The 228,116-nt window shown below is 58.2% G+C and carries 215 protein-coding genes, 1 tRNA gene, 4 pseudogenes and 1 riboswitch (2 of these 221 running past the window's edge); of the genes and pseudogenes, 164 read left to right on the top strand and 56 right to left on the bottom strand.

The window, feature by feature from the left end; all coding sequences use genetic code 11:
- The 30 genes from fliG to ACA066_RS08040 form a co-directional block, all read left to right on the top strand.
- Positions 1-638, top strand: the 3' portion of a protein-coding gene (gene fliG, locus ACA066_RS07895) for a flagellar motor switch protein FliG (protein WP_008006649.1). Its footprint begins 382 nt before the window's first position; 638 of the gene's 1,020 nt are visible here — the last part of the coding sequence; its start codon lies off the left edge, out of view; it ends in the stop codon at positions 636-638.
- Between the two features lie 7 nt (positions 639-645).
- Positions 646-1,446, top strand: coding sequence for a flagellar assembly protein FliH (gene fliH, locus ACA066_RS07900; protein ID WP_497698771.1), 801 nt, complete (start codon positions 646-648; stop codon positions 1,444-1,446).
- On the top strand, positions 1,436-2,794 hold the full coding sequence (gene fliI, locus ACA066_RS07905) for a flagellar protein export ATPase FliI (RefSeq protein WP_497698772.1): 1,359 nt from the start codon (positions 1,436-1,438) through the stop codon (positions 2,792-2,794). Before fliH ends, fliI begins: the two co-directional genes overlap by 11 nt.
- Before the next feature lie 6 nt (positions 2,795-2,800).
- Positions 2,801-3,250, top strand: coding sequence for a flagellar export protein FliJ (gene fliJ / locus ACA066_RS07910; protein ID WP_497698773.1), 450 nt, complete (start codon positions 2,801-2,803; stop codon positions 3,248-3,250).
- 193 nt (positions 3,251-3,443) lie between these two features.
- Entirely contained in the window at positions 3,444-3,749 is a 306-nt protein-coding gene (locus ACA066_RS07915; RefSeq protein WP_214381522.1) for an STAS domain-containing protein, read from the top strand.
- A gap of 5 nt (positions 3,750-3,754) precedes the next feature.
- Complete coding sequence (locus ACA066_RS07920) at positions 3,755-5,461, top strand: SpoIIE family protein phosphatase (protein ID WP_497698774.1); 1,707 nt, start codon at positions 3,755-3,757, stop codon at positions 5,459-5,461.
- 30 nt (positions 5,462-5,491) lie between these two features.
- Positions 5,492-5,860 carry an Hpt domain-containing protein gene (locus ACA066_RS07925; RefSeq protein ID WP_497698775.1) on the top strand — a complete coding sequence of 123 codons (369 nt, stop codon included), beginning with the start codon at positions 5,492-5,494 and terminating at the stop codon, positions 5,858-5,860.
- Positions 5,861-5,942: 82 nt separating this feature from the next.
- The gene (locus ACA066_RS07930; protein ID WP_497698776.1) at positions 5,943-7,304 is read left to right on the top strand and encodes a flagellar hook-length control protein FliK; all 1,362 of its coding nucleotides are present in this window, start codon (positions 5,943-5,945) and stop codon (positions 7,302-7,304) included.
- Between the two features lie 218 nt (positions 7,305-7,522).
- Positions 7,523-8,023 carry a flagellar basal body-associated protein FliL gene (gene fliL, locus ACA066_RS07935; protein ID WP_497698777.1) on the top strand — a complete coding sequence of 167 codons (501 nt, stop codon included), beginning with the start codon at positions 7,523-7,525 and terminating at the stop codon, positions 8,021-8,023.
- Between the two features lie 9 nt (positions 8,024-8,032).
- Positions 8,033-9,001 carry a flagellar motor switch protein FliM gene (gene fliM / locus ACA066_RS07940; RefSeq protein WP_008024584.1) on the top strand — a complete coding sequence of 323 codons (969 nt, stop codon included), beginning with the start codon at positions 8,033-8,035 and terminating at the stop codon, positions 8,999-9,001.
- 69 nt (positions 9,002-9,070) lie between these two features.
- Positions 9,071-9,529: a flagellar motor switch protein FliN gene (gene fliN / locus ACA066_RS07945; protein WP_008151080.1), complete on the top strand. Its 459-nt coding sequence runs from the start codon at positions 9,071-9,073 to the stop codon at positions 9,527-9,529.
- On the top strand, positions 9,530-9,967 hold the full coding sequence (gene fliO / locus ACA066_RS07950) for a flagellar biosynthetic protein FliO (protein WP_214381532.1): 438 nt from the start codon (positions 9,530-9,532) through the stop codon (positions 9,965-9,967). It abuts the gene before it with no gap.
- On the top strand, positions 9,967-10,725 hold the full coding sequence (fliP, locus tag ACA066_RS07955; RefSeq protein WP_497698778.1) for a flagellar type III secretion system pore protein FliP: 759 nt from the start codon (positions 9,967-9,969) through the stop codon (positions 10,723-10,725). The genes fliO and fliP overlap by 1 nt, the downstream gene beginning before the upstream one ends.
- Entirely contained in the window at positions 10,722-10,991 is a 270-nt protein-coding gene (fliQ, locus tag ACA066_RS07960) for a flagellar biosynthesis protein FliQ (RefSeq protein WP_214381536.1), read from the top strand. Before fliP ends, fliQ begins: the two co-directional genes overlap by 4 nt.
- Before the next feature lie 3 nt (positions 10,992-10,994).
- A complete protein-coding gene (fliR, locus tag ACA066_RS07965) occupies positions 10,995-11,777 on the top strand; it encodes a flagellar biosynthetic protein FliR (RefSeq protein WP_497698779.1) in 783 nt (260 codons plus the stop codon).
- A 2-nt stretch (positions 11,778-11,779) separates the two neighbouring features.
- Positions 11,780-12,919 carry a flagellar biosynthesis protein FlhB gene (gene flhB, locus ACA066_RS07970; RefSeq protein WP_497698780.1) on the top strand — a complete coding sequence of 380 codons (1,140 nt, stop codon included), beginning with the start codon at positions 11,780-11,782 and terminating at the stop codon, positions 12,917-12,919.
- Positions 12,920-13,176: 257 nt separating this feature from the next.
- Positions 13,177-15,306 (top strand): flagellar biosynthesis protein FlhA, encoded by a 2,130-nt coding sequence (flhA, locus tag ACA066_RS07975; protein WP_497698781.1) that lies wholly within the window; start codon positions 13,177-13,179, stop codon positions 15,304-15,306.
- A gap of 11 nt (positions 15,307-15,317) precedes the next feature.
- Entirely contained in the window at positions 15,318-16,646 is a 1,329-nt protein-coding gene (flhF, locus tag ACA066_RS07980) for a flagellar biosynthesis GTPase FlhF (protein WP_497698782.1), read from the top strand.
- A 116-nt stretch (positions 16,647-16,762) separates the two neighbouring features.
- Positions 16,763-17,593 carry a flagellar synthesis regulator FleN gene (gene fleN / locus ACA066_RS07985; RefSeq protein ID WP_008001746.1) on the top strand — a complete coding sequence of 277 codons (831 nt, stop codon included), beginning with the start codon at positions 16,763-16,765 and terminating at the stop codon, positions 17,591-17,593.
- Positions 17,590-18,330, top strand: coding sequence for an RNA polymerase sigma factor FliA (gene fliA, locus ACA066_RS07990; RefSeq protein WP_150724477.1), 741 nt, complete (start codon positions 17,590-17,592; stop codon positions 18,328-18,330). The genes fleN and fliA overlap by 4 nt, the downstream gene beginning before the upstream one ends.
- Before the next feature lie 167 nt (positions 18,331-18,497).
- Entirely contained in the window at positions 18,498-18,869 is a 372-nt protein-coding gene (locus ACA066_RS07995) for a chemotaxis response regulator CheY (protein ID WP_064378627.1), read from the top strand.
- A 22-nt stretch (positions 18,870-18,891) separates the two neighbouring features.
- A complete protein-coding gene (locus ACA066_RS08000) occupies positions 18,892-19,680 on the top strand; it encodes a protein phosphatase CheZ (RefSeq protein WP_497698783.1) in 789 nt (262 codons plus the stop codon).
- Between the two features lie 47 nt (positions 19,681-19,727).
- The gene (locus ACA066_RS08005) at positions 19,728-21,977 is read left to right on the top strand and encodes a chemotaxis protein CheA (RefSeq protein ID WP_497698784.1); all 2,250 of its coding nucleotides are present in this window, start codon (positions 19,728-19,730) and stop codon (positions 21,975-21,977) included.
- A gap of 51 nt (positions 21,978-22,028) precedes the next feature.
- Positions 22,029-23,153: a protein-glutamate methylesterase/protein-glutamine glutaminase gene (locus tag ACA066_RS08010; protein WP_497698785.1), complete on the top strand. Its 1,125-nt coding sequence runs from the start codon at positions 22,029-22,031 to the stop codon at positions 23,151-23,153.
- Positions 23,153-23,893, top strand: coding sequence for a flagellar motor protein (locus ACA066_RS08015; RefSeq protein WP_497698786.1), 741 nt, complete (start codon positions 23,153-23,155; stop codon positions 23,891-23,893). The genes ACA066_RS08010 and ACA066_RS08015 overlap by 1 nt, the downstream gene beginning before the upstream one ends.
- A 15-nt stretch (positions 23,894-23,908) precedes the next feature.
- Positions 23,909-24,799, top strand: a complete 891-nt coding sequence (gene motD / locus ACA066_RS08020) for a flagellar motor protein MotD (protein WP_497698787.1) — start codon at positions 23,909-23,911, stop codon at positions 24,797-24,799.
- Between the two features lie 39 nt (positions 24,800-24,838).
- Positions 24,839-25,627 carry a ParA family protein gene (locus tag ACA066_RS08025; RefSeq protein WP_214381554.1) on the top strand — a complete coding sequence of 263 codons (789 nt, stop codon included), beginning with the start codon at positions 24,839-24,841 and terminating at the stop codon, positions 25,625-25,627.
- A 1-nt stretch (position 25,628) separates the two neighbouring features.
- Entirely contained in the window at positions 25,629-26,540 is a 912-nt protein-coding gene (locus ACA066_RS08030; RefSeq protein ID WP_497698788.1) for a CheW domain-containing protein, read from the top strand.
- A 72-nt stretch (positions 26,541-26,612) separates the two neighbouring features.
- A complete protein-coding gene (locus tag ACA066_RS08035) occupies positions 26,613-27,098 on the top strand; it encodes a chemotaxis protein CheW (protein ID WP_008024622.1) in 486 nt (161 codons plus the stop codon).
- Entirely contained in the window at positions 27,099-27,491 is a 393-nt protein-coding gene (locus ACA066_RS08040) for a DUF2802 domain-containing protein (RefSeq protein ID WP_017337202.1), read from the top strand.
- 129 nt (positions 27,492-27,620) lie between these two features.
- Here ACA066_RS08040 and ACA066_RS08045 read toward each other — a convergent pair whose 3' ends face one another.
- Positions 27,621-27,950: an EscU/YscU/HrcU family type III secretion system export apparatus switch protein gene (locus tag ACA066_RS08045; protein ID WP_084320583.1), complete on the bottom strand. Its 330-nt coding sequence runs from the start codon at positions 27,948-27,950 to the stop codon at positions 27,621-27,623.
- A complete protein-coding gene (gene fliK, locus ACA066_RS08050; protein ID WP_497698789.1) occupies positions 27,947-29,521 on the bottom strand; it encodes a flagellar hook-length control protein FliK in 1,575 nt (524 codons plus the stop codon). The genes ACA066_RS08045 and fliK overlap by 4 nt, the downstream gene beginning before the upstream one ends.
- Before the next feature lie 197 nt (positions 29,522-29,718).
- On the opposite strand from fliK, the gene ccmA reads away from it, so the two are divergent.
- From ccmA to phnN, 11 genes are all read left to right on the top strand, one after another.
- The gene (gene ccmA, locus ACA066_RS08055; protein WP_497698790.1) at positions 29,719-30,354 is read left to right on the top strand and encodes a cytochrome c biogenesis heme-transporting ATPase CcmA; all 636 of its coding nucleotides are present in this window, start codon (positions 29,719-29,721) and stop codon (positions 30,352-30,354) included.
- Positions 30,351-31,019, top strand: coding sequence for a heme exporter protein CcmB (gene ccmB / locus ACA066_RS08060; RefSeq protein ID WP_084320586.1), 669 nt, complete (start codon positions 30,351-30,353; stop codon positions 31,017-31,019). Before ccmA ends, ccmB begins: the two co-directional genes overlap by 4 nt.
- Positions 31,020-31,097: 78 nt before the next feature.
- Positions 31,098-31,853: a heme ABC transporter permease gene (locus ACA066_RS08065; RefSeq protein WP_084320587.1), complete on the top strand. Its 756-nt coding sequence runs from the start codon at positions 31,098-31,100 to the stop codon at positions 31,851-31,853.
- Positions 31,850-32,026 (top strand): heme exporter protein CcmD, encoded by a 177-nt coding sequence (ccmD, locus tag ACA066_RS08070; protein ID WP_497402762.1) that lies wholly within the window; start codon positions 31,850-31,852, stop codon positions 32,024-32,026. The genes ACA066_RS08065 and ccmD overlap by 4 nt, the downstream gene beginning before the upstream one ends.
- Positions 32,023-32,478 carry a cytochrome c maturation protein CcmE gene (gene ccmE, locus ACA066_RS08075; RefSeq protein ID WP_008026817.1) on the top strand — a complete coding sequence of 152 codons (456 nt, stop codon included), beginning with the start codon at positions 32,023-32,025 and terminating at the stop codon, positions 32,476-32,478. Before ccmD ends, ccmE begins: the two co-directional genes overlap by 4 nt.
- Before the next feature lie 3 nt (positions 32,479-32,481).
- Positions 32,482-34,470, top strand: coding sequence for a heme lyase CcmF/NrfE family subunit (locus ACA066_RS08080; RefSeq protein ID WP_497698791.1), 1,989 nt, complete (start codon positions 32,482-32,484; stop codon positions 34,468-34,470).
- Positions 34,467-35,003, top strand: coding sequence for a DsbE family thiol:disulfide interchange protein (locus ACA066_RS08085; protein ID WP_497698792.1), 537 nt, complete (start codon positions 34,467-34,469; stop codon positions 35,001-35,003). Before ACA066_RS08080 ends, ACA066_RS08085 begins: the two co-directional genes overlap by 4 nt.
- Positions 35,000-35,473 (top strand): cytochrome c-type biogenesis protein, encoded by a 474-nt coding sequence (locus ACA066_RS08090; protein ID WP_497698793.1) that lies wholly within the window; start codon positions 35,000-35,002, stop codon positions 35,471-35,473. Before ACA066_RS08085 ends, ACA066_RS08090 begins: the two co-directional genes overlap by 4 nt.
- Positions 35,466-36,665, top strand: a complete 1,200-nt coding sequence (gene ccmI / locus ACA066_RS08095; protein WP_497698794.1) for a c-type cytochrome biogenesis protein CcmI — start codon at positions 35,466-35,468, stop codon at positions 36,663-36,665. The genes ACA066_RS08090 and ccmI overlap by 8 nt, the downstream gene beginning before the upstream one ends.
- Before the next feature lie 15 nt (positions 36,666-36,680).
- On the top strand, positions 36,681-37,085 hold the full coding sequence (locus tag ACA066_RS08100) for a hypothetical protein (protein ID WP_497698795.1): 405 nt from the start codon (positions 36,681-36,683) through the stop codon (positions 37,083-37,085).
- A gap of 83 nt (positions 37,086-37,168) precedes the next feature.
- Positions 37,169-37,735: a phosphonate metabolism protein/1,5-bisphosphokinase (PRPP-forming) PhnN gene (gene phnN, locus ACA066_RS08105; protein WP_497698796.1), complete on the top strand. Its 567-nt coding sequence runs from the start codon at positions 37,169-37,171 to the stop codon at positions 37,733-37,735.
- A gap of 11 nt (positions 37,736-37,746) precedes the next feature.
- On the opposite strand, the pseudogene ACA066_RS08110 reads toward phnN, so the two are convergent.
- From ACA066_RS08110 to ACA066_RS08120, 3 genes and pseudogenes are all read right to left on the bottom strand, one after another.
- A pseudogene (locus ACA066_RS08110) lies at positions 37,747-38,322 on the bottom strand (VapC50 family PIN domain-containing toxin).
- Positions 38,319-38,786, bottom strand: coding sequence for a helix-turn-helix domain-containing protein (locus tag ACA066_RS08115; RefSeq protein ID WP_497699828.1), 468 nt, complete (start codon positions 38,784-38,786; stop codon positions 38,319-38,321). The pseudogene ACA066_RS08110 and the gene ACA066_RS08115 overlap by 4 nt, the downstream one beginning before the upstream one ends.
- An 89-nt stretch (positions 38,787-38,875) precedes the next feature.
- Positions 38,876-38,995, bottom strand: a pseudogene (locus ACA066_RS08120) (LysR family transcriptional regulator); the annotation flags it as partial.
- A gap of 116 nt (positions 38,996-39,111) precedes the next feature.
- Here ACA066_RS08120 and ACA066_RS08125 point away from each other — a divergent pair.
- Both ACA066_RS08125 and ACA066_RS08130 read left to right on the top strand, forming a co-directional pair.
- Positions 39,112-39,324, top strand: a complete 213-nt coding sequence (locus tag ACA066_RS08125) for a type II toxin-antitoxin system HicA family toxin (protein WP_497699829.1) — start codon at positions 39,112-39,114, stop codon at positions 39,322-39,324.
- Positions 39,324-39,728, top strand: coding sequence for a type II toxin-antitoxin system HicB family antitoxin (locus ACA066_RS08130; protein ID WP_214381591.1), 405 nt, complete (start codon positions 39,324-39,326; stop codon positions 39,726-39,728). Before ACA066_RS08125 ends, ACA066_RS08130 begins: the two co-directional genes overlap by 1 nt.
- An 88-nt stretch (positions 39,729-39,816) precedes the next feature.
- Here ACA066_RS08130 and ACA066_RS08135 read toward each other — a convergent pair whose 3' ends face one another.
- A complete protein-coding gene (locus ACA066_RS08135) occupies positions 39,817-41,022 on the bottom strand; it encodes an MFS transporter (protein ID WP_497698797.1) in 1,206 nt (401 codons plus the stop codon).
- 224 nt (positions 41,023-41,246) lie between these two features.
- Here ACA066_RS08135 and ACA066_RS08140 point away from each other — a divergent pair, with 224 nt between their 5' ends.
- Entirely contained in the window at positions 41,247-41,876 is a 630-nt protein-coding gene (locus ACA066_RS08140; protein ID WP_497698798.1) for a hypothetical protein, read from the top strand.
- 177 nt (positions 41,877-42,053) lie between these two features.
- On the opposite strand, the gene ACA066_RS08145 is transcribed toward ACA066_RS08140, so the two are convergent.
- From ACA066_RS08145 to gcl, 8 genes and pseudogenes are all read right to left on the bottom strand, one after another.
- A complete protein-coding gene (locus ACA066_RS08145) occupies positions 42,054-43,052 on the bottom strand; it encodes a sulfate ABC transporter substrate-binding protein (protein ID WP_497698799.1) in 999 nt (332 codons plus the stop codon).
- A gap of 93 nt (positions 43,053-43,145) precedes the next feature.
- Positions 43,146-43,970 carry an ion transporter gene (locus tag ACA066_RS08150; protein ID WP_084320595.1) on the bottom strand — a complete coding sequence of 275 codons (825 nt, stop codon included), beginning with the start codon at positions 43,968-43,970 and terminating at the stop codon, positions 43,146-43,148.
- Between the two features lie 21 nt (positions 43,971-43,991).
- Positions 43,992-44,905, bottom strand: a pseudogene (locus ACA066_RS08155) (urea transporter).
- A gap of 162 nt (positions 44,906-45,067) precedes the next feature.
- Positions 45,068-46,483, bottom strand: coding sequence for a pyruvate kinase (pyk, locus tag ACA066_RS08160; protein WP_497698800.1), 1,416 nt, complete (start codon positions 46,481-46,483; stop codon positions 45,068-45,070).
- On the bottom strand, positions 46,473-47,753 hold the full coding sequence (locus ACA066_RS08165) for a glycerate kinase type-2 family protein (RefSeq protein WP_497698801.1): 1,281 nt from the start codon (positions 47,751-47,753) through the stop codon (positions 46,473-46,475). The genes pyk and ACA066_RS08165 overlap by 11 nt, the downstream gene beginning before the upstream one ends.
- Before the next feature lie 140 nt (positions 47,754-47,893).
- Complete coding sequence (locus ACA066_RS08170) at positions 47,894-48,799, bottom strand: 2-hydroxy-3-oxopropionate reductase (RefSeq protein WP_497698802.1); 906 nt, start codon at positions 48,797-48,799, stop codon at positions 47,894-47,896.
- Between the two features lie 147 nt (positions 48,800-48,946).
- On the bottom strand, positions 48,947-49,729 hold the full coding sequence (gene hyi, locus ACA066_RS08175; RefSeq protein ID WP_497698803.1) for a hydroxypyruvate isomerase: 783 nt from the start codon (positions 49,727-49,729) through the stop codon (positions 48,947-48,949).
- 174 nt (positions 49,730-49,903) lie between these two features.
- Positions 49,904-51,679, bottom strand: a complete 1,776-nt coding sequence (gene gcl, locus ACA066_RS08180; RefSeq protein WP_497698804.1) for a glyoxylate carboligase — start codon at positions 51,677-51,679, stop codon at positions 49,904-49,906.
- Positions 51,680-51,946: 267 nt separating this feature from the next.
- Between gcl and ACA066_RS08185 the strand changes: the two genes are divergently transcribed.
- Both ACA066_RS08185 and ACA066_RS08190 read left to right on the top strand, forming a co-directional pair.
- Complete coding sequence (locus tag ACA066_RS08185; protein WP_497698805.1) at positions 51,947-52,387, top strand: GlcG/HbpS family heme-binding protein; 441 nt, start codon at positions 51,947-51,949, stop codon at positions 52,385-52,387.
- Between the two features lie 194 nt (positions 52,388-52,581).
- Complete coding sequence (locus ACA066_RS08190) at positions 52,582-53,040, top strand: REP-associated tyrosine transposase (protein ID WP_497698806.1); 459 nt, start codon at positions 52,582-52,584, stop codon at positions 53,038-53,040.
- A 110-nt stretch (positions 53,041-53,150) separates the two neighbouring features.
- On the opposite strand, the gene ACA066_RS08195 is transcribed toward ACA066_RS08190, so the two are convergent.
- Positions 53,151-53,759, bottom strand: coding sequence for a TetR/AcrR family transcriptional regulator (locus ACA066_RS08195; RefSeq protein ID WP_497698807.1), 609 nt, complete (start codon positions 53,757-53,759; stop codon positions 53,151-53,153).
- Between the two features lie 134 nt (positions 53,760-53,893).
- Between ACA066_RS08195 and ACA066_RS08200 the strand changes: the two genes are divergently transcribed.
- The gene (locus ACA066_RS08200) at positions 53,894-54,808 is read left to right on the top strand and encodes a DUF808 domain-containing protein (RefSeq protein WP_497698808.1); all 915 of its coding nucleotides are present in this window, start codon (positions 53,894-53,896) and stop codon (positions 54,806-54,808) included.
- Between the two features lie 106 nt (positions 54,809-54,914).
- Here ACA066_RS08200 and ACA066_RS08205 read toward each other — a convergent pair whose 3' ends face one another.
- Entirely contained in the window at positions 54,915-55,703 is a 789-nt protein-coding gene (locus ACA066_RS08205; RefSeq protein WP_497698809.1) for an MlaA family lipoprotein, read from the bottom strand.
- Positions 55,696-56,994, bottom strand: coding sequence for a serine/threonine protein kinase (locus ACA066_RS08210; RefSeq protein WP_497698810.1), 1,299 nt, complete (start codon positions 56,992-56,994; stop codon positions 55,696-55,698). Before ACA066_RS08210 ends, ACA066_RS08205 begins: the two co-directional genes overlap by 8 nt.
- Before the next feature lie 227 nt (positions 56,995-57,221).
- Here ACA066_RS08210 and ACA066_RS08215 point away from each other — a divergent pair, with 227 nt between their 5' ends.
- A complete protein-coding gene (locus tag ACA066_RS08215; RefSeq protein ID WP_497698811.1) occupies positions 57,222-57,590 on the top strand; it encodes a hypothetical protein in 369 nt (122 codons plus the stop codon).
- Positions 57,591-57,688: 98 nt separating this feature from the next.
- Here ACA066_RS08215 and ACA066_RS08220 read toward each other — a convergent pair whose 3' ends face one another.
- Positions 57,689-59,248, bottom strand: coding sequence for a glycoside hydrolase family 17 protein (locus ACA066_RS08220; protein WP_497698812.1), 1,560 nt, complete (start codon positions 59,246-59,248; stop codon positions 57,689-57,691).
- A 343-nt stretch (positions 59,249-59,591) separates the two neighbouring features.
- Between ACA066_RS08220 and ACA066_RS08225 the strand changes: the two genes are divergently transcribed.
- The 3 genes from ACA066_RS08225 to ACA066_RS08235 all read left to right on the top strand — a co-directional run bounded on the left by ACA066_RS08225 (position 59,592) and on the right by ACA066_RS08235 (position 62,692).
- Entirely contained in the window at positions 59,592-60,443 is an 852-nt protein-coding gene (locus ACA066_RS08225; protein WP_497698813.1) for a glycine betaine ABC transporter substrate-binding protein, read from the top strand.
- A gap of 282 nt (positions 60,444-60,725) precedes the next feature.
- A complete protein-coding gene (locus tag ACA066_RS08230; protein WP_017337238.1) occupies positions 60,726-61,037 on the top strand; it encodes a DUF485 domain-containing protein in 312 nt (103 codons plus the stop codon).
- Positions 61,034-62,692, top strand: a complete 1,659-nt coding sequence (locus ACA066_RS08235; protein ID WP_497698814.1) for a cation acetate symporter — start codon at positions 61,034-61,036, stop codon at positions 62,690-62,692. The genes ACA066_RS08230 and ACA066_RS08235 overlap by 4 nt, the downstream gene beginning before the upstream one ends.
- A 1,054-nt stretch (positions 62,693-63,746) precedes the next feature.
- On the opposite strand, the gene gltA is transcribed toward ACA066_RS08235, so the two are convergent.
- Positions 63,747-65,036 (bottom strand): citrate synthase, encoded by a 1,290-nt coding sequence (gene gltA, locus ACA066_RS08240; RefSeq protein ID WP_497698815.1) that lies wholly within the window; start codon positions 65,034-65,036, stop codon positions 63,747-63,749.
- A 350-nt stretch (positions 65,037-65,386) separates the two neighbouring features.
- Between gltA and sdhC the strand changes: the two genes are divergently transcribed.
- The 12 genes from sdhC to ACA066_RS08300 all read left to right on the top strand — a co-directional run bounded on the left by sdhC (position 65,387) and on the right by ACA066_RS08300 (position 79,926).
- Positions 65,387-65,773: a succinate dehydrogenase, cytochrome b556 subunit gene (sdhC, locus tag ACA066_RS08245; protein WP_438660792.1), complete on the top strand. Its 387-nt coding sequence runs from the start codon at positions 65,387-65,389 to the stop codon at positions 65,771-65,773.
- Entirely contained in the window at positions 65,767-66,135 is a 369-nt protein-coding gene (sdhD, locus tag ACA066_RS08250; protein WP_007959040.1) for a succinate dehydrogenase, hydrophobic membrane anchor protein, read from the top strand. Before sdhC ends, sdhD begins: the two co-directional genes overlap by 7 nt.
- Positions 66,136-66,138: 3 nt before the next feature.
- Positions 66,139-67,914: a succinate dehydrogenase flavoprotein subunit gene (gene sdhA / locus ACA066_RS08255; protein ID WP_084322330.1), complete on the top strand. Its 1,776-nt coding sequence runs from the start codon at positions 66,139-66,141 to the stop codon at positions 67,912-67,914.
- 11 nt (positions 67,915-67,925) lie between these two features.
- Positions 67,926-68,630 (top strand): succinate dehydrogenase iron-sulfur subunit, encoded by a 705-nt coding sequence (locus ACA066_RS08260; RefSeq protein WP_145319064.1) that lies wholly within the window; start codon positions 67,926-67,928, stop codon positions 68,628-68,630.
- Positions 68,631-68,889: 259 nt separating this feature from the next.
- The gene (locus ACA066_RS08265; protein ID WP_497698816.1) at positions 68,890-71,721 is read left to right on the top strand and encodes a 2-oxoglutarate dehydrogenase E1 component; all 2,832 of its coding nucleotides are present in this window, start codon (positions 68,890-68,892) and stop codon (positions 71,719-71,721) included.
- A 42-nt stretch (positions 71,722-71,763) separates the two neighbouring features.
- Positions 71,764-72,987 (top strand): 2-oxoglutarate dehydrogenase complex dihydrolipoyllysine-residue succinyltransferase, encoded by a 1,224-nt coding sequence (gene odhB / locus ACA066_RS08270; RefSeq protein WP_497698817.1) that lies wholly within the window; start codon positions 71,764-71,766, stop codon positions 72,985-72,987.
- A 98-nt stretch (positions 72,988-73,085) separates the two neighbouring features.
- Positions 73,086-74,522: a dihydrolipoyl dehydrogenase gene (gene lpdA, locus ACA066_RS08275; protein ID WP_497698818.1), complete on the top strand. Its 1,437-nt coding sequence runs from the start codon at positions 73,086-73,088 to the stop codon at positions 74,520-74,522.
- A 196-nt stretch (positions 74,523-74,718) separates the two neighbouring features.
- Complete coding sequence (sucC, locus tag ACA066_RS08280) at positions 74,719-75,885, top strand: ADP-forming succinate--CoA ligase subunit beta (RefSeq protein WP_007898980.1); 1,167 nt, start codon at positions 74,719-74,721, stop codon at positions 75,883-75,885.
- Positions 75,885-76,766, top strand: coding sequence for a succinate--CoA ligase subunit alpha (gene sucD, locus ACA066_RS08285; protein ID WP_214381631.1), 882 nt, complete (start codon positions 75,885-75,887; stop codon positions 76,764-76,766). The genes sucC and sucD overlap by 1 nt, the downstream gene beginning before the upstream one ends.
- Positions 76,767-77,226: 460 nt before the next feature.
- Entirely contained in the window at positions 77,227-78,540 is a 1,314-nt protein-coding gene (gene brnQ, locus ACA066_RS08290; RefSeq protein WP_497698819.1) for a branched-chain amino acid transport system II carrier protein, read from the top strand.
- Between the two features lie 247 nt (positions 78,541-78,787).
- On the top strand, positions 78,788-79,525 hold the full coding sequence (locus ACA066_RS08295; protein ID WP_497698820.1) for a DUF599 domain-containing protein: 738 nt from the start codon (positions 78,788-78,790) through the stop codon (positions 79,523-79,525).
- Entirely contained in the window at positions 79,525-79,926 is a 402-nt protein-coding gene (locus tag ACA066_RS08300; protein ID WP_214381637.1) for an MAPEG family protein, read from the top strand. Before ACA066_RS08295 ends, ACA066_RS08300 begins: the two co-directional genes overlap by 1 nt.
- Before the next feature lie 66 nt (positions 79,927-79,992).
- Here ACA066_RS08300 and ACA066_RS08305 read toward each other — a convergent pair whose 3' ends face one another.
- Complete coding sequence (locus tag ACA066_RS08305; RefSeq protein ID WP_109635983.1) at positions 79,993-80,226, bottom strand: hypothetical protein; 234 nt, start codon at positions 80,224-80,226, stop codon at positions 79,993-79,995.
- 158 nt (positions 80,227-80,384) lie between these two features.
- On the opposite strand from ACA066_RS08305, the gene ACA066_RS08310 reads away from it, so the two are divergent.
- The 3 genes from ACA066_RS08310 (at position 80,385) to htpG (ending at position 83,296) form a co-directional block, all read left to right on the top strand.
- A complete protein-coding gene (locus tag ACA066_RS08310) occupies positions 80,385-80,861 on the top strand; it encodes a PaaI family thioesterase (RefSeq protein WP_497698821.1) in 477 nt (158 codons plus the stop codon).
- A complete protein-coding gene (locus ACA066_RS08315) occupies positions 80,858-81,310 on the top strand; it encodes a PaaI family thioesterase (protein WP_497698822.1) in 453 nt (150 codons plus the stop codon). The genes ACA066_RS08310 and ACA066_RS08315 overlap by 4 nt, the downstream gene beginning before the upstream one ends.
- A gap of 81 nt (positions 81,311-81,391) precedes the next feature.
- On the top strand, positions 81,392-83,296 hold the full coding sequence (gene htpG, locus ACA066_RS08320) for a molecular chaperone HtpG (protein WP_497698823.1): 1,905 nt from the start codon (positions 81,392-81,394) through the stop codon (positions 83,294-83,296).
- A 90-nt stretch (positions 83,297-83,386) separates the two neighbouring features.
- On the opposite strand, the gene ACA066_RS08325 is transcribed toward htpG, so the two are convergent.
- The 5 genes from ACA066_RS08325 to purM form a co-directional block, all read right to left on the bottom strand.
- Positions 83,387-84,250: a pirin family protein gene (locus ACA066_RS08325; protein WP_497698824.1), complete on the bottom strand. Its 864-nt coding sequence runs from the start codon at positions 84,248-84,250 to the stop codon at positions 83,387-83,389.
- A 61-nt stretch (positions 84,251-84,311) separates the two neighbouring features.
- Positions 84,312-84,728 carry an OsmC family protein gene (locus ACA066_RS08330; protein WP_497698825.1) on the bottom strand — a complete coding sequence of 139 codons (417 nt, stop codon included), beginning with the start codon at positions 84,726-84,728 and terminating at the stop codon, positions 84,312-84,314.
- 270 nt (positions 84,729-84,998) lie between these two features.
- Positions 84,999-85,712 carry a DUF3108 domain-containing protein gene (locus tag ACA066_RS08335; RefSeq protein ID WP_497698826.1) on the bottom strand — a complete coding sequence of 238 codons (714 nt, stop codon included), beginning with the start codon at positions 85,710-85,712 and terminating at the stop codon, positions 84,999-85,001.
- An 8-nt stretch (positions 85,713-85,720) separates the two neighbouring features.
- Positions 85,721-86,371, bottom strand: a complete 651-nt coding sequence (gene purN, locus ACA066_RS08340) for a phosphoribosylglycinamide formyltransferase (protein WP_214381651.1) — start codon at positions 86,369-86,371, stop codon at positions 85,721-85,723.
- Positions 86,371-87,429, bottom strand: coding sequence for a phosphoribosylformylglycinamidine cyclo-ligase (gene purM / locus ACA066_RS08345; protein WP_497698827.1), 1,059 nt, complete (start codon positions 87,427-87,429; stop codon positions 86,371-86,373). Before purM ends, purN begins: the two co-directional genes overlap by 1 nt.
- Positions 87,430-87,813: 384 nt before the next feature.
- On the opposite strand from purM, the gene ACA066_RS08350 reads away from it, so the two are divergent.
- From ACA066_RS08350 to ACA066_RS08375, 6 genes are all read left to right on the top strand, one after another.
- On the top strand, positions 87,814-88,872 hold the full coding sequence (locus ACA066_RS08350) for a DUF2066 domain-containing protein (RefSeq protein WP_497698828.1): 1,059 nt from the start codon (positions 87,814-87,816) through the stop codon (positions 88,870-88,872).
- Positions 88,873-88,910: 38 nt separating this feature from the next.
- Positions 88,911-89,984: an AI-2E family transporter gene (locus tag ACA066_RS08355; protein WP_497698829.1), complete on the top strand. Its 1,074-nt coding sequence runs from the start codon at positions 88,911-88,913 to the stop codon at positions 89,982-89,984.
- A 230-nt stretch (positions 89,985-90,214) separates the two neighbouring features.
- Entirely contained in the window at positions 90,215-90,919 is a 705-nt protein-coding gene (gene hda / locus ACA066_RS08360) for a DnaA regulatory inactivator Hda (RefSeq protein WP_007936072.1), read from the top strand.
- Positions 90,920-91,132: 213 nt separating this feature from the next.
- Complete coding sequence (locus ACA066_RS08365) at positions 91,133-91,774, top strand: C40 family peptidase (protein ID WP_497698830.1); 642 nt, start codon at positions 91,133-91,135, stop codon at positions 91,772-91,774.
- A 221-nt stretch (positions 91,775-91,995) separates the two neighbouring features.
- Positions 91,996-92,532, top strand: coding sequence for a C40 family peptidase (locus tag ACA066_RS08370; RefSeq protein ID WP_497698831.1), 537 nt, complete (start codon positions 91,996-91,998; stop codon positions 92,530-92,532).
- Between the two features lie 15 nt (positions 92,533-92,547).
- Entirely contained in the window at positions 92,548-93,201 is a 654-nt protein-coding gene (locus ACA066_RS08375; RefSeq protein WP_497698832.1) for an O-methyltransferase, read from the top strand.
- A 10-nt stretch (positions 93,202-93,211) separates the two neighbouring features.
- Here the strand turns inward: ACA066_RS08375 and ACA066_RS08380 are convergent, their stop codons facing one another.
- Together ACA066_RS08380 and ACA066_RS08385 are read right to left on the bottom strand one after the other, a co-directional pair.
- Entirely contained in the window at positions 93,212-94,525 is a 1,314-nt protein-coding gene (locus ACA066_RS08380; protein WP_497698833.1) for a PQQ-dependent sugar dehydrogenase, read from the bottom strand.
- A gap of 68 nt (positions 94,526-94,593) precedes the next feature.
- Positions 94,594-95,178, bottom strand: coding sequence for a hypothetical protein (locus tag ACA066_RS08385; RefSeq protein ID WP_497698834.1), 585 nt, complete (start codon positions 95,176-95,178; stop codon positions 94,594-94,596).
- A 154-nt stretch (positions 95,179-95,332) separates the two neighbouring features.
- Positions 95,333-95,567, top strand: a riboswitch (cobalamin riboswitch).
- An 80-nt stretch (positions 95,568-95,647) separates the two neighbouring features.
- Between ACA066_RS08385 and cobO the strand changes: the two genes are divergently transcribed.
- The 14 genes from cobO to ACA066_RS08455 all read left to right on the top strand — a co-directional run bounded on the left by cobO (position 95,648) and on the right by ACA066_RS08455 (position 107,142).
- Positions 95,648-96,259: a cob(I)yrinic acid a,c-diamide adenosyltransferase gene (gene cobO, locus ACA066_RS08390; RefSeq protein WP_074874701.1), complete on the top strand. Its 612-nt coding sequence runs from the start codon at positions 95,648-95,650 to the stop codon at positions 96,257-96,259.
- The gene (locus tag ACA066_RS08395) at positions 96,256-97,581 is read left to right on the top strand and encodes a cobyrinic acid a,c-diamide synthase CobB (RefSeq protein WP_497698835.1); all 1,326 of its coding nucleotides are present in this window, start codon (positions 96,256-96,258) and stop codon (positions 97,579-97,581) included. Before cobO ends, ACA066_RS08395 begins: the two co-directional genes overlap by 4 nt.
- Positions 97,578-98,228 carry a 5,6-dimethylbenzimidazole synthase gene (bluB, locus tag ACA066_RS08400; protein ID WP_497698836.1) on the top strand — a complete coding sequence of 217 codons (651 nt, stop codon included), beginning with the start codon at positions 97,578-97,580 and terminating at the stop codon, positions 98,226-98,228. Before ACA066_RS08395 ends, bluB begins: the two co-directional genes overlap by 4 nt.
- On the top strand, positions 98,225-99,133 hold the full coding sequence (gene cbiB / locus ACA066_RS08405) for an adenosylcobinamide-phosphate synthase CbiB (protein ID WP_497698837.1): 909 nt from the start codon (positions 98,225-98,227) through the stop codon (positions 99,131-99,133). Before bluB ends, cbiB begins: the two co-directional genes overlap by 4 nt.
- Complete coding sequence (cobD, locus tag ACA066_RS08410; protein WP_497698838.1) at positions 99,126-100,118, top strand: threonine-phosphate decarboxylase CobD; 993 nt, start codon at positions 99,126-99,128, stop codon at positions 100,116-100,118. The genes cbiB and cobD overlap by 8 nt, the downstream gene beginning before the upstream one ends.
- Positions 100,115-101,566 carry a cobyric acid synthase gene (locus tag ACA066_RS08415; protein ID WP_497698839.1) on the top strand — a complete coding sequence of 484 codons (1,452 nt, stop codon included), beginning with the start codon at positions 100,115-100,117 and terminating at the stop codon, positions 101,564-101,566. The genes cobD and ACA066_RS08415 overlap by 4 nt, the downstream gene beginning before the upstream one ends.
- A gap of 148 nt (positions 101,567-101,714) precedes the next feature.
- Complete coding sequence (gene cobU / locus ACA066_RS08420; RefSeq protein WP_497698840.1) at positions 101,715-102,236, top strand: bifunctional adenosylcobinamide kinase/adenosylcobinamide-phosphate guanylyltransferase; 522 nt, start codon at positions 101,715-101,717, stop codon at positions 102,234-102,236.
- Positions 102,233-103,288: a nicotinate-nucleotide--dimethylbenzimidazole phosphoribosyltransferase gene (gene cobT / locus ACA066_RS08425; protein ID WP_497698841.1), complete on the top strand. Its 1,056-nt coding sequence runs from the start codon at positions 102,233-102,235 to the stop codon at positions 103,286-103,288. Before cobU ends, cobT begins: the two co-directional genes overlap by 4 nt.
- Complete coding sequence (gene cobC, locus ACA066_RS08430) at positions 103,285-103,860, top strand: alpha-ribazole phosphatase family protein (protein ID WP_497698842.1); 576 nt, start codon at positions 103,285-103,287, stop codon at positions 103,858-103,860. The genes cobT and cobC overlap by 4 nt, the downstream gene beginning before the upstream one ends.
- Before the next feature lie 2 nt (positions 103,861-103,862).
- Positions 103,863-104,597, top strand: a complete 735-nt coding sequence (locus ACA066_RS08435; RefSeq protein ID WP_497698843.1) for an adenosylcobinamide-GDP ribazoletransferase — start codon at positions 103,863-103,865, stop codon at positions 104,595-104,597.
- A 153-nt stretch (positions 104,598-104,750) separates the two neighbouring features.
- Entirely contained in the window at positions 104,751-105,155 is a 405-nt protein-coding gene (locus tag ACA066_RS08440) for a MarR family winged helix-turn-helix transcriptional regulator (protein ID WP_497698844.1), read from the top strand.
- A 52-nt stretch (positions 105,156-105,207) separates the two neighbouring features.
- Complete coding sequence (locus tag ACA066_RS08445) at positions 105,208-106,416, top strand: MFS transporter (protein WP_497698845.1); 1,209 nt, start codon at positions 105,208-105,210, stop codon at positions 106,414-106,416.
- Positions 106,413-106,535: a hypothetical protein gene (locus tag ACA066_RS08450; protein ID WP_017337278.1), complete on the top strand. Its 123-nt coding sequence runs from the start codon at positions 106,413-106,415 to the stop codon at positions 106,533-106,535. Before ACA066_RS08445 ends, ACA066_RS08450 begins: the two co-directional genes overlap by 4 nt.
- A gap of 55 nt (positions 106,536-106,590) precedes the next feature.
- On the top strand, positions 106,591-107,142 hold the full coding sequence (locus ACA066_RS08455; RefSeq protein WP_497698846.1) for a glutathione peroxidase: 552 nt from the start codon (positions 106,591-106,593) through the stop codon (positions 107,140-107,142).
- 89 nt (positions 107,143-107,231) lie between these two features.
- Here the strand turns inward: ACA066_RS08455 and ACA066_RS08460 are convergent, their stop codons facing one another.
- From ACA066_RS08460 to ACA066_RS08470, 3 genes are all read right to left on the bottom strand, one after another.
- A complete protein-coding gene (locus tag ACA066_RS08460) occupies positions 107,232-108,506 on the bottom strand; it encodes an OmpP1/FadL family transporter (protein WP_497698847.1) in 1,275 nt (424 codons plus the stop codon).
- Between the two features lie 145 nt (positions 108,507-108,651).
- Positions 108,652-109,134, bottom strand: a complete 483-nt coding sequence (locus tag ACA066_RS08465) for a hypothetical protein (protein WP_008033583.1) — start codon at positions 109,132-109,134, stop codon at positions 108,652-108,654.
- A 275-nt stretch (positions 109,135-109,409) separates the two neighbouring features.
- Positions 109,410-109,634 carry a hypothetical protein gene (locus ACA066_RS08470; RefSeq protein WP_008031832.1) on the bottom strand — a complete coding sequence of 75 codons (225 nt, stop codon included), beginning with the start codon at positions 109,632-109,634 and terminating at the stop codon, positions 109,410-109,412.
- A 986-nt stretch (positions 109,635-110,620) separates the two neighbouring features.
- Here ACA066_RS08470 and ACA066_RS08475 point away from each other — a divergent pair.
- Complete coding sequence (locus tag ACA066_RS08475; protein WP_497698848.1) at positions 110,621-110,944, top strand: sel1 repeat family protein; 324 nt, start codon at positions 110,621-110,623, stop codon at positions 110,942-110,944.
- A gap of 175 nt (positions 110,945-111,119) precedes the next feature.
- The gene (locus ACA066_RS08480; RefSeq protein ID WP_497699830.1) at positions 111,120-112,484 is read left to right on the top strand and encodes a DNA recombination protein RmuC; all 1,365 of its coding nucleotides are present in this window, start codon (positions 111,120-111,122) and stop codon (positions 112,482-112,484) included.
- Positions 112,485-112,648: 164 nt separating this feature from the next.
- On the opposite strand, the gene ACA066_RS08485 is transcribed toward ACA066_RS08480, so the two are convergent.
- Positions 112,649-116,119: a hybrid sensor histidine kinase/response regulator gene (locus tag ACA066_RS08485; protein WP_497698849.1), complete on the bottom strand. Its 3,471-nt coding sequence runs from the start codon at positions 116,117-116,119 to the stop codon at positions 112,649-112,651.
- 289 nt (positions 116,120-116,408) lie between these two features.
- On the opposite strand from ACA066_RS08485, the pseudogene ACA066_RS08490 reads away from it, so the two are divergent.
- A pseudogene (locus ACA066_RS08490) lies at positions 116,409-116,654 on the top strand (MFS transporter); the annotation flags it as partial.
- Between the two features lie 168 nt (positions 116,655-116,822).
- On the opposite strand, the gene ACA066_RS08495 reads toward ACA066_RS08490, so the two are convergent.
- Positions 116,823-117,572 (bottom strand): SDR family NAD(P)-dependent oxidoreductase, encoded by a 750-nt coding sequence (locus ACA066_RS08495; RefSeq protein ID WP_497698850.1) that lies wholly within the window; start codon positions 117,570-117,572, stop codon positions 116,823-116,825.
- 160 nt (positions 117,573-117,732) lie between these two features.
- On the opposite strand from ACA066_RS08495, the gene ACA066_RS08500 reads away from it, so the two are divergent.
- From ACA066_RS08500 to ACA066_RS08515, 4 genes are all read left to right on the top strand, one after another.
- Complete coding sequence (locus ACA066_RS08500; protein ID WP_497698851.1) at positions 117,733-118,632, top strand: LysR family transcriptional regulator; 900 nt, start codon at positions 117,733-117,735, stop codon at positions 118,630-118,632.
- Positions 118,633-118,666: 34 nt separating this feature from the next.
- The gene (locus ACA066_RS08505; RefSeq protein ID WP_497698852.1) at positions 118,667-118,978 is read left to right on the top strand and encodes a cupin domain-containing protein; all 312 of its coding nucleotides are present in this window, start codon (positions 118,667-118,669) and stop codon (positions 118,976-118,978) included.
- Between the two features lie 106 nt (positions 118,979-119,084).
- Positions 119,085-120,236 (top strand): TDT family transporter, encoded by a 1,152-nt coding sequence (locus tag ACA066_RS08510; protein ID WP_497698853.1) that lies wholly within the window; start codon positions 119,085-119,087, stop codon positions 120,234-120,236.
- A 96-nt stretch (positions 120,237-120,332) separates the two neighbouring features.
- On the top strand, positions 120,333-122,207 hold the full coding sequence (locus ACA066_RS08515) for an MFS transporter (RefSeq protein WP_497698854.1): 1,875 nt from the start codon (positions 120,333-120,335) through the stop codon (positions 122,205-122,207).
- A 129-nt stretch (positions 122,208-122,336) separates the two neighbouring features.
- On the opposite strand, the gene ACA066_RS08520 is transcribed toward ACA066_RS08515, so the two are convergent.
- From ACA066_RS08520 to ACA066_RS08540, 5 genes are all read right to left on the bottom strand, one after another.
- Positions 122,337-123,263: a GGDEF domain-containing protein gene (locus ACA066_RS08520; RefSeq protein WP_497698855.1), complete on the bottom strand. Its 927-nt coding sequence runs from the start codon at positions 123,261-123,263 to the stop codon at positions 122,337-122,339.
- 373 nt (positions 123,264-123,636) lie between these two features.
- Positions 123,637-124,377 carry a YciK family oxidoreductase gene (locus tag ACA066_RS08525; protein WP_497698856.1) on the bottom strand — a complete coding sequence of 247 codons (741 nt, stop codon included), beginning with the start codon at positions 124,375-124,377 and terminating at the stop codon, positions 123,637-123,639.
- Positions 124,378-124,529: 152 nt separating this feature from the next.
- Positions 124,530-125,201, bottom strand: coding sequence for an N-acetylmuramic acid 6-phosphate phosphatase MupP (gene mupP, locus ACA066_RS08530; protein WP_145315179.1), 672 nt, complete (start codon positions 125,199-125,201; stop codon positions 124,530-124,532).
- Between the two features lie 4 nt (positions 125,202-125,205).
- Positions 125,206-125,904, bottom strand: a complete 699-nt coding sequence (gene ubiG / locus ACA066_RS08535) for a bifunctional 2-polyprenyl-6-hydroxyphenol methylase/3-demethylubiquinol 3-O-methyltransferase UbiG (protein ID WP_497698857.1) — start codon at positions 125,902-125,904, stop codon at positions 125,206-125,208.
- A gap of 57 nt (positions 125,905-125,961) precedes the next feature.
- A complete protein-coding gene (locus ACA066_RS08540; RefSeq protein WP_497698858.1) occupies positions 125,962-127,296 on the bottom strand; it encodes a TRZ/ATZ family hydrolase in 1,335 nt (444 codons plus the stop codon).
- Positions 127,297-127,403: 107 nt separating this feature from the next.
- On the opposite strand from ACA066_RS08540, the gene mtnA reads away from it, so the two are divergent.
- The 32 genes from mtnA (at position 127,404) to fabF (ending at position 167,398) form a co-directional block, all read left to right on the top strand.
- Positions 127,404-128,480, top strand: a complete 1,077-nt coding sequence (gene mtnA / locus ACA066_RS08545; protein WP_497698859.1) for an S-methyl-5-thioribose-1-phosphate isomerase — start codon at positions 127,404-127,406, stop codon at positions 128,478-128,480.
- A 427-nt stretch (positions 128,481-128,907) separates the two neighbouring features.
- Positions 128,908-131,562 carry a DNA gyrase subunit A gene (gene gyrA, locus ACA066_RS08550; protein WP_497698860.1) on the top strand — a complete coding sequence of 885 codons (2,655 nt, stop codon included), beginning with the start codon at positions 128,908-128,910 and terminating at the stop codon, positions 131,560-131,562.
- Between the two features lie 263 nt (positions 131,563-131,825).
- The gene (gene serC, locus ACA066_RS08555; RefSeq protein WP_033055817.1) at positions 131,826-132,911 is read left to right on the top strand and encodes a 3-phosphoserine/phosphohydroxythreonine transaminase; all 1,086 of its coding nucleotides are present in this window, start codon (positions 131,826-131,828) and stop codon (positions 132,909-132,911) included.
- Positions 132,911-134,005, top strand: a complete 1,095-nt coding sequence (gene pheA / locus ACA066_RS08560) for a prephenate dehydratase (protein WP_007899727.1) — start codon at positions 132,911-132,913, stop codon at positions 134,003-134,005. The genes serC and pheA overlap by 1 nt, the downstream gene beginning before the upstream one ends.
- A gap of 10 nt (positions 134,006-134,015) precedes the next feature.
- Positions 134,016-135,128 (top strand): histidinol-phosphate transaminase, encoded by a 1,113-nt coding sequence (gene hisC, locus ACA066_RS08565; RefSeq protein ID WP_497698861.1) that lies wholly within the window; start codon positions 134,016-134,018, stop codon positions 135,126-135,128.
- 28 nt (positions 135,129-135,156) lie between these two features.
- Positions 135,157-137,364 (top strand): bifunctional prephenate dehydrogenase/3-phosphoshikimate 1-carboxyvinyltransferase, encoded by a 2,208-nt coding sequence (locus tag ACA066_RS08570; protein WP_497699831.1) that lies wholly within the window; start codon positions 135,157-135,159, stop codon positions 137,362-137,364.
- Positions 137,361-138,050, top strand: a complete 690-nt coding sequence (cmk, locus tag ACA066_RS08575) for a (d)CMP kinase (RefSeq protein ID WP_008148720.1) — start codon at positions 137,361-137,363, stop codon at positions 138,048-138,050. The genes ACA066_RS08570 and cmk overlap by 4 nt, the downstream gene beginning before the upstream one ends.
- Before the next feature lie 120 nt (positions 138,051-138,170).
- Positions 138,171-139,865, top strand: coding sequence for a 30S ribosomal protein S1 (gene rpsA / locus ACA066_RS08580; protein WP_007939922.1), 1,695 nt, complete (start codon positions 138,171-138,173; stop codon positions 139,863-139,865).
- 226 nt (positions 139,866-140,091) lie between these two features.
- The gene (locus ACA066_RS08585; RefSeq protein WP_497698862.1) at positions 140,092-140,370 is read left to right on the top strand and encodes a hypothetical protein; all 279 of its coding nucleotides are present in this window, start codon (positions 140,092-140,094) and stop codon (positions 140,368-140,370) included.
- Between the two features lie 151 nt (positions 140,371-140,521).
- Positions 140,522-140,818 (top strand): integration host factor subunit beta, encoded by a 297-nt coding sequence (gene ihfB / locus ACA066_RS08590; RefSeq protein WP_497698863.1) that lies wholly within the window; start codon positions 140,522-140,524, stop codon positions 140,816-140,818.
- A 260-nt stretch (positions 140,819-141,078) separates the two neighbouring features.
- The gene (locus ACA066_RS08595; RefSeq protein ID WP_497698864.1) at positions 141,079-142,161 is read left to right on the top strand and encodes an LPS O-antigen chain length determinant protein WzzB; all 1,083 of its coding nucleotides are present in this window, start codon (positions 141,079-141,081) and stop codon (positions 142,159-142,161) included.
- Between the two features lie 535 nt (positions 142,162-142,696).
- Positions 142,697-144,010, top strand: a complete 1,314-nt coding sequence (wbpA, locus tag ACA066_RS08600; protein ID WP_497698865.1) for a UDP-N-acetyl-D-glucosamine 6-dehydrogenase — start codon at positions 142,697-142,699, stop codon at positions 144,008-144,010.
- An 84-nt stretch (positions 144,011-144,094) separates the two neighbouring features.
- Entirely contained in the window at positions 144,095-145,045 is a 951-nt protein-coding gene (gene wbpB, locus ACA066_RS08605) for a UDP-N-acetyl-2-amino-2-deoxy-D-glucuronate oxidase (protein ID WP_497698866.1), read from the top strand.
- 68 nt (positions 145,046-145,113) lie between these two features.
- Positions 145,114-147,000: an acyltransferase family protein gene (locus ACA066_RS08610; protein ID WP_497698867.1), complete on the top strand. Its 1,887-nt coding sequence runs from the start codon at positions 145,114-145,116 to the stop codon at positions 146,998-147,000.
- Positions 147,001-147,110: 110 nt separating this feature from the next.
- Positions 147,111-147,725 (top strand): acetyltransferase, encoded by a 615-nt coding sequence (locus ACA066_RS08615; protein WP_497698868.1) that lies wholly within the window; start codon positions 147,111-147,113, stop codon positions 147,723-147,725.
- A gap of 61 nt (positions 147,726-147,786) precedes the next feature.
- Positions 147,787-148,965, top strand: coding sequence for a DegT/DnrJ/EryC1/StrS family aminotransferase (locus tag ACA066_RS08620; protein WP_497698869.1), 1,179 nt, complete (start codon positions 147,787-147,789; stop codon positions 148,963-148,965).
- A gap of 162 nt (positions 148,966-149,127) precedes the next feature.
- On the top strand, positions 149,128-151,122 hold the full coding sequence (locus ACA066_RS08625; protein ID WP_497699832.1) for a polysaccharide biosynthesis protein: 1,995 nt from the start codon (positions 149,128-149,130) through the stop codon (positions 151,120-151,122).
- Between the two features lie 97 nt (positions 151,123-151,219).
- On the top strand, positions 151,220-152,323 hold the full coding sequence (locus tag ACA066_RS08630; RefSeq protein WP_497698870.1) for a glycosyltransferase family 4 protein: 1,104 nt from the start codon (positions 151,220-151,222) through the stop codon (positions 152,321-152,323).
- Between the two features lie 15 nt (positions 152,324-152,338).
- On the top strand, positions 152,339-153,403 hold the full coding sequence (gene wecB / locus ACA066_RS08635) for a non-hydrolyzing UDP-N-acetylglucosamine 2-epimerase (RefSeq protein WP_497698871.1): 1,065 nt from the start codon (positions 152,339-152,341) through the stop codon (positions 153,401-153,403).
- A 603-nt stretch (positions 153,404-154,006) separates the two neighbouring features.
- Entirely contained in the window at positions 154,007-154,588 is a 582-nt protein-coding gene (locus ACA066_RS08640) for an acyltransferase (RefSeq protein WP_497698872.1), read from the top strand.
- Positions 154,589-155,671, top strand: coding sequence for a DegT/DnrJ/EryC1/StrS family aminotransferase (locus tag ACA066_RS08645; RefSeq protein WP_497698873.1), 1,083 nt, complete (start codon positions 154,589-154,591; stop codon positions 155,669-155,671).
- 158 nt (positions 155,672-155,829) lie between these two features.
- Positions 155,830-157,077, top strand: coding sequence for a lipopolysaccharide biosynthesis protein (locus ACA066_RS08650; RefSeq protein WP_497698874.1), 1,248 nt, complete (start codon positions 155,830-155,832; stop codon positions 157,075-157,077).
- Entirely contained in the window at positions 157,074-157,685 is a 612-nt protein-coding gene (hisH, locus tag ACA066_RS08655) for an imidazole glycerol phosphate synthase subunit HisH (protein WP_497698875.1), read from the top strand. The genes ACA066_RS08650 and hisH overlap by 4 nt, the downstream gene beginning before the upstream one ends.
- The gene (locus ACA066_RS08660; RefSeq protein WP_497698876.1) at positions 157,686-158,432 is read left to right on the top strand and encodes an AglZ/HisF2 family acetamidino modification protein; all 747 of its coding nucleotides are present in this window, start codon (positions 157,686-157,688) and stop codon (positions 158,430-158,432) included.
- A 14-nt stretch (positions 158,433-158,446) separates the two neighbouring features.
- On the top strand, positions 158,447-159,715 hold the full coding sequence (locus ACA066_RS08665) for a hypothetical protein (protein ID WP_497698877.1): 1,269 nt from the start codon (positions 158,447-158,449) through the stop codon (positions 159,713-159,715).
- Positions 159,708-160,856 carry an N-acetyl sugar amidotransferase gene (locus ACA066_RS08670; protein ID WP_497698878.1) on the top strand — a complete coding sequence of 383 codons (1,149 nt, stop codon included), beginning with the start codon at positions 159,708-159,710 and terminating at the stop codon, positions 160,854-160,856. Before ACA066_RS08665 ends, ACA066_RS08670 begins: the two co-directional genes overlap by 8 nt.
- Before the next feature lie 77 nt (positions 160,857-160,933).
- On the top strand, positions 160,934-162,757 hold the full coding sequence (locus tag ACA066_RS08675) for a hypothetical protein (protein WP_497698879.1): 1,824 nt from the start codon (positions 160,934-160,936) through the stop codon (positions 162,755-162,757).
- 19 nt (positions 162,758-162,776) lie between these two features.
- Positions 162,777-164,006: a glycosyltransferase family 4 protein gene (locus tag ACA066_RS08680; protein ID WP_497698880.1), complete on the top strand. Its 1,230-nt coding sequence runs from the start codon at positions 162,777-162,779 to the stop codon at positions 164,004-164,006.
- Between the two features lie 26 nt (positions 164,007-164,032).
- Positions 164,033-164,602 carry a sugar transferase gene (locus tag ACA066_RS08685; protein WP_497698881.1) on the top strand — a complete coding sequence of 190 codons (570 nt, stop codon included), beginning with the start codon at positions 164,033-164,035 and terminating at the stop codon, positions 164,600-164,602.
- A 152-nt stretch (positions 164,603-164,754) separates the two neighbouring features.
- Positions 164,755-165,090 carry a ComEA family DNA-binding protein gene (locus tag ACA066_RS08690; RefSeq protein ID WP_497698882.1) on the top strand — a complete coding sequence of 112 codons (336 nt, stop codon included), beginning with the start codon at positions 164,755-164,757 and terminating at the stop codon, positions 165,088-165,090.
- 206 nt (positions 165,091-165,296) lie between these two features.
- Positions 165,297-166,091: an SDR family NAD(P)-dependent oxidoreductase gene (locus tag ACA066_RS08695; protein WP_497698883.1), complete on the top strand. Its 795-nt coding sequence runs from the start codon at positions 165,297-165,299 to the stop codon at positions 166,089-166,091.
- A gap of 32 nt (positions 166,092-166,123) precedes the next feature.
- The gene (fabF, locus tag ACA066_RS08700) at positions 166,124-167,398 is read left to right on the top strand and encodes a beta-ketoacyl-ACP synthase II (protein WP_497698884.1); all 1,275 of its coding nucleotides are present in this window, start codon (positions 166,124-166,126) and stop codon (positions 167,396-167,398) included.
- Here the strand turns inward: fabF and ACA066_RS08705 are convergent.
- Positions 167,395-167,952 (bottom strand): TetR/AcrR family transcriptional regulator, encoded by a 558-nt coding sequence (locus ACA066_RS08705; protein ID WP_497698885.1) that lies wholly within the window; start codon positions 167,950-167,952, stop codon positions 167,395-167,397. The two genes, fabF and ACA066_RS08705, sit on opposite strands and share 4 nt — an antisense overlap.
- Before the next feature lie 176 nt (positions 167,953-168,128).
- On the opposite strand from ACA066_RS08705, the gene ACA066_RS08710 reads away from it, so the two are divergent.
- Complete coding sequence (locus ACA066_RS08710) at positions 168,129-168,782, top strand: GntR family transcriptional regulator (protein ID WP_497698886.1); 654 nt, start codon at positions 168,129-168,131, stop codon at positions 168,780-168,782.
- Positions 168,783-168,797: 15 nt separating this feature from the next.
- The gene (locus ACA066_RS08715) at positions 168,798-169,649 is read left to right on the top strand and encodes an urea carboxylase-associated family protein (RefSeq protein WP_497698887.1); all 852 of its coding nucleotides are present in this window, start codon (positions 168,798-168,800) and stop codon (positions 169,647-169,649) included.
- A 126-nt stretch (positions 169,650-169,775) separates the two neighbouring features.
- Here ACA066_RS08715 and ACA066_RS08720 read toward each other — a convergent pair whose 3' ends face one another.
- Together ACA066_RS08720 and eat are read right to left on the bottom strand one after the other, a co-directional pair.
- Positions 169,776-169,943, bottom strand: a complete 168-nt coding sequence (locus ACA066_RS08720) for a DUF2897 family protein (protein WP_497698888.1) — start codon at positions 169,941-169,943, stop codon at positions 169,776-169,778.
- 124 nt (positions 169,944-170,067) lie between these two features.
- The gene (gene eat, locus ACA066_RS08725) at positions 170,068-171,432 is read right to left on the bottom strand and encodes an ethanolamine permease (RefSeq protein WP_084322389.1); all 1,365 of its coding nucleotides are present in this window, start codon (positions 171,430-171,432) and stop codon (positions 170,068-170,070) included.
- A 395-nt stretch (positions 171,433-171,827) separates the two neighbouring features.
- Between eat and kdpF the strand changes: the two genes are divergently transcribed.
- From kdpF to ACA066_RS08755, 6 genes are all read left to right on the top strand, one after another.
- Positions 171,828-171,917: a K(+)-transporting ATPase subunit F gene (gene kdpF / locus ACA066_RS08730; RefSeq protein WP_007899818.1), complete on the top strand. Its 90-nt coding sequence runs from the start codon at positions 171,828-171,830 to the stop codon at positions 171,915-171,917.
- An 8-nt stretch (positions 171,918-171,925) separates the two neighbouring features.
- Complete coding sequence (gene kdpA / locus ACA066_RS08735; RefSeq protein ID WP_497698889.1) at positions 171,926-173,620, top strand: potassium-transporting ATPase subunit KdpA; 1,695 nt, start codon at positions 171,926-171,928, stop codon at positions 173,618-173,620.
- 10 nt (positions 173,621-173,630) lie between these two features.
- Positions 173,631-175,688 (top strand): potassium-transporting ATPase subunit KdpB, encoded by a 2,058-nt coding sequence (gene kdpB, locus ACA066_RS08740; protein ID WP_497698890.1) that lies wholly within the window; start codon positions 173,631-173,633, stop codon positions 175,686-175,688.
- A 183-nt stretch (positions 175,689-175,871) separates the two neighbouring features.
- Positions 175,872-176,417: a potassium-transporting ATPase subunit KdpC gene (kdpC, locus tag ACA066_RS08745; protein ID WP_497698891.1), complete on the top strand. Its 546-nt coding sequence runs from the start codon at positions 175,872-175,874 to the stop codon at positions 176,415-176,417.
- 132 nt (positions 176,418-176,549) lie between these two features.
- Positions 176,550-179,201: a DUF4118 domain-containing protein gene (locus ACA066_RS08750; RefSeq protein ID WP_497698892.1), complete on the top strand. Its 2,652-nt coding sequence runs from the start codon at positions 176,550-176,552 to the stop codon at positions 179,199-179,201.
- 49 nt (positions 179,202-179,250) lie between these two features.
- Complete coding sequence (locus ACA066_RS08755; protein WP_461954280.1) at positions 179,251-179,949, top strand: response regulator; 699 nt, start codon at positions 179,251-179,253, stop codon at positions 179,947-179,949.
- A 139-nt stretch (positions 179,950-180,088) separates the two neighbouring features.
- Here the strand turns inward: ACA066_RS08755 and ACA066_RS08760 are convergent, their stop codons facing one another.
- A complete protein-coding gene (locus ACA066_RS08760) occupies positions 180,089-181,129 on the bottom strand; it encodes a patatin-like phospholipase family protein (protein WP_497698893.1) in 1,041 nt (346 codons plus the stop codon).
- Positions 181,130-181,351: 222 nt separating this feature from the next.
- Here ACA066_RS08760 and ACA066_RS08765 point away from each other — a divergent pair, with 222 nt between their 5' ends.
- From ACA066_RS08765 to ACA066_RS08775, 3 genes are all read left to right on the top strand, one after another.
- Positions 181,352-181,630 carry a hypothetical protein gene (locus ACA066_RS08765; protein ID WP_497698894.1) on the top strand — a complete coding sequence of 93 codons (279 nt, stop codon included), beginning with the start codon at positions 181,352-181,354 and terminating at the stop codon, positions 181,628-181,630.
- A 42-nt stretch (positions 181,631-181,672) separates the two neighbouring features.
- Complete coding sequence (locus tag ACA066_RS08770) at positions 181,673-182,440, top strand: CHAD domain-containing protein (RefSeq protein ID WP_497698895.1); 768 nt, start codon at positions 181,673-181,675, stop codon at positions 182,438-182,440.
- Positions 182,441-182,699: 259 nt separating this feature from the next.
- Entirely contained in the window at positions 182,700-183,497 is a 798-nt protein-coding gene (locus ACA066_RS08775; protein WP_497698896.1) for an acyl-CoA thioesterase, read from the top strand.
- Here ACA066_RS08775 and ACA066_RS08780 read toward each other — a convergent pair whose 3' ends face one another.
- Positions 183,498-183,863 (bottom strand): terminase, encoded by a 366-nt coding sequence (locus ACA066_RS08780; RefSeq protein ID WP_497402886.1) that lies wholly within the window; start codon positions 183,861-183,863, stop codon positions 183,498-183,500. It abuts the gene before it with no gap.
- Positions 183,864-184,068: 205 nt separating this feature from the next.
- Complete coding sequence (locus tag ACA066_RS08785; RefSeq protein ID WP_497698897.1) at positions 184,069-185,550, bottom strand: methyl-accepting chemotaxis protein; 1,482 nt, start codon at positions 185,548-185,550, stop codon at positions 184,069-184,071.
- 178 nt (positions 185,551-185,728) lie between these two features.
- Between ACA066_RS08785 and ACA066_RS08790 the strand changes: the two genes are divergently transcribed.
- The 8 genes from ACA066_RS08790 to ACA066_RS08825 all read left to right on the top strand — a co-directional run bounded on the left by ACA066_RS08790 (position 185,729) and on the right by ACA066_RS08825 (position 192,245).
- A complete protein-coding gene (locus ACA066_RS08790; protein ID WP_497698898.1) occupies positions 185,729-186,259 on the top strand; it encodes a hypothetical protein in 531 nt (176 codons plus the stop codon).
- Between the two features lie 69 nt (positions 186,260-186,328).
- Positions 186,329-186,520, top strand: a complete 192-nt coding sequence (locus ACA066_RS08795) for a PLDc N-terminal domain-containing protein (RefSeq protein ID WP_017337345.1) — start codon at positions 186,329-186,331, stop codon at positions 186,518-186,520.
- A 255-nt stretch (positions 186,521-186,775) separates the two neighbouring features.
- Positions 186,776-187,651: a polyamine aminopropyltransferase gene (gene speE / locus ACA066_RS08800; protein ID WP_497698899.1), complete on the top strand. Its 876-nt coding sequence runs from the start codon at positions 186,776-186,778 to the stop codon at positions 187,649-187,651.
- A gap of 222 nt (positions 187,652-187,873) precedes the next feature.
- Positions 187,874-188,107: a hypothetical protein gene (locus ACA066_RS08805; protein ID WP_497698900.1), complete on the top strand. Its 234-nt coding sequence runs from the start codon at positions 187,874-187,876 to the stop codon at positions 188,105-188,107.
- Between the two features lie 217 nt (positions 188,108-188,324).
- A complete protein-coding gene (locus ACA066_RS08810) occupies positions 188,325-188,666 on the top strand; it encodes a ribonuclease E inhibitor RraB (RefSeq protein ID WP_017337348.1) in 342 nt (113 codons plus the stop codon).
- A 401-nt stretch (positions 188,667-189,067) separates the two neighbouring features.
- Positions 189,068-190,477, top strand: coding sequence for a circularly permuted type 2 ATP-grasp protein (locus ACA066_RS08815; RefSeq protein ID WP_497698901.1), 1,410 nt, complete (start codon positions 189,068-189,070; stop codon positions 190,475-190,477).
- 11 nt (positions 190,478-190,488) lie between these two features.
- A complete protein-coding gene (locus ACA066_RS08820; protein WP_095945245.1) occupies positions 190,489-191,439 on the top strand; it encodes an alpha-E domain-containing protein in 951 nt (316 codons plus the stop codon).
- Positions 191,436-192,245 carry a transglutaminase family protein gene (locus ACA066_RS08825; protein WP_084318801.1) on the top strand — a complete coding sequence of 270 codons (810 nt, stop codon included), beginning with the start codon at positions 191,436-191,438 and terminating at the stop codon, positions 192,243-192,245. Before ACA066_RS08820 ends, ACA066_RS08825 begins: the two co-directional genes overlap by 4 nt.
- Before the next feature lie 171 nt (positions 192,246-192,416).
- On the opposite strand, the gene ACA066_RS08830 is transcribed toward ACA066_RS08825, so the two are convergent.
- On the bottom strand, positions 192,417-193,247 hold the full coding sequence (locus ACA066_RS08830) for a c-type cytochrome (RefSeq protein ID WP_497699833.1): 831 nt from the start codon (positions 193,245-193,247) through the stop codon (positions 192,417-192,419).
- A gap of 593 nt (positions 193,248-193,840) precedes the next feature.
- Between ACA066_RS08830 and ACA066_RS08835 the strand changes: the two genes are divergently transcribed.
- From ACA066_RS08835 to ACA066_RS08845, 3 genes are all read left to right on the top strand, one after another.
- A complete protein-coding gene (locus tag ACA066_RS08835; protein ID WP_497698902.1) occupies positions 193,841-195,046 on the top strand; it encodes an acetyl-CoA C-acetyltransferase in 1,206 nt (401 codons plus the stop codon).
- 26 nt (positions 195,047-195,072) lie between these two features.
- The gene (locus ACA066_RS08840; RefSeq protein WP_497698903.1) at positions 195,073-197,217 is read left to right on the top strand and encodes a 3-hydroxyacyl-CoA dehydrogenase NAD-binding domain-containing protein; all 2,145 of its coding nucleotides are present in this window, start codon (positions 195,073-195,075) and stop codon (positions 197,215-197,217) included.
- Between the two features lie 95 nt (positions 197,218-197,312).
- Entirely contained in the window at positions 197,313-198,041 is a 729-nt protein-coding gene (locus ACA066_RS08845; protein ID WP_497698904.1) for an amidotransferase, read from the top strand.
- A gap of 112 nt (positions 198,042-198,153) precedes the next feature.
- Here the strand turns inward: ACA066_RS08845 and ACA066_RS08850 are convergent, their stop codons facing one another.
- The 3 genes from ACA066_RS08850 to ACA066_RS08860 all read right to left on the bottom strand — a co-directional run bounded on the left by ACA066_RS08850 (position 198,154) and on the right by ACA066_RS08860 (position 200,899).
- Positions 198,154-199,125 (bottom strand): magnesium and cobalt transport protein CorA, encoded by a 972-nt coding sequence (locus ACA066_RS08850; RefSeq protein WP_497698905.1) that lies wholly within the window; start codon positions 199,123-199,125, stop codon positions 198,154-198,156.
- Positions 199,126-199,272: 147 nt separating this feature from the next.
- On the bottom strand, positions 199,273-199,995 hold the full coding sequence (locus ACA066_RS08855; RefSeq protein ID WP_497698906.1) for a lysophospholipid acyltransferase family protein: 723 nt from the start codon (positions 199,993-199,995) through the stop codon (positions 199,273-199,275).
- Between the two features lie 214 nt (positions 199,996-200,209).
- Entirely contained in the window at positions 200,210-200,899 is a 690-nt protein-coding gene (locus ACA066_RS08860; RefSeq protein ID WP_462006849.1) for a crotonase/enoyl-CoA hydratase family protein, read from the bottom strand.
- A 308-nt stretch (positions 200,900-201,207) separates the two neighbouring features.
- Between ACA066_RS08860 and ACA066_RS08865 the strand changes: the two genes are divergently transcribed.
- The 14 genes from ACA066_RS08865 (at position 201,208) to ACA066_RS08930 (ending at position 211,316) form a co-directional block, all read left to right on the top strand.
- Positions 201,208-201,297: transfer RNA gene (locus ACA066_RS08865), tRNA-Ser, on the top strand.
- Between the two features lie 320 nt (positions 201,298-201,617).
- Positions 201,618-202,805 (top strand): hypothetical protein, encoded by a 1,188-nt coding sequence (locus ACA066_RS08870; RefSeq protein ID WP_497698907.1) that lies wholly within the window; start codon positions 201,618-201,620, stop codon positions 202,803-202,805.
- Positions 202,806-202,823: 18 nt separating this feature from the next.
- Positions 202,824-203,408, top strand: coding sequence for an adenylyl-sulfate kinase (locus tag ACA066_RS08875; RefSeq protein WP_497698908.1), 585 nt, complete (start codon positions 202,824-202,826; stop codon positions 203,406-203,408).
- Entirely contained in the window at positions 203,405-204,154 is a 750-nt protein-coding gene (locus ACA066_RS08880) for a class I SAM-dependent methyltransferase (protein WP_497698909.1), read from the top strand. Before ACA066_RS08875 ends, ACA066_RS08880 begins: the two co-directional genes overlap by 4 nt.
- Positions 204,155-204,159: 5 nt before the next feature.
- Positions 204,160-206,475 carry a PEP-utilizing enzyme gene (locus ACA066_RS08885; protein WP_497698910.1) on the top strand — a complete coding sequence of 772 codons (2,316 nt, stop codon included), beginning with the start codon at positions 204,160-204,162 and terminating at the stop codon, positions 206,473-206,475.
- Positions 206,472-207,089, top strand: coding sequence for a gamma-glutamyl-gamma-aminobutyrate hydrolase family protein (locus ACA066_RS08890; protein ID WP_497698911.1), 618 nt, complete (start codon positions 206,472-206,474; stop codon positions 207,087-207,089). The genes ACA066_RS08885 and ACA066_RS08890 overlap by 4 nt, the downstream gene beginning before the upstream one ends.
- Before the next feature lie 86 nt (positions 207,090-207,175).
- Positions 207,176-207,889: a phosphocholine cytidylyltransferase family protein gene (locus ACA066_RS08895; RefSeq protein ID WP_497698912.1), complete on the top strand. Its 714-nt coding sequence runs from the start codon at positions 207,176-207,178 to the stop codon at positions 207,887-207,889.
- A 105-nt stretch (positions 207,890-207,994) separates the two neighbouring features.
- Positions 207,995-208,657 (top strand): hypothetical protein, encoded by a 663-nt coding sequence (locus ACA066_RS08900; RefSeq protein WP_497699834.1) that lies wholly within the window; start codon positions 207,995-207,997, stop codon positions 208,655-208,657.
- A 28-nt stretch (positions 208,658-208,685) separates the two neighbouring features.
- Positions 208,686-209,006, top strand: coding sequence for a YbjQ family protein (locus tag ACA066_RS08905; protein ID WP_017337360.1), 321 nt, complete (start codon positions 208,686-208,688; stop codon positions 209,004-209,006).
- A 178-nt stretch (positions 209,007-209,184) separates the two neighbouring features.
- Entirely contained in the window at positions 209,185-209,373 is a 189-nt protein-coding gene (locus ACA066_RS08910) for a hypothetical protein (RefSeq protein WP_497699835.1), read from the top strand.
- Between the two features lie 310 nt (positions 209,374-209,683).
- A complete protein-coding gene (locus ACA066_RS08915; RefSeq protein WP_017337435.1) occupies positions 209,684-210,055 on the top strand; it encodes a hypothetical protein in 372 nt (123 codons plus the stop codon).
- A gap of 190 nt (positions 210,056-210,245) precedes the next feature.
- Positions 210,246-210,674 carry a glycine zipper domain-containing protein gene (locus ACA066_RS08920; RefSeq protein WP_017337436.1) on the top strand — a complete coding sequence of 143 codons (429 nt, stop codon included), beginning with the start codon at positions 210,246-210,248 and terminating at the stop codon, positions 210,672-210,674.
- A gap of 129 nt (positions 210,675-210,803) precedes the next feature.
- Positions 210,804-210,992 carry a hypothetical protein gene (locus ACA066_RS08925; protein WP_084318782.1) on the top strand — a complete coding sequence of 63 codons (189 nt, stop codon included), beginning with the start codon at positions 210,804-210,806 and terminating at the stop codon, positions 210,990-210,992.
- 108 nt (positions 210,993-211,100) lie between these two features.
- Positions 211,101-211,316 (top strand): hypothetical protein, encoded by a 216-nt coding sequence (locus tag ACA066_RS08930; protein ID WP_497698913.1) that lies wholly within the window; start codon positions 211,101-211,103, stop codon positions 211,314-211,316.
- Positions 211,317-211,380: 64 nt separating this feature from the next.
- On the opposite strand, the gene ACA066_RS08935 is transcribed toward ACA066_RS08930, so the two are convergent.
- Both ACA066_RS08935 and ACA066_RS08940 read right to left on the bottom strand, forming a co-directional pair.
- Positions 211,381-211,761, bottom strand: a complete 381-nt coding sequence (locus ACA066_RS08935; protein ID WP_497698914.1) for a UCP019853 family protein — start codon at positions 211,759-211,761, stop codon at positions 211,381-211,383.
- Positions 211,751-216,565, bottom strand: coding sequence for an RHS repeat-associated core domain-containing protein (locus tag ACA066_RS08940; protein WP_497698915.1), 4,815 nt, complete (start codon positions 216,563-216,565; stop codon positions 211,751-211,753). Before ACA066_RS08940 ends, ACA066_RS08935 begins: the two co-directional genes overlap by 11 nt.
- A 261-nt stretch (positions 216,566-216,826) precedes the next feature.
- Here ACA066_RS08940 and ACA066_RS08945 point away from each other — a divergent pair, with 261 nt between their 5' ends.
- Positions 216,827-217,522, top strand: coding sequence for an HAD-IA family hydrolase (locus tag ACA066_RS08945; RefSeq protein ID WP_497698916.1), 696 nt, complete (start codon positions 216,827-216,829; stop codon positions 217,520-217,522).
- 156 nt (positions 217,523-217,678) lie between these two features.
- On the opposite strand, the gene ACA066_RS08950 is transcribed toward ACA066_RS08945, so the two are convergent.
- A complete protein-coding gene (locus tag ACA066_RS08950; protein WP_497698917.1) occupies positions 217,679-218,425 on the bottom strand; it encodes a 3-oxoacyl-ACP reductase family protein in 747 nt (248 codons plus the stop codon).
- Between the two features lie 125 nt (positions 218,426-218,550).
- Between ACA066_RS08950 and ACA066_RS08955 the strand changes: the two genes are divergently transcribed.
- On the top strand, positions 218,551-219,474 hold the full coding sequence (locus ACA066_RS08955; protein ID WP_497698918.1) for a LysR family transcriptional regulator: 924 nt from the start codon (positions 218,551-218,553) through the stop codon (positions 219,472-219,474).
- Positions 219,475-219,606: 132 nt separating this feature from the next.
- Here the strand turns inward: ACA066_RS08955 and ACA066_RS08960 are convergent, their stop codons facing one another.
- The 3 genes from ACA066_RS08960 to ACA066_RS08970 form a co-directional block, all read right to left on the bottom strand.
- Positions 219,607-220,335 (bottom strand): aspartate/glutamate racemase family protein, encoded by a 729-nt coding sequence (locus ACA066_RS08960; RefSeq protein WP_497698919.1) that lies wholly within the window; start codon positions 220,333-220,335, stop codon positions 219,607-219,609.
- A 57-nt stretch (positions 220,336-220,392) separates the two neighbouring features.
- Entirely contained in the window at positions 220,393-221,928 is a 1,536-nt protein-coding gene (locus ACA066_RS08965; RefSeq protein WP_497698920.1) for an NCS1 family nucleobase:cation symporter-1, read from the bottom strand.
- 569 nt (positions 221,929-222,497) lie between these two features.
- Complete coding sequence (locus ACA066_RS08970; RefSeq protein WP_008042297.1) at positions 222,498-223,238, bottom strand: phosphoadenylyl-sulfate reductase; 741 nt, start codon at positions 223,236-223,238, stop codon at positions 222,498-222,500.
- 173 nt (positions 223,239-223,411) lie between these two features.
- On the opposite strand from ACA066_RS08970, the gene thrH reads away from it, so the two are divergent.
- Positions 223,412-224,029, top strand: coding sequence for a bifunctional phosphoserine phosphatase/homoserine phosphotransferase ThrH (gene thrH, locus ACA066_RS08975; protein WP_497698921.1), 618 nt, complete (start codon positions 223,412-223,414; stop codon positions 224,027-224,029).
- A 105-nt stretch (positions 224,030-224,134) separates the two neighbouring features.
- Here the strand turns inward: thrH and pabB are convergent, their stop codons facing one another.
- From pabB to rloB, 3 genes are all read right to left on the bottom strand, one after another.
- Positions 224,135-225,472, bottom strand: a complete 1,338-nt coding sequence (pabB, locus tag ACA066_RS08980) for an aminodeoxychorismate synthase component I (RefSeq protein ID WP_497698922.1) — start codon at positions 225,470-225,472, stop codon at positions 224,135-224,137.
- 206 nt (positions 225,473-225,678) lie between these two features.
- Positions 225,679-226,665 (bottom strand): alpha-L-glutamate ligase-like protein, encoded by a 987-nt coding sequence (locus ACA066_RS08985; protein ID WP_253438844.1) that lies wholly within the window; start codon positions 226,663-226,665, stop codon positions 225,679-225,681.
- Positions 226,665-228,116 carry the 3' portion of an osmotic stress tolerance membrane protein RloB gene (gene rloB / locus ACA066_RS08990; RefSeq protein WP_497698923.1) on the bottom strand. The gene runs 84 nt beyond the window's last position, so the window shows 1,452 of its 1,536 coding nt (coding positions 85-1,536); the start codon falls outside the window, past its right edge — the gene reads right to left on this strand; its stop codon occupies positions 226,665-226,667. Before rloB ends, ACA066_RS08985 begins: the two co-directional genes overlap by 1 nt.

The raw sequence follows: 228,116 nt of genomic DNA on the forward strand, positions 1-228,116 counted from the left end.
TCCGTTACGAGCACCCGCAGATCCAGGCGATCGTCGTGGCGTATCTCGACCCGGACCAGGCCGGCGAAGTGCTGGGCAACTTCGACCACAAGGTGCGTCTGGACATCATTCTGCGGGTCTCCTCGCTGAACACCGTGCAGCCAGCGGCCCTGAAAGAACTCAACCAGATTCTCGAGAAGCAGTTCTCCGGCAACTCGAATGCCTCGCGCACCACCCTGGGTGGCATCAAGCGTGCGGCCGACATCATGAACTTCCTCGACAGCTCGATCGAAGGCCAGTTGATGGACTCGATCCGCGAAGTCGACGAAGACCTGTCCGGTCAGATCGAAGACCTCATGTTCGTGTTCAACAACCTGTCGGATGTCGACGACCGCGGCATTCAGGCGTTGCTGCGCGAAGTGTCCTCCGATGTGCTGGTGCTGGCGCTCAAGGGCTCGGACGAAGGCGTCAAGGAAAAGATCTTCAAGAACATGTCCAAACGGGCGGCCGAACTGTTGCGCGACGACCTCGAGGCCAAGGGCCCGGTGCGTGTCAGCGACGTGGAAACTGCGCAGAAAGAAATCCTCACCATTGCTCGCCGTATGGCCGAAGCCGGAGAAATCGTTCTCGGCGGGAAGGGCGGCGAAGAGATGATCTAAGGTCACTATGTCGTCCAAACATGATGAGTCCCAGACCGACCTGATCCGTGCCAAGGACGTCGGTGGTTTCGATGTCTGGTCGCTGCCCAGTTTCGACCCGCACGTACCGGAGCCCGAGCCAGAACCTGAGCCCGAGCCGCCGGAAATGGAAGAAGTGCCGCTGGAAGAAGTCCAGCCACTGACCCTCGAAGAACTCGAAAGCATTCGCCAGGAGGCCTACAACGAAGGCTTCGCGACGGGCGAGAAAGAAGGGTTTCACAGCACCACGCTCAAGGTTCGTCAGGAAGCCGAGGCAGTCCTTACGCCGAAAGTCGCGGCACTTGAGCAACTGATGGCCAACCTGTTCGAGCCTATCGCCGAGCAGGACACCCAGATCGAAAAGTCCTTGGTCGACCTCGTGCAGCACATCACCAAACAGGTGATTCAGCGCGAACTGGCCATCGATTCGACGCAGATCGAACACGTCATGCGCGACGCCCTCAAGCTGTTGCCGCTGGGCGTGGGCAATGTGCGGCTGTACATCAACCCGCAGGATTTCGAACAGGTCAAAGCCCTGCGCGAGCGCCATGAAGAAACCTGGCGCATCGTCGAGGACGAAGCATTGTTGCCTGGCGGTTGCCGGGTCGAGACTGAGCACAGTCGCATCGACGCCACGGTCGAAACCCGGGTCGCCAGGGTCATGGACAAGCTGTTCGATCAGTTGCACGAACAGGCCTTGCACCCGGCTGCACCGGACCTGAGCCTGGAGCTGCCGATCGACGCCAAGCCTGCCGTCGAACCTGAACCGGAAGAACCCGATGCGCCTTGACCGCACCAGCTTCGCCAAACGCCTGGGCGGTTATGCCGAGGCCACGGAGCTGGCCGGCGCCCCGATCCTTGAAGGCCGCTTGCTGCGCATGGTCGGCCTGACCCTCGAGGCCGAAGGTTTGCGCGCCGCCATGGGCAGTCGCTGCATGGTGATCAACGACGACAGTTACCATCCGATGCAGGTCGAAGCTGAAGTCATGGGTTTCTCCGGCAGCAAAGTCTTCCTGATGCCGGTCGGCAGCGTCGCCGGCATCGCGCCCGGCGCCCGTGTGGTGCCTTTGGCTGACACCGGCCGCTTGCCGATGGGCATGAGCATGCTCGGGCGGGTGCTGGATGGCGCCGGTCGTGCGCTGGACGGCAAGGGCGGGATGAAGGCTGAAGACTGGGTGCCGATGGACGGTCCGACCATCAACCCGCTCAAGCGTCACCCGATCAGCGAGCCGCTGGACGTGGGGATTCGTTCCATTAATGGTTTGTTGACGGTCGGTCGCGGGCAGCGGCTCGGGCTGTTCGCCGGTACCGGCGTCGGCAAGAGTGTGCTGCTGGGCATGATGACCCGCTTCACCGAGGCCGACATTATCGTCGTCGGGCTGATCGGTGAGCGGGGTCGCGAAGTTAAAGAATTCATCGAGCACATCCTCGGTGAAGAAGGCCTCAAGCGTTCAGTGGTCGTGGCGTCCCCGGCGGATGACGCGCCACTGATGCGTCTGCGCGCCGCGATGTACTGCACACGGATTGCCGAGTATTTCCGCGACAAGGGCAAGAACGTCCTGTTGCTCATGGACTCCCTGACCCGTTTCGCCCAGGCCCAGCGGGAAATCGCCTTGGCTATCGGCGAACCGCCGGCGACCAAGGGTTATCCGCCATCGGTGTTCGCCAAGTTGCCGAAACTGGTGGAGCGGGCCGGTAACGCCGAAAAGGGCGGCGGTTCGATCACGGCGTTCTATACCGTGCTGTCTGAAGGTGATGACCAGCAGGATCCGATCGCCGATGCGGCGCGGGGCGTACTCGACGGGCATATCGTCCTGTCCCGGCGTCTGGCCGAGGAGGGGCATTATCCGGCCATCGATATCGAAGCCTCCATCAGCCGGGTCATGCCGTCGGTGGTGTCGCCGGAACACATGACACGCGCGCAGTATTTCAAGCAGCTGTGGTCGCGCTATCAACAGAGTCGGGACTTGATCAGCGTGGGCGCCTACGTCGCCGGTGGTGACCGGGAAACCGACCTGGCAATTTCCCTGCAGCCACAGCTGGTCAAATACCTGCGTCAAGGGCTTAACGACAGCATCAGCCTGGGCGAAAGCGAAGCCTATCTCGGCTCGATCTTCGCGCCTGCGGCTGGCGGCTAATCGATTATGGCCCAGAGTCGGGCAGGGCGTCTGGCACCAGTGGTCGAAATGGCCGAGAAGGCCGAAAAAAACGCCGTACAGCGTTTGGGCCACTTTCAAGGCCAGGTTCGTCTGGCTGAAAGCAAACTCGCCGACCTTGAGGCCTTTCGTCTGGATTATCAGGAGCAGTGGATCATTCGTGGCAGCAGCGGCGTTTCGGGCCAATGGCTGCTGGGCTATCAGGGCTTTCTTGCGCAACTGGGCGTCGCCATCGATCAGCAGCGGCAAAGCCTGGTGTGGCATCAGAATAATCTGAACAAGGCGCGGGACACCTGGCAGCAGGCGTTTGCTCGGGTCGAAGGCTTGCGCAAGCTGGTTCAGCGCTACGCCGACGAGGCGCGGCAGCTGGAAGACAAGCGCGAGCAGAAGCTGCTGGACGAGTTGTCGCAGCGGTTGCCGCGTGAGAGTCCGTATTGATTGTTGCGTGGTGGCATTCCCTGTAGGAGCGAGCTAGCTCGCGATGAAGCTGAGAGCGCACGGGAAACATCAGAATTACAGTGTTATCGTTGACGACCATCGCGAGCAAGCTCGCTCCTACACACTTGCCCCCATCCCCGCCAAGTGCTAAACCTTGTACACGTACGTTCGCCAATGACAAGGAAGCCGTTCAATGTCAGTCGTTACAGAAGTCTCCCAGGATGGACAAAAACTGACGATATCGATCAGAGGACGATTCGATTTCGCCAAACATCAGGAATTTCGTGAATCCTACGAAAACCTTGAGCCAAAACCCGAGTCCTTTGAAGTGAACCTGAAGGACGCCACTTACCTCGACAGTTCAGCGCTCGGCATGTTGTTGCTGCTGCGTGATCACGCCGGTGGCGAAAACGCCGAGATCACGTTGACCCACGCCAACGCCGATGTGCGCAAGATTCTCGCCATCTCCAACTTCGAACAGATCTTCGACGTGGCGTGACGGCCATGCAATCGTTGTTCGAACCGCTGACGATACTGATCGCTGAAGACAGCGCGGCCGATCGCATGCTGCTGTCGAGTATCGTCCGTCGCCAGGGCCACGAAGTGCTGACGGCGGCCAACGGTGCCGAAGCGGTCGAAGCGTTTCGCCAGCAACGCCCGCAACTGGTCTTGATGGACGCCATGATGCCGGTGATGGACGGTTTCGAGGCTGCGCGGCAGATCAAGGCGCTGGCTGGGGAAGCCCTGGTGCCGATCATCTTTCTGACCTCGCTGACCGAAAGCGAGGCGCTGGCCCGCTGTCTTGAAGCCGGCGGCGACGACTTTCTGGCAAAACCCTACAACCAGGTGATCCTCGCCGCCAAAATCAAGGCGATGGACCGCTTGCGGCGGTTGCAGGCCACCGTGCTGGAGCAGCGAGACCAGATCGCCAAGCATCACGATTACCTGCTCAACGAGCAGCGTGTGGCCAAGGCCGTATTCGATAAGGTCGCCCATTCCGGCTGCCTGAACGCCCCCAATATCCGCTACCTGCAATCGCCCTATGCGCTGTTTAACGGCGACCTGTTGCTGGCGGCATTTACGCCGGCCGGCGACATGCACGTGCTGCTCGGCGATTTCACCGGCCATGGCTTGCCGGCCGCCGTCGGGGCCATGCCGCTGGCAGAAGTCTTCTACGGCATGACCGCCAAGGGCTACGGCCTGTCGGAAACCCTGCGCGAGATGAACGCCAAGCTCAAGCGCATCCTGCCGGTGGACATGTTCTGTTGTGCAACGCTGCTGTGCCTGAGCTTTCAGCGACGCTCGGTGGAAGTCTGGAATGGCGGAATGCCGGACGGTTATCTGCACAACATTGCGAGCGGCGAGCGCACGCCACTGAAGTCGCGGCACTTGCCCCTTGGCGTGTTGAGTCCGCAGACCTTCGATGATCGCACTGAAGTGTTTCCGATGGCTGTCGGCGACCGGGTCTTCCTGTTGTCCGACGGGGTCATCGACACCTGCGACGCCCATGAGCAGTTGTTTGGTGTTGAGCGGTTGCAACAGGTGTTTGCGGCCAACCGTCAGCCCGACCAGCTTTTCGAAGAGATCGAGCAGGCGCTGCGGGATTTTGGCGGTGAGGCTCGCGACGATGTCAGCATGGTCGAAGTCAGCCTGCTTGATGCGGCGCAGTTGAGTCCGTCGGCCCCGGTCTATTCCGATAGCGGCCAGTCCTGCCCGCTGGACTGGTCGGTGAGTTTCGAGTTCCGCGCCGATACCCTGAAACGCTTTAATCCGCTGCCGTATCTTTTGCAGTTGCTGTTGGAGGTCCATGGTTTGCGCGCGCAAAGCGGGGCGCTCTACAGTGTGCTTGCGGAGCTGTATTCCAATGCGCTGGAGCACGGCGTGCTGGGTCTGGATTCGAGCCTGAAACGCGATGCTTCGGGTTTTACCCGCTATTATCAGCAGCGCAATGCGCGTCTGGATGAGCTGCAGGACGGCTATGTCCGGGTGCATTTGCAGGTTGCGCCAAAGGACGACGGCGGTTGCCTGACGATTCGGGTCGAAGACAGCGGCAAGGGGTTTGATGTCGAGCGAGTGATGGCGCGCCCTGTTGATGGCATCCGTCTGTCGGGACGTGGTGTCAGTCTGATCCGCCAGTTGAGCCGCAACGCCAGCTGGTCCGACGAAGGTCGAAGTGCCCGCGTGGAATTTTTCTGGGAGGCTCTGGCATAATCCGCGCATTCTTGATCAAGGAGTGAGCAAGTGGCTGACACACATTTGGACCGCGACGTGCTGAGCGCGTTGCAAGAGGTCATGGAGGATGAGTATCCGACGTTGCTGGATACTTTTCTCGCCGATTCCGAAGAGCGCTTAGGTCTGTTGCACAAGGCTGCAGATGCCGCGCAGCTTATGAATACTGCTCATAGTTTCAAGGGCAGCAGCAGTAACATGGGTGCCGTTCGCCTGGCCGAGCTGTGCCATGAGCTGGAGCAGCGAGCCAAGAATAAAAACCTTTCAGGCATTGAAAAACTGCTTGTTGAAATCGACGGCGAGTTCGCTATTGTCCGGCCGTTGTACGAGGCGGAGCGACAGCGCTCTTCACCGACTGAGGCGACCGTCCGGCGCTTTTAGCGCTTCCTCCGAAAAACTGGCTCAACCCTTGCAGGTATCACCGCAACTGTACCTACGATCCCAGTGCAGCGGAGACCGTTTCATGCCCGTTACCCCCAATATTCTTCTTCAGGCCGCCGCGCAGGCCAAGACTCAAGCCGCCTCCGCCAATACACCGGCGCCGGCCGCTGAGCCCGGGGACAAGGCGTCCAGCTTCGCTCAGGTTTACGCCACTCAGGCCCAGAGCAAACCCTCTTCGGCCTCTGATGGATCGGCGAAGCCGGTGCGTGATAAAACCCCGGACAGCCCCGATAAAAAGAGCGTCGGCAACGACAAGTCTGCCGCCCCGGAACCGACGGTTGCCGATAGCGGCAAATCCTTGCCCGCCGATAAACCGGCGCCGAGCGACGACAAGGCCGCCAGCGAGGATGCCGCCGAAACGCCGGTGGCCGACACTGCGCCCGCCGATCCGGCCCTTGATCCTTCATTGCTGCCAGAGTTGCAACCCGTCGTGACGGCGCCTGTTGCGGAGGCGCCCCCTGTGGTCGCCACTGAGCAACCGCAAGTGGAAATAGCTGTCGCTCCAGCAGTGACGACGACGGCGCAGACTCCTGTTGCAGCGGCGGATAGCGATTTCGATCCCGAGGCCGATCCTCTCGATGCTCTCCCGGCTGTGCGCATGGCCATGGAGCAGGGCGGGCATATTTCGGCTGCCAGCCAGGCACAGCCCAAGGCAGCGCCGACGCAGGCCCAGACCCAGACCCAGGCGGATGGCGAGCCTACCTCGGCGCAGAACTTTGCCGCCGGTATGGCTGGCATGCTCGATGTGCAGGCTGACAAGGACAGTACCAGCCAGGGTGGCGAGAAAGCTTTCAGTGGGTTGATCGATGATGGCCTCAAGGATTTGAAGTCTGCCACCAGCGATACCCGCGTCGATGATTTCGCCAACCGTCTGGCTGCACTGACCCAGGCTGCCACGCCGAAAACCGCCAATGCCATACCGGTGAATCAGCCGATTGCCATGCATCAGAGCGGCTGGACCGAAGAAGTGGTGAACCGGGTCATGTACCTGTCTAGTGCCAACCTCAAGGCGGCCGATATCCAGTTGCAGCCTGCCGAACTGGGTCGCCTCGATATTCGGGTGAACATGGTCCCGGACCAGCAGACCCAGGTGACCTTCATGAGTGCGCACCCAAGCGTTCGCGAAGCGCTGGATGGCCAGATGCATCGCTTGCGAGACATGTTCGCGCAGCAGGGTATGGGTCAGGTTGACGTCAACGTCTCCGACCAGTCCCGTGGCTCTCGGCAAGGTCAGGACCAGGCTCAACAAAGTCAGGGCGGGCGCACCAACGCCAGCGGCGGTCGTCTCGACGGCATGGATGAAGAACTCGCGCCGACTGTTGCCGAAGTGGCGGCCGGCACGACCAGTGTCATCGGTTCCAGCGCGGTCGACTACTACGCCTGACTTCTCTTCGATCGTTCCCGCGCGGGAACGATCACCTCCTGTAGGAGCAGCCGGTCGACGCTCGATTGCTCGCGATGGACGTGAACGATAACGCGTTCTTTCTGAAAAAAAACGCCGCTCTCAAATTCTTCGCGAGCAAGCTCGCTCCTACATGGCATAACACTTGCTCTTGCCTTGCCGTGCGACTGTGAAAACCCGAATAGTGACGGATTATTGGCATGGCGAAGAGCGAAGCAGCAGTAAAAGACCCCGCAACCAAAGGCAAAATCAAGCTGATCATTGTGATCGTGGTGGCCCTGCTGCTGGCGATCGGCTTGTCCGTGGGGGCGACCTGGTTCTTCATGCACAGCGCCCAGAGCAAACCTGCCGCCGCGGCTGAAGTCGCTCCGGTCGGCAAGCAGCCAGCGATCTTCGAGCCCATGGCGCCGGCCTTCGTGGCCAATTACAACCAGAACGGCCGTCAGCGCTACATGCAGGTCAGCATCACCATGCAGGGCCGCAATCAGGCTGATCTGGATGCGCTCAAAGTCCACATGCCGGTGATCCGCAATAACCTGGTCATGCTGTTCTCCGGGCAGGATTTCGCGACCCTGGCGTCGCCGGTCGGTCAGGAAATGTTGCGTCAGAAGGCGACCGCCAGCGTGCAGGAAGTGGCGCAGAAAGAGCTCGGCAAAGTGGTCATCGAACAGTTGCTTTTCACTAATTTCGTACTGCAGTAGGAACACGACATGGCCGTGCAGGACCTGCTGTCCCAGGATGAAATCGATGCGCTGTTGCATGGCGTCGATGACGGTCTGGTACAGACCGATACCGCTGCCGAGCCCGGCAGCGTCAAAAGCTACGATCTGACCAGCCAGGATCGCATTGTCCGCGGACGCATGCCGACCCTGGAAATGATCAACGAGCGTTTCGCCCGTTACACCCGCATCAGCATGTTCAACATGCTGCGCCGCTCGGCGGACGTTGCCGTCGGTGGAGTGCAGGTGATGAAATTCGGCGAATACGTGCACTCGCTGTACGTGCCGACCAGCCTCAACCTGGTCAAGATCAAACCGTTGCGCGGCACCGCGCTGTTCATCCTTGACGCCAAGCTGGTGTTCAAACTGGTGGACAACTTCTTCGGCGGCGACGGCCGTCACGCGAAGATCGAAGGGCGTGAATTCACTCCCACCGAGCTGCGTGTGGTTCGCATGGTGCTGGAGCAGGCATTCGTCGATTTGAAGGAAGCCTGGCAGGCGATCATGGAAGTGAACTTCGAGTACATCAACTCGGAAGTGAACCCGGCAATGGCCAACATCGTTGGCCCGAGCGAAGCCATTGTGGTGTCGACTTTCCACATCGAACTCGATGGCGGTGGCGGTGACCTGCACGTGACCATGCCGTACTCGATGATCGAGCCGGTGCGTGAAATGCTCGACGCCGGCTTCCAGTCGGACCTCGACGATCAGGATGAGCGCTGGGTCAATGCCCTGCGCCAGGATGTGCTGGACGTTGACGTGCCGATCGGTGCCACGGTTGCCCGTCGCCAGTTGCGTCTGCGCGACATTCTGCACATGCAGCCGGGGGACATTATCCCGGTCGAGATGCCGGAAGAAATGATCATGCGCGCCAACGGCGTGCCTGCGTTCAAGGTCAAGATGGGCTCGCACAAAGGCAACCTCGCGTTGCAAGTGATCGAGCCGATCGAGCGCCGTTAAGCGGCGCTGCTCCCCATTCGCTATTAACTGACGGCAGCCCGTTCAAGGGTTGCCCGCCGAGGACACATGATGGCTAACGACATGAATACCCAGGACGACCAGGCGCTGGCCGATGAATGGGCTGCGGCCCTGGAAGAAACCGGCGACGCCGGGCAGGACGACATCGACGCCTTGCTGGCCGCCGACGCCGCGAGCTCGCCGTCCAACCGTCTGCCGATGGAAGAGTTCGGCAGCGTGCCCAAAAACAACGATCCGGTCACGCTGGACGGTCCGAACCTGGACGTGATCCTCGACATCCCGGTGTCGATTTCCATGGAAGTGGGCAGCACCGACATCAACATCCGCAACCTGCTGCAACTCAACCAGGGTTCGGTGATCGAGCTCGATCGTCTGGCCGGTGAGCCGCTGGATGTGCTGGTCAACGGCACGCTCATCGCTCACGGTGAAGTGGTGGTGGTCAACGAGAAGTTCGGCATCCGCCTGACCGACGTGATCAGCCCAAGCGAACGTATCAAGAAGCTGCGCTGAGTGAAAAAGGTTCTGGGGTTAGTGCTGGCCTTGCCGTTCAGTGTTCTGGCGGCCGAGCCGGTGGCGACTGCTGCCGCGGCACCCGCAGTCAGCAGTGGTGTGGCGGGACAATTGACGCAACTGGTGCTCGGTTTGCTGCTGGTGCTGGGGTTGATCTTCTTCCTCGCCTGGCTGTTGCGCCGGGTCCAGCAGGCCGGGCCGGCCGGCAAGGGACAGGTGATCGAACTGATCGGCTCCCGCGCGCTGGGCCCGCGTGACCGTTTGATGCTGGTGCAGGTTGGCAATGAGCAGATTCTGCTCGGCTTGAGCCCTGGCACCATCACCGCTTTGCATGTGCTCAAGGAGCCGGTGCAGGTGCCGGTCACCGAGAAAGCGACCCCGGAGTTTGCCCAGCGCCTGATGGAGCTGATGGGCAAGGACCAGAAGGATAAGAAGTAATGGGTGCGCTACGCATCATCTTGACGCTGGCCCTGATGCTGGCCACGCCGCTGGCCTTCGCCGCCGATCCGTTGTCGATCCCGGCGATCACCCTGGGCACCAATGCCCAGGGCGCTCAGGAATACTCGGTCAGCCTGCAGATCCTGCTGATCATGACGGCGCTGAGTTTCATTCCGGCGTTCGTCATGCTGATGACCAGTTTCACCCGGATCATCATCGTCTTCTCGATCCTGCGCCAGGCCCTGGGCTTGCAGCAGACGCCGTCGAACCAGATCCTCACCGGCATGGCCCTGTTCCTGACGCTGTTCATCATGGCGCCGGTGTTCGACCGGGTTAACCAGGATGCCTTGCAGCCCTATCTGGCGGAAAAACTCACCGCGCAGGATGCCGTGGCCAAGGCCCAGGTGCCGATCAAGGACTTCATGCTGGCCCAGACGCGCAGCAGCGATCTGGAGCTGTTCATGCGCCTGTCCAAACGCACCGACATCGCGACGCCGGATCAGGCGCCACTGACCATCCTGGTGCCGGCCTTCGTCACGTCTGAATTGAAAACCGCATTCCAGATCGGTTTCATGATCTTCATTCCGTTCCTGATCATCGACCTGGTCGTGGCAAGTGTGCTGATGGCCATGGGTATGATGATGCTCTCGCCACTGATCATTTCCCTGCCGTTCAAGATCATGCTGTTCGTGCTGGTGGATGGTTGGGCGTTGATCATCGGTACGTTGGCCAGCAGCTTCGGCGGTGTCTCGCCATGACGCCGGAAGTTGCGGTAGACATCTTTCGTGAAGCGCTCTGGCTGACCACCATGATGGTCGCCGTGCTGGTGATTCCGAGTTTGCTGGTGGGGCTGTTGGTGGCGATGTTCCAGGCCGCCACCCAGATCAACGAACAGACACTGAGCTTCCTGCCGCGCCTGCTGGTGATGCTGGTGACGTTGATCGTCGCCGGTCCGTGGATGGTGCAGACCTTCATGGAATACATCCTGCAGTTGTACGGCAATATTCCTCGGGTCATCGGCTAAGCCATGTCACTGCTGCAGCTGACCGACACCCAGATCAGTACCTGGGTCGCTTCGTTCATATTGCCGCTGTTTCGCATCGGCGCAGTCCTGATGACCATGCCGATCTTTGGCACGACCCTGGTGCCGACCCGTGTGCGATTGTATTTCGCCCTGGCGATCACAGTGGTTGTCGTGCCGGGCCTGCCACCGATGCCGCAGGTTCATGCGCTGGACCTGAGCGCACTGCTGCTGATCGCTGAACAGATCATTATCGGCGCATTGATGGGGCTCACGCTGCAGCTGTTTTTCCAGGCGTTTGTCGTCGCCGGGCAGATCATTTCGATACAGATGGGGATGGGGTTCGCCTCGATGGTCGACCCTACCAACGGTGTGTCGGCGGCGGTAATCGGGCAGTTCCTGACGATGCTCGTGACCCTGCTGTTTCTCGGTATGAATGGGCATCTGGTGGTGTTCGAAGTGCTCACGGAGAGCTTCACCACCCTGCCGGTCGGCAGTGCGATGCTGATCAATCACTTCTGGGAACTGGCCAACAAGCTGGGTTGGGTGCTGGGCGCGGCGATGCTCCTGGTAATGCCGGCGATCACGGCGTTGTTGGTGGTTAACATCGCCTTCGGCGTGATGACGCGGGCGGCGCCGCAGTTGAACATTTTTTCCATCGGTTTCCCCCTGACCCTGGTGCTGGGGCTGGTGATTTTCTGGGTCGGTCTCGGCGACATTCTCAATCAGTATCAGCCGTTGGCTACCGAGGCTCTGCAGCTGTTACGTGACATGGCGCAGGCGCGCTAGCCATGGCCGAGAGCGAGAGCGGTCAGGACAAAACAGAAGACCCCACGGAGAAGCGAAAAAAGGACTCCAGGGACAAGGGCGAGATTGCCCGCTCCAAAGAGCTCAATACCCTGGCAACCATGATGGCGGGCGCCGGGGGGTTGTTGATCTACGGTGGCGGAGTGGCGCTGGATCTGCTGGAAATCATGCGCCTGAACTTCTCCCTGCCACGGGATGTGTTGCTTGATCCTGGGCAGATGGGGCAGTACCTGCTGCATTCGGGAAAGATCGCCATTCTGGCGGTCCAGCCGATATTGCTGTTGCTTCTGCTGGCGGCGTTTCTGGGGCCGATTTCCCTGGGCGGCTGGTTGTTCGCCGGCAAGAGCCTTGCGCCCAAATTCAGCCGGATGAACCCGGCGGCGGGGCTCAAGCGGATGTTCTCCAGTACGGCCTTGATCGAACTGCTCAAGGCGCTGGCAAAGTTTCTGCTGATCTTGTTCGTCGCACTGGCCGTCCTGCGTTCGGACATCGATGACTTGCTGCGCATTGCCCATGAGCCGCTGGAACAGGCGATCATCCATAGCGTTCAGTTGGTGGGCTGGAGCACATTGTGGATGGCGTGCGGGTTGATTCTGATCGCGGCGGTGGATGTTCCGGTGCAGCTTTACCAGAGCCACAAGAAACTGCTGATGACCAAGCAGGAAGTGCGCGACGAGCACAAGGATCAGGAGGGGAAACCGGAGGTCAAACAGCGGATTCGCCAGTTGCAGCGCGAGATGTCCCAGCGGCGGATGATGGCAGCGATTCCCGAGGCCGACGTGGTGATCACCAACCCGACTCACTATGCCGTGGCGCTCAAGTACGATCCGGAAAAAGGCGGTGCGCCGATGCTGCTGGCCAAGGGTAGTGACTTCGTGGCCCTGAAAATCCGCGAAATCGCCGTGGCCAATGAAGTGTTGCTGCTGGAGTCGCCAGCCCTGGCGCGTTCGATCTATTACTCCACCGAGCTGGAGCAGGAAATTCCTGGCGGGTTGTACCTTGCCGTCGCCCAAGTGCTGGCTTACGTCTACCAGATCCGCCAGCACCGCGCTGGCAAGGGCAAGCGTCCTGAGCCGCTCAAGGATGACCTGCCGATTCCGCCGGATCTGCGGCGCGATTCCTGAGTTTTTGCGCTGGCCATGCCGACGCCTTCGCGGGCAAGCCTTGCTCCTACAGTTTTTGTGTCGTTTGGGACAATTGCGAGCAACACAAAACCTGTAGAGCAAGGCTTGCCCGCGAAGGCGTCAGCACAGACAGCACAATCCCCCTGATAAACCCCTCTGTTCCAAACCCCCGGCAAAAGTTGGAAGGCTTCTTGCAGTAGCCGCTCTGCGCCTGCTTCGGGCGTCAAAAGTTTGCTTTAAAGGAACGGGGAAAACCGGTGGATCGCTCTCAGTTTATCAACAGTGCCCGCACAAACGTCGCCGACCTGAGTCGGGGCAATCTGGGTGTGCCGTTGTTGCTGCTGGTCATGCTGGCCATGATGATGCTGCCGGTGCCTCCGTTCCTGCTGGACGTGTTCTTCACATTCAACATTGCGCTGTCGATTGTCGTGTTGCTGGTCTGCGTCTACGCCCTGCGGCCGCTGGATTTCGCGGTGTTCCCGACCATTCTGCTGGTGGCAACGCTATTGCGGCTGGCGCTGAACGTGGCCTCCACGCGGGTGGTGATGCTCCACGGTCAGGACGGTCATGCCGCCGCCGGTAAGGTGATCCAGGCGTTCGGTGAGGTGGTGATCGGCGGTAACTACGTGGTTGGTATCGTGGTCTTCGCGATTTTGATGATCATCAACTTCGTCGTGGTGACCAAGGGTGCCGGGCGGATTTCCGAGGTGAGCGCGCGTTTCACCCTCGATGCGATGCCCGGCAAACAAATGGCGATCGACGCCGATTTGAACGCCGGTCTGATCGATCAAAACCAAGCCAAAATGCGTCGGATGGAAGTGGCCCAGGAGGCCGAGTTCTACGGCTCCATGGACGGTGCCAGCAAATTCGTACGCGGTGATGCCATCGCCGGTTTGCTGATTCTGTTCATCAACCTGATCGGCGGTATGGCGGTCGGCATTTTCCAGCACGGCATGACCTTCGGTGATGCTGGCAGGGTTTACGCGTTGTTGACCATCGGTGACGGTTTGGTGGCGCAATTGCCATCACTGCTGTTATCGACAGCCGCCGCGATCATGGTGACTCGTGCTTCCGGTTCGGAAGACATGGGCAAGCAGATCAATCGCCAGATGTTCGCCTCGCCCAAGGCGCTGGCCGTGGCGGCGGGTTTGATGGCGGTCATGGGTCTGGTACCCGGCATGCCGCACTTCTCCTTTCTGAGCATGGCGGCCCTCGCGGCCGGCGGCGCGTACCTGTTCTGGAAGAAGCAGAACACCGTCAAGGTTCAGGCCTTGCAAGAGGTCAAGCGTCAGCAGGAGCTGCTGCCATCGCCGGCCCGCGCTCAGGAAACCAAAGAGCTTGGCTGGGACGATGTGACGCCGATCGACATGATTGGCCTGGAAGTCGGCTATCGCCTGATTCCGCTGGTGGATCGCAACCAGGGTGGTCAGTTGCTGGCGCGTATCAAAGGCGTGCGCAAGAAGCTGTCCCAGGACCTGGGTTTCCTGATGCCGACTGTGCATATCCGTGACAACCTCGACCTCGCGCCAAGTGCCTATCGACTGACTCTCATGGGGGTGATCCTGGCCGAAGCGGAGATTTATCCGGATCGGGAACTGGCGATCAACCCGGGTCAGGTCTACGGTTCGCTCAACGGCATCACCGCCAAAGATCCGGCTTTCGGTCTGGAAGCGGTCTGGATCGAAATCAGCCAGCGTGCGCAGGCACAATCCCTCGGTTACACCGTGGTCGATGCCAGTACCGTAGTGGCAACCCACTTGAACCAGATTTTGTACAAGCACTCCAGTGAGCTGATCGGCCACGAAGAAGTGCAGCAACTCATGCAGTTGCTGGCCAAAAGCTCGCCTAAACTGGCCGAGGAACTGGTGCCGGGCGTGGTGTCGTTGTCGCAGCTGCTCAAGGTGCTCCAGGCGTTGCTGGCCGAACAGGTGCCCGTACGGGACATTCGCAGCATCGCCGAGGCGATCGCGAACAATGCGGCCAAGAGTCAAGATACTGCCGCGCTGGTGGCCGCCGTACGCGTCGGCGTGTCCCGTGCAATCGTCCAAAGCATTGTAGGGACTGAGTCGGAGCTGCCAGTTATCACTCTTGAGCCAAGGTTGGAACAAATATTGCTCAATAGTCTTCAGAAGGCAGGACAAGGCTCGGAAGAGGGCGTTCTGCTGGAGCCAAGCATGGCTGAAAAACTGCAACGCTCGTTGATCGAAGCGGCGCAGCGTCAGGAAATGCAAGGTCAACCGGTGATTCTGCTGGTGGCCGGTCCGGTTCGCGCGATGCTGTCGCGATTTGGCCGACTGGCAGTCCCGGGTTTGCATGTGTTGGCTTACCAGGAAATCCCTGACAACAAGCAAGTGACCATCGTTGCGACAGTAGGGCCCAACGGCTGAGGTAGTGGTTTATGCAAGTTAAGCGTTTTTTCGCCGCCGATATGCGTCAGGCCATGAAGCTGGTTCGTGATGAACTGGGCGCTGATGCCGCCATCATTGGCAACCGCCGGATCGCCGGTGGTGTCGAGCTGACGGCTGCCCTCGATTACAAACTGTCGGCGCTGGCCCCGCGTGTTCCGAACATGGAACTCGAGGACGAGCTGCGCAAGACCCAGTCGCGGATCGTGACCGCCCAGGCCGAACTGAGCCTGCGTAGCGAGGGCGAGAGCGACAAGTCCACCAATCGCCAGTTGTTCGCCGGTCTGCCACTCACCGCCGCCGAACCGCTGATCGAACCGACCTACACTGAACCCCGTCGTGCAGCGCCGGCCCCCGTGCCAGCTTCCGGCGGTGTCGATCCGCGGGCTTTCGATTCGATGCGTTTCGAACTCAACAGCCTGCGCGAACTGATGGAAGTACAACTCGGTTCCCTGGCCTGGAATCAGCTGCAAGGCAGCCGTCCGGCCCAGGCCAACCTTTGGCGTCGCTTGCAGCGCATTGGTTTGTCCGGCCCGTTGTCCCGCGATCTGCTGGAAATGATTACCGACATTGAAGAGCCCCGTCAGGCCTGGCGCATGTTGCTGGCGCACCTGGCGCGGATGATCGCCACACCGGAAGTCGAGCCACTGGAAGAGGGCGGCGTGATTGCCATGGTCGGCCCTGCCGGCATGGGCAAGACCACCACGCTGGCCAAGCTTGCGGCCCGTTACGTGCTCAAGTACGGCGCGCAGAACATCGCGCTGGTCAGCATGGACAGCTACCGCATCGGCGCTCAGGAACAACTCAAGACCCTGGGCCGGATCCTCAACGTGTCGGTAACCCACGTCGACCCGGGCCAGTCCCTGGTGCAGGCGCTGGATCCGTTGCTGCGCAAGCGTGTGGTGCTGATCGATACCGCAGGCCTTCAGGCCAGCGATCCGGCACTGCGCATGCAGCTCGAAAGCCTGGCCGGTCGTGGCATCAAATCAAAAAACTATCTGGTTCTGGCAACCACCAGCCAGAAACAGGTTTTAACCGCCGCCTATCACAGTTACAAGCGCTGCGGGCTCGCTGGCTGCATCCTGACTAAACTGGATGAAACGGCAAGCCTGGGCGAGGTGTTGAGCCTGGCAATCAGTCATGAGTTGCCGGTGGCTTACCTGACCGATGGACCGCGGATTCCGGATGATTTGCATCTGCCGCGTCGTCATCAGCTGGTGAGCCGTGCCGTCAGCGTGCAAATGCAGGAAGAACCCAGCGAAGAAGCCATGGCTGACATGTTCGCTGATATTTACCACAGCCCGACCAAGCAGGTTGGCTGAGGTATTAATGAACAGTTTTTGTACCTACATCGATGGTCTGCCATGCATTGTTCCGTTTGTGAACGCGCAGCCAGTAATGTGGCCTCCGTCTATGCAAGACAAGGTAAAGAAATAACATGGGCAGCATGCATCCCGTACAGGTGATCGCGGTGACCGGCGGCAAAGGTGGCGTCGGGAAGACTAACGTGTCAGTGAACTTGTCCCTGGCTCTAGCTGAGCTCGGCCGGCGCGTCATGCTGTTGGACGCCGATCTGGGGCTGGCGAACGTCGACGTCCTGCTGGGACTGACACCCAAACGTACCCTGGCCGACGTCATCGAAGGCCGCTGTGAGCTGCGCGACGTGTTGTTGCAGGGGCCCGGCGGGATCCGCATCGTCCCGGCGGCGTCCGGCACTCAGAGCATGGTGCATCTGAGCCCGGCGCAACATGCCGGCCTGATCCAGGCGTTCAGCGATATCGGCGACAACCTCGACGTCCTGGTGATCGACACCGCTGCGGGTATTGGTGACTCGGTAGTCAGTTTCGTTCGCGCCGCGCAGGAAGTCTTGCTGGTGGTCTGCGACGAGCCGACCTCGATCACCGACGCCTACGCACTGATCAAACTGCTGAACCGCGACTACGGCATGAACCGCTTCCGCGTCCTGGCCAACATGGCCCAGAGCCCGCAGGAAGGACGCAACCTGTTCGCCAAGTTGACCAAGGTCACGGATCGCTTCCTCGACGTCGCCTTACAATACGTCGGTGCGGTGCCGTACGACGAAAGCGTGCGCAAGGCCGTTCAGAAGCAGCGCGCGGTTTATGAAGCTTTCCCGCGTTCCAAGTGCTCCCTGGCCTTCAAGGCCATCGCACAAAAGGTCGATACCTGGCCGCTGCCTGCCAACCCGCGTGGGCACCTGGAGTTTTTCGTCGAGCGCCTCGTGCAACAAACGGCAGGACCCGTGCTATGACAGCCAGCGGTTACAACCTATACAAGAAATCGGCACGTGACGCGCAGTACGAGCTGATCGAGCGTTACGCGCCACTGGTCAAACGCATTGCTTACCACTTGCTGGCGCGACTGCCAGCCAGTGTCCAGGTCGAAGACCTGATCCAGGCCGGCATGATCGGCCTGCTTGAAGTATCGACCAAATACGACGCCAGCAAAGGCGCGAGTTTCGAGACGTACGCGGGCATTCGAATCCGCGGCGCGATGCTCGATGAAGTCCGCAAGGGGGACTGGGCGCCACGCTCGGTCCACCGCAATACCCGCATGGTCAGCGACGCAATTCGCTCGATTGAAGCTAAAACCGGCCGTGACGCTAAAGATCACGAAGTTGCGGCCGAACTCCAATTGAGTCTCGACGATTACTACGGGATTTTGAACGACACCCTGGGCAGCCGGTTATTCAGTTTCGACGATCTGTTGCAGGACGGCGAACACGAAGGGCTGCACGAGGATGGCGCGAGTGCTCATATCGAGCCGTCACGCGATCTGGAAGATGAACGCTTCCAGGCGGCGCTGGCGGACGCGATTGCCAATTTGCCGGAGCGTGAGCGACTGGTGTTGGCGCTGTACTACGACGAAGAGTTGAATCTCAAGGAAATCGGTGAGGTCCTGGGGGTCAGCGAATCTCGGGTCAGCCAGTTACACAGCCAGTGCGCGGCCCGTTTGCGGGGGCGTTTGGGGGAGTGGCGAGCGCGCTGAAGGCAGTGTGGGGACACTGCGAACGTGGCTGGTGTGGTGTTGAACTGCGCCGGTCTCGATCTGTTGTGCTCCAGACAGTCATTGAGTGCTTTGCCGGATTGATTGAAATGGCGCGTCCAGGTGCTGGGCGCGTTTAAGACTGCTTGGAGGTCGAATTGGACAAGAACATGAAAATCCTCATCGTTGATGACTTCTCAACGATGCGGCGGATCATAAAAAACCTGTTGCGTGACCTTGGGTTCACCAACACGGTCGAGGCTGACGATGGCGTTACTGCCATTCCGGTTCTCAACAGCGGAAGCATCGACTTTCTGGTAACGGACTGGAACATGCCTGGCATGACCGGTATCGATCTGCTGCGTCACGTGCGCGCCGATGAAAAGCTCAAGCACCTGCCAGTGCTGATGGTGACCGCTGAAGCCAAGCGCGAGCAGATCATCGAAGCGGCCCAGGCTGGTGTTAACGGCTATGTGGTCAAACCCTTCACGGCCCAGGCGTTAAAAGAAAAAATCGAGAAGATTTTCGAACGCATCGGTTGAGAAACTGCGCCACGGGGGAGCTATGGACCAAAACGAATCTTCACAGGGCGATTTTGAATCGACCCTGAAAAAACACGCAGTCGAGCTGGTCGAAAGCCTTGAGAAAGGCAAGTTCGGCGACGCTGTGCAACTGATCCATGAGCTCAATCAGACCCGTGACCGCGGCCTGTATCAGGAAGTGGGCAAGCTCACCCGCGAGCTGCACAGCGCGATCGTCAATTTCCAGATTGACCCGCACATGCCGCAAGCCGAGGAAGTTTCGCAAATCACGGATGCCACCGAGCGTCTGGGTTACGTTGTGAAGCTGACCGAGGCTGCCGCCAACCGCACCATGGATCTGGTCGAAAACTCCACACCGCTGGTCAACAGCCTGAGCGATGAAGCGCAGGCGCTGAGCACGGACTGGGGGCGGTTCATGCGTCGCGAAGTCGGGGCCGAGGAATTCCGCGAACTGGCTCGGCGTGTCGACGGTTTCCTGACACGCAGCAGCGCGGATAATCGCGTGGTGTCGAGCAACCTCAACGACATTCTGCTCGCTCAGGATTACCAGGACCTCACAGGTCAAGTGATCAAGCGTGTGACCCAATTGGTCACCGAAGTTGAAAGCAACCTGCTCAAGCTCGTGCTTATGGCCAGTCAGGTGGACCGCTTTGCGGGCATCGAACATGACCGTGAAGCGATGCTTGCTGAAAAAGATCCGCAAAAACATCTCTCTCAGGGTGAAGGTCCGCAGATTCATGCCGATAAAAGAGAAGACGTTGTGTCCGGTCAGGACGATGTGGACGATTTGCTATCCAGCCTAGGGTTTTAGGTATTTTAGGTATTTTAGGTTTTTAGACCTGTAGGAGCACACCCTTAATGAGCTTCGGCGCCGATGAAGAGATCCTTCAGGATTTCCTGGTTGAGGCCGGCGAGATTCTAGAGCAACTGTCCGAACAGCTGGTCGAGCTTGAAAGCCGACCGGATGATGCGGACTTGCTCAATGCAATTTTTCGCGGTTTTCACACTGTAAAAGGGGGCGCCGGCTTCCTCCAGCTCAACGAGCTGGTGGAGTGCTGTCACATCGCCGAGAACGTGTTCGACATCCTGCGCAAGGGTGAACGTCGCGTCGACTCGGAATTGATGGACGTGGTTCTCGAAGCGCTGGACGCGGTGAACAGCATGTTCAGCGAAGTCCGCGAACGCAGCCCGATCACGGCTGCCACGCCTGAATTGCTCGCGGCCCTGGCCCGTCTGGCCGAGCCGCAAACCGCCGATGAAGCCGCACCTGTGGCTGAAGTGGTGGAAGAACCGGCTGCCGAAGCCGAATCAGGCGACATCACCGATAACGAATTCGAACAACTGCTGGACTCGCTGAACGCCGTCAAGGCTCAGGCCGAGGCGCCCGTGGTGGCTGCGCAGCCTGCTTCGCTGCCTGCCGCGGATGCAGCAGCCAGCGACGAAATCACCGATGCAGAATTCGAGTCGTTGCTCGATCAATTGCACGGCAAAGGCCAGTTCGCCGTCGACGCGGTGGCAGCGCCTGCTGCACCGGCTGCCCCGAAAGCGACAGGCGACAGTTCCGACATTACCGACGACGAGTTCGAAGCACTGCTCGATCAACTGCACGGCAAGGGCAACTTTGCCGTCGACGCGCTGGAGTCGGCCATTGCTTCGGCCCCGGCCGCCGCTGTGCCTACCGCTAAAGCGGCCGGCAGCGATCTGATCTCGGATCACGAGTTCGAATCGCTGCTCGACGAATTGCACGGTAAAGGCAAGTTCACTGAAGTTGGCACCGGTTCCGCCGCTTCTTCGGTAGCGGCACCCGTCGCCAAAGCCCCGGCACCTGTCGCCAAGGCGCCCGAGCCAAAAGCCGAAGCGCCGAAGCCTGCTGCCGCCGCTGCACCGGCGCCAGCCCGTGCACCAGCCGCGCCGCCGGCGGAAAAACCGGCCAGCGAAGCCGAGACCACCGTGCGGGTCGACACCGCGCGTCTCGACGAAATCATGAACATGGTTGGCGAATTGGTACTGGTGCGTAACCGCCTGGTTCGCTTGGGCGCCAACAGCGCCGATGAGGCCATGTCCAAGGCCGTGTCGAACCTCGACGTGGTCACGGCCGACCTGCAAACCGCGGTCATGAAGACCCGGATGCAACCGATCAAGAAGGTCTTCGGGCGTTTCCCGCGTCTGGTTCGCGACCTGGCTCGCCAGCTCAAGAAAGAGATCAACCTGGAGCTGGTCGGCGAAGAAACCGACCTCGACAAGAACCTTGTCGAGGCACTGGCCGACCCGCTGGTCCACTTGGTGCGCAACTCGGTCGACCACGGTATCGAAGAGCCGGCTGATCGTGAAGCGATGGGCAAACCGCGTAGCGGCAAAGTGATCCTGTCCGCTGAACAGGAAGGCGACCACATCCTGCTGTCCATCTCCGATGACGGCAAGGGCATGGACGCCGACGTGTTGCGCGGCATCGCGGTCAAGAAAGGTTTGATGGACAAGGATGCGGCGGACCGACTCAGCGAGTCCGACTGCTTCAACCTGATCTTCGCGCCGGGTTTCTCGACCAAAACCGAGATCTCCGACGTGTCGGGTCGTGGCGTGGGCATGGACGTGGTGAAAACCAAGATCGCCCAGCTCAACGGCACCATCAACATCTACTCGACCAAGGGCAAAGGCTCGAAGATCGTCATCAAGGTGCCGTTGACCCTGGCGATCATGCCAACGCTGATGGTCATGCTTGGCAACCAGGCGTTTGCGTTCCCGCTGGTGAGCGTCAACGAGATCTTCCACCTCGACCTGTCGCGCACCAACGTGGTGGACGGCCAGGAAGTGGTGATCGTGCGGGACAAGGCGCTGCCACTGTTCTACCTCAAGCGCTGGCTGATCAGCTCCGCCGCTCACGAAGAGCAGCGCGAAGGCCATGTGGTGATCCTTTCGGTAGGCACCCAGCGGATCGGCTTCGTCGTCGATCAACTGGTCGGCCAGGAAGAAGTGGTCATCAAGCCATTGGGCAAAATGCTCCAGGGAACCCCGGGCATGTCCGGCGCCACCATCACCGGTGACGGCCGCATTGCGCTGATTCTCGATGTTCCGAGCATGCTCAAGCGTTACGCCGCACGGCGTATTTGATTCTGTGGGGAGCGGGGCGACTGAGCCTCGCCCCCGCCTAACGGAGTGTTTATGGTAGTCAAAGTCCTGGTGGTGGACGATTCGGGGTTTTTCCGCCGCCGCGTCTCGGAAATTCTTTCAGCGGATTCGAATATCCAGGTCGTCGGCACGGCGACCAACGGAAAAGAGGCGATCGATCAGGCGCTGGCCCTCAAGCCGGACGTGATCACCATGGACTACGAGATGCCGATGATGGATGGCATCACGGCAGTGCGGCACATCATGCAGCGCTGCCCGACACCGGTGTTGATGTTCTCCTCGCTGACGCACGAAGGTGCCCGGGTCACCCTGGATGCGCTGGACGCCGGCGCGGTGGATTTCCTGCCGAAGAATTTCGAAGACATCTCGCGCAATCCCGAGAAGGTCAAGCAACTGCTGTGCGAGAAGATTCTCAGCATTTCGCGCAGTAACCGTCGTGTCAGCGCTTACAGCGCACCGGCACCCATCGCCACGCCAGCCCCGACCCCCGCGCCTTCCAGCGTCAGCAGTTATGGCAGCAGCGCGCCTGTTCGTCCGGCACCGATCCCTGCCCGTGCACCGGCGCACGCACCGTCGTCGCCAGCGCCGAAACGCAAAGCCTACAAGCTGGTTGCCATCGGCACCTCCACCGGCGGCCCGGTTGCCCTGCAGCGCGTATTGACGCAATTGCCGGCCAATTTCCCGGCCCCGATCGTGTTGATCCAGCACATGCCGGCGGCGTTCACCAAGGCCTTCGCCGAGCGTCTGGACAAGCTCTGCCGCATCAGCGTCAAGGAAGCCGAGGATGGCGACATCCTGCGTCCGGGCCTGGCGTTGCTGGCGCCGGGCGGCAAGCAAATGATGATCGACGGCCGTGGCGCGGTGAAAATCCTGCCGGGCGACGAGCGTCTGAACTACAAGCCGTGCGTGGACATCACCTTCGGTTCGGCGGCGAAGTCCTACGGTGACAAAGTTCTGGCGGTCGTACTGACCGGCATGGGCGCCGACGGCCGTGAAGGTGCGCGTCTGCTCAAGCAGGGCGGCAGCTCGATCTGGGCTCAGGATGAAGCCAGCTGCGTGATCTACGGTATGCCGATGGCCATCGTCAAGGCCGAACTCGCCGATGCGGTGTACGGCCTCGATGACATAGGCAGGCACCTGGTCGAGGCGTGTATCTGATGGATGTACTCAGCCTCATCGGGATCATCATGGCGTTTGTCGCCATCATCGGTGGCAACTACCTTGAAGGCGGTCACCTCGGTGCGCTGGCCAACGGCCCGGCGGCGTTGATCGTGCTCGGCGGGACCATCGGTGCGGCGCTGCTGCAATCGCCGATGAGCGCCTTCAAGCGCGCCATGCAGATTCTCGGCTGGATCCTGTTCCCGCCTCGCGTGGACCTGGCCGGCGGTGTCGACCGCGTGGTGAACTGGAGCCTGACCGCCCGCAAGGAAGGTCTGCTCGGTCTGGAAGGCGTGGCCGACGCCGAACCCGACGCTTACTCGCGCAAAGGCCTGCAACTGCTGGTGGACGGCGCCGAGCCGGAAGCGATTCGCAGCATTCTGGAAGTGGATTTCTACACCCAGGAAAGCCGCGACATCGAAGCCGCCAAAGTTTTCGAAAGCATGGGCGGCTATGCGCCGACCATCGGCATCATCGGTGCGGTGATGGGGCTGATCCACGTGATGGGCAACCTGGGCGATCCGTCGCAACTGGGCAGCGGCATTGCCGTGGCGTTCGTCGCCACCATCTACGGCGTGGCCAGTGCCAACCTGGTGCTGCTGCCGATCGCCGCCAAACTCAAATCCGTTGCATTGCGCCAGTCGCGTTATCGCGAAATGTTGCTCGAAGGCATTCTGTCGATCGCCGAAGGTGAAAACCCTCGCTCTATTGAGTTGAAGCTTCAGGGCTTCATGGATTGATGGGAGACATGGACCATGGCACGTCGTCGCCAACCTGAAGAGCACGTAAACCACGAACGCTGGCTGGTTTCCTACGCCGACTTCATTACGTTGCTGTTTGCCTTTTTCGTGGTGATGTACTCGATTTCTTCGATCAACGAAGGCAAGTACAAGATCATTTCGCAAGCGTTGATCGGCGTGTTCACCGATTCGGATCGCGCGCTCAAGCCGATCCCCATCGGCGAAGAACGTCCGAAAACCGTGACCCCGGCCAAGCCGCTGGTCAAGGACAGCGAGCAGGTTGACGCCGGGATCGCCGGGGCCAGTGATCCGCTGAAAAGCATTGCCGACGACATCAGCGCTGCGTTCGGCGACTTGATCAGCTCCAATCAGATGACGGTGCGCGGTAACGAGCTGTGGGTCGAGATCGAACTCAATTCCAGCCTGTTGTTCGGCAGCGGCGATGCCATGCCCAGCGACATGGCGTTCAACATCATCGATAAAGTCGCAGTGATCCTGAGGCCGTTCGACAACCCGATTCACGTCGAAGGGTTCACCGACGATCAACCGATTCGCACCGCGCAGTACCCGACGAACTGGGAGCTGTCCTCGGCGCGTTCGGCGAGCATCGTGCGCATGCTCGCGATGCAGGGTGTGAATCCGGGTCGGCTGGCGTCGGTAGGTTATGGCGAATTCCAGCCGGTGGCCAACAACGCCACGGCAGAGGGCAGGGCGCGCAACCGTCGCGTGGTGCTGGTGGTGTCACGAAATCTCGATGTCCGTCGCAGCCTCACCGGCACCGGAACCGCTCATGCGCAACCGGATGCCGCGTTGAAGCGTGCTGGCACACAAACTGCACCTGCACCGGTCAAGTCGCCGGGACGAGAGAGCGCCGTCAATTCTCCGTCACCCGCATTAATACGTTGAGCTATTTCCCGGTCGACCCGACCGGGTGGAACAATCCGAATGAGAGTCTGGGCAGTCGCCAATCAAAAGGGTGGTGTCGGTAAAACCACTTCCTCCATCGCTTTAGCCGGGTTACTGGCCGAGGCGGGCAAGCGCGTGGTCGTGGTCGATCTCGATCCCCACGGCTCGATGACCAGCTACTTCGGATACGACCCCGACAGCCTGGAACACAGCAGCTACGACCTGTTCCTGCACAAGGGCAGCGTGCCGCAAGGCTTGCCCGGTCAACTGCTGTTGCCGACCAGTCACGCGAGTATTTCCCTGCTGCCGTCGAGCACCGCGCTGGCGACGCTTGAGCGTCAGTCGCCGGGCCAGAGTGGCTTGGGCCTGGTGATCGCCAAGAGCCTGGCGCAGCTGTGGCAAGACTTCGATTACGCGGTGATCGACAGCCCACCGTTGCTCGGCGTGTTGATGGTCAATGCCTTGGCGGCCAGTCAGCAATTGGTGATTCCGGTGCAGACCGAGCACCTCGCGGTCAAAGGCCTGGAGCGCATGGTCAACACCCTGGCAATGATCAACCGCTCACGCAAACTGCCGCTGGCATTCAGCATTGTGCCGACGCTGTTTGACCGACGCACGCAAGCGTCCCTCGGGACCTTGCGGGTCTTGCGCGACAAATACCCTGAAGAAATCTGGCAAGGCTACATTCCGGTCGACACGCGTTTGCGCGACGCCAGCCGTGCCGGCGTCACGCCTTCGCAATTCGACGGCAAGAGCCGTGGCGTGATGGCCTACCGCGCGCTGCTCAAGCACATGCTGACGCAGCAATCCGTTGCGCAGGTGGCGTGAGATGAATCGCCCGGTAAAAATCACGTCCCGTCCACAGCTTGCGCTCCAGTCCTATCTGGACAGCTTGCTGATGGAAGCGACTGAAGAGTTGCCGCCGGAAATCGAAGCGATTCCCGAGGTGGTCGAGGTTGAAGCGGCGCTGGACGAGTTCCAGGCTGCGGTGCTTGAAGAGCAGGCTCGCGATGCGCAGAAACCGGCTGAGAAACCGGCAGCCGTTACCGCGCCGGTCGCAGCGCCGGTGGTGAAAGCCCCGGTGGCGCTGATCGAGGCGCCCGCGCCGGTTCTGGCGCCCGTCTCGACCATCGCGCCGCTGCTGCAAGCCTTGGTGCCGCCGATCGCGCCAATGCTGCAAGCCCTGGTGCCGCCGATCGTCGAAGTCCATCTGCCACCGAGCAACACGCCGCCACCGGTGGAAACCGACGGTCGTCCTGCATGGGCCGCCGAGCCGTTCGAATGCCTGTTGTTCGATGTCGCCGGGTTGACCCTGGCGGTGCCGCTGGTGTGCCTGGGCTCGATTTATTCCCTGGCCGGTCAGGAGCTGACACCGCTGTTCGGTCAGCCGGAATGGTTCCTCGGGATCCTGCCGAGCCAGGCCGGCAACCTGAAAGTGCTCGATACCGCCCGTTGGGTCATGCCCGACCGCTATCGCGATGACTTCCGTCAGGGCCTGCAATACGTTATTTCGGTTCAGGGCTACGAGTGGGGGCTGGCGGTGCATCAGGTCAGCCGCTCGCTGCGCCTGGACCCGAACGAAATCAAGTGGCGCACCCACCGTGGTCAACGGCCATGGCTGGCGGGCACGGTGATTGAACACATGTGTGCGTTGCTTGACGTTTCCGAACTGGCCGAATTGATCGCCAGCGGTGGGGCAAAGCACATGGGCGGCAGCAAACCGAACCACAAACCGACATAAAAACACGCGACGGCAGTCACTGCCGCTGCACAGAACACACACCGCTAGGGCGGTTTTTCGAGGGGTCAGGGTATGAATGATAAGGCGTCGTCTGCAAAAGGTTCCGAAGATCCGATCCTGCAATGGGTAACCTTCAAGCTGGACAATGAAACCTACGGCATCAACGTGATGCGCGTTCAGGAAGTCCTGCGTTACACCGAAATCGCCCCGGTCCCGGGTGCCCCGAGCTACGTGCTGGGCATCATCAACCTGCGCGGTAACGTGGTCACCGTGATCGACACCCGTCAGCGTTTCGGCCTGATGAATGCCGAGATCAGCGACAACACCCGGATCGTCATCATCGAAGCCGACAAGCAAGTGGTCGGCATCATGGTCGACAGCGTGGCCGAAGTGGTTTACCTCCGTCAGTCGGAAATCGAAACCGCGCCGAACGTGGGTAACGAAGAGTCCGCCAAGTTCATTCAAGGCGTGTGCAACAAGAACAACGAATTGCTGATCCTGGTCGAGCTGGACAAGATGATGAGCGAAGAAGAATGGTCGGAACTGGAGAGTATCTGATTGATTCTTGAGGTTGCGGTCATTGTCCTGTTCCTCTTCTGGGCAGGCACGCTGGCGATGTTTCTGGCGTACATTCGAGGCCAGCGGCAGATCGCTGCGCAACAGGCCCAGGGCGATGCGCTGCGTGATCAGCGCATCAAGGACCTGGCCAAGCGCGTTGACGACTATCAGAGCGGCAACGTGCGCATGGGTGAAGACCTGCACGAACTGCGCGCCGTCGTCGGGCCGTTGCCGGACAAGCTGGCTCAGCTTGAGCAGCGCGACCCGTCGAGCCTGTCGTTCGCCCAGGCAGCACGCCTGGTCGGAATGGGCGCGAGCGTTGATGAACTGACTCAGTCCTGCGGGTTGACCCAGGCTGAGGCGGAGCTCATGAGTAAGCTGCACAAGAACTGATTTTTGCGATTCGGCTGAAATCGCTATCGCGAGCAAACTTTGCTCCTACGGATTACTGGCGTTCACAACATTCGCGAACACCTGGATTCCGTAGGAGCAAAGCTTGCTCGCGAAGGCGTCTTTGAAGCCTCAGTAATCATCCCCGCGATCGGTGATGTCCTTCTCGACCATCAACGCACTCGGATCATGCCCCTGCGGAAACTTGCCCTTCAGATTCCACGCAAACGCAATGATCTCGGCAATCGTCCGATACAACTCCTCCGGAATACTGTCCCCCAGCTCCATCCTTGCCAGCAGTTTCACCAGCTCGGCGTTCTCGTAAATCGGCACTTCATAATCGCGGGCAATCTTCAGGATTTCTTCCGCCAGCTCCTCGTCGCCCTTGGCTGTGAGGGTCGGGGCGTGGGTGCCGTCGTATTTGAGGGCAATGGCCTGGCGTGGCGTATCGGAATTTCTCATGCGGTTTCGTCGACCCAGCGTTGTTCGAGGCGGGTTTGCGGCCCTTGCGGTGGTGTGCCCAAGTGGCAATCGAGATCGCCGACGTTCAGGCCTGACGCCAACAAGCGTTCGCGCAGCCCGGCCAGATTGCTCTCGATCAGGCTCGCGGTGTAGGGCCGCTCGGCCCACAGCTGGCTGGACAGGCTGCCCTCGATCAACTGCGCCTGAATCTGCAGGGGGCCCAGCGGTTCCATGTCGAACGCCAGTTCGACGCGCCACAGTTGTTGCTTGGGTTCGCGTTCGTCACGGCGTTCCTTGGGTTGATCTTTTTCGGGAGCTTCCTCGCGCTGGAATTTGATCTGCAGCGGCACGATGTCCTGCATGTTGCGCATCGGGATTTCAAGTTGCCAGGTGCTCATCAGCCGACCGTCGTCCGTGACGCCGGTCTGTTCCAGGCTCGACAGTTGATGGCTCTGCAGGCGTGAAACCGCCGCTGCGGCCAAACGCAGCAAGTGCTCCAGATCACCTTCACCGTCCAGGCTTTGCAGGAAACGCTCGGGCAGGGGGAAACTGGTCGGCTGCGGTTTGGCGCTGACCTGACCGAGCATGCCGAGGGCGCTGCGCACGAAACTCGGCATGGCCTGGGCCAGGGTATTGGCAGCAATGATTGCGTTGAGGTTGGTATTGGCCGGCAGCCCCTGGCTCAGTTGCGCGATCAGCTTGAGCAGGTCGCCTTTCATGTCGGGTGCCAGTGTCGGATTTTGCCCGGTGAGCAGTTTCGCCTCGAGGAACAAGCCGCTATTGGCCAGGGCCAGGGCCAGGCCTTTAGGCGTACTCAGTTGCTGAACGTCCGGCAGGCCGGCGAGCAACTTGTCCACGGCGGCTCGCAGGTCGCTGGAGGTCTGATTCGAGGCTGGCAGGTTTTGCAGGAGTTTGAGCAATCCGTCCAGCGAGCCTTGGCGGCTTTGTTGGCTGACCAGTTGCTGGGTGACTGCCAATTGTTCCTGACGACTGCTCAGCGGGACGAATTTCAGGGTTTGGGTGTCTTGCACCAGCGCGCTCAACAACGTGCCGATGCGCAGCGGCGTCGGGCTGTCGATGCTCAGGGTGCTGCCGCTCAGTGACGTGTTGAGCAGGCTCACCAGCGAGCGAAACACCGTCGGCTGCCCCGGCACTTGCGGCAGCACCTGGGACGTCAGCACTTGGCCTTGCAGCAAGGTGCCCACCGGCAATTGCGCCGTGTCGAGGCGGGTGAGGGTGGCAACGCTTGCGGCGATGGCCTGTTGCACGGTGATGGCCAGGTTGCTCGCCGACGGCTGGGTGATCGCCAGGTTCGTGCCCTGAGGCAACGGCTGACTGCTGGTGGCCTGAACCGTGGTCTGACGGCCGCTTTCGAGGGTGACCTTGAGCAGCAGTTGAAAAGTCTGATCCGCCTGCTTGAGCGACAGCACTTCGGCCTTGGCAGATTGCCCGGCGGTGATCAGACCCTCCATCGGCGTCAGCAGCTTCAGCAAATCGCCACTCACCACCTGCGGCCGCGACGTGGCGGGCGTGGTCGGTGGTAGCGGGAGGATGTTCATTTCGCCTGTCATACGCGGTCACAACCTGAGGAAATTGCCCTCTTTAGAGTAGGGCATGGCATGTATAATGCCGCCCGTCTTTCGGAGAGTGGCGAAAACATTGCAATTGTTTGACACAGCTCTCTAGAACAGGCCGCCAATGCATCTATGCTGCATCTCTTTAGCGGCCGCTCCGCCGCCGACTTGAACCGCAAAAGGCCCGTGATCTCTTGACCAGTCCTGTCCTGCAAACCGTTGCCCTTGCCTGTGAGCGAGACCTTCGGCTGCTCTTCGAAAATCTCGAATTGAGACTGGCCAGTGGCGAAATGTTGCAAATCAGCGGCCCCAACGGCAGTGGCAAAACCAGCCTTTTACGTCTGCTGTCAGGCCTGATGCAACCGACCGCCGGTCAAGTACTGCTCAACGGTCAGCCGTTGAACGAACAACGCAGTGAACTGGCGCGCAACCTGCTGTGGATAGGTCACGCCGCCGGCATCAAGGATTTGCTGACCCCGGAAGAAAACCTCAGCTGGCTCTGTGCCCTGCATCAACCGGCCTCCCATGAAGCCATTTGGGCAGCGCTTGCCGCTGTCGGACTGCGCGGTTTCGAAGATGTTCCCTGTCACACCCTGTCCGCTGGTCAGCAACGCCGCGTGGCGTTGGCGCGTCTGTACCTGGACAGTCCGCCGCTGTGGATCCTCGACGAGCCGTTCACCGCACTCGACAAGCAAGGCGTGGCGCAACTCGAAGAACACCTGGCCGCGCACTGTGAGCGCGGCGGCATGGTCGTGCTGACCACTCACCACACGCTGACCCGGATGCCGGCCGGCTATCGCGACATCGATTTGGGGAACTGGGCCGTATGAGTGTTTTCGGCCTGTTGGTCGCCCGTGAGGCTCGCTTGTTGTTCCGCCGTCCGGCGGAGTTGGCCAATCCGCTTGTATTCTTCGCGATCGTGGTTTCGCTGTTCCCGTTGGCGGTCGGTCCCGAGTCTCAATTGTTGCAAACCTTGTCTCCGGGACTGGTCTGGGTGGCAGCCCTTTTATCGGTTTTGCTCTCGCTGGACGGGCTTTTCCGCAGTGATTTCGAAGACGGTTCCCTTGAGCAGTGGGTCCTTTCGCCGCACCCCCTGCCTCTTCTGGTTTTGGCCAAGGTACTGGCACACTGGGCCTTCTCTGGTCTGGCACTGGTTTTGCTCGCTCCACTGCTGGCGTTGATGCTCGGTTTGCCAACCGCCTGTCTGCCGGTGTTGCTGCTTTCCCTGTTGCTCGGTACACCGGTGCTCAGCCTGCTCGGTGCGGTGGGCGCAGCCCTGACGGTGGGGTTGAAGCGTGGTGGCCTGTTGCTGGCGCTGCTGATTCTGCCGTTGTACATCCCGGTGTTGATTCTCGGCAGTGGCGCTTTGCAGGCGGCCTTGCAGGGCATGCCGGCGACCGGTTATCTCCTGTGGCTTGGCAGCCTGACCGCCCTGGCGATAACCCTGACACCTTTTGCAATAGCTGCTGGCCTGAAGATCAGCGTCGGCGAATAATGAGGTCTGGTTAAATTTTAACCAGTAAAGACCCTGCGCTGCTCGTGATGGCGAGCAGCAACCGTGATGGAAACAGTAATGAACTGGACCTGGTTTCATAAGCTCGGCTCACCCAAATGGTTTTACGGCATCAGCGGCAAACTGCTGCCGTGGCTGAGTATCGCCGCGTTGCTGCTGATCGGCATCGGTGTCGTTTGGGGGCTGGCCTTCGCGCCGCCTGACTACCAGCAAGGCAACAGCTTTCGCATCATCTATATCCACGTTCCGGCCGCCATGCTCGCGCAGTCCATCTACGTGATGCTGGCGGTGTGCGGGATCGTCGGGCTGGTGTGGAAGATGAAACTGGCCGACGTCGCCCTGCAATGCGCAGCGCCGATTGGTGCCTGGATGACCGCCGTGGCGCTGGTCACCGGCGCGATCTGGGGCAAGCCGACCTGGGGCTCGTGGTGGGTCTGGGATGCGCGACTAACGTCCATGCTTATTCTGCTGTTTCTGTACTTCGGTCTCATTGCGCTGGGCAACGCCATCAGCAATCGTGACAGCGCGGCCAAGGCCTGCGCGGTGCTGGCGATTGTCGGCGTGATCAACATCCCGATCATCAAGTACTCGGTGGAGTGGTGGAACACCCTGCACCAGGGCGCGACCTTCACCCTCACCGAAAAACCGGCAATGCCGGCCGAGATGTGGCTGCCACTGCTGCTGACGGCGCTGGGTTTCTACTGTTTCTTCGGCGCGGTATTGCTGCTGCGCATGCGCCTTGAAGTGCTCAAGCGCGAAGCTCGCGCCAGTTGGGTAAAGGCCGAAGTGCAGAACAGTCTGGAGGCCGCTCGATGAGTTTTGCTTCATTCGGCGACTTCCTCGCCATGGGTCATCATGGCCTGTATGTCTGGTCAGCCTATGGCATCTGCCTTACGGTGCTGGCCCTCAACGTGGCGGCGCCGGTCCTGGCCCGCAAGCGGTATCTGCAACAAGAGGCGCGTCGTCTGCGCCGGGAGAACGGCAAGTGAATCCGCTGCGCAAAAAGCGTCTTATCATCATTCTCGCGATCCTGGTCGGTGTCGGCGCTGCCGTCGGCCTGGCCCTGAGCGCCCTGCAGCAGAACATCAATCTGTTTTACACACCGACGCAAATCGCCAATGGAGAAGCGCCGCAAGACACACGCATTCGTGCGGGCGGCATGGTCGAGAAAGGTTCGCTGCAACGTTCCGGCGATTCGCTGGACGTGAAATTCATCGTCACTGACTTCAACAAGTCCGTAACCATCAGCTACCGCGGCATCCTCCCGGACCTGTTCCGCGAAGGGCAGGGCATCGTCGCCCTGGGCAAGCTCAACGCCGACGGCGTGGTGGTGGCTGACGAAGTGCTGGCCAAGCACGACGAGAAATACATGCCGCCGGAAGTGACCAAGGCCCTGAAAGACAGCGGCCAGTCGGCACCCACTCCAGCAAAAGAGGGCTAATTGATGACATCCGGAATCTTTATCCCTGAATTGGGCCACCTGGCGATGATTCTGGCGCTGTGTTTCGCGCTGGTTCAAGCCGTGGTGCCGTTGCTGGGTGCCTGGCGCGGCGACCGCTTGTGGATGAGCCTGGCTCAGCCCGCCGCCTGGGGCCAGTTTGCCTTTCTGTTGTTCGCCTTCGGTTGCCTGACCTACGCATTCATGGCCGACGACTTCTCCGTTGCCTACGTCGCCAGCAACTCCAACAGCGCATTGCCGTGGTACTACAAGTTCAGCGCCGTGTGGGGCGCGCACGAAGGTTCGTTGCTGCTGTGGGCGTTGATCCTCGGCGGCTGGACATTCGCGGTGTCGGTGTTCTCCCGCCAGTTGCCGCAAGTCATGCTGGCGAGGGTGCTGGCGGTGATGGGCATGATCAGCACCGGTTTCCTGCTGTTCCTGATCCTCACCTCGAACCCGTTCGCCCGCATCCTGCCGCAAATTCCAGCGGACGGTCGCGACCTCAATCCGTTGCTGCAAGACATCGGCCTGATCGTTCACCCACCGATGCTGTACATGGGGTATGTCGGATTCTCCGTGGCGTTCGCGTTTGCCATTGCCGCATTGCTCGGCGGCCGTCTTGATGCGGCGTGGGCGCGCTGGTCGCGTCCATGGACCATCGTCGCCTGGGCCTTCCTCGGCATCGGCATCACCCTCGGTTCGTGGTGGGCTTACTACGAACTCGGCTGGGGCGGCTGGTGGTTCTGGGACCCGGTGGAAAACGCCTCGTTCATGCCATGGCTGGTGGGCACCGCGTTGATTCACTCGTTGGCGGTCACGGAAAAACGTGGCGTGTTCAAGAGCTGGACCGTGTTGCTGGCCATTGCTGCGTTCTCGCTGAGCTTGCTCGGGACGTTCCTCGTGCGTTCCGGCGTGTTGACCTCGGTTCACGCCTTTGCCTCCGATCCTGAGCGCGGCGTGTTCATCCTGATCTTCCTGCTGTTCGTGGTCGGCGGTTCGCTGACGTTGTTTGCCCTGCGCGCGCCGGTGGTGAAAAGCCATGTCGGCTTCAACCTCTGGTCCCGGGAAACCCTGTTGCTGGGTAACAACCTGGTGCTGGTGGTGGCGGCTTCGATGATCCTGCTCGGCACCTTGTATCCGCTGATCCTCGATGCGATGACCGGCGCCAAGCTGTCGGTCGGCCCGCCATACTTCAACGCGCTGTTCATTCCGTTGATGGCGTTGCTGATGGTGGTAATGGCCGTCGGCATGCTGGTGCGCTGGAAAGACACCCCGGTCAAATGGCTGATGAGCATGTTGACCCCGGTGCTGCTCGGCAGCGCCGCGTTGGCCGTGATGGCCGGTGTCGCTTACGGCGATTTCAACTGGGCGGTGATCGCGACCTTCATGCTCGCGGCCTGGGTATTGCTGGCCGGCGTGCGTGACATTTTCGACAAGACGCGCCACAAAGGCTTGATCAAAGGCCTGCCGACCCTGACCCGTAGCTATTGGGGCATGCAAGTTGCGCATTTGGGCATCGCCGTGTGTGCACTCGGTGTCGTGCTGTCGAGCCAGAACAGTGCCGAACGCGACCTACGCCTGGCGCCGGGCGAATCCATGGACCTGGGCGGCTACCAGTTCGTGTTCGAAGGCGCCAAGCACTTCGAAGGCCCGAACTTCACCTCCGACAAGGGCACCGTGCGGGTCATCCGCGACGGCAAGGAAATCAGCGTGCTGCACCCGGAAAAACGTCTGTACACCGTGCAGAACTCGGTGATGACCGAAGCCGGGATCGACGCCGGTTTTACCCGTGACCTCTACGTCGCACTCGGCGAACCGCTGGGCGATGGTGCCTGGGCTGTACGCGTGCACGTCAAACCGTTCGTGCGCTGGATCTGGTTCGGTGGACTGCTCACCGGTTTGGGTGGGTTGCTGGCGGCGCTGGATCGTCGTTATCGGGTCAAGGTAAAAAGCCGCGTGCGTGAAGCACTGGGCATGTCGGGAGCGACTGCATGAGACGTTGGTTGATGCTGTTGCCACTGGTGATTTTTCTGGTCGTGGCTGTGTTCCTTTATCGCGGGTTGTACCTGGACCCCGCCGAGCTGCCTTCGGCAATGATCGGCAAGCCGTTCCCGGAGTTTTCCCTGCCTGCAGTGCAGGGCGACAAGACTCTGACCAAGGCTGACATTCTCGGTAAGCCGGCACTGGTCAACGTATGGGGCACCTGGTGCATTTCCTGCCGGGTTGAGCACCCGGTGCTGAACAAACTGGCGGAGAAGGGCGTGGTGATCTACGGCATCAACTACAAGGACGTCAACGCAGACGCCTTGAAGTGGCTGACGGAATTCCACAATCCGTATCAACTGGACATCCGTGACGACGAAGGTACGTTGGGCTTGAACCTTGGAGTTTATGGCGCTCCGGAAACCTTCTTCATCGATGCCAAGGGCATCATCCGCGACAAGTTCGTCGGCGTGATCGACGAACAGGTCTGGCGCGAAAAACTGGCGGCCAAGTATCAGGCGCTGGTGGACGAGGCCAAGCCATGAAGCGCTGGATAGCCGCTGTTGTACTGGGCTTGAGCATGGCCGGCGTCGCACACGCCGCCATCGACACCTACGAGTTCGCCAAAGAAGGTGATCGCGAGCGTTTTCGCGAGCTGACCAAAGAGCTGCGTTGCCCCAAGTGCCAGAATCAGGACATCGCCGATTCCAACGCGCCGATCGCCGCCGACCTGCGCAAAGAGATTTTTCGCATGTTGGGCGAGGGCAAGGACAATCAGCAGATCATCGACTTCATGGTCGACCGCTATGGTGATTTCGTCCGCTACAAACCCGCTCTGAACGCCAAGACTGCCTTGCTCTGGTTCGGCCCGGCCGGCCTGTTGCTGGGTGGTTTTGTGATCATCGCCGTGATCGTCCGCCGTCGTCGCGTGCAACGCACCGACAGCCCGGACGCGCTTTCTGCCGAGGAGCGCGAGCGCCTCGACCACCTGTTGGATAAAACCAAGAATGATTGATTTCTGGCTCGCTGCAGGTCTGCTGCTTCTGGTTGCCCTGAGTTTTCTGCTGATCCCCGTTCTGCGTGGTCGTCGCGCTCAGCTGGAAGAGGATCGTACTGCCCTGAACGTCGCGCTGTATCAGGAGCGCGTGGCTGAGTTGCAAACCGAGCAGGAAGAGGGCGTGCTCAACGCTGCGCAACTGGAAACCGGTCGCGCCGAAGCAGCCCGTGAACTGCTCGCCGACACTGAAGGCGTCGAGGCACCGCGCGTGGCGCGCCTGGGCAAACCGTTGCCCTTGCTGGCGGCGATTCTGGTGCCGGTGTTGGGGCTTGGGCTCTACCTGCATTTCGGGGCGAGCGACAAGGTCGAACTGACCCGCGAATTCTCTCAGGCGCCGCAGTCGATGGAAGAGATGACCCGTCGCCTGGAACGCGCCGTCGCGGCTCAACCGGATTCAGCAGAAGGCCTGTACTTCCTGGGTCGGACCTACATGGCGCAGGATCGTCCTGGCGATGCGGCGAAGATCTTCGAACGCACGGTGAACCTGGCCGGTCGTCAGCCGGAATTGTTGGGGCAATGGGCGCAGGCTCAGTACTTCGCCGACGGCAAGAAGTGGTCGGACAAGGTTCAAGCGTTGACCGACGAAGCATTGAAAGCCGATCCGAAGGAAGTTACCAGCCTTGGCCTGCTTGGCATCGCCGCGTTTGAGAGCGCGCGTTATCAGGATGCCATCGACTACTGGAATCGCCTGCTGGCGCAACTGCCGCCGGACGACAACTCCCGGGCCGCGCTGCAAGGCGGTATTGCCCGCGCCACTGAAAAACTCGAAGCCGGCGGCGGCAAGGTCGCCCAGGCGCCTGCGGTCAAGTCGGCGCTGCTCAAAGTCAGCGTCGATCTGGCGCCAGCGCTCAAGACCAAGGTTCAGCCGGGTGACAGCGTGTTCATCTTCGCTCGCGCCACCAATGGCCCGCCGGCGCCACTGGCCGCCAAACGCCTGACCGTGGCTGACTTGCCGGCGACTGTCGAATTGGGCGATGCCGACGCAATGATGCCGCAGTTGAAACTGTCGAACTTCCCTGAAGTCCAACTGGTTGCGCGCATCTCTCGTGCGGGTCAGCCGACTGCCGGGGAATGGATCGGTCGCAGCCAGCCGCTGGCCAGCAGCACCACCACGCCGCAAAAACTGACAATCGACAGCCCGGACAAATAACAGGAAAACGCAACTATGACCGCTATCGCTCGTATCACCCTGCTCAGTCTGGTTTTGGGGTTAAGCGCGTGTGCGGTCCAGCGGCCGGAGCCGACGCCGTTGCCACCGATTCCACCCTCGCAGCCCCGTCCCACGCCTTCGACGACACCCACTCCGGGAAAGCCGAGCATTCCGGCCAAGCCCGCCAAACCGCTGCCGCGTACCTCCGCCAGCTTCGCGCCGCCGCCGGGTGGCAACAGCCATTGGGATCCCAAGCTCGGCGTTTATGTGCTCGATGACCAGACCAATACCTTCTACCGCCAGCGCACGTATTACCGTTGGAACAATGGCTGGAGCCGAGCGATCAGTCCGAACGGGCCTTGGGAAGAGACGGATATCCATGGCGTGCCGGGTGGGCTGGGACGGCAATTCGGGCAGTAACGCAAAAGGCGACTTTCAGGGGTCGCCTTTTTTGTGGGCGCTGTGTTCCAGCAAGTACGGCGACAAGCGAAGAGGATGTTTTGATGTCAGGCAGGTTGATCTATCTCATCGGGCCTTCAGGTTCGGGCAAGGACAGCCTGCTGGATGCTGCGCGAACGCGGTTGGCCGAACGCGGCTGTCGTATCGTGCGGCGAGTCATCACACGCTCGGCGGAAGCGGTCGGGGAAGCGGCGCTGGGCGTCAGCGAGCAGCAGTTCGCCGAGATGCAGGCTCAGGGAGCATTTGCCCTGAGCTGGCAGGCCAATGGCCTGGCTTATGGCATCCCGCGTGAAATCGACGAGTGGCTGGCGGCGGGGGACGACGTACTGGTCAACGGTTCACGCGGGCATCTGGCGCAAGCCCGTGAACGTTATCCGGGCGTGTTGGTGGTGTTGCTGACCGTGGACCAGGCGGTGTTGCGCCAGCGCCTGCTTGAGCGCGGGCGTGAGTCAGAAGCCGAGATCAATCAGCGGCTGGCGCGTAATGCCCGTTTCAGTGAGCGCCTGTTGGCTGAGGACCCGAGCGTGCATGTGCTCGACAACTCAGGACCGCTGGAGCACACCGTCGAGCGCCTGCTGGCTTGCATGGACGAGACCGGCCCGAGCGTCTGATTGAACGGTATTCAGAGCATGGCCTGATACTGAATCAATGCCTTGGTCGAGTTTGTCAGGCCTTGTCGGGACAGAAGATTGAGATAGCTGTCGACATCCAGCGGTGGCATTTTTAGCTGCTGCCGTTGGCTATATGCAGCCATGATTACTGCAGACGAGTCCAGATCGAAGAGATTGCCGACGAACTCGTCAGGATGCTGTGCTTCGATACCGAAAGGTTCGAGCGCTGTGCAGGGGAAGTCTTTCTGATTGAAGGTGACGATGACGCTCGCGTTACAGCGAATGGCTGCAGCCAGCACATGGCGATCGTCGATATCGGGCAACGTTAATCCTTCTATCAAATTCTCGTGACCCGTCACGCACGCGTCGGGCAAAGCCTGATCCATCAATTCAGACGTGCGATTCAGTTGTCCTGCGGTCAGATCCGGACGGTTCTTGAGCAGATTTCGTTTTCATTCGTTGTGTATCTCCTGAGACCATTTCGCTCTGAATAGTCCCGAGAGCGCGAGCCACATCAGAAAATCTCTCAAGGGAGCGGGGTAAAGCACACATGCGTCATATACAGCAGTAAAAGAGGAGTGCCTCACTCGTATCCTGTCCTTAACGCTTGTGCCTGCTCGGCGAGAAGCTTCATTGCTTGCTCGCTGTCAATGTTGCGCCGGGTTTTATAGTCCATCAAATCGGCAAAGCGCACACGTCGGTGCTTGCCGGTTTTGTGGTAGGACAAGTCGCCGGATTCAAGCAGTTTGATCAGGTGCGGACGTGAGACGTTGAGCAAGTCCGCTGCTTCCTGGGTAGTGAGTTCAGCGTGAATCGGGACCACCTTGACGGCGTTGCCTGCCGCGAGCTCAGCCAGGATATCGACCAGTAACCGAAGTGCCGAGGTGGGCAGTTCGACAGAATGAGCTTCGTTTCGCTCATCAAAAATCTGGATGTGCTGGGTTTCGAATCGAGTCGCAAGATACGCCGCTAAAGCGCGCTGGCCTTCGATGGCGGCTTGAACCTCGCTTTCCATAGGCAAGGTGATCGGTGGGTGGATGACAGGCGGCAGGGCGTTTCCAATATTCTGAATAATCGAAGCTGGGAGGCTATTCGAATTAATCGAAAATCGCAACAAACGAAATAATCGAAACGCAAGGCTTCTTTCACCAACAACCCCCGCACATACTCCACAAACACCCGAGCCTTTGCGCTGCCCATCCGCCCGGTAGGAAACACCGCCCGCAGGTCCTGATTCGGCAGAGACCACTCCTTCATCACTCCTTGGCTGCAATCACACTTGGTAAAACAACCGAACGTCGTAATCGGGATTTTTGTGCTTGAGTAAAGATAACTCTAGAGTTACTTTTGTCTGGGCCGGAGCAAGGAGGCTGGTGGTGCAAAGCAGGTTATTGATCAAGGAGCTGGAGGAGGCGGGCTGGACGCTGGATCGGATTACCGGCAGCCATCATCTCTTCACCCACCGATACAACCCGTACACGATTCCCGTCCCTCACCCGAAAAAGGATTTACCGATCGGGACGGTTAAAAGCATCAGGAGGCGCGCCGGGCTTTACTCCCCGCCAGCCAGTTACGCAGGAGATCCATAATGCAATATCCAATCTGTATCGAGTGGGGCGACGAGAACACCGCCATCGGTATTCAGATCCCCGATATTCCGGGCGCCGTAACGGCCGGGGATACGTTTGAAGACGCCTATAACGCGGCGATCGAGATTGCCCACATCATGCTTCAGGAAATAGCGGCTGACGGGGAAGCGATTCCGATGCCTTCTTCGGCAGCCGTCCATCGTGGCAACCCGGACTTTGCCGACATGGGATGGGGAATGCTGGAGCTGGACATCGCGCCGTACATGGGCAAGACCGAGAAGGTCAATGTCACGTTGCCCGGCTATGTGATTCAGCGGATTGACCGGTATGTGCGCGAGCACAATGTCAAAAGCCGCTCATCCTTTCTGGCAGATGCGGCGATGGAGAAGCTGGTTCGGCATTGAGTCGTGTCATTGCCGTCGATATCGCGAGCAGACTCGCTCCCACAGGTTCCTGCAAATCCTGTGGGAGCGAGCCTGCTCGCGAAAAGCCTTACGCCGTTGCCAGAGAAGGTTCTTTGGAAACACTCAAAAACCGCAACAACGCCAACAACGGAAACGCGCTGCCCACGATCACGATCCACAACCAGCCGCCGTGCTCATACACCGCACTGGCCACCGAGGAGCCAAACGCGCCGCCGATGAAAATGCTGGTCATGTACAGCGCATTCAGGCGGCTGCGGCTTTTGGCGTCGAGGGCGTAGACCGCGCGTTGGCCAAGGACCATGTTCATTTGTACGCAGAAGTCGAGCACCACGCCGGTGACGGCGAGGCCAATGACGCTGTAGGCCGGATGGATGAACGCTGGCAGGAAGCTCAGGCTGGCGAACAGCAGGGCCAACAGCGAAGCGGTGCGGGTGTGGCCGGCGTCCGCCAGTCGACCGGCGATCGGCGCGGCGATCGCACCGATGGCTCCAACCAGGGCGAAGATCGCTATCTGGGTTTGCGACAGGCCGTGATTGCGTGCCAGTTCCAGCGGCACGGCTGTCCAGAACAGGCTGAACGTGGCGAACATGCAACCCTGGTAAAACGCGCGCTGACGCAGTACCGGTTGTTGGCGCAACAGCGTCCACAACGAGCCCAGCAATTGGCCATAAGAGGCGCTGTGATCCGGCTGGCGCTTGGGAATCGTCACGGCCAGCACGATGCTGATCGCCGCCATCAACACGGCTGCGATCACGAACATCGCACGCCAGCCGAAGTGATCAGCCACAACGCTGGACACCGGCCGCGCCAACAGAATCCCCAGCAGCAAGCCGCCCATGATTCCGCCGACCACCCGGCCGCGGGTCTCCTCCGGCGCCAGGTGCGCGGCCAGTGGAATCAGGATCTGCACCGACACCGAGCTGAAACCTACCAGCAGCGAGATCAACAGAAACACGTTGGGTTGATCGGTAAACGCTGCGCCCAACAGACTGGCGATCGCCACCACCGTGGTGATGATCATCAGCCGGCGGTTTTCCAGCAGATCGCCCAGCGGCACCAGGAAGAACAGGCCCAGTGCGTAACCAATCTGGGTCAGAGAAACGATCAGGCTGGCCATGGTGCTAGTCAGGCCAATGTCCGGCGCGATCAAGCCGATGATCGGCTGGGCGTAGTAAATGTTGGCAACAATGGCGCCGCAGCAAAAGGCGAACAGCAGCACCATGCCTTTGGTCATTGTCGCGGCGCCTTGGGGCGCCTGATTCGCTGGGTTCATAACGTGTCTCGCTGAGCAAAATGGAATGCGCGCAGGCTAAGCTGCCGGCCGGAACGGCGGAAGTGGGATTGGAGTGATAGTAATCATTCCTTTGCGGAATGAGTGACGCCGTGCCGGTGAATCGTGCGCGCGAGAATTTCGAGGTCCGATGATACATTCACTTACATCTTGTTCGATAGCGTGCTTATGTTCTCTCTTCACGATTCATACCGGAAGGCACTTTCATGAACGCGATATTCCGTCACCTGATTCGCGGTGCTTCAGTTATCAGCTTGATTGGCTTGTTCACGGCAGGTTTCGCTCAGGCGGCTGACGCGCCGGGGATGCGCATCGGCGTGCGCGGCGAGATCACCGGGGTGAGTCCCGACATCTTGAAAGTTCACGTCAACAGTGGCGAGAACGTGGTCATCAATCTGACCAAGGACACCAAGATCCGCGCCGTCACCCTGGCCAATATCGAAGACATCAAACCGGGCAGTTACATCGGCTCGGCGGCCATTGCGCAGGAAGACGGTTCGTTGAAAGCCCTGGAAGTCCATGTCTTCCCACCGGAGCTGGCCGGCAGCGGCGACGGCCATCGGCCCTTTGATCTGGTCAAGGGCAGCAGCATGACCAATGGCAGCGTCGGCGATCTGGTGGTGAGCAATGGTCGTGTGCTGACCGTCAACTACAAGGGGGGGCAGCAGAAGATTCTGGTGCCGGAGGATGTGCCGATTGTGAACCTGGTGCCAGGGGATCGCAGCTTGCTGAAAGTGGGCGTGAAGATCGTGACGTTCGTGACGCAGAGTGCCGACGGGACGCTGACGGCGCAGTCGATTTCGGCCGGCAAGGATGGCGTGACCCCACCCATGTAACTGCGCTCGCGAGACGACTGTAGGAGCTGAGCTTGCTCGCGATGGCGGTAGAACATTCAACATTCATGTGAGAGACAGACCGCTATCGCGAGCAAGCTCAGCTCCTACAGGTTCTCGGTGTTTTTTCAGTAAAAAAAAGGCGACCTTTGCAGGTCGCCTTTTCATTGCGCTCAGGAATTACTGACCGCTGTAAATCTGATCAAAAATCCCGCCATCATTGAAGTGAGTCTTCTGCACTGCGCGCCAGTCACCAAAGGTCTTCTCCACCGACAGGAAATCCACTTTCGGGAAGCGATCGGTGTACTTGGCCAGTACCGCCGGATCACGCGGGCGCAGGTAGTTGGCGGCGGCAATTTCCTGACCTTCCGGCGACCACAGGTACTTCAGGTATTCCTCGGCGGCGGCGCGGGTGCCTTTCTTCTCGACCACTTTGTCGACCACAGACACTGGCGGCTCGGCTTCGGCGGAAACGCTTGGGTAGATGACTTCGAACTGGTCACGGCCAAACTCGCGGGCAATCATTTCCGCTTCGTTTTCGAAGGTCACCAGCACGTCGCCGATCTGATTGGTCATGAACGTGGTGGTGGCGGCACGGCCACCGGTATCGAGCACTGGCGCTTGTTTGAACAGTTTGCCGACGAAGGCTTTGGCCTTGTTCTCGTCACCGCCGTTCTTCAGCACATAACCCCAGGCCGACAGATAGGTGTAGCGGCCGTTGCCGGAGGTTTTCGGGTTTGGCACGATTACTTGCACGCCGTCCTTGAGCAGATCCGGCCAGTCTTTCAGGGCTTTCGGGTTGCCTTTGCGCACGATGAACACCGTTGCCGAGGTGAACGGCGCGCTGTTGTTCGGCAGGCGGGTGACCCAGTTGTCCGGGACCAGTTTGCCGTTGTCCGCCAGAGCGTTGATGTCGGTGGCCATGTTCATGGTGATGACGTCAGCCGGCAGGCCGTCGATCACGGAACGCGCCTGTTTGCTGGAACCGCCGAAGGACATCTGCAGGGTGATGTTTTCGTTGTGCTCCGCTTGCCAGTGTTTCTGAAACGCAGTGTTGTAGTCCTTGTAGAAATCTCGCATCACGTCGTAGGAAACGTTGAGCAGGGTTGGTGCAGCCTGAGCCATGCTGGTCAGTGCCAGGCCAGCGGCCAGAAGTGAGGCGCCAAAGAGTTTTTTCACTGCGCATTCCTTGTTCTAATTTAAAAGTGAGGCATTTTGCCAGCGACTATAACTGCGCTCGCATAGTCCTTTAAAGATTAAAAAGCACTTTGCTTATTCCAGTTTCTTGAACAGAGCATTGCCACACCGCGAGCAAAATGCAGCGCCATGCTCGTGGCTGTTTTTCTTGCACACCGGGCAGTCATGTTGCAACTGTTCGCCGCGCATGGCGTTGGCCAGCTCTGCGGTGAAAATCCCCGTCGGCACCGCGATGATCGAGTAACCGGTGATCATCACCAGCGACGAAATCACCTGACCCAGCGGTGTCTTGGGCACGATGTCGCCAAAGCCTACGGTAGTCAGCGTCACGATAGCCCAGTAGATACCTTTCGGAATGCTGGTGAAGCCGTGCTCCGGACCTTCGATCACGTACATCAGCGTGCCGAACACTGTCACCAATGTGCAGACGCTGACCAGAAACACCACGATCTTCTGCTTGCTGCCGCGCAGCGCCGACATCAGATAATTGGCTTGTTTCAGATAAGGACTGAGCTTGAGCACGCGGAAAATCCGCAGCATCCGAATGATCCGGATAATCAGCAAATACTGCGCATCGGCGTAATACAGCGCCAGGATGCCCGGCACGATCGCCAGCAAATCCACCAGGCCGTAAAAGCTGAACGCGTAACGCAATGGCTTTGGCGAGCAGTAAAGCCGCAGGCCATATTCGATGGCGAAGATGACGGTGAAGCCCCACTCGATGTATGCCAGCACGTTGGCGTAGTTCTTGTGGATTGTGTCGATGCTGTCGAGCATCACGATCACAATGCTGGCGAGAATGATCAACAACAGAATGCCGTCGAAGCGCCGGCCGGCCTTGGTGTCGCTCTGGAAAACCATGACGTAAAGGTCTTCACGCCAGTTTTTGCTGCTGTCCATGGGAAACGCCTGAATCGAGAATCAGCGAAGCCTAGGGTGATTCTCCCCGGTAGCGCAAGGCGCACTGTCGACGGCGGCCTGGCGCAGCACGCGAATGCCGGCGCGGATCAGCCAGCAGGCGAGGATGAACGGCGCGGTCAGCGTGGCCAGGCCGAGCGCGGCGAACCCCGGTGTGAGCAATACGGCAAGGGCAATGCCCAGCAGTGGCAACCAGGGCCGGCGGCGTTGTCCGCTGAAGGCGAGGGCGGCGAGCACGGCGTTGTAACCGCCCAGCCCCAGCAGCGCGGTTGACGTTTCGTGATGCAGCAAGGCGAACCCGAGTCCGGCAACAGAGCCCAGCAATGCCCACAAAAACGCGCGACGGTCGGCGATCAGCAAGCCGGCGGCGATCAGTGCACCCGCCAGCGGATGACCGAGAAACATCACCTGACCGAGCCCCTTGAGCGGAGCGGCGAACAGGTTGAGCGTGTGCATTTCGATCAGCGGCGCGGGGTGTTGCGGTCCGGCAAACGACAGCAGCAACCAGCTCATGCCGACGAAGGGCGCGGTGTAGGCGGGCAGGCAATGATGGTCGCGGGCGCGTTTCAACCATTGCTGGGTGAGCATGGCACTCAGTCCGCCAGCGGCAATGATCAGCGGCGGCAGCAGCGCCGACCAGGGGAAATACAGGCTCAGCAGCAGCCGAGCAGAACACCGTTGTAACTGAACAGCCCGGCCTGACGGTCGGCCTTGGCGTAGTTGCGACGTTGCGCGGTGAGCAATCCGGCGAGGCCGCCCAGCAGGGCACCGCCAAGCAGGGTTGGCGCGGTAAAAAGGATCGCCAACAGGCACAGCAGACCGCACAGCGGATGGCGCAGGAGGAAAATCTGACTGAAGCCGTTGAGCAGGGCAGTCGCCCAATCGGGGCAGTGGGTGTTGAAGTGGTTGGCAGGCATGGCAGTTCTGAAAGTCAAAGGGAGCGAGTCGGTCGAGCGCGACCCCGGCTGATAGCCAGCAGGCTGGCTCCCACACTGAATCTCAGTTCAGTCTTGATTCCGTGATCGACACAAAACCAATGTGGGTGCCAGCCTGCTGGCGATGAGGCCGGTATGGGCGCTCTAGATCAACGTCTCGATACGCAACGAGTTAGTCGACCCAGGCTGCCCAAACGGCACCCCCGCAGTAATCAATAAAGTGTCTCCGCGTTGCGCCATGCCCTGCGCCTGCGCAATCTCCAGCGCCGTCGAACACACCTCATCCACCTGTCGCAGTCGATCATTCACCACCGAGTGCACACCCCACGCGACCGTCAAGCGGCGAGCCGTCTGCAAGTTCGGCGTCAGGTTCAGAATCGGCACGGTCGGCCGTTCCCGCGCCGCACGCAGACTCGACGCACCCGATTCGCTGTAATTCACCAGCACCGCCACCGGCAGCACGTTGCTGATGCGACGAATCGCGCAGCTGAGCGCATCGGAAACCGTCGCCTCAGCCTTCGGTCGGCTGACATCCAGTTGCGCCTGATAGTCCGGGCCGTTTTCCACCTGGCGGATGATTTTGCTCATCATCTGCACGGCTTCCATCGGGTACTCGCCGGATGCGGTTTCCGCCGACAGCATCACCGCATCCGCACCTTCGGCCACGGCGTTGGCCACGTCGGTGACTTCGGCACGGGTCGGGGCCGGGGAGAAGCGCATCGACTCGAGCATCTGCGTCGCCACCACCACCGGTTTGCCCAGCTCGCGGCAGATGCTGATGATGTTTTTCTGAATCTGCGGCACGCTTTCGGCCGGTACTTCGACGCCGAGGTCGCCACGGGCAACCATGATCGCGTCGCTCAGTTCAGCGATTTCCCGCAACTGAGTGACCGCCGACGGCTTCTCGATCTTGGCCATCAAAAACGCTTTGTCACCGATCAGTTCACGGGCTTCGCGAATGTCTTCCGGGCGCTGCACGAACGACAGCGCGACCCAGTCCACACCCAGTTCCAGACCAAAACTCAAGTCACGACGATCCTTGGCGGTCAGCGGGCTCAGTTCCAGCACGGCTTGTGGGACGTTCACCCCTTTGCGATCCGACAACTCCCCGCCATTGAGCACCGTGGTGTCGATGGCGTCGGCGTACTTGGTGACCACCCGCAGACGCAGTTTGCCGTCGTCCAGCAGCAGGTCCATGCCCGGCTCCAGCGCGGCGATGATCTCCGGGTGCGGCAGGTTGACCCGGCGTTGGTCGCCCGGCGTCGGGTCCAGGTCCAGGCGCAGCGCTTGACCGCGATGCAGTTGCACCTTGCCTTCGGCGAACTTGCCGACCCGCAGTTTCGGGCCTTGCAGGTCCATCAGAATGCCCAGGGGGTAATTCAGCTGACGCTCGACTTCACGAATCCACTGATAGCGCTGGGCGTGGTCGGCGTGATCACCGTGGCTGAAGTTCAGGCGGAAGATGTTGACCCCGGCCTGTACCAGCTCGCGGATGTCTTCGAGGCCGTCGGTGGCCGGGCCGAGGGTGGCGAGGATTTTGACCTTTTTATCAGGCGTCATGTTTAGGGCTCTCGAGAATCAGAATGGCGCGGAAGTCGTTGACGTTGGTGCGGGTCGGCTCGGTGACGATCAGTGCGTCCAGCGCCGCGAAATAGCCGTAGCCATTGTTGTTGTCGAGTTCATCGCTGGCGCTCAGGCCGAGGGCGGCGGCGTGGGCGTAGCTGTCCGGAGTCATGATCGCGCCGGCATTGTCTTCGGAACCGTCGATGCCATCGGTGTCGCCGGCCAGCGCGTAGACGCCGGGCAGGCCTTTAAGGCTGTCGGTCAGGCTGAGCAGGAATTCGGCGTTACGTCCGCCCCGGCCATTGCCGCGCACGGTGACCGTGGTTTCGCCGCCCGACAGAATCACGCACGGCGCCGGCAATGGCTGGCCATGCAAGACCACTTGCCGCGCGATGCCGGCGTGAACCTTGGCGACTTCGCGGGATTCGCCTTCCAGATCGCCGAGGATCAATGGGCTGAAGCCGGCCTGACGCGCTTTCACTGCGGCCGCTTCAAGCGACTGTTGTGGACGGGCGATCAATTGGAAATGACTGCGCGCCAGGCTCGGATCGCCGGGTTTGACCGTCTCCGATTCCGGGCTTTGCAGCCAGTTGCGTACGGACGCCGGGACGTCGATGCCATAGCGCTTGAGGATCGCCAGCGCTTCGGCGGAGGTGCTCGGGTCGGCCACGGTGGGGCCGGAAGCGATGACCGTGGCGAGGTCGCCCGGCACATCGGAAATCGCATAGGTATAAACAGTGGCCGGCCAGCAGGCTTTGCCGAGGCGGCCGCCCTTGATCGCCGAGAGGTGTTTGCGTACGCAGTTCATCTCGCCGATGGTCGCGCCGGATTTGAGCAGGGCTTTGTTGATCGATTGCTTGTCGGCGAGGGTGATGCCGGCAGCGGGCAGGGCCAGCAATGCCGAGCCACCGCCGGAGAGCAGGAAGATCACGCGGTCGTCTTCGGTCAGGTTGCTGACCAGTTCCAGTACACGTTTGGCGACGGCCAGACCGGCAGCATCCGGCACCGGGTGCGCAGCTTCGACCACTTCGATTTTTTCGCACGGGGCGCCGTGACCGTAACGCGTCACCACCAGACCGGACACTTCACCCTGCCAGCAGCGCTCGACCACCTGGGCCATGGCGGCTGCGGCTTTGCCGGCACCGATGACGATCACCCGACCGCTGCGATCGGTGGGCAAATGGGCTTCTAGGACGTGCTGCGGATGGGCCGCGTCGATGGCTGTTGCAAACAGCTCGCGCAGGAATTGTTGCGGATCGACCGACATGGCGGGCTCCCGGAATTCTTGTTATTGAAATGTGGAGCAACCCGGATCCTTGTGGGAGCTAGCCTGCTAGCGATTCTGGCGCTGAGGTCTATCAGACACACCGCGTCGATTTCATCGCTAGCAGGCTAGCTCCCACAGGTTCAGGCAGAGACTTGGTTCTTATCGCGAATCGAGAAATTCGCCATGTGCTCCAGGCCCTTGATCAGCGCTGAGTGATCCCAGTTGCTGCCACCGATGGCCGCGCAGGTGCTGAACACTTGCTGGGCGTTGGCGGTGTTTGGCAGGTTGATGTTCAGCTCCCTGGCGCCTTGCAGGGCCAGGTTCAGGTCCTTCTGGTGCAGGCTGATGCGGAAGCCCGGGTCGAAGGTGCCTTTGATCATGCGCTCGCCGTGCACTTCGAGGATCTTCGACGAAGCAAAACCACCCATCAGCGCTTCACGCACCTTGGCCGGGTCCGCGCCGTTTTTCGAGGCGAACAGCAAGGCTTCGGCGACGGCCTGGATGTTCAGCGCGACGATGATCTGGTTCGCCACTTTCGCGGTTTGCCCGTCGCCATTGCCACCGACCAGGGTGATGTTTTTGCCCATGGCCTGAAACAGCGGCAGTGCGCGTTCGAAGGCGTCGGCGTCACCACCGACCATGATGCTCAGTGTCGCAGCCTTGGCGCCGACTTCACCGCCGGACACCGGTGCGTCGAGGTACTGCGCGCCTTTTTCGTTGATTTTGGACGCGAAGGCTTTGGTGGCGGTGGGCGAGATCGAGCTCATGTCGATCACGATTTTGCCTTTGCCCACACCGGCTGCGATACCGTCGGCGCGGAACAGTACGTCATCGACCTGCGGGGTATCCGAGACCATGACGATGATGAATTCGGCTTCTTGCGCGACTTCTTTCGGGTTCGCCAGAGCGATGGCGCCACCGGCAATCAGGTCGGCAGGCGCGGCGTCGTGGTGCGCCGACAGGAACAGGCTGTGACCGGCTTTCTGCAGGTTCAACGCCATTGGGTGGCCCATGATGCCGGTGCCGATAAATCCGATTTTAGCCATGAGAAATTCCTCTTGTTTTTATTGCTGCTTCAAGCAAATAGGGGAGTGCTTTTGTAGGAGCCGGCTTGCTGGCGATCCGGGCGACGCGGTCTGTCATAGACACCGCGGTGAGGCGAGCCAGCAAGCCGGCTCCTACAGGGGATTGCGTCAGATCGCGTTATGGGTTTTGAGCCAGCCCAGCCCCGCTTCAGTGGTGGTCAGCGGCTTGTATTCACAGCCAACCCAACCCTGATAACCGATGCGGTCCAGGTGTTCGAACAGGAAGCGGTAGTTGATTTCACCGGTGCCCGGTTCGTTGCGCCCAGGGTTGTCGGCCAACTGGATGTGGTTGATCTCACCCAGGTGCGCGGCCATGGTGCGGGCGAGGTCACCCTCCATGATTTGCATGTGGTAGATGTCGTATTGCAGGAACAGGTTGGCGCTGCCGACCTGTTCGCGAATCGACAGGGCTTGCGCCGTGTTGTTCAGGTAGAAACCCGGGATGTCGCGGGTGTTGATCGCTTCCATCACCAGTTTGATGCCCGCCGCTTGCAGCTTGTCGACCGCGTACTTGAGGTTGGCGACGAAGGTTTTTTCCACGGTGGCATCGTCGACGCCTTGTGGACGAATACCGGCCAGGCAGTTGACCTGGGTGTTGCCCAGCACTTGTGCGTAGGCAATCGCCAGATCGACCCCGGCGCGGAACTCTTCGACCCGGTCCGGCAGGCAGGCGATACCGCGCTCGCCCTTGGCCCAGTCACCGGCCGGCAGGTTGAACAACACCTGGGTCAGACCGTTGGCGTCGAGCCTGGCTTTGATTTCGGCGGAACTGAAGTCGTAAGGAAACAGGTATTCGACACCACTGAAGCCGGCCTTGGCGGCCGCTTCGAAACGGGCGAGAAAATCCTGTTCGGTGAACAGCATGGACAGGTTGGCTGCGAAACGCGGCATGGTGGTCTCCCGTATATGTGTGAGGCCCCCTGTGGGAGCGAGCTTGTGTGGCGAGGGAGCTTGCTCCCGCTCGGCTGCGAAGCAGTCGCAAAGTTTTTGGGGCCGCTTCGCGACCCAGCGGGAGCAAGCTCCCTCGCCACACGGGCTCGCTCCCACAAGGTGAGCGATCAGCAGTTAATCGAGCAACGAAATCGCCGTCGGTGCGTCGTTGCCGACCAGCGCCAGGTCTTCGAATTCGTTGACGGCGTTGATCTCGGTGCCCATGGAAATGTTGGTCACGCGCTCCAGAATAATCTCGACGATGACCGGCACCTTGAACTCTTCGATCAGTTCCTGAGCCTTGCGCAGGGCAGGCTGGATCTGACCCGGTTCGAACACACGCAGCGCCTTGCAGCCGAGGCCTTCGGCGACCGCGACGTGATCGACACCGTAACCGTTGAGTTCCGGAGCGTTCAGGTTGTCGAAGGACAGCTGCACGCAGTAGTCCATGTCGAAACCGCGCTGGGCCTGACGAATCAGCCCCAGGTACGAATTGTTCACCACAACGTGGATGTACGGCAGCTTGAACTGCGCGCCCACCGCCAATTCCTCGATCATGAACTGGAAATCATAGTCGCCCGACAGTGCCACGACCTTGCGGGTCGGATCGGCCTTGACCACACCCAGCGCTGCCGGAATGGTCCAGCCCAACGGGCCGGCCTGACCGCAGTTGATCCAGTGACGCGGCTTGTAGACGTGCAGGAACTGCGCGCCGGCAATCTGCGACAGACCGATGGTGCTGACGTAGCAGGTGTCTTTGTCGAACACCTGGTTCATCTCTTCGTACACGCGCTGCGGCTTGACCGGCACGTTGTCGAAGTGCGTCTTGCGCTGCAGGCTGGCTTTACGCTGCTGGCAGTCTTGCAGCCAGGCGCTGCGGTTTTTCAGTTTGCCGGTGGCCTGCCATTCGCGAGCGACTTCGATAAACACGGTCAACGCGGCAGCGGCGTCGGAAACGATGCCCAGGTCCGGGGTAAACACGCGGCCGATTTGAGTGCCTTCGATGTCGACGTGAATGAACTTGCGACCTTCGGTGTACACGTCGACCGAGCCGGTATGACGGTTGGCCCAACGGTTACCGATACCGAGTACGACGTCGGATTTCAGCATCGTGGCGTTGCCATAACGGTGCGAGGTCTGCAAGCCGACCATGCCGACCATCAGCGGGTGATCGTCGGGAATGGTGCCCCAGCCCATCAGGGTCGGAATCACCGGGATACCGGTCAGCTCAGCGAACTCAACCAGCAAGTCGCTGGCATCGGCGTTGATGATGCCGCCACCGGCTACCAGCAATGGGCGTTCGGCCTGATCGAGCAGCGCCATGGCTTTTTCCACCTGAACGCGGGTCGCGCTCGGCTTGGCCAATGGCAGCGGCTGGTAGGCATCGATGTCGAATTCGATTTCGGCCATCTGCACGTCGAACGGCAGGTCGATCAGCACTGGACCCGGGCGGCCGGAGCGCATTTCGAAGAACGCCTTCTGGAACGCGTAAGGCACTTGGCCCGGTTCCAGAACGGTGGTTGCCCACTTGGTCACTGGCTTGACGATGCTGGTGATGTCGACAGCCTGGAAGTCTTCCTTGTGCATCCGGGCGCGGGGCGCTTGCCCTGTGATGCACAGGATCGGGATCGAGTCGGCCGAGGCGCTGTAGAGCCCGGTGACCATGTCTGTACCGGCCGGGCCGGAGGTGCCGATGCACACGCCGATGTTGCCGGACTTGGTACGGGTGTAGCCCTCGGCCATGTGCGAGGCGCCTTCAACGTGGCGAGCGAGGACGTGATCGATGCCACCGACCTTCTGCAAGGCGTTGTACAGCGGGTTGATCGCGGCGCCCGGGATGCCAAAAGCGGTATCAACCCCTTCGCGGCGCATCACCAGAACGGCGGCTTCGATTGCTCTCATTTTGCTCATTGTTTTGTGCCTTTTACGTTTTGTAATTGTATACAAGTGGCTTTGCGCAGAGTGTATTCACGGCGGACGGCGCAGGTCAATCCATTTTCTCAAGCGACTGTTTCATTCGTTGGAAGCCTGTTCTGCTGTGGCTTTTCGTCGCATGTGGCGCTTTTCGAGAGTTAATGTATACAAAAAAACAACTCATTGTGTTCTATTTGTTGCATCGGCCTGCGGCACAACCGCGCAGTCCATCCGCTTTCCCTATAACAAAATGAGGACTGCACCATGAGCGCTTTAACCTTGAAAGTGGCAGTCAACCTGACCAGTCAGGCCATCTCCGCCGCGCGTGCAATTTCCGCGGCCCCGTTGACCATCGCCGTGCTGGATGCCGGCGGGCATCTGCTCTCGCTGCAACGCGAAGACGGCGCCAGCCTGCTGCGACCGCAAATCGCCATCGGCAAAGCCTGGGGCGCCATCGCACTGGGCAAAGGCTCACGCCTGCTGGCGCTGGACGCCCAGCAACGCCCGGCATTTATTGCGGCTTTGAACAGCCTGGGGCAGGGCAGTGTGGTGCCGGCACCGGGTGGTGTGTTGATTCGGGATCAGGACGGGAATGTGCTGGGAGCGGTGGGGATCAGCGGGGATCTGTCTGATGTTGATGAGCAGTGTGCGATCAATGCGATTGAAGCGTTGGGGTTGCGGGCGGATGCGGGGGTTACTTCCTGATCTTTAGCGCCTGAACAGATGTAATCGCTAGCAGGCTGGCTCCCACAGGGGATTTTTGGACACTCGAGATCCACTGTGGGAGCTAGCCTGCTAGCTATAGCTATCGTCCAGACACATCCCGCTAAAAGTCTGCACATCCCTCCTGAATCCGCCGAGCTAGTCTTCTCATGATCAGCCCATGAGAGAGGCAAAGGATGCCTGAGTTACCTGCGTCACATCGCCTGCGACGCGGTCGCTACGCCGAGTCGAACCGAATTTATCTGTTGACCACCAATACGCTTGGACGAAAACCGGTGTTCGAGAATTTCGCGCTGGGTCGTTTGGTCGTGGATCAGTTTCGCAATACACAACATCAAGGCATGGCTAATTCGCTGGCCTGGGTTGTCATGCCCGATCATTTCCATTGGCTGGTCGAGTTACAGAAGGGGTCGTTGGGTGACCTGATGCAAAAGACCAAATCACTGAGCACCAAAGCGGTGAATCAGTTCACTGGCCGCAAGATCGCTCTCTGGCAGAAAGGCTTTCACGACCGGGCTCTGCGGCGGGAAGATGATTTGGTGAAGGTGGCGCGGTATGTCGTGGCCAACCCGTTGCGGGCTGGACTGGTGGAGAAGCTTGGCGACTATCCACTGTGGGATGCCATTTGGGTTTGAGCTGAAACCGAGTCGTCTTCATCGCTAGCAGGCTAGCTCCCACACTGGATCTGTGGCGGTCACAAATCCCCTGTGGGAGCTAGCCTGCTAGCGATAAAGTCAACGCAATATTAATGATCCGGCTCACACCCTTTAAGCACCAACCGAATAATCGTCCGCGCCGCCGCTTCATAATCGCTTTCATCCAGCTTGGCCTTGCCGGTAATGGCGGTGATCTGCCAGTCAAAGTCGGCGTAGGTCTGCGTGGCGGCCCAAATGCTGAACATCAGGTGGTTGGGGTCGATGGGGGCGATCTGGCCGCGGTCGATCCAGGTCTGGATGCAGTCGATGTTGTGCTTGGCCTGGCTGTTCAGTTGTTCGACCAGGTCGGCACTCAGGTGCGGGGCGCCGTGCATGATTTCGCTGGCGAACACTTTGGAGGCGAAGGGCAGGTCGCGGGAGATGCGGATTTTCGAGCGAATGTAGCCGCTCAGCACTTCGCTGGGCACACCGTCGGCGTTAAACGGCGTCGAGGCCTGCAGAATTGGCTCGATGATGCTTTCCAGAACCTCGCGGTAGAGGTTTTCCTTGGATTTGAAGTAGTAGTAGACGTTGGGCTTGGGCAATCCCGCCTTGGCTGCGATGTCACTGGTTTTGGTCGCAGCGAAGCCCTTGTCGGCAAATTCTTCACTGGCGGCACGCAGGATCAGTTCTTTGTTGCGCTCGCGGATTGTGCTCATAAACCAGGTAGTTCCTTGCCTGTTCTGGCGGTTGCGCATGGTAGCACCGGCCTCGCGCGGCGCTCAAGAATGCCCCGTGTGGCGCTCAGCCACGCTATGCTGCGCAGCATTCATTCAAGAAGGACACCTGATTCATGGCAGGAAGCAGTTTACTGTTGCTGATCGACGACATTGCCGCCGTACTCGACGACGTGGCGTTGATGACCAAAATGGCCGCCAAGAAAACCGCCGGCGTGCTCGGTGACGATCTGGCACTCAATGCCCAGCAGGTCAGCGGCGTGCGCGCCGAGCGGGAAATCCCGGTGGTCTGGGCGGTCGCCAAGGGCTCGTTTCTCAACAAACTGATCCTGGTGCCATCGGCGCTGGCGATCAGTGCGTTCATTCCGTGGCTGGTTACGCCGTTGCTGATGATCGGTGGCGCCTACCTGTGCTTCGAGGGTTTCGAGAAGCTCGCGCACAAGTTCCTGCACAGCAAGGCGGAAGACCAGGCCGAGCATGCGGAGCTGGTCGAAGCCGTGGCCGATCCGGCGGTCGACCTGGTGGCGTTCGAAAAGGACAAGATCAAGGGCGCCATCCGCACCGACTTCATTCTCTCGGCGGAAATCATCGCCATCACCCTCGGCACCGTGGCGGATGCATCGCTGACCCAGCAAGTCATCGTGCTTTCGGGCATCGCCATCGTCATGACCATCGGTGTCTATGGCCTGGTAGCCGGCATCGTCAAGCTTGATGACCTCGGCTTGTGGCTGACCCAGAAGCCCGGCCAGATGGCCAAAAGCATCGGCGGCGGGATTCTGCGCGCGGCGCCGTACATGATGAAAAGCCTGTCGGTGATCGGCACGGCGGCGATGTTCCTGGTGGGCGGCGGGATTCTCACCCACGGCGTGCCGGTGGTTCACCACTGGATCGAAAGCGTCAGCGCAGGGGCGGGCGGTGCCGGGTTTATCGTGCCGACTTTGTTGAATGCGGTGGCGGGGATTGTGGCAGGTGCAGTGGTGTTGGTGGCGGTGCTGGTTGTCAGCAAGATCTTCAAGGCGATTAGAAGCTGAGGTCGGGCACTATTTAAATGTGGGAGCGGGTTTGTGGTGTTTGACGTTCCGCGCATGAAAAAGGCCATTCGACTCCCATCGAATGGCCTTTTTTATTTCCGATGAATTATTCGGCGATCTGCAACTTACGCGACTCGGTGTACACGTAGCGCACCTTCTCATACTCGAACGGCGAGTTCAGCTGGCCATAACGGAAACCGGTCTGGTTGCGTTTGTCGATGCTGCGCAATACCCAGACTTCAGGATGGTTGGAGCTGACTTCGGCGACGTTCAGGAAGTTGATCGCGTTCTCGGCGGTGAAGTCCACGGCGAGGCCGCCGGTGTCGCGGATGTTGGACGGGCCGAGGATCGGCAGCACGAAGTAGGCGCCGCCCGGTACGCCGTAGAAACCGAGCGTCTGGCCGAAGTCTTCGCTCTGGCGCGGCAGGCCCATGGCGGTGGCCGGGTCCCACAGGCCGGCGATGCCGACGGTGGTGTTGAGCAGCAGGCGCGCGGTGGTTTCCATCGAACGCTTGCCCTTGAACTGCAGCAGGCTGTTCATCAGGTTCGGCACGTCGCCGAGGTTGTTGAAGAAATTGCTGACGCCGGTGCGCAGGAAACTTGGCGTGATGTAGCGATAACCGTCGACCACCGGCAGGAACACCCATTGGTCGAAGCGATAGTTAAAGTGATACACCCGGCGGTTCCACTCTTCCAGCGGGTCGTAGACGGCCAGCGCGCTGAGTGTCGAGCGTTCGAACTCACGCTGATCCAGGCCCGGGTTGAATTTCAGTTTGCTCAACGGCTCCTTGAAACCGTCATTGTCGATGACAACCGGTGCGTTGGCTTTGCTGTTGTCGGCATTGGCGACGCCTGCACAGAGTAACGCTGCGATGAGCAGGAGGTATTTAGCCACGGAAGAACTCCAGCATGGCGTCGCTGTTGACGCGGTAGTTAAGGTTGCCGCAATGGCCGCCCAGTGGATAAACAGTCAAGCGGTCGCCGAAGGTCTTGCGCAGAAAGCCGAGGTCCCCAGGACCGAGAATCACATCGTCAGCATTGTGCATGACCGCGATTTTCGGGCTGTCGTGCAGGTAATCCTTCAAGGCATACAGGCTGACCTGGTCAATCAGTTGCAGCAGGCTGCCGCCGTCAGTGCGCGCGCGCCACATCGGTATCACCTGTTCAGTGAGGTAGCAGTCGAAGTCGCACTGCAGCGCACGCTTGAGGTACGGCGTGAGACTGGTGCCTTCTGTGATGGGAGTTTTCGGTGGAGTGATCAGGCCGCGACGGTTGATCAGGTCCGAGGTAAAGGCGATGTCGGCGGCCGAGAAGCGGAATGAGGTGCCGATCAGCATGGCCATCTGTTCGTTGGTCAGGTGCTGCTTGGACTGCTGGAAGTCATAGAGCAGGGCATCGTTGAGGTCGATGTAGCCTTTTTGCTGGAAGTAGCGGGTCAGTTTGTCCAGCACCAGTTCATAGAACGTCGTGCTGTTGTTGATGCCCTTGACCTCTGTCTGGACGAGTCTGTCCAGGTTGGTGATCGAGGTGTAGAGGTTGACCGGCGGGTTGAGCAGCAAGACTTTCTTGAAGTTGAAACTGCGGCGGGTTTCGTCCAGATGCGCGACGAATGCGGCGTCCAGTGCACCCAGGCTGTAACCGGTCAGGTAGTAATCGGTGACGGCCACTTTCGGGTTTTGTGCCCGCACGGCCTGCATCACCCGGTACATGTCTTCGGCGTCATCCTTGGTGATACCGGGTGTGGCAAAGCGTGAAGCAGCGCTCATGAAGTCGAAGCTGGTGGGCGACGACAGTTGCACCACGTGATAACCGGCCTTGTAGTAGAGCTTTTTCAGGTATTCGTTAAGGCTGCTGTCATAGCGCGCGCCAGTGCCGGCGATCAGGAAGATCAGCGGGGCGGCTTTATCCTGGGTGGCGATGCGGTAGGTAAGTTTCTTCACCGGCCAGAAGTTGTCCGGCAATTCGAATTCACGCTCCGGGCGCAACGTGACGGTGCGGGTTTCCTGGTCGATGTCATCGTCCAGCGGCAATTCCGGACGCAGGTCCGGCGGTGTCGTCGCAATGGTGGCCTCGAACGGATTGGTCAAGGGGTAGCCATAACTGGCGGCGTCGATATCGACCGCCAGTGCGGACGCACTCAAAATAAGGCCGCCAAACAGGGCGGCGAAGCGCAAGGAACGGAGCATGACTAGATCCCTTAGAGAGAAAGGTGCCGGATGAAAGTTCGCAGGCTATGACCACAGGGGTTGCGCCAAAGTGCCATGCATCGGCACCAAACAGTCCTAATTTCGGAGTAATGGTAGCTGGACGATACACTTTGCGGCGATTGACTGCCCTGTTAACTGTTGTTAACGCTTGCGTCAGGCTGTCGGCAGATTAAGCTGGGCGCCGTTTTCGTTTATTGGAGTGCCTCATGTCCCGCCGTCTGCCCGTGATTCTGCTGCTTGTCCTGCTGCCTTTATGGCTGGCCGCCAGTTATGGCGCGCGTTATGGCTTCATGGAGGATGCGCAGTGGGTCGGTCTCTGCGTCGACGACGCAAGTCGCTGGGAATGCGTGGTCCGTTCGAACCTGGGCTTGATGATTCATTTCCAGGTGTTGGGCTGGGCGGCCCTGGCGGCAGCGGTGATCGGCTTTGTGTTGCCGGGCCGGGCAGGGTGGTGGTTGGCGGTGCTGGCGCTGGTGTTCGGGTTTCCGGCGCTGGCGTTGTACAACACGACGATGGCGGTGTTTGCGGTGGTGATTGCTGCTTTGCGTCTGGTCAGAGCTCCCCGCGTTGCCTGACAGTCAGTCTTCGCGGGCAAGCCTTGCTCCTACAGAAAATCGCGTATCCCCGTAGGAGCGAGGCTTGCCCGCGAAGAGGCCATCAGCCGCACTGAAAATTACGCCTTGCGAACCCGCAAACTGCGCCACAACGCCGCCACCATCAACACACTCACCAACGCCCAGCCCCAGGCCTGCTGGTTTTGCAAACCTTCGCGATACAACTGCGGCGCAATGCCAGCGCCGATGATGAAGGTCAGCAAGGCAATCTCTCGACGCGGCACGCTCACCGGACGGCACAGGTAAACCAGCGCCGGCAGGATGAACGCGACACTCGGAAAGCTGCGATAACGCGGATCGAACACCAGTTCCAGCATCATCACCGCCGCCGCAAAACCTGCCACCGCCAGCAACCAGCCCGCCCGACGCTCCAGCACAGTGAAGGCTTGCCCACGCCAGCCCGTGCGAGCACTCAATGTCAGCGCTGCATGCGCCAGCACCAACAGATTCAAACCCGTCAGCAAGGCGACCCACAACCATTCACTGGCAAACCGCGTGGTCACCCGCGCCAGATCGCCCCACGCGCCAATCGAGCAGGCCGCCAGCGCGCCCAGCAGTGGTAGAACCAGTGCCGCACGGGTGCTGCGTACGCGCCCGCCAAGGATCAGCGTACCGAGAAAAATCACTGCTCCCACCGCCAGCCATTGCGACCAGTACGGCACGTTCGACACCGGACCCGCCAGCACGCCCTTGTCCTGGCGATCAGCATCAAACAGCCCCCAGTAACCGCCGACCGCACCTTCACTGGCGCGTTTCCAGGGTTGGTCGAAGGCTTCGATCAGGTTGTAATGCCAACCTTCCTGTTCAGCGATGATGATAAATGCGCGAATGAACTTGGCTTCATTGACCCGGCTCGGCAGGGCGGTTTCACGCTGACGGCCTTCGCTCGGCCAGCCGGTTTCGCCAATCATCACGTCTTTGGGCGCGAATTTGTTGCCGAACACCTGACGCACTTCGCGAACATGCTGCAGCGCGGCGTCGATGTTCGAAGGATCATCCTCCCAGTACGGCAGCAAGTGGATGGTCAGGAAGTCCACCGCCGGGGCGATTTCCGGGTGTTTGAGCCAGAACTCCCAGACGTCGGCATAAGTGACAGGTTGCTTGACCTGGCTTTTGACCTTGTTGATCAGTCTGGCCAGCTGCGCGCCAGTGACTTCCTTGCGCAACAGCGCTTCGTTGCCGACGATCACCGACGTCACCACGTCCGGGTTGGCGTTGGCGGAGGCAATCAGCAAGTCGACTTCTTTCTCGGTGTCCACCGGGTTGCTGTTGACCCAGGCGCCGATCATTAACTTCAGGCCATGCTTGCGCGCCAGATCGGGCAGGGCCTCAAGGCCGGTCATGGAATAGGTGCGGATGCATTCGAAGCGGGTGGCCAGCAGGGCGAGGTCGGCGTCCATGCGCTCGGGACGCAACTTGAACGGCTGATCGAACGGCGATTGGTCTTTGTCGAATGGGGTATAGGAGGCGCATTGCAATTTGGGTTTGTGCGTCGCGATGGCCACGTCCGCCAGAATCACTGGTTTGCCGAGGCCATACCAGAAACCACCCAAGGCAAAAAGCCCCAGCAGGCAGGCAAATAAATAAGCAGAAAAAGGAAAGCGCGATGTCGCGGGCATGGTCAGGCCGTCTGGGAGCAAAGCCGCGCATGTTACCTGCAATTGCCCCGCGCTTGGTGGCCTGCATGATTTTGACATGCAAAGTTCGGGCGGATTGGCGGGAGCGTTAAAGGTGGTCGTGATTAATGGCGTTCTGATGTCGTTTCTCGATGCCTTGAGGTCGCAGACAGCACAGGTTCCGGTTGGCGTCAGGTTGATTATCGAGGCGTCAGTACCCTCGTTGATAAATCGCGCTGATGATCGAACGAGTTTGCGGTGAGGCGTGATGGGGGCGCTGTGCACCATAACAATACGTTGACGCGACTCGGCACCCGTCGAGCGCAGCACTTTCGGGGAAGTAACGATGAAGATGCGACGACTTTTAGGCGCAGGTGCCGCACTGGTGCTTGCGATCGGTTCGACAGTAGCCAGTGCCGATAGCAAAACCCTGAACATTGGTTACGTTGACGGCTGGTCTGACAGTGTTGCGACCACCCACGTGGCGGCCGAAGTGCTGAAGCAGAAGCTGGGTTATGACGTGAAGCTGCAAGCGGTCGCGACCGGGATCATGTGGCAGGGTGTCGCCACTGGCAAACTCGATGCCATGCTGTCTGCCTGGCTGCCGGTGACGCACGGCGACTATTGGGCCAAGAACAAGGATCAGGTTGTCGATTACGGTCCCAACTTCAAGGACGCGAAGATCGGCTTGATCGTTCCGGAGTACGTCAAGGCGCAAAGTATTGCCGACCTGAAAACCGATGACACCTTCAAGAATCGCATCGTCGGTATCGACGCCGGTTCGGGCGTGATGCTCAAGTCCGATCAAGCAATCAAGGACTATGGCCTGGACAATTACACCCTCAAGGCAAGTTCCGGCGCTGGCATGATTGCCGAACTGACCCGTGCCGAGAAGAAAAACGAGTCGATCGCCGTTACCGGTTGGGTGCCGCACTGGATGTTCGCCAAGTGGAAGCTGCGCTTCCTGGAAGACCCGAAAGGCGTCTATGGCGCAGCTGAAACCGTAAACAGCATTGGTAGCAAGGGCCTGGAAGCCAAGGCGCCGGACGCGGCCAAATTCCTGAAGAATTTCCAGTGGGCGTCGAAAGACGAAATCGGCGAAGTCATGTTGGCCATTCAGGACGGTGCGAAACCTGAAGCCGCCGCGAAGGATTGGGTCGCCAAGCACCCGGAGCGCGTTGCAGACTGGACCAAATAATCTGAGCTGACGCGTCTGGTCAGCACCTCTAAAGGCCCCTTGGCACAAATGCCAAGGGGCCTTTTGCTTTTCTGTAGGAGCGAGCTTGCTCGCGATGAATTTGAAAGCGACGCGTTTTCCAGTGCTGCGCGCGTTAACGTTCACCTCCATCGCGAGCAAGCTCGCTCCTAGAAATGGCGATTCTGTCATGTCGTTCTAATACTAAGGTCGTCTGGAACCAGTTCCGCAGCCGCATAAAGTGGATCACGTTGTAACTTCATCTGTGCTGCGAGGATAAAAACAATGAACGACAGCATTTACCTCTCGATTCAAAACAGCCCGCGCTTCAAGGAGCTGGTTAGTAAGCGAGAAAGGTTCGCCTGGATTCTTTCGGCGATCATGCTTGGGCTTTACTCCGGATTCATCCTTTTGATCGCTTACGGGCCGCATATTCTGGGCGCGAAAATCAGCCCTGAGTCATCGATAACCTGGGGCATACCGATCGGTGTCGGGCTGATTCTTTCGGCCTTCATCCTGACCGCGATCTACGTTCGACGCGCCAATGGCGAATTCGACGACCTGAACAATGCGATTCTCAAGGAGGCTCAGCAATGATCCGGCGTCTAATGGCTTTATTGAGCATCGCAGCGTTCGCACCGGGTGCCTGGGCGGCAGAGGCCTTGACTGGTGCAGTGACCAAACAACCGCTGAACGTCGCCGCGATCCTGATGTTCGTGGCGTTCGTCGGCGCGACTTTATATATCACTTACTGGGCCTCCAAGAAAAACAACTCGGCGGCCGACTACTATGCGGCCGGCGGCAAGATCACCGGTTTCCAGAACGGTCTGGCGATTGCCGGTGACTACATGTCCGCGGCGTCCTTCCTGGGTATTTCCGCGCTGGTGTTCACCTCCGGCTACGACGGCCTGATTTATTCGATCGGCTTCCTGGTGGGCTGGCCGATCATTCTGTTCCTGATCGCCGAGCGCTTGCGTAACCTGGGTAAATACACCTTTGCCGACGTGGCGTCCTACCGTCTCGGGCAAACCCAGATCCGTTCGCTGTCCGCTTGCGGTTCGCTGGTGGTGGTGGCGTTCTACCTGATCGCGCAAATGGTCGGTGCCGGCAAGCTGATCCAGCTGCTGTTCGGTCTCGACTATCACGTTGCAGTGATCCTGGTCGGTATCCTGATGTGTATGTACGTGCTGTTCGGCGGCATGCTGGCGACCACCTGGGTGCAGATCATCAAGGCTGTGCTGTTGCTGTCCGGTGCCTCGTTCATGGCGCTGATGGTGATGAAGCACGTCAACTTCGACTTCAACGCACTGTTTTCCGAGGCGATCAAGGTTCACCCTAAAGGTGAGGCGATCATGAGCCCGGGCGGTCTGGTGAAAGATCCGATCTCAGCGTTCTCCCTGGGGCTGGCACTGATGTTCGGTACCGCTGGCCTGCCACACATCCTGATGCGCTTCTTCACCGTGAGTGACGCAAAAGAAGCTCGCAAGAGCGTGCTGTATGCAACCGGCTTCATTGGTTACTTCTACATCCTGACCTTCATCATCGGCTTCGGCGCGATCCTGCTGGTCAGCACCAACCCGGCCTTCAAAGATGCGGCTGGCGCGCTGTTGGGCGGCAACAACATGGCGGCGGTGCACCTGGCCAACGCGGTAGGTGGCAGTATCTTCCTGGGCTTCATCTCGGCGGTAGCGTTCGCGACCATTCTGGCGGTGGTTGCCGGCCTGACCCTGGCCGGTGCTTCGGCGGTGTCCCATGACCTGTATGCCAGCGTGATCAAGAAAGGCAAGGCGAACGAGAAGGACGAGATCCGTGTCTCGAAAATCACCACCATCGCCCTGGCGGTGCTGGCGATCGGTCTGGGCATTCTGTTCGAAAGCCAGAACATCGCGTTCATGGTAGGCCTGGCGTTCTCCATCGCGGCGAGCTGTAACTTCCCGGTGCTGCTGCTTTCCATGTACTGGAAGAAGCTGACCACCCGCGGTGCGATGATTGGTGGCTGGTTGGGTCTGGTCAGTGCCGTAGGCTTGATGATCCTCGGGCCAACCATCTGGGTGCAGATCCTGCATCACGAGAAGGCGATCTTCCCGTATGAGTATCCGGCTCTGTTCTCGATGATCATTGCGTTTGTGGGAATCTGGTTCTTCTCGATCACCGACAAGTCGACTGCTGCGGATAATGAGCGGGCGTTGTTCTTCCCGCAGTTTGTTCGTTCGCAGACGGGTCTGGGGGCGAGTGGGGCGGTTTCGCACTAAGGCTTCGAGATTGTTTGTGTAAAGGTTGGGTTGAATAGAAATGCCCCGGTCGAGAGATCGGGGCATTTTTTATTGTGCGGTTATCGCCCTTTGTAGGAGCGAGACCGGCTTGCCGGCGAAGGCGGCCTGATAGCCGACCTGTCTTTTGTTGACCGAGTACATATCCATTCTTGCGGTCACGGCTGCTATTGGTTCCGCCCTTGCGGCGGGTTACTTGGAAGAGCGCCAAGTAACCAAGCGCCTGCGCCCCTGACGTACGGTGGCTCGCCTAGGCTCGCCATGCCCTCGCTCCGGTCCTGCTCCGTGGGCCCGCCGCCATCGGCCATCCATGGCCGGGGGCGGCTAACCCGGCATCCATGCCGGGTTGCCCACTGCGCAGAACCTGCGCTCGGCCTTCCGACGGGGCAGATCAAGATCAAAAGCCAGATCAAAAGCCAAAGCGAGGCGGCCTGATAGCCGACCTATTGTCCGTCGAGATCATCGGCGGTGAACACCCATGTCATGCCCGCCAAAAATCCCCTGTGGGAGCTAGCCTGCTAGCGATGGACGTCCAGACACCGCGTTCATACAGACCGGACGCGTTATCGTTAACGTACATCGCTAGCAGGCTAGCTCCCACAGGGGAAATGCATACACACGAAGAGCCAGGTCGGCCCGCAGGCCGCCTCGCGGTGCTGTGGCGGTAGTCGCCCCCTCGAGAGGCTTCGTTCCGGTTCTGCGCAGTGGGCAACCCGGCATGGATGCCGGGTTAGCCGCCCCCGACCATGGATGGCCGATGGCGGCGGGCCCACGGAGCAGGACCGGAGCGAGGGCATGGCGAGCCTTAGCGAGCCACCGAACGAAAGGGGCAAAAGCGCTTGGTTACTTGGCGCTTTTCCAAGTAACCCGCTGTAAGAGCGGAACCAATAGCCGCCGTTACCGCAGAAACGGATATACACACCACCAAAAAAAGCCAGTCGGCCCTAAGGCCGCTGCATCAGCACAAACAAAAACGGCCCCTATATAAATAGAGGCCGTTCTCGATACAACTCAAGACGTTATCGCAAGACAGGTCTTATTTGCGGTCTTCCAGCTTGGTGATATCACGCGACTCGTAGCCGGTGTACAACTGGCGCGGACGGCCAATCTTGTACGGGCTGGAGAGCATTTCTTTCCAGTGGGAGATCCAGCCGACAGTCCGCGCCAAAGCGAAGATCACCGTGAACATGCTGGTTGGAATGCCGATCGCCTTGAGGATGATCCCCGAGTAGAAGTCGACGTTCGGGTACAACGAGCGCTCGATGAAGTACGGATCGGTCAGGGCGATCTCTTCCAGGCGCATGGCCAGTTCGAGTTGCGGATCGTTGTTGATCCCCAGTTCCTTCAGCACTTCGTCGCAGGTCTGCTTCATCACGGTGGCGCGTGGGTCGCGGTTTTTGTAAACCCGGTGACCGAAGCCCATCAGCTTGAACGGATCGTTCTTGTCCTTGGCCTTGGCGATGTACTTGTCGATGTTCGAGACATCGCCAATTTCATCGAGCATGGTCAGAACAGCTTCGTTCGCGCCGCCGTGGGCAGGGCCCCACAGTGCAGCGATGCCGGCGGCGATACAGGCGAACGGGTTGGCACCCGAAGAACCGGCCAGGCGCACGGTGGATGTCGATGCGTTCTGCTCGTGGTCGGCATGGAGGATGAAGATCCGGTCCATGGCCTTGGCGAGTACCGGGCTGATCGGTTTGATCTCGCACGGGGTGTTGAACATCATGTGCAGGAAGTTTTCCGCGTATGACAGGTCGTTGCGCGGGTACATCATGGGTTGGCCCATGGAGTACTTGTAAACCATCGCTGCCAGGGTCGGCATCTTGGCAACCAGGCGGATCGCGGAGATTTCGCGATGCTGCGGGTTATTGATGTCCAGGGAGTCGTGGTAGAAGGCCGAGAGGGCGCCGACTACGCCGCACATGACGGCCATCGGGTGAGCGTCGCGACGGAAGCCGTTGAAGAACGTCTTCAGCTGCTCGTGAACCATGGTGTGGTTCTTCACGGTGCTGACGAACTGGGCCTTCTGCTCTGCGGTCGGCAGTTCGCCGTTGAGCAGCAGATAGCAGGTTTCCAGGTAGTCCGACTTTTCAGCCAGCTGTTCGATCGGGTAGCCGCGGTGCAGCAAAATGCCGTTGTCGCCGTCGATATAGGTGATCTTCGACTCGCAGGAAGCGGTCGACATGAAACCAGGGTCAAAGGTAAAACGGCCCGTGGCCGTCAGGCCCCGAACATCGATAACATCGGGACCAACGGTGCCGGTTAAAATGGGCAGCTCGACGGGGGCTGCGCCCTCGATGATCAACTGCGCTTTTTTGTCAGCCATGTGGCCTCCTATTTATGCTTGAAATCATCAGACAGACCCCCCACGCAGGGCCCGCACCACTATAGTGAGATAAATTCGAATGTCAATTTGCCTAAAGTCTTGCTCCAGAAGGCTTTAACCGGACTTTTTCCTCGAAATTGACTGCCATTTACGCCTTTTATCCAACTTGTGCAATCAGCTATTAGGGGGAAGGCGAACGCGTTGTCATTAGTAGCCTAACTGTCTATACTCGGCCACCGACCGCCAGGGGCTTTTGGGCCTGCTTTATTGGGGGTCGCATCCCTGGGTGGTGGTTACCTGACCAGTGCACTCCCCAACAACTTTGCCCTGATTGTTAGGGGCTCTTCAGTGTGAAAAAAGCCGTGAAAAGCCAACGACCTGTAAACCTAGACCTAAGGACCATCAAACTCCCCATCACCGGCGTTACGTCGTTTCTTCACCGTGTTTCCGGCATCATCCTCTTCCTGGGCCTTGGCTTCATGCTGTATGCATTGAGCAAATCCCTGGGTTCCGAGGAAGGTTTTGCCGACGTGAAGGCAACCTTGACCAGCCCTCTGGCCAAGTTCGTAGCATGGGGCCTCCTGTCCGCTCTTCTGTATCACTTGGTAGCCGGTGTGCGCCATATGATCATGGACATGGGCATCGGTGAGACGCTGGAAGGCGGCACACTGGGCTCGAAAATCATTATCGCCGTGTCTGCGGTGTTGATCGTTCTGGCGGGAGTTTGGATATGGTAACCAGCGTTACGAACCTGTCGCGTTCAGGCCTCTATGACTGGATGGCGCAGCGTGTGTCTGCGGTCGTTCTCGCGGCTTATTTCATCTTCCTGATCGGATACCTCGTTGCGAATCCGGGCATTGGCTACGACCAATGGCATGGCCTGTTCGCGCACAACGGAATGCGTATCTTCAGTCTGCTGGCCCTTGTGGCCCTGGGCGCTCACGCCTGGGTCGGCATGTGGACCATCGCGACCGACTACCTGACGCCGATGGCGCTGGGCAAGTCCGCGACTGCAGTACGTTTCCTTTTCCAGGCAGTATGCGGCGTTGCGATGTTCGCTTACTTCGTCTGGGGTGTGCAGATTCTCTGGGGTATCTGATTCATGTCTACTACAGTTAATACGCTTTCGTTCGACGCCATCATCATTGGCGGCGGCGGTGCCGGCATGCGCGCTGCGCTGCAACTGGCACAAGGTGGTCACAAGACTGCCGTAGTTACCAAGGTTTTCCCGACTCGTTCGCACACCGTATCCGCCCAGGGTGGCATCACCTGCGCCATCGCTTCGGCAGATCCGAACGATGACTGGCGCTGGCACATGTACGATACCGTCAAGGGTTCCGACTATATCGGTGACCAGGATGCTATCGAATACATGTGTTCCGTAGGCCCGGAAGCGGTCTTCGAACTCGAGCACATGGGTTTGCCGTTCTCCCGTACCGAACAGGGCCGCATCTATCAGCGTCCGTTCGGCGGTCAGTCGAAAGACTTCGGTAAAGGTGGCCAGGCCGCCCGTACGTGCGCCGCTGCCGACCGTACCGGTCACGCACTGCTGCACACCCTGTACCAGGCCAACCTGAAGGCCGGCACCGTATTCCTCAACGAATACTACGGCGTCGACCTGGTGAAGAACGAAGACGGTGCCTTTGTCGGCATGATCGTCATCTGCATCGAAACCGGCGAAACTTCCTACGTCCGCGCTAACGCCACCGTTCTGGCGACTGGCGGTGCAGGCCGTATCTACTCGTCCACCACCAACGCCCTGATCAACACCGGTGACGGCGTCGGCATGGCTCTGCGTGCTGGCGTGCCGGTACAAGACATTGAAATGTGGCAGTTCCACCCGACTGGCATCGCCGGCGCCGGTGTACTGGTTACGGAAGGCTGCCGCGGTGAAGGCGGTTACCTGATCAACAAGCACGGCGAGCGTTTCATGGAGCGTTATGCTCCGAACGCCAAAGACCTGGCGGGTCGTGACGTTGTTGCCCGTTCGATGGTTAAAGAAATCATCGCCGGCAACGGTTGCGGTCCGGATGGCGACCACGTAATGCTGAAACTCGATCACCTCGGTGAAGAAGTTCTGCACAGCCGTCTGCCAGGCATCATGGAACTGTCCAAGACCTTCGCCCACGTCGATCCAGCCGTGGCGCCGATTCCGGTCGTTCCAACCTGCCACTATATGATGGGCGGCGTTGCCACCAACATTCATGGTCAGGCAATCACTCAAGACGCTGAAGGCAAGGACCAGATCATTCCTGGCCTGTTCGCCGTAGGTGAAGTGGCGTGCGTATCGGTTCACGGTGCCAACCGTCTGGGTGGCAACTCGCTGCTCGACCTGGTGGTATTCGGCCGTGCCGCTGGCCTGTTCCTGGAGCAGACCCTGAAAGAAGGCGTTGATTACGCCCGTCCTCGCCAGTCCGACATCGACGCTGCCCTGGCACGTCTCGATGGCCTGAACTCGCGTACCGAAGGCGAAGACGTCGCTACTCTGCGTAAAGAGCTGCAAAGCTGCATGCAGAACTACTTCGGTGTATTCCGTACCGGCGAATACATGCAGAAGGGTATTGCCCAGCTGGCTGATCTGCGTGGCCGTATCGCCAACGTCAAGATCAACGACAAGAGCCAAGCGTTCAACACGGCTCGTATCGAAGCCCTGGAACTGCAAAACCTGCTGGAAGTGGCCGAAGCCACTGCCATCGCTGCAGAGATCCGCAAAGAGTCCCGCGGTGCTCACGCCCGTGAAGACTACGAAGATCGCGACGACGAAAACTGGCTGTGCCACACCCTGTACTTCCCGGGTGACAAGCGCGTGACCAAGCGTGCTGTGAACTTCTCGCCGAAGACTGTTCCGACTTTTGAACCTAAGATTCGGACTTATTAAGGGTGGCCGCCATGTTGCAAGTCAGTGTTTATCGCTACAACCCTGATCAGGACGCTGCGCCGTTCATGCAGGAATTCCAGGTCGATACCGGTGGTAAAGACCTGATGGTGCTGGACGTGCTGGCCCTGATCAAAGAGCAGGACGAAGGTTTCTCCTATCGTCGCTCTTGCCGTGAAGGCGTTTGCGGTTCCGACGGCATGAACATCAACGGCAAAAACGGTCTGGCGTGCGTCACGCCGCTGTCTTCTGTCGTAAAAGGTAACAAGCTGATCGTTCGTCCGCTGCCAGGTTTGCCGGTTATCCGTGACCTGGTCGTCGATATGAGCATCTTCTACAAGCAATACGAGAAGGTTAAGCCATTCCTGCAGAACGACACGCCGGCTCCGGCCATCGAGCGTCTGCAGACTCCGGAAGAGCGTGAAAAGCTCGACGGTCTGTACGAGTGCATCCTGTGCGCTTGCTGCTCGACCTCTTGCCCGTCCTTCTGGTGGAATCCGGACAAGTTCCTGGGTCCAGCTGCTCTGCTGCAAGCGTACCGCTTCCTGGCAGACAGCCGTGACACCAAGACTGCCGAGCGTCTGGCTTCTCTTGATGACCCGTTCAGCGTATTCCGCTGCCGCGGGATCATGAACTGCGTCAACGTTTGTCCGAAAGGCCTGAACCCGACTAAGGCCATCGGTCACGTACGTCACATGTTGCTGCAAAGCGGCGTGTGATTCAGCAGTACCCGTAGGACCGCTGTACCCGTAGATGCTGCGGCGCAGGCTTCAACCGGCGCCGTAGTTTTAACCTGAGCAGCAGCTCACAAAGCTGCCGCTCTTATTTTGAAGAAATGAGACAAGCAGGGGCATCCGGGCTGGTACCCGGACTATCAGCGTGATCCTAAGTGGCTTGTTTTGGTCGCTGCATTCGGACTTCTGCAAGTTTGCTCGGTGTCGACGCCGGTGGTGTTCCCCTAACCGAGGGTGACCAAGCATGCAAGAAAGCGTGATGCAGCGCATGTGGAACAGTGCCCACCTTTCAGGTGGAAACGCTGCCTATGTGGAAGAGCTTTATGAGCTCTACCTGCACGACCCTAACGCTGTGCCAGAAGAGTGGCGCACCTACTTTCAGAAGTTGCCTGCTGACGGCAACTCTGCCACCGATGTTTCGCACTCCACAATTCGCGATCATTTCGTCTTGCTGGCAAAGAACCAGCGCCGCGCACAACCGGTTTCCGCCGGCAGCGTGAGCAGTGAGCACGAGAAGAAGCAAGTTGAAGTGCTGCGATTGATCCAGGCCTACCGTATGCGTGGCCACCAGGCAGCCCAGCTTGACCCGCTGGGGCTGTGGCAGCGTCCTGCACCTGCAGACCTGTCGATCAATCATTACGGCTTGACCAATGCCGATCTTGATACGACCTTCCGTGCCGGCGACCTGTTCATCGGCAAAGAGGAGGCGAGCCTACGCGAAATTCACGAAGCGTTGCAGCAGACATATTGCCGCACCATCGGCGCTGAATTTACGCATATCACCGATTCCGAGCAGCGCCAGTGGTTCCAGCAGCGTCTGGAAAGCGTGCGTGGTCGTCCGACGTACTCCGCCGACATCAAGAGCCACCTGCTTGAGCGCGTTACTGCCGGCGAAGGTCTGGAAAAATACCTGGGTACCAAATACCCGGGCACCAAGCGTTTCGGTCTGGAAGGCGGCGAGAGCCTGATTCCGATGCTCGACGAGCTGATCCAGCGTTCCGGTTCCTACGGCACCAAGGAAATCGTCATTGGCATGGCCCACCGTGGCCGTCTGAACGTGCTGGTCAACACCTTCGGCAAGAACCCGCGCGAGCTGTTCGACGAGTTCGAAGGCAAGAAGAAGGTCGAGCTGGGTTCCGGTGACGTTAAATATCACCAGGGCTTCTCGTCCAACGTCATGACCACCGGCGGTGAAGTTCACCTGGCCATGGCGTTCAACCCGTCCCACCTGGAAATCGTATCTCCAGTGGTCGAGGGTTCGGTTCGCGCCCGACAGGATCGTCGTAACGACCCTACCGGTGAGAAGGTTCTGCCGATTTCCATCCACGGTGACGCGGCATTCGCCGGTCAGGGTGTGGTCATGGAAACCTTCCAGATGTCGCAGACCCGCGGTTTCAAGACCGGCGGCACCGTGCACATCGTGATCAACAACCAGGTCGGTTTCACCATCAGCAACCCGCTGGACTCGCGTTCCACCGAGTACGCGACCGACGTTGCGAAGATGATCCAGGCGCCGATCCTCCATGTGAATGGTGATGATCCGGAAGCCGTGTTGTTCGTGACCCAGCTGGCCATCGATTACCGCATGCAGTTCAAGCGTGACGTGGTGATCGACCTGGTCTGCTACCGTCGTCGTGGCCACAACGAGGCCGACGAGCCAAGCGGCACCCAGCCTCTGATGTATCAGCAGATCACCAAACAGCGCACCACCCGTGAGCTGTATGCCGATCGCCTGACTCAGAGCGGTGTGCTGGACGTTGAGCGTGTTCAGGCGAAAGTCGATGAATACCGCAACGCGCTGGACAACGGTCTGCATGTTGTAAAAAGCCTGGTCAAAGAGCCGAACAAAGAGTTGTTCGTGGACTGGCGTCCGTATCTGGGCCACGCCTGGACCGCGCGTCACGACACGCGTTTCGATCTGAAGACCTTGCAGGAACTGTCTGCCAAGCTGCTGGAAATTCCGGAAGGCTTCGTGGTTCAGCGCCAGGTCTCGAAGATCTACGAAGACCGTCAGAAAATGCAAGCCGGCGGCCTGCCGATCAACTGGGGTTACGCCGAAACCATGGCGTACGCGACCCTGGCGTTCGAAGGTCACCCGATTCGCATGACGGGTCAGGACATCGGTCGCGGTACGTTCTCGCACCGTCACGCTGTCTTGCACAACCAGAAAGACGCGAGCAGCTACATTCCGCTGCAGAACCTGTACAACGGTCAGCCACGCTTCGACCTGTACGACTCGTTCCTGTCGGAAGAAGCGGTTCTGGCGTTCGAGTACGGTTATTCGACTACCCAGCCGAATGCCCTGGTTATCTGGGAAGCCCAGTTCGGCGACTTCGCCAACGGTGCCCAGGTGGTTATCGACCAGTTCATCACCAGTGGCGAGCACAAGTGGGGCCGTCTCTGCGGTCTGACCATGCTGTTGCCGCACGGTTATGAAGGACAGGGCCCGGAGCACTCTTCGGCTCGTCTGGAGCGTTATCTGCAGCTGTGCGCCGAGCACAACATTCAGGTAGCCATGCCGACTACGCCGGCCCAGATCTATCACTTGCTGCGCCGTCAGGTGATTCGCCCGCTGCGCAAGCCGTTGATCGTCCTGACTCCGAAGTCGCTGCTGCGTCACAAGCTCGCCATATCGACCCTGGAAGATCTGGCGGAAGGTTCGTTCCAGACCGTTATCCCGGAAATCGATGCACTGGACCCGAAAAAGGTCGAGCGCATTGTTCTGTGTAGCGGCAAGGTCTACTACGACCTGCTGGAAAAACGCCGTGCCGAAGGTCGTGATGACATCGCCATCGTGCGTATCGAGCAGCTGTACCCATTCCCTGAGGACGACTTGAACGAAGTCCTGGCTCCTTACACCAACCTCAAACATATCGTTTGGTGTCAGGAAGAGCCGATGAACCAGGGTGCCTGGTACTGCAGCCAACACCACATGCGCCGCATCGTTGGCAATCACAACAAGTCGCTCGTACTCGAATACGCCGGCCGTGATGCTTCTGCTGCACCTGCATGCGGTTATGCATCGATGCACGCTGAGCAGCAGGAAAAACTGCTGCAAGACGCCTTTACTGTTTAACGCCTTCGCGCACCTGAAACCGAATTTAAGGACCCACAGATAATGGCTATCGAAATCAAAGCCCCCACTTTCCCGGAATCGGTTGCCGACGGCACCGTTGCCACCTGGCACAAAAAACCGGGCGACGCTGTAAAGCGTGACGACCTGATCGTCGACATCGAAACCGACAAGGTTGTACTGGAAGTGTTGGCTACTGCTGACGGCGTGCTGGGCGCTATCGTCAAGAACGAAGGCGACACCGTTCTGTCCGACGAAGTCCTGGGCTCGATCGAAGCGGGCGGCGCTGCTGCCGCTGCTCCGGCTGCCGCTGCTGCTCCGGCCGCTGCACAGGCTGCTGCTCCTGCCGCCGAAGGCGAAGACGATCCTGTTGCTGCACCGGCTGCTCGCAAGCTGGCTGAAGAAAACGGCATCAACATCGCTTCCGTTGCCGGCACCGGCAAAGGCGGTCGTGTGACCAAGGAAGACGTGGTCGCTGCTGTTGCCGCGAAGAAAGCCGCTCCGGCTGCCGCGCCTGCCAAGGCTGCTGCTCCTGCTGCCGCTGCTCCTGTGTTCGCCGCTGGCGACCGCATCGAGAAGCGCGTACCGATGACCCGCGTTCGCGCTACCGTGGCCAAGCGTCTGGTAGAAGCCCAGTCGAACATGGCGATGCTGACCACGTTCAACGAAGTCGACATGACCGAAGTCATGGCCCTGCGTTCGAAGTACAAGGACCTGTTCGAGAAGTCCCACAACGGCGTACGCCTGGGCTTCATGTCGTTCTTCGTGAAAGCGGCCACCGAAGCGCTGAAACGCTTCCCGGCTGTCAACGCGTCGATCGACGGTGCCGACATCGTTTACCACGGCTATGCCGACGTCGGTGTAGCTGTTTCCAGCGACCGCGGTCTGGTTGTACCGGTTCTGCGTAACGCCGAACTGATGAGCCTGGCTGAAATCGAAGGCGGCATCGCGACCTTCGGCAAGAAGGCTCGCGACGGCAAACTGTCGATGGACGAAATGACCGGCGGTACGTTCACCATCACCAACGGTGGTACCTTCGGTTCGATGATGTCGACTCCGATCGTCAACCCGCCGCAAGCGGCAATCCTGGGCATGCACAACATTCTGCAGCGTCCTATGGCGATCAACGGTCAGGTCGTGATCCGTCCGATGATGTACCTGGCTCTGTCCTACGATCACCGTCTGATCGATGGCAAAGAAGCTGTGACCTTCCTGGTTACCATCAAGAACCTGCTGGAAGACCCGGCTCGTTTGCTGCTGGATATCTGATAGAAGCAGCTGCAGGTTTCAAGCTTCAAGCTGCAAGCAATTGCAGCTTGGCTTGAGGCTTGCGGCTTCAAGCTTGTTGCCAAAAGAGGATTTTTTGAATGTCGCAGAAATTTGACGTAGTAGTGATTGGCGCGGGCCCTGGCGGCTACGTGGCTGCCATCAAAGCAGCGCAACTGGGCCTCACCACTGCCTGCATCGAGAAATACACCGACAAGGAAGGCAAACTGGCCCTCGGCGGTACTTGCCTGAACGTCGGCTGCATTCCATCCAAGGCGCTGCTGGACAGCTCCTGGAAATACAAGGAAGCCAAAGAAGGCTTCGCGATCCACGGTATCAATCACGCTGGCGTGACCATGGACGTGGCCGCAATGGTTGGCCGCAAAGCCAACATCGTCAAAGGCCTGACCTCTGGTGTTGCCACCCTGTTCAAGGCGAACGGCGTCACTTCCCTGCAAGGCCACGGCAAACTGCTGGCCGGCAAGAAAGTAGAACTGACCAAGCCGGACGGCAGCGTTGAAATCATCGAAGCCGAGAACGTGATTCTGGCTTCGGGCTCGCGTCCGATCGACATTCCACCGGCTCCGGTTGACCAGAAAGTAATCGTCGATTCGACGGGCGCACTGGAATTCCAATCCGTACCCAAGCGTCTGGGCGTTATTGGCGCTGGCGTTATCGGTCTGGAGCTGGGTTCGGTCTGGTCGCGTCTGGGCGCTGAAGTCGTTGTTCTGGAGGCACTGGAGAAATTCCTGCCTGCCGCTGACGACGCAGTTTCCAAAGAAGCCTACAAAACCCTGACCAAACAAGGTCTGGACATCAAGCTGGGCGCTCGCGTCACCGGTTCCAAAGTGAACGGCGACGAAGTCGTTGTGAACTACACCGATGCCAACGGCGAACAGAACATCACTTTCGACAAGCTGATCGTTGCCGTTGGTCGCCGTCCAGTGACCACCGAACTGTTGGCTGCCGACAGCGGTGTGACCATCGACGAGCGCGGTTTCGTATTCGTTGACGACCAGTGCGCCACCAGCGTACCGGGCGTTTACGCGATCGGTGATGTGGTTCGCGGCATGATGCTGGCGCACAAGGCGTCCGAAGAAGGCATCATGGTGGTTGAGCGCATCAAGGGCCACAAAGCCCAAATCAACTATGACCTGATCCCGTCTGTTATTTATACTCACCCGGAAATCGCGTGGGTCGGCAAAACCGAGCAGACCTTGAAAGCAGAAGGCGTTGAAGTTAACGTCGGCACTTTCCCGTTCGCAGCCAGTGGCCGTGCCATGGCAGCCAACGATACCGGCGGTTTCGTTAAAGTCATTGCCGATGCCAAGACTGACCGTGTATTGGGCGTCCACGTGATTGGCCCGAGCGCTGCAGAACTGGTTCAGCAGGGCGCGATCGGTATGGAATTCGGCACCAGCGCTGAAGACCTGGGCATGATGGTTTTCTCCCATCCGACCCTGTCTGAAGCCTTGCACGAAGCAGCTTTGGCTGTGAATGGCGGCGCCATCCACATCGCCAACCGCAAGAAGCGTTAAGACAATAAGAAACCACGGCGGTATGGCCCGTCGTGAGCCTTGCATGCAAGACTCACCGCGGAATATCCGCTGGACGCAGTCTTGCGTAGCTGCACCGGTTGTCCGGAAAGGCTACGCAAGCAGCAGTCACAGGTGGTGCGGCACTTGAACAAGTGCAGCACCGAATGCGCAGTACCTAACGAAGACGGTAATAAGCATGAATCTTCACGAGTATCAGGGTAAGCAGCTGTTCGCTGAGTACGGCCTGCCAGTTTCCACCGGTTATGCGGTAGACACCCCGGAAGCAGCAGCAGAAGCTTGCGACAAAATCGGCGGCACCGAGTGGGTTGTCAAAGCCCAGGTCCACGCTGGTGGTCGCGGTAAAGCGGGCGGCGTAAAGCTGGTTCGCAGCAAAGAAGACGCCAAGGCATTCGCACAGCAGTGGCTGGGCAAGCGTCTGGTGACTTACCAGACTGATGCCAATGGTCAGCCAGTCACCAAGATCCTGGTTGAATCGTGCACTGATATCGCTAAAGAGCTGTACCTGGGCGCTGTCGTTGACCGTTCGAGCCGTCGCATCGTGTTCATGGCTTCCACCGAAGGTGGCGTGGACATCGAGAAAATCGCTCACGACACCCCTGAGAAAATCCTCAAGGCCACTATCGATCCACTGGTTGGCGCTCAGCCATTCCAGGGTCGCGAGCTGGCATTCCAGTTGGGTCTGGAAGGCAAGCAGGTTGCTCAGTTCGCCAAGATCTTCGTAGGTCTGGCCAAGCTGTTCAAGGATCACGACCTGGCTCTGCTGGAAGTGAACCCGCTGGTGATCAAGGCTGACGGCGATCTGCATTGCCTCGACGCCAAGATCAACATCGACGCCAACGCCATGTACCGTCAGCCTAAGCTGAAGACTTTCCACGATCCGTCGCAAGACGATCCGCGCGAAGCGCACGCTGCCAAGTTCGAACTGAACTACGTAGCGCTGGAAGGCAACATCGGTTGCATGGTCAACGGTGCTGGCCTGGCCATGGGTACCATGGACATCGTCAACCTGCATGGCGGCAAACCAGCCAACTTCCTCGACGTGGGCGGCGGTGCTACCAAAGAACGCGTTACCGAAGCGTTCAAGATCATCCTGTCCGACACTAACGTCGCTGCAGTACTGGTCAACATCTTCGGCGGCATCGTTCGTTGCGACATGATTGCCGAAGGCATCATCGGCGCTGTGAAAGAAGTCGGCGTGAAAATCCCGGTTGTTGTTCGCCTTGAAGGCAACAACGCTGAGCTGGGCGCTAAAGTACTGGCAGAAAGCGGTTTGAACATCATCGCTGCTACCAGCCTGACCGACGCTGCTCAACAAGTCGTTAAAGCTGCGGAGGGCAAATAATGAGCGTCCTGATCAATAAAGACACCAAAGTTATCTGCCAGGGTATTACCGGTTCGCAAGGTAGTTTCCACACCCAGCAAGCCATCGAATACGGCACCAAGATGGTGGGTGGCGTAACTCCTGGCAAAGGCGGCACCGAGCACCTGGGTCTGCCAGTGTTCAACACCGTGAAAGACGCTGTAGCTGCCACTGGCGCCACCGCCAGCGTGATCTACGTTCCAGCTCCTTTCTGCAAGGACTCCATCCTGGAAGCAGCATTCGGCGGCATCAAGCTGATCGTTTGCATCACTGAAGGCATTCCTACCCTGGACATGCTGGATGCCAAGGTCAAGTGCGACGAGCTGGGTATCACCCTGATCGGCCCTAACTGCCCAGGCGTGATCACTCCAGGCGAATGCAAGATCGGCATCATGCCAGGTCACATTCACTTGCCAGGCAAGGTCGGTATCGTTTCCCGTTCCGGCACCCTGACCTACGAAGCTGTGAAGCAGACCACTGACGCCGGTTTCGGTCAGTCGACTTGCGTCGGCATCGGCGGTGACCCGATCCCGGGTTCGAACTTCATCGACATCCTGAAGCTGTTCCAGGAAGACCCGAAGACCGAAGCGATCGTGATGATCGGCGAGATCGGCGGTTCGGCTGAAGAAGAAGCGGCTGCCTACATCAAGGCACACGTGACCAAGCCGGTTGTTTCCTACATCGCTGGTGTGACTGCTCCTCCGGGCAAGCGCATGGGCCATGCTGGCGCAATCATCTCTGGCGGCAAAGGCACTGCAGACGAGAAGTTTGCTGCCCTGGAAGACGCAGGCGTTAAAACCGTGCGTTCGCTGGCAGACATCGGCAAGGCTTTGTCCGAGCTGACCGGTTGGGCTGTCAAGTAAGCCTCGCGCTTAGCTGACGCTTCACCAAACAAAGGCCACCTTCGGGTGGCCTTTGTCGTTTCCGGGATTTGAGATGTTGCAGAGCTTTTGTGGCGAGGGGGCTTGCCCCCGTTCGACTGCAAAGCAGTCGCAAATCTGACAAGCGCGATCTGTCTGATGTAACGCGATTACCGGTTGGGGCCGCTTCGCGACCCAGCGGGGGCAAGCCCCCTCGCCACAGGTGTTTGTGCAGGTAAATTAGATATGTAAACGCGACACAAAAATGTCGCAGATCGGATAGTTCGCCCCCTAACAGTGCGTTTGTCGCTCAAATTCGTTAGGCTAGCCGCCATTTTTGCGTCCGCGACCCACAAGGTTGCTTCGCGCTAAAGGGTCGATCCTATGCGGACCGACAGCATTTCCCTCACCCATAAGGGAAATCCCTCTCTAAATTCCGATTCAGTAGTGTGGTATTTCCTTAATGAAAGTGTTGAAAGGCCAGGACATCCTGGCACTTGGTTTTATGACGTTTGCCCTGTTCGTCGGGGCTGGCAACATCATCTTCCCGCCTATCGTCGGTTTGCAGTCCGGGCCTCATGTCTGGATGGCGGCGCTGGGCTTTCTGATCACCGCGGTCGGTCTGCCGGTGATCACCGTTGTTGCCCTGGCCAAGGTCGGCGGTGCAATGGATGCGTTGAGCAGCCCGATCGGCAAAGTCGCGGGTGGTTTGCTGGCCGCTGCGTGCTACCTCGCCGTTGGCCCGCTGTTCGCGACGCCGCGCACCGCGACCGTATCGTTCGAAGTGGGCCTGGCGCCGCTGACCGGCGAGAGCCCGCTGGCGCTGTTCCTCTATAGCTCGGTGTACTTCCTGCTGGTGTTCTTCATCTCGCTCTACCCGGGCCGTTTGCTGGATACCGTAGGACGTTTCCTCGCTCCACTGAAGATCATCGCCCTGGCCGCTCTCGGCATCGCCGCGTTCGCGCTGCCGGCCGGTGAAATCGGCGTGGCGACGCCTGAGTATGTGGCGGCACCGTTCTCCCAGGGCTTCATCAATGGTTACCTGACCATGGATACCCTCGGTGCGCTGGTGTTCGGCATTGTCATCGTCAACGCCATCCGCTCCCGCGGCGTCGAATCGCCGGTGTTGATCACCCGTTACGCGATCATTGCCGGGTTGATTGCCGGCGTCGGTCTGGCGCTGGTGTATGTCAGCCTGTTCCGTCTCGGTTCGGGCAGCCATGAAGTGGCTGCCGGCGCGACCAACGGCGCGGCGGTATTGCACGCTTACGTTCAACACACCTTTGGTTCGTTGGGCAGCGGTTTCCTTGCGGTGCTGATCTCGTTGGCCTGTCTGGTCACAGCGGTCGGTCTGACCTGCGCCTGCGCCGAATACTTCAGCCGTGTGCTGCCACTGTCCTACAAGACGCTGGTCATCATCCTGGCCGCATTCTCCCTGCTGGTGTCCAACCTGGGCCTCACCAAGCTGATCGCGTTCTCGATCCCGGTACTCACCGCGATCTACCCGCCGTGCATCGCGCTGGTCGCCCTGAGCTTCTGCAAGGACTTCTGGCATGAACAAGGCCGCATCGTCGGTCCGGTGATGCTGGTGTCGTTCATCTTCGGTCTGATCGACGCGCTCAAGGGCGCGGGTCTGGCGGACTGGATGCCGATGCAACTGGCTCACCTGCCGCTGAGCGAGCAAGGTCTGGCGTGGCTGGTGCCGTCGGTCATGACGCTGGTGGTTGCGGTGGTTTGTGATCGCCTGCTGGGCAAGCGCGAAGAAGCATTGGCTTAAGTCGCTTCAAGCCCGCCACAAGCGGGTCTTGAGCTACAACAGAAATGCCCCGTATCAATCGATACGGGGCATTTTTTATGCGCGTGATGCAGTGTCTTTTTCCTTGAGCTAACGTCGAAAGCAGTACCTGTAGGAACGAGGCTTGCCCGCGAAGGCAATCAACCATTCGATATTTTCGTTGGCTGACACACCGCTTTCGCGGGCAAGCCTCGCTCCTACACGTAACCACCATTTCATAGGGGATTGCATGTCGTTCATCCACGCCAACCTGATCCACATTCTCGCCGCCGTCTGGTTTGTCATCTGTTGGGGCGGCTATACCCGTTATGCGACGTGGAAGGGCCGCGACACCGCGTGCCTGGCCAGTGTGCTGCACCTGTACCGCGAAGACTGGATGCGCCGCATGCTGCTGCGCGACAACCGCATCGCCGACGCCAGTGTGATCGGCAACCTGGAACGCAACGCTTCGTTCTTCGCCTCAAGCACGCTGATTATCCTGGCCGGCATTCTCACCGTGCTGGGCGCGTCGGAAAGGGCTGTGTCTTTGCTGGCGGATATCCCGATGGTGCAGCAGGCCTCCCAGGGGATGTCCGAGATCAAGTTGCTGTGCCTGGCGCTGGTATTTGTGTATGCGTTCTTTACGTTCAGCTGGTGCATGCGCCAATACAACTTCGCGGCCATTCTGATCGGTTCGGCACCCATGGTCGGCGAGCGGCATGTCTCGGAGCAGGAGCGCAAAGCCTTTGCGGCCCGGGCGGCGCGTGTCATCTCAATGGCCGCCAACCAGTTCAACTTCGGCCTGCGCTCCTATTATTTCGGCATGACCATGCTGGCCTGGTTCGTCAGCCCCTGGTTGTTCATGTTGATGAGTGCCGGCGTGGTGCTGGTGCTCTATCGCCGGGAGTTTCATTCCGACGTTCTCGACGTGATGGTCTATACCCCTACAGAGGCGCCCCTGCCTGAAGCGATCAAAGAGGCTGCTTGATGAGTATTCCGTTCTGGTGTGTGTTTATCAGCGCCTTGCTGATTTACGTGGCCCGCATGCCGGTGGCCAAGGCCATGAAAGAGCAGGGCGGTTACAACAACCACCTGCCACGCCAGCAGCAGGCACAACTCACCGGCTTCGGTGCTCGAGCGGTGGCGGCCCATCAGAACTGCTTCGAAGCCTTCATATTGTTTGCGGTGGGGGTGTTGATGGCGCACACCACGCAGACCGCGGGATGGCTGATTGATTCGCTGGCAATCATCTTCGTGATTACGCGCATCATTTACTTATTGTGCTATTGGGGCGATCTCGCCTGGCAACGAAGTCTGGTGTGGTTTGTCGGACTAGTGTGTTCGTTGCTGCTGATGATTAGTCCGACTTTTAGAACCATTTTGCTCTAACGGGGCAAATGACAGACAAAAGAAAACCCGCACTTGGCGGGTTTTCTTTATCACGCTAAAAACGTTTTAGTTTTTAGGTGCTTCTTTTGCTGCAGCTGCATCCGATTCAGCCTGAGCTTTGGCAGCTTCGGCGTTTTCTTTCGCTGCGTCGTTCACTTTATCCTGAGCTTTGTTCATGTCTTGCTGAGCCTGCTCAGCATGTTGGTTGGCATCTTGAGCTTTGTCCTCGGATTTTTTATCGCAGGCAGCGAGACCGAGGGAAGCGGTCAACATCAAGGCAATAGCTAAAGTCTTACGCATGGGGTGTTTCTCCTTATGGAAAATATCTACTTGGCCTTTCGAGCACAGCCATCAGGGTTAAGTTCCTCAATTCGTTCAGATATATAAGATTATTCCCACGGGAACTTTTACGAACACGCCTAGTGCGATGTCGGAATACTAAAAAGAGTTTTTATCAAATGGCCGAAAACCCCGTTTTTGAGCGCGCGACGCGATTTTTATCAGCATTGCGTCACTGTCAGGTACTCGGGCTGCGAGTTCACAGCGCCAGCAGTGACGGGCTCACCGTGATTCTGCCGTACAGCCCGCAAATCATCGGTAACCCGCAAACCGGCGTGATCCACGGCGGTGCGCTGACGACCTTGATGGACACCGCGTGTGGCATGTCCACCCTTTGCGTGTTGTCCGAGTTTGAAGTCTGCCCGACCCTCGACCTGCGCATCGACTACATGCACGCGGCCGAGCCGCACAAAGATGTGTATGGTTTTGCCCAATGCTATCGGGTCACCACGGACGTGATCTTCGCCCGTGGTTTTGCCTATCAGGACGATCCCGAACAGCCCATCGCCCATGTGGTGGGCACGTTCATGCGCATGGGCAAGGGCGTCAAAGGCACCAAAGGGTTTGGTGGCGCCATCGCCGGAGGGGCGAAATGACCGACAACTTCAAGGAACAACTGCAACAGGCCCATGAGCAGGGCGACTACGCCGCGCTGCTGCACCTGATTCCCTACGCCAAATTGATCGGTGTCGAATGCTCGCGGGTCGGGGATGACCTGTTGTTTCGCCTGCCGGCGAACAAGGACAACATTGGTAACCCTTTATTGCCGGCGATTCATGGCGGTGTGATTGCCGGGTTCATGGAGCTGTCCGCCGCATTGCACTTGCTGATTCTCACCGGTTCGCCGGGCGTGCCGAAGATCATCGACTTTTCCCTCGACTACCTGCGCGCGGGGCAATTTCGCGACACCTGGGCCAGATGTCAGGTGTGCCGTCAGGGGCGGCGTGTCGCAAACGTGGCAGTAACCGCCTGGCAAAGCACCGAAGCCGAGCCCATTGCCACCGCCCGTGCCCACTTCAAAATCGATGAGCCCTTGAAATCCTGATCCGAGCCCCCAACTTTGATGACAACCCGCCGCCGACCCTCAAGGTCGCGGCCTCTGCCATCTGATTGGAGTTTGATGACCATGAGTGTGGAAACTCAAAAGGAAACCCTGGGCTTCCAGACCGAGGTGAAGCAACTGCTGCACCTCATGATCCATTCGCTGTATTCCAACAAGGAAATCTTCCTTCGCGAATTGATCTCGAACGCCTCTGACGCTGTCGACAAATTACGTTTCGAAGCCCTGTCCAAGCCTGAGTTGCTGGAAGGTGGCGCCGAACTGAAAATCCGTGTGAGCTTCGACAAGGACGCTAAAACCGTCACCCTCGAAGACAACGGTATCGGCATGAGCCGTGAAGATGCGATCACCCACTTGGGTACCATCGCCAAATCCGGCACCGCTGATTTCATGAAACACCTGTCTGGCGATCAGAAAAAAGATTCGCACCTGATCGGTCAATTTGGCGTGGGTTTCTACTCCGCATTCATCGTTGCCGACAAAGTTGACGTGTTCAGCCGTCGTGCCGGTGCTGCCGCCAGCGAAGGCGTGCACTGGTCGTCGAAGGGCGAAGGCGATTTTGAAGTGGCCACCGTCGAGAAAGCCGAGCGCGGCACTCGCATCGTGCTGCACCTGAAGTCCGGTGAAGACGAGTTCGCCGATGGCTGGCGCCTGCGCAACATCATCAAAAAGTACTCCGACCACATCGCTTTGCCGATCGAGTTGCCGAAAGAAGTGGCAGCCGCTGAAGGTGAAGAGAAACCTGCTGTTGAATGGGAAACCGTCAACCGCGCCAGCGCCCTGTGGACCCGTCCTCGCACCGAGATCAAGGACGAGGAATACCAGGAGTTCTACAAACACATCGCTCACGATTACGAAAACCCGCTGAGTTGGAGCCACAACAAGGTCGAAGGCAAACTCGAGTACAGCTCGCTGCTTTACGTACCGACCCGTGCTCCGTTCGACCTGTACCAGCGTGAAGCGCCGAAAGGCCTGAAGCTGTACGTGCAGCGCGTGTTCGTGATGGATCAGGCCGAGTCGTTCCTGCCGCTGTACCTGCGCTTCATCAAGGGCGTGGTCGATTCCAATGACCTGTCGCTGAACGTGTCGCGGGAAATCCTGCAGAAAGACCCGATCATCGATTCCATGAAGTCGGCGCTGACCAAGCGCGTGCTGGACATGCTGGAAAAACTGGCGAAGAACGAGCCTGAGCAATACAAGGGCTTCTGGAAGAACTTCGGTCAGGTCATGAAAGAAGGCCCGGCAGAAGACTTCGCCAACAAAGAGAAAATCGCTGGCCTGCTGCGTTTCGCGTCCACTCAGGGCGAAGAAGGCGAGCAAGTCGTGGGTCTGGCCGAGTACCTGGCTCGCGCCAAGGAAGGTCAGGACAAGATTTACTACCTGACCGGCGAAACCTACGCGCAAGTCAAAAACAGTCCGCACCTGGAAGTCTTCCGCAAGAAAGGCATCGAAGTGCTGCTGTTGACCGATCGCATCGACGAGTGGCTGATGAGCTACCTCAGCGACTTCGACGGCAAGAGCTTTGTCGACGTGGCGCGCGGTGACCTGGACCTGGGCAACCTGGACTCGGAAGAGGACAAGAAAGCCGCGGAAGAAGTCGCCAAGTCCAAAGAAGGTCTGGTTGAGCGTCTGAAAACTGCACTGGGCGATTCGGTTGCTGAAGTGCGGGTTTCCCACCGTCTGACCGATTCCCCGGCGATTCTGGCTATCGGTGAGCAGGACCTGGGTCTGCAGATGCGTCAGATCCTCGAAGCCAGCGGTCAGAAGGTGCCGGATTCGAAGCCGATCTTCGAATTCAACCCGGCTCATCCGCTGATCGAGAAACTTGACAACGAGCAGAGCGACGAGCGCTTCGGCGACCTGTCGCACATCCTCTTCGATCAAGCGGCCCTGGCGGCCGGCGACAGCTTGAAGGACCCGGCCGCGTATGTGCGCCGCCTCAACAAGCTGCTGGTTGAACTGTCGGTTTAACTGCGCTTTACAAAAAACCCGCTTCGGCGGGTTTTTTTATTTGAGCTACCTGCTGCGATCTGTAGGAGCCAGCAAACCGGCTCCTACAGGTCAGCGCGGCAGTTCGATTCGTTCGCTTTCCCCAGGCACCGTCGGCCAATCCCCGGCCGCCCAGCGCCGACGCGCTTCATCGATAACCGCCGGATCGCTAGCCACAAAATTCCAGTTGATCCTTCGCGGCCCATCCAGCGGCGCGCCACCAAACAGCACCGCATGACAGTCGCTCTCGGCGAACAACGTCATCTCTTCCCCTGCGGGCAGCACTACCAGCGAATGCGGTTCTATCAGCTCACCGTCGAGCTGCACCTCGCCGTTCAACACATACAGCGCTCGTTCTTCATGCTCGGTGGGGATCAGCAGCGTGGTCGCTGTCTGCAGGTTCAGTTCCGCGTACAGCGTAGGAGAAAGCACCGGCACCGGCGATTCAAGGCAAAAGCCTGACCCGGCGATCATCCGGATCTTCACCCCAAGGTTATCGCTGACCGGCAATGTGGACGCTGGATGATGGCTGTAGTGCCCCGGGCCTTGCTCATGATCCTTCGGCGATGCCAGCCAGATCTGCAAACCGTGCATCGTGAATCCGCTTTCCTTCAATGCCTCGGGCGTGCGCTCGACGTGGGCAATCGCGCTGCCGGCGGTCATCCAGCTGACGTCACCGGCCTCCACCACCTGATCGGAGCCGAGGCTGTCCTTGTGCTGGATTTTTCCTTCGAACAAGTAGGTGAGGGTCGACAGACCAATGTGCGGATGCTGACGGATGTTCATGCCTTTGCCCGCCGGATAACGGGTTTCCAGCATGTGATCGAAAAACACAAAAGGCCCGACGCTGCGGCATTTGGCTGACGGCAGCGGACGAAGAATCGGCTGGCCTTCGACATCTTCGGCGCGGGGGCGGATCACGAGGGGAGTGTTCATGGTGCATTCCAGGCTGAGCGGGTGACGCGTGGAGCATAACCCGCTTGCCCGGCCCTTGCCGCTATTGGCTGAACGTGCCTTCGGACAGATGGGTTTCGATGCTGACTTCAGTGGTGGTCATCAGCTTGTGAACAGGGCAACGGTCGGCCACGCGGTGCAGTTCGTCGCGCTGGGCATCGGTAAGCACACCCTTGAGGGTCAGTTTGACGTGCAGGACATATTTGCCTTTCTGCTCTTCGCTGTTGTCGCGTTTGACCTCCACACCAACACCCGTCAGCGGAATGTCTTTTTTCTTCGCATACAGCTTCAGGGTCAGGGCCTTGCACGCGCCGAGCGCTGCGTCGAAGTAATCGTGTGGCTCCGGTGCCGAGCCTTCACCGCCCGCGGAGGTCGGTACGTCGGCAAAGAGTTCGTGGTCATCGATTTGTACGCTGTGACGAAAACCTTCGGCGGAAACGGTATTGACGGTGACTGTCATGGGAAACCTCGGCAGTAGGAAAAGTCATTCGATCAAAAAAGACGTTGAAGTTATAGAGCATTCCTCCTGATACGCGTTCCACTTTCTTGTTGAGGTGATCGCAATCCCCTGTGGCGAGGGAGCTTGCTCCCGCTGGACTGCGTAGCAGTCCCTTTTTTTGGGGTCGCTTCGCAACCCAGCGGGAGCAAGCTCCCTCGCCACAGGTTAGGCAGACGAAGCTTCAGGCGAAAAAAAGCCCCGCATTAGCGGGGCTTCTTGTTTCGATCCGGATCAGCTGCCTTTGACAGCCTTGCCGTTGACCTTACCGTCCAGGAGCATGATGTTGTACTCCTTGCCGTCGGTTTCGACCTGTTGCAGGCGGATCAGCAGGTAATCCCAGTCCTTGGCGAACCACAGCACGGTGATGCGCTTGCTTTGTGTCGGGTCGCGCACGCGCTCGACCTTGATCGCGTCGATCTGGCCAGCCTTGGTGTCGACTTTTTCCGAACCCAGCACGCGGAAGTCATAGGTATCGACTTCGCCATTATCGACCACCTGATAGCTCATGCTTTTCTTGCCGGCGGCCACGTCGTGTTGCAGGGCCAACTGATAGGTGGATTTGTCGACCATGCCGCGGTTGAGCGGGATCTTGACCGCGTCGCCGCGATCGGTGCCGGTGACCATTTTGGTGGTCCAGTCGAAATCCAGGTCAGCCTTTTTGGCTTTGCCCAGGCCACCGCGTTCAAAGTGGTAGGACTGTGGCAGCAGGGTGTCCTTGTCCAGGGTCAGGGTGCTTTCTTCTGTCAGGCTGGCGATCATCATCGAGGCCTTGAAGCTGAGCTTCCAGACGCCGTTGGCTTCCTTGGTCAGGCTGCGCTCGGCGGTGCCGCTCATGGGCAGCTGCTTCCAGTCGGCGGTGTAGCTGGCGGAGAAGGGTTGAAGTTCTGCAGCCTGCGCGAAGGGCAGGGCGAGCAGAGCGCAAGCGAAGAGCAGGGCGCGACGCATAAAATCTCCTAGGTTCGAATCAAGTGGCCGCTGGCCGCGAGTAACTTGCCATCCAGTAAAGCACCTTGTTGACCAAGTGATAAACGGCCTTCGGCAAACCAGCGTACGGCCATCGGGTAGATCAGGTGTTCCTGGGTGTGAACTCGCTGCGCCAGACTCTGCGGCGAATCGTGCAACTCTACCGGTATTACTGCCTGTACGACCAGTGGTCCGCCATCGAGTTCCTCGGTGACAAAGTGTACGGAACAGCCGTGTTCAGTGTCGCCGGCCTCCAGCGCGCGCTGATGAGTGTGTAACCCTTTGTATTTGGGTAGCAGCGAGGGATGGATGTTGAGCAGGCGACCCGCGTAGTGGCGCACGAAGTCAGCGCTGAGGATGCGCATGAAACCGGCCAGGACCACGAGTTTGGGATTGAAGGCGTCGATCAGTTCGATCAGCGCGGCATCGAAGGCTTCGCGGCCTTCGAACGCCTTGTGATCCAGGGAGCGGGTGTCGATACCCGCATCCCTGGCACGTTGCAGGCCGTAGGCGTCGGCGCGGTTGGAGATCACCGCAGCGATGCGGACCGGGCTGTCGCCGGTCCGCGTGCTGTCGATCAGGGCCTGCAAGTTACTGCCGGTGCCGGACAACAGCACCACCACATCACAGGTCTGAGACATCAATGAGCCTTGAGGTTTTTCAGTTCAACCTGGGCCGCGCCTTCGGCAGCGGAGGCGATCTGGCCGATGACCCAAGGCTGCTCGCCGGCTTCACGCAGTACGTTCAGCGCGGTTTCAACGTGCTCTTGAGCCACGCAGATCACCATGCCAACGCCGCAGTTCAGCACGCGGTGCATTTCGTTTTCGTCGACGTTGCCTTTCTCTTGCAGCCAGTCGAACACGGCAGGGCGAGTCCAGCTTGCAACGTCAACCACCGCTTGAGCGCCTTTTGGCAGCACACGCGGGATGTTGTCCAGCAGGCCGCCGCCGGTGATGTGGGCCATGGCTTTGACGGCGCCGGTTTCCTTGATCAGTTTCAACAGCGGCTTCACGTAGATGCGGGTCGGGGCCATCAGCAGCTCGGTCAGCGGCTTGCCGTCGAGCTGGATGTTTTCGATGTCGGCACCGGACACTTCGATGATCTTGCGGATCAGCGAGTAGCCGTTGGAGTGCGGGCCGGAAGACGGCAGGGCGAGCAGGGCATCGCCGGCAGCGACTTTCGAACCGTCGATGATTTCGGATTTTTCCACGACGCCGACGCAGAAGCCGGCCAGGTCGTAGTCTTCGCCTTCGTACATGCCCGGCATTTCAGCGGTTTCGCCGCCAACCAGGGAGCAGCCGGACAGTTCGCAGCCTGCGCCGATGCCGGTCACGACCTGGGTCGCGGTTTCGACGTTCAGTTTGCCGGTTGCATAGTAGTCGAGGAAGAACAGCGGCTCGGCGCCGCAGACCACCAGGTCGTTCACGCACATGGCCACCAGGTCGATGCCGATGCTGTCGTGCTTGTTCAGGTTCAGCGCCAGACGCAGCTTGGTGCCGACGCCGTCAGTGCCGGAAACCAGCACAGGCTGCTTGTAGCCGGCCGGGATTTCGCAGAGGGCGCCAAAACCGCCCAGGCCGCCCATGACTTCCGGGCGCGCAGTGCGCTTGGCGACGCTCTTGATGCGTTCGACCAATGCTTCACCGGCGTCGATGTCTACACCGGCGTCCTTGTAGCTCAGGGAGGGTTGCTTGCTCATGATCCAGGCCTTTAGGGGGGATTCAGGGGTAACGACCGAGTCCAGTGGGACCGCCGAAACAAACGAAGGGCATGTGCCTTGCGCGAATTTCAGGGTGCCCGGCTGTTGCCGGTCTGCGAAGGCGCGCGATTTTATCAGGCTTGAGGGGCAGCGGCCATCCTCAGGCCGACAGCAGGGGCATATCGATACAAAAAAACCGGTATTGCCCGTGTTGGTCGCCTCCCGCTTGGCTGTATAAGGTATCGCGATTAACCGTCTATCGTTATGGCAGTGCGAAAAACTTAACCGGGACGTGTGAATGTTTGGCGTCGGGCGATGGTCACAGCCTTGCTCGATTATCTTCATGCGGTCAGTTCCAGCCGCTCTTGTCGTCAGGAATCTTCCATGCGTTTTTTCAGATCATTGTTTGTGGGTTGTTTGTCTCTGGTCAGCCTGGCGAGTCATGCCGAAACCGTCAAAAGCCTCTATCAGGTGCGCGAGCCTGTCACCAGTCAGGCGCCAGAAGAGCGCGATCAAGCCACTCAGCGTGCGCTCGACACGCTGGTGTTGCGCCTGACCGGCGATCCCAAGGCTGTGCAAAGTCCGGGGTTGGCGGCCATTCGCAAGGACCCGCAGCAGATCATCAGCCAGTACGGTTTCGACGCAGGCCCGCCGGAAGTGCTGAAGGTGGATTTCGACCCGGCCAGCACCGAGCAGGCGTTGCGCCGTGCCGGGCTGTCGTTGTGGGGCGCGAACCGGCCATCGATTCTGACGTGGTGGCTGAACGACTCGACCGAAGGTTCGAGTCTGGTCGGTGACGGTCAGGCCAGTGCTGCGCCGTTACGTCGCGCGGCGCAACACCGTGGTCTGCCGCTGCGTCTGCCACTGGCGGACCTGAGCGAGCAACTGGTCGCCACGGCACCGAATCTTGAAGGCACGGATGCGACGCCATTGCGCGGCGCATCGGATCGCTACAATGCTGACGCCTTGCTGGCCGTGCATGCCCGTGAAGAGGGTGGTCAGTGGCAGGCCAAATGGCATCTGTGGCTGGGCGATCAGAAGGAGGCGGGCAGCGTGCAGGGCGCGGATCAGGCCGCCGTGGCCGATGCGGTACTGCTCGCGGTCAGTCAGCGCCTGGCGCCACGCTTTGTGGTCAAGCCCGGTAGCTCGGGCGAGCAGTTGCTGGAAGTGCAGGGCATGAATCTGGAGCGTTATGCGACGCTTGGGCGTTTGCTCGAGCCGTTCGGCGCGCGCCTGCAGAGTGTTGACGCGGACCGGGTTCTCTACCGGGTCAATGGCAGCGCCGAGCAGCTGCGGTCACAGTTGTCGCTGGCGAAGTTGCAAGAGGTTCCGGCAGGTGAGGCCCCCGCACCGACCGTGCCTGTTCAGCCGGTAGCCGAGGGCTCGACGCCTGCTGTCGCGCCAACGCCTGCACCGGTGCCGCAGTTGCGTTTCCGTTGGTAAGGTTTTCTTTCTTTATATAGATGCAGATGGAGTGGTACATGGCCGATACGCGGCGTTGGTTCTGGTTGGGTGGGGTGGTTCTGCTCTGCGCGTTTATCTGGCTGTTGCATCCGATTCTGACGCCGTTTCTGGTGGCGTTGCTGTTGGCCTACCTATTCGACCCGCTGGTGGATCGGCTGGAAAAGGCCGGCCTGTCCCGGACCTGGGGCGTAGTGTCGGTGTTCGCGCTGTTCACCTTGATCTTCACCGCCTTGCTGCTGGTGCTGGTGCCGATGCTCGTCAAGCAGTTGTTTCGCCTGTATGAACTGGCGCCGCAGATGCTCGACTGGTTGCAGCACACCGCATTGCCGTGGGCGCAATCGAAGTTCGGGTTGTCGGATGGTTTCTGGAAGTTCGACAAGCTCAAAGCGGCGATCAGCGAGCACATGGGCCAGACCACCGACATCGTCGGCGTGGTGCTGAGCCAGGCGACCGCATCCGGCCTTGCATTGATCGGTTGGCTGGCCAATCTGGTGCTGATCCCGGTGGTGAGCTTTTATCTGTTGCGGGACTGGGACCTGATGATGGCCAAGATCCGCAGCCTGCTGCCCCGTGACCGTGAAGAGCGCGTGGTGATCCTGGCGGGCGAATGCCATGAAGTGCTCGGCGCGTTCGTGCGCGGGCAATTGCTGGTGATGGTGGCGCTGGGCGTGATCTATTCGGCGGGCCTGATGCTGGTCGGGCTCGAGCTGGGGTTGCTGATCGGGATGATCGCCGGTCTGGCGGCGATAGTGCCGTACATGGGGTTTGTCATCGGGATTGGCGCGGCGCTGATTGCCGGTTTGTTCCAGTTCGGTGGCGACTTGTACCCCATGGTTGGCATCGTCGCGGTGTTCATGGTTGGCCAGGCGCTGGAGGGCATGGTGCTGACGCCGTTGCTGGTGGGCGACCGGATCGGTCTGCACCCGGTGGCGGTGATCTTTGCGATTCTGGCCGGTGGTGAGCTGTTCGGTTTTACCGGCGTGCTGCTGGCGCTCCCGGTGGCGGCGGTGATCATGGTGCTGGTGCGCCATGTGCATGATTTGTATAAAGATTCGGATATCTACGGTGGCGTCGACGAACCTGAGCTCTAGAGATCGCCGATGACGCGTTGCGGGCGGCCTGGTTCAGTGCCAGGCTCGCCCGTGTCCCATGGGCGGCTGTCACATGCGCTACCAAAGAAACGCTCATGAAACCGGTGCGATAACGCAAACCTTTGATTTTGCTTATGGTCTGTCGCATTGTGCGGTCAGCTTCACGGGTATAAACTTCGCAAACTTTACACAGAGGCCACTAACGGTTCCTTTGGAACTGTTCAGTCAGCATGAAACCGATTCAGCTGCCCCTAGGTGTGCGTCTGCGTGATGACGCTACCTTTATCAATTACTACCCAGGCGCCAATGCCGCTGCACTCGGCTATGTCGAGCGGCTGTGCGAAGCCGACGCCGGCTGGACCGAAAGCCTGATTTACCTCTGGGGCAAGCACGGGGTAGGGCGCACGCATTTGTTGCAGGCAGCCTGCTTGCGCTTCGAGCAGATGGGTGAGCCGGCGGTGTATCTGCCACTGGCTGAGTTGATGGATCGCGGCATTGAAATTCTCGACAACCTCGAACAGTACGAACTGGTCTGCCTGGATGATCTGCAGGCGGTTGCCGGCAAGGCGGACTGGGAAGAGGCGTTGTTCCATCTGTTCAATCGCCTGCGTGACAGCGGTCGGCGCCTGCTGATTGCCGCATCGACGTCACCGCGTGAATTGCCGGTGAAGCTTGCGGACCTGAAATCCCGTCTCACGCTGGCGCTGATCTTCCAGATGCGACCGCTGTCCGACGAAGACAAATTGCGCGCCCTGCAACTTCGTGCGTCCCGTCGTGGATTGCACCTGACCGACGAAGTCGGGCATTTTATCCTGACCCGCGGCACTCGCAGCATGAGTGCGCTGTTCGAGCTGCTTGAGCGTCTCGATCAGGCCTCCCTTCAAGCTCAGCGCAAGCTGACCATTCCGTTTCTAAAAGAGACGCTGGGCTGGTAAAACCCAAGCCCTACAAGGTTTTTGGCATATTTCAGGCGCCAAAAAGTGCGCTTTCCTACAGGGTGTAGGCTGCGCAAGCGTCTAAATGGGGCTTAAGCGCTTAGATGGAAACGCGAAACCGGAAAGTCACATAAAGTTCGATTGAATTTGCAAATGAGGATGATAGTGGGCATAGTCTCGGCTTCTTTACAACTATCAGCCACGGTCGTGCCCATGCTAAATCGCTTTGCACCCCTCGTGCCTCTCGCACTCGTCACCCTGTTGTTCGGTTGCGCTGCCCACTCTCCAGTGTCGGAGCAAGCGCCTCAACAGCAGGTTAACAATTCAGTTACTGCGCAATCCTCTTCCGTTCTTTTCCAGGAAGCTCTTTACCAGGACGGCATGGCCACCGATAAAGAACTGGCAGACTTCGCCGATGGCAAGTCCTACCAGCTTCCGGTTCTGGCCGACAGCATCCTCGAACGTGGCATGTCCCTGATCGGTACCCGTTACCGTTTCGGCGGCACCTCCGAGGCTGGCTTTGATTGCAGCGGCTTCATCGGTTACCTGTTCCGTGAAGAGGCCGGCATGAACCTGCCGCGTTCCACCCGCGAAATGATCAACGTGGACGCTCCGCTGGTTGCTCGCAGTGCGCTCAAGCCGGGCGATCTGCTGTTCTTCGCCACCAACGGCCGTCGCGGTCGTGTCAGTCACGCCGGGATCTATCTCGGTGACAACCAGTTCATCCACTCCAGCAGCCGCAAAAGCGGTGGTGTCCGGGTCGATAGCCTGGGTGACAGCTACTGGAGCAAGACCTTCATCGAAGCCAAGCGCGCACTCGCGATGGCCCCGACCGTGGTCACGGCACGCAAGTAATTGTCTAGCCTGTCGCCACATCAGTGGCGACAACGGCCGCTCTGCAACAAAGTAGCCGGATAGTTTGTAAGGCGAACTTAAAGTCTTACTTGAAGTTTGCCGCGTACCCGCTAGAATCCTGATCTATTATTGATGGCAAACCGCCTGCGTCCTGCGCAGGCGGTTTTCGTTTCTGCCCTGTCGGCAGAAAAAAGCCGCAGCCAGATCAGGATGTTCTGCTTATGACGATGTCGGCCCGCCTCGCACTCATGTTCGTCGCAGCACTGCTCAGCGCCTGCGCCAGCCGCACACCGCCGCCTGCACCGGTGGTTCGCGCGCCGATTGTTTTCGGTTCATCCCAACCTTTTTCGCCGGAGGCAGAAGACGTGCTGTTTCGTGCGTTGGGCCTGGTCGGCACGCCTTATCGCTGGGGCGGCAATACGCCGGATTCCGGGTTCGATTGCAGCGGCCTGATCGGTTATGTCTACCGTGACGTCGCCGGCATTTCACTGCCGCGCACCACCCGCGAGATGATCAGCATGCAAGCGGCCAATGTCGGCAAGGAAGGCCTGCAAACCGGCGACCTGATTTTCTTCGCCACCAATGGCGGTTCCCAGGTCAGCCACGCCGGGATCTACGTCGGCGAAGGCCGCTTCGTCCATGCGCCGGCCACGGGTGGCACGGTGAAGCTCGACAGCTTGTCCAAAGCTTATTGGCAGAAAGCCTACCTCAGCGCCAAGCGTGTCCTGCAACCTGAGCATCTGGCGCGTAACCCATAATTCGCAGAGGTCGTCATGACCGCTCGCACGCTCAATCTCGACGATTCCCTGTATCAATACCTGCTCGACGTTTCCCTGAGGGAAACGCCGCTGCTCAAGCGTTTGCGCGATGAAACCCAGGCGCTGCCGATGGCGCGCTGGCAGGTGGCGCCGGAGCAGGGGCAGTTCCTTGCATTGCTGGTGAAGCTCACCGGCGCCAGGCGCTTGCTGGAAGTCGGCACCTTCACCGGTTACAGCGCGTTGTGCATGGCGGCGGCATTGCCGGATGACGGTTCACTGATCTGCTGTGACATTCCTGGTGACTACAACGCCACGGCGCGCCGTTACTGGCAGGAAGCAGGGCTCGCCGAACGAATTGACCTGCGCCTGGCGCCTGCGCTGGAAACCCTTGCCCAGTTGGATCAGCCCGGACAATTCGATTTGATGTTCATCGATGCGGACAAGGCTAACTATCCAGCCTACCTGGAGCACGCGCTGCGTCTACTGCGCGTCGGAGGTCTGGCGGTGTTCGATAACACGCTGTGGAGCGGGCGGGTGCTTGAGCAGAATCCCGAGAGTGAAGACACCCGCGCCATCCAGGCGCTTAATCTCGCCTTGAAGGATGACTCGCGGGTTGATCTGTCGCTGTTGCCGTTGGGCGATGGTTTAACTCTGTGTCGCAAACTGTAGGATGGCGGGGTTACTTCGCTATCGACACTCGCCACACCTTGTTCCCCACATCATCCGCCACCAGCAAGTCACCCTGCCGATCAATCACCACACCCACCGGCCTGCCCATGGCTTTCTTTTCGTCATTTAGGAAGCCCGTGAGTACATCAACCGGTTGCCCGGTCGGCTTGCCGGCACTGAATGGCACGAATATCACTTTGTAGCCACTGTGTGGCTTGCGGTTCCACGAGCCGTGCTGGCCGATGAAGGCGCCTTCCCTGAATTGCGTTGGCAGCGTGTTGCCTTCAGCAAACGTCAGGCCCAGTGACGCGGTGTGCGGGCCCACCGCGTAGTCCGGCGCGATGGCCTTGGCGACCAGGTCCGGATTTTGCGGCTCGACGCGAATGTCGACGTGCTGGCCGTAATAGCTGTAAGGCCAGCCGTAGAACCCGCCGTCTTTTACGGAAGTGATGTAGTCCGGCACCAGGTCGCTGCCGATTTCGTCCCGCTCGTTGACGGCCGTCCATAGAGCACCGGTCTGCGGCTCCCAAGCCAAACCATTTGGATTGCGAATCCCCGAGGCGAAGATCCGGTGATTGCCGGTGGCGCGATCCACTTCCCAGATCGCCGCGCGACCTTCTTCCTGATCCATGCCGTTTTCGCCGACGTTGCTGTTGGAGCCCACCGTCACGTACAGCTTGCTGCCGTCTTTGCTGGCGATGACGTTTTTGGTCCAGTGGTGATTCAGCGTGCCGCCCGGCAGATCAACCACTTTGATCGGCTGCGACTTGATTGCCGTGTCGCCATTTTCATAGTGGAAGCGCAGCAAGCGGTCCGTGTCGGCGACATACAGGTCATTGCCCACCAGGGTCATGCCGAAGGGCGAATTGAGGTTTTCCAGAAACACCGTACGGGTTTCGGCGATGCCGTCATGGTCCTTGTCCCGCAACAGCGTAATGCGGTTCGGGCTCGGCACGCGGGCACCCGCGCGGCCCATGACTTGCTTCATGACCCAGCCTTTAACGCCTTTGCCATCGTCGGGTTTGGGCGGCGCGTTGGTTTCGGCGACGAGCACGTCACCGTTCGGCAGCACGTACAGCCAGCGCGGGTGATCGAGGCCTTCGGCGAACGCCGCCACCTGAGTGCCCGCGGCGGCGGTGGGTTTCGCCCCGTCCGGCCAGCCGATCGCCGGGGCGATGTTCACCGTCGGGATCAGGGTCTTGTTCGGCTCTGGCAGTTGGGGCGACGGGCCGGTGCCGTCGGAGACTTGCAGTCTGGAGGTTTCACCGCAGGCGGCGAGCCCTCCGGCGAGGGCGATGACGAGAACGAGCGGGGGCTTGCGCATGCTGATCTTCCCTAAAAATGCAGTGACCTGATCAATAGAGAAGCGCAGACCCGCGATGGTTCAACCGGTCAGCCGCGGGCTTCCTTGAACAGCACGGCGATGCCGGGGTGATAGTTGCCCGCTTCATTGCGCAACTTGCGATACGCGTAGGGGAAATACCAGGCGACGGCGCAGGAGTGTTCCTTTTGCAGGTCGTCGACCATGTCCTGGAGTTCTTCCGGGGTAGCGCCGTGCTGGGCTTTTTGCGGTGCAACGAACAGGCAGCCGAGTTTCAGGTCGCTGGTGTAGCTGATGCGCCTGGCGTCGCTGGTGATATCGGCCAGCGCTTGTGTCAGGTTCAGGTTGTTGACCCGTGGCCAGCGTTGCGTGGCTTGAAGGTAGGCGCGTTCTTCGCTGGTGGCGATGAACAGGTCGGCGCGGGCGTTGCGTTCGCCTTCCTCGTTCTGTTTGCGGGTCGGTGTCTGTTGCAGCGTGACCATTTCCGCCATCCACGCGGCGGCCGAGAGCAAGCCGAGGTTGGCTTTTTCGTCGTACCAGTAAGGCGTGTCGTTATCGCCGCGCACGGCGTTGTAACGGTCGATACAGTCAAACCAGCGTTCGAGAACCGGGCGCAGGAATTCCAGCTTCGGATTGCTGATGATCATGCCTTGCATGTGGCTTACCCTTGTTATTGTGATGTGGGGTTGTGGCTCTTTGATATCACCGCTGAGAGTGTGGCACAAGATTGGCGTCAGTTAATTGATCGACGGCAGTTATTCGCCCGACGGCGTCCCGGCTTTAATTGACGCTCCACCCCCAACCCTCTAACCTTCGCGGCTTGTTTCAGGTGCTCTGTGGCCTTGGTCGACAGAGTGAAACAGGGAAGCCGGTGAGTGCGTTCGTTCAATTCATGAACAATCACGATCCCGGCGCTGCCCCCGCAACGGTAAATGAGTGAAGACTGAGCATTTTTGCCACTGTGTCGATATCGGCATGGGAAGGCGCGCAGTCAGGCGAAACGCCGCTCATGAGCCCGGAGACCGGCCTGATCCATCCAGCGGCATCACGGTGGGCGATGCCAGGCTTCTTGCCGTCTATTCTTGTGCCTGCCCGCCGTTATCCAGCCTCAACGGAGAGCTCCCCATGACTGATACTCCCGATCGTGACGAACGCCATCTGGCGCGCATGCTGCGCAAAAAAGCCGTGATCGACGAACGCATCGCCAATTCGCCGAATGAATGCGGCCTGCTGCTGGTGCTGACCGGCAACGGCAAAGGCAAAAGCAGCTCGGCGTTCGGCATGCTCGCCCGCTCCATGGGCCACGGCATGCAGTGCGGCGTGGTGCAGTTCATCAAGGGCCGTAACAGCACAGGCGAAGAACTGTTTTTCCGGCGCTTTCCCGAGCAGGTGCGTTTTCATGTGATGGGCGAGGGCTTTACCTGGGAAACCCAGGACCGCCAGCGTGACATCGCCGCCGCCGAAGCCGCGTGGGCCGTTTCCCGTGAATTGTTGCGTGATCCGTCGATCGGTCTGGTGGTGCTGGATGAGTTGAACATCGCCCTCAAGCACGGCTACCTCGACCTCGATCAGGTGCTCAGCGACTTGCAGGCCCGTCCGCCGATGCAGCACGTGGTGGTCACCGGTCGCGGCGCCAAGCCGGAAATGATCGAACTGGCCGACACAGTCACTGAAATGGGCGTCATCAAGCACGCCTTCCAGGCCGGAATCAAAGCGCAAAAAGGCGTCGAGCTGTGAATCAAGCACGTCATTGCCCGGCGGTCTTGATTGCCGCGCCGGCCTCTGGTCAGGGCAAGACCACCGTCACCGCCGCGCTGGCCCGTTTGCATCGCAATCAGGGGCGCAAGGTGCGCGTGTTCAAATGCGGCCCGGACTTTCTCGATCCGATGATTCTCGAGCGCGCCAGCGGTTCGCCGGTCTATCAACTGGACATGTGGATGGTCGGCGAGCAGGAAAGTCGTCGACTGTTATGGGAAGCCGCCGGCGAAGCGGATCTGATCCTGATCGAAGGCGTCATGGGCTTGTTCGACGGAACGCCTTCCAGCGCTGACCTGGCGCGGCATTTCGGTGTGCCGGTGCTCGGGGTGATCGACGGCACGGCGATGGCGCAGACCTTTGGTGCGCTGGCGTTGGGGTTGGCGAAGTATCAGCCGGACTTGCCGTTCGCCGGAGTGCTGGCCAACCGTGTGGGCACCTTGCGCCATGCGCAATTGCTTGAAGGCAGCCTCACTGAAGGCTTGCGCTGGTACGGCGCGTTGTCCCGGGAAACCGGGATTGAATTGCCGAGTCGGCACCTCGGTCTGGTTCAGGCCAGTGAATTGAATGATCTCGATCTGCGCCTCGATGCGGCGGCCGATGCCTTGGCCAGCAGTTGCGAAGTCGCGCTGCCACCCGCAGTGGAATTCGCCGCGCCGGACGTGATCGCTGCCGAGCCGTTGCTGGCCGGTGTGCGGATTGCCGTGGCCCGCGACGAAGCCTTCGCATTCACCTACGGCGCAAGTCTGGACTTGCTGCGGGCCATGGGCGCCGAGTTGCTGTTTTTCTCGCCGATCCGCGACGCGCAGTTGCCGGAGGCTGACAGCCTCTATCTGCCGGGCGGCTACCCGGAATTGCACCATGTGGCGCTGGCGCAGAACACCCCGATGCTCAACGCCATCCGCGCTCACCACGCGGCGGGCAAACCGTTGTTGGCCGAGTGTGGCGGCATGCTGTATTTGCTCGACTCGCTGACCGATGTCGAAGGCACTCGCGCAGAGCTGGTCGGTTTGCTGGCCGGTGATGCGGTGATGCAGAAACGGCTGGCGGCACTGGCGTTGCAGGCGGTCGAGTTGCCGGAAGGTTCGCTGCGTGGGCATACCTATCACCATTCGTTGACCAGTACCGAGCTTGAGCCGATTGCTCGTGGCCTGAGCCCGAATGGGGGGCGGGGCGCGGAAGCGGTTTATCGTGAGGGGCGGATGACGGCTTCTTATGTGCATTTTTATTTCCCGTCCAATCCGACGGTTGTAGCCGCGTTGTTTGCGCCTGATCTTGCGATCGCCTTCGCGAGCAGGCCATGACCGACAACGTCTTCTCCGAAGCCGAGCGCGCAGCGGTCTATCGAGCCATCGCCGAACGCCGCGACATGCGCCACTTCAGCGGCGGCACCATCGAACCCGAGTTGCTCCGGCGTCTGCTCGAAGCTGCGCATCAGGCCCCAAGCGTCGGCCTGATGCAGCCCTGGCGATTCATCCGCATCAGCGATCGCGCCCTGCGCGGCAAGATCCAGTTGCTGGTGGAAGAAGAACGCATCCGCACCGCCGAAGCCCTCGGCGAACGCACCGACGAATTCATGAAGCTGAAAGTCGAAGGCATCAACGACTGTGCCGAGGTGTTGGTCGCCGCGCTGATGGACGATCGCGAGCGCCACATCTTCGGCCGCCGCACCTTGCCGGAAATGGACATGGCCTCGCTGTCCTGCGCAATCCAGAACCTGTGGCTGGCGTCCCGTGCCGAAGGACTGGGCATGGGCTGGGTCTCTTTATTCGAGCCGCAAGCCCTGGCCGACCTGCTGGGTTTGCCCGCCGGGGCCAAGCCTTTGGCGATTCTTTGCCTCGGGCCGGTCAAGGAATTCTATCCGGCGCCGATGCTGGTACTCGAAGGCTGGGCGCAGGCGCGTCCGCTAAGCGAATTGCTGTATGAAAATTATTGGGGAGTGAGTCAATGAGTGTGGCGTTGTTGAGTGTCGCCGCGGTTGCGCTGGATGCGCTGCTGGGTGAACCCAAACGCTGGCATCCGCTGGTGGCGTTCGGCCGTTTTGCCGACCGCATCGAACAACGTTTCAATGGCGGTGGACGCGGCTGGCGCAGCCATGGCGTGACCGCCTGGGTGATCGCGGTCGTGCCGCTGACCTTGCTCGCCACGGCCTTTTCCTGGGCGCCTTATGTTGGCTGGATCGTCGAGATTCTCGCGCTTTATTGCGCGCTCGGCCTGCGTAGCCTCGGTGAACACGTCGAGCCTGTGGCCAAGGCGCTGCGCAGTGATGATCTGGAGGAAGCGCGCACGCGTGTCGGTTACCTGGTCAGTCGCCAGACCAGTGAACTGGATAAAACCGAAGTCGCCCGCGCCGCCACCGAATCCGTTCTGGAGAACGGCAGCGACGCGGTGTTTGCCGCGCTGTTCTGGTTTGCTGTGGCCGGCGCGCCCGGCGTGGTGCTCTACCGATTGAGCAATACGCTGGATGCGATGTGGGGTTATCGCAACGAGCGCTTCGAACGTTTCGGCTGGGCCGCGGCGAAGATCGACGACGTGCTCAACTATATTCCTGCGCGACTGGTGGCATTGACCTACGCGCTGCTGGGCAAAACCCGACTCGCCCTGAAATGCTGGCGTACCCAAGGCCCGACCTGGGACAGCCCGAACGCCGGTCCGGTGATGGCCGCAGGTGCCGGTGCACTGGGTGTCGAGTTGGGCGGGGCGGCGATTTATCACGGTGAACTGCATCAGCGTCCGCAACTGGGCGAAGGCGCGCCGGCGGACGCCGACTCCATTGACCGAGGCTGGCAATTGATCCAGCGCGGGGTATGGTTATGGCTGCTGATTCTCTGCGTGGGGGCTGAATTCTATGCTTGAACACGGTGGACGGTTGCGTAAGGCCGCACTCGAATACGGCATCGCCGAAGCCGATTGGCTCGACCTGTCCAGCGGCCTCGCGCCCTGGCCGTTTCCGGTCCCCGACATTCCGTTGCGCGCCTGGGCGCGATTGCCGGAAACCGATGACGGACTGGAACAAGCCGCCTGCGAGTATTACGGTGCCGCGCAGGTGCTGCCGGTGGCCGGTTCGCAAATGGCGATCCAGTTGCTGCCGCGTTTGCGCCGGGTCGGCAAGGTCGGCGTGCTGTCGCCGTGTTACGCCGAACACGCCGAAGCCTGGCGCCGCAGTGGCTACATCGTGCGTGAAGTGGTGGAGCAGGAGGTCGACTTCTTCCTCGACAGCCTCGACGTACTGGTGGTGGTCAACCCGAACAATCCCACGGGCCTGAGCCTGACCCCGAGTCGCCTTCTCGATTGGCATTCCAGACTGGCCCAGCGCGGTGGCTGGCTGGTGGTGGACGAAGCGTTCATGGACAACACACCACAGCTGAGCCTGGCGCCGTGTGCCCATCAGGTCGGCTTGATCGTGCTGCGCTCTTTCGGCAAGTTTTTCGGCTTGGCCGGTGTGCGGTTGGGGTTCGTGCTGGCGGAGCGCAAGTTGCTCAGATTGCTCGCCGAACAAGTCGGGCCCTGGGCCGTCAGCGGACCTACTCGTGTGTTGGGGCGAGCCTGTCTGCAGGATACCGAAGGCCACGCCAGGCAGCGTGTGCGTACCGAACAAGCCAGCGAACGTCTGGCGGTGCTGCTGGAAAAACACGGTTTCAAACCTCAGGGCGGTTGCGCCCTGTTTCAGTGGCTGACCACCGAACGCGCCGAAGAATTGCATGAGTTCATGGCCCGGCACGGCATTCTGTTGAGGTTGTTCACCCACAACAGCAGCCTGCGTTTCGGCTTGCCCGGCGAAGAAGCCGACTGGACCCGACTCGATCAAGCGTTCGACGCCTACGCCAAGGAAACCCGATGACTACGTTGATGGTGCAAGGCACCACCTCCGACGCCGGTAAAAGCACACTGGTAACGGCGCTGTGTCGCTGGGTCACGCGTCAGGGCGTAAGCGTCGTGCCGTTCAAGCCGCAGAATATGGCGCTCAACAGTGCCGTGACCGCCGACGGTGGCGAGATCGGACGTGCACAAGCGGTGCAGGCTCAGGCCGCCCATCTCGAACCGCACACCGACATGAACCCGGTGCTGCTCAAACCCAACAGCGACACCGGCGCGCAAGTGATCATTCATGGTCGCGCCGTCACGACGATGAACGCGGTCGCGTATCACGACTACAAAGCCATCGCCATGCAAGCGGTGCTGGCCTCCCATGCGCGGCTGAGCGCGGCGTATCCGGTGGTCATGGTCGAAGGCGCAGGCTCGCCGGCCGAGATCAATCTGCGTGCCGGCGACATCGCCAACATGGGTTTCGCCGAGGCAGTGGATTGCCCGGTGGTGCTGATCGCCGACATCAATCGCGGTGGGGTCTTCGCGCATCTGGTGGGCACCCTGGAACTGCTGTCGCCGAGCGAGCAGGCGCGGATCAAAGGCTTCATCATCAACCGTTTTCGCGGCGACATCGCTTTGCTGCAACCGGGCCTCGACTGGCTGGAAGCACGCACCGGCAAACCGGTGATTGGCGTTTTGCCGTACGTGATGGACCTGCATCTGGAGGCCGAGGACGGCATCGATCAGCGTCAGACCGACAAGGCCGATCAGGTGCTGAAGGTCGTTGTGCCGGTGTTGCCGCGCATCAGCAACCACACCGATTTCGATCCGCTGCGCCTGCACCCGCAAGTCGACCTGCAATTCATCGGCCCCGGCCAGGCGATTCCACCCGCTGACCTGATCATTCTTCCCGGCTCGAAAAGCGTGCGCAGTGACCTCGCGTATTTGCGCGCCAATGGCTGGGACACCGCCATCGCCCGGCATTTGCGCTACGGCGGAAAGGTGTTGGGGATTTGCGGCGGTCTGCAGATGCTCGGTGAGCAGGTGCACGACCCGTTGGGCCTCGAAGGTGCGCCGGGCTCCAGTGCCGGTCTGGGTTTGTTGGCGTTCGAAACGCAGCTCGAAGAAGAGAAACAACTGCGCAATGTGCGCGGGCGCCTGGCGCTGGAGAATGCTGAAGTCAGCGGCTATGAAATTCATGCCGGCGTGACCACCGGGACTGCATTGGAAAATGCCGCCGTGCAGCTGGACGATGGTCGTTGCGACGGCGCGCAAAGTGGCGACGGGCAGATTTTCGGCACCTATCTGCATGGCCTGTTCGAATCGCCGGCGGCGTGCAGTGCGCTGTTGCGGTGGGCGGGTTTGCAGGATGTACAGGAAGTGGATTACCACGGGTTGCGCGAGCGTGATATCGAGCGGCTGGCAGATTTGGTGGAGAAACATCTGGATACCCGGCTGTTGCGTGAGCTCTGCGGAATTTGAGGCGACTGTTCCGGCCTCATCGCGGGCAAGCCTCGCTCCTACAGGTTTTGCGTCGACCACAACATCACGACTCAACACAAAACCTGTAGGAGCAGGGCTTGCCCGCGAAGAGGCCCGCCGCCACACCGCCTATTTGAAGGAATGAACCATGCTGCAACTGATCCTCGGCGGCGCCCGCTCCGGCAAAAGTCGCCTGGCCGAGAAACTCGCTTCCGACAGCCACCTGCACGTGACTTACATCGCCACCAGTCAACCCCTGGACGGTGAAATGAATGAACGGGTCGCCCATCACCGCGCACGCCGTCCGGCCGAATGGGCGTTGATCGAAGAGCCCGTTGAACTCGCCCGCGTCCTGCGCGAAACCGCCCGCGCCGATCGTTGCCTGCTGGTGGATTGCCTGACCCTGTGGATGACCAATCTGCTGATGCTCGACAACCCCGAGCGACTGACCGCCGAGCGCGAAGCCTTGCTGGACTGCCTGGCTGAATTGCCGGGCGAAATCATTTTTGTCAGCAACGAGACCGGAATGGGTGTCGTGCCGCTGGGCGAGTTGACTCGCCGCTATGTCGATGAAGCCGGTTGGCTGCATCAAGCCTTGGCCGAGCGCTGTCAGCGAGTCGTCCTGACCGTCGCCGGCCTGCCCCTGACTTTGAAAGGAACTGCGTTATGACTCAATCCTGGTGGCTGAACCCGTGCAAGCCGGTTGACGCCCACGCTGTCGAACAGGCCCAGGCACGGCAACAGCAGCTGACCAAACCCGCCGGCTCCCTTGGGCGGCTCGAGTCGGTGGCGGTGCAATTGGCCGGGTTGCAGGGGCAGGTCAAACCGAGCCTGGATCAGCTGTGGATCGCGATTTTTGCCGGTGACCATGGCGTCGTTGCCAAAGGCGTGTCGGCGTTTCCCCAGGAAGTTACCGGGCAGATGCTGCACAACTTCGTCAGCGGTGGCGCGGCGATCAGTGTGTTGGCGCGCCAGCTCGGCGCTTCCCTCGAAGTGGTCGACCTCGGCACGGTGACGCCGTCGTTGAATCTGCCGGGCGTGCGTCACTTGAACATTGGCGCGGGCACCGCGAATTTTGTTGAAGGCGCGGCCATGACTCAAGCGCAGGGCGAACTCGCCTTGAGCGCCGGTCGTGACAGCGTGCAGCGGGCCATCGCCGCCGGTGCGCAGTTGTTCATCGGTGGCGAGATGGGCATCGGCAACACCACGGCGGCCAGTGCGTTGGCCTGTGCGTTGCTGGATTGCCCGGTGGTGCACTTGACCGGGCCGGGCACTGGCCTGAACGCAGCGGGTGTCAGCCATAAAGCCCAGGTCATCGAACGCGCTTTGGCCTTGCACAGCGCTCAGCGTGGCGACGTGCTGCAAACCCTGTTCAACCTCGGCGGTTTCGAAATTGCAGCGCTGGTTGGCGCGTATGTGGCGTGTGCCCAGGAAGGCGTGGCGGTGCTGGTGGACGGGTTCATTTGCAGCGTCGCTGCGTTGGTGGCGGTGCGCTTGAATCCTGACTGCCGGCCGTGGCTGTTGTTCGGTCATCGCGGCGCCGAGCCGGGTCATCGCCACGTGCTGGAAACCCTGAACGCCGAACCCTTGCTGGACCTCGGTCTACGTCTGGGCGAAGGCAGCGGCGCCGCGTTGGCTGTGCCGCTGTTGCGCCTGGCGTGCGACCTTCACGGGCAAATGGCGACGTTCGCCGAAGCGGCCGTGGCGGATCGTCCGGCATGACCTTGCGCCTTGACCTGTTGCGCCATGGCGAAACCGAACTCGGCGGCGGCCTGCGCGGCAGCCTCGACGATGCGTTGACCGACACAGGTTGGGCGCAGATGCGCGCGGCGGTGGTCGATCAGGGGCCTTGGGATCGCCTGGTCAGTTCGCCGCTGCAACGCTGTGCGCGGTTCGCAGTAGAACTCGGGGCGCAACTGGGTTTGCCCGTGCAGCTGGATAAGGATCTGCAGGAACTGCATTTCGGCGCGTGGGAAGGGCAGAGCGCGGCGGCGTTGATGGAAACCGATGCCGAAGCCCTGGGCCTGTTCTGGGCCGACCCTTATTCGTTTACGCCACCTCATGGGGAGCGGGTCGAGGATTTTTCGACGCGGGTATTGGCGGCCGTCGCTCGGTTGCACGAGGCCTATGCGGGCGAACGTGTTTTGTTGATCAGCCATGGCGGCGTCATGCGTTTGTTGCTCGCGCAGGCGCGGGGATTGCCACGTGAGCAGTTGCTCAACGTTGAAGTTGGCCATGGTGCGCTGTTTTCTCTGAGCGTCGAGACCGGTGTCATCCTCAAGGAAGCGAGCTGATCATGTTGCCGTTCTGGATCGCCCTGCAATTTTTGAGCAGTCTGCCAATTCGTCTGCCGGGCATGCCGGCGCCACAGGAGTTGGGGCGTTCGCTGCTGTTTTATCCGTTGGTGGGGCTGCTGTTTGGCGCGATTTTGTGGGCGCTGAACTGGCTGTTGCTCGGCACTCCGTTGTTGCTGCACGCGGCGTTGTTGCTGACGGTTTGGGTGTTGCTCAGCGGAGCGTTGCACCTCGACGGTCTGGCCGATAGCGCTGATGCCTGGCTCGGTGGATTCGGCGACCGTGAACGCACGCTGACGATCATGAAAGATCCGCGCAGCGGTCCGATCGCGGTGGTGACGCTGGTGCTGGTGTTGCTGCTTAAGTTCGCCGCGGTGCTGGCATTGATCGAGCAACAACACAGCGTTTTCCTGATCATCGTTCCGTTGATTGGCCGTGCCGCGTTGTTGGGGTTGTTCCTGACCACGCCGTATGTGCGGGCCGGTGGTTTGGGGCAGGCGCTGGCCGATCATCTTCCGCGATTGGCGGGCAAGTGGGTGCTGGCGGTCAGTGCGTTGGGTTGTGTGTTGATTGCCGGGCTCAGTGGTGTTTTGGCTGTGGTGTTGGCGGCGCTGGTTTTCGTTTGGCTGCGGCAAGTAATGCTTCGGCGATTGGGCGGGACGACGGGCGATACGGCGGGGGCGTTGCTGGAGTTGCTGGAGGTTGTACTACTTGTGGGTATTGCTTTGTTTTTGTAGGAGCGAGCGGTGCGGCGATCCGACTTGCCCGCGAAGGCCATACCGCTGTCTTGCAGGCAAACCGGGTAATCGTTCTTCGCGGGCAAGCCTTGCTCCTACAGGGTTTTATATCCAGAATTTGCATTCTCTCAACCGCGGGTATATACACGCGCCATGCTCGACTCTCAATGTTTATGCATCAACCTGCGTCGCGCCGCCCGTGGCGTCAGCAGGCATTACGACGGTGCTCTCGACGGCTTCGGAATCAACGTTGCCCAGTATTCTTTGCTGTGTAATCTGCAGCGTCTGAATGAACCGAGTATTTCCAGCCTGGCGGAAGCCATGGGCCTGGATCGCAGCACCCTCGGTCGTAATCTGCGAGTGCTGGAGGGCGAAGGCCTGGTCATGCTGGTCGAGGGCGAAGACATGCGCAATCGCATCGTCAAGCTGACCGAGGCCGGCGCTGAACGCCTGACAGCGGCTTTGCCAGCCTGGGAGGCGGCGCAGCAGCGACTGGTTGATCGACTGGGTGCCGAAAAACGCGAAATCTTGCTGAAGCTGCTGGACGAACTGGCCTGACGCCGGTTTTTCCGATCTTAAGCGGGTATATACCCGCTACCGGAGAATAAGAATGACATCGATGTGGCGTACTTGCGGTTGGGTTCTGTTGGGGAGTGCGCTGATCCTTGCGTTGTCTCTGGGGGTGCGACATGGCTTCGGGCTGTTCCTGGCGCCGATGAGTGCCGAATTTGGCTGGGGGCGTGAGACGTTTGCGTTTGCCATCGCCTTGCAGAACCTGATCTGGGGACTGGCGCAGCCCTTTACCGGCGCACTGGCCGACCGCTTTGGCGCGGCAAAGGTGGTGCTGATCGGTGGTGTGCTCTATGCACTGGGCCTGGTGTTCATGGGCATGTCGGACTCGGCCGTGACCTTGTCGTTGAGCGCCGGTCTTTTGATCGGTCTCGGTCTGTCGGGCACCTCGTTCTCGGTGATCCTCGGCGTTGTCGGCCGCGCGGTGCCGCCGGAGAAACGCAGCATGGGCATGGGCATTGCCAGTGCCGCCGGTTCCTTCGGCCAGTTCGCCATGTTGCCCGGTACGCTGGGGTTGATCGGCTGGCTCGGCTGGTCGGTGGCATTGCTGGTGCTGGGCCTGCTGGTCGCGCTGATCGTACCGCTGGTGAGCATGCTCAAGGACAATCCGTTGCCGGTTCTCGGTCATGAGCAAACGTTGACCGAAGCGCTACGCGAAGCCTGTTCCCATTCGGGGTTCTGGCTGCTGTCGTTCGGCTTTTTTGTCTGCGGTTTCCAGGTGGTGTTCATCGGCGTGCACTTGCCGGCGTATCTGGTGGACCAGCACCTGCCTGCTTCCGTCGGAACCACCGTGCTGGCGCTGATCGGCTTGTTCAATATCTTCGGGACTTACACGGCAGGCTGGCTCGGCGGACGGATGTCCAAGCCGCGCTTGCTCACCGGTCTGTATCTGGTGCGGGCCGTGGTGATTGCGCTGTTTCTGTGGGCGCCGGTCACGACAACCACTGCTTATCTGTTTGGCATGGCGATGGGCTTTCTGTGGCTGTCGACGGTGCCATTGACCAACGGCACCGTGGCGACCTTGTTTGGCGTGCGAAATCTGTCCATGCTCGGTGGGATTGTTTTCCTGTTCCACCAGCTCGGATCATTCCTTGGTGGCTGGTTGGGCGGGGTAGTGTATGACCGGACCGGGAGCTATGACTTGATCTGGCAGGTAGCGATTCTCTTGAGTCTGTTGGCGGCTGCCCTGAATTGGCCGGTGCGTGAGCGGCCGGTGGCGCGCCTGCAAACCCGGATGAGTGCGACATGAATAGCCTCTGGCCGCGGATCGCCGTGGCAACGGGCGGCGTATTGCTGCTGGCCCTGGCGTGGTGGGGCTGGCATCAGGGTGGGCTGGCGTTGATGCAATTGGGCATGGGCGCTTGCTAGCACGATGTGAGGGCGAGTAAGTTGGTTTCAGACGACTTCTCAAGGAGGCATGGACATGCTGATGCGCTGGCTTGCCGTTCCCGCGTTACTGGTGGCGTTTAGCGGATTGTCACAAGCCACCGAGTGCCCGGAGCTTTTGCAAGGCTCGTTGCCCAAGCTGCGCGCCAAGGAAACGATCGACCTGTGCCAGCGCTTCGCCGGTAAACCGCTGGTGGTGGTCAACACTGCCAGCTTTTGCGGTTTCGCCCCGCAGTTCAAAAGCCTTGAGGCGTTGAATCAGCGTTATAAAGCTCAAGGGCTGGAGGTGATCGGTGTGCCTTCCAATGACTTCAAGCAGGAGTCCAAGGACGGTGAAGAGACCGCCAAGGTGTGCTACAAGGATTATGGCGTGACCTTCACCATGACCGAGCCGCAGAAAGTGCGCGGTGATGACGCGACTCACCTGTTCCAGGTTCTCGCTGCGCAGAGCGATGAGCCGAAGTGGAACTTCTACAAATACGTGGTCGATCGCAAGGGCAAAGTGATTGCTAATTTTTCCAGCTTGACCACGCCTGATGACCCCGAGTTTATCGAGGCGGTGGAAAAAGCACTGGCCTCGCAACCCTGATCGACACCCACTAAAAAGCCCCGCCTCTGTACAAGAGAGCGGGGCTTTTTTGATTCAAGCGGCGAGTGGTTCAGGTTCGCCGGGAATCATCAGAAGCGGTAGGTCGCACCGATACCCAAACCGTTTGCCGAGTTTTCATACTTGGCGCTGTAGGTCTGGCGGCCGTTGTCGTCGTTGATCTTGACCGACTCTTCGACCAGGTACGAATACGCGACGTCGATGGTCAGATCGTCGGTCGGGCTCCAGCCAGCGCCCAGGCTGAAAATCTTGCGATCGCCAGTCGGAATGCGAGGGGAACGGTTTTCGTTGTTGGTCGGAGCCTGATCGACGGAGAAACCGGTGCGCAGGACCCATTGCTTGTTCACTTGATACGAAGCACCAATGGCGTGAGCCCAAGTGTCGTGCCAGTTCTGCTCTTCGGTGATGGTGCCAAACCGGCTGTTCAGAGCAGCAGGAACGCCACTGTTCTCAACGCTGATTTCTTTCAGGCGGCTCCAGCGAGTCCAAGTGCTGCCTGCGTAGAGAGTCCATTGGTCGTCCAACTGGTGAGTAACCGAGAAGTCGACCGACTCAGGCGTGGTGATGTCCAGCGAAGCGTCGTACTTCTGGCTTGGGTTCTGACCCAGCCCGGCAAGCAGGTTGTAGTTGACCTTGGTGTCACCCTCGAGCTTGTACTTCACTTTCGAGTGATAGGTCAGGCCGACGCGAGTGCTGTCGGTGGCTTGAACCAGGATACCGACGTTGTAACCCAGTGCGGTGTCGTCACCTTTGATCTTGACGTTACCGTCCGTAGCGGCCGGGTTGGGCGACAGCGACAGGTTCGATTCCAGCTTGCCGTCAATACGGTTGATGGTTGGACCGAAACCGATAGACACCTTGTCATTGAAGGCGTAGCTGACGGTTGGCTGCAGGGTGACGATTGTGACTTCGCTCTTGCTGCCGAAGTAACGGCCGGCAAAGCCGTTCTCGTAGTCAGTCACCAGGCCGAACGGTGCGTATACACCGACACCGAATGCCCACTGGTCGTCGATTGGCTTGACGTAGTAGCCCATGGGTACAGCGATGAACGGGACCATGTCGCCGTCGTTGCTGCCGCTCCTAGGGGTAGAGCTGGCGTCGCTGATGTCGGTGTGTGCGTCTAGAAATGCAGCACCGCCGGTGACTTGTTCGCGCTTGAGGCGCGACATGCCGGCAGGGTTGCCAAAAATGGTGCTTGCGTCATCGGCAGATGAAGATCGCCCGGCAAAACCTGTACCCATCCCGCTAATGCTTTGTTCGTTGATGGCAAAGCCACTTGCGAAGATCTGGGTGGAAGCCAGGGTAACGGCGAGGCTAAGGGTGGTTTTGAGCATTACTTTTTTCATTATTAGAACTCTTGGTAATCAGCGGGGCGAAAATTACCAACATTTTCGTCCCGGCGCCATAGGCTGTATGGCTTGAGTTAGAGCGGTTTTGTAGGACAATCCGACCAAATTCGCGGCGTGTTGCGCGATCTTCGGAAAGGGGGCGTTAGCAGGCAACCTGATTCAGTGGTGAAACACAGGTTTGCCAGGCATAGGTGAAGTCTCTCAGGCGTCCTTGGGGCTGGAAGGTCTGGCGCCAGATGCGGGCCATTCCCAGCAGGTCGTCTGCTTCGGGGAGCGGAGTGTTCTGTTCTTCGACCAGCAGCCAGGCGATGGCTGTGGCATAACGCAGGTTGACGGTCAGTTCGAGGTGCGGGCCACTCAGAAAAGCATGTTGGCTAGCCAGGCCGCGGACCAGGCTGGCGCGTTCCGGATCAAGTGCCAGGTAGTGGTCCCAGAGTGCCTGGTGGCGGGGTTCGGCGATTCGGTACAGGCCGTGTCCACGGCGATCGTGCAGGGCGGACCCCAGGGCTGACTGACTGGCGGCGATGCCCAGCAGCAGGGATTCGGCGGTTGCGCTATGGCGCCCAAGGTAAATCAATGTCGGACGTATCACATAACGGCACAGTTCGCTGGCAGCGATACCCATAAAACCCTCGAACATGAAGTGGTCGGCGAGTCCTGAAGGTAGCGTTGGCAGCGGGTGGATCGAATCAGGCTCGCCGGAAGCGGCTTAAGCCGCTTGAGTTGAAGTGTAGTGTCATATTCGCGCTGTAAAGGACTGTTTTTAAAATATTTCCGGCAGCCAGTTATAACCGTTATATCGGTTAGTGCTTACGCGGCGGGCGCGAAAAGAGAAGTATCGGGCAATAAAAAGCCCCGCTTTTCAGCGAGGCTTCTGAGGTTTTCAGCCTTTGCGGCGTATCAGGCAACCAGTGCCTGACGGGTACGCTCGATCACGGCCTGCAGCGGCTCGGCGCTGGAGTATTGATCGGGGTACAGGCGTTCGCTGTGACGAGCGATGCCGTGTTCGTTAACCAGTGTGAAGCTGAAGCAGCCTTTGCGGGCGGCCATGATCAGGCAGTTCATTGGTGCAAAAGCGTTGGTTAGGGTGCGGATGGCATCCTGGGTGTGGATTTGAGTAGTCATAAATGGGTGTTCCTACAAGCGACACGGATAAGAACCGTGCAAAGTTAAAACGTTCCAGTGACGACGACCACCATTGGTCGAACGAAGAACCCGACTGGAACAAAGCAGCCAGTTTGAAGCGCTGATTAAATTGGCGCGCTTGGGCTGGCAGGTAGGTACTTAGGAGGGCAGGCAACACATCAAGGGCAAAGGTTCTGGGCCCGGGGTGAAGATCCTGATCAATTTGCAGGCTGGTTCGGTCAGAGTAAGTGAGCTTCGCAACACCCTTTGCTTTCGATTCAAAGGCAGTGTTGACGCAAGGTTTACCTGGAAACCATCGAGGTGGTCGATCCCGCTTGTTCGGTAGAGGCTTCCTTTGGGAAGGCTGACCGGGAGGATTTGTTCGACCAGAATTGACTTTCAGCTTGGTACTAACGCCGCGGATACTAACGGATTGAATTGCAGAAGGGAAGTGTGTTAGCAAAAAACATCTGCATAAATGCCGACACTCAGGGGCTCATTGGTGGTCTTCACCCGCCGTTTTGCCCTGCGATAGCAAAAAATCCGACGGTCGGTCGGTCACGTTCATCGGACCAAAGTCAGCCTGGATCAAGGGTTTGCCAAGGTTTATCCCCAGACCGGGTAACAAAATTCGCCGAAAGAGCGCATCGATATAACTGCTGTGAAGGTACTTGTGCACATAAGTTGCGCGAGTTGTCACCCCACTGTCATCTTGCCTTCAAACACAGTGGGTGCCTGTAACCAAAATTTAAGTCAATGAAAAACATCGCTTTTTTTTACTGGTGAAAAAATCGTCAGTTTGACTGCAGGCCCCATTCCACAGGGCTTTGCGAGAGTTCAGGGGCGGTTGTCCACTGAGTTATCCACAGCTTCTGTGGATTGTCCCGAGCGCTTGCTCTAGGACGGGCGTGCCGGTTTTTTTAGACTTTACCTGTAAGAAAAAAAGAGTAGAGTGGCGCGCCTTCCGATCTGCCCCACAGTGCTTTATGAAGTTTCGCTCAGTACCAGATTCCGTCACCTCTACACCTCCCCGTGTTACCCCGCCCAAGCGCTTTTCGATGCGTGTGGCCGAGTGGCTGCTCGACAGCCCGCGCCTGGGTGAAAACAGCAACGTCAAACACTTCGCCGGGCGTTTGCTCAAGCAACCTGCACGAGAAGGTGTGGTGGCCGCGCAAAGCCGTCTCGGCCAGTTGATGTGCCGCGAATGCGGGAATGCCCGGGATCGCCGTATCGGCCAGGACCTTTTGCGTCAGGCCGCGCGGGCAGGGGATCGACGTGCCCAACAGGAACTGGGTCTGATCGAAGACTGAGCTGTCCAAGACCTGACACCTTGGTTAACCTTCAAGTTTTATCGAATGGGCAGGAATGGCGATGGCGATGGACTTGACCAGCATATTGCTCGGTCTGGCGGGGGCTGCACTGCCGTTGTTGGCATTGGCCTGGCAACTTCAGCGCCGGGCGAGCTCCTCGCAGTCGGATGTTGCGCTGCTGGAAGAGCGTCTGGCCATGGCCCAACTGGCCCAGGATGGGTTGAACGCCCAACTCGAATCCTGCCGCGACGAAATCGCTGATCTGGGGCAGGCCAACGCTGCCAAACAGGCAGACCTTGCCGCGATGCGCCGTGAAGTCGAACTGCTGCAGATCGAACGCGATGACGCCCGCGATGCCGCCCACGCCTGGAACATCGAACGCGCCGGCAAAGAGGCTGAGTTGCGGCGTCTGGACGCCCAGGCCGCCTCCCTCAACGCCGAGCTGCGCGAACAGCAGGAAAGCCATCAGCAGCGTCTCAACGACCTGCAAGGCTCGCGAGACGAATTGCGTGCCCAGTTCGCCGAACTGGCGGGCAAGATCTTCGACGAGCGCGAGCAGCGTTTCGCCGAAACCAGTCAGCAGCGTCTGGGCCAGTTGCTCGATCCTTTGAAGGAACGCATCCAGTCGTTTGAAAAGCGCGTCGAGGAAAGTTATCAGGCCGAGGCGCGCGAGCGCTTCTCGCTGGCCAAGGAGCTGGAGCGTCTGCAACAACTGAACCTGCGCCTGAGCGACGAAGCCACCAACCTGACCCGCGCCTTGAAAGGGCAGAAAACCCAGGGTAACTGGGGCGAGCTGATTCTTGAGCGGGTGCTTGAACACGCCGGCCTCGAGAAGGGCCGCGAGTATCAGACCCAGGTCAATCTCAAGGGGCCGGACGGTGAGCGGTTTCAGCCAGACGTGATCATCTATCTGCCGGGCGACAAGCAGGTGGTGGTCGACTCCAAGGTCAGCCTGACGGCTTATCAGCAATACGTGGCGGCGGAAGACGATGCCATCGGCCAGATCGCCATCAAGCAGCACGTGCTGTCGCTACGCACTCACGTCAAAGGCTTGGCCGGCAAGGATTACAAGCGTCTCGACGGTTTGCACAGCCTGGATTTCGTCTTGCTGTTCGTGCCCATCGAAGCGGCATTTTCCGCGGCGTTGCAGGCGGAGCCGGCCCTGTTTCAGGAAGCCTTCGACCGCAACATCGTGATCGTCAGCCCGACCACGTTGCTGGCCACCCTGCGTGTCATCGACAGCCTGTGGAAGCAGGAGCGTCAGAGTCAGAACGCCCGGGAAATCGCCGAGCGGGCAGGGTGGCTGTACGACAAGTTCGTGCTGTTCATTCAGGACCTGGATGAAGTCGGCAACCGCTTGCAGCAACTGGACAAGGCCTACAGCTCTGCGCGTAACAAGCTGACAGAAGGCCGTGGCAATCTGGTCAGTCGCAGTGAGCAGCTCAAATTGCTGGGGGCGCGAGCGAGCAAAAGCCTGCCGGCGGACCTGCTGGAGCGGGCGATGACCGATGTCGACGGGTTGGCAGAATTGCCCGAGTAAATCTTTGGTTTTCGCTGACCTGTGGCGAGGGAGCTTGCTCCCGCTGGGCTGCGCAGCAGCCCCCGTTTTCCATGCGCAATCCGCGTTGGGTGTTTAACGACTGCTTCGCAGTCGAGCGGGAGCAAGCTCCCTCGCCACAAGTTATGGGGAACTCGAGGGCGCTGTTACAGTGGCAAATGCCGACTCAACAACGCCCGCAACGCCGCCGGTTTCACCGGTTTCGCCAGATATTCCAGCCCCGCCGCATGTACCTGGGCCACCGTTTCCGGATGCCCATCGGCGCTGATCACCACGCCTGGCACCGGCTCGCCCAGGCGGGTTCGTAACCAGGCCATCAAGTCGGTCCCGGTCTCGCCATCGTCCAGGTGATAATCCACCAGCGCCAGTTGCGGACGCATGCCATTGCTCAGCAGCACCGCGCATTCGTCGCGATTGCGCGCCGTCCAGACCTGACAACCCCAGCGGGTCAGCAAACTGTTCATGCCTATGAGGATGCTGTCTTCGTTGTCGATGCACAGCACCTGCGCGCCGCTCAGGAGTTTGCCGTTGAGCTCGGTGACGTTGGCCGGCACCGCGATTTGCGCCTTGGCCAACGGCACGCTGACGCTGAACACACTGCCGCGACCGGGCCAGGAGCGCACTTGCAAGGTGTGGTTCAGAACGCGACACAACCCGTCTGCAATCGCCAGGCCCAGGCCCAGACCTTTCTCGGCGCGGGTCTGGTGGCTGTCCAGGCGTTTGAATTCTTCGAAAATCACTTTCAGTTTGTCTTTCGCAATCCCCGGCCCACGGTCCCAGACCTCAAGGCACAGTTCGCCCTTGTGCCGACGAACCCCCAACAGCACCGGCCCCTTGGCGTAGCGGAAGGCGTTGGTCAGGAAGTTCTGCAAGATCCGTCGCAACAGTTTGATGTCGCTGTCGACCCGCAACGTACTGCCTCGAACCCTGAATTTGAGCCCTTGGTCCCGGGCCAGCGCCTTGAATTCTGCGCCGAGCGTGTCGAACAGTTCATTGAGCACGAACGGCTTCGGATTCGGGTTGATCTTGCCGTTTTCCAGGCGGGAGATGTCCAGCAAATCGCTGATCAGGTCTTCGGCCGAGCGCAATGACGAATCCAGGTGATGGACCAGTTTCTGCGCTTCGCTGGACAAGCCGTCGTCCTGATGGGACAGCGCCGCAGAAAACAGCCGCGCGGCATTCAGCGGTTGCATCAGGTCATGACTGACCGCCGTGAGGAAACGGGTTTTCGACTGGTTGGCCGACTCGGCGGTGCCTTTGGCTTCGGTCAACGCCACGTTGAGTTGCGACAGCTCGTGGGTGCGCTCCGTGACCCGCCGCTCCAGGCCTTCGTTGGCCTCGGTCAATGCTTGCTCGGCCTCACGGAACGCGGTGATGTCAGTGAAACTCATGACGAAACCGCCGCCCGGCATCGGGTTGCCGATCAACTCGATCACTCGGCCATTGGGGAACAGTCGTTCAGAGGTGTGGGCGCGGCCCTGACGCATCCAGTGCAAACGGCGGGCGACGTGCACTTCGGCTTCGCCAGGACCGCACAGGCCGCGTTCGGCGTTGTAGCGAATGATGTCGGCAATCGGCCGGCCGACGCTGATCAAGCCGTCCGGGTAGTTGAACAGCTCCAGATAACGCCGGTTCCACGCCACCAGTCGCAACGACTGGTCGACCACGCTGATGCCTTGCGTGATGTTTTCGATCGCGCCTTGCAGCAGCGCGCGATTGAACTGAAGCACTTCCGAGGCTTCGTCGGCGATTCGGACGACATCCTCGAGTTGCATTTCCCGACCTTCGATGGCGGCTTTTACCACGGCACGTGTCGAAGAGGCGCCGAGAACACCGGCCAGCAAGCGTTCGGTGTGGGCGATCCATTCACCGTCGGCGTTCTGGTTCGGGTTGAAGCCTTTGCCCTGGCGATAGGCGAAACGGATAAAACTCTGACGGGCGCGTTCTTCACCGACAAATCGTGCGGCCAGTTGCAGCAGATCGTCGATTTGCACCGCCAGCATCGAGCGGGCGCTGGGGCGGGCACTGATTTCCTGGCCGATGAAACGGCCAGCCTGCCAGTGTTCCGAAACCCGTGTGCGCGACAACACCGATACCCAGGCGAACAAGGTGAAGTTGGCCGCCAGTGACAACACCACGCCTTGGGTCAGCGGGGTGAGCGGCAGGTTCAGCGGGTTGCTGTGCAGCCACGCCAGGCCGGGGAAACTGCTCAACGATAAACCGAGGCTGTGGGCGGCAATCGGCAGAATCAGCGTGTAGAACCACAGGAATGTCCCGGCGGCGAGGCCGGCGAACACGCCGCGGCGGTTGGCCTGTTTCCAGTACAGCGCGCCGAGCATGGCCGGTGCCAGTTGGGTCACGGCGGCGAAGGCGATCTGGCCGATGGTCGCCAGGCTCGCGGTGGAGCCCAAAAGGCGATAGCTGACGTAGGCCAGCAGCAGAATCACGACGATGCTGACGCGGCGCACCGAGAGCATCCACTGGCGGAACACTTCGAACGGCCGCTCGGCGTTATTGCGGCGCAACAACCACGGCAACAGCATGTCGTTGGAAACCATGGTCGACAGCGCCACGCTGGCCACAATCACCATGCCGGTCGCTGCCGAGGCACCGCCGATAAAGGCCAGCAACGCCAGCGCGGGGTGGGCTTGCGCCAGTGGCAGACTGATGACAAACGAGTCTGGCAACACCGAGCTGGGCAGCAGCATCTGACCGGCCAAAGCGATCGGAACGACGAACAATGCCGCCAACGCCAGGTACGCCGGGAAGACCCACTTGGCCAGGCGCAAATCCTGTGGGTCGATGTTTTCCACCACCGTCACGTGAAACTGCCGGGGCAGGCAGATGATCGCCATCATCGCTACACCGGTTTGCACCACCATTGACGGCCAGTTGATGGTTTCCTTCCAATACTCTTCGAGGCGCGGTGCGAGCATCGCCTGATCGAACAGGTCGTCGAAACCGTCGTACAGGCCGTAGGTCACGAACGCGCCGACCGCGAGAAACGCGAACAGCTTGACCAGCGACTCGAACGCAATCGCCAGCACCATGCCGCGGTGGTGTTCGGTGGCGTCGAGGTTGCGCGTACCGAACACTATGGTAAACAACGCGAGCACCAGCGACACGATCAGCGCCGTGTCCTGGGCGCGAGTGCCCATGGCGTCGGCACCGGCACCGATCAGCAGGTTCACCCCCAACACAATGCCTTTGAGCTGAAGCGCGATGTAAGGCAGCACGCCGACCAGGCAGATCAGAGCCACGACAATCGCCAGCGACTGGGATTTGCCGTAACGGGCGGCAATGAAGTCGGCAATGGAGGTGATGTTCTCCTGCTTGCTGATCATCACCATTTTTTGCAGGACCCACGGTGCGCAGACCAGCAGCAGGATCGGCCCGAGGTAGATCGGCAGGAACGACCAGAGTTGTTCGGCGGCCTGGCCGACGGCGCCGAAGAACGTCCAGCTGGTGCAATAGACCGCCAGCGACAAGCTGTACACCCAGGCGCGCACCCGCGGCGGCAACGGCGCACTGCGACGGTCACCGTAGAAGGCGATGGCGAACATGATGGCCATATAGGCCAGGGCAACGGCGGCGATCAGCCCGCTGGACAGCGACATGGGAACTCCAGACAAAAGACACCCGGGACTACCGCCCGGACAGACAGTCTCGCACGACCGTCTGTGTTAGTCAGTGTCGACCAAGGTCGTGGCGTGGCGGGGTGTCGCACGGTGGAGTGTCAGTCAGATTTTTGCTGTATGTGCAGGCCTCTTCGCGGGCAAGCCACGCTCCCACAGGTTCTGTGTCGTATCCAAATCATGCGGTCAGCACAAAACCTGTGGGAGCGTGGCTTGCCCGCGAAGGCGTCATTACTGACTCAACGCAATCTCGCTTTTGCAGAGTGTGCGCATGTCGAATACAGCTTCCAACCGTTCAAGCCTGTGGTTTCTGGCGATCACTTTACTGAGTTTTCTCGCCGCTTCCACGGCGCCGACGCCGTTGTATCACTTGTATCAGGAGCAGCTGCAATTCTCGGCAGCGACCCTGACCGTGATTTTTGGCGTCTACGCCATCAGTTTGCTGGTGGCGCTGCCGACGGTCGGTTCGCTTTCGGATCATCTGGGGCGCAAGCCGGTTATTTTCACGGCCGTCCTAGGCCGTCCGTGCACTCCTGGAAGAACAGTTATGGCGCGGTGCTGATCATCCTGTCTGTCGGTGCGTTACTGGGGTTGCTGCGTCAGCGACCCGCTGCGGTGTGCAGCGCTACCGGTCACCCATAAAAAAGCGGCGCCTTGCAAGACGCCGCTTTTGTGTGCGCGCAAATCAGATCTGCGCAAATCCGCCATCCACAAACAACTCGATCCCGTTGATGAAACTGCTGTCATCCGACGCCAGGAACACCGCCGCTTTGCCCACTTCGGACGGCGTTCCGAGTCGGCCGATCGGAACCTGGCCAGCCAGGTAATCCAGCAGGCCCTGCCGCTGATCTTCAGGCGCGAGTTCAGTCAGGCCCGGCGTGTGGATCGGACCGGGGCTGATGACATTGACGCGAATTCTGCGGGCTTTCAAATCCAGCAACCAGGAGCGGGCGAAGTTGCGCACGGCGGCCTTGCTGGCGCTATACACGCTGAAATTTTCCGTTCCTTTCGTGGCGGTCGTGGACGCGGTGAGGATCACCGAGCCGCCGTCCTTGAGCAACGCCAGGGACTTCTGCACGGTGAACAGCAGGCCTTTGACGTTGACGCTGAAAATCCGGTCGAAGTGTTCTTCGGTGATCGCGCCGAGCGCCAGCATGTCACCGCCGCCCGCATTGGCGAAAACGATGTCGAGATAACCGGCCTTTGCCTTGATCACTTCGAAAATCCGGTCCAGATCCGCAAGGTTCGAGACGTCACCCTGAATCCCGGTGACGTTGTGACCGATGGCGCTGACCGCGGCATCCAGTTCGGCCTGACGGCGACCGGTGATGAACACGGTGGCACCCTGATCGACGAACGCTTGCGCCGACGCCAGGCCGATGCCGGTGGTGCCGCCAGTGATCAGTGCGACCTTGCCTTTGAGAGTACTGCTCATGGTGTGAATCTCCGCTGAGTCGTGCAGGAAGTTTTTGGCGATGCTGTGCGCCGTTGAACAAACTCTATGCCGGAAGATTCAGCGGAAAAATCATCTGAATCGGGTTTGTTTGTACATGGTTGTGGACAATACTCAGAATTCGTCACTTGAGTTTTTTGCCATGAACCAATTGTTGGCCATGCGCGTCTTCGCCCGCGTCGTGCAGGCCGGATCGTTTACCCGAGCCGCCGACTCGTTGAATCTGCCGAAAACCTCGGTCAGCAAACTGGTAGCCGAGCTGGAAGAACACCTCGGTGCGAGGTTGTTGCAGCGAACCACCCGCCGACTCACGGTGACGGCGGACGGCATGGCCTATTACGAGCGCGCCCTGCAGCTGATGGTGGAGCTGGACGATCTGGACAACAGTTTCGCCAGCGCCCAGGGCCATCCGCGCGGCAAGATTCGCGTCGATGTCGGCGGCTCGGTGGCGACGATCCTGATCATCCCCGCGCTGCCGGATTTCTACGCTCGGTATCCGGACATTCAGATCGAATTGGGTGTCAGTGATCGACCGGTGGATTTGATCAGCGAAAACGTCGACTGCGTGATTCGCGGCGGACCGTTGACCGAGCTTTCCATGGCCGCACGGCCGCTGGGGCTGTCGTCATGGACCACCTGCGCGGCGCCGGGCTATCTCGAGCGATTCGGCACGCCAACCGATCCGCGCGACCTGGAGAAAAATCATCGACTGGTCAGCTATCACTCGGCCCTCACTGGACGGGTGATGCCGGCGCGGTTCGAACGTAACGGAGAAAAGTTCGAGATTCGCGGGCAGGGGCTGTTCAGCGTCAACGAAAGCAATGCGCACCTGGCCTCCGGACTGGCCGGGCTCGGCGTCATTCACACCTTCACCTATACCGTGCAATCGCATATCGAGCGTGGAGAACTGGTGCCGATTCTTCAGGATTGGCGGCCGCCCCGCTATCCGTTTCACGTGCTGTATCCGCCGAACCGACACCTGAGTAACCGGGTTCGGGTATTTATCGATTGGCTGGCGCAGCTGTTCGCCGGTTTGGGTTAGCCTTGGCACCGCCATTCATTTCGACGGACCGCCCATGAAAATCATCCGCAGCCGATCCTTCACCGCTGACCGTGCCTGGGGCGCGCTCGACATCGCCAACATGAATGGCATCACCACCCGTTTGCACTGGACCGATCAGCCCTACAAATGGCACATCAATGACGGTCAGGAAGTGTTCGTCGTGCTCGATGGCCAGGTGCAGATGCACTACCGAGAAGAGGGTCTGGAGAAAGAGGTGGTGTTGAATGTAGGAGATATCTTTTACGCCTCCGTAGGCACCGAGCACGTGGCGCATCCATTGGGTGTAGCGAGAATATTGGTGATCGAATCGGAAGGCAGTGTCTGAGGCTATATCTGAAAAACAGATAACAGTTAGAGATATTACCCGTTATATCGATATTCGATTCAGATCTACCATGAACTCCACCTCAACAGAGGACAGGAGTTCGACCATGACATGCCCTAATACCGCCAGACCCGGCATTAAACCGTTCAGTCATTTGCAGCATCCACGCGAGGTGATTCGTCAGTTCACCCCGAACTGGTTCGCCGCGACCATGGGCACCGGCGTTTTAGCGCTGGCGTTGGCGCAGTTGCCGGTCGCAAGCCCCGGTTTGCAGGCGATTGCTGAAATGCTTTGGCTGTTCAATATCTTTCTGTTCGCTTTGTTCACGGCGCTGTACGCGGCACGTTGGGTGCTGTTTTTCGATGAGGCGCGGCGGATTTTCGGCCATTCCACGGTATCGATGTTTTTCGGCACGATTCCCATGGGGCTGGTGACCATCATCAACGGTTTCCTGTTGTTCGGTCTGCCGCGCTGGGGCGAAGGCGTGGTTCATGTTGCTGAAGTGCTGTGGTGGCTGGACGTGGCGATGTCGCTGGCCTGCGGCGTGCTGATCCCCTACATGATGTTCACCCGCCAGGAACACAGCATCGATCAGATGACCGCCGTCTGGCTGTTGCCGGTGGTGGCCGCGGAAGTGGCGGCGGCCAGCGGTGGCCTGCTGGCGCCGCACCTTGCCAACGCCCATTCGCAACTGGTGGTGCTGGTCACCAGCTACGTGCTCTGGGCATTTTCCCTGCCGGTGGCGTTCAGCATTCTGACGATCCTGTTGCTGCGCATGGCGCTGCACAAGCTGCCCCACGAGAACATGGCTGCTTCGAGCTGGCTGGCGCTCGGTCCGATTGGTACCGGGGCGCTGGGCATGTTGCTGCTGGGGGCCGACGCGCCGGAGATCTTTGCCGCCAACGGTTTGCCGGGAATCGGTGAGATCGCCGCCGGGCTGGGGCTGGTGGCCGGGATCACGTTGTGGGGCTTTGGTCTGTGGTGGATGCTGATCGCGTTGTTGATCACCGGCCGTTACCTGCGCGCCGGCATTCCCTTCAATCTCGGCTGGTGGGGTTTCACCTTTCCGCTGGGCGTCTATTCTCTGGCAACGTTGAAACTGGCCAGCACCTTGAACCTGACGTTTTTCAGTGCCTTTGGCTGTGTGCTGGTGGCGTTGCTGGCGGTGATGTGGCTGATCGTCGCCAAACGCACGGTGCAGGGCGCGTGGCGGGGTGAGTTGTTTGTCTCGCCGTGCATTGCAGGATTAAACAAATAACCTGCAAAGATTAGGTAAGGTGTGGCCCGGATCGACGATCGACATTCCAACTACAGTATCCACGCCACTCTCTAGCCAAATTCAGGAACACGGAAGATGAGTCACCCCTCACAGTTCAGCTTGCTTCGCACTCGGCGCTTCCTGCCGTTTTTCGTGACCCAGTCCCTCGGAGCGTTCAACGACAACGTTTTCAAGCAGTCGCTGATCCTCGCCATTCTGTACAAGTTGACCATCGAGGGTGATCGTTCGATCTGGGTCAATCTGTGTGCGCTGCTGTTTATCCTGCCGTTCTTTCTGTTTTCGGCGCTGGCCGGGCAGTTTGGCGAGAAGTTCGCCAAGGACGCGCTGATTCGCCTGATCAAGCTCGGGGAGATCGCCATCATGGTGGTCGGCGCGATCGGTTTTGTCTTCGATCACCTGTCGCTGATGCTGCTGGCGCTGTTCGCCATGGGCACCCACTCGGCGCTGTTCGGGCCGGTGAAATACTCGATCCTGCCCCAGGCCTTGCACGAAGAAGAACTGGTGGGCGGCAACGGTCTGGTGGAAATGGGCACCTTCCTGGCGATCCTCGCCGGGACCATCGGCGCCGGGATCATGATGTCGTCCGCGCATTACGCGCCCATCGTGTCCACGGCGATCATCGGCATTGCAGTGCTGGGTTATCTGGCCAGTCGCAGCATTCCGCGGGCGGCGGCCTCATCGCCGCAAATGCGTCTGAACTGGAACATCTTCAGTCAATCCTGGGCCACCTTGAAACTGGGCCTGGGGCAAACCCCTGCGGTGTCGCGCTCGATTGTCGGCAACTCATGGTTCTGGTTTGTCGGGGCGATTTACCTGACGCAAATCCCGGCGTATGCCAAGGAGTGGATGCACGGCGACGAAACCGTGGTGACGCTGATTCTTACCGTGTTCTCGGTGGGCATCGCGCTGGGTTCGTTGCTTTGCGAAAAGCTGTCCGGACGCAAAGTCGAGATCGGGCTGGTGCCGTTCGGCTCGTTTGGTCTGACAGTATTCGGGTTGCTGCTGTGGTGGCATTCCGGCGGAATTCCCGACAGTGTCAACGGCCATGGCTGGATCGAAATCCTCGGCTTTGGTCACACCTGGCTGGTGTTGATCGACATTCTCGGTCTCGGGGTTTTCGGCGGTTTCTACATTGTGCCGCTGTACGCGCTGATTCAGTCACGCACCCCGGAGAACGAGCGGGCGCGGGTGATCGCCGCCAACAACATTCTCAACGCGCTGTTCATGGTGGTCTCGGCGATTGTTTCGATCGTGTTGCTGAGCCTGGCCAAATTGTCGATCCCGCACCTGTTCCTGGTGGTGTCGCTGCTGAACATCGGCGTCAACGCCTACATCTTCAAAATCGTCCCCGAGTTCAGCATGCGCTTCATGATCTGGCTGCTCAGCCACTCCATGTACCGCGTGGAGCATCGCAATCTGGAGGCGATTCCGGATGAGGCCGCGGCGCTGCTGGTGTGCAATCACGTGTCCTTTGTCGACGCGTTGCTGATTGGCGGCGCGGTGCGTCGGCCGATTCGCTTTGTGATGTATTACAAGATCTACAACCTGCCGGTGCTGAACTTCATCTTCCGCACAGCCGGGACGATTCCGATCGCAGGACGCCAGGAAGACATTCAGATCTACGAAAAGGCCTTCACACGCATCGCCCAATACCTGAAGGACGGTGAGCTGGTGTGCATCTTCCCTGAAGGCAAACTGACCGCCGATGGCGAGATCAACGAGTTCAAGGGCGGGCTGCGGCGGATTCTCGAAGAGACGCCGGTGCCGGTAATTCCGTTGGCATTGCAGGGGCTGTGGGGGAGTTTCTTCAGTCGCGATCCCGACAAAGGCGTATTCCGTCGGTTGTGGTCGCGGGTGACCCTGGTGGCGGGGCCGGCGGTGGCGGTCGAGGCGGCAGAGCCGGCGAAACTGCAAGGGCTGGTCGGGGAGTTGCGCGGCGCTGTCCGCTGACTACTGTAGGAGCGAGCTTGCTCGCGATGGTCGTTAACGATAACGCGTGTTTACCGGCTAAGCGCGGCGCCTTTAAGGTCATCGCGAGCAAGCTCGCTCCTACAGTAAGCTCCCCGCGCCAGCGAGTCTTCAGCCCGCCATCGCCAATCGGTTGCGTCCTTCACGCTTGGCCACATACAGCGCGCTGTCGGCCCGTCGCAACAGGCTTTCGGCTGATTCGCCGGGCAGCAGGGTTGCACACCCGAGGCTGACGGTCAGCTCGATCTGCTTGCCATCGGCCAGATAATCCTTGGCCTGCGCGGCAAACCGCAGCCGCTCACCGACCATGGCCGCCGCCTCGCGGCCGGTGTTGGACAGCAGAATCAGGAACTCTTCGCCGCCAAAGCGAAACACCATGTCGACGTTGCGCAACTGGCCTTTGATCGAGGCTGCAACGGCTTTGAGCACGTCATCGCCGGCGCTGTGGCCGTGGGTATCGTTGATCTGTTTGAAGTGGTCGATGTCCAGCATCAGCAGCGACAAGGGTTGCAAATGCCGACGCGACATGTCGATTTCCCGTTGCAGCGTCTGGTCCATGGCAATGCGGTTGCCGGTGTCCGTGAGGGGATCGCGCAGGGCACTTTGGGTGGCGGCGCGGTAGAGCAGGGCATTGCGCATCGGGTACAGCAATGCGGACAGCAGCGACTCGAGGTTGCCCTGTTCCTGCTCGCTGAAACGCTGATTGCGGCGGAATACCAGTTCGCCCAGGTGCTCGCCTTCATGGCTGAGGGTGTAGCTGATCGAGTGGTGACCGCGCAGACCGAACTCCAGGCGCAAGTCGCTGGCCTTGTGCTGGTAGCTCAAGGCATCGAGCGGCACGAGTCGTTGAATTTCACGGAAGAAGAGCCCGAGAATGCGTTGTGGCTCAAGACTGGTTTGCAGTTGCAGGCTTAGTTGCTGGCGCAATTGCGCAAGACTGACCGGCCTCTTCAGAAGCGGGGGCTGTTGACCAAAGCCCAGGCGTTGCAATTTGGCGCTATCGAAGTCAATTGCGTTGGTCTGGGAAGGTGATTTCATATGGCATGCGCCCCTAAGCAGTAAGGCTGTCTTACAGGCTGGGTGAGAGCGGCTTTGGGCTGCGCGTCGTACTGGTCCATCAGTCCCGTAGGACATTTGGCGCAAGTCTAATCTGCTTTGTCGAAGATTAGTAACCTATCGACGCGAGCGTCGGCCCGTCTGCTTTCACACGGCGTGTCTAAGCAGATATAGAGCGAAAGTCGTGCCATTCGGTTCAGTGGGATTAAAAGGCTTGAAAATCAATATTTTGGGTGGCGTTCAGGCGGTGTTCGGCTCATTTTGTGACGTTTGTTTGACTGTGATAAGCCGCAGTTATGACGCTTGGTAAGTGCCGTGACGGAAATTTGCCACGGCACAAAAGCGACGCACGGCGTTACTGAGCGTTGAACGCCTGGCCGTTGATGCCGGTGCTGTCCGGGCCCATCAGGTAGAGATAGACCGGCATGATCTCCTCGGGAGTCGGGTTGTTCAGCGGGTTTTCACCGGGGTACGCCTGGGCGCGCATGCTGGTGCGGGTGGCGCCGGGGTTGATGCTGTTCGAGCGCACCGGGGCCACGGTGTCGACTTCGTCGGCCAGGGTTTGCATCAGGCCTTCGGTGGCAAATTTGGAGACGCCGTAAGCGCCCCAATACGCACGGCCCTTGCGGCCGACGCTGCTGGAAGTGAACACCACCGAAGCGTCCTGCGACAGTTTGAGCAGCGGCAACAGCGTGCTGGTGAGCATGAACATGGCGTTGACGTTGACTTGCATGACACGCATGAAGTTCTCGCCGGACAGTTGTTCGATGGGCGTGCGCGGACCAATGATCGATGCGTTGTGCAGCAAGCCATCGAGGTGGCCGAATTCGGTTTCGATCATCGCCGCCAGCTCATCGTATTGATGGGGCAGAGCGGTTTCCAGGTTGAACGGGATCACGGCCGGTTGTGGATGGCCGGCAGCCTCGATTTCGTCATAGACCTGAGTCAGGTTGGCTTCGCTCTTGCCCAGCAACAGCACGGTGGCGCCGTGGGCGGCATAGGTTTTCGCAGCGGCAGCGCCGATGCCGCGACCAGCGCCGGTGACCAGAATGACCCGGTCCTTGAGCAGTTCAGGGCGGGCGGAATAATCAAACATAAAAAACCTCAACAAAAATTCTTCAGGTCACGCGCTATCCCTGTGGGAGCGAGCCTGCTCGCGATGGTCGTCAACGATTACGCGACAAGCCTGACACCCCGCGGAGTTCTCGGGTTTTTCGCGAGCAAGCTCGCTCCTACAAAAAGCGGTTCTCAGCAGCTGCAGAGTGCGCTGTCCAAAACCTTGCGCAATTCCAGCGGATGATCAACCACCACATCCGCCCCCCAATGCCGCGGGTTATCGTCCGGATGAATGTAGCCATAGGTCACGGCGGCCGTCCGGGTGCCGGCATCGCGGCCAGACTCGATATCACGCAGGTCATCACCCACGAACAGCACGCTGGCCGGATCGAGGTCGAGCATCTTGCACGCCAGGATCAAAGGCTCCGGGTCCGGCTTGCTGTTCTTCACGTGATCCGGGCAGATCAACAGCGCCGAACGCTCGGCCAGCCCCAGTTGCTGCATGATCGGCTCGGCAAACCGCAGTGGCTTGTTGGTGACCACGCCCCAGATCAGGTTGGCTTTCTCGATGTCGGCCAGCACTTCGGCCATCCCGTCGAACAGCTTGCTGTGAACCGCACAGCCCGCGAGATAACGCTCGAGGAACTCCAGACGAAGTTCTTCGAAGCCCGGAGATTCCGGGTCCATGGAGAAGGTCACGGCGACCATCGCCTTGGCGCCGCCGGAGATCTCGTCGCGGATGTGCTTGTCATTCATCGGCGGCAAGCCGCGGTCGGCACGCATCGCCTGACAGATCGCAATAAAGTCCGGCGCGGTGTCGAGCAGGGTGCCGTCCATGTCGAAAAGAACTGCTCTGATACGCATCGGCTTATTCCTCGCGCAGGGTCTGGATCATGTAGTTGACGTCCACGTCGGAGGCCAGTTTGTAGTGCTTGGTCAGCGGGTTATAGGTCAGGCCGATGATGTCCTTGACGGTCAGGCCGGCCATGCGGCTCCAGGCGCCGAGCTCGGAAGGTCGGATGAATTTCTTGAAGTCGTGAGTGCCGCGCGGCAGCAGCTTCATGATGTATTCGGCACCCACGATGGCGAACAGGTACGCCTTCGGGTTGCGGTTGATGGTGGAGAAGAATACCTGGCCACCCGGTTTGACCATTTTGAAGCAGGCGCGGATCACGGACGATGGGTCCGGCACGTGCTCAAGCATTTCCAGGCAAGTGACCACGTCAAACTGCTCGGGCATTTCTTCGGCCAGGGCTTCGGCGGTGATCTGGCGGTATTCGACGCTTACGCCGGATTCCAGCTGATGCAATTGAGCGACGGCCAGCGGCGCTTCGCCCATGTCGATGCCCATCACGGTCGCGCCGCGTTGAGCCATGGCTTCGCTGAGGATGCCGCCGCCGCAACCGACGTCGAGGGCTTTCTTGCCGGCAAGGTTGACGCGTTCGTCAATCCAGTTGACCCGCAGCGGGTTGATGTCGTGCAGCGGTTTGAATTCGCTTTCGCGGTCCCACCAGCGATGGGCCAGGGCTTCGAATTTAGCGATTTCGGCGTAGTCGACGTTACTCATGGTTCATCCTCTAAAACTTGAAAAATCCTGTTGCCCCGACGGTTGGCCCCGGGGTGCTTACGATTCGGTGTGGCCGCTGATGCGTTGGCCCCAGGCCTTGGCGGTGGCGCAAAGCTGTTCTTCATCCAGACGGGTCAGGCGACGGTCGTCGAGCAGTTGCTTGCCACCCACCCAAAGGTGTTTCACGCAGTCCCGGCCGGTGGCGTATATAAGCTGCGAAACCGGGTCGTAGACCGGTTGCTGCGCCAGGCCGGAAAGGTCGAACGCGACCATGTCCGCGGCTTTGCCGATTTCCAGCGAACCGACCTCGGCCTCGATGCCCAGGGCGCGGGCACCGTTGAGCGTGGCCATGCGCAGGGCGCGATGGGCGTCCAGTGCGGTGGCCGACCCGGCGACGGCTTTGGCCAGCAATGCGGCGGTGCGGGTTTCGCCGAGCAGGTCGAGGTCATTGTTGCTGGCCGCGCCATCGGTGCCGACGGCCACGTTGACGCCCGCCTGCCACAAGCGCTCCACCGGGCAGAAACCGCTGGCCAGCTTCAGGTTCGACTCCGGGCAATGAATCACATTGGTGTTGCTTTCTACCAGCATCACCAGGTCTTCATCGCTGATCTGAGTCATGTGAACCGCCTGGAAGCGCGGCCCCAACAGGCCCAAGCGCGCCAGTCGGGCTAGCGGACGCTCGCCACGCTGCTCGACCGCCTGCTGCACTTCGAAGGCGGTTTCGTGGACGTGCATGTGGATCGACGCATCCAGCTCCTCGGCGATCACCCGGATTTTCTCCAGGTTTTCGTCGCCCACGGTGTAAGGCGCGTGGGGGCCGAAGGTGACTTTTATGCGCTCGTGGTGCTTGAGATCGTTGAACAGTTCGACGCCCTGACGAATGGCCTCGTCCGCCGTGCTGGCGCCCGGGATCGGGAAGTCGAGGATCGGAATTGCGATTTGCGCGCGAATGCCGCTGTTATGCACGCGTTCGCTGGCAACCTTCGGGAAGAAATACATGTCAGAGAAGCAGGTGATGCCACCTTTGATCTGTTCGGCGATGGCAAGGTCGGTGCCATCGCGTACAAAGGCCTCATCGACCCACTTGGCTTCTGCCGGCCAAATGTGGTTTTCCAGCCAGGTCATCAGCGGCATATCGTCGGCCAAGCCACGGAACAGTGTCATCGCCGCATGCCCGTGAGCATTGATCAGGCCGGGGCTGAGCAGCATGTCCGGCAGTTCGCGGACTTCGGTTGCGTCAAGCTTCAGCGCAGCCGCGCGCGGGCCGATAAAGACAATGCGACCGTCGCGAATGCCCAGGCCATGCTCTTTGAGGACAACGCCAGCGGGTTCGACGGGTACCAGCCAGGTCGGCAGCAATAACAGGTCGAGCGCAGCGGCAGTGTTCGGCATCGAGAGTCGGTTCCAGTGCTTTTGTAAAGGATGGCGAAGTATACCCGAGCGTCTTCGCGGGGGGATCGCTATAATCGGCCGCTTTGTTACTGAGTACGGGGTGTGGGATGCGCGATCGACTGTTGGCTGCGGAGAAGGTGAAGGCCATCGATTGGCGTGATGGTGCCCTGTACTTGCTGGACCAGCGTATTTTGCCGTTCGAGGAAACCTGGATTGCCTGCACCAGCGCTGCTGGCGTGGCCGAGGCCATTCGTTCGATGGTGGTGCGTGGCGCGCCGGCGATTGGCATCAGTGCCGCGTATGCCATGGTGCTGGCAGCTCGCGCCCGAATTGCCGAGGGCGGTGACTGGCAGGCAGCGTGGGAAGAGGATTACGCGTTGCTGGCCGATTCCCGTCCGACGGCGGTGAATCTGTTCTGGGCCTTGAGTCGCATGCGTGACCGCCTTGATCGTATCAAGGGCGATGCCGACCCACTGGCGGCGCTGGAAGCGGAGGCCATTGCCATTCACGAAAGTGATCGTGAAGCCAACCTGACCATGGCGCAATTGGGTGTGGACCTGATCCGCAAGCATCAGGGCAACGCGCAGGCGATCCTGACCCACTGCAACACCGGCGCGTTGGCCACTGGCGGTTTCGGCACGGCGCTGGGGGTCATTCGCGGGGCGTTCATCGAAGGCATGGTCGAGCGCGTTTATGCCGACGAAACCCGTCCGTGGCTGCAGGGTTCTCGATTGACCGCATGGGAATTGGCCAACGAAGGCATTCCCGTGACCCTCAATGCCGACTCCGCCGCCGCCCACATCATGAAGACCAAAGGCATTACCTGGGTCATCGTCGGCGCCGACCGGATCACCGCCAATGGCGACGTGGCCAACAAGATCGGTACTTATCAACTGGCGGTGAACGCCATGCACCACGGCGTGCGCTTCATGGTGGTGGCGCCCAGTTCGACCATCGACATGAACCTGGCCAGTGGCGACGACATTCCGATTGAAGAGCGTGACGGCCGCGAGTTGCTGGAAGTGGGCGGCAAGCGGGTCGGGGCGGATGTCGATGCGTTCAACCCGGTATTCGATGTGACGCCTGCGGACCTGATCGATGCCATCGTGACCGAAAAAGGCATTGTCGAGCGGCCGGATGCCGCGAAGATGGCGCAGTTGATGTGCCGCAAGCGTTTGCATTGAGGGCGTCCGGTGCCTTGTGAAACGCCATCGCCAGCAGGCTGGCTCCCACAGGTTTTGTGATCGGCACCGATCCTGTGGGAGCCAGCCTGCTGGCGATGAGGCCCTCAATGTCAATAAACATCCGTAATTCAGTCGCGAATTCTGCATTCGGAGCGGCTCTAAGCCCCCTCTCGTCCCCTTCAAGCCTGCCACCAGTCAACTAACTACACTCCATGCGCATCTGGGGGATAGGTGCGTGGCGGCTCTTGTGATAACATCCGGCGGTTTCCAAGGTGGCCCGATGTGGCTGCCTTTACTGCGCAGATCCATGGCATAACTCGTTGATTTGTCGTAAGTCGGTGCATTGGCACTCAGCCTGCATCGGCGAGCTTCGTTCGTCCCATATGGATGTGACGAAGTTTCACCAGAAAAAGGAATCAGGCTTCTCATGGGCGAACTGGCCAAAGAAATCCTCCCGGTCAATATCGAAGACGAGCTGAAGCAGTCCTACCTCGACTACGCGATGAGCGTAATTGTCGGGCGGGCACTGCCGGATGCGCGCGATGGCTTGAAGCCCGTGCACCGGCGTGTGCTGTTCGCGATGAGCGAGCTGGGCAACGACTTCAACAAGCCGTACAAGAAATCTGCCCGTGTTGTCGGTGACGTGATCGGTAAGTATCACCCGCACGGTGATACCGCGGTGTACGACACCATCGTTCGGATGGCGCAGCCATTCTCGCTGCGCTACCTGCTGGTAGACGGTCAGGGCAACTTCGGTTCGGTGGACGGCGACAATGCCGCGGCCATGCGATACACCGAAGTGCGCATGACCAAGCTGGCGCACGAACTGCTGGCCGACCTGCATAAAGAAACCGTGGACTGGGTGCCGAACTACGACGGCACCGAAATGATCCCGGCGGTCATGCCGACCCGTATTCCCAACCTGCTGGTCAACGGCTCCAGCGGTATCGCCGTGGGCATGGCGACCAACATTCCGCCGCACAACCTCGGTGAAGTCATCGATGGTTGCTTGGCGCTCATCGACAACCCCGAGTTGACCATCGATGAGCTGATGCAATACATCCCCGGCCCGGACTTCCCGACTGCCGCGATCATCAACGGTCGCGCCGGCATCATCGAAGCCTACCGCACCGGTCGCGGCCGCATTTACATGCGCGCCCGCTCGATGATCGAAGACATCGACAAGGTCGGTGGCCGTCAGCAGATCGTCATCACCGAACTCCCTTACCAGTTGAACAAGGCCCGTCTGATCGAGAAGATCGCCGAGCTGGTAAAAGAGAAGAAGCTGGAAGGCATCACCGAACTGCGCGACGAGTCCGACAAGGACGGTATGCGCGTCGTGATCGAGCTGCGTCGTGGTGAAGTGCCTGAGGTGATCCTCAACAACCTCTACGCCCAGACCCAGCTGCAAGCGGTGTTCGGTATCAACATCGTTGCGCTGATCGACGGCCGTCCGCGGATCCTGAACCTCAAGGACCTGCTGGAAGCCTTCGTTCGTCACCGTCGCGAAGTCGTTACCCGTCGCACCGTGTTCGAACTGCGTAAAGCCCGCGAACGTGGCCACATTCTGGAAGGTCAAGCGGTTGCCCTGTCGAACATCGACCCGGTCATCGCCCTGATCAAGGCCTCGCCAACCCCGTCGGAAGCCAAGGAAGCGCTGATCAGCACGCCATGGGAATCTTCCGCCGTGGTCGCGATGGTTGAACGTGCCGGTGCCGATTCGTGCCGTCCGGAAAACCTCGATCCGCAATACGGTCTGCGCGAAGGCAAGTACTTCCTGTCGCCGGAACAGGCGCAAGCCATTCTGGAACTGCGTCTGCACCGCCTGACCGGTCTGGAACACGAAAAACTGCTGGCCGAGTACCAAGAGATCCTCAACCAGATCGGCGAGCTGATCCGCATCCTCAACAGCGCCACGCGCCTGATGGAAGTGATCCGCGAAGAGCTGGAAGTGATCCGTGCCGAATACGGCGACGTGCGCCGCACCGAAATTCTCGATGCCCGTCTCGACCTGACCCTGGGTGACATGATCCCGGAAGAAGAGCGCGTCGTGACCATTTCCCACGGTGGCTACGCCAAGACCCAGCCGTTGGCTGCGTACCAGGCCCAGCGTCGTGGCGGTAAAGGCAAATCGGCTACCGGCGTCAAGGATGAGGACTACATCGCTCACCTGCTGGTCGCCAACAGCCACACCACGCTGTTGCTGTTCTCCAGCAAAGGCAAGGTGTACTGGCTGAAAACCTACGAAATCCCGGAAGCGTCCCGCGCTGCCCGTGGTCGTCCGCTGGTCAACCTGCTGCCGCTGGACAGTGATGAATACATCACCACCATGCTGCCGGTCGAGGAATACACCGAAGGTCACTTCATCTTCATGGCCACCGCCAAAGGCACCGTGAAGAAGACCCCGCTGGAATCCTTCAGCCGTCAACGCAGCGTCGGTCTGATCGCGCTGGAACTGGATGAAGGTGACGTACTGATTTCCGCCGCCATTACCGATGGCGATCGTGAAGTCATGCTGTTCTCCGACGGTGGCAAGGTCACTCGCTTCAAGGAAACCGACGTTCGCGCCATGGGCCGTACCGCTCGCGGTGTCCGCGGCATGCGTCTGCCGGAAGGCCAGAAGCTGATTTCCATGCTGATCCCGGAAGAAGGCAGCCAGATCCTCACCGCTTCGGCTCGTGGTTTCGGCAAGCGCACGGCGATCACCGAGTTCCCTGAGTACAAGCGTGGCGGTCAGGGCGTTATCGCCATGGTCAGCAACGACCGTAACGGCCGTCTGGTCGGCGCGGTTCAGGTGCTCGACGGCGAGGAAATCATGCTGATTTCCGACCAGGGTACTTTGGTTCGTACCCGTGTCGACGAAGTCTCCAGTCTGGGTCGTAACACCCAGGGCGTGACCCTGATCAAGCTGGCCAGCGATGAAACGCTGGTAGGCCTGGAACGGGTTCAGGAGCCGTCGGAAGTCGAAGGCGAAGAGCTGGAAGGTGAAGAGGGCGCAGTGTTCGACGGTGAAGTCGTGATCGACGACGTAGTTGAAGACCAGCAACTCGACGCCGCCGCTGACGAAGAACCGCAAGAGTAAGCGGACAAACAGGGGGCGGATGAAAATTCGCCCCCTTGTTGTTTGTCCCTTTGGAAATAATGATGTCCCTGTAGGAGCGAGCTTGCTCGCGATGGACGTTAACGATGACGCGGGTTTTCTGATTAAACGCGGCGCCCTCAAGTCCATCGTCGGAACGCCGCCCGGAGCAAGCTCGCTCCTACAGTTGATCGCTCCCACGTCCTGCGGGGAATGATCACACTGTATTTACTGCGTGATACCACCAAATCAGAGCGAGATTGGATGTGAGCAAGAGAGCCTATAACTTCTGTGCCGGTCCTGCGGCACTTCCCGAAGCTGTCCTGCAGCGCGCCCAAGGTGAACTCCTTGATTGGCACGGCAAGGGCCTCTCGGTCATGGAAATGAGCCATCGCAGTGATGAGTTCGTGTCCATTGCGACCAAGGCCGAGCAGGATCTGCGTGATCTGCTGAATATCCCCTCGAACTACAAAGTGCTGTTTCTGCAAGGTGGCGCCAGCCAGCAATTCGCTCAGATCCCTCTGAACCTGTTGCCGGAAAGCGGCACTGCCGACTATATCGATACCGGTATCTGGTCGCAGAAAGCCATCGAAGAAGCTTCGCGCTACGGTAACGTCAACGTCGCCGCCACCGCCAAGCCTTACGACTATTTCGCTATCCCTGGTCAAAACGAATGGAAGCTGTCGAAAGACGCGGCCTACGTTCACTACGCGCCGAACGAAACCATTGGCGGCCTGGAATTCAACTGGGTCCCGGAAACCGGTGACGTTCCGTTGGTCGCTGACATGTCCTCGGACATTCTCTCGCGTCCGATCGATGTTTCGCGTTTTGGCATGATCTACGCCGGCGCCCAGAAAAACATCGGCCCGAGCGGAATCGTCGTCAATATCGTTCGCGAAGACCTGCTGGGTCATGCCCGCTCCCTGTGCCCGACCATGCTCAACTACAAGGTCGCGGCCGATAACGGCTCGATGTACAACACCCCGCCAACCCTGGCCTGGTACTTGTCCGGTCTGGTGTTCGAGTGGCTGAAAGAGCAGGGTGGTGTCGAAGCCATCGGCAAGCTCAACGAAGTGAAACAGCGCACGCTGTACGACTTCATCGATGCCAGCGGCCTCTACAGCAACCCGATCAACAAGTCGGATCGCTCGTGGATGAATGTGCCGTTCCGTCTGGCTGACGATCGTCTGGACAAGCCATTCCTGGCCGGAGCCGACGAGCGTGGCCTGCTGAATCTCAAGGGTCACCGTTCCGTGGGTGGCATGCGCGCCTCCATCTATAACGCCGTCGACATCGTTGCGGTCAACGCACTGATTTCGTACATGGCAGAGTTCGAGAAGGAACACGGCTAATGTCTGAGCAAGAACTCAAGGCACTGCGCCTGCGCATTGATGCCCTGGACGAAAAAGTCCTGGAGCTGATCAGTGAGCGCGCACGCTGCGCCCAGGAAGTTGCGCGAGTAAAGATGGCCTCGCTGGCCGAAGGCGAAGTGCCTGTGTTCTATCGTCCTGAGCGTGAAGCTCAGGTGCTCAAGCGTGTGATGGAGCGCAATCAGGGTCCGTTGGGCAACGAAGAGATGGCGCGGTTGTTCCGCGAAATCATGTCCTCGTGCCTGGCCCTCGAACAGCCGCTGAAAGTGGCTTACCTCGGCCCTGAAGGCACCTTCACCCAAGCGGCGGCCATGAAGCATTTCGGTCACGCGGTGATCAGCAAGCCAATGGCGGCGATCGACGAAGTGTTCCGCGAAGTGGCGGCTGGCGCGGTGAATTTTGGCGTGGTCCCGGTGGAAAACTCCACCGAGGGCGCGGTCAACCACACCCTCGACAGCTTCCTCGAACACGACATGGTCATCTGTGGCGAGGTCGAGTTGCGGATTCACCATCACCTGCTGGTCGGTGAAAACACCAAGACCGACAGCATCAGCCGCATCTATTCCCACGCCCAGTCGCTGGCCCAGTGCCGCAAGTGGCTGGATGCACACTACCCGAATGTCGAGCGCGTGGCGGTTTCGAGCAACGCCGAAGCGGCGAAGCGGGTCAAGGGTGAGTGGAACTCGGCGGCGATCGCCGGCGACATGGCCGCAGGCTTGTACGGGCTAACCCGTCTGGCTGAGAAAATCGAGGATCGCCCGGACAACTCCACGCGATTCCTGATGATCGGCAGCCAGGAAGTGCCTCCGACCGGCGACGACAAGACCTCGATCATCGTGTCGATGAGCAACAAACCCGGCGCGCTTCACGAGTTGCTGGTGCCGTTCCACGACAACGGCATCGACCTGACGCGTATCGAGACGCGCCCTTCGCGCAGTGGTAAATGGACCTACGTGTTCTTTATCGACTTCGTCGGCCACCACCGCGATCCGCTGGTGAAAGGTGTGCTGGAAAAAATCAGTCAGGAAGCAGTGGCACTTAAAGTGTTGGGTTCCTACCCGAAAGCAGTTCTCTAAGGGGTAGCAAATGAGTGGCAACTTCCTCGCTCTGGCACAGCCAGGCGTGCAACAACTCTCGCCTTACGTTCCGGGCAAGCCTGTGGACGAACTGGCGCGCGAGCTGAATATCGATCCGGCCAGCATCGTCAAACTGGCGAGCAACGAAAACCCGTTGGGCGCCAGTCCGAAGGCGCTGGCGGCGATTCGTGAAGAGCTGGCCGAACTGACCCGTTATCCGGATGGCAACGGTTTTGCGCTCAAGACCCTGCTGGCCGACCAGTGCCGCGTCGAACTGAATCAGGTGACGCTGGGCAATGGCTCCAACGACATTCTGGAGTTGGTCGCTCGCGCTTATCTGGCTCCGGGCCTGAACGCGGTGTTCAGCGAGCACGCGTTTGCGGTCTATCCGATCGTCACGCAAGCCGTCGGCGCTACCGCCAAAGTGATTCCGGCGAAAGACTGGGGGCATGATCTGTCGGCCATGCTGGCTGCCATCGACGCCGATACCCGCGTGGTCTTCATCGCCAACCCGAACAACCCGACCGGAACCTGGTTTGGCGCCGAAGCGCTGGACGAGTTCCTGCAGGACGTACCGGAACACGTGCTGGTGGTGCTGGACGAGGCCTACATCGAATACGCCGAAGGCAGTGACCTGCCGGATGGTCTCGACTACCTGGCGGCCTACCCGAATCTGCTGGTCTCGCGAACCTTCTCCAAGGCCTACGGCCTGGCGGCGCTGCGGGTCGGTTATGGCTTGTCCACCGCGGTGGTTGCCGACGTGCTGAACCGCGTGCGTCAGCCGTTCAACGTCAACAGCCTGGCCCTGGCCGCCGCGTGCGCTGCGTTGCAAGACACCGACTACCTGGCTGAAAGCCGCCGCCTGAACGAAGCCGGCATGCAGCAACTGGAAGCGGGCTTCCGTGAGCTGGGGCTGAGCTGGATTCCGTCCAAGGGCAACTTCATCTGCGTCGATCTGGGTCGTGTGGCGGCCCCGGTTTTCCAGGGGTTGCTGCGCGAAGGCGTGATCGTGCGTCCGGTGGCCAACTACGGCATGCCGAACCACCTGCGCATCACCATCGGTTTGCCAGCGGAAAACAGCCGCTTCCTTGAGGCGCTGACCAAGGTTCTGGCCCGTGGTTGATGTCACTGCTCTGCAATCTGCTGAACCTATGATCGGTCGCCTGGTGGTGGTCGGTCTGGGGCTGATTGGCGGTTCGTTTGCCAAGGGTTTGCGTGAAAGCGGCCTGTGCCGCGAAGTGGTCGGCGTCGATCTCGACCCGCAGTCGCGCAAGCTCGCGGTTGAGTTGGGTGTGGTCGATCGCTGCGAAGAAGACCTGGCGGTCGCTTGTCAGGGCGCCGACGTGATTCAGCTGGCCGTGCCGATCCTTGCCATGGAAAAGATGCTTGGGCGCTTGGCCGGCATGGACCTGGGGCAAGCGATTCTGACCGACGTCGGCAGCGCCAAAGGCAATGTCGTGCGCGCCGCGACCGAAGCGTTTGGCGGCATGCCGGCGCGTTTCGTGCCTGGCCATCCGATTGCCGGTTCCGAGCAGAGCGGGGTGGAAGCCTCCAATGCCGAGCTGTTCCGTCGCCATAAAGTGATTCTGACGCCGCTGGATCAAACCGATCCGGCGGCACTGGCCGTTGTCGACCGTTTGTGGCGTGAACTGGGCGCCGATGTCGAGCACATGCAGGTCGAGCGTCACGACGAAGTGTTGGCGGCGACCAGCCATTTGCCGCACTTGCTGGCGTTCGGTTTGGTCGATTCATTGGCCAAACGCAATGAAAACCTTGAGATCTTCCGTTACGCTGCCGGCGGTTTTCGCGATTTCACAAGAATTGCGGGAAGCGACCCGGTCATGTGGCACGACATCTTCCTCGCCAACCGCGAAGCTGTCCTGCGCACACTCGATACATTTCGCAGCGACCTCGACGCCTTGCGCGACGCGGTCGATGCAGGGGATGGGCACCAATTGTTGGGCGTATTCACTCGCGCCCGGGTTGCCCGCGAACATTTCAGTAAAATCCTGGCCCGCCGGGCTTATGTGGACGCTATGAACTCCAACGACCTGATTTTCCTGGCACAACCTGGTGGCCGCCTGACTGGGCGGATTCGTGTACCGGGCGACAAATCGATTTCCCACCGTTCGATCATGCTCGGCTCCCTCGCCGAGGGCGTCACCGAAGTCGAAGGCTTCCTCGAGGGCGAAGACGCTCTGGCGACCTTGCAGGCCTTCCGCGACATGGGTGTCGTGATCGAAGGTCCGCACCATGGGCGCGTGACCATCCACGGCGTCGGCCTGCATGGCCTGAAGCCTGCGCCGGGCCCGATCTATCTGGGCAACTCCGGCACCTCGATGCGTCTGCTGTCCGGCCTGTTGGCTGCGCAGAACTTCGACAGCACTCTGACGGGTGACGCCTCGCTGTCCAAGCGTCCGATGAATCGCGTGGCCAATCCGCTGCGTGAAATGGGTGCCGTGATCGAGACCGCTGCAGAAGGTCGTCCGCCGATGACCATCCGTGGTGGCAACAAGCTCAAAGGCCTGACCTACACCATGCCGATGGCCAGCGCCCAGGTTAAATCCTGCCTGCTGCTGGCGGGTCTGTACGCCGATGGCAAGACCACAGTCACCGAGCCTGCGCCAACCCGCGACCACACCGAGCGCATGCTGCGTGGTTTCGGCTACCCGGTCACTGTCAACGGCGCAACCGCATCGGTCGAGTCCGGGCACAAGCTGACCGCGACCCACATTGAAGTGCCGGGCGATATTTCGTCCTCGGCGTTCTTCCTGGTGGCGGCGTCGATCGCCGAAGGTTCCGAGCTGGTGCTCGAGCACGTCGGCATCAACCCGACCCGTACCGGCGTAATCGATATCCTGCGCCTGATGGGCGCTGACATCACCCTGGAAAACCAGCGTGAAGTCGGCGGCGAGCCGGTAGCGGACCTGCGCGTACGTGCAGCTAAACTCAAAGGCATCGAGATTCCCGAAGCGCTGGTGCCACTGGCCATCGACGAATTCCCGGTGCTGTTCGTGGCGGCGGCGTGTGCTGAAGGGCGCACCATCCTGCGCGGTGCAGAAGAGCTGCGAGTCAAAGAGTCGGACCGGATCCAGGTCATGGCCGATGGCTTGCTGGCGCTGGGCGTCAAATGCGAGCCGACCCCGGACGGCATCATCATCGACGGCGGCCTGATCGGCGGCGGCGAAGTGCACGGTCACGGCGATCACCGGATTGCCATGGCTTTCAGCGTTGCTTCCCTGCGCGCCACTGCACCGATCCGCATCCATGATTGCGCCAACGTCGCGACCTCGTTCCCGAACTTCCTGGCGCTGTGCGCACAGGTCGGTATCCGTGTTGCACAAGAGGCTCAGTCGTGATTATCAAGCCACCGGTCATCACCATCGACGGCCCGAGCGGGTCGGGTAAAGGCACTATCGCCGGGATTCTGGCCAAGCGTCTGGGCTGGTGCCTGCTGGATTCCGGTGCGCTGTATCGTCTGCTGGCATTTGCCGCGCGCAACCACGGCGTGGATCTGACCAATGAAGAGTCGCTGAAACTGCTCGCGGCTCATTTGGACGTGCAGTTCGTCGGGGCGACCGAAGGTCATCCGCAGCGCATCATCCTCGAAGGTGACGATGTCACCGATGATCTGCGCAACGAACAAGTGGGCGCATGGGCCTCGCAAGTGGCCGCCTTGCCGGCCGTGCGCGACGCTCTGCTGCAGCGTCAGCGGGCGTTTCAGGAAGCACCGGGCCTGGTGGCCGATGGTCGCGACATGGGCACGGTGGTTTTTCCCGATGCGCCGCTGAAGATATTCCTCACTGCCAGTGCCGAGGAGCGTGCGCGCCGTCGATACTTGCAGTTGAAGGGCAAAGTCGATGGTGTTAGTCTGTCGAGTCTGCTAGATGAGATACGTGTCCGCGACGAGCGTGACACCCAGCGAGCGGTAGCCCCGCTCAAACCGGCGGCTGACGCCATCCAGCTGGATTCCACGGAATTATCCATCGATCAGGTGCTGGAACGCATCATGAGCGAGATCGCCATTCGCGATATCGCCGGGTGACCAAGAAGCTTCGCAGGGGACCAGTCATAGTCCTGTGGCGCTTCTTTTAATTGAAACTAACCCACATCGTCTGGGATGTGGAGATGGGCGTATTCTTCGCCCTCATCAACAGGAATTAAAATGAGCGAAAGCTTTGCGGAACTCTTTGAAGAAAGCCTAAAAACCCTGAACCTTCAGGCAGGCTCCATCATCACCGGTGTTATCGTTGATATCGATTACCAGGCTCGCTGGGTAACCGTTCACGCTGGCCTGAAGTCTGAAGCACTCATCCCGCTTGAGCAGTTCTACAACGACGCTGGCGAGCTGAACATCAACGTTGGTGACGAAGTTCACGTAGCGCTGGATTCGGTTGAAGACGGCTTTGGTGAAACCAAGCTGTCCCGTGAAAAAGCCAAGCGCGCTGAATGCTGGATTGTTCTGGAAGCTGCCTTCGCAGCCGAGGAAGTGGTCAAGGGCGTTATCAACGGTAAGGTTAAAGGCGGCTTCACTGTCGACGTTAACGGCATCCGTGCGTTCCTGCCAGGTTCCCTGGTTGACGTCCGTCCTGTGCGCGATACTACGCACCTGGAAGGCAAAGAGCTGGAATTCAAGGTCATCAAACTCGACCAGAAACGCAACAACGTTGTCGTTTCCCGTCGCAGCGTCCTCGAAGCCGAGAACTCCGCTGAGCGTGAAGCTCTGCTGGAATCCCTGCAGGAAGGTCAACAAGTCAAAGGTATCGTCAAGAACCTCACCGATTACGGCGCATTCGTCGATCTGGGTGGCGTCGATGGCCTGCTGCACATTACCGACATGGCTTGGAAGCGTATCAAGCATCCTTCCGAAATCGTCAACGTTGGCGACGAGATCGATGTCAAGGTTCTGAAGTACGATCGCGAACGCAATCGTGTTTCCCTGGGCCTGAAGCAACTGGGCGAAGATCCATGGGTTGCTATCAAAGCCCGTTACCCAGAAAGCACTCGCGTTACCGCTCGTGTAACCAACCTGACCGACTACGGCTGCTTCGCTGAGCTGGAAGAAGGCGTTGAAGGCCTGGTACACGTTTCCGAAATGGACTGGACCAACAAGAACATCCACCCTTCGAAAGTCGTACAAGTCGGCGACGAAGTGGAAGTTATGGTTCTGGACATCGACGAAGAGCGTCGTCGTATCTCCCTCGGCATCAAACAGTGCAAATCGAACCCATGGGAAGATTTCTCTGGCCAGTTCAACAAGGGCGATAAAATCTCCGGCACCATCAAGTCGATCACCGATTTCGGTATCTTCATTGGTCTGGACGGCGGCATCGACGGTCTGGTTCACCTGTCCGACATCTCCTGGAACGAAGTGGGCGAAGAAGCCGTTCGCCGCTTCAAGAAGGGCGACGAGCTGGATACCGTTATCCTGTCGGTTGACCCAGAGCGCGAGCGCATCTCCCTGGGTATCAAGCAACTGGAAAGCGATCCGTTCTCCGAGTACGTTCAAGAGAACGACAAAGGCGCAATCGTTAAAGGCATCGTGAAAGAAGTTGACGCTAAAGGCGCCATCATCACTCTGGCCGACGATATCGAAGCGACTCTGAAAGCCTCCGAAATCAGCCGTGACCGCGTTGAAGACGCGCGCAACGTTCTGAAAGAAGGCGAAGAAGTAGAAGCCAAGATCATCAGCGTTGACCGCAAGAGCCGTGTAATCCAGCTCTCCATCAAGTCGAAAGACGTTGAAGAAGAGAAAGAAGCAATCCAGAGCCTGCGCGACAAGCCAGCTTCGGACACTGCTGCTCCTGGTCCTACCACTCTGGGCGACCTGTTGCGTGCACAAATGGAAAAACAGAACTAAGTTCTGTCGGACCATTAGAAAAAGGGCGACTTCGGTCGCCCTTTTTTGTGTCTGCGATTCGGTGAGTGCGGTGCTTGCCTCCCCCCCCCCAGTCGCCATGTTCAACGTGAAACCAATCACCTCAAGAAGCTGTCTCTTTCTTTAATCGGATCAATCGCTTATTTGCAGCTAGTCTTTAGCCGAAAGCGAACGAAAGTCGGGCGGGGCGCCCGGCATAAGGAAATGAATGAACAAGCTCATCGTCGCAATAGCATTACTGACATTGGCGGGTTGTGCCACAAGTGCCAAAACTCATGCCGTGCGTGGTGTCAGTGGCATTGAGGTGGATTGTTCGGGATTGGGGTCGGGCTGGGAGAAGTGCCATAAGCGCGCTGCCAAAGAGTGCAAAGGCTCTGGCTATAAAGTAGTCACAAGATCAGATGATGCCAAAGATGAAGATGAATATCCGTTTGGCTTTAACCCGGCGGGTTATCTGACGCGCACGATGCTGGTTATCTGCAGATGAGTGCTTTAGGTGTGAACAGTGTAATGCGCCCAGGACCAAGGCAGCGGAATGCTGGCAAAGATATGTCAATACTCGGGCTGTTCAAATTCCTCCGGGCATGCTAAAACCTTTGAAGCGATTTTCCTAGCTGCTTGAAAAAGAAGGGAAAAATATGACGAAGTCGGAGTTGATCGAACGAATTGTCACCCATCAAGGGCTGCTCTCATCGAAGGATGTGGAGCTGGCTATCAAGACTATGCTTGAACAAATGTCACAATGTCTGGCCACCGGTGATCGGATTGAGATTCGTGGGTTTGGCAGCTTCTCCTTGCATTATCGGGCGCCGCGAGTAGGGCGTAATCCGAAGACCGGTCAGTCGGTTAGCCTCGACGGTAAATTCGTCCCCCATTTTAAACCGGGTAAGGAACTGCGGGATCGGGTTAATGAGGAGGAAGAACATGATCTTTAATCGCCGGCGGGACGTAGATGAGTAGGGTCAAGCGTATAACGACGCTTTCGTTGATATTATTTCTAGTCGCGCTTGTAGTTATATTTGTACTAGAAAATAATCAGCCCGCAACACTAACTTTTTTCGGGTGGTCGACTCCACAGTTACCATTCGCAGCCTATATTGTCATGGCGTTGCTAGTGGGGTGGGGGGCGGGCCCGGTAATGACCTGGTTTGTGGGTGCGAGATTAAAGCGTCGAGGCTAGGATAGATTGAGCGAAATGGAATTAATGAAACCGGAGTACCCTATGCAAGGCCATACTGCAGCTAAGCCTCGTTCAAACGAGGTTGATTTGCTAGAACTTTTTAAAGTGCTGTGGCTACAGAAGTGGTTAGTTATCGCAATCACATTTGTCTTTGTGCTTTCCTTCGCGGCTTATGCATTTATGGTCACGCCTGTATTCGAAGCGAAATATTACGTGTCGCCCCCGAAGATTGAAGATATTGCTAGTCTGAATTATGGTCGAAACGACAAATCTGATTTAAAAAAATTTACGGTAGAAGATATCTACAAGATTTTTTTACGTAATCTCCAGTCTCAATCTTTGCGCCAATCATTTTTTAAGAATGTCTATATTCCAGGATTGTCTGATGATGCTAATAGCGCAGGCGTCCCCACATACACCGAGTTTTCAAAAAATTTGATAATTTCACCCCTTGATAAAAAAGAGGTGGCGGGGAGCTGGTCGGTGACTTTTCAAGGCGTCAATCCGGAAAAAATTACGGAGTGGGCTAACCTTTATGTAGCTGAGGCAGCAAAGCGTGCCGAGCATGAGGTGTTAGATAGCGCGGTCAAGGGCGTTACGGTTTTAGCCGGTAACCTTCAGGCCAGCATCGACATGCTTCGTGAATCGGGGGAAAGAAAGCGGTTGGATGCCATTACTCACTTAGAGGAAGCCTTATCTGTTGCGAAGGCGAGCAGACTAGAGGACTCGGTTGTATTTGCTGGGGGCGGGGGGGGGAAGCTGGCTGGGGACATGGAGGGTGGTCTTACCTACTTGCGGGGAACCAAAGCACTTGAAGCTCAGCTAAGAAACCTTCAAAAGCGAACGACGAACGATTCATTCATTCCTGGACTCAGAAAGCTGCAGGCTCAATACACTTTGTATAAAGAAATGGAGTCTGGCAAATATGACATCGCTGTTTTTCATCAGGATGGCGTAGTTGATCGCCCAGTCGCACCCATCAAACCAAGAAAATTTTTCATCATTTTATTAGGCTTGATCCTGGGGGGCGTGATTGGTTGTTCCGTGGCACTGATTCGTGGTTTTTTCCTGGCACCACTTCAGTACAGAACCGCCTGACACTGAATGCTCCCCCCCTGTCTCTTCGCAACGGAATACGCTCTCCCGCCTGGACAGGGCGTTCGGGTGCTGGAAAGGAGGTCTGGTTTCCTGCACCTAGCGTCATGTTATGGGCATCGAAGGAGTTGATCGTTTGGCTGCTTCCTCTACACTGGCGCCGTCCCTCCCGTGAGTTGATCATGCCGCCGAAAAATGACCATTTCTGCAAAGTCGCCATTGAGGTGACGTTCGGGCGGGAGGAAGTCGTCTGATTGCGTATAATCCGCATATGCCCTGAATCTTTATACGGCTTTGGGAGCAGAGCTATGATTTAATTCGGAGATTGTGTCGGTGCGCGTACGCTCTGCGAACAAGGTCTCGCGGCTGCGCCGGGCCTGATCGGCGACGAGCAGTGGGGCAGTCAAACGGCCTGAGCGCGCTTCCGTCAGTTTCGGGTGTTTGGCCGCTTGGACTTGTATTTACGTCCATGGCGTTTTATCCACAGTCAGGCTGATGTGGCATTTAAGTGTATTTATCTTGAGTTGGAGTATTACTGATGCACCTGCAGAAACAGGCCAGTGTCGCGAAATTCAAAAGTAAGGAAGCGTTGATCGGGATTGTTGGTCTCGGCTATGTAGGCTTGCCTTTAATGCTTCGATATAACGCTATTGGCTATCGCGTGCTAGGCATCGATATTGATGAAAGCAAAATCGAATTGCTCAACGCTGGCCAAAGCTACATTGAGCATATCGCTGCAGAAAAAATTGCGGATGCTCGCAATTCGGGCTTCGAAGCGACTGCAGATTTCAGCCGAGTAGCCGAGTGCGATGCTCTGATTCTCTGTGTACCCACGCCACTGAACAAGTATCGCGAGCCTGACATGAGCTTTGTGATCGATACCACAAACGCCATCAAGCCTTATCTCCGGGCCGGGCAGATCGTATCGCTGGAAAGTACTACCTATCCTGGCACAACCGAAGAAGAATTACTCCCGCGAGTACAGGAAGGCGGGCTTATAGTGGGGCAAGATATTTTCTTGGTCTACTCGCCAGAGCGGGAAGATCCGGGGAATCCGAATTTCGAAACTCGCACAATTCCAAAAGTTATCGGGGGGGATACGCCGTCTTGCCTAGAGGTGGGTATCGCGCTCTACGAGCAAGCAATCGATAGGGTTGTAACAGTTAGCTCGACGAAAGCTGCGGAGATGACCAAGCTTTTGGAGAATATCCATCGGGCAGTGAATATTGGCCTGGTCAATGAAATGAAAATCGTCGCCGACCGTATGGGTATTGACATTTTCGAGGTTGTAGATGCTGCTGCTACCAAGCCATTTGGCTTTACTGCCTATTATCCAGGCCCTGGTTTGGGCGGCCACTGCATTCCAATCGACCCGTTTTATCTGACATGGAAAGCCCGAGAGTATGGTCTTCACACTCGCTTTATTGAGCTTTCCGGTGAAGTCAACCAAGCGATGCCTGAGTATGTAGTCAGCAAGTTGGTGGATGGCCTGAATGAGCACGGCAAGCCACTGAAGGGAAGCAGAGTGCTGGTGCTTGGCATTGCTTACAAGAAAAATGTCGATGACATGCGCGAATCGCCCTCTGTAGAAATCATGGAGTTACTCGAGGCAAAAGGCTGTGTGGTTGCTTATAGCGATCCGCATGTTCCTGTATTTCCGAAAATGCGTGAGCATCACTTCGACCTCCGCAGCGAGTCCCTGACTGCTGAGAATTTGTCCCGTTTTGACGCAGTGGTATTGGCTACCGATCACGACAAGTTTGACTATGAACTCATCAAGTCCTCCTCTCGTCTGATAGTCGACAGCCGGGGCAAGTATCGGATGGCGGCAGCGAACCTTATCAAGGCCTGACCAAAGCGCGTTATCAATGCGTAATTCCGGCCTTCCTGAGTAAGGATGGCCGGGCAGTCTCGACTTTTACCGGAACAGATTTCAATGAAAAACTTTGCTCTTATTGGCGCCGCTGGATACATCGCTCCACGTCATATGCGTGCTATCAAGGATACTGGCAACGTGTTGGCTTCGGCTTACGATATTAACGATTCCGTGGGAATCATTGATAGTCTCTCGCCCGATAGCGAGTTTTTTACCGAGTTTGAGCGTTTTCAGGAGCATGCCTTTCGCCTGAAACGCGATCCCGAAACAGCACTCGACTATGTTTCGATCTGCTCTCCAAACTATTTGCACCATGCGCACATTGCTGCAGCTTTGCGAATGGGGTGTGATGTTATTTGTGAAAAGCCGTTGGTTCCCACCAGCGAAATTCTGGATGAGCTTGCTCATGTGGAGAAAGAAACTGGTAAACGCGTATTCAACATTCTTCAGTTGCGCCATCATCAGGCAATTCTCGACCTGAAAGAAAAAGTGGCCAAAGAGTATAAAGATGAAAAATATGATGTGGAGCTTACGTATATAACTTCTCGTGGGAAGTGGTATATGGAAAGCTGGAAGGGCGATCCTCGCAAATCGTTCGGCGTTGCTACAAATATTGGTGTGCATTTTTACGATATGCTCCATTTTATATTCGGCGATCTTCAGCGCAATGTTGTTCACTTTACTAGTGAACACAAGGCGGCAGGGTATCTCGAATATGAAAAAGCAAAAGTCAGGTGGTTTTTGTCGATTGATGCGAATGATCTGCCCGCATCTGTTACAGGAAAGAAATCAACGTATCGTTCTATTACAGTAAATTCAGAAGAGATGGAGTTTTCAGAAGGTTTTACTGATCTCCATACAACTAGTTATCAGGAAATATTGGCTGGGCGCGGTTACGGTATTGAGGATGCTCGACATTGCGTTGAGACAGTAGAAACTATTCGTGCCTCAAAAGTTGTTCCTGCTGTCAATGGGGAAGGTCACCCTGCACTTACTGATCTTTTACGCTGATTTATCTGTATCGTGGATGGCGATCGTCGCCATCCTTTTTTGCAGTGTTGGAAAGTTGAGCAAGTGTAGTGAATGTGAACGAATTAAGAGATGTTTCGACTTCACTGAATAAATTCGCTTCAACCCGGGCTAGGTTAGGGTTTCGTGGGGATGTTCAGGGCTTACGAGCTATTGCTGTTCTCTCAGTGATGATCTTCCACGCAAGTCAAAATTTGTTACCGTCTGGCTTCTTGGGTGTTGACATTTTTTTTGTCATTTCTGGGTATATAATTTCATCAATTATCGTCGAGCGAAATGAACACTTTAGTTGGCGTGCGTTTTACTGGGGACGCATTAAGCGGATTGTACCAGCTTATATTGTAATGCTTGTTGTTGTGGCAGTCGTTTCCTCGCTGCTGTTTGTTTCCGCTGATTTTACCTTTTTTAAACAGTCCGTAAGGTCCGCGTTACTTTTTTTTAGTAATCAGTATTTTTCTGGTTTTGGTAGTTATTTTGCTCCCGGTGCTCATGAGCTTCCTTTGTTGCATACGTGGTCCTTGGCCATCGAAATGCAATTTTATCTTTTTCTTCCACTGTTGATTTGGTTTACACCTCGTAAGTGGCTAAGTCTGCTGTTGGGAGCGCTGTGCGTCGTTTTTTTTGCGTATGCAGAGTGGAAGCTGCGATTGCCGGATAGTCAGCGGCATGTTTATTTTTCTTTGCTCGCGAGGGTGCCTGAATTTTTGGTTGGCGCTGTAATTGCCGTAGCGGGTGTTGGTAGCAGTTGGTCGCCTCGACTTGCTTCTCTGGCAGGCTGCGTAGGGCTGATTTTGCTTGGCGGGTGTTTCATCTATACAGATGAGAAGGATTTCCCAGGTTTGCGATCAGTTTTGCCGTGTTTCGCTGCTGGATTGCTAATCGCTTCGAGGGAAGGTGTCGTCAGCCGGATACTATCCACTCGCGGTTTCGTCTGGCTAGGAGCCTTATCTTATTCACTTTATCTTTGGCATTGGCCGGTTTTGGCGTTTATGCGCTATTACCTCGGGCACGACGAGTTGCCGGGTCTATGGTTGTGCAGCTTTGTTGTTATTACATTTCTCTTGTCGTGGATGTCTTATCGTTGGGTAGAATTGCCGACGCGAGGTGGCAACGGTGTTTTAGCTCGACCAACTGGTGTTTTAGCTATCATCGGTGTTGCCGGACTGTTAGTTCTCTTGAGTATTCCAATGAACGCCGTCCTTGAGAAACCTCTGCCTTCGGAGGTAACACAATACGCACCTGCAAGTGAAATATGTCATGGGCAGATCGTTGGAGATTGCATTCGAGGTGATCGCAACGAGAAACCGTCAGTCCTCGTTATGGGGGATAGTCATGCTGCGCAATTGAACGAGTTCTTTGATGTCATCGGAGAACGGAATAGGTTTTCTGCCAGAGTCATTACTGCAAGCAGTTGCCTCCCCATGCCAGGTTTCGATGTAGAGCGGCTACCTGCGTTTGCTCGTGCTGCCTGTCGCTCACAGATATCCACGCTTACCCCTTACATTGCTCAAGCGCGCGTTATTGTTGTCGCTGCGATGTGGCAGTGGCAGGCGCCGAGCGTTGAATTTATGCAGGCGCTGTCATCTTTTCTGGAGGAGACGACAGGGCGGGGCGTTAAGGTCATAGTCCTCGCTCAAGTACCGATGTTTGATATAAGTTTGCTTCGCATTAGGCGCTTTGAAGCGTTAGGGCTACCAGTTAGCATCAGCGAGGACAGGGAGTGGGAGCGGGAAAACAGTAAGGTGGCGGCGATCGTTAAGCGCTATCAAGGTGCTGAATTTTTCGATCTGTCCCGCAGTACTTTTTTCAAGGACGCGCCATTCCAGGACGGAAAGTTAATTTATATGGATAATAGCCATCTGAACGAGATAGGTGCTCGCAGATATGGGCTTTTTGCAGCGCCGCTCCTCAAAAAAATGCTCACCCTATCTCAATGATTAAACACTCGGGTGCCAGATATGTCGCATTCCTTCTCGTTTTTCGATGGGCTTACTTCCCCTTTGCAGTCTGGAGCCGATAACGGAACTATGTTCAAAGGGTATGAGTTTTGAAAAGGCTAGCCATCCTAGGGGCCGGCGGCCACGGTAAGGTGGTGGCTGACACCGGCGAGTGTTGTGGCTGGAACGTTAAATTTTTTGACGATAGCTGGCCGGGGCGGAGTATGAACGGCGTCTGGCCCATAGTAGGAGATGCCTCCGCGCTGCTGGGCCAATTGCAAGCGTTCGATGGGGTTTTGGTCGCTATTGGAAACAATGGCGTTCGCCATTTGAAACTTGTCGAATTGGCAAAGGCTGGCGCACCGCTTGTTTCCCTGGTCCACCCGAAAGCGACGATTAGCGAGCATGCTACTATTGGTACGGGCTCGGTTGTATTCGCAGGTGTTGTTGTCAACATTGATGCCAACATCGGACGGGGCGCCATTCTTAATACTGGATGTAGCATTGATCATGATTGCATTTTGGGTGACGGCGTTCACATCAGTCCGGGGGCAAGACTGGCCGGAAATGTTCGTATTGGTGATTTGAGCTGGATTGGTATCGGTGCGAGTGTGCGGCATTCGATCTGCATTGGTTCCCAAGTGATTGTCGGGGCGGGTGCGGCTGTCGTTAGCGATGTCGCGGACCAGCTCACTGTGGTCGGAGTGCCAGCGAAAGTTTTATAGGCAGACAAACGGACGCACGCTGCGCTCCATTACTTTTTATCGAAACTATGGGTACTGTACCGTGCTGAATACACCGTTTTCTCCTTGGCCTTCATTTACTGTCGAAGAGGCTGACGCGGTACGAGAGGTCATACTCTCGAATAAAGTAAATTACTGGACGGGCAAGGAATGCCGAGAGTTTGAAAAAGAGTTTGCAGCCTGGTCGGGCGCTGAGTACGCGGTAGCGCTGGCAAACGGAACCGTCGCGCTCGACTTGGCTTTGCAGGCACTCGGCATCGGTGCCGGTGACGAAGTGGTTGTAACATCTCGCACGTTCCTTGCGTCGGTTTCCAGCATTGTCAACGCGGGCGCTGTTCCAGTATTCGCAGATGTTGATCGGGATTCCCAGAACTTTACAGCTAAAAGCATAGAAGCGGTGCTCTCCCCGCGCACACGTGCAGTCATCTGTGTCCATCTGGCCGGCTGGCCGTGTGATATGGATCCAATTATGGCCTTGGCGCAAATCCATGACTTCAAAGTGATTGAAGATTGTGCCCAGGCACATGGAGCTAAATACAAAGGCAGTCCTGTTGGTTCTATAGGTCATATCGGTGCCTGGTCGTTTTGCCAAGACAAAATCATGACGACCGGTGGAGAGGGCGGTATGGTTACGACCAACGATCGCTCCCTGTGGCTTAAAATGTGGGCGTTCAAGGATCATGGTAAAAGCTGGGAAGCGGTTTACGAACGAGAACACCCACCAGGTTTCCGCTGGGTCCACGAACGATTCGGTACTAATTGGCGCATGCTTGAGGTGCAGGGTGTAATTGGCCGTATTCAATTGCGACGCATGCCTCACTGGCGTGATGTGCGTATCGCCAATGCCCAACGCATTTGGGATTGTTCATCGGAACTCAAAGGGTTACGCGTGCCTGTTGTCCCGCAGGATATCGTGCATGCTGCTTACAAATGCTATGTTTTCGTAGAGCCAGTCCAGCTTAAAGCAGAGTGGAGTCGTGATCGTATTCTTTCCGAAATCGCTGCTCGCGGCGTTCCCTGCTTTTCGGGTTCCTGCTCGGAGGTTTATCTGGAAAAAGCCTTCGACAATACAGGGTGGCGACCTACCGAGCGTCTGCCAGTAGCTCGGGAACTAGGTGAGACCAGCCTTATGTTTCTTGTGCATCCGACGCTTTTGGACGCGGAAATTGATAAGACCTGTGCCGTACTCAAGGAAGTTATGTGCTTGGCTGTTGAGACCTGAGTCAGTCACTAAAAATAGCGAACGCAGTGTGTTCGTACAGAGTTGCTGGCTTGTCCGTTTAGTAGATTCTTGAAGTTTAATCATAATAAATTGGTGTGTTTTCCTGGGATCGCACACCGGTAAATGTAGGTGCAGGATTAGCACGAGGTGTTTGAAGGGCTTATGGAGAGGTTGAGAACGTTATTGCTGGGGTTGACGCGTTGTCAGAAACGTCTGATACAGGTTTCAGCGGACGTAGTTCTGGTTTGGCTCGCCCTATGGATGGCGTTTGTCGTGCGTTTGGGTATCGATGAGATGATCGATCCCATCTTTCAGCATCCTTGGCTGTTTTTCAGTGCTCCCGTGGTTGCGATCCCTCTCTTCATTCGCTTTGGAATGTACCGTGCGGTCATGCGTTACTTTGGGAATGATGCGCTAATCGCTATTATCAAGGCCGTTAGTTTGTCATCGCTGATTCTCGGCCTTGTCGTTTATTGGTATGGCAATCACCAACATGTCGTACCAAGGTCCATTATCTTCAACTATTGGTGGCTAAGCCTGATCATGGTTGGGGGGCTGCGTTTGGGGATGCGACAATATTTCCTGGGTGATTGGTTTTCCGCAGCTCAACACGTGCCTTTCACAAATCGAGACGATGGTCTTCCTCGCGTCGCCATTTATGGCGCCGGCGCAGCGGGCAACCAATTAGTTGCGGCATTGCGCATGGGGCGCGTAATGCGGCCGGTTGCATTCATCGACGACGATGCAAGCATCTCAGATCGTGTTATTTCCGGCCTCCACGTCTACAAGCCCAAACACATTCAACGCATGATCGATGAGACCGGTACCCAGGAAATTCTCCTGGCGATCCCTTCTGCCAATCGAGGTCGACGCCGTGAGATCCTCGGTTTTCTCGAGGGCTTTCCGCTCCATGTACGAAGCGTCCCTGGTTTCATGGATTTGGCCAGTGGAAGGGTGAAGGTCGACGACATCCAGGAAGTCGATATCGCGGATCTGCTGGGCCGTGATTCGGTTCCTGCACAAGTCGAGCTACTTGAACACTGCATCAAGAATCAGTGTGTTCTGGTCACTGGTGCGGGCGGTTCCATCGGCTCTGAACTTTGCCGACAGATTTTTTCACTGCGCCCGACTACGTTGTTGCTGTTCGAGCACAGCGAATTCAATTTATACAGCATCCTTTCGGAGCTGGAGCAGCGTGTTGCACGCGAATCATTGGCTGTTCGGGTGTTACCAATTCTTGGATCTGTAAGCAACCAAAACAAGCTACTCGATGTGATGAAAACCTGGCATGTAGACACTGTCTACCACGCAGCTGCCTACAAGCACGTGCCGATGGTTGAGCACAACATTGCAGAAGGTGTATTGAATAATGTCATTGGAACATTGAATACGGCTCAAGCCGCACTCCAATCGGGCGTTGCCAATTTCGTGCTGATCTCCACAGATAAGGCCGTCCGACCGACAAACGTCATGGGTAGTACCAAGCGTTTGGCGGAGTTGACTCTACAGGCGCTAAGCCGAGAACCGGCACCGGTCTTGTTCGGTGATAAGTCCAACATTTCCCGGGTCAATAAAACCTGCTTCACCATGGTTCGCTTTGGAAATGTGCTGGGTTCCTCCGGCTCGGTAATCCCATTATTTCACAAGCAAATCAAGTCCGGCGGACCGTTGACGGTCACTCACCCGAAGATTACCCGTTATTTCATGACGATTCCGGAAGCAGCGCAGTTGGTGATTCAAGCTGGCTCCATGGGAAAAGGTGGCGATGTATTCGTACTGGACATGGGCGAACCGGTGAAAATCATCGAGTTGGCTGAGAAGATGGTGCACCTGTCGGGTTTGAGTATTCGCTCCGAGAGAAACCCTCAAGGCGATATTGCGATCGAATTCACGGGGCTGCGCCCAGGTGAGAAACTTTATGAAGAGTTATTGATTGGCGACAATGTGGTTGCCACTTGCCACCCAATGATCATGAGCGCCAACGAAGATCACCTGGCTTGGGATGTATTGAAGGGAAGGCTGACCGAGCTGCTGGTTGCCATAGATACAGATGACTACACCCGCGTCCGGCAATTGCTGCGCGACACCGTCAGCGGTTATACGCCGGACGGCGAGATTGTCGACTGGATATATCAGCAACGCCGCCTCGAACCCTGAGCTTATTCGCTATTAGATATACGGCTATTTCTGGGGTTCTGCCACGATATGGATAACCCAGAGGCCAGAACATTATTATGATTGGTTTGGAGGCATTTTGTTAAAAGTAGCCCATTTGACGTCGGCGCACCCTAGATACGATATTCGTATTTTCCAAAAAGAGTGCAAGACTCTCGCTGGTCACGGGTACGATGTATCCTTGGTCGTCGCTGATGGTAAGGGCGATGAAAGTATTGACGGCGTCAATATTGTCGATGCCGGGTTGCTTCAAGGGCGTTTAAACCGAATTTTTCGTACAACAAATAAAGTTTTTAAAAAGGCGCTAGAGCTTGAAGCGGATATTTACCATCTCCATGATCCTGAGTTGTTACCTATAGGCTTGAAGTTAAAACGAAAAGGCAAGATCGTTTTTTTTGACTCTCATGAAGACGTGCCAAAACAACTGTTGAGCAAGCCTTATCTATCTCCGTTTTTTCGCTACACGATTTCTAAAGTGTTTGCCGTATATGAGAGTTTCGCTTGTAAGAAACTGGATGCTATCCTGACTGCTACTCCCTCTATTCGTGATAAGTTTTTAGCTATAAATTCCAACGTGCTCGATATAAACAACTTTCCCATGATCGGCGAACTTGACGCAGATGTGCCATGGAAAGATAAAAGAAACGAAGTATGCTACGTGGGCGGGATAGCTTCTATCCGTGGCGCACGTGAGATTATTGAAAGTTTGGCATACGTTAAAAATCCTATTCGTTTGAATCTGGTGGGTGAGTTTTCGGAAAGTGCTGTTGAGTCCGAAGTGAAGCAGCTCTCTGCATGGTCTTCTGTTAAGCAATACGGGCAGATCGGACGAGCTGAAGTTCGTGAGGTATTAGGACGATCGGTCGCAGGGCTAGTCACATTTCATCCGCTACCCAATCATGTCGACGCGCAACCAAATAAAATGTTTGAGTATATGTCTTCCGGCATACCGGTAATTTCGTCAAACTTTCCGTTGTGGCGTGAAATTATAGAGGGTAGCGATTGTGGTGTGTGCGTAGATCCTATGGATCCTGCCGCTATTGCTGAAAGCATCGATTTTCTACTGAGTAACCCCGAGCGTGCTAGGCAGATGGGGAGAAATGGTCTACAAGCCGTAATTGAACGCTATAATTGGGATGTTGAAGGGCGGAAGTTAGTCGGATTTTACTCAAGTTTTATGTAGAAGATGGGAGTTAATGTGAAGATTTTTACCATAATCGGTGCGCGCCCTCAGTTTATTAAAGCAAGCGTTGTTTCTATGGCAATCGCCAAGCAGCCGGGGTTAACAGAGACTATCATTCATACCGGTCAGCATTTTGATTCGAATATGTCAGATATTTTTTTTGAGCAGTTGGGTATACCAAGGCCAGATCATCAGTTAAATATTCATGGAGGCTCACATGGGGCTATGACCGGCCGCATGATGATGGAAATTGAACAGGTCATGCTTAAAGAAAAGCCTGACCGAGTGTTGGTATACGGCGATACAAACTCAACACTGGCTGGTGCCCTGGTGGCGGCGAAATTACATGTTCCTGTCGCCCATATTGAGGCAGGGCTTCGTAGTTATAATATGCGAATGCCAGAAGAAATCAATCGCATCGTCACTGATCAAGTAAGTGATATACTTTTTTGCCCGACGCAAACAGCCGTTGACAACCTGCAACGTGAAGGGTTCGCCCATAAGCCGGTTCAAGTACTGAATGTCGGCGATGTAATGCAGGACAGTGCGGTATTTTTTGCGCGGCGAGCAGTAGCTCCAAAAGATATTAACTTGGAAAGTGGTTTTGTCCTCGCGACTTTGCATCGAGCAGAGAATACGGATGACTCTGAAAGACTGACTGCAATTGTTCTTGCATTAAATGAAATTCATAAAAACATTGTGCGCGTTATTATGCCCTTACATCCGCGGACTCGTGATGCTATCTCCAGGGCTGGTTTGAAGCTGAAAGTGCATACAATAGACCCTGTTGGTTATTTGGAAATGATCTGGCTGCTCCAACGAACCGGGTTGGTGTTAACAGACAGTGGTGGTGTGCAAAAAGAAGCATTCTTCTTCAATAAAGCATGTGTGACAGTTCGTGAACAAACTGAATGGGTCGAGCTTGTTGACATGGGAGCTAATGTTTTGGTGGACGCCAAGAGTCAGTCGATAGTTAGCGCGGTAACACAACACTTGAATAGAGTTGTCGTCGACAGTGATCAGCTCTATGGCGGGGGAACGGCAGCAATTCGCATCGCCGCTCATCTTTCGAAAGCGTGATTGGGCTATACCCGCTGGATTGACTACCGATCGGCGGGTTGTAGCGTGGTTCTGAAATGAAAGTCATATGCAGTTGGGTGCTCAATAAATCTGAGCCCTTTTTCATGAATTACATGCATCCGTAATACTGCCGGTTCTGGCAAATACTCTTAACGATCTGGCAATGCCGTAGCCTGAGCCATCATCTGCGCCATTCCCTGCGAAAAGCTAGGGGCATACGCCGCCATCACACCGCTCTCGCTGGACTCCTAAAAAAATTCCGGCACCAATACGACAATCGGTATCAGTGTGATTACCTGTATGTCATTGGTTTGAGCATTAACACCCGTTTTTCCTATGGGTATCAGGGTGGGAGTTTGGCAAAGTAGCTGCTAATATAAAGCCTTTAACGAGTGCTTTTTGTCCATCAGCGGCGGCGTCCCGCCGTCCCCCGCCCTGTAGCGACTCGATGTGCTAGAGGTGATAGGAGGCTGCGGTGACTGTGTGATGGTAATCATGGCCAATCACGGGCGATCAGAGTGGGCCATCTCACCGTCACGGCAATGACTGTACATCCAGAGCCCACCAAAAATTCTCAGTAAATCAAACATTGTTGAGTAAAAAATGACCTATACCGTACACCCAAGTTCGATCGTAGATGAAGGCGCTAATATTGGTCGGGGCACTCGTATTTGGCATTTTGTACACGTTTGTGCGGGAGCGGTAATTGGTGAGGGTGTTTCACTAGGCCAAAACGTGTTTGTTGGTAATCAAGTATTTATTGGTAATTATTGTAAAATTCAAAATAACGTTTCCGTCTATGATAACGTAACGTTGGAAGACGGTGTTTTTTGTGGTCCCAGTATGGTTTTCACGAATGTATATAATCCACGCTCGCTAATTGAGCGTAAAAGTGAATACCGCGATACTTTAGTTAAGAGAGGATCGACTCTCGGCGCGAATTGCACAATTGTTTGCGGAGTAACAATTGGGGAGTTCGCTTTTATCGGGGCCGGAGCAGTAGTTAATAAGGATGTCCCTGCTTACGCTCTTATGGTCGGAGTTCCCGCGCGACAAATTGGTTGGATGAGTGAGTTCGGTGAGCAACTCGACCTTCCACTGCGTGGCGAGGGCATTGCTCAGTGCCCTCACTCGAGTGCCAGCTACGTACTCTCGGATAGAACATTAAAAAAAGTGGAAGCGTAAATGATGGAATTCATCGACCTCAGAGCTCAGCAAGCGCGAATCAAAGACAAGATTGATGCGGGAATCCAAAAGGTTCTTGCACATGGCCAGTACATATTAGGCCCTGAGGTTACTGAGCTTGAAGAGAAACTCGCAGATTTCGTTGGTGCCAAGTATTGCATTACATGTGCGAACGGAACTGACGCATTGCAGATCGCTTTAATGGCTTTAGGTGTCGGGCCGGGTGACGAAGTAATTACTCCTGGTTTCACTTACATCGCTACCGCCGAAACGGTTGCTTTGCTCGGGGCGAAACCAGTTTATGTAGACATCAATCCAAAAACTTACAATCTTGAACCAGAGTTGCTCACCGCCGCTATTACCGATCGCACAAAAGCCATAATTCCCGTGTCCCTTTATGGGCAGTGTGCAGACTTCGATTCCATCAATATTGTTGCTAATAAGTTTAATATTCCGGTGATTGAGGATGCCGCCCAAAGTTTCGGTGCGTCTTACAAGGGTAGACGTTCGTGCAACTTGAGTTCAATCGCTTGTACTAGCTTTTTTCCAAGTAAACCTTTGGGCTGTTACGGCGATGGTGGCGCCATATTCACAAGTAATGAAGAGTTAGCAAGAATAATCAGGCAAATCGCCAGGCATGGCCAAGATAGACGGTATCATCATGTGCGTGTGGGCGTAAATAGTAGGCTGGATACATTGCAAGCAGCAATTTTACTACCAAAGCTTGAAATATTTTCTGAAGAACTCATTCTTCGTGAGGAAGTTTCAAATAATTACAAAAAATTATTCAATGTTTCCGGACAATATGCAGTGCCTTTTATTGAATCTTACAACACTAGCGCATGGGCTCAGTACACGCTATGTGTAGATGATCGTGAAACCTTACAGGAGAAATTCAAGGCCGCCGGTATTCCAACGACTGTTCATTATCCGATCCCTTTGAATAAGCAACCTGCGGTAGCAGATTATGACGCTAAGCTCCCAATTGGTGATATCGTCGCTGAAAGAGTTCTAAGCTTGCCTATGGGGCCGTATCTGCGAGCCGAAGATCAAGAGAAGATAGTTGAAGTGGCAACACGCTGATTTTTTGCCATTATGGTGTGATAGGGCTGTTTCGAGCCCAATACATATATGGAGTTTAAAGGCAGCACATATTTGATTGTTTTGTATAAATATGTAGCTGCAAACTCCTGGTGAGCAGCTGGATTTTTCAATTTTAAACGATAAGTGAATGTCTGATAATGAGGTTGATTTTAAAAAATAATTACTGGAAAAATATTGCTTCAGTGCTTACAGGTTCTGCTGTCGCTCAAATTATACCAATTTTAGGTGCATTAGTTATCGCTCGGCTTTTCGCGCCCGTCGATTTTGGACTATATGCGTCATGGCTTGGTGTTGTGCTTCTGTTAAGCGTTCTTATTACCGGGCGGTTTGAAACGTCGTTAGCGATAGAGCAAGATGGGGAGCCTCGACGACTCGCCGTTTTTACAACATTGATAACCGCATGTCTTGCTTCTTTGCTCTTGTTGCTGCTGTTTTTAATTGCATTTTGGTTTTGGCCAGTGCTAAATCAAAAAATAAAATTATCGCTTTTTATATGGGCAATTCCAGCAGCTCTAACTATCGCTATTGTGCAAACGTGGCAGTCATGGGCTGCTGCTGAAGGGCTTTATGGTAAGCTTTCAACTATTAGAATAATTAACGCCTCTGCTATAACACTTCTACAAATATTATTAGGTTTTTTTGAGCCTAGCGCTACCATGTTGGCGTTTGGCTATTTTGTTGGAAGCTTGATGGCGTGTGGGGTTTCAGTAAAATTGATGTCGATTCGGAGACTTTCTATTCATGGAAGTATGCTGAAAAGCATTAAGAGCTTTTGGTATAAACAGCGACGATTTCCGTTATTTTCCCTTCCGGCCGATGCGATCAACACTGCAGCTGCACAATTGCCTATCATTCTAGTCGCTAGTCGATATGGTGCCGAAGTTGCTGGTTTACTTGCTATGACGTTGCGAATATTAGGCGCGCCACTTGGATTGTTAGGGAAATCTGTGCTTGATGTTTTTAAACGGCACGCGTCCTCGCACTATCGAGAATATGGAGAGTGCAGGGATATATACGTACAGACCTTCAAAGTGCTCGCAGTAGGCTCCCTGATATTTATTCTGGGAATGTTTTTCTTGAGCGAAGAAATATTTGTAATTGCCTTTGGTGAAGAGTGGCGTTTTTCCGGAACTATTGCACAATGGATGCTGCCGTATTTTGCCCTTGCTTTCATCGCCAGTCCGCTTAGTTACATGGTCTATATCGCTGGGCGGCAGAATTTAGATTTGTTATGGCAGATCAGCTTGTTGGTGATGACACTTACAACGTTGGTTCTTCCGAATGACTACTCCTTCGCGCTTAAAATGTACAGCGCAGGGTATGCTTCGCTTTATGTGATCTATATAATAATGTCATATCGTTTCAGTTTGGGTGCGAAAAAATGATCGTTATCGTTGACTACGATATAGGCAATATCGCTGCGGTATCAAATATGCTGATGCGCTTGGGTATTCGTTCTCTCGTGACATCGAACGTCCAGGATATTAAGCAAGCGAGCAAGATAATTTTGCCTGGTAATGGTTCTTTTGATGCATGTATGAAAAATCTGAGGGGTAGCGGTCTCATTCCTGTTTTGGAAGAAAAAGTGTTGGGCCAGCAAACCCCGATTTTAGGTATTTGTGTCGGCGCGCAAATGTTGGGTTCGCAAAGCTCAGAGGGAAATGAGGCAGGCTTAGGCTGGCTTGACATGCAAGTTCGAAAGTTTCCGGATATTGAAGGCTTGCGTGTTCCACAGATGGGCTGGAATGAAGTTTGGCAGAATAAAAAAGATCACTATCTGTTAGAGGGCATGGAGCCTGAAGCTCGTTTTTACTTTGTACATAGCTATTATATGGAACCTAACGATCCTGAGGACATATTACTTTATGCGAAATATGGGATCGAGTTTGCTGCCGGGGTATCTCGCGGTAATATAGCCGGTGTTCAATTCCACCCCGAAAAAAGCCATCGGTTTGGCAAACAACTGCTGAACTCATTTGCACGAGGTTTATAAATGCATCGCGCGCGCGTAATACCTTGTCTATTGATTCGTGGTAATGGCTTGGTTAAGACAAAAAAGTTCAAAGATGCCGTATACGTTGGTGATCCAGTAAATGCCGTTAAAATTTTTAGCGATAAAGAAGCGGACGAAATTGTAGTCCTTGATATTGACGCATCAAGAACTGGCAGTGAGATTAACTATCAGTTGATTGAGGAAATGGCCGGAGAGGCTTTCATGCCGATGGCTTATGGAGGCGGCATAAAAAATATCTCACAGATTAGGCAGCTGATCAGACTTGGTATTGAGAAAGTAGTCATAAATACTGCCGCTGTTGAGTCCATTGATGTAATACGTGAAGCCGCTGATATTTTTGGTAGTCAAGCTATTGTTGGGGCCATAGATATAAAAAAGAATATATTTGGCAGTTATAAATTAGTTGTAAACTCTGCGACCGTCGACGCGAAGTGCAGTATAGACGAGCATATTGGGAACTTGATTTCTGCGGGAGTGGGGGAAATATTCATTAATAATGTCGACCGTGACGGAACGATGTCTGGCTATGACCTTGCCCCCATTACGCGCGTTACCAGTAAAGTAAATGTACCGGTTGTTGTCTGCGGAGGTGCTGGAACTATAGAGCACCTTTCACATGCCATTCACGAAGGCAATGTTTCGGGGGTAGCGGCTGGAAGTATGTTTGTTTTTCACGGTAAGCATCGAGCTGTACTGATTAATTATCCGACAGATATTCGGTTATAATTGTGTTAATTAACATGAACATCAAGAGAAGTCTGCTCAACACGATGGTGTTGTTAATTATTTCTGCATTGATGATTTTATCGTACGGATTACAACTGCAAAAAGATAATGAATACATAGGTTATGTACCGATATCCATGAATGCTGGATATTTTTTCACGGTTTTTTGTGGCGTTTTTTTCCTGGGATTTGTACTTCCCAAGCAAATTTCCAGACCTTCTGATTTTTTCTGTTTTCTGTATGGCTTTTTTGTCTTGCTACCCTACATTCTCTTACATTCCATAAGAGGGTACGTTTCGTTTGAAAACTACTCATTTTTCTTTATGGCGTTGGTTGTTCCTTTAATATCTATCAGAGTTATTGGATTAGCCATTCCAATTATCAGATTTCCGGGGCTGGTTAATCAAAATGGCGTCATTATGATTCTCAGCCTACTGGTCGTTGCTGGAGTATCAACCGCATTATTAAATCCTACGCCATCTGCAGGATTTGATTTTGCGACGTCATATGATCGTAGACTAGAAGGAAGAGATATTTTTGTTACCGGTTCATTTTTCGCCTACTTGAGCATGGCAATTATTAATGGATTCTCCCCTTTCATTGCTTTCTGGGCCTGTTGGACAAAGAAAATCTGGCTGTTGATAGTCCCTATCTTAAGCTGGTTAGCTTTTTTCTATCTGATCGGCATCAAAGCCCCCATTTTGTTTATCGCCATCGCTGCATTGTTAGGTTTCGCGGCACGAGAGAATCGAATTGATAATTTCATAAAATATATATATTTTTTGGTAACGACTTCTTTGTGTCTGTTTGCTGTTGAGTATGCTTTAAATGAATATTCCTATGTTGCAGACTACTTTATCCGAAGATCATTTACCGTGCCGCCGTGGGTAATCTCCTCTTACTTTGAGTTTATGACGTCGGATCATATTTCTTGGTCTGCACTGAGTGGCGTGAATTTGGATAAACCAGTCAGTTTCGTTGTTGGGGAGGATTTCTTAGGATTCGAAGGACTAAATGCTAATACCAACGGTTTTATTTATGGGCTTTCTTCTGGCGGTTTAGCCCTGTATTTAATATTAATCATGTTGGTGGCGTGCGTGTTTTTGATATTGGATGCTGCTTTTTTCAGAAAGAAGAATCCCACTTTCATTTATTTGGGGTTTTCTTATTCTATTTTAGTGGTAGAGCAGTCTGCAACTACCGCTTTGGTATCATCCGGAATCGGTCTTCTAATTGCTCTTATGGTTTGCTCCAAAAAAGATCAGGATAATCAATATGTCTAACAGTTCTGAATACAGAATGTGCACTCAATGCGTCATGGATACATCTGACGAAGAAATTTATTTTAATGATAATGGTGTATGTAATCACTGCATTAAGTTTGAAACCGTGCATAAAGACAGCTGGTTCCCCGGTGAAGAAGGGAAAGTCAAATGGCGGGAGATTGTTGAAAAATTAAAATCTTCTAATAAAAACAAAGACTATGACTGCATCTTGGGCTTGAGCGGGGGTGTGGATAGTTCATATTTGGCAGTTAAAATTAAAGAGTGGGGACTTCGTCCACTCGTTGTGCATGTCGACGCAGGTTGGAATAGTGAGCTAGCTGTCGCGAATATTGAGGCCGTTGTTAAATATTGTGATTACGATCTGCACACGCATGTTGTAGATTGGGAAGAGATGCGTGATTTGCATTTGGCATATTTGCGAGCAGGAATTTCCAATCAAGACGTGCCACAAGATCATATCTTTTTTTCAAGTCTTTACCATTTTGCGATAAAGAATGGAATCAATTGTATTTTGTCAGGGGGCAACTTGGCGACGGAAGGGATATTTCCTGAGTCTTGGCATGGTAGTGCTATGGATGCAATTAACCTGAAGGCTGTCCATAAGAAATATGGCACGGTGAAGCTTAAGAACTATAAAACTATTAGCTTTTTCCAATACTATATTTGGTATCCACTTTTCAAAAAAATGCGTACTGTTCGTCCTTTGAATTATATGCCTTATGATAAAGAGCAAGCATTGGAGGAGCTGAAGAGTACCGTTGGTTATAAACCCTATGCGCGTAAGCACGGTGAATCCCAATTTACCAAGTTGTTCCAAAACCACTACCTTCCCGTGAAGTTCGGATATGACAAACGTAGACCGCATTTTTCCAGCCTGATAGTATCTGGTCAAATGACCCGGGAAGCCGCTCTTGAGAAGCTTAAGGAGCCACTGTACGATCCTGAGCAACTCGAATTGGATATTACATACTTTTGTAAAAAGCTGAGAATATCTCGTGCAGAGTTTGATGGCTTGATGAGCGCACCGATTCATCATTACAGTGATTTTTCTACCTGGAATGGAAGATATCGTGCCCTTAAATGGATACAGAAGGTGGTGGCTCGTATTACAGGGCGACGCCTGAGCGTCTACTCATAATAGAGTTTTAGTTTTAAAACTCCCGCTAAAGCTATTGACTTTATTTGGGGTTTATATATTTACAGGGTTCCCTTACTATGTGCGGCATATTCGGTCTTATATCTACTTCCGCTGTTATTAAAAAAGATCTGGCGTTCTTGGCCAGGCATGCGATGCAGCGGGGCAAGGACTCCAGTGGATTATTGGTCTATGATAACTCGCAGTATAAAGTTGTCAGGGCGGATTATGACGTTGTTAAACTGTTAGAAAGCAACCCTGTAAACAATGCGACATTGGTTGTTGGGCACAGTCGTTTGATTACGAATGGTCTTTCAGATAATCAGCCTGTAGTTCGCGAAAACATATGTGTTTTTCACAATGGCATTATTGTTAATGACGCAGATGTATGGCAGGAAATAAAACCGCAACGTGCGCTTGAAATTGACAGCGAGGTTATTGCTGCCATAACAGAGCAGTACGTGGAAGATAATGATTCCAATTTGAATGGCTTGGCAGAGAAAGTGTTATCTCTGTGCAAGGGCGTCGTCGCCTGCGCAATCATTCTGCCAAAACTAGGAAAAGCCGTTATTTTCTCGAATAACGGCAGTTTGTACGTGGGCAAGTCCAATTCCGGCGTTTGCTTTTCATCCGAAAGTTACCCGTTGGCACAGATTGGTTGCAGTGGCATCGAACAGGTCAGGGAGCAGGCTGTATTTATCGATGTGCCGGTTTCCTCATATATCACTGTTTCTGATGACAATAGACGATTCCATAATATTATTCCTCCGTTCAAATATAATCAGACTGAGGAGAATTTACTCGAGTTCCATTCTCCAGAATTGCGTCGTTGCACCAAGTGTATTTTGCCCGAGACGATGCCCTATATATCGTTTGATTCAAGCGGTGTGTGTAATTATTGTAATACTTATACGCTTCGTAATGTTCCAAAGCCTAAAGAGGAGCTCTTTAAGCTGGTTGAACCTTATCGTCGTAAAGGCGCTCTGGACTGTATCGTCCCCTTTTCAGGAGGACGTGACAGTTGTTATGGTTTGCACCTGATAGTTAAAGAGCTTGGTATGAATCCGGTGACCTATACCTATGATTGGGGCATGGTGACCGATTTGGGGCGACGTAACATCAGTAGAATGTGCGCGGAATTGGGTGTTGAAAACATCATTATCGCCGATGATATTGACAAAAAACGCAAAAACATTGCCGTTAACCTCAAGGCTTGGCTCAAGTCTCCGCACCTTGGAATGATCAGTATACTTACAGCGGGAGATAAACACTTCTTCCGGCATGTAGAAACTGTCAAGCGCCAGACGGGTGTTGGCCTTAATCTGTGGGGGGTAAATCCTCTAGAAGTTACGCATTTCAAGGCGGGTTTTTTGGGTATTGCCCCGGATTTCGAAGAGAAGCGGGTTTACATGCACGGTTGGCAGAAGCAGCTGGAGTATCAGAGCTTGCGCTTTAAAGCTATGCTTAAAAGCCCTGGCTATTTCAATTCTTCACTCTGGGACACGCTCTCCGGCGAGTATTATCGGAGTTTTACCGAGAAAAAAGATTACTATCATATCTTTGATTATTGGTGCTGGGATGAACAAACAATTGACGATACATTAATCGGTCAGTATGACTGGGAAACGGCTGTAGATACCAGCACGACCTGGCGTATCGGAGACGGCACTGCAGCTTTCTACAATTATATTTACTATACGGTCGCTGGATTTTCAGAACACGATACTTTCCGTAGTAATCAAATCAGGGAAGGTGTTATGACTCGTGATAGAGCGCTCGAACTTGTAAAAAATGAAAATCAGCCTAGGTATCAAAATATTCGTTGGTATCTCGATGCTCTCGGTATGGACTTTGATAAAGTTATTAGGGTCGTCAATTCGATCCCCAAATTATATAAACTTTAAGTCGGCCGGTTATTTGTAGATGAATAAGAAAGTCTGGTACATAACTAAGTATTTTTCACCAAAAACCGCTTCGAGTCCTGGTGGTCGAGGGTGGTTTTTGATCAATGAAATGAATAAAGCTGGATGCGAAACTTTGGTGATCACATCCGACTCCAACAATTTGGTGGATGTTCCAGTCCTTAACCGGAATGTAACGAAAGACCAGATTGATGGGGTGAAAATTGTTTGGTTGAAAACGCTCAAATATTCTGTAGCGAAATCCATTCGGAGAATTATCAGTTGGATTCATTTTGAATGGAACCTGTTCTTGTTGGACAAAAGTGGTCTACCACGTCCGGACGTGGTCATTGTGTCCAGCTTGTCCTTGTTGACAATAATCAATGGGTTGCTATTGAAGCGGAAATACAAATGCCGTTTGGCTTTCGAAGTTCGTGATATATGGCCACTTACTATTGTGGAAGAAGGTGGCTTTAGCAAAGATAATATCTTTGTAAAAGGACTGTCTTTTTTAGAACGATTGGCCTACAGAAAATCGGATATGATCATCGGTACAATGCCTAATCTTGTGGCACATGTCCGCAGTGAGACGGGACTGGAACTTCCAGTCTATTGTATTCCGATGGGCGTTAGCGCAGAGCACCTGAGCGAAGCCAAAGAATTGGATGACGATTATATTTCCGAGTATTTTTCGGCGCCAAAGTTTAGAGTTGTACATGCGGGCACCATTGGCATCACTAACGCTTTGGATGTTTTTTTTAAAGCTGCAGAAGCGATGCGCGATCACTCCGATATAGAGTTTCTGATGATTGGTGATGGTGCGCTTAAACAGCATTTTCAACAGACATACGGCCACCTGCCCAATCTTGTATTTGCACCTAAAATTCCGAGAGACAGGGTAAATTCCGCGCTCACAAGGTCGGATTTGCTCTATTTTTCTGTTTATGACTCGAAGGTTTGGGATTATGGGCAATCACTCAATAAAGTGATTGATTACATGCTTGCTGGTAAACCAATCATAGCCTCTTATAGTGGTTATCCCTCTATGATAAACGAAGCCGACTGTGGTGTTTACGTTCCTGCCGGAGATGTCAAATCGTTGGTTGCAGGCATATTGCAGATGAAGGAAAAGAGTCCAGAAGAGCGTCAAACTATTGGTTTGCGTGGCAGAGACTGGCTTTTGAAGAACCGCAATTATCCTAAGCTGGCCCAGGATTACATGTCAGTGCTGTTCGAGAGGGACTGTCTTTGAAGCGGTTAGTTGACATCGTACTTTCCATGTTCGGATTGATTTTTCTTCTTCCGGTCATTGTATGGGTAGCGTGGAAAGTTCGTAAAAATCTTGGCAGTCCAGTAGTTTTCCGTCAACTCCGGCCGGGGTTACATGGTAAGTCATTTGAATTGATTAAGTTCCGCAGTATGCGCGACGCGGTTGATAACCACGGCAATCCACTACCGGACGCCGAGCGAATGACGCCTTTTAGCCATTTTCTTAGAGCGAGCAGCTTGGATGAATTGCCGGAGTTGTGGAGTGTATTAAAGGGCGATATGAGCCTGGTTGGACCGCGTCCGCTTTTGACCGAGTATTTGTCTCTCTATAGCGTAGAGCAAGCTCGTCGCCATGAGGTTCGCCCAGGAATTACTGGTTGGGCGCAGGTGAATGGGCGTAACTCATTAAGCTGGGAAGATAAGTTTAAATTGGATGTATGGTATGTGGATAACCATACATTCTGGCTAGATCTGAAGATCCTCTGCATGACTGTGAAAAAGGTTTTAATTCGAGATGGCATTAATGCTGAAGGTGAAGTAACCATGTCGAAGTTCACTGGTACTAAAGAATCTGATTGATTGCCGCGCTTGGCATCTGTAGCACCGCCTTGAATCTTGATTATTTCACATCTCGTAACGAACCCATTTTTGACACGCTCCATACATCGCCTAAGTTTGGAAGGCAGCTTCGGAAAAGCTGCTTTCCCAATCGATGTCATGGAGCTTCATTTATGCGTACTGGTTACTTCTACTCTCTGGTTTTTGCCCTGCTCACCAGCACCTCTGTTGCAGCTATTGCTGCACCGACGGTCAAGTCCGGGACTGACAACGCACCTCTGGTCATGGAGATTTCTCCTCAGCTTCAATCTGACAAGGTGGATGTGAACCAGGCTGACGCGGCAACCCTGCAGCGGGAGCTGGCTGGCGTAGGGGAGGCCAAGGCCAAGGCGATTGTTGCATATCGGGAGAGTAATGGGCCATTTTCCTCAGTAGACGAGCTGCTCGAGGTGAAGGGGATTGGCAAAGCCATCCTGGATAAGAACCGCGAAAAGCTCGAGGTGAACTAAGCTTGTAGATTCAGCGCCAGGGGCCGGTCATTGACCGGCCTTTTTGCATTTCGGCGTCTGCGGCGCTTGAGTGCCTCCCGTCGGCACGGAAAAAATTACGGCTATCATATTGTCATTAGATTATGCCTATAATAAATTCGTTATCGGCCAAAGCGTTTTGAAACGCGGGCATTGTCTTCCCCTCACACATTTCCAGGAGCACTGTCATGAATTCTGTCCAGACCCAAGGCACAGCCCTCGTCACCGGTGCTTCCTCTGGCATCGGCGCCATTTACGCCGACCGCTTGGCCGCGCGCGGTTTTGATTTGTTGTTGGTCGCTCGTGATCAGGAGCGGCTGGAGGCGGCGGCGAGCAAGCTCCGCGCCGAGCACGGTGTTCAGGTCGAAGTGCTCAAGGCAGATCTGACGCAAAAGGACGATGTACTCAAGCTCGAGCAGCGCCTTCGCAGTGATTCGAGTATCAGTCTGTTGCTGAACAATGCCGGTGTCGCGGCGGATGGCTTGCTGGCCAACTCCGATCTGGATCAGCTGGAGCGATTGATTCAACTGAATGTGACGACGGTCACGCGGCTGGCATCGGCGGCGGCTGCCAGTTTTGCCAAGGCGGGCCGGGGCACAATCATCAACATCGCGTCAGTGGTGGCGTTGTTCCCTGAGCGTTTCAACGCCACTTACAGCGCCAGCAAGGCCTATGTGTTAAGTCTGACCCAGTCGTTGAATGCCGAGCTGGATGGCACCGGTGTCAAAGTTCAAGCCGTGTTGCCTGGCGTAACGCGCACCGAAATCTGGGAGCGCTCCGGTATCGACGCGAGCCAGATCCCGGCTGACATGGTCATGGAAGCAGGGGAGATGGTCGACGCGGCTCTGTCGGGTCTGGACCAGGGCGAGCTGATCACCATTCCTTCGTTACCGGATGCCGCCGACTGGGACGCCTTTGTTGCGGCGCGACACGTGATGGCGCCAAACCTTTCCAAAAGCAAAGCCGCTGCGCGTTACAAATAAAGCGCCAGGAATCGGCATGAGGATATTGCGGTATGAGTGATCGTCGAGTTGTTGTAACGGGCATGGGGCTGGTGTCGCCGCTGGGTAGTGGTGTCGAAGCGGTGTGGGCACGTCTGTTGTCCGGACGTTCCGGTTTGCGCAATTTGCCAGACGAAGTCGTGGCGGATCTGCCGGCCAAGGTCGGCGGTGCAGTGCCGACGCTGGCCGATGATGCCGAGGCGGGTTTTGACCCGGACCGGGCCACCCCACCCAAAGAACAGAAGAAGATGGACCGGTTCATATTGTTCGCCATGGAAGCGGCGCGTCAGGCGATCGAGCAGGCCGGTTGGCAGGCGCAAAGCGCTGATGCTCAGGAGCGCACGGCTACCATCATCGGTTCGGGCGTCGGCGGTTTCGGCGCGATTGCCGATGCGGTGCGCACTACGGACAGCCGTGGCCCGCGGCGTTTGTCGCCATTCACCATTCCTTCTTTTCTGGTCAATCTGGCCGCGGGCCATGTGTCGATCCAGCATGGTTTCAAAGGTCCACTGGGTGCTCCGGTAACGGCGTGTGCGGCCGGGGTTCAGGCGATTGGCGATGCGGCGCGACTGATTCGTTGTGGCGAAGCGGATATTGCGGTGTGTGGCGGTGCGGAAGCGGCGATCGATCGGGTCAGCCTCGCTGGATTCGCCGCTGCCCGGGCCTTGTCCAGCGGTTTCAACGACACCCCGGAACGTGCTTCGCGGCCCTTCGATCGTGATCGCGATGGCTTCGTCATGGGCGAGGGCGCAGGCCTCCTGGTGATCGAATCCCTGGAACATGCCCTGGCTCGTGGCGCGCAACCGCTGGCGGAACTGGTCGGATATGGCACCAGTGCCGACGCCTATCACCTGACTGCGGGCCCCGAGGATGGCAGCGGTGCGCGACGGGCGATGTCACTGGCGTTGGCTCAGGCGGGTGTTTCTGCGGACCAGGTGCAGCATCTCAACGCTCACGCCACCTCGACACCGGTCGGGGATTTGGGGGAGCTGGCGGCGATCAAGTCGTTGTTCGGCTCAGACAACAGGATAGCGGTCACGTCGACCAAGTCGGCCACCGGGCATTTGCTTGGCGCGGCGGGCGGGATCGAGGCAATCTTCACGCTGTTGGCGATCCGTGATCAGATCGTGCCGGCTACCCTCAATTTCGATAACCCGGATCCGGCAGCGCAAGGTGTGGATATCGTTCACGGCAAGGCGCGGCCGATGGCGATCGAATACGCGCTGTCCAACGGTTTCGGCTTTGGCGGGGTCAACGCCAGCGTATTGTTCAAACGCTGGCAGGGTTAATCCCGGGGTTGTTTGAGAAATTCGCGTGTGATGTCGAGAATCCGCTGAGCCAGTTCGGGGCTCTCGACACTGCGTGACAGCAGCAACGCCCCGACCAGTGCGGACATGATGAAGATGCTCTGGTCGGCGGCGTCCTCGCCTTCAAGAGTCCCCCGTATTTGTTCGAGCCTCGCGTTGAGCACCACATCCGAAGTCGGGCTTGGCTGTCCACGCAAGCCGAGCTCCGATGACATGGTTGGCAGCGGACACCCTTGATCGGGCGAAGTCTGGTGCCATTCGGACAAATAGGTGTCGATGAACGCCTCCAGTGGGTGTTCCTGGGCGAACAGCTCGGCGCAGACAACGTCGCATTGTTCGCCGGCAGCCTGCAGGGCTTTTTCTACCAGGTCATCCTTGGATTTGAAATGCGAGTAGAAGCCACCGTGAGTCAGACCCAGCGCTTTCATCAGAGGTTGCAGGCCAGTCGCGCCAATACCGTCACGGCGAAATCGCGCTGAGGCTTCCTTGATGATGCGTTGATGGGTCTGGGCTTTATGGTCCTGCGAGTAACGCATCTGGAATCTCCGCAACAATGCGCCATCTTAACCAATGAAAATGGGATGGTGACTGTACTTCTACTTCTAAAAAGCATGCAGATGCGTCCAACACCGCCCCAGCGCATTGAATGACCTGGCACGGATAGTGATTACTCATTTGCTGACGATTGTTGAACAATCAAGAGGCGATGAGCATGAACAGCGGACTGTCCCTGGCCGATCACATCACATTGGAATTGCGTGCCGACATCATTGGCGGACGTTTGCTGCCTGGCATGGCGCTGGTGGAAAACGACCTCGTCTCGGCCTACAACGCTTCTCGCAACACCATTCGCGAAGCCTTGCATCGTTTGGGGCAGGAAGGTCTGACCCGTTATGTGCGCAACAAAGGCGTGATGGTGCGCAAGCTGGGGGCCGGGGATGTGCGTGACCTGTTCAACGTGCGTCGCACCCTCGAATTGCAAGCCATCAGCGCGAGCCAGCCGCTGCGCGACTATCAGTCCGACCGGATGCTGGAAGCGCTGGAAGCCACCGAACTGGCCCGTGAGCGCGAGGACTGGCGCGCTGTCGGCACGCACAGTCTGGCGTTTCATCAACACATCGTCGGGTTGCTGCGCAGTCCGTTGTTCGATGAGTTCTTCACCAATGTCGTCGCGCAACTGCGCCTGGTGTTTTGCACCGCTCCCGATGAATCGAGGTTTCAGGCGCCCTGGCTGGCGCGCGACCGGCAGATCCATGAGCTGCTCGCCGAAGGCGACAAGCGCGCTGCCGGGGATGCCATGAGCCTTTATCTCGACGACTCCGAACAGCTCCTGTTGCAAATGCTTGCTCCAAACTCCCATCACTGATCGAGGATTCGTGCCATGTACAAAGACTATCCGGCGGCTTATCAAGTCAGCAAAGGCTCGGCCTTGCAGGTGGATAAAGCCTTTTACGAAAAGATCCGGGATACGAAGGAGGGGCGCACGCTGATCGAGCAGTTCGAAGTGCCGATCCGCACCGGTCGCGCCTGGAAAGTCCCGGCCGGGCACGTGTTTCGCGTGACCACGCCGGTCGGTCCGCAAGTGGGCGATTTCAACGTCTGGAATGCCAACGATCCGCGTGAACGCTTGTGGGCGGCGCGAACCCGGCAGTTGCAGGGCGCGCACGTCAGCACCCATGACCGGCTCTGGTCGAACCTGCCTTTTTTACGGCCGCTGGTGACGATCACCGATGATAGCCTGGCCGGTTACGGCATCGACGAACATGGCGGTCGCCTGCACGACTTGCTCGGCACTCGCTGCGATCCCTACGTGAACAAAATGCTCACCGGCGAAGACTTCCATCATCACTGCCACTCGAACCTGACGCGCGCCGTGTTGCCCCATGGCCTGACCGAATTCGACGTGCATGACGTGCTGAACATTTTCCAGTGCACGGGCCTCAACCACGACGACATGTACTTCATGAAAGCCTGTCCGGCGCAGAAGGGCGATTACCTGGAGTTTTTTGCCGAGATTGATGTGTTGTGTGCGTTGTCGACCTGTCCTGGCGGCGATCTGTCGCTGGCCATGTGGGGGCCGGATGCGCAGGACCCGCTGAGCGTGTGTCGCCCGTTGGGGGTGGAGATTTACACGTTGGAGGATTCGTTGCTGGAAAGCTGGAGCCAGCCGGAGCGTGCGGCCTACAAAGGGCTGCATGGGTTGCACATCGCCAAGGCTGATTGGGAAAAATAACAGCGCTGTATGTGGCGAGGGAGCTTGCTCCCGCTCGACCGCGCAGCGGGCGCAAAAAATGTGCGAGGGACCTTGAGGGCCGCTACGCGACCCAGCGGGAGCAAGCTCCCTCGCCACAGTTATTTGTCAGCGGTCCTGCGCATCCTTGGCGTCCGCTTCCGCGTTGCGTTCAGCGACGCGTTTACGTTGCTCTTCGGTCAGGTCGACCTTGGTGGCGGTGTCACGCAACATCATCAAACCACCAACGATCGAGCCGATTGCAACGACCAGAATCAACCAGGCATACCAGGGCATAGGGCTCTCCTTGAGGGCAGGCCGGTTGGCGGGTTTCGCCAACCGATCGTGCATACCACTTTGAGCGATTCAGTTTCGCACTGGTTCCATTCTATGCCTGATATGACAGCAGCACGGTGACTGTTTAGAGCCCGGTCAGCATCGCATCCGCCGGCGCATCGGCACGCAGTTGAGCAGTCAGCATGAAGTACACGAAACCCGCTGCCATGAAGCCGAGGAAGATCAACCCGATCAAGGTGTTGAACCACGCCATTGCCACCAGGCACACCACCGCCAGCACCAATGCAATGAACGGTACCAACGGGTAGCACGGCGCGCGGAATGTACGCTCCAGGTTCGGTTCGGTTTTACGCAGTTTGAACAGACTGAGCATGCTCATGATGTACATCACGATCGCGCCGAACACCGCCATGGTGATCATCGCCGCCGTCAGCGTCATGCCGCCCAGGTTGATCAGGCCATCGCTGTAAATCGCGGCGATACCGATCACACCGCCGGCAATGATCGCCCGGTGTGGCGTCTGGAAGCGCGAGAGTTTGGCCAGCGACGCCGGCAGATAACCGGCACGGGCGAGGGCGAAGAACTGCCGCGAGTAGCCAAGGATGATCCCGTGGAAACTCGCCACCAGGCCGAACAGGCCGATCCACACCAGCATGTGCAACCAGCCGGAGCTTTCGCCGACCACGGTTTTCATCGCTTGTGGCAGCGGGTCGTTGATGTTCGACAGGGTGCGCCAGTCGCCGACGCCGCCCGCAAAGAACATCACGCCCATGGCCAATAGCACCAGGGTCAGAATGCCGCTGATGTACGCCTTCGGAATCGTGCGTTTCGGGTCCTTGGCTTCTTCGGCGGCCATGGCCGCACCTTCGATGGCCAGGAAGAACCAGATCGCGAATGGAATCGCCGCAAACATTCCGGCAATCGCCGGTGCGCCGAACACGTCCGAGCCGGCCCAACCATTGAGCGCAAAGTTGCTGAAACTGAACGCCGGCGCCACCACGCCCATGAACACCAGCAACTCGGCGACTGCCAGGACGCAGACCACCAGCTCGAACGTCGCCGCCAGTTTCACGCCGAGGATGTTCAGGCCCATGAACACAATGTAGGCGCCGACCGCCGCGTGCTTCGGGTCAAGTGCCGGGAACTGCACGTTCAGATACGCGCCGATGGCCAGCGCGATAGCCGGTGGAGCGAAAACGAATTCGATCAGCGTCGCCAATCCGGCGATCAATCCGCCTTTCTCGCCAAAGGCGCGGCGACTGTAGGCAAAGGGACCGCCCGCGTGGGGAATGGCGGTGGTCAGCTCGGTGAAACTGAAGATGAAGCAGGTGTACATGGTGGCGACCATGAAGGAGGTCACCAGAAATCCAAGTGTCCCCGCCACGCCCCAGCCGTAACTCCAGCCGAAATACTCACCGGAAATCACCAGTCCGACCGCAATGCCCCACAGGTGCAGCGTGCCCAGCGTGGGTTTGAGTTGTGTGTTCATCGTTTGCTCCCTGAACGGTTTGGAAAGCTCGGGGGAGGGCGTGTGCAGTGGGCGTGCCAGTGTTGTGATGGCAGTCGTAAAGCGTAAAAAAACGTCGTATCGGGGATGTTTGCTGCTGGTTGTCGGGGTTTTGTGCATCAGTTGGGGGCGTTGGTGCCTGGTATGCCGTCTTCGCGGGCAAGCCTCGCTCCTACAAGGGATATCGGTGCATTCGAAACCGTAGGAGCGAGGCTTGCCCGCGAAGGGGCCCGCCCCGACACCGCTGTAACAAAGCCATAAACCCACTCTTTACGCTTTCTTTATGCCCCGCCACACCCCTCGACCTCGCTCCTTTACAGCCTTCCTTCCGACAATGACTCCACACGCGGCAATACGCCGTAACACGGAGAACTTCCATGAGCGTTCTGGACGGGGTGTCACTGCTGTTGGCAGTGGGGCTGTTCATTTATCTGTTGGTTGCGCTGTTGCGCGCGGATCGGAACTAGGAGGGACTATGCACAGTTATGACTATTGGCTGATCCTCGCATTTTTTGCGTTGGTATTGGTCCCGGCGCCGTTTCTCGGACGCTTCTACTACAAGGTAATGGAAGGTCAGCGTACCTGGCTGACACCGATCCTGGGACCTGTGGAGCGTGGCTGTTATCGGGTGGCCGGCGTTGATCCGCAGTCCGAACAGAGCTGGCAGAAATACACCCTGGCGTTGCTCGCCTTCAACCTCGCGGGCTTTTTGCTGTTGTTCGCGATCCTGTTGTTCCAGGACCACTTGCCGCTCAACCCGCAAAACCTGCCGGGTCAGGAATGGACACTGGCGTTCAATACCGCCATCAGTTTCATGACCAACACCAACTGGCAGGCCTACAGCGGTGAAGCGTCCCTGAGCTATCTGAGTCAGATGGTCGGCCTTACCGTGCAGAACTTCGTCAGCGCCGCCACCGGCCTCGCTGTGCTGGTTGCGCTGTGTCGCGGTATCGGTCGCAAATCGACCAAGACCCTCGGCAACTTCTGGGTCGACATGACTCGCGCCACTCTCTACGGCCTGCTACCTCTGTGCCTGCTGCTGGCGCTGTACCTGGTCTGGCAGGGCGTGCCGCAAACCTTCGCGCAGTATGTGAATACTGTGACCATGCAGGGCGTCGATCAAGTGATCCCGCTCGGCCCGGCCGCCAGCCAGATTGCGATCAAGCAACTGGGCACCAACGGCGGTGGCTTCTTCGGCGTCAACTCGGCGCACCCGTTCGAGAACCCGACGGCGTGGACAAACTTGTTCGAGTTGGTTTCGATCATCCTGATCCCGGTCGCGCTGGTATTCACCTTCGGCCACTACGTGAAGGATCTGCGTCAGAGCCGGGCGATTGTGGCCTGCATGTTCGCGCTGTTCCTGATCGGCGGCGCCACCTCGCTGTGGGCTGAATACCAGCCGAACCCTGCCCTGAACAACGTCGCCGTCGAACAGACCGCGCCGCTGGAAGGCAAGGAAGCACGCTTCGGCACCACCGCCACGGTGCTGTGGTCGGTGGCTACCACCGCCGCGTCCAACGGTTCGGTCAACGGCATGCACGACAGCCTCAACCCGCTCAGCGGCATGGTGGGGATGGTCAACATGATGGTCGGCGAAGTGATCTTCGGCGGCGTCGGCGCCGGGCTCTACGGCATGTTGCTCAACGTGCTGATCGCGGTGTTCCTCGCCGGCCTGATGATCGGCCGTACTCCGGAATACCTCGGCAAGAAACTGCAAGCCAAGGAAGTGCAACTGCTGGTGGTGACCTTGCTGGTGATGCCGGTCGGCGTGTTGGTGCTTGGCGCGATTGCCGCGAGCCTGCCGGGTCCGGTGGCCTCGGTGAGTAACCCCGGCGCCCATGGTTTCAGCCAATTGCTCTACAACTACACCTCGGCCAGCGCCAACAACGGTTCTGCATTCGGTGGCTTCAGTTCCAACACCGCGTTCCACAACCTGATGCTCGGCCTTGGCATGTTGATCGGTCGCTTCGGTTACATCCTCCCGGTACTGGCCCTGGCCGGCAGCCTGGCGATGAAGAAAACCGCACCGATTGGCCAGAACAGCTTCCCGACCCATGGCCCGCTGTTCGTGACCTTGTTGACCGTGACCATTCTGCTGGTGGGTGGCCTGACCTTCCTGCCGGCGTTGGCACTGGGTCCTATCGCTGAACACTTGAGCATGGGCTTCTGAGGACTATTTGATGAATATGCCCGTAGTTAAACCGGCCGCCGTGAAAGCACCGGAACAACCGAAAACCGCGATCTCGGCCCTGTGGCGTCCGGCGCTGGTGCAAGCCTTCGTCAAGCTCGACCCACGGCAATTGCAGCGTGCGCCGGTGATGCTGGTGGTCGAACTGACCGCCGTCCTGACCACCGTGCTGTGCTTCATTCCCGACAGCGCCGTGCCAACGTTTGTCGCTGCGCAAATCGCGCTGTGGCTGTGGTTCACCGTGCTCTTCGCCAACTTCGCCGAAGCCTTGGCCGAAGGTCGCGGCAAGGCCCGCGCCGACAGCCTCAAGGCTGGCAGCGAAGGCTTGAGCGCTCGCCGAAAAAACAGCAACGGCGCTTTTCAAGTGGTGCCGGCAACCAGCCTGCGCAAGGGCGATGTGGTGCGTGTCGAAGCCGGGGAAATGATCCCCGGTGACGGCGAGGTGATCGAAGGCATCGCGGCGGTCAACGAAGCGGCGATTACCGGTGAATCCGCACCGGTGATCCGCGAATCCGGTGGCGACCGTTCGGCCGTCACCGGCAACACTCGCCTGGTCTCCGACTGGCTGCTGGTGCGCATCACCGCCAACCCCGGTGAGTCGACACTGGACCGCATGATCGCGCTGGTCGAAGGCGCCAAACGCCAGAAAACCCCGAACGAAGTGGCGCTCGACATCCTGCTGATCGGCCTGACCCTGATCTTCCTGCTGGTGGTCGTCACCCTGCAACCGTTCGCCCACTTCGCCAACGGCAGCCTGCCGCTGGTGTTCCTGGTCGCGCTGCTGGTCACGCTGATTCCGACCACCATTGGCGGTTTGCTGTCCGCCATCGGTATCGCCGGGATGGACCGTCTGGTGCGCCTGAACGTGATCGCCAAGTCCGGTCGTGCCGTGGAAGCGGCGGGGGACGTGCACGTCCTGCTGCTGGACAAGACCGGCACCATCACCTTTGGTAACCGTCGTTGCACAGCGGTTTACGCGGCACCTGGCGTCACTGCCAAGGAACTGGCCGAAGGGGCGTTGTTCGCCTCGCTGGCCGATGACACCGCTGAAGGCAAATCCATCGTCGAGTACCTGCGTGGTCTGCATCCGCAGCCTGAGCCGAGCTCCGAACTGCTGACCGCCGTGCCGTTCAGTGCCGAGACTCGCCTGTCCGGTGTCGACTACCAAGGGCGCGTGTATCGCAAAGGCGCGGTGGATTCGTTGCTGGCCTTCGTCGGCCTGAAACGTGCTGATCTGGCACCGTCCCTGTCCCGGGAAATCGACAAGATTGCCCAGAGCGGCGGCACGCCGTTGCTGGTCTGCGTCGACGGCAAATTGCTCGGTGCGATCCACCTCAAGGACGTAGTCAAGCCGGGCATTCGTGAGCGTTTCGCCGAGCTGCGCAAGCTGGGCATCCGCACCGTCATGGTGACCGGTGACAACCCGCTGACCGCTGCAGCCATTGCTGCTGAAGCCGGCGTCGATGACGTGCTGGCCGAAGCCACCCCGGAGAAAAAACTGGCGCGTATTCGTCACGAGCAGAACGACGGTCGTCTGGTTGCCATGTGCGGCGACGGGGCCAACGACGCCCCTGCATTGGCCCAGGCCGACGTCGGCATGGCGATGAACGATGGTACGCAAGCAGCACGCGAGGCGGCGAACATGGTCGACCTCGACAGCGATCCGACCAAGTTGCTGGACGTGGTGCAGATCGGCAAGGAACTGCTGGTGACCCGCGGTGCGCTGACGACCTTTTCCATCGCCAACGACGTGGCCAAATACTTCGCGATCCTGCCAGCGCTGTTCGCCTCGATCTACCCGCAGTTGGGCGTGCTAAACGTGATGAAGCTGAGCAGTCCGCAGAGCGCGATTCTCTCGGCGATCGTGTTCAACGCCTTGATCATTGTGGTGCTGATTCCACTGGCCTTGCGCGGCGTGCGGGTGCAGGCGGCGAGTGCAGCGGCGTTGCTGCGTCGCAATCTGCTGATCTATGGATTGGGCGGGATTCTGGTGCCGTTCGTGGGCATCAAGGCGATCGACATGCTGTTGACGGCGTTGCATCTGGTTTGATCCGGTTTGGCGGTGTGTCAAACATGCCGCCTTCGCGGGCAAGCCTCGCTCCTACAGGGTTTGATGTGTTCGCAAAACGTGTGAACGACACCAATCCGTAGGAGCAAAGCTTGCTCGCGAAGAACACGACACGGTCCATCTGACTGAACGCTGCACTTGTTTTCTGAATTCGAGGATTTTGAAATGTCCACAATGATACGTCCGGCCCTGAGTCTGCTGGTCTTGATGACCCTGATCACCGGCGTCGCCTACCCCTTGGTGGTCACCGGTGTCGCCCAGGTTGCATTCCCTGATCAAGCCAACGGCAGCCTCGTACACGATGCCGATGGCAAGGTCCGCGGCTCCTCGCTGATTGCCCAGGATTTCACCGGTGATGCCTGGTTCCATCCACGGCCATCCGCTGGTGCTTTCGCCACGGTATCGAGCAGCGCCAGTAACCTCTCGCCAAGCAACCCGGCCTTGGCCACTCGGGTGATCGACGATGCCAACAAACTGCTGGTGCCGGGGCAAGGTCCGGTACCATTGGCGCTGGTGACCACTTCTAGCAGCGGCCTCGATCCACACTTGCCTCCGGCAGCAATTGCCTATCAACTGGCGCGAGTTGCGGCGGCGCGGAATCTGCCGGTGGCGACCCTCCAGAACCTGTTGGATGCGCACATCGAGCAGCCGCTGGTGGGGCCGCCGGTGGTGAATGTGCTGGCGCTGAATATGGCGCTGGAAAAACTGTAGATCGGTGGCGCCGTCAATCGCTAGCAGGCTAGCTCCCACAAGAAGTCAGCATTCCCCTGTGGGAGCTAGCCTGCTAGCGATGGCGACAGAACAATCACCACATCAACCTCTGAAAAAAAGAGAGCTTCAAGCATGAGTGACTCCGGCCGCGCCGACGCGCTGTTAGCAGACCTGCCCCGCGACGGCCGTGGCCGGCTCAAGGTTTTCCTCGGCGCCGCACCCGGTGTCGGCAAGACCTACGCCATGCTGCAAGCTGCCCACACCCAACTGCGTCAAGGCGTGAAGCTCATCGCCGGTGTGGTCGAGACCCATGGCCGCACCGAGACCGAGGCGCTGCTCGGCGGCTTGCCGCAGCAACCCCTGGTGCGCTCGGAATACCGTGGCGTGATCCTCGAAGAAATGGACCTCGACGGCGTACTCGCCGCCAAGCCGAAGCTGGTGCTGGTGGACGAACTGGCCCACACCAACGCACCAGGCAGTCGTCACGCCAAACGTTGGCAAGACATCCAGGAACTGCTCGCCGCCGGCATTGATGTGTACACCACGGTCAATGTCCAGCACCTTGAGAGCCTTAATGATCAGGTGCGCGGTATCACTGGTGTGCAGGTCCGCGAAACCCTGCCGGACTGGGTACTGCAAGAAGCCTACGAATTGATGTTGGTCGACTTGCCCCCACGCGAGCTGCTTGAGCGTCTGCGTGACGGCAAGGTCTATGTGCCAGAGCAGGCGCGGGCTGCCATCGATGCGTACTTCTCCCAGACAAACCTTACCGCCCTGCGTGAGCTGGCGATGCAAACCGCTGCTGCTCAGGTCGATAACGATCTGGCCCAGGGTTATCGTCAACTCGGTCAGGCCGCACCCGCCGTGCGCGGTCGGTTGCTGGTCGGCGTCGATGGCGATGCTCAGGCCGAACGTCTGGTGCGTCACGCCAGCCGCGTTGCCCAGCGTCGGCATTTACCTTGGAGTTTGGTGCACGTGGACAATGGCAGCGTGCGCGACGAGCAATCGCGTTTGCGCCTGCAAAGTGCCCAGCAGCTGGCCGAACGCCTCGGCGGCGAAGTGGTGTTGCTGCGCGCCGGTGAAGTGGCGAAAACCCTGATTCAGCATGCCGCCGAACGCCGCGCCAGTCTGGTGTTGGTCGGCCAGTCCCGGCAGCGATTGCGCCGTCGGCTGTTTGGTGGCGGCTTGGCGGCGCGTTTGTTGCGCCATGCGCGCGGGCTGGAAATCAACGTCATCGACAGCGATCACGAACAGGACCAGCCACGACAACGCTCGGTACAGTCGCTGGTGTGGTTCGACTATGCACTGGCACTGGTCGCGACCGTGATCGCCAGTGCCGTGGCCTGGGCGGTGGCGAGTGTCTTGCCGCTGCCGAATATTTCGCTGGTGTTCCTCGCCGCCGTGTTGCTGGTGGCGGTGCGCAGCAGCCTCGGCCCGGCGCTGGCCTGTGCCGCGCTGTCGTTTCTGACCTACGACTTTCTGTTCATCCCGCCGACTTTCTCCTTCCGCATCCAGCGCGAAGAAGACGTGCTGACCTTGCTGTTTTTCCTGCTGATGGCGGCACTCACCGGCAACCTCGCGGCCCGCCAGCGCAGGCAATTGCAGGCGCTGCGCGATACCCAGGAAGAGACCACCGAACTGCTCGACCTGTCGCGCAAACTCACCGCTGCCACCGACCGCCAAGCCGTGGTCAACGCTGGGGCCCAGCACCTCGGCGGCTGGAGCGATCTGCAACTGTGCCTGCTGAACCGCGACGGCCAGGGTGGCTGGAAAGTCGAAACCGGTGGCCCGCTGGAATTTTCCGAGGCCGAACGCGCCGCCGCCAGCTGGGCCTGGCAACACGATCAACCGGCAGGGGCGGGCACCGGAACGCTGCCGTTCGGGCGTTGGTGGTGGTGGCCGCTTTCGCTGGAAGACGGGCCGCTGGCGTTGCTCGGCGTGTGTGCCAAAGAAGGCCAGACCTTGAGCGGACAGCGTCGGCGCTTGTTGACCGCGTTGAGCCAGCCGCTGGCCCAGGCGCTGGCCCGTGCGCAACTGGCCGAAGACCTGGAAGCCGCGCGACTGCACGGCGAAACCGAGCAACTGCGCAGCGCCTTGCTGGCTTCGGTGTCTCACGATTTGCGCACGCCGCTGACGTCCATGCGCGGCAGCATCGACAGCCTGTTGGCCCTCGGCGAGGCGATCCCGCTGGAGGACCGCCGTGAACTGCTCGAAGGTACCCGCGATGAGGCCGAGCGCCTTGATCGCTACATCCAGAATCTGCTGGACATGACCCGCCTCGGTCACGGCGCACTGAAGCTGGCGCGGGACTGGGTGTCGCCGGCCGACATCGTGGGCAGTTCGCTCAATCGCCTGCGCGCGGTGCTGGCGCCGTTGCAGGTCAGCACCGACGTGCCTGCGGAGCTGCCGCTGCTTTACGTTCACGCTGCGCTGATCGAACAGGCGCTGGTCAACGTGCTGGAGAACGCCGCGCGGTTCTCACCGGTTCATGGGCGTTTGCAATTGCGCGCCGGAGCGGATGAAAACGAGCTGTTCTTCTCGGTGAGCGATGAAGGACCGGGGATTCCCATCGATGAGCGGGCGAAGATTTTCGACATGTTCTACACCGCCGCGCGCGGTGATCGTGGCGGGCAGGGCACCGGGCTGGGGCTGGCGATCTGTCAGGGCATGGTCGGTGCACACGGCGGGCGAATCAGCGTCGGCGACGGTATTGAAGGGCGTGGCACTTGCATCACACTTCACCTGCCATTGCAGGAACAGCCTGCGTTTGAAAGTGAACGCTGACAGTGAAGCCTGATACCCTTTGGATCTCTCCATGCTGCGATCAGAAACCATGAGCCAGACCGCGACCATTTTGGTCATCGACGACGAACCGCAAATCCGTAAATTCCTGCGCATCAGCCTCGCTTCCCAAGGTTATAAGGTGCTGGAGGCTGGCACCGGCACGGAGGGATTGGCACAGGCCGCATTGAACAAACCGGACCTGCTGGTGCTCGACCTCGGGCTGCCGGACATGGACGGCCAGCAAGTGCTGCGCGAGTTTCGTGAATGGTCGACGGTGCCGGTGCTGGTCCTGTCGGTGCGTGCCGGCGAAGGGCAGAAAGTCGAAGCGCTGGATGGCGGTGCGAATGACTACGTGACCAAGCCGTTCGGCATTCAGGAATTTCTGGCGCGGGTGCGTGCCTTGTTGCGTCAGGCGCCGGTGGGCGAGGCGCAGCAGGCGGCGTTGACGTTTGGTCCGCTGACCGTTGACCTTGCCTATCGCCGGGTGCTGCTCGACGGCGTCGAAGTGGCGTTGACCCGCAAGGAGTACGCGGTGCTGGCGCAATTGGCGCGGCATCCGGGGCGGGTGATCACCCAGCAGCAATTGCTCAAGGACATCTGGGGGCCGACCCATACCGAAGACAGTCATTACTTGCGGATTGTGGTGGGGCATTTGCGGCAGAAGCTGGCGGATGATCCGACGCAGCCGCGGTTTATCGTGACCGAGGCGGGGGTTGGGTATCGGTTGTTGAGTGAGGGTGGTCTTTAGTTCCGGGTTGGCTGAGCTGACGCTTTCGCGGGCAAGCCTCGCTCCTACGGATTAGTGTCGCTCACAAAACTCGCGAACGACTCAAACCTGTAGGAGCGAGGCTTGCCCGCGAAAGGGCCCTCAATTTCACTCGAGAATTTCAGGAATCCCGCTCATTTTCATACCGATCCAATGTATCCCGCGCAATCTCCCGCCCCAGCGCGATCAACTCCGGCGCCTTGTAAAACTCGAAAAACCGGCACACCCGTTTCGGCACGTTGATCAGGATATCCGGTGGATAACCGGCAATCTTGTACTGCGCCAGCGACGTCTGCATCACCTCGAAACTCTGGTTGATCAAATCCAGCAAGGACGCTGGCCCCACGTTGTCGATGATGAACGAGCCCGTGGCCGACTTCGGGGCGCCATCGCGTTCAGGGGCGGCCGCCGGTTGCTGGGCTTCAGGCTCGGCGGATTCGATCCAGGGGTTGATCTCGGCCGCTTCTGCAATCAACGCTTCCTTTTCCAGCAGCAGCAATTTTTCCGCCGGTTTGCGGCGGAATGGCAACTTCGAGCCTACCGAATTGATCAGGCTGTCGAACCGGGACTTGAACGCCGCCGGTCGCTGGATCACCGGCAATTGGTAGTGGCGCTGGTTAGTGGAGTTCAGGTTGACCGCGATGATGAGGTCGCAATGGCTCGACACCACCGGCACGATCGGCAACGGGTTGAGGATACCGCCGTCCACCAGCATGCGATTGCCCTGCATCACCGGCGTGAACAGGCTCGGGATGGCCGCCGAGGCGCGCATCGCCTGGTGCAGGCAACCTTCCTGAAACCAGATTTCCTGCTGGTTGGTCAGGTCGGTGGCCACCGCCGTGTAGGGGATGCGCAGGTCTTCGATATTGATCTCGCCGACGATCTTGCGGATCTGCCCGAAGACCTTCTCCCCGCGAATCGCGCCCAGTCGAAAACTGACGTCCACCAGACGCAACACGTCGAGATAATCCAGGCTCTCGATCCAGTTGCGGTATTCATCCAGCTTGCCGGCGGCATAAATTCCGCCGACCACGGCGCCCATCGAACAACCGGCGATGCAGGCGATGTCGTAGCCACGCCGCTCGATCTCTTCAATGACACCGATATGGGCATAGCCCCGGGCTCCACCGGAACCCAGCACCAGTGCGACACGCTTTTTCATGAATCGCCCTCGTCTGACAAGGGTCAACAATGCACCCATCGAGGGGCTCGCTTCAATCGTTAAGGTCGCTCGACAGGGTAAACGCGTCGTTTTTTCGACACTCCAGGGCGGCAGATGGTTATTCTCGCGAGCGCTATAGTTTCCGCAGCGACGCCAAGGCACTTTTTACGCGCCGGACCGTCCTACCTGCACGACTGTTGACCTATATTTGAGGTGTGAGTGATGAAAGCCTGGATCTGTGTGCCTTTGATTGCGCTGGCGCTCGCCGGTTGTGCCGGCAAGACTGCTTACCGTGACAGTTGCGGTAGCGGGATCGATGCGGCGTGGCATGAGCTGGACCTGGCCAAGGCCGAAGGTTTTGCCGGCACGGTCAGTTACTCCAAGGCCCTGTCATTGCTGACCGGCGCCAAGACTCAGCAGCAATTCGAAGCGTTCGAAGGCTGCACCAGGAAAGCCGAGAAGGCGCGCTTCTATATTCGTGAGTCACGTGCGGGCCGTTGAGGCATGATGTAGGCATCAGAAATTCAATTTAGGGAGAAAACGATGTCTGCCTTGGTTGATCGGTTGGTGGCCCATGTTTTGGGCCTGGAAGTCCGTTTGCTGTCTTGTCAGGCTCGTTTGAATGCCCGCACCGACCCGGAAGCGTTGCACGATCTGCGCACCACGGTTCGCCGTTTGCGCAGTCTGCTGCGGCCGTTGCGCGGCTTGCCCGGGGTCGAGCAGCTGGAAGTGGCGGCGTCCCGGGTCGGTGACCTGACCACGCCGTTGCGCGATCGTGAAGTACTGGCGGCGTACTTGCTCGAGCACGATCAACCCGAGGCAGCGCAGCGCCGCATGACGCAGATGGCCGCGGCCTATCCGGCGGTCGCGGCGAGCACCGAGCTGGCGCAGTTGCTGATGATTTTCGACGCCTTCCCGCGTTTTCTGCGGGCATCCCAGCGTCAGGGGTTGCTCAAGGGATTGCGCAAACGCATTGAGAAGCGTCTGGGCAAGCAGTGGGAAAAACTCGATGAGGCCTTGCACGATCCTGCTCATGATCGCCATCGACTGCGCTTGTTGATCAAGCGTGTGCGTTATGGCATCGAGGCCTACCCCGATCTGGACCGTTTGCCGAAACCGGCCCTGCCGAGGCTCAAATCGGCTCAGGCTGCCTTGGGTGACTGGCACGATTGCTGGCAATGGCTGGCCCGGGCCGAACAGGAAGCTGATCTGCAACCTTGTGTAGCAGTGTGGAAAACCACCATGGCCAAGGCCGAAGGCCGTGCCGACCGTGTTCTCGACAAACTCAGCGCCGCCTGTTTCAAATCCTGAAACTCACCGCATAACCCCCCTGTAGGAGCGAGCTTGCTCGCGATGGACTTGAAGGCGACGCGTGTGTCCAGACAGCATGCGTTATCGTTCACGCCCATCGCGAGCAAGCTCGCTCCTACAAAGGGGTGGTGTTGAACCTTGGATCGCGCATCCAACCGATTGCGGCCTATCTGTCAGCCTCTTTGGCGAGAATATGCGCTGTGCCATCCTCGCTGGTTGGTTAACATCTCTTCATTCCATTTCTGCCCTTGAGGTTTTCATGCGCTTTTCCGATCTGCTCGACGCCGTCCGCAGCCAACCGCTGGAGCTGTCTATTCCGGCCGAATGGGCACAGGGACGTGCCAGCTTCGGCGGCCTGGTCGCGGCTTTGCAATACGAAGCCATGCGCGCACGGGTGCCGGCGGATCGCCCCGTGCGCTCGCTGGCGATCACCTTTGTCGGGCCCGTAGAACCCGAAGTGCCGGTCAGTTTTGAAGTCGATGTCCTGCGCGAAGGCAAGGCGGTCAGCCAAGTGCTGGGCCGGGCGATGCAGAAGGGACAAGTGGTGACGTTGATCCAGGGCAGCTTCGGCGCCTCGCGACCGTCCGAAGTGGCGGTAACCGCCACGCCGGCCCCCGAAATGAAGCACTGGGACGATTGCCAGGAACTGCCGTATGTCAAAGGCATGACCCCGGAATTCATGCGCCATCTGGCGATGCGCTGGAGTGTCGGAGGCCTGCCGTTCACCGGCAATAAATCCCGCGAGATGGGCGGCTGGGTACGCTTGCGTGGTGATGTTAAGGAAGAGGCGGTCACTGAGTCGCATATCCTGGCACTGGTGGATGCCTGGCCGCCGGCGCTGTTGCCGCACCTGAATAAAGTCGCAATGGGCAGCACGCTGACCTGGACCATCGAATTCGTCCAGCCGTTGCTCGAACTGAGCACCCTGGACTGGTGCAAATACCTCGTTGAAATCGAACATGCCGCTGACGGCTACGGTCATGCGGCCGCGAAACTGTGGAACGCGGACGGTCAGCTGATTGCCATGAGTCGGCAGACCGTGACGATTTTTGCCTGATCAGTGACGACGGTGGCGCTCACGCCAGGCGCGCCACCAGCCGCCGCTGAGGAAAAAGCGCGGAAAGGTCAGGAACTGCTCGACCAGCAGGCGCGACACCGCATCTTTGCGATCACTGAACGGCTCGGAGGCTTGCGCCTCCAGGTTGTGACCGTGGCGTTGCAGGCCCAAGGCTGCGAGCAGGCCGATGATGCCAATCGCGAAGTTCGCAAAGCTCAGGCTGAACACCCCGCACACCAGCAGCAGAAAGGCCACGATGAACAGCGGCACGGCAATCAGGTGCAGCACCAGATTCGCCGGGTGCTGGTGGTTGTCCGGGTACGCGCGCCATTGCCAGGCGGGAAGGTTGGGGTGACGTTTGCCCATGATGCTGATCCTCGATCCATGTTGAACACATGGTTGAAGAATAGGCGCGGCATTGGCGGGCTGCGAATCAAGGATGGCTATCGGAGCGATAGGTGTCATGGTCAATATTGATGTTGGTCCGGCCGACGCCATCGCGGGCAAGCCTTGCTCCTACAGGGGCACTACGCAAATCCTGTAGGAGCAAGGCTTGCCCGCGAAGAGGGCCTTAGAGTTTCAACTGCCCAATGGCCTTGCTCAACTCCCCGGCCAACGCCGCCAACTCATTACTGGTCGTCGCCGAATCCACCGTCTGCTGCACCGTGTTCTCGGTCACATCGCGAATGCTTACCACCGCCCGGTTCATCTCCTCCGCCACTTGGCTCTGCTGCTCGGCCGCCACCGCGATCTGCGTGTTGCTTTCACGCATCTGCGCCACGGCGCTGGTGATTTCCACCAACGCGGCGCCGGCCTCTTGAGCCTGTTGCACACAGTCGTCGGCCTTGAACGAGCTTTCCTGCATGAAGTCCACCGCGTCCCGGGTTCCGGCCTGCAACGCCGAGACCATCAGGGTGATTTCGTCGGTCGAGGTCTGCACCCGTTTGGCCAGGTTGCGCACTTCATCGGCGACCACCGCAAAGCCACGTCCCATTTCCCCGGCCCGGGCCGCTTCAATCGCGGCGTTCAGCGCCAGCAGGTTGGTTTGCTCGGCGATGCTGTGGATCACATTGACCACGCCGTTGATCTTCTGACTGTCCTCGGCCAGACGCTGAATCATCTCGGCCGTCTGCTGCACGCCATTGGACAACCCGGCAATCGACTTTTGCACGCGACTGACCACTTCCTGACCGCTGCCGGCCAGGGTATCGGCGGTTTGCGAGAGGTCGCGGGTGGCGCCGGCGTGCTGGGCGATGTGATAGACGGTGGCGGTCATTTCGTTGATCGCCGTGGCGGCCTGGTCGGTTTCGCTTTGCTGGCCCAGCATGCCGTGACGGACCTCGTTCATGCTCGATGCCAGCCGCGCCGCGCCGACGTCCAGTTGCCGGGCGGTGCTGGCGACGGTGTTGACCACCCGCTGATAACCGGCCTGCATGGCGTTGAACGCGCCGGCCATCTGCCCGACCTCGTCGGTGCAGGCCAGCGGCACACGGGCTGACAGGTCGCCGGTTTTCTCAACGTGGAGCATCACGTCTTTCAAGGTGTTGAGCTGGCTGAGCAGAAATCGGATCAACAGTTGCGACGCCCCGAGCATCGCCAGCATCAGAATGAACACCGCCACGGCGTAGTTGGCGAAACGCTCACCGAACACCTGGCTCAGGCTCGGGCCATAAGCGATCACCGCCACCTGCTGACCATCGGTGCGCGTGAACACTTCCGCGCCCATCAGCGGGTTGTCGCCGAACAGCGGCATCGAGTTGATCTCGACCCAACCGTTGGCATCCGCGAATTCCGGCACGGGCTGCTCGTTCAGCAACGGCGCCTGCCCGCGACTGAACGTCAGCAGGTGATCGGCCTTGGGCAGCGCTTGTCCGGCAGGCCAGGCGTTGAGCAATCGCGCCTGAGCCTGAGCGGACGCTTGCGAGGCATGACTGCGGGCCTGCTGTTCGAGTTGTACGGCGTACAACACCAACAACAGGGTGGTGACGAAGGCGACAGCGTTGACCGCCCAGAATTTATATTTCAGCGAGATGTTGCTAAGCCAGGCACCCATGGAGGTCTTCTCTGATAGCGGAAACAGCATTGGCAAGGTGCCAGCATTGTGCCGCTACCCGAGGCGCCGGATCTTGATATGCGTCAACATTCCCGACTGTGTTCCGCGCAGGAATTGCGGGGCGTAATGCGCTATCCTTCGCGCCTTCAAAATTCCCTCGCTACAGGATTCCGCCCCCATGAAAGCCGCACTCGTCGAACTCATCAGCAAAATCAGCTCCGGGTGCATGAGCGAAGACGAAATCCTCAAAGTCGCTGACGAAGCGGCCCAGGCCTACGCCGATCCAGAGGCTTTTCTGACGGCCAATCCGGACATCAACTACGACGACACCTTCCCGATTCCGCTCGGCGAGTGGGTCGTCGTCGGCAGCCTGCCGGAAACCGTACTGTTCCAGGCCGACACCTACATGGACCTGTTCGCGCAGATCGTCGCGTCGTTCGGCCCGGGCGTGGATTTCAACATCAAACCCAAGCAACTGGCCAAGACCGAAGCCCTGACCGCGCTCAATCGCATCCAGGTGCAGATGGGCAGCATGAACAAGGAAAACGGCGGTTACACGCTGATGAACTTCAGCCAGCTGCTGGACGACGAACTGCAAGTGGTGCTGGTCTATGGCAACGACGTGCCGCGTGTGCTCGAGTTGTGCGCTGAGGTCGGCATCGTGGCCGCGCCTTCCCTGGAAGCCCTGAAAGTGGCAATCCACGTTTGATGGAATAAAACGGAACCCCGCTGGAGCCGGCTATCCTAAGAGTGAACATCACTCTTAGGGAGCGACACCATGGGTTCCACGTTCAACGGCCTGGTTGGCCTGATCATTCTTGCCCTGGACATCTGGGCAATCATCAACGTGCTGAAAAGTGGCGCCGATACCGGGATGAAAATCGTCTGGGTCCTGCTGATCCTGCTGCTGCCGGTCCTGGGCCTGATCATCTGGGCCATCGCCGGGCCACGGGGCAACGTGCGAATCTGACAGAACGAACACTGCCCCTGTAGGAGCAAGGCTTGCCCGCGAAGAACGATAACGCGGTCTTTCTGTTAAATCGTGTAATCGTTCTTCGCGGGCAAGCCTTGCTCCTACGGGACAGTGTCGCGTCATCAACTGACGTTCGACCTGTCATCTTCCGCGACGTAGAATGCGCGCCTTTCCCGGGCAATCGAGCAGATCGATTGGCCATCATGGGCGGGTAACCGTCCGTTGCCACCCGCATTCATCGGAGCACTTCCCATGAGCAACACCCCAGCCAGCGACTACCTGGAAACCCTCTACGAAGGCTACGGCCAGCGTTTTCGCATGGAAAAACTGCTGCACGAAGTGCGCACCGAACACCAGCACCTGGTGATTTTCGAAAACCCGCGCATGGGCCGTGTCATGGCGCTGGACGGTGTGATCCAGACCACCGAAGCCGACGAATTCATCTACCACGAAATGCTCACCCATGTGCCGATCCTGGCGCACGGCAGTGCCAAGCGCGTGCTGATCATCGGTGGCGGCGACGGCGGCATGCTGCGTGAAGTGGCCAAACACGGCGGCGTCGAGCACATCACCATGGTCGAGATCGACGGCACCGTGGTCGACATGTGCAAGGAATTCCTGCCGAACCACTCCAAGGGTGCGTTCGATGATCCACGCCTGAACCTGGTGATCGATGACGGCATGCGCTTCGTCGCCACCACCACCGAAAAGTTCGACGTGATCATCTCCGACTCCACCGACCCGATCGGTCCGGGCGAAGTGCTGTTCTCGGAAAACTTCTACCAGGCCTGCCGTCGCTGCCTGAACGAGGGCGGTATCCTGGTGACCCAGAACGGCACGCCGTTCATGCAGATCGAAGAAGTCAAAACCACCGCCGGGCGCCTGCGCAGCCTGTTCCCGGACTGGCACTTCTATCAGGCCGCCGTGCCGACCTACATCGGCGGTTCGATGACATTTGCCTGGGGCGCGACCAATACCGCCTATCGCAAACTGTCCCGCGAAACCCTGCAGCAGCGCTTCGCCGGCAGCGGCATCATCACCCGCTACTACAACCCGGAAATCCACATTGGCGCGTTTGCCTTGCCGCAATACGTGCTGCAAGCGATCAACAAGCCAAGCAACGACTAAACTAAAGAAGTACGCATAACCCTGTAGGAGCCGAGCTTGCTCGCGATGACTGCCGTCCAGTCGATAGAGATGTCGGCTGATAGAACGCTATCGCGAGCAAGCTCGGCTCCTACAGCTCCTGTGTTTTTGATGCTTGCGTGCCGTAATCCGTTTGAACGATCAGTCAGGCCAAAAGTCCAGATAGTTGTAAGCCCATTTGCGGGTTTGTTCGAGGAGGCACTGATGCAAAAGTGGAAGATCACTTTCGTGGATGACCACGGCGAAACTGTCGACGAAGTCTTTGAGTGCGACGAGTGCCCGGACAACGAGCACGCCGCGAAACTGCTCAAGGAGCGGCTTTTTCCCGTCGCCGCCGAACTGGATCTGAACGATCTGGAGGGGCGGACTGCTGACGCTAGCGTCAAAAACCTCAAGACCCAGAACAGCATACAAATCCTCGGCATTACTCCCGTCTGATACACCTCTGGCACACTCGTGAAACACCAGGCCTTGGCAGCGGCGCTTACTTGGGGCTACTCTGCAAGCGAGATCAGCGATTGGATCGCTAAGGTCTGGTCTTGTCAGCTACATGCTTGTTTCCCGGCGGCAACGTGGTTGCCGTATTGCTCGCACCATTCGGTTGCGGGCGTCGGGAGTACGGAAAGTCTATCCATCGGTTTGAGGAGGACGTTTCATGAGCACAGCCTATCAAGAAGACATCAGCAGCTCGGTGCTGCGCCGCATGAAAGAAGGCGGTTTCGACTTTTCACGATTCCATCCCATCGAGTTCTACGCCATTTTCCCGGACGAGGAGCGGGCACGCAGGGCGGCAGGGCATTATTCCGGCGAATCCATGAATGCACAGATCAGCGTACGCGACGACGGCGCATGGGCCCTGGAACTGAGCAAAGTGATGTCCGCCACCTATGACGGCATCGGCGACTTTGAGCAGGACTTCGAGGCGGTGGTCGAGCCTTTGGGCGGCATCATCGAAGGGTGGGGCGTCAAGCAGGAGGTACGAGGGCTACTCGCATAACACTATGAACAGCGACAACATCCACTAACGGCTGACCTTCGGGTTGGCCGTTTTCGTTTGTGGGCGATGGAAAACAGCCTTGGCAAAATCCTGAAACAAGAACCCGGCGCAAAAAAAAGCCGCCTAAACAGGCGGCTAAAAGGGAAGTTCGGTGAGCATTTCCAGCGAATGCGCCGATTATCCGCAGCCACTGCCGGGCAGTGAAATCAACTCTGGCTATGCTGGTGATAGGCGAAAGCATTGCTTCGCAATGAAGCGGGGGCAATCAGGTTGGGGTATTTACCGCACAGGAATGGTGCGGTGTATGCGCGACGAATATCTAACCGATTGATTTAAAAGCGTTTATGCCGATGGCACGGGCCTTGCGAAGGCCTGTAAGTCCGGGTGACAAGGAGTACGGCATGATCCGCAACTATTTTGATGAGATGTACGATGCCGGCGGCCAGGTCCGCCCGCATTATCGGGAGTTTGCCCGTTGGCTGGCCGAGACGCCTGACGAACTGCTGGCCCAACGGCGACGCGAGGCCGATCTGTTGTTTCATCGCGCCGGGATTACCTTCACGCTCTACGGGGACGAGCAGGGCACAGAGCGCCTGATCCCCTTCGACACCATTCCGCGCAGCATCCCCGCCAGCGAATGGCGGATCGTCGAACGCGGCTGCATCCAGCGGGTCAAGGCGTTGAACATGTTCCTCGCCGACCTCTATCACGAGCAGCGCATCATCAAGGCGGGCATCATTCCGGCCGAGCAAGTACTGGCCAACGAGCAATACCAGTTGGCGATGCAAGGCCTGGATTTGCACCGGGATATCTATTCGCACATCTCCGGCGTCGATCTGGTGCGTGATGGCGACGGCACGTACTACGTGCTCGAAGACAACCTTCGTACACCGAGCGGCGTGAGCTACATGCTCGAAGACCGCAAGATGATGATGCGGCTGTTCCCCGAACTGTTCTCGGCCCAGCGCATCGCGCCGATCGACCATTATCCGAACCTGTTGCTCGACACCCTGAAAAGCTCCAGCCCGATCGATAACCCGAGCGTGGTGGTGCTGACGCCGGGGCGTTTCAACAGTGCGTTTTTCGAGCATGCATTCCTGGCGCGGGAAATGGGCGTTGAACTGGTAGAAGGCGCGGACCTCTTCGTGCGTGACGACAAGGTGTTCATGCGCACCACGGACGGGCCGAAAGCCGTCGATGTGATCTACCGTCGCCTCGACGATGCGTTCCTCGACCCGCTGGCGTTCAATCCGGATTCGATGCTCGGCGTACCGGGGCTGTTGTCGTCCTACCGCTCGGGCCACGTGGTGCTGGCGAATGCCATCGGCACCGGGGTTGCGGACGACAAGTCGGTGTATCCGTTTGTGACGGACATGATCCGTTTCTACCTCGATGAAGAACCGATCCTGAAGAACGTGCCGACGTTCCAGTGCCGCAATCCTTCTGAACTGTCCCACGTGCTGGCCAATCTTCCGGACCTGGTGGTCAAGGAAACCCAAGGCTCCGGCGGTTACGGAATGCTGGTGGGGCCGGCGGCGACGGCGGCGGAAATCGAGTCGTTCCGCGCCCGCATCAAGGCCAAGCCACACGCGTACATCGCGCAACCGACGTTGTCCCTGTCGACCTGTCCGACCTTTGTCGAAAACGGCATCGCTCCACGCCACATCGACCTGCGTCCGTTTGTATTGTCTGGCCGCGAAACCCGGGTTGTGCCCGGCGGTTTGACCCGTGTCGCCCTGCGTGAAGGCTCCCTGGTGGTGAATTCCTCACAGGGCGGCGGAACCAAGGACACCTGGGTGGTTGAGGATTAAGGAAGCCTGCCATGTTAAGTAGAACTGCCTCGGATTTGTATTGGATGTCGCGTTACCTGGAGCGGGCGGAAAACCTCGCACGGATGCTCGACATCAGTTATTCACTGTCGCTGATGCCACAGGATGGACGCGGTGACGGTCTGCATGAACTCGCCATGCCGCTGCTGATAACCGGCACCCTGGACGATTACCTCGAACGCCACGGCGAGCTGCATGCCGAGCGGCTGCTGCACTTTTTCGCCCTCGACGCGGCCAACCCAGCGAGCATTTACAGCTGTCTCGGCGCCGCACGGGCCAGCGCCCATGCAGTGCGTGGGCGAATCACCGCCGACATGTGGGAAAACATCAACGCCACCTGGCTGGAAATTCGCGGGATCGCCGAGCAGGGCTTGAGTCGCTACGGCATGAGCCGTTTCTGCGAGTGGATCAAGGAACGTTCGCACCTGTTTCGCGGCGCGTCCTACGGCACCATCATGCGTAACGATGCGTTCCGTTTCATTCGGCTGGGCACGTTTATCGAAAGGGCCGACAACACCTTGCGCCTGCTCGACGCCCGCTACGAAATGGCCGGCGATCAGGCCGAAGCGGTCAGCGACGGCACAGCCCACGCCTATTACCAGTGGAGCGCTTTGTTAAGGGCGTTGTCGTCGTTCGAGGCCTATACCGAAATCTACCGCGACGCTCCCGGTGCCCGGCATGTGGCAGAACTGCTGCTGTTGCGTGCTGATGTGCCACGTTCGCTACGGGCCTGCACCGAAGAAATCGACCAGATCCTCGCCCAACTGCCCGGCGCCAACGGCCGTCCCGCGCAACGCCTGGCGGCGGAGATGGACGCACGCCTGCGCTACACCGGCATCACCGAAATTCTCGACGAAGGCCTGCACGCCTGGCTGACCGAGTTCATCCCGCTGGTGCGCCAGTTGGGTAACGCCATACACAGTTCCTACCTGGAGGCTGCATGAGACTTTCCATTAGCCACGAGACCACCTATCACTACGAAGATCAGGTGCGGGCGAGCATCCAGTATCTGCGACTGACACCCCACGACAGCGAGCGCCAGCACGTGCTCAGCTGGCAACTCGACCTGCCGCGCCCGGTGCGCGCGCAACTCGATCCGTTCGGCAACATCCTGCATGTGCTGACCATGGACGAGCCGCATGAAGCGATCATCATCGGCGCCCGTGGCCAGGTCGACATCGACGAACTGCGTGAAGCCGAGCACGAGAGCCAGTCGGCGCTGCCGTTTTTGCGTTTCACGCGCCTGACCGAAGCCGACGAAGCCTTGCGTGCGTTCGCCGAGAAAGAATGCAAAAAGCGTCGGGATCGCACATCGCTGATCGATCTGATGCATGGCCTTAACCAGCACATGACCTACACGCCGGGCTCCACCGAAGTGGATACCAGCGCGGCTCAGGCCTTTGCCGGGCGTTCGGGCGTGTGCCAGGACCACACGCACGCGTTCCTCGCCTGCGCCCGCAGCCTGGGCATTCCGTCGCGTTATGTGTCGGGGTATCTGTACAGCGAGAATTGCGAGCATCTGGCCAGTCACGCGTGGGCGGAAGCCTGGCTGGATGACGCGTGGTACAGCTTTGACGTGACCAATGAACTGGCGCGGCCGGAGCGCCATTTGAAGCTGGCGGTGGGCCTGGATTACCTGGATGCCTGTCCGGTGCGCGGGATGCGTCGCGGCGGCGGGTGTGAGCAGATGCATGCGAAGGTGTTTGTGTCGCCGACGCCGATGCCGGTGATCTCAGTCCAACAACAGTGATCATAAATTATTGGGGAGAAGGTGCTTTTGTGGCGAGGGAGCTTGCTCCCGCTCGACTGCGCAGCAGTCGCAAATTCGATAAAAGCGGTTTGCATGACGGATCGCGTCGCCTGGTTTGAGGGCCGCTTCGCGGCCCAGCGGGAGCAAGCTCCCTCGCCACAGGTGTATCTGCTACTTATTGGCTGTGATCTGCTTGCGCCCAGCCATATGCTTCAAATACCCCACCAACATTTCCAGATCGCCGTCGGGCAACACCTGCGCCGAAAACCCCGGCATCTTCGCCTGCGGCCACTGCCGCAAACTCTGCGGATCACGGATATACCGCTTCAAAAAGTCCGCGCCAAAATACTCGGTCGGGTTAAACGGAACATTAAGATCCGGCCCGAACTGCGCATCCCCGGCGCCATTGAGACGATGACACGCCAGGCAGTTCTTCTGAAACAGTGCAAACCCCAGATTCACCGGATGGTCCGCCTTTAACGCCGGATCCGGCAACAGGGCAGGGAAGCGCTCCGCCACTGGCGCCATGCGTTTGATGCTTGCCACTTGAAAGGGCCATTGTTCAGGGCTGATGTTGCCCGCCTGCGGGTTAGTCCAGACCAGATAAAACGGCCCCGCACCTGGCTTGCCTTCGGACAGCGGTGGCCACGGCTTGGCCGGGTCTTCAATCGCCAGCCAGGCTCGCGCGCCTTTGGCATTGAGCAACGGAGCGGCCGCCAGTTCAGCGGCAAAACCATCCAGCGCCACCGCTTGCAGGTGATCGTCAGGCTTGATGCCGGTCAACAACGCCGCCAGAGGCACGGCGCGATAGCTCATGTCCCGTTTATAGGAAACGTCGTTGGTAATCGTGATGGTCTGTAACTGAGGATGCTTGAGCAATTCCTCGGTCTGCCAGGTGCGACTGTTCGCGCCCAGCTCCAGGTTCAGCTGTGCGGCATAAAGGGGCGAGCCGAACAGCAAGGCCCCGAGCAGAATGAGCGTTTTCAAATGATCGCCGTCCATGTCGTGGAAGTGCCGCAAAGGTTGGCACACCCACGCTGGCCCGGGTAGCGAGCCAGTCACATTTTTGATGAGGCGATAAAAAACCTTGGCGCCGTATTTTTAATAACAGACTTAACCGATCACCTTCGTCAGGTTCGGCAAAATCAACAACAGCGTAGTGGCGAAAAGAATGAGCCCGGCTTGACGTACTTTCGAATGTTTGAACATGGCTTGACCGCCTTTTTGTTATTCCTGATGCCTGCCTGCATATCTCCATGACGGCAGCGCGTTGCACTTCCTGTAGGGCGAGCGCCTCGGCAAAACCCGACGACAACATCGCATATGTTCACCTTAGGGCCCGCGTCACTCGTGGTTTAGATCCCTTTCGTATGGAGTGCGCACTTATTGCTTTAAAAAAGGCATGAGGCCTATTGCCAGCTTCTTTGCCGCCCTTTTGCTAGACAGCTCGGTGTCCTGAAACGGTTAATCCGGTAGCACACTACCGTCCGTCTGAGCGTGTCCGTCAACGTCCGTGAGCATTGCGGTCATTGAATCGGCGGTGGCTCGGCATAAGGTGAAGGCTCAGTATTTTCACCGTCAGGTTCGAGGACGTCATGACCCAAGCTTTGATTTTCGACGCGTTACGCACGCCCCGTGGCAAAGGCAAGGCCGATGGCGCCCTGCACAGCGTCAAACCGGTGAACCTGGTGGCCGGGTTGCTCAGGGCGCTGCAGCAGCGCACCTCGCTGGACACCAGTCAGGTCGATGACGTGGTGCTGGGCTGCGTGACGCCGGTCGGCGATCAAGGTGCCGACATCGCCAAAACCGCGACACAAGTGTCCGATTGGGACGTCAGCGTGGCAGGTGTGCAGATCAACCGTTTCTGCGCGTCGGGGCTGGAAGCGGTGAACCTCGGGGCGATGAAAGTGCGTTCCGGCTTCGAAGAACTGGTGGTGGTCGGTGGCGTCGAGTCGATGTCCCGGGTGCCGATGGGCAGCGACGGCGGCGCCTGGGCGCTGGATCCGGAAACCAATCTGCACAGCCATTTCACACCGCAAGGCGTAGGCGCCGACCTGATCGCCACCCTTGAAGGGTTCAGCCGTCAGGACGTCGATGCCTACGCGCTGCATTCCCAGCAAAAAGCCGCGCGGGCCCGGGCCGATGGATCGTTCAGTAAATCGCTGGTGCCGGTACGGGACCAGAACGGCATTCTCCTGCTCGATCACGATGAATTCATCCGCGCCGACTCCACGCTTGAAGGCTTGGGCAAGCTCAAGCCGAGCTTCGAGATGATGGGGCAAATGGGTTTCGACGCCACCGCGCTGCGGGTCTACAGCCACGTCGAGCGCATCAACCATGTGCACACGCCGGGCAACAGTTCGGGGATCGTCGATGGCGCGGCGCTGATGTTGATCGGCTCCGAGGCAAAGGGTCGCGCGCTGGGCTTGCAGCCACGGGCGCGGATAGTCGCCACGGCGGTTACCAGTACCGACCCGACCATCATGCTCACCGGCCCGGCGCCGGCTACGCGCAAGGCGCTGGCCAAAGCCGGGCTGCGGGTCGAAGACATCGACCTGTTTGAGGTCAACGAGGCGTTTGCCTCTGTCGTACTGAAATTCATCAAGGACATGACCATCGACCCGGATAAGGTCAACGTCAACGGCGGCTCCATCGCCATGGGCCACCCGCTGGGCGCCACCGGCTGCGCAATTCTCGGCACGCTGCTCGATGAACTGGAAACCCGGCGTCTGCGCTATGGCCTGGCCACGCTGTGTGTCGGCGGCGGCATGGGCATTGCCACCATCATCGAACGCCTCTGAGCCCTGACTTCCAAGGAATCATCTTCATGACCGAAGCCATTCGTTACGAAAAAGGGCAGGACCAGATTGTCGTCCTGACCATCGACATGCCGGGCCAGAGCGCCAACACCATGAACGCGGTTTACCGTGAGGCCATGGCTGTCTGCATTGCCCGTTTGGTTGCTGAAAAAGAAAGCATCGCCGGCGTCATCATCACCTCGGCCAAGAACACGTTCTTCGCCGGTGGCGACTTGAATGAACTGATCAAGGTCGGCAAGCCTGAGGCCAAAGCGTTCTACGACATGGTGCTGACGCTGAAGGGCCAATTGCGCACTTTGGAAACCCTCGGAAAACCTCTGGTCGCCGCGATCAACGGCGCGGCGCTGGGCGGTGGTTGGGAAATCTGCCTGGCGTGCCATCACCGCGTGGCGCTGGATAATGCATCCGTGCAGCTTGGTTTGCCGGAGGTCACCCTTGGCTTGCTGCCGGGCGGCGGCGGGGTGGTGCGCATGGTGCGCATGCTCGGTCTGGAAAAAGCCTTGCCGTATCTGCTTGAAGGCAAGAAGGTCCGCCCGCAACAAGCGTTGCAGGCGGGTTTGATCGATGAGCTGGCAGCGAATAGCGATGAGCTCCTGACCAAGGCTCGGGCCTGGATCATCGCCAATCCAGCGGCTGTACAGCGCTGGGACGTGAAGGGCTACCAGATTCCAGGTGGTACGCCATCGAATCCAAAAGTCGCGCAGATGCTGGCGATTGCGCCGTCGATCCTGCGCACGAAAACCCAGGGCTGCCTGCCCGCGCCGGAGAAGATTCTTTGCGCCGCCGTTGAAGGCGCGCAGGTGGATTTCGATACCGCGCACCTGATCGAAACCCGCTACTTCACCGAGCTGACCACCGGCCAGATCTCGAAAAACCTGATCGGCACTTTCTGGTTCCAGCTCAACGAGATCAATGCGGGCGGCTCGCGGCCGCAAGGGTTTGCACCGTATGTGACGCGTCGTGTGGGAGTTTTGGGCGCAGGGATGATGGGCGCCGGGATCGCTTTTGTCAGCGCATCGGCGGGCCTCGAAGTGGTGCTCAAGGACATCAGCCTCGCGGCAGCGGAGAAGGGCAAGGCTCATTCGGCTGCGTTGCTGGACAAGAAAGTTGCCCGCGGCCAGTTAAGCGCCGAGCAGCGCGACGCGGTGTTGGCGCGGATTAAAATCACTGAAAATGACGCCGATCTGGCCGGTTGCGACCTGATCATTGAAGCCGTGTTCGAAGATCGCGAGTTGAAAGCTAAAGTCTCTTCAGCCGCGCAACACGTCGTTGGCCCGGACGCGGTCATCGCTTCCAACACGTCGACCTTGCCCATCACTGGACTCGCCACCGCCGTCCCGGATCAGAGCAAGTTCATCGGCCTGCATTTCTTCAGCCCCGTGGAAAAAATGCCCTTGGTGGAAATCATCAAGGGCGTCCACACCAGCGCCGAAACGCTGGCCCGCGGTTTTGATTTCGTACTGCAAATCAAGAAAACGCCGATTGTGGTCAACGACAGCCGCGGCTTCTTCACCTCACGGGTGTTTGGCACCTTCACCAACGAAGGCATTGCCATGCTCGGCGAAGGCGTCAGCGCAGCGATGATCGAGACTGAAGCGCGCAAGGCCGGCATGCCCATCGGGCCTCTGGCGATCTCCGACGAAGTTTCCCTCAGCCTCATGAGCCATATCCGTCAGCAAACCGCCAAAGACCTGCAAGCAGAAGGGAAACCGCTGATTGAGCACCCCGCGTTTGCCGTGATTGACTTGCTGCTCAACGAATACAAGCGTCCGGGCAAAGCCGCGGGCGGTGGCTTCTACGAGTACCCGAGCGGTGGCCAGAAGCATTTGTGGCCGGAGCTGAAAACCCGCTTCGAGAAAGCCGACGGACAGATTTCGCCAAAGGATGTGCGTGATCGCCTGCTGTTCGTGCAAGCCCTCGAAACCGTGCGCTGCGTGGAAGAGGGCGTGCTGACCTCGACGGCGGACGCCAACGTCGGGTCGATCTTCGGTATCGGTTTTGCGGCCTGGACCGGCGGTGCGCTGCAGTTCATCAATCAGTACGGTGTGAAGGACTTTGTCGCCCGCGCTCAATACCTCGCCGAACAGTACGGCGAACGGTTCGCACCACCGGCGCTGCTGTTGCAAAAAGCCGCCAAAGGGGAGGTGTTTTAAGGGACCGATGACGCACTCCGGGGCTTGCCTTGTCACCCCGTTTCGAGGCAGGCTCTGAGGTGTGCATTATTCCCATCACGTGTCAGGTATTTTTTATGTCGTTACGCATCTGCATTCTGGAAACCGACATCCTGCGTCCGGAACTGGTCGATCAATATCAGGGTTACGGGCAGATGTTCCAGCGTCTGTTTTCGCAGCAGCCCATCGCGGCCGAGTTCACCGTCTACAACGTGATGCAGGGCGAATACCCGACCGATGATGAGGTTTTTGACGCCTATCTCGTCACCGGCAGCAAGGCCGATTCGTTCGGCACCGACCCGTGGATCGAAACCCTCCGGGCTTACCTGCTGACCCGTTACGAACGCGGCGACAAACTGCTGGGTGTGTGCTTCGGCCATCAGTTGCTGGCGTTGCTGCTGGGCGGCAAGAGTGAGCGCGCGACTCAGGGCTGGGGCGTCGGCACACACAGCTACAAACTGGCGGCCAAGGCGCCATGGATGAGCCCGTTGCGCGAAGAGCTAACGTTGTTGATCAGTCACCAGGATCAGGTGACGTCGCTACCGGAAAACGCCACGGTCATCGCTTCCAGCGAATTCTGTCCGTTTGCCGCGTACCACATCAACGACCAGGTGCTGTGCTTCCAGGGGCATCCGGAGTTCATTCACGATTATTCGCGGGCGTTGCTGGATATTCGCCAGGAAGTGCTGGGCGAGCAGATTTATTCGAAAGGCATGGCGAGCCTTGAGCATGAGCATCACGGCACCACTGTTGCAGAATGGATGATGCGGTTTGTGGCGCATAAGCCGGTGGATCAGTCGGTTTAGCAACTGGCACACCACCTGTGGCGAGGGAGCTTGCTCCCGTCGGGCAGCGAAGCGGCCCTAAAAATGGGCCTGCTACGCAGTCAAGCGGGAGCAAGCTCGCCACAAAAGGTTGTCAAAGCCACCCCGACTTCTTGAAACTCGCCCACAAACTCACACAGCCCACCGCAATAAACCCCAATACCGCGAAATACCCGTAATGCCAGGTCAGCTCAGGCATGTTCTCGAAATTCATCCCGTAAACACCGGCCACCGCCGTCGGAAACGCTAGAATCGCCGCCCACGCCGCAAACTTGCGCTGCACTACGCTCTGCCGTGACGCCTCCAGCAACACCCCGACTGCAATGGTCTGACTGGCGATATCCGCCAGGGTTGTCAGGTCTTCCAACTGCCGTGTCACATGGATCTGCACATCGCGGAAATACGGACGCATGTTCTTGTCGATGAACGGAAAGCTCAGCTTCTGCAACTCCTCGCCGATTTCTACCATCGGTGCCGCATACCGGCGCAAGCGCAATACATCGCGGCGCAAACTGTGGAGTTTTTGAATGTCGCGCTCGTTCAGGGAGCTGCCCATGACGTTACGTTCCAGCTCATCGATCTCTGCATGGATCGCTTCGCCCATCGGCTGGTAGTTTTCAATCACAAAGTCGAGGATGGCATAGAGTACGAAATCTTCTCCGTGCTCCAGCAACAGCGGACGCGCCTCACAACGCTGCCGGACAAGGGCGTAGGACGCCGAGTGACCGTTTCGGGCGGTAATGATGTAACCATTGCCGGCAAAGATATGAGTCTCGATGAACTCCAGTTTGCCTTCATTGCGAATAGGCGAATACGTGACAATAAACAGCGCGTCGCCAAAGGTCTCCAGTTTCGGTCGACTGTGTTTTTCTAGGGCGTCTTCAATGGCCAGTTCGTGCAAGTTGAACTGGCGTTGCAAATTAAACAACTCCTGGGCATTCGGTTCTTCGAGTCCGATCCAGACAAAGTGGCCAGGTTTGGCAGCCCAGGCAGCGCCTTCGTCGAGGGTAATATTGGTGACTTTCTTACCAGCGCTGTAAACCGCAGCAGCAACAACTCTACCCATGATTCAGGTTCACTTCTTATTGGCAGGTGGTAGTAGCAGGCAGTGTTCAGCTTAGCCTTGTCTGCTGCTTGAGAGTCAGTGAAATCTGCAGAGTTCGAAGGCAAAAGCTCGCAGGCAAAAGAAAACCCGCACAGGACGGGTTTCGTTTCACGCGGCTTGCAGTTGCCGATCCATCGAGGCGATGCACTCGCGCATCTGCTCGCGGCACTGGGCGATCAGCAGGGGCATGTCGTCCAGGCTCAGTCCGGTGGTAGGAATTGCCGGCAGTGAACGGATCAGAATTTTCCCACTGCGCCAGCGGTTCAATCGCATGTGTTTGACGTAACTGCTGACACACACTGGAACGATTGGCACGCCGGCCGCAATCGCCATCTGGAACGCACCTTTCTTGAAGGGCAGCAGTTCTTCGCCGAGGTTGCGCGTGCCTTCCGGGAATACCCAGATCGAGGTGTCTTCATGCTGCAAGGTATGCGTCGTGGTCAGCATCGACTGGCGCGCCTTGTGCGAATTGCCACGGTCAATCAACACATTGCCGGCCAGCCAGAACAACTGGCCGAACAACGGCACCCACTTCAGGCTCTTCTTGCCGATGCACACGGTGCGGCGCGGCACCACGTTGCCGAACACAAACAGGTCGTAGTTGGACTGGTGGTTGGCGATGATCACGCAGCTGTCAGGCTTGTCCATCAACGGACCGACTTCAGCCTTCACCCGCAAACGCAGAATACACATCGCCGGCCAAGCATATAGACGCGCGCATAAACGGCTGTTGTCCGGATTGAACGGCCGACACAGACCCAGGATCACCCCCAGCACACCGGCCAGGATAAAGTGCAGGCCCATCAATAACATACGAAGCACGAACAGCATTTGCAGGCCCCACCGGGACAAAAGGTGGCGCAGTGTACGGATGTGCACTGTTTTCGGCAATTGCCGCTAAAGAGGTAGGAGATAGCCGATGTTTGAGCGCATGTTTCCGACTTATTGGTCAGACGCGTTCTAGAGCGGTTGTAGGCTCTTCAACAACGCGTGTACGAAAAAGCCCGACACGACGGTCGGGCTTTTCGGTGGAGCGCTCTTGGGCTTAACCCAAATGTTCCTGATCCAGGATGATCGCGTTATCCAGCGTTTCCAGCAGTGCCTTGCGTACTTTCAGCTTGGTGTTCTTGTGCGCAGTCATGTTGATTTTCTTCAGTTGACGAGCCGCCGCCAGTGCCGCGCCCTGCAACTCTTCAGCCGACACCACCACGTCAAGGAAGCCTGCATCCACGGCACTCTGCGGATTGAACATCTCGCCATTGATAACCGAACGGTGGAACGCCGATTTACGCAGGCGATCACGCGCGATCTCGATCCCGGCGTGGTGCATGGTCATGCCGATCTGCACTTCGTTCAGGCCAATGCTGAACGGGCCGTCGACCCCGATGCGGTAATCCGCCGACAACAACAGGAACGCACCCTTCGCCACGGCGTGACCCGGGCATGCAACGATCACCGGGAACGGGTGCGACAGCAGGCGACGGGCCAGGGTCGAACCGGCCGTCACCAGCGCCACGGCTTCTTTAGGGCCGGCTGTCATCACCTTCAAGTCATAACCGCCCGACAGAATCCCGGGAGTACCGGTAATGATCACCACAGCACGATCAGTCACCGCCTGATCCAGCGCAGCATTAAACGCAGCAATCACGTCCGGGGAGATGGCATTGACCTTGCCGTTGCTCAAAGTCAGGGTCGCGATACCGTCTTCGAGGTGGTAGGAAATCAACTCACTCATGACGCTATTCCTTGTATGAAAGTAGGCAGACGTTACCCACCGCCGCAGGCCAGGTAAAGCGCCGTGACTGACCCGCCAGTCACACTTTCCCCTCCGGGCAAGCCCAGCCCCGCCACGCCCACCGTGCATTGCCTTCTATATAGAGAAGAGGTCGCGACGCCGGAGATTGGCAGGTTTGCCATGCCCCGAAACCCGCAGAACGTCCAAATCGCTAACCGCATGAAAATTCTGCAAAAAAAGTTTGCCATCAGAAAAGGTTTCGACTACATTAGCGCGCCTCGACAGACAGAACATGTGTGACGAGATACGGTGAAGTGTCCGAGTGGCTTAAGGAGCACGCCTGGAAAGTGTGTATACAAGAAATTGTATCGAGAGTTCGAATCTCTCCTTCACCGCCAAATTCGATGTAACCAGAACCCCTGATTTCGAAAGAAGTCAGGGGTTTGTGGTTTCTGGCGTCTGAAAAAGAAAATGCCGTTTGGCAGGTGGCAATCTGCCGACGCATGGTATATTCGATCCATTCGTGGTCCGGAGTTGAAGCTCCTTAGTGGATTTTGAAAGGAAGTTGAATACGACTTTAGTCTGGTATGCCTTACAACAAGGACGTACACGCGCTGAAGGGAGAAGCGCCAGGGCAAGATAAAATCTTCTCCACCTCTTTGCGTTTATTTTCCTGGAACCGGTTTGCTTGGGAAGCTTTGAAGGTGCACATTTTTTTATGAAAAGCGTTTACTTGGTCAGCAATGTATTAAATGGCGGGAAAACTTATGTTGAATACCTACTGCCAATACTGAATTCTCTGCGTGATCAATATGACTGCACAGTGCTTCAGACAGATAAGGCCGGTATCAGCAAGTCTGACGCAGAGCAGGTTCTGAATCATCCAGTTGAAGAAGTGGAGCTGGAATTCATCTTGGCGCTAAAGTCGCAAGTCATCTTCTCGAATGATGCTTCGATCGGTCGTCTGCTTGATGTGTCAAACTTTGGTGTTTATGTAGCGCATGGCAATGTCGGGATGCCCACTCAGGATAAATATTATTACTCTGCGTGGATGTCTTTTTGGGATGCGATTGTTTCTTCGTCCAGATCGGGATTCGATCTTGTTAAAACCGGCCTTGGGCTTTATCGGCGTGACAGGCGTGCATCGCTCATTGCGCCGATAGAAGAAGTGTGGCGATCGGATCTTCGAAACACCAGTGCCGTCTCTGTGCTGCCAGTCAAAGTTCCCGCAATGTTTGAACAGCCCCAAGAGCAAGTGCGAACTTCCGGGGAGTATGTTATAGGTCTGCTGCCGACCCAGCTTGGCATATGCCCCAATGGCGCCAATCTGTATGAAAACCTGGAAGTTGTCATTAATACAGTTAAACTGCAGATTCCCCACGCCAGTTTTATTTTGCGGCCTTATATGACGGATAGGGAACACCCGCTTGTAATGGATATTTGCAGGCAGCTTTCTCAGTGCGCATGGATTTCCATTGATGAGACCGAAAAGAGCAGTAAAGAGTTTTATAATCAATGTGACACCGTCATCACTGACGCCTCGACCGGCGGCGTTTCTTTTATGCTGAGTACGTGCAAGCTCCCTATTTATTATCTTCCGGCTACCAGCGAGAGTAATCCGATTATTCAGTCCTGGCTGGAGCAAATGGGCGGCTTGTTGCCAATCGCCAAAAACAGCGATGAACTTAAAGACATGGCGCTTGGTTTTACATTGCTTGCACCCGAGCAAGCTTATTTTATATACAAGAAATTCTACGATTCAGAATACAGCGGGCTGCATCATCCAGATGAAGTGTTTCGAGATCTGGTTGAAAAAGAGCATGATTCCGTTTTTTGTCAATTCATGATCGACTCCTACGGAACAATTAACCAACGACAGATCAGGCACCCAGAGAGCCTGGCGTAGTGATCGTGGATCTCCGGCATGAATACTTTTAAACCGCAAATTGAGTCAGGTCATATGAGCGCTGATCCAACCGGGCAAGTCGTCTGGATTACCGGTCTGTCGGGCGCGGGTAAATCAACGTTGGCTGTCGAGTTCGTTGCCGGGCTTCGAAGCCGTGGCCACTCGGTTGTCATGTTGGACGGGGATGAACTGCGCGATGTTTTTGGCGCAGCAGCCGCCAATTCGCAAAACCATGGGCGTGAGGGGCGCTTGGCGCTGGCCATGCAATACGCTCACCTGTGCAGGGTCATTGCGGCGCAAGGACACACAGTCGTGATCGCCACGATTTCGCTGTTCCGCGAGGTTCATGCCTGGAACCGTGTCCACTTGCCTGGTTATTTCGAAGTTTATTTGAAGGTGCCGGTGGAGGAGTTGCGCCGCCGGGATCCCAAGGGAATATATCGCCGGTTCGATGCGGGCGAGTTGAACAACGTCGCGGGGCTCGATCTAGCGATTGATGAACCGGACGCGGCTGACTGGGTGGTGGAGTTTGACCCTCACCGCTCCCTACAAACATTGACTGATAACGTGCTGCACCATTTTTTCAAAAGGAAGCTGGTATGAAAACCGAATGGGACTACACCACCCTGGCCGACGCTTACTTGAAGCGTCCTGACTACGCCGATGCCGCAATCGACGCAATGCTCTCCATTGCCGGTGCCGAGAAGGGCGACAAGTTTTGCGATGTCGGCGCAGGCGTCGCACACCTGACCATCATGCTGGCTGCTCGTGGTCTGGATGTGGTCGCCGTGGAACCAAATGATGCGATGCGAGCCAATGGCATCAAGCGTACCGCCGACCTCTCCAATGTCCGTTGGCATGAAGGCACCGGCGAAGTCACGGGGCAAGCATCCCAAGCGTTCGACATGGTCACCTTCGGTAGCTCCTTCAATGTCTGTGACCGCCAGCAGGCACTCAAGGAAACCGCGCGCATTCTCAAGCCACGCGGCTGGTTTGCCTGCATGTGGAATCACCGTCATCTTGATGATCCGATCCAGGCCCGAATCGAAGCCATCATTAAAGAGCGGGTACAGGGTTACGGCTACGGCACCCGTCGTGAAGATCAAACGGCAGTGATCGATGCCAGTGCGCTTTTCGGACCTGTTGTTCATCTTGATGCGCGCGTCATTCATGAGCAAAGCATTGAGGAATGTCTGGAAGCCTGGCGTTCACACGCAACGCTGGAGCGTCAAGCCGGTGCTAACTTCCATGAAGTGATCAGCGCTATCGACGACTATCTGAGAAGCCTTGATACGGCCTCTATCCAGATTCCGTACTCGACCAATATCTGGGTTGCTCAATTGAGATAATGCCGATGGCGCTGCATTTCTCTACCAAGGCCGGCACATTGACCGGCCTTCAGGAGCGGCTCCGGTCGGCTCGCATTGCTCCCTTGCTGTCGTTCACCGTGAGGGAATGGCAGATGGGGCGGCACGCCTGTTTTCGTGATGTCCGCGGACGATTGGGAGAAGGGCCGTGGATCGTGCGCTCCAGTTGCCTGCGAGAAGATGGCGCGCAAGCGTCCTGCGCGGGCGCTTTTCTCTCGATCACTGATGTCACTGAAGCAGAATTGGAGTCGGCCATTGAACGGGTGATCGCCAGTTATGGCGATGCTCAACCGGCAGACGAGGTACTGATTCAGCCAATGCTGGTCAATGTGCTTCGCTCCGGTGTCGCCTTTTCCCACGACCCGAATACCTGTGCGCCGTATCGGGTGGTGAACTGGTCGGAAGGCAATGACACGGCATCGGTTACCAGTGGCATGGGCGGTCGGTTGTGGCAGCAAGCGGCACGCAGTGAAGTGCCGCCACCGCCAAGCCTCGTTCCCATGATTGCCTTGCTCGAAGAGTTGCTGGAATTGTTCGATGGCACCCCGGTCGATTGCGAGTTTGCAGTCACACGCGAAGCAGCGGGTGAGGTGCTCTGGCTCTTGCAAGCCCGGCCACTGATCCTGTCAACACCTGCGGAATCCGAATCAGACCAGGCCGCCCGTCTGGACAGTATTCAGCGCAAGGTGGCGCGGGGCATGCAGCCGCACCCATTCCTGATCGGCCAGCGCACCGTCTATGGCGTGATGCCGGACTGGAATCCGGCCGAGATCATCGGTATCCGTCCCAAACCGCTGGCGCTTTCGCTGTACCGGGATCTGGTGACTGATTCGATCTGGGCCTACCAGCGCCACAATTACGGTTATCGCAATTTGCGTAGCTTCCCGCTGATGCCGCATTTCTTCGGGTTGCCGTACATCGATGTACGCTTGTCGTTTAACTCGTTCATCCCGGCAGATCTTGATGAAGGGCTGGCAGGGCGACTGGTCGATCACTACATCGATCGGTTGCTGGCCGAACCGACGCTGCACGATAAAGTGGAGTTCGAGATCGTGTTCTCGTGCTACACACTGGATTTGTCGCAACGGCTGGAGCGTTTGGCCAGTGTCGGGTTCCAGGAGCATGAGCTAGAGGCCATCAGCACCAGTTTGCGCAAGCTGACCAACCGCATCGTTCATCCAAAGGATGGCTTATGGCGTGCCGACGCCGCCAAGCTCGACACGCTCAATGCGCGACGCGAAGAGTTGCTGGCCTCCAACGCCGATCCTCTTGAGCGGATTTACTGGTTGCTGGAGGATGCCAAACGCTACGGTACCCTGCCATTCGCGGGTCTGGCGCGTGCCGGATTCGTCGCGGTGCAGATGCTTAAATCCCTGGTGACGGTGGGCGTTTTTTCGCAAGCTGACTACGATTGCTTCATGGCGGGCGTCTCAACCGTGAGCGGCCAGTTGGCGCGTGACCGAGCGACACTGGACAAGGCGACCTTTCTCGCGCGCTACGGCCACCTGCGCCCGGGCACCTATGACATCCTTTCACCCCGCTACGATGAGGCGCCTGAACTCTACTTTGACTGGACGCAACGTCCATCGGCCCCGGAACCGGTACAACCTTTTTCGCTGACCCTTCCTCAGATGCGCGAAATCGTGAAGCAATTGGAGGAACACGGCTTGCAACCGGATCCCGTCGGGTTGCTGGATTTCATGCAAGCCGGGATCGAGCTGCGTGAGCTGGCCAAGTTCCACTTCACCCGCAATCTCTCGGATGCCTTGGCATTGATTGCCGAAGTGGGCGCCCAACACGGCATCAGCCGCGAGGACATGGCCTATTGCGACATCGGTGCCTTCCAGGAGCTGCACGTTGCGGCAGCAGACCCGAAAGATGTCCTGTTGCGCAGCATTGAGCAGGGCAAGGCCCGCTACGAAAAGACCCTCAAGTTATCGCTGCCGCCGGTGATTACTCGACCTGAGGATGTCTGGTCCTTCGAATGGCCGGAAACAGCACCCAACTTCATCACCCAGAAACAGGTGACAGCCCCCGTGGTGAGCAGCGATGACCGAGAAAGGCTCGCTGGGGCGATTGTCTGCATTCCCAACGCGGACCCGGGTTTTGACTGGTTGTTTGCTTACCCGATTGCCGGGCTGATAACGGCCTGGGGCGGTGCCAACTCACACATGGCGATTCGTGCCGGCGAACTCGGCCTGCCCGCAGTCATCGGTGCCGGTGAAGTGCTCTATCGCCGCTGGTCGGCGGCCCAACGCCTACACCTGGACTGTCCTGGCCGCTGGGTGGAGATGCTGGCATGAAGGTCGTTGCCATCAGCCAGCGTGTGGATGCGTTCCCTGAACGCGGCGAAGCCCGTGATGCGCTCGACCAGCGCCTGATCGCTTTTGTTCTGGCTGCCGGTTTTTTGCCGGTGCCGGTCCCCAACGGTTTATGTCTGCAAACAGTCGACGGGGAGCGTGTTCATGATGCCTTGCAAGACTGGCTGAACACGGCATCGCCCCAGGCCATTGTGCTGTCGGGCGGGAATGACATCGGCGAATGTCCGGCACGCGACCTGACCGAAAGCAGATTGCTCGACCATGCAAGATCTCGCAGCCTGCCAGTGCTCGGAATTTGCCGGGGAATGCAGATGATCGCGCACTGGTCTGGGGGCGAGTTAAAACCGGTAACGGGTCATGTTCGAACCCGGCATCAATTGTCTGGAAAGATTGTTGCCGAGGTGAACAGTTATCACGGTTTGGCGCTTGACGGTTGTCCGCAAGAGTTCGAGGTCCTGGCGCGCAGTGAAGACGGTGAAATCGAAGCCATCCGACACTTCAGCCTGCCTTGGGAGGGCTGGATGTGGCACCCGGAGCGAGAAGACGGTTTTGCAGAACACGACGTTCTTCGATTGAAGCAATTGTTCTCTGACTAAGGACGTTATTTCTGACGGAACAAGTGGTACTGGGAGCCCGACTCGTCGCGACGAGTCCATTCGAAATTTCATGAGGTAGAACAGTTGTGAAAGCCATTATTCTGGCTGCCGGGCGTGGCAGCCGCATGAAAAGCCTCACGGATGAACGTCCGAAATGCATGGTCGAGCTGCGCGGAAAGACATTGCTGGAGTGGCAGCTTGCGGCCCTGCGCGATGCAGGCATTCGCGAGATAGCCATTGTGACTGGCTACAAACGCGAGTTGCTGGCAGAGCAAGGGTTGGTCGAATTTCATAATCCACGCTGGGCGCAAACCAACATGGTGTCGTCATTGGCGTGTGCGCAAGCCTGGTTGCAGGACGAACCGTGCATTGTCAGTTATTCCGACATTTTCTATAACCCCGTAGCGGTTCAGTCGTTGATGACATGCAAGGCTTCATTGGCCGTCACCTATGACCCGAATTGGCTGGCACTTTGGACCGAGCGTTTTGGCGATCCATTACTGGATGCCGAAACGTTCCGCCTGACACCTGCAGGCACCTTGACTGAAATCGGCAACAAACCAAAATCAGTCGACGATGTTCAGGGGCAATACATGGGGCTACTACGCTTCACGCCCGAGGGGTGGGCAGAAGTCGTTCGGCTTCGCTCAGCATTGACGCCGGAACAGCGTGACAACGTGCATATGACGAACACCCTTCAACAAGTCATCGATGCCGGGCGGGTTCCGATACAAACCGTTGCCTACAGTGGAGAGTGGGGCGAGGTGGACTCTGCTGAGGATCTCTTTTTGTATCAATAATCAGGAGCCCGGAATCTGCGTTCTCGCTCCTTGACAGATTGCCAGGCTCCCTCGAACGGAATCGGAACCATGCCTCACCCCGTCGCTGCATCCCGCTGGGTGGTCATGTCGATCGCAGCAGTGTCGATGTTCGCTGCTAGTTCACTTGCCACTGCATCCCCCGCTGCAACCTTCCCGGACGCTAATGCAAGCTACCCCGCAACACTCGGCTGGATGGTCGGCTCGCCACCGCCCGCCGATCGCACTGTGCGCTTCGAAGACGGCAGCTACTTCCAGTTCCCGGCGATGCGCTGGAGTGTCTCGAACTTCCGCCAACTCATGCCTGCGATCAACGTTTCACGAGGTTTGGGTGCACCGGTTCCGTTGGCGTCTGCACTGCGCAAAGACATCGACACCATCACCTTCACGCCGCTCGGCGCGACGGCGTCGATGACCTGGGATCAATCCCTGGCGGTGACTTACACCGACGGGATTGTGGTGATGCACCGTGGCAAGGTGGTGTACGAGCGGTACTTCGGCGTGCTGAAACCTGAAGGCCTGCACGCGGCGATGTCGGTGCCGGTGCCGGTCGATGTGGTGGGTGACGAACAAGACGGGGGGGCGTTCATGGCGCGGGGCGTTCATGGGCAGCGCATCTATGTCGACCCCGCGGCCGAGATGGTGATTGTTCGGTACGCTTCCCATCCCGTTGCCAGCAACTCGGCCAACGATCCCGTTACGTTGCTGGCGTTTGATGCGCTGGCTCAACATTTATCCCGGTTGCCTTGAGTGCCAGGGCCATGAAAAAGGAAAAACCATGATCACCACCACAACCCACGCCATTGAAGGCCGCCAGATCACCGCCTACCTGGATATCGTCAGCGCCGAGTCAGTGCAGGGCGTTAACGTTATTCGGGACATGTTCGCCGGGATGCGGGACTTCTTCGGCGGGCGCTCTCAGACATTGGAGCGTGCGTTGAAGGAGGCGCGGATTCAGGCGACCGATGAGATCAAGGAACGGGCGCGGGCGATTCAGGCCGATGCCGTGGTGGGGCTCGATTTTGAGATCAGCATGCCGGCCGGGAAGGGCGGGATGGTGGTGGTTTTCGTCACCGGGACGGCCGTTAAGCTGAGGTGAGTCCGGTACGAATTGTTGTGTTGGTTTTGTAGGAAGTGGTGTACCCCATTCGTCGGGCATCGGAAATATGAATTACAAGTCCGGTAATGACCAGCTAGTCTCAAAAGCTTGGTGGTCGATATGTTTCAGGCAAATAGGGCTTGCCGGTGTCGATCCCGCATTTGAGAGGGGTGAAAAGATGGCTGATCCGTATATCGAAGACGACGAAGCTGAATTTCCGATCAACAATTGCGTGCAGTGTGGCCAGACAGATTATGTGTCGGGCTTTGGTGACGATGAGGTCAAGCTCGGCAAGATGAAAACCATGGTGCGCCAGGGACCGAAGGCGAAATTTTTACCCAAGGTAGCGGCACTGGTCAGGAAGTAGCTGCCATGAATAGACCCCGTCATCGAGCGGGGTTTTTTATGCCTGAATGACTTTTTCTGATGTCTGTTTTTTGTCCGGATTTTTCACAAAGTTTTCACAAGGTCCTACGTAATCTCAACTCATCCGTTAGAAAGCAACACCTGGCCCGTCTCCCCAGCGGGCTTTTTTTTGCCTGTCATAAAACCTTTTCCATAAACGTTGTCCAACCGTCGCCAATGGTGAAGTCGGGTCCGTGCGTCTGGACTTTCTCGCCGCTAAAGCATTCAATCCCGACCCTTTTTGATTTCCCCCTATTTTTGAGGTTCTTGTCATGCGTTTAACACTGCCCGCCCTGGTTCTGGGGCTTTTGGTTGCTCAAGGTGCAATGGCTGCTGGCGACGGCACGGCCGCGCTGGGTGGCGGTCTGGGTGGCGCGCTGGGTAACGTCGTCGGCCAAAGCATGGGCGGCAGCACCGGCGCAGCGATTGGTGCCGGTGTAGCAGGCGCAGCCGGCAGTGCCGTGGCAGCACGCAAAGGCAGCCGCACCAAAGCGGCGATCGGCGGCGGTGTGGGTGCAGCGGGCGGCTCGGTGATCGGTAACAGCCTGGGCGGCAAGACTGGCTCTACCATCGGTGCTGGTTTGGGCGGTGCATTGGGCGGTGGCGTTGGCAGCAACCTGGCCAAGGGTCACAAGCGTCACTGATTCTGAGTGATCAGTTCAAAAGCCCGGCTTGATGCCGGGCTTTTTGTATCTGGCTGTTTCTCCTTCGCGGCTTTCGTATCTTTAGCGGTCCAACCGTCATCGCTAGCCGGATTCAGTGGGGGCAGGGTGCTAGACTCCGCCGATCCGCAGCGCGTTCCTTTCCCCCGATGCGGAATTAGAGGTTCATATCATGCGTTTGACATTGTCCACGTTGGTTCTGGGACTTTTGGTCGCTCAAGGTGCGATGGCTGCCGGTGATGGCACCGCGGCTGTTGGCGGTGGTATTGGCGGTGCGTTGGGTAACGTGGTCGGCCAGCAAATGGGCGGCAGCACAGGTGCAGCAATTGGCGCAGGTGTGGGTGGCGCGGCGGGCAGTGCGGTTGGCGCGCCTAAAGGCAGTCGCACCGCAGCGGCCGTTGGTGGTGGTTTGGGCTCGGCGGGTGGCTCGGTGATTGGTAACAGCCTCGGTGGCTCGACCGGTTCCACTATCGGCGCAGGCCTGGGCGGTGCAGCGGGTGGCGCGGTGGGCAACAATCTGGGCACCGACAGCGGCAGTTCCCATTCCGGAAACGGGCACAAAAACAAACACAAGAATAAACACAGGAATAAACATCGCTGACCAATAGCGAATGACAGCAGAAACCCGGCCTGGCGCCGGGTTTTTCGTTTGCGCGAGAAGTACTCCGGAACGATTGACCCCAGGTTGCCTCGAACTTCATACACACCTGAAATTTCGAGAGGTACTGCCATGACGCCTGAAACCGAAGGCAAGGAAGAAAAAGGTCCGAGCGGACTGCCATTTATCAATGATCCGGGCAATGAAGATCCGGGATCGCTGATGGATGATGCAACGGTGCCGCTCAACGATGCCGATGACGCGGGTGACGTGGGCCAGACAGAGTTTGAAGACGAGGATGACGACGAAGACGAGCAATGATCAGCCGCAGCGATCGGGGCTACCGATCGTCCCCCTGATCGAACTGCAATCGTCACGCGGTCATCAAAATGTCAGGACCTGTTTTTCAGGCCCCTTGAGAGGTGCTTTATGAATGCTGACCCCAAAGACACCGACGACGATACCCCCGAGTACCCGCTGCCTTCGCCGACTGATTCGCTGAGTCGCGATCAGCGGCCGCCGGATGATGAGGCGGGTGTGGAGCAAGTGCCTGACGGTGATGTAAAGCGCAGTGATACTGATGTTGAAGCGCTTCCTGATGATCCGGATATTGCGGGGAAGGATGGCTCTGACGAGCCGAGTTGATAGGTATGTATAGTTTTGGTGCCGCTTTGGTACAGCGGCACCCTTGAAATCAGCATGATTTCCTCTACAAAAAATTTACATCAATTCTATTTGCCTGCAATCTTATGAAGTGGTCGTTCAGTTCCGGATGATCATAATGTATGTCCTCATCATTAAGGTCGGTAAACGAAAGGAACGTATCGTTTTTTAGTGTGCCGTATAAAAAATAACCATACCCTTCGGTGGTTTTTTCGAATAGTACTTTTGTATGCGGCGTCCTCTCCACTTCATATGAGTCAGACAGATTCATTGCTATCTCTACTTCGTATTCCTTTCCGATTTCTATCGCGTAAGGGCACGAGTTTGCGAAGCATTCAATGGTATGGCCATCGATCAATAATGTTACGTGTTCTTCGTTTAAAGAATTGATATGGAGTACTTTTGCTTTTTTTATATTATTCATCATGTGGCCTAATAGTTTTGTCCTTTGCGTCGCTGTTAATTGCTTTCCAAAAATCTTTCCCGGTTTTGGTGTGCAGCGTGGTTATTTCTTGCTGCTTGTTCGTGCCGACAAACGCAAACTTTGCATTTCCTTTGCTGTTGTTAGCCAGAAACATAACGAACCCGGTTCTATTTTCATTAGCGTATGAATACTGAATTTTTATTCCGTTACTTATAACGTAGCGAGCTGTGTCGCGATAGTCATCCGCATTCTGCGCTCCGAACTCCCTACCGTGTTTCTTGAAGTGATCATTGAGCTTCTCTTGTGTACCAAAATCATCTGGCGAACGAGGAGGATGAGGAAGCGCGGGCTCACTCTCAGCAATCTTCACCTTGCCGGCAGGATCCTCAACCTCAACCCCAACCACTGCCCCGCATTTCCCCGTCCCCGGACACTCACTCAACCCCAACGGATCAACCCACCCCGTCGGACTCCGCGTGTACTGGTACTGATTCACCCCCCCAGCCAACTTGCTCGGATCCGGCGTCAAATACCGTCCAACCTCCGGTTGGTAATACCGATGCCGGTTGTAGTGCAGCCCGCTCTCGGCATCAAAGTACTGCCCCTGAAACCGCAACGGCTGGTCGAGGATCTGGTGGGTGTCTCGATAGAGGCGGGTGAGGCGGCCGTAGGCGGTGTATCGGGCGGCCCAGACGATGTCGCCGCTGTAATCCGTGAGCTCTTGCGGTGTACCGAGATGATCGAGCTGGTAGTAAAAAGGACAGGCCTTGCGCGGGCCTTTGCCGTCGAGCATGGCCAGCGGGCGGAAGCTGCCCGGTTCGTAGACATAGCTGCGGTAATGCTCGCGGCTGCTTTCGGCGACGAGTTTGTCGCCCTGCCAGAAGAACTCGGTGGTTTTGCCATCGGCAGTTTTGCTGATACGACGGCCGAATGCATCGTAGCGGTAAGTGGCCTGGCTGCCGTTGGGCAGGGTGACGCCGATCAGCCGATGCTGGCAGTCGTAACGATATTCAGTGACAAGTTTTTGCCCTGTACCGCGGCGTTCGCGGCTGAGGTTACCGAAGGCGTCGTAATCGTAATGCCGGTCGCCTTGCATCAGTAGACGATTACCCAGCACCTTCGCTACGCCGGGTCGATCCTGCATCAGCAGGTTTCCGGCCGGGTCGTGGGCGAAGCTTTCCGGTTGGTGATCGCGGGAGTGGCGGACGCGAATCAGCCGGTCGAGCGGGTCATAGTGATAGCTGCGCTGTCCGTGGCGGGAGTCGGCGATGCTGTCGAGATTGCCATTGGCGCTGTAGGCATAATCGCGGCGATACAGCGATTGCTGCTGTTGGCTTACGGCGTGGGCCTTCAGACGCCCCTGGTCGTCAAACTGATACTCGCTGAGCAAAAGGCCCTGACGTCGGGTCTGCTCGCGATTGGCGACAAAGGTATGCGACGTCAGGCGAGCGCCATTGAGGTCAATGGCCGTCAGTGCGCCGCCCTTCGCGTGGTGGTAATCGAGTTTGCTGTTGTCCGGCAGGCGCAGGTGATTGAGTTGTCCACAGGCATCGTAGCCATAGCGCAACGTGCCCCAACCCTGATGTTCGGTGATCAGCCGGTCCTGTTGGTCGAATTCGAACTCCAGCGGGTGATCGTTGCCGTCATCGACGCTGACCAGTCGTCCAAGGCTGTCATAGCGGTACTCGACATTGACGCCGTCCGGCAGCGTCTTGACCAGCAAGCGTCCAGTCGAATCCCGTTGATAAGCGGTAATCAGTGTCGAGTCGTCATCACCGAACTCGGTTTTCTCCAGCAGATGACCGTTCAGGTCGTAGGCATACGCGACGCGGCGACCATCGAACCCGGTTTCCTGTCGGATCAATCCATTGGGTGTGTAGTCCAGCTGATATTTTTCGCCGGATTCGTTTTCAATCCCGGTCAGCAGTAACTGTGCGTTGTCGTAGCGATAATGCCGTTGCGTGCCGTCGGGATTGATCCTGCGGCTCATTAGGTGCAGATCATCGGCGTATTCAAAACGGGTGATGCGGCCCAGCTCATCACGTTCGGCAACGATCTTGCCGTAGGCGTTGTAGCTGAGCGCGCGACTGGTGCCTGTGGGAAACGTCGTCTGGATCAATCGTCCAACGGCGTCCCATTCGTACCGGGTGACGGCACCGTGTTCGTCCTGACGGGTAGTCTGCCGGCCAAGCACGTCGTAGGAAAAACGCCGCTGGCTGCCATCCGGCAAGGTCTCTTCGATCAACTGGCCCAGGGCATTGCGGACGAAGAGATGCCGACTGTTGTCTGGATAACGGGCCGACAGCAGCCGACCTTTTTCGTCGTAGTGATAGTGGGTGACATGCCCGTCAGGATCGGTCGCTTCGGTGACGTCACCCTGAGCATTGCGCTGGTACTTCCACACCGCTTTGCCGCGATACTGCGCATGCAGGAAACCATTGCGGTATTCGTAGGAAGTCGGCTCGCCTTCAGGTGGAATCAGGGCAATCAGTCGCCCGATTTCGTCATAGTGGTAATGGGTAATCGCTCCCAGCGGATTCTTTTCAGCAATCAGCCGGCCTTTTTCGTCATAGGCGTTGAAGTGTTCCGCCCCGTCCGGTTCAACCTGCCGCACGAGCCGCGCCTGATGATCGTGCTGGTAAAACGCTTCGCTGCCATCGACGTTTTTGACCCGCACGCCATCGTTGTCATCCCAGACATACCGCGTGTCCATTTGCGAAAACGACGCCCAATGTCGGACGCATCGCACAGCCTTGCCGGACCTTTCCCACTCCCAGAAGAAACTCGCGCCACCGGCCAGTTGCCGCTGCAAAATGACCTGCTGGCCGTCATAGTCGTAGCGTTCGCTTTCACCGAGGGCATTGGTGGCTTCGATCAAGCGATGACAGGCGTCGTAGCGGTAGGCAACCAGTGTCTGCTCGGTACGCCAGGCGTCTTCCAGCGTGGCGGCTGGGTGAAAGCTTTGATACTCGACGGCGACGAGGTGTCGGCGCTCATAGCGCAATCGCAGTGAACGCCCGGCGCCGTTGTCGAGGCGCATGATTCTGTCGGATCTGTCGCGCTGCACCGTCAGCCGGTTGCCATAGGCGTCGCTGATGGCCGTCAGTCGTCCTGTCCGGAAGTGGTAAAAGCGCGTTGCTTCGCCGGCCAGTGCGAGGATCAGTTCTTCCGGCTCGTCCCCCAGATAAATTGCCGCCCGCGACAGGCTGTTGTGGATGGCCGGTCGTTCGCTGTTCGGCAGCGGGAAAGTGATGCGACGGTTTTCGTGGTCGATCCAGCTGACGTTGTTGCCGTCGATTTCCAGCCGATGCGCCAGGGAATGACTCCAGCCAAATCCGAGCCCACCGTCGATTTCGACGGCACTGGTGCGATACACGCGGGTGAACTCGAACGGCAACAGACCATCCAGCGAGCCATCGATCAGGGTCAGCAGTTCTTCGCCGGTGACCATCGACACCGGGCAGCCGTTGGTCGCGGTGTTGTCCGCTGAATCGACACTGTCGCCGTTCGGGTTTTTCGCCGGGGCGGAGGCATCATCGCGATGTTCCTGCCGGCTCAGGCGGGTCCTGGTTTGGGACTTGTTGCGAGCAATGGCGAGCGGATTGTTGACCTGCACAGCCGCTGATTGACTGTCGTTGATGTGCAGTGGAACCGCTGGCGCAGGTTTGAGCGGCGCACCCCGGGCGTTGACCATCAAAGGTTTAAGCGCGCCCGCGTGACGGGTAAGGTCGGCGCCCGTCGTAAGCCCGGCCAGTCGCAGACTCGCCGCCGCCAGCCATTGTCGGGCTCGCTCGGACTTGATCTTGCCCAGTACTTTGGCGCTCATTCCGACGTTCAGGCCTGCAGGACTCGTGAGGCGCACCAGCAGGAAACCGATCAGTATCTCTGTACGAATTTCCGCCACCACCTCGGCGACGTACTGCGGCGGCAACAGGCGCAACCAACTGGTGAAGGCCGCGAGATGGATGAACATCAACGGCTCATCGCTTAACACCAGCAGCACGTTGGCGATGGCTTCGGCCGATGCGTTCAACAGCGTTTCGAGCTCAACCTCGCTCAGGTACTCAAGGAGTTTTTCGCTGTTGGCTTGCAGATCTGCCATCAGGGCAAATACCTGCTTCACGTCATCCCACAAACCGTGCAGCGATTTCTCGAAGCCACGCCAATCGGCCCGTTGCAGCAGGCCATAGCGCTCAGTGAATCCTGCCTCGGTAAAACCCGCCCACAGTGGTTGAAACTCGGTTGTCCATTCGTTGCGCAACCAACCTTCAAGTTCGTCGATCACGCTTTGATAAGAGGCGTAAAGCGCTTCGACGTGTTCGGTGGAAACGTCGGGAAAGAACGTGATGCGGTAACGCTGGCCACGCCAGCATTCAGGAATTTCGAGAATGCCGCTGGGGCCGATAACTTTGTGGACCGGCTTGCCAAACGTCGGTACGCCGTTGTCTTCGGCCAACATGGGTTCGAGCATCACCGGCGTATCGCCGATCGGCACGAAGCGCGCGGCTTCAAACAGGTGCACCAGGGTCAACGGGCCGCTGGCCGGGCACGTGGCGAGTGTCGAACTGACAGGCGCGGTGGAATCCTTCGGTGCGCTCAAGCGAACGTCGTTGCCGACCTTGAACACCTGTTCTACGTCCAGCGCCCAACCGGTCCAGAAATTTTCCGCCCAGGCTTCGTAGTCGTTGAGGCAGAGACGAAAATCCCCGAGCAGCGCTTCGACGTCCGGTTGCCCGGGGTTCATGGCGGCGACCACGAGCAGACCGATGGCGTTGTTCAAGGCCAGGACCTTGTCGGGGTTGAACATTCGCAGTCCCTCGCGCGGGTCGATTTTGATCGCGAGACTTTGCGGGGGATCAACGGGGAAAGAAGTCGGGAAAAGAGGCGTTTGGTGTAGGGCGAATCGCTAAATCATGGGCAGCGCTTCGGAACAGGTTTTGTCAGCGTCGGGAGATTGCCCGTTGCTCTATGTCGACCGCGCTCGTTATGCTGCTGAACCCTTTAATCAAATCCGCGATTCAGCCGTACCTGAGTCGGTCGGGATGTCATTAAAAACGGATCAGACGCGATGAATGCACCGCTGAAAGAGTTCGGCCCGATCAAAGCCGTGATTTTCGATATGGACGGCCTGCTGCTGGACACCGAGGGCATTTACACCGAGGTGACTTCGATTATTGCCGGGCGCTATGGCCGGACTTTCGACTGGAGCGTCAAGCAGAACATCATCGGCCGTGGCGCGGGCGATCTGGCGCGTTATGTGGTCGAGGCGCTGGAACTGCCGATCACCGCCGAGGAGTTCCTGGTGATCCGCGAGCCGCTGATGCGCGAGCGTTTTCCTACAGCGTTGGCGATGCCCGGTGCAGAGGAACTGGTTCGGCACTTGAAGGCCAACAACATTCCGATTGCGGTGGGCACCAGTTCTTCGCGTCAGTCGTTTGGCCAGAAAACCACGTTGCATCGCGACTGGTTTGCGCTGTTCGATTTCATCGTGACGGCCGATGACCCGGAGGTCGGCGCAGCCAAGCCGGCGCCGGATATTTTCCTCACGGCAGCACGACGCCTGGGCGTGGCGCCTGAGGATTGCCTGGTGTTCGAAGATTCGCCGTTCGGTGTCACGGCGGCGAAAGCGGCGGGGATGACGGCGATTGCGATTCCCGATGCGGCGATGGCTGACGAAAAATACGCACACGCCGATGGCATTCTTCGTACGCTGAAAGCGTTCAAACCGAGTGCATGTGGTTTGCCAGTGCTCGAGTGGGCGTAACGCGCAAATGTAGGAGCGAGCGGTGCGGCGATCCGACTTGCCCGCGAAGGCGTTCTGTCAGTCAACATTAGTGTCGATTGACAGAACGCCTTCGCGGGCAAGTCGGATCGCCGCACCGCTCGCTCCTACATTTACTTTGCGTTTGACTGAGCCGTATCAGGCGCCAAAACCACCATCGATGGTCAGGCTCGCCCCAGTGATATACCCCGCTTCCGGCCCCACAAGGTAGGCGACGAAACTGGCGATCTCTTCCGCTTTGCCGTAACGGCCCACCGCCATCAACGGGATCAGGCTTTCGGCGAAGTCGCCGCTGGCCGGGTTCATATCCGTATCGACCGGGCCCGGTTGCACGTTGTTGATCGTGATGCCGCGCGGGCCTAGGTCGCGGGCCAGGCCCTTGGTCAGGCCGACCAGCGCCGATTTGCTCATGGCGTACGGGCCACCACCGGCGAAGGGCATGCGGTCGGCGTTGGTGCTGCCGATGTTGATGATGCGACCGCCTTCGGTCATGTGTTTCGCGGCGGCCTGGGTGGCGATGAACACGCTGCGTACGTTGATCGCCAGCGTCTGGTCGAAGTCTTCGAGTTTGAAATCTTCCAGCGGGGCCACGGCCAGCACGCCAGCGTTGTTGACCAGGATGTCCAGGCGACCGAAGGCTTTGACGGTGGCGCTCACGGCGTTGCGAATGGCCTCGGCGTCGGCACTGTCAGCCTTGATGGCCAGCGCTTTGCCGCCGTTACCGGTGATGCTGTTTTGCAGCTCTTCGGCCTTGGCCGTGGAGCTGACGTAGGTGAAGGCAACGGTTGCGCCTTCAGCGGCCAGGCGTTTGACGATGGCTGCGCCGATGCCGCGGGAACCGCCTTGAATCAAAGCCACTTTGCCGCTGAGGTTCTGAGTAGTCATGTCGATCTCCAAAGTCCCGAGGCGAGATGTCCCGGTTGATGGAGCCTAGTATCGATTCCCGATTACACGCTGAGTAGCCGGTAATTGCGATAGTCTGTGTAAACCAGAAGTTTATAGTGGCGCCTATGGAAACCTTCAGCAGTATCGAATGCTTCGTGCGCAGCGCGGAAGTCGGCAGCTTTGCCGAAGCCGCGCGGCGACTGAGCCTGACGCCCGCAGCGGTGGGCAAGAGTGTGGCAAAACTTGAAGCGCACCTCGGCGTGCGGCTGTTTCAGCGCAGCACTCGCAGCCTGACGTTGACCGAAGCCGGTCAGCTGTTTCTCGGCGAAGTCAGTTCCAGCCTGCTCACCATCCAGAATGCGGTGGCTAACCTCGCCAGCGCTGAAGGACGTCCGGCCGGTACGCTGAAAGTCAGCATGGGCACAGTGTTCGGCCGTTTGTATGTCGTGCCGTTGCTGGGTGAGTTTCTGCGGCGGTTTCCGGCAATCAACCCGGATTGGCATTTCGATAACCGACAGGTCGATCTGATCGCTCAGGGGTTCGATGCCGCGATAGGTGGGGGATTCGAGCTGCCGCAAGGCGTCGTGGCGCGCAAGCTGACGCCGGCCCATCGGGTGTTGGTGGCGTCAGCCGACTATCTCGCGGGGCGTGAGGCGATCATCGGGCCCGATGACCTCAAACATCACGATGGCATCCTCATTCGGTCGCCGCAGACGGGGCGCGTGCGTTCCTGGCAGTTGACCAGTCGCAGTCAGCAACACAGTCCCCTGACGCTCAAGGCGCGGATGACCATGAGCGATTCGGAAGCTGCCTGCGCGACTGCGACTCAAGGGTTGGGTATTGCGCTGGTGAGCATGCCGTTTGCTGCGGGGTATCTGGAGGCGGGGACGTTGCAGCGGGTGCTGCCCGATTGGTACGTCGACGATGGCAACATTTCTATCTACTACGCGGAGCACAAATTGTTGCCGGGCAAGACCCGGGTATTTGTGGATTTCATTATTGAGCAGTTTGCGGAGCAGGGGTTGGGGCGGCGGTTTAGTGCGGTTTGAGTCTGGCTTTGGACCGAGGTGCTGCCATCGCGGGCAAGCCCGGCTCCCACAGGTTTCGTGTCGTTCCACAATGATGTGTACAACGCAGAACCTGTGGGAGCCGGGCTTGCCCGCGATGAACGATAACGCGGTCTACCTGCCAAACCGCCCTGGCCAACCGACTATGTTCTTCGGCCGCGGCGTCGCATAAGTGCGCACCTTCGACGTCGACAACCCCAGCCGCACCAGCGACTCGGCAATGGTCACCGCCGCCGTCACACCATCCACCACCGGAACCCCGGTGCGCCGGCGAATCTGTTCATCCAGCCCGGCCATCCCGCCGCAGCCGAGGCAGATCACCTCGGCCTTGTCCTCAAGTACCGCCCGTTCAGCCTGATGAACAATCGCTTCCAGCGCCCGCTGCGGATCGGCTTCCAGCTCCAGCACCGCCAGGCCACTGGCCCGCACCGACGCACAGCGGTCCCAGAGCCCGGAGAGTTTCAGGCGGTCTTCGATCAGCGGCACCGTTCGATCCAGCGTAGTAACCACCGAATAGGCATGACCGAGGAACATCGCCGTGCTCGCCGCCGCATCGGTGATGTCCACCACCGGCACGTTGAGCAATTCCTGCAAGCCTTCGCGGCCGTGCTCGCCGTAACCCGCCTGGATCACCGCATCGAAAGGTTGGTCGTAGGAGATCACCCGGTCCATCACAGCAATGGCGGCCAGGTAGCTTTCGAAATTGCCTTCAATGGAGTCGGCACCGAAATGCGGTGTCAGGCCGATGATTTCGGTGCCTGGCGCGGCCACGGCTTGAGCCGAACGCGCAATGGCCTGGGTGATGGATTCAGTGGTGTTGACGTTGACCACGAGAATTCGCATGGGAAGTCCTTATAGCGGGGTGGTTCTGCGGCCCGACGGTGCCGGGCCGTCATGGGGTTAATGGCTGACGTTGTCGACCGCGATGGCTTCACCGCTGACGTCGGCGTAGTGGGGCTGCCGCTTGGCGATGATCAGGTAAAGCATCCCGGCAATGCCGGCGCCAATCAGCCAGGAAAAGGGCGATACGAGGTGGAAACCCGGCACCAACGCCAGGACGATGGCGATCAGCGCTGCAGGAATGAACGCCGCCACCGCACGTAAATTGACGCCACGGCTGTAGTAATAAGCGCCGTCGGGATCCTCGCTGTACAACTGCGGCACGTTGACCTGACCTTTTCGTACAAGCCAGTAGTCGACCATGATCACGCCATACAACGGGCCGAGCAGGGCGCCGAGGCCGGACAGGAAATACACGATCACCAACGGGCTGTTGTAGAGGTTCCACGGCAGGACCAGCACCGCAATGGTCGCGCTGATCAATCCCGCGCGGCGGAACGTCAGGTACTTGGGCGCCAGGTTACTCAGCACGAAGGCCGGGGCGACGAAGTTGGCCATGATGTTCACTGCCACGGTGACGATCAGGAACGCCAGGCACCCGAGTACCAGAAAGAAGGTGTTGGGAATCGACGCGATGATTTCAGTCGGACTTTCGATGATCCGGCCGTTGATCTGAAATTGCGCACCGCACAGCAGGACGGTGATACCCGCGAATACCAGAATATTCACCGGCAGGCCCCAGAAGTTTCCGATCTTGATGGTCTTGCGGCAGGGCGACGAGCGAGCGAAGTCGCAGAAGTTAAGGATGAGGGTGCCGTAGATCGACAGCCACAACGCGCCACCGGCAAAGATGTTGCGCCACATCTCACCACCGGTCAGCGGTTCGCGAATCGACCAGGCGATGGTCGCGTTGGCCTGAAAGTACATCCATGCGGCGAGGGCGGCGACGGTCAGCAAAATGACCGGGCCGGCGAATGCCTCGTAGCGCCGCACCATCTCCATGCCATAGGCGAGGATCACCAGTTGCACGAACCAGATCGCCACGAAACACACCCAGCCCAGGCTCGACAAGCCGAGGATCGAGTCGTGGTCGTAGTCGGCGAAACCGGGGTGCACGGCCGTCAGCAGAACACGAAAGACTACCGACGCCAGGTACGTCTGAATCCCGAACCAGGCAATGGCGATAACGGCGCGAATCAATGCAGGAATCTGCGCCCCGTGAATGCCGAAACTGATCCGGCTGATGACCGGAAACGGCACACCGGTCTTTTGGCCCATGTAACCGGACAGGTTCATAAAGCAATACACCAGCGCCGCGCCGATTCCCAGGGAAAGCAGAATCTGCCAGCCGCCCAGGCCCAACGCATACAAACCGATGGCGAAGGAGTAGTTGGCGATGTTGTGAACGTCGTTGGTCCACAGGGCGAAAATGCTGTAGCGGCCCCAGCGCCGGCCTTCGGCTTTGGTCGGCGCCAGGTCTTTGTTGTGCAGGCGCGGGCTGAGCACCACGGGTTCTGGAAAGGTCTGATCGTGAGCAGTGGGTGGAAAGGAGGGCAGATCCAGCGCGATGTTGTTATTAGGGAGGCTAGTACGCATTCCGGCAGGCTCCGAGCTTGGCGTCGCGATGACTGTGCATGAGCGTGGGCTCGACAAATCTTCGTCGCAGGCAACAAGCATCATTGGTTACGGGGCATCTGCAGCCTGTACGGGATAGGGCGCTTCAGGCTTGCGGATCTAAAGTGTGTGTATGTTTTGATGTTGTTGTATACAAAACATGTGTGCACTTAAGCCAGATCCATGCCAGCCAGAGGTCTATGATTTTTGCTGCTAATTTCGTTTTGTTATTGATGTGCAATAAGTGATTGAAATTAAGGAGATATAAATTGACCGCATGAACAGATATTTAATTTTCAGCGGGATTCGCGGGGAGGGTCTACGGAGGAATTCAGGAAGGGCGGATGTAACCATTTGGGGCGCAGAAACAAAAAGTGCACACATAAATGGCGCCTATGGTGACATTCGTGTGTACACATTTATAAAGCCAGTCACGCCCTGTAGGAGCCGAGCTTGCTCGCGATAGCGGACTGACATTCAACATCTATTTTGACTGTTCGAACGCTATCGCGAGCAAGCTCGGCTCCTACAGGGAGTTGCGAAGTCAGAGGTTACGCCTTGGACTTGCTGATGATGTTACCGGCATGCAACCCGCATTCTTTCTGCGTCGCCTCTTCCCACCACCAACGACCTTCACGCTCGTGCTGGTTCGGCAGCACCGGACGGGTGCACGGTTCGCAGCCGATGCTGATGAAGCCGCGCTCATGCAGGCTGTTGTACGGCAGCTCGAGCATGCGGATGTAACCCCAAATCTCTTCGCTGGTCATTTGCGCCAGTGGGTTGAATTTGTACAGGGTGCGTTCCGGGGTGGAGAAGGCGGTGTCGATTTCCAGCACCGCGACGGCGCTGCGGGTGCCAGGGCTCTGGTCCCGACGCTGGCCGGTGGCCCAGGCGGTCACGCCGGACAATTTGCGGCGCAGAGGTTCGATCTTGCGGATGCCACAGCATTCACCATGGCCGTCCTTGTAGAAGCTGAACAGGCCTTTTTCCTTCACGAACGGTTCAAGTTTCGTGTAGTCCGGCGACACCAGTTCGATGTCGATCTTGTAGTGCTCGCGCACCTGATCAATGAAGCGGTACGTTTCGGGGTGCAGTCTGCCCGTGTCGAGGCTGAACACTTTGACGTTCTTGTTCAGCTTCCAGGCCATGTCCACCAGCACCACGTCTTCGGCGCCGCTGAAAGATATCCACAGGTCATCGCCGAACTCGGCAAACGCGAGTTTCAGGATGTCCTGGGCGGATTTGTTGGCATAGGTCGTGGCGAGTTCCACGACATCGAACGATGGGCTCATCAGGGCGGCTTCCTACAGGTCGGTGGCGCTGGGCGCTCTATATGGGGCTGATGGTAACAAAATCCTGCAGTGGCTGGCGCGCCCTCTGCGTTGCGCAGCCCCGCCCGAGTCGCTAGAGTTCGGCAGTCCTTTTGCTCGCTCGACTCAATAATCAATACAAATGGGAGTGTCTTGTGGAAATTGCATGTCTGGATCTGGAAGGTGTGCTGGTCCCGGAAATCTGGATCGCGTTCGCCGAAAAAACCGGGATCGAATCCCTGAGGGCCACCACCCGGGACATTCCCGACTACGACGTGCTGATGAAGCAGCGCCTGCGGATTCTCGACGAGCATGGCCTGAAACTCACCGACATTCAGGAAGTGATCGCCACCTTGAAACCGCTGGACGGCGCCATCGAGTTCGTCAACTGGCTGCGCGAGCGCTTTCAGGTGGTGATTCTGTCGGACACGTTCTATGAGTTTTCCCAGCCGCTGATGCGTCAGTTGGGCTTCCCGACCTTGCTCTGTCATCGCCTGATTACCGACGACACCGGGCGGGTGACGAGCTATCAGCTGCGTCAGAAAGATCCGAAGCGTCAGTCGGTTCTGGCCTTCAAGAGCCTCTACTATCGGGTGATTGCGGCGGGGGATTCGTACAACGACACCACGATGTTGGGCGAGGCGGATGCGGGGATTCTGTTCCATGCGCCGGATAACGTGATTCGCGAGTTTCCACAGTTCCCGGCGGTGCATACGTTTGAGGATTTGAAGCAGGAGTTTATCAAGGCTTCGAATCGGGCGTTGAGTTTGTAAATACGGACCCTGTAGGAGCGAGCTTGCTCGCGATGGACTTGAGGGTGCCACGGGGTGTCAGGCCTCCCGTGTAATCGTTAACGACCATCGCGAGCAAGCTCGCTCCTACAGGTTTTGCAGGGTGTCGAGTAGTACTTTCACCTTGGTAATCGACTCCTGATACTCGGCCTGCCACTCCGAGTCCGCGACAATCCCGCCGCCGCCCCAGCAACACACCTGTCCATCCTTCACCAGTAAGCTGCGAATCGCGATGGAGCTGTCCATCTCGCCGCGCACGTCCAGATACAGCAACGAACCGCAATACAACCCGCGCCGGGTCGGCTCCAGCTCATCGATGATCTGCATCGCGCGGATCTTCGGTGCGCCGGTAATCGAGCCACCCGGGAAGCTGCCGGCAATCAGGTCCAGGGCATCCCGGTCATCCGCCAGTTCGCCGGTCACGCTGCTCACCAGGTGATGCACGTTCGGATAACTTTCCAGGCTGAACAACTCCGGCACACGCACCGAGCCGATGCGGCAAGTTCGGCCCAGATCGTTGCGCAACAGGTCGACGATCATCAGGTTTTCCGCGCGGTCCTTGGGGCTGGCCAACAATTCGGCGGCGTTCGCCGCGTCTTCGGCGGGGGTCAGGCCGCGAGGGCGGGTGCCTTTGATCGGGCGGGTTTCAACGTGACGTTCGCTGACTTTGACGAAACGTTCCGGCGACAGGCTCAGCACCGCGCCACCGTCGGGCAGGCTCTGGAAACCTGAAAACGGTGTCGGGCACGCCGCGCGCAACGCGCAGTAAGCGGCCCACGGATCGCCTTCGCACTCGGCGCGGAAACGTTGGGCGAAGTTGACCTGATAGCAGTCGCCCGCCTGGATGTATTGCTGAATGCGCTCCAGTGCGTGGCGATATTGATCCGCGCTCAAGTCGGCATTCATCGGGGCTTTCAACTTGAAAGGTTTGGCCGCTTCAACCGAAGGTTCACTGAACAGCGCGATCAGGCGCAGACGTTCGCTGTCAATCAGTGACGGGTGGAACACCAACTGACTGGTCATCCGTTGGTGATCGCTGATCAGCGCCCAGTCGTACAGTCCGAAACGCGCATCCGGCAACTGCAAGTCGTCCCGCGCCTGGCTCGGCAGATGCTCCAGATGCCGACCGAAGTCGTAGCTCAGGTAACCGATCAGGCCGCCAGCGAAGGGCAGGTCAAACGGAACCGCGGCTTCACCGAGTCGTGTCAGATTGTCGCGAAGGCGTTGCAGGAAATCGCTGCCGCTTTCGTCAGGTAACACTGCCAGTTGTTCCAACGGCCACGCACTGAGCAGGTCATAACGTCCACGATCAGCCGTCGGCCGGCCGCTGTCGAGCAGCACGGCACCGGGGGCATGACGGATCGCCGCGAAGTACTCGGCGGGGTTGGCGCGATAGGGCAGCGGGTGTACGGAGCAGGTCAACATGGGCGGGGCAGATCAGCCATCGAGGCGGGGGTGCGATTGTAGTCCCCTCGGGGAATTGCTCCTAGAGGGGATGTCGGGGATTGGTACATTTGGAGCGGCTGGCGCTAGACCTGTGGCGAGGGGGCTTGCCCCCGTTGGGCTGCGAAGCGGCCCCAAAATCAGGCCTGCTGCGCAGTCCAACGGGGGCAAGCCCCCTCGCCACAAGGTCAGCCTTCAACCGCAGGAATATGCCCGAACATCTCCTGAACAAACTCGACCCGCTCCTGCACCGTCTCGGTGATCCCGCGAGCCTTCAGCTCTTCCAGCCGCGCCTCGACCGCATGGGTGCGCAACGTCAATCCGCAATCATTGGCGATCTGGATGTTCAGCCCCGGTCGGGCGTTCAACTCAAGAATCAGCGGCCCTTTCTCCTGGTCCAGCACCATGTCGACACCGATGTAACCCAGCCCGCACAGCTCATAACAGCCGGCGGCGAGTTTCATGAAGCCGTCCCAGTAGGGCAGTTGCACACCGTCCACCGCGTTGGTGGTGTCCGGGTGTTTGGTGATGATGTTGTTCAGCCAGGTGCCGCGCAGGGTCAGGCCGGTGGCGAGGTCGACACCGACGCCGATGGCGCCCTGGTGCAGGTTGGCCTTGCCGCCGGACTGGCGCGTCGGCAGGCGCAACATCGCCATCACCGGGTAGCCCATCAGCACGATGATGCGGATATCCGGCACGCCTTCGTAACTGATGCTTTTGAAAATCTGATCCGGCGTCACGCGGTATTCGATCAGCGCCCGATCCCGGTGTCCGCCCAGCGAATAGAGGCCGGTGAGGATGCTGGAGATATGGTGCTCGATTTCCTCATGGCTGATGATCTTGCCGGACACCGTGCGATAGCGCCCCTCGAAACGGTCGGCTACCACAATGATGCCGTCGCCACCCGCGCCCTGAGCCGGTTTGATCACGAAGTCGTTGCGCCCGCCGATGATCTTGTCGAGGTTGTCGATCTCTTTCTCGGTGGAGATCACGCCATACAGTTCCGGCACATGAATGCCGGCGGCGATCGCCCGTTCCTTGGTGATGATCTTGTCATCGACGATCGGGTACAGGCTGCGTTTGTTGTACTTGAGCACGTAGTCCGCGTTGCGCCGATTGATCCCCATGATGCCCCGGGCTTCGAGGGCCTTCCAGGTCTTCCAGAAGCCGAACATCAGGCGTCAGCCTTCTTCAGGAACGCCTTGAAACGCACCAGTTCAGTCAGGCGGTAACCACGATAGCGCCCCATCGCCAGCATGAAGCCCACCAGAATCAACAGGACCGCCGGGAAGGTGAACACGAAGTAAATCAGTTCCGGCACGCTCATGATCAGGTGCGCCAGGGTGGCGGCAAACAAGGTGCCGATCGCCACTTTCATCGCATGCCCGGAACCGCGTTCTTCCCAGGTAATCGACAGGCGTTCGATGGTCATGGTCAGAATCACCATCGGGAACAGCGCCACGGACAACCCGCGCTCCAGGCCAAGCTTATGGCTGAGCAGACTGATCGCCGCGATCAGCACCACCACAAACGTCAGCACCACCGACAACCTTGGCAACATTTGCAGTTTCAGGTGTTCAAGGTACGAGCGCAGCGACAGCCCCAGCGCGGTGATGATGGTAAACAGCACGATACCGAAGCCGAGCTGGGTTTCGCGGAAGGCGAGGGCGATCAGCACCGGGGTAAAGGTGCCGAGGGTCTGCAAGCCGATCAGGTTGCGCAGGATCAGGATCACCAGCACGCCGATCGGGATCATCACCATGATCATGAAGGTCTGCTGGGTCTGCAGCGGCAGGCCGTACAACGAGTATTCGAGGAAGTTGGCGTCGGTGTTTTCGTCGGTCAGCTTGGCCAGGCGAATGGCGTTCATTTCGCTGTTGTTCATGCTGAACGTGACGGTGGCTTTCTTACCGCCATCGACGGTGATCAGGTTTTCATCGCCGGTCCACCACAGCAGGCGGTCGGTCGGCAGGCCTTGCTCACCGGTTTCCGGGTTGAAGTACAGCCAGTCGGTGCCGTTGAAGCTGCGCAGCCACAGTTCTGGTGTTTGCGGTTGGTCGGCCACCAGGCGAATGGTGTGGACCTTTTCCACCGGCACGTGGGCGATGGACAGTACCAGTTCGACGATTTTGGCCTTGTGCCCGCTGGACGGATCGCCACCCAGCAACAGTTTCACGTTGTCGTCGTTGAGGTTGTTGACCCGTTTGATCGCTTCGCCAATGAAGGTTTCGACGTCGGCCGAGTGCTGGCGAATCGGTGCGAGCAGGGCTTCGGCGGCAACTTTTTCTGCGCCTTCGACGGCGATGCTATCGCGGAAGGTCGGGCCTTTGATCTTGGATTTTTCACCGGTGTAGCGCTTGGTCAGCACCAGGCGGTAATAAAGGGTCTGGTTGCCCTTGGCCCGGCGCGCCGACCAGGTGACCTTGCGGTTCCCGTCGACACGGTTCACAGCCACGCCGTAATTATTGGAGATAAAACTTTCGTTGAGGCTGACGTAATCGCGGCTCAGCGGTGGCACGAACATCTGGATCTTGACCGGGTCCTTGGCGCTCGGGACGAACTCGACCTTGGCGTCGATGTTCCACAAGTCGTCGGTGGCGTCTTCGGTCACGGGAATGCCGAGCAC

This window comes from Pseudomonas sp. LBUM1651 (assembly GCF_059716135.1).

What these genes read in the sequence shown, in the direction of transcription:
- mtnA (WP_497698859.1), top strand. Translation starts at nt 127,404, where the DNA reads ATGCGCGATCGACTGTTGGCTGCGGAGAAGGTGAAGGCCATCGATTGG.
- fliI (WP_497698772.1), top strand. Translation starts at nt 1,436, where the DNA reads ATGCGCCTTGACCGCACCAGCTTCGCCAAACGCCTGGGCGGTTATGCC.
- ACA066_RS08170 (WP_497698802.1), bottom strand. Translation starts at nt 48,799, where the DNA reads ATGGCTAAAATCGGATTTATCGGCACCGGCATCATGGGCCACCCAATG.
- sucC (WP_007898980.1), top strand. Translation starts at nt 74,719, where the DNA reads ATGAATCTTCACGAGTATCAGGGTAAGCAGCTGTTCGCTGAGTACGGC.
- sdhD (WP_007959040.1), top strand. Translation starts at nt 65,767, where the DNA reads ATGGTAACCAGCGTTACGAACCTGTCGCGTTCAGGCCTCTATGACTGG.
- ACA066_RS08910 (WP_497699835.1), top strand. Translation starts at nt 209,185, where the DNA reads ATGGCTGATCCGTATATCGAAGACGACGAAGCTGAATTTCCGATCAAC.
- fliA (WP_150724477.1), top strand. Translation starts at nt 17,590, where the DNA reads ATGACAGCCAGCGGTTACAACCTATACAAGAAATCGGCACGTGACGCG.
- ACA066_RS08750 (WP_497698892.1), top strand. Translation starts at nt 176,550, where the DNA reads ATGAGTGACTCCGGCCGCGCCGACGCGCTGTTAGCAGACCTGCCCCGC.
- ACA066_RS08970 (WP_008042297.1), bottom strand. Translation starts at nt 223,238, where the DNA reads ATGAGCCCATCGTTCGATGTCGTGGAACTCGCCACGACCTATGCCAAC.
- ACA066_RS08905 (WP_017337360.1), top strand. Translation starts at nt 208,686, where the DNA reads ATGATCACCACCACAACCCACGCCATTGAAGGCCGCCAGATCACCGCC.
- lpdA (WP_497698818.1), top strand. Translation starts at nt 73,086, where the DNA reads ATGTCGCAGAAATTTGACGTAGTAGTGATTGGCGCGGGCCCTGGCGGC.
- kdpA (WP_497698889.1), top strand. Translation starts at nt 171,926, where the DNA reads ATGCACAGTTATGACTATTGGCTGATCCTCGCATTTTTTGCGTTGGTA.
- ACA066_RS08675 (WP_497698879.1), top strand. Translation starts at nt 160,934, where the DNA reads ATGTGCGGCATATTCGGTCTTATATCTACTTCCGCTGTTATTAAAAAA.
- ACA066_RS08960 (WP_497698919.1), bottom strand. Translation starts at nt 220,335, where the DNA reads ATGCGAATTCTCGTGGTCAACGTCAACACCACTGAATCCATCACCCAG.
- ACA066_RS08470 (WP_008031832.1), bottom strand. Translation starts at nt 109,634, where the DNA reads ATGACTACTCAAATCCACACCCAGGATGCCATCCGCACCCTAACCAAC.
- ACA066_RS08670 (WP_497698878.1), top strand. Translation starts at nt 159,708, where the DNA reads ATGTCTAACAGTTCTGAATACAGAATGTGCACTCAATGCGTCATGGAT.
- ACA066_RS08455 (WP_497698846.1), top strand. Translation starts at nt 106,591, where the DNA reads ATGCTGATGCGCTGGCTTGCCGTTCCCGCGTTACTGGTGGCGTTTAGC.
- ACA066_RS08815 (WP_497698901.1), top strand. Translation starts at nt 189,068, where the DNA reads ATGATCCGCAACTATTTTGATGAGATGTACGATGCCGGCGGCCAGGTC.
- ihfB (WP_497698863.1), top strand. Translation starts at nt 140,522, where the DNA reads ATGACGAAGTCGGAGTTGATCGAACGAATTGTCACCCATCAAGGGCTG.
- ACA066_RS07920 (WP_497698774.1), top strand. Translation starts at nt 3,755, where the DNA reads ATGCAATCGTTGTTCGAACCGCTGACGATACTGATCGCTGAAGACAGC.
- ACA066_RS08685 (WP_497698881.1), top strand. Translation starts at nt 164,033, where the DNA reads ATGTTCGGATTGATTTTTCTTCTTCCGGTCATTGTATGGGTAGCGTGG.
- ACA066_RS08415 (WP_497698839.1), top strand. Translation starts at nt 100,115, where the DNA reads ATGACTACGTTGATGGTGCAAGGCACCACCTCCGACGCCGGTAAAAGC.
- ACA066_RS08680 (WP_497698880.1), top strand. Translation starts at nt 162,777, where the DNA reads ATGAATAAGAAAGTCTGGTACATAACTAAGTATTTTTCACCAAAAACC.
- pyk (WP_497698800.1), bottom strand. Translation starts at nt 46,483, where the DNA reads ATGACGCCTGATAAAAAGGTCAAAATCCTCGCCACCCTCGGCCCGGCC.
- ACA066_RS08760 (WP_497698893.1), bottom strand. Translation starts at nt 181,129, where the DNA reads ATGAAAAAGCGTGTCGCACTGGTGCTGGGTTCCGGTGGAGCCCGGGGC.
- ACA066_RS08350 (WP_497698828.1), top strand. Translation starts at nt 87,814, where the DNA reads ATGCGTTTTTTCAGATCATTGTTTGTGGGTTGTTTGTCTCTGGTCAGC.
- ACA066_RS08715 (WP_497698887.1), top strand. Translation starts at nt 168,798, where the DNA reads ATGTACAAAGACTATCCGGCGGCTTATCAAGTCAGCAAAGGCTCGGCC.
- ACA066_RS08365 (WP_497698830.1), top strand. Translation starts at nt 91,133, where the DNA reads ATGCTAAATCGCTTTGCACCCCTCGTGCCTCTCGCACTCGTCACCCTG.
- sucD (WP_214381631.1), top strand. Translation starts at nt 75,885, where the DNA reads ATGAGCGTCCTGATCAATAAAGACACCAAAGTTATCTGCCAGGGTATT.
- ACA066_RS07915 (WP_214381522.1), top strand. Translation starts at nt 3,444, where the DNA reads ATGTCAGTCGTTACAGAAGTCTCCCAGGATGGACAAAAACTGACGATA.
- ACA066_RS08660 (WP_497698876.1), top strand. Translation starts at nt 157,686, where the DNA reads ATGCATCGCGCGCGCGTAATACCTTGTCTATTGATTCGTGGTAATGGC.
- ACA066_RS08435 (WP_497698843.1), top strand. Translation starts at nt 103,863, where the DNA reads ATGTTGCCGTTCTGGATCGCCCTGCAATTTTTGAGCAGTCTGCCAATT.
- ACA066_RS08190 (WP_497698806.1), top strand. Translation starts at nt 52,582, where the DNA reads ATGCCTGAGTTACCTGCGTCACATCGCCTGCGACGCGGTCGCTACGCC.
- ACA066_RS08570 (WP_497699831.1), top strand. Translation starts at nt 135,157, where the DNA reads ATGATCGGTCGCCTGGTGGTGGTCGGTCTGGGGCTGATTGGCGGTTCG.
- ACA066_RS08845 (WP_497698904.1), top strand. Translation starts at nt 197,313, where the DNA reads ATGTCGTTACGCATCTGCATTCTGGAAACCGACATCCTGCGTCCGGAA.
- kdpB (WP_497698890.1), top strand. Translation starts at nt 173,631, where the DNA reads ATGAATATGCCCGTAGTTAAACCGGCCGCCGTGAAAGCACCGGAACAA.
- cobU (WP_497698840.1), top strand. Translation starts at nt 101,715, where the DNA reads ATGCTGCAACTGATCCTCGGCGGCGCCCGCTCCGGCAAAAGTCGCCTG.
- ACA066_RS08925 (WP_084318782.1), top strand. Translation starts at nt 210,804, where the DNA reads ATGACGCCTGAAACCGAAGGCAAGGAAGAAAAAGGTCCGAGCGGACTG.
- ACA066_RS08045 (WP_084320583.1), bottom strand. Translation starts at nt 27,950, where the DNA reads ATGAGAAATTCCGATACGCCACGCCAGGCCATTGCCCTCAAATACGAC.
- ACA066_RS08585 (WP_497698862.1), top strand. Translation starts at nt 140,092, where the DNA reads ATGAACAAGCTCATCGTCGCAATAGCATTACTGACATTGGCGGGTTGT.
- ACA066_RS08495 (WP_497698850.1), bottom strand. Translation starts at nt 117,572, where the DNA reads ATGAGCAGTACTCTCAAAGGCAAGGTCGCACTGATCACTGGCGGCACC.
- ACA066_RS08335 (WP_497698826.1), bottom strand. Translation starts at nt 85,712, where the DNA reads ATGCGTCGCGCCCTGCTCTTCGCTTGCGCTCTGCTCGCCCTGCCCTTC.
- ACA066_RS08370 (WP_497698831.1), top strand. Translation starts at nt 91,996, where the DNA reads ATGACGATGTCGGCCCGCCTCGCACTCATGTTCGTCGCAGCACTGCTC.
- ACA066_RS08140 (WP_497698798.1), top strand. Translation starts at nt 41,247, where the DNA reads ATGAACGCGATATTCCGTCACCTGATTCGCGGTGCTTCAGTTATCAGC.
- ACA066_RS08755 (WP_461954280.1), top strand. Translation starts at nt 179,251, where the DNA reads ATGAGCCAGACCGCGACCATTTTGGTCATCGACGACGAACCGCAAATC.
- ACA066_RS08770 (WP_497698895.1), top strand. Translation starts at nt 181,673, where the DNA reads ATGTCTGCCTTGGTTGATCGGTTGGTGGCCCATGTTTTGGGCCTGGAA.
- ACA066_RS08720 (WP_497698888.1), bottom strand. Translation starts at nt 169,943, where the DNA reads ATGCCCTGGTATGCCTGGTTGATTCTGGTCGTTGCAATCGGCTCGATC.
- fliK (WP_497698789.1), bottom strand. Translation starts at nt 29,521, where the DNA reads ATGACAGGCGAAATGAACATCCTCCCGCTACCACCGACCACGCCCGCC.
- sdhA (WP_084322330.1), top strand. Translation starts at nt 66,139, where the DNA reads ATGTCTACTACAGTTAATACGCTTTCGTTCGACGCCATCATCATTGGC.
- ACA066_RS08355 (WP_497698829.1), top strand. Translation starts at nt 88,911, where the DNA reads ATGGCCGATACGCGGCGTTGGTTCTGGTTGGGTGGGGTGGTTCTGCTC.
- ACA066_RS08705 (WP_497698885.1), bottom strand. Translation starts at nt 167,952, where the DNA reads ATGCGTTACTCGCAGGACCATAAAGCCCAGACCCATCAACGCATCATC.
- ACA066_RS08090 (WP_497698793.1), top strand. Translation starts at nt 35,000, where the DNA reads ATGAAGCGCTGGATAGCCGCTGTTGTACTGGGCTTGAGCATGGCCGGC.
- ACA066_RS08080 (WP_497698791.1), top strand. Translation starts at nt 32,482, where the DNA reads ATGACATCCGGAATCTTTATCCCTGAATTGGGCCACCTGGCGATGATT.
- mupP (WP_145315179.1), bottom strand. Translation starts at nt 125,201, where the DNA reads ATGCGTATCAGAGCAGTTCTTTTCGACATGGACGGCACCCTGCTCGAC.
- ACA066_RS08515 (WP_497698854.1), top strand. Translation starts at nt 120,333, where the DNA reads ATGAGTCACCCCTCACAGTTCAGCTTGCTTCGCACTCGGCGCTTCCTG.
- ccmI (WP_497698794.1), top strand. Translation starts at nt 35,466, where the DNA reads ATGATTGATTTCTGGCTCGCTGCAGGTCTGCTGCTTCTGGTTGCCCTG.
- ACA066_RS08010 (WP_497698785.1), top strand. Translation starts at nt 22,029, where the DNA reads ATGGTAGTCAAAGTCCTGGTGGTGGACGATTCGGGGTTTTTCCGCCGC.
- ACA066_RS08085 (WP_497698792.1), top strand. Translation starts at nt 34,467, where the DNA reads ATGAGACGTTGGTTGATGCTGTTGCCACTGGTGATTTTTCTGGTCGTG.
- ACA066_RS08830 (WP_497699833.1), bottom strand. Translation starts at nt 193,247, where the DNA reads ATGGACGGCGATCATTTGAAAACGCTCATTCTGCTCGGGGCCTTGCTG.
- ACA066_RS08765 (WP_497698894.1), top strand. Translation starts at nt 181,352, where the DNA reads ATGAAAGCCTGGATCTGTGTGCCTTTGATTGCGCTGGCGCTCGCCGGT.
- ACA066_RS08935 (WP_497698914.1), bottom strand. Translation starts at nt 211,761, where the DNA reads ATGATGAATAATATAAAAAAAGCAAAAGTACTCCATATCAATTCTTTA.
- ACA066_RS08920 (WP_017337436.1), top strand. Translation starts at nt 210,246, where the DNA reads ATGCGTTTGACATTGTCCACGTTGGTTCTGGGACTTTTGGTCGCTCAA.
- phnN (WP_497698796.1), top strand. Translation starts at nt 37,169, where the DNA reads ATGTCAGGCAGGTTGATCTATCTCATCGGGCCTTCAGGTTCGGGCAAG.
- ACA066_RS08185 (WP_497698805.1), top strand. Translation starts at nt 51,947, where the DNA reads ATGAGCGCTTTAACCTTGAAAGTGGCAGTCAACCTGACCAGTCAGGCC.
- ACA066_RS08825 (WP_084318801.1), top strand. Translation starts at nt 191,436, where the DNA reads ATGAGACTTTCCATTAGCCACGAGACCACCTATCACTACGAAGATCAG.
- ACA066_RS08950 (WP_497698917.1), bottom strand. Translation starts at nt 218,425, where the DNA reads ATGACTACTCAGAACCTCAGCGGCAAAGTGGCTTTGATTCAAGGCGGT.
- ACA066_RS08810 (WP_017337348.1), top strand. Translation starts at nt 188,325, where the DNA reads ATGAGCACAGCCTATCAAGAAGACATCAGCAGCTCGGTGCTGCGCCGC.
- cobD (WP_497698838.1), top strand. Translation starts at nt 99,126, where the DNA reads ATGCTTGAACACGGTGGACGGTTGCGTAAGGCCGCACTCGAATACGGC.
- ACA066_RS07930 (WP_497698776.1), top strand. Translation starts at nt 5,943, where the DNA reads ATGCCCGTTACCCCCAATATTCTTCTTCAGGCCGCCGCGCAGGCCAAG.
- wbpB (WP_497698866.1), top strand. Translation starts at nt 144,095, where the DNA reads ATGAAAAACTTTGCTCTTATTGGCGCCGCTGGATACATCGCTCCACGT.
- pheA (WP_007899727.1), top strand. Translation starts at nt 132,911, where the DNA reads ATGTCTGAGCAAGAACTCAAGGCACTGCGCCTGCGCATTGATGCCCTG.
- ACA066_RS08305 (WP_109635983.1), bottom strand. Translation starts at nt 80,226, where the DNA reads ATGCGTAAGACTTTAGCTATTGCCTTGATGTTGACCGCTTCCCTCGGT.
- ACA066_RS08230 (WP_017337238.1), top strand. Translation starts at nt 60,726, where the DNA reads ATGAACGACAGCATTTACCTCTCGATTCAAAACAGCCCGCGCTTCAAG.
- ACA066_RS08520 (WP_497698855.1), bottom strand. Translation starts at nt 123,263, where the DNA reads ATGAAATCACCTTCCCAGACCAACGCAATTGACTTCGATAGCGCCAAA.
- ACA066_RS08030 (WP_497698788.1), top strand. Translation starts at nt 25,629, where the DNA reads ATGAATCGCCCGGTAAAAATCACGTCCCGTCCACAGCTTGCGCTCCAG.
- ACA066_RS08100 (WP_497698795.1), top strand. Translation starts at nt 36,681, where the DNA reads ATGACCGCTATCGCTCGTATCACCCTGCTCAGTCTGGTTTTGGGGTTA.
- ACA066_RS08375 (WP_497698832.1), top strand. Translation starts at nt 92,548, where the DNA reads ATGACCGCTCGCACGCTCAATCTCGACGATTCCCTGTATCAATACCTG.
- ACA066_RS08440 (WP_497698844.1), top strand. Translation starts at nt 104,751, where the DNA reads ATGCTCGACTCTCAATGTTTATGCATCAACCTGCGTCGCGCCGCCCGT.
- gltA (WP_497698815.1), bottom strand. Translation starts at nt 65,036, where the DNA reads ATGGCTGACAAAAAAGCGCAGTTGATCATCGAGGGCGCAGCCCCCGTC.
- wbpA (WP_497698865.1), top strand. Translation starts at nt 142,697, where the DNA reads ATGCACCTGCAGAAACAGGCCAGTGTCGCGAAATTCAAAAGTAAGGAA.
- eat (WP_084322389.1), bottom strand. Translation starts at nt 171,432, where the DNA reads ATGAACACACAACTCAAACCCACGCTGGGCACGCTGCACCTGTGGGGC.
- ACA066_RS08195 (WP_497698807.1), bottom strand. Translation starts at nt 53,759, where the DNA reads ATGAGCACAATCCGCGAGCGCAACAAAGAACTGATCCTGCGTGCCGCC.
- hisH (WP_497698875.1), top strand. Translation starts at nt 157,074, where the DNA reads ATGATCGTTATCGTTGACTACGATATAGGCAATATCGCTGCGGTATCA.
- kdpF (WP_007899818.1), top strand. Translation starts at nt 171,828, where the DNA reads ATGAGCGTTCTGGACGGGGTGTCACTGCTGTTGGCAGTGGGGCTGTTC.
- fliL (WP_497698777.1), top strand. Translation starts at nt 7,523, where the DNA reads ATGGCGAAGAGCGAAGCAGCAGTAAAAGACCCCGCAACCAAAGGCAAA.
- ACA066_RS08985 (WP_253438844.1), bottom strand. Translation starts at nt 226,665, where the DNA reads ATGTTCGGCTTCTGGAAGACCTGGAAGGCCCTCGAAGCCCGGGGCATC.
- pabB (WP_497698922.1), bottom strand. Translation starts at nt 225,472, where the DNA reads ATGTTGACCTGCTCCGTACACCCGCTGCCCTATCGCGCCAACCCCGCC.
- ACA066_RS08835 (WP_497698902.1), top strand. Translation starts at nt 193,841, where the DNA reads ATGACCCAAGCTTTGATTTTCGACGCGTTACGCACGCCCCGTGGCAAA.
- ACA066_RS08525 (WP_497698856.1), bottom strand. Translation starts at nt 124,377, where the DNA reads ATGTTTGATTATTCCGCCCGCCCTGAACTGCTCAAGGACCGGGTCATT.
- ACA066_RS08710 (WP_497698886.1), top strand. Translation starts at nt 168,129, where the DNA reads ATGAACAGCGGACTGTCCCTGGCCGATCACATCACATTGGAATTGCGT.
- ACA066_RS08795 (WP_017337345.1), top strand. Translation starts at nt 186,329, where the DNA reads ATGGGTTCCACGTTCAACGGCCTGGTTGGCCTGATCATTCTTGCCCTG.
- ACA066_RS08005 (WP_497698784.1), top strand. Translation starts at nt 19,728, where the DNA reads ATGAGCTTCGGCGCCGATGAAGAGATCCTTCAGGATTTCCTGGTTGAG.
- ACA066_RS08325 (WP_497698824.1), bottom strand. Translation starts at nt 84,250, where the DNA reads ATGAACACTCCCCTCGTGATCCGCCCCCGCGCCGAAGATGTCGAAGGC.
- ACA066_RS08015 (WP_497698786.1), top strand. Translation starts at nt 23,153, where the DNA reads ATGGATGTACTCAGCCTCATCGGGATCATCATGGCGTTTGTCGCCATC.
- cobC (WP_497698842.1), top strand. Translation starts at nt 103,285, where the DNA reads ATGACCTTGCGCCTTGACCTGTTGCGCCATGGCGAAACCGAACTCGGC.
- ACA066_RS08645 (WP_497698873.1), top strand. Translation starts at nt 154,589, where the DNA reads ATGATGGAATTCATCGACCTCAGAGCTCAGCAAGCGCGAATCAAAGAC.
- ACA066_RS08510 (WP_497698853.1), top strand. Translation starts at nt 119,085, where the DNA reads ATGACATGCCCTAATACCGCCAGACCCGGCATTAAACCGTTCAGTCAT.
- gcl (WP_497698804.1), bottom strand. Translation starts at nt 51,679, where the DNA reads ATGAGCAAAATGAGAGCAATCGAAGCCGCCGTTCTGGTGATGCGCCGC.
- kdpC (WP_497698891.1), top strand. Translation starts at nt 175,872, where the DNA reads ATGTCCACAATGATACGTCCGGCCCTGAGTCTGCTGGTCTTGATGACC.
- ACA066_RS08300 (WP_214381637.1), top strand. Translation starts at nt 79,525, where the DNA reads ATGAGTATTCCGTTCTGGTGTGTGTTTATCAGCGCCTTGCTGATTTAC.
- brnQ (WP_497698819.1), top strand. Translation starts at nt 77,227, where the DNA reads ATGAAAGTGTTGAAAGGCCAGGACATCCTGGCACTTGGTTTTATGACG.
- ACA066_RS08450 (WP_017337278.1), top strand. Translation starts at nt 106,413, where the DNA reads ATGAATAGCCTCTGGCCGCGGATCGCCGTGGCAACGGGCGGCGTATTG.
- ACA066_RS08785 (WP_497698897.1), bottom strand. Translation starts at nt 185,550, where the DNA reads ATGGGTGCCTGGCTTAGCAACATCTCGCTGAAATATAAATTCTGGGCG.
- fliM (WP_008024584.1), top strand. Translation starts at nt 8,033, where the DNA reads ATGGCCGTGCAGGACCTGCTGTCCCAGGATGAAATCGATGCGCTGTTG.
- ACA066_RS08790 (WP_497698898.1), top strand. Translation starts at nt 185,729, where the DNA reads ATGAAAGCCGCACTCGTCGAACTCATCAGCAAAATCAGCTCCGGGTGC.
- ACA066_RS08460 (WP_497698847.1), bottom strand. Translation starts at nt 108,506, where the DNA reads ATGAAAAAAGTAATGCTCAAAACCACCCTTAGCCTCGCCGTTACCCTG.
- ccmB (WP_084320586.1), top strand. Translation starts at nt 30,351, where the DNA reads ATGAGTGTTTTCGGCCTGTTGGTCGCCCGTGAGGCTCGCTTGTTGTTC.
- fliP (WP_497698778.1), top strand. Translation starts at nt 9,967, where the DNA reads ATGGGTGCGCTACGCATCATCTTGACGCTGGCCCTGATGCTGGCCACG.
- ACA066_RS08900 (WP_497699834.1), top strand. Translation starts at nt 207,995, where the DNA reads ATGTCGATCGCAGCAGTGTCGATGTTCGCTGCTAGTTCACTTGCCACT.
- ACA066_RS08695 (WP_497698883.1), top strand. Translation starts at nt 165,297, where the DNA reads ATGAATTCTGTCCAGACCCAAGGCACAGCCCTCGTCACCGGTGCTTCC.
- fleN (WP_008001746.1), top strand. Translation starts at nt 16,763, where the DNA reads ATGGGCAGCATGCATCCCGTACAGGTGATCGCGGTGACCGGCGGCAAA.
- flhF (WP_497698782.1), top strand. Translation starts at nt 15,318, where the DNA reads ATGCAAGTTAAGCGTTTTTTCGCCGCCGATATGCGTCAGGCCATGAAG.
- ACA066_RS08665 (WP_497698877.1), top strand. Translation starts at nt 158,447, where the DNA reads ATGAACATCAAGAGAAGTCTGCTCAACACGATGGTGTTGTTAATTATT.
- fliH (WP_497698771.1), top strand. Translation starts at nt 646, where the DNA reads ATGTCGTCCAAACATGATGAGTCCCAGACCGACCTGATCCGTGCCAAG.
- ACA066_RS08130 (WP_214381591.1), top strand. Translation starts at nt 39,324, where the DNA reads ATGCAATATCCAATCTGTATCGAGTGGGGCGACGAGAACACCGCCATC.
- cobT (WP_497698841.1), top strand. Translation starts at nt 102,233, where the DNA reads ATGACTCAATCCTGGTGGCTGAACCCGTGCAAGCCGGTTGACGCCCAC.
- ACA066_RS08165 (WP_497698801.1), bottom strand. Translation starts at nt 47,753, where the DNA reads ATGTCGGTCGATCCGCAACAATTCCTGCGCGAGCTGTTTGCAACAGCC.
- ACA066_RS08315 (WP_497698822.1), top strand. Translation starts at nt 80,858, where the DNA reads ATGACCGACAACTTCAAGGAACAACTGCAACAGGCCCATGAGCAGGGC.
- ccmD (WP_497402762.1), top strand. Translation starts at nt 31,850, where the DNA reads ATGAGTTTTGCTTCATTCGGCGACTTCCTCGCCATGGGTCATCATGGC.
- ACA066_RS08150 (WP_084320595.1), bottom strand. Translation starts at nt 43,970, where the DNA reads ATGGACAGCAGCAAAAACTGGCGTGAAGACCTTTACGTCATGGTTTTC.
- motD (WP_497698787.1), top strand. Translation starts at nt 23,909, where the DNA reads ATGGCACGTCGTCGCCAACCTGAAGAGCACGTAAACCACGAACGCTGG.
- htpG (WP_497698823.1), top strand. Translation starts at nt 81,392, where the DNA reads ATGAGTGTGGAAACTCAAAAGGAAACCCTGGGCTTCCAGACCGAGGTG.
- bluB (WP_497698836.1), top strand. Translation starts at nt 97,578, where the DNA reads ATGACCGACAACGTCTTCTCCGAAGCCGAGCGCGCAGCGGTCTATCGA.
- speE (WP_497698899.1), top strand. Translation starts at nt 186,776, where the DNA reads ATGAGCAACACCCCAGCCAGCGACTACCTGGAAACCCTCTACGAAGGC.
- ACA066_RS08915 (WP_017337435.1), top strand. Translation starts at nt 209,684, where the DNA reads ATGCGTTTAACACTGCCCGCCCTGGTTCTGGGGCTTTTGGTTGCTCAA.
- ACA066_RS08965 (WP_497698920.1), bottom strand. Translation starts at nt 221,928, where the DNA reads ATGCGTACTAGCCTCCCTAATAACAACATCGCGCTGGATCTGCCCTCC.
- ACA066_RS08940 (WP_497698915.1), bottom strand. Translation starts at nt 216,565, where the DNA reads ATGTTCAACCCCGACAAGGTCCTGGCCTTGAACAACGCCATCGGTCTG.
- ACA066_RS08235 (WP_497698814.1), top strand. Translation starts at nt 61,034, where the DNA reads ATGATCCGGCGTCTAATGGCTTTATTGAGCATCGCAGCGTTCGCACCG.
- cobO (WP_074874701.1), top strand. Translation starts at nt 95,648, where the DNA reads ATGACTGATACTCCCGATCGTGACGAACGCCATCTGGCGCGCATGCTG.
- ACA066_RS08475 (WP_497698848.1), top strand. Translation starts at nt 110,621, where the DNA reads ATGAAGTTTCGCTCAGTACCAGATTCCGTCACCTCTACACCTCCCCGT.
- ACA066_RS08955 (WP_497698918.1), top strand. Translation starts at nt 218,551, where the DNA reads ATGGAAACCTTCAGCAGTATCGAATGCTTCGTGCGCAGCGCGGAAGTC.
- ACA066_RS08065 (WP_084320587.1), top strand. Translation starts at nt 31,098, where the DNA reads ATGAACTGGACCTGGTTTCATAAGCTCGGCTCACCCAAATGGTTTTAC.
- ACA066_RS08820 (WP_095945245.1), top strand. Translation starts at nt 190,489, where the DNA reads ATGTTAAGTAGAACTGCCTCGGATTTGTATTGGATGTCGCGTTACCTG.
- fliN (WP_008151080.1), top strand. Translation starts at nt 9,071, where the DNA reads ATGGCTAACGACATGAATACCCAGGACGACCAGGCGCTGGCCGATGAA.
- ACA066_RS08855 (WP_497698906.1), bottom strand. Translation starts at nt 199,995, where the DNA reads ATGCTGTTCGTGCTTCGTATGTTATTGATGGGCCTGCACTTTATCCTG.
- ACA066_RS08215 (WP_497698811.1), top strand. Translation starts at nt 57,222, where the DNA reads ATGTCCCGCCGTCTGCCCGTGATTCTGCTGCTTGTCCTGCTGCCTTTA.
- cbiB (WP_497698837.1), top strand. Translation starts at nt 98,225, where the DNA reads ATGAGTGTGGCGTTGTTGAGTGTCGCCGCGGTTGCGCTGGATGCGCTG.
- ACA066_RS08595 (WP_497698864.1), top strand. Translation starts at nt 141,079, where the DNA reads ATGGAATTAATGAAACCGGAGTACCCTATGCAAGGCCATACTGCAGCT.
- flhB (WP_497698780.1), top strand. Translation starts at nt 11,780, where the DNA reads ATGGCCGAGAGCGAGAGCGGTCAGGACAAAACAGAAGACCCCACGGAG.
- purN (WP_214381651.1), bottom strand. Translation starts at nt 86,371, where the DNA reads ATGTCTCAGACCTGTGATGTGGTGGTGCTGTTGTCCGGCACCGGCAGT.
- ACA066_RS08225 (WP_497698813.1), top strand. Translation starts at nt 59,592, where the DNA reads ATGAAGATGCGACGACTTTTAGGCGCAGGTGCCGCACTGGTGCTTGCG.
- purM (WP_497698827.1), bottom strand. Translation starts at nt 87,429, where the DNA reads ATGAGCAAGCAACCCTCCCTGAGCTACAAGGACGCCGGTGTAGACATC.
- ACA066_RS08135 (WP_497698797.1), bottom strand. Translation starts at nt 41,022, where the DNA reads ATGAACCCAGCGAATCAGGCGCCCCAAGGCGCCGCGACAATGACCAAA.
- ACA066_RS08890 (WP_497698911.1), top strand. Translation starts at nt 206,472, where the DNA reads ATGAAGGTCGTTGCCATCAGCCAGCGTGTGGATGCGTTCCCTGAACGC.
- ACA066_RS08840 (WP_497698903.1), top strand. Translation starts at nt 195,073, where the DNA reads ATGACCGAAGCCATTCGTTACGAAAAAGGGCAGGACCAGATTGTCGTC.
- ACA066_RS08200 (WP_497698808.1), top strand. Translation starts at nt 53,894, where the DNA reads ATGGCAGGAAGCAGTTTACTGTTGCTGATCGACGACATTGCCGCCGTA.
- ACA066_RS08860 (WP_462006849.1), bottom strand. Translation starts at nt 200,899, where the DNA reads ATGAGTGAGTTGATTTCCTACCACCTCGAAGACGGTATCGCGACCCTG.
- fliR (WP_497698779.1), top strand. Translation starts at nt 10,995, where the DNA reads ATGTCACTGCTGCAGCTGACCGACACCCAGATCAGTACCTGGGTCGCT.
- ACA066_RS08380 (WP_497698833.1), bottom strand. Translation starts at nt 94,525, where the DNA reads ATGCGCAAGCCCCCGCTCGTTCTCGTCATCGCCCTCGCCGGAGGGCTC.
- ubiG (WP_497698857.1), bottom strand. Translation starts at nt 125,904, where the DNA reads ATGAGTAACGTCGACTACGCCGAAATCGCTAAATTCGAAGCCCTGGCC.
- fabF (WP_497698884.1), top strand. Translation starts at nt 166,124, where the DNA reads ATGAGTGATCGTCGAGTTGTTGTAACGGGCATGGGGCTGGTGTCGCCG.
- ACA066_RS08880 (WP_497698909.1), top strand. Translation starts at nt 203,405, where the DNA reads ATGAAAACCGAATGGGACTACACCACCCTGGCCGACGCTTACTTGAAG.
- ACA066_RS08025 (WP_214381554.1), top strand. Translation starts at nt 24,839, where the DNA reads ATGAGAGTCTGGGCAGTCGCCAATCAAAAGGGTGGTGTCGGTAAAACC.
- ACA066_RS08690 (WP_497698882.1), top strand. Translation starts at nt 164,755, where the DNA reads ATGCGTACTGGTTACTTCTACTCTCTGGTTTTTGCCCTGCTCACCAGC.
- ACA066_RS08210 (WP_497698810.1), bottom strand. Translation starts at nt 56,994, where the DNA reads ATGCTCCGTTCCTTGCGCTTCGCCGCCCTGTTTGGCGGCCTTATTTTG.
- ACA066_RS08265 (WP_497698816.1), top strand. Translation starts at nt 68,890, where the DNA reads ATGCAAGAAAGCGTGATGCAGCGCATGTGGAACAGTGCCCACCTTTCA.
- ACA066_RS08330 (WP_497698825.1), bottom strand. Translation starts at nt 84,728, where the DNA reads ATGACAGTCACCGTCAATACCGTTTCCGCCGAAGGTTTTCGTCACAGC.
- gyrA (WP_497698860.1), top strand. Translation starts at nt 128,908, where the DNA reads ATGGGCGAACTGGCCAAAGAAATCCTCCCGGTCAATATCGAAGACGAG.
- odhB (WP_497698817.1), top strand. Translation starts at nt 71,764, where the DNA reads ATGGCTATCGAAATCAAAGCCCCCACTTTCCCGGAATCGGTTGCCGAC.
- ACA066_RS08260 (WP_145319064.1), top strand. Translation starts at nt 67,926, where the DNA reads ATGTTGCAAGTCAGTGTTTATCGCTACAACCCTGATCAGGACGCTGCG.
- ACA066_RS07995 (WP_064378627.1), top strand. Translation starts at nt 18,498, where the DNA reads ATGAAAATCCTCATCGTTGATGACTTCTCAACGATGCGGCGGATCATA.
- ACA066_RS08385 (WP_497698834.1), bottom strand. Translation starts at nt 95,178, where the DNA reads ATGCAAGGCATGATCATCAGCAATCCGAAGCTGGAATTCCTGCGCCCG.
- fliQ (WP_214381536.1), top strand. Translation starts at nt 10,722, where the DNA reads ATGACGCCGGAAGTTGCGGTAGACATCTTTCGTGAAGCGCTCTGGCTG.
- ACA066_RS08500 (WP_497698851.1), top strand. Translation starts at nt 117,733, where the DNA reads ATGAACCAATTGTTGGCCATGCGCGTCTTCGCCCGCGTCGTGCAGGCC.
- ACA066_RS08445 (WP_497698845.1), top strand. Translation starts at nt 105,208, where the DNA reads ATGACATCGATGTGGCGTACTTGCGGTTGGGTTCTGTTGGGGAGTGCG.
- ACA066_RS08930 (WP_497698913.1), top strand. Translation starts at nt 211,101, where the DNA reads ATGAATGCTGACCCCAAAGACACCGACGACGATACCCCCGAGTACCCG.
- hda (WP_007936072.1), top strand. Translation starts at nt 90,215, where the DNA reads ATGAAACCGATTCAGCTGCCCCTAGGTGTGCGTCTGCGTGATGACGCT.
- hisC (WP_497698861.1), top strand. Translation starts at nt 134,016, where the DNA reads ATGAGTGGCAACTTCCTCGCTCTGGCACAGCCAGGCGTGCAACAACTC.
- ACA066_RS08625 (WP_497699832.1), top strand. Translation starts at nt 149,128, where the DNA reads ATGGAGAGGTTGAGAACGTTATTGCTGGGGTTGACGCGTTGTCAGAAA.
- fliJ (WP_497698773.1), top strand. Translation starts at nt 2,801, where the DNA reads ATGGCCCAGAGTCGGGCAGGGCGTCTGGCACCAGTGGTCGAAATGGCC.
- ACA066_RS08540 (WP_497698858.1), bottom strand. Translation starts at nt 127,296, where the DNA reads ATGCCGAACACTGCCGCTGCGCTCGACCTGTTATTGCTGCCGACCTGG.
- ACA066_RS08220 (WP_497698812.1), bottom strand. Translation starts at nt 59,248, where the DNA reads ATGCCCGCGACATCGCGCTTTCCTTTTTCTGCTTATTTATTTGCCTGC.
- hyi (WP_497698803.1), bottom strand. Translation starts at nt 49,729, where the DNA reads ATGCCGCGTTTCGCAGCCAACCTGTCCATGCTGTTCACCGAACAGGAT.
- ACA066_RS08870 (WP_497698907.1), top strand. Translation starts at nt 201,618, where the DNA reads ATGAAAAGCGTTTACTTGGTCAGCAATGTATTAAATGGCGGGAAAACT.
- ACA066_RS08640 (WP_497698872.1), top strand. Translation starts at nt 154,007, where the DNA reads ATGACCTATACCGTACACCCAAGTTCGATCGTAGATGAAGGCGCTAAT.
- ACA066_RS08505 (WP_497698852.1), top strand. Translation starts at nt 118,667, where the DNA reads ATGAAAATCATCCGCAGCCGATCCTTCACCGCTGACCGTGCCTGGGGC.
- ACA066_RS08485 (WP_497698849.1), bottom strand. Translation starts at nt 116,119, where the DNA reads ATGTCGCTGTCCAGCGGGCTGATCGCCGCCGTTGCCCTGGCCTATATG.
- ACA066_RS08780 (WP_497402886.1), bottom strand. Translation starts at nt 183,863, where the DNA reads ATGGGCAAACGTCACCCCAACCTTCCCGCCTGGCAATGGCGCGCGTAC.
- ACA066_RS08875 (WP_497698908.1), top strand. Translation starts at nt 202,824, where the DNA reads ATGAATACTTTTAAACCGCAAATTGAGTCAGGTCATATGAGCGCTGAT.
- ACA066_RS08850 (WP_497698905.1), bottom strand. Translation starts at nt 199,125, where the DNA reads ATGGGTAGAGTTGTTGCTGCTGCGGTTTACAGCGCTGGTAAGAAAGTC.
- ACA066_RS08775 (WP_497698896.1), top strand. Translation starts at nt 182,700, where the DNA reads ATGCGCTTTTCCGATCTGCTCGACGCCGTCCGCAGCCAACCGCTGGAG.
- ACA066_RS08465 (WP_008033583.1), bottom strand. Translation starts at nt 109,134, where the DNA reads ATGGGTATCGCTGCCAGCGAACTGTGCCGTTATGTGATACGTCCGACA.
- ACA066_RS08035 (WP_008024622.1), top strand. Translation starts at nt 26,613, where the DNA reads ATGAATGATAAGGCGTCGTCTGCAAAAGGTTCCGAAGATCCGATCCTG.
- ACA066_RS08310 (WP_497698821.1), top strand. Translation starts at nt 80,385, where the DNA reads ATGGCCGAAAACCCCGTTTTTGAGCGCGCGACGCGATTTTTATCAGCA.
- rpsA (WP_007939922.1), top strand. Translation starts at nt 138,171, where the DNA reads ATGAGCGAAAGCTTTGCGGAACTCTTTGAAGAAAGCCTAAAAACCCTG.
- ACA066_RS08885 (WP_497698910.1), top strand. Translation starts at nt 204,160, where the DNA reads ATGGCGCTGCATTTCTCTACCAAGGCCGGCACATTGACCGGCCTTCAG.
- ACA066_RS08000 (WP_497698783.1), top strand. Translation starts at nt 18,892, where the DNA reads ATGGACCAAAACGAATCTTCACAGGGCGATTTTGAATCGACCCTGAAA.
- ACA066_RS08295 (WP_497698820.1), top strand. Translation starts at nt 78,788, where the DNA reads ATGTCGTTCATCCACGCCAACCTGATCCACATTCTCGCCGCCGTCTGG.
- ACA066_RS08650 (WP_497698874.1), top strand. Translation starts at nt 155,830, where the DNA reads ATGAGGTTGATTTTAAAAAATAATTACTGGAAAAATATTGCTTCAGTG.
- ACA066_RS08945 (WP_497698916.1), top strand. Translation starts at nt 216,827, where the DNA reads ATGAATGCACCGCTGAAAGAGTTCGGCCCGATCAAAGCCGTGATTTTC.
- ACA066_RS08805 (WP_497698900.1), top strand. Translation starts at nt 187,874, where the DNA reads ATGCAAAAGTGGAAGATCACTTTCGTGGATGACCACGGCGAAACTGTC.